139 protein-coding genes (1 of these 139 running past the window's edge) are annotated in these 206,010 nt (G+C 61.2%); 60 read left to right on the top strand and 79 right to left on the bottom strand.

Features of this window, described 5'->3' with window-relative positions; genetic code table 11:
• Positions 1 to 18 precede the first annotated feature (18 nt).
• Complete coding sequence (locus tag FYK55_RS16035; protein WP_150077447.1) at positions 19 to 2,535, bottom strand: CehA/McbA family metallohydrolase; 2,517 nt, start codon at positions 2,533 to 2,535, stop codon at positions 19 to 21.
• A 328-nt stretch (positions 2,536 to 2,863) separates the two neighbouring features.
• Between FYK55_RS16035 and FYK55_RS16030 the strand changes: the two genes are divergently transcribed.
• Complete coding sequence (locus FYK55_RS16030; protein ID WP_150077446.1) at positions 2,864 to 5,191, top strand: PQQ-dependent sugar dehydrogenase; 2,328 nt, start codon at positions 2,864 to 2,866, stop codon at positions 5,189 to 5,191.
• A gap of 329 nt (positions 5,192 to 5,520) precedes the next feature.
• Here FYK55_RS16030 and FYK55_RS16025 read toward each other — a convergent pair whose 3' ends face one another.
• Positions 5,521 to 7,161, bottom strand: coding sequence for a sulfatase family protein (locus FYK55_RS16025; protein WP_150077445.1), 1,641 nt, complete (start codon positions 7,159 to 7,161; stop codon positions 5,521 to 5,523).
• 189 nt (positions 7,162 to 7,350) lie between these two features.
• Between FYK55_RS16025 and FYK55_RS16020 the strand changes: the two genes are divergently transcribed.
• Positions 7,351 to 11,091 carry a bifunctional proline dehydrogenase/L-glutamate gamma-semialdehyde dehydrogenase gene (locus FYK55_RS16020; RefSeq protein WP_150077444.1) on the top strand — a complete coding sequence of 1,247 codons (3,741 nt, stop codon included), beginning with the start codon at positions 7,351 to 7,353 and terminating at the stop codon, positions 11,089 to 11,091.
• A gap of 230 nt (positions 11,092 to 11,321) precedes the next feature.
• Complete coding sequence (odhB, locus tag FYK55_RS16015; RefSeq protein ID WP_150077443.1) at positions 11,322 to 12,632, top strand: 2-oxoglutarate dehydrogenase complex dihydrolipoyllysine-residue succinyltransferase; 1,311 nt, start codon at positions 11,322 to 11,324, stop codon at positions 12,630 to 12,632.
• Between the two features lie 385 nt (positions 12,633 to 13,017).
• Here the strand turns inward: odhB and proC are convergent, their stop codons facing one another.
• Complete coding sequence (gene proC / locus FYK55_RS16010) at positions 13,018 to 13,830, bottom strand: pyrroline-5-carboxylate reductase (protein WP_150077442.1); 813 nt, start codon at positions 13,828 to 13,830, stop codon at positions 13,018 to 13,020.
• A 441-nt stretch (positions 13,831 to 14,271) separates the two neighbouring features.
• Between proC and argB the strand changes: the two genes are divergently transcribed.
• The 4 genes from argB (at position 14,272) to rph (ending at position 18,440) form a co-directional block, all read left to right on the top strand.
• Positions 14,272 to 15,138: an acetylglutamate kinase gene (gene argB, locus FYK55_RS16005; protein WP_150077462.1), complete on the top strand. Its 867-nt coding sequence runs from the start codon at positions 14,272 to 14,274 to the stop codon at positions 15,136 to 15,138.
• Positions 15,139 to 15,275: 137 nt separating this feature from the next.
• On the top strand, positions 15,276 to 16,694 hold the full coding sequence (locus tag FYK55_RS16000) for an aminotransferase class III-fold pyridoxal phosphate-dependent enzyme (protein ID WP_161604544.1): 1,419 nt from the start codon (positions 15,276 to 15,278) through the stop codon (positions 16,692 to 16,694).
• A 41-nt stretch (positions 16,695 to 16,735) separates the two neighbouring features.
• A complete protein-coding gene (gene argF / locus FYK55_RS15995) occupies positions 16,736 to 17,668 on the top strand; it encodes an ornithine carbamoyltransferase (RefSeq protein ID WP_150077440.1) in 933 nt (310 codons plus the stop codon).
• Positions 17,669 to 17,738: 70 nt separating this feature from the next.
• Positions 17,739 to 18,440, top strand: a complete 702-nt coding sequence (rph, locus tag FYK55_RS15990) for a ribonuclease PH (RefSeq protein WP_150077439.1) — start codon at positions 17,739 to 17,741, stop codon at positions 18,438 to 18,440.
• Between the two features lie 33 nt (positions 18,441 to 18,473).
• Here the strand turns inward: rph and FYK55_RS15985 are convergent, their stop codons facing one another.
• The gene (locus tag FYK55_RS15985) at positions 18,474 to 19,592 is read right to left on the bottom strand and encodes a hypothetical protein (RefSeq protein WP_150077438.1); all 1,119 of its coding nucleotides are present in this window, start codon (positions 19,590 to 19,592) and stop codon (positions 18,474 to 18,476) included.
• 246 nt (positions 19,593 to 19,838) lie between these two features.
• Between FYK55_RS15985 and FYK55_RS15980 the strand changes: the two genes are divergently transcribed.
• The 7 genes from FYK55_RS15980 (at position 19,839) to FYK55_RS15950 (ending at position 29,415) form a co-directional block, all read left to right on the top strand.
• Positions 19,839 to 21,197, top strand: a complete 1,359-nt coding sequence (locus tag FYK55_RS15980) for a putative sugar nucleotidyl transferase (RefSeq protein WP_150077437.1) — start codon at positions 19,839 to 19,841, stop codon at positions 21,195 to 21,197.
• Positions 21,198 to 21,319: 122 nt separating this feature from the next.
• The gene (locus FYK55_RS15975; protein WP_150077436.1) at positions 21,320 to 22,798 is read left to right on the top strand and encodes a sulfatase family protein; all 1,479 of its coding nucleotides are present in this window, start codon (positions 21,320 to 21,322) and stop codon (positions 22,796 to 22,798) included.
• Positions 22,799 to 23,211: 413 nt separating this feature from the next.
• Positions 23,212 to 24,135 carry a DUF1559 domain-containing protein gene (locus FYK55_RS15970; protein ID WP_150077435.1) on the top strand — a complete coding sequence of 308 codons (924 nt, stop codon included), beginning with the start codon at positions 23,212 to 23,214 and terminating at the stop codon, positions 24,133 to 24,135.
• 6 nt (positions 24,136 to 24,141) lie between these two features.
• Positions 24,142 to 25,140, top strand: a complete 999-nt coding sequence (locus FYK55_RS15965; protein ID WP_150077434.1) for a DUF1559 family PulG-like putative transporter — start codon at positions 24,142 to 24,144, stop codon at positions 25,138 to 25,140.
• Positions 25,137 to 26,678, top strand: a complete 1,542-nt coding sequence (locus FYK55_RS15960) for a DUF1549 domain-containing protein (protein WP_150077433.1) — start codon at positions 25,137 to 25,139, stop codon at positions 26,676 to 26,678. The genes FYK55_RS15965 and FYK55_RS15960 overlap by 4 nt, the downstream gene beginning before the upstream one ends.
• 14 nt (positions 26,679 to 26,692) lie before the next feature.
• A complete protein-coding gene (locus FYK55_RS15955; RefSeq protein ID WP_150077432.1) occupies positions 26,693 to 27,982 on the top strand; it encodes a DUF1501 domain-containing protein in 1,290 nt (429 codons plus the stop codon).
• Positions 27,983 to 28,071: 89 nt separating this feature from the next.
• The gene (locus FYK55_RS15950; protein ID WP_161604543.1) at positions 28,072 to 29,415 is read left to right on the top strand and encodes a hypothetical protein; all 1,344 of its coding nucleotides are present in this window, start codon (positions 28,072 to 28,074) and stop codon (positions 29,413 to 29,415) included.
• A gap of 58 nt (positions 29,416 to 29,473) precedes the next feature.
• Here FYK55_RS15950 and FYK55_RS15945 read toward each other — a convergent pair whose 3' ends face one another.
• Positions 29,474 to 30,133: a hypothetical protein gene (locus tag FYK55_RS15945; RefSeq protein WP_150077430.1), complete on the bottom strand. Its 660-nt coding sequence runs from the start codon at positions 30,131 to 30,133 to the stop codon at positions 29,474 to 29,476.
• A 221-nt stretch (positions 30,134 to 30,354) separates the two neighbouring features.
• On the opposite strand from FYK55_RS15945, the gene FYK55_RS15940 reads away from it, so the two are divergent.
• On the top strand, positions 30,355 to 31,578 hold the full coding sequence (locus tag FYK55_RS15940; RefSeq protein ID WP_161604542.1) for a cytochrome P450 family protein: 1,224 nt from the start codon (positions 30,355 to 30,357) through the stop codon (positions 31,576 to 31,578).
• A gap of 238 nt (positions 31,579 to 31,816) precedes the next feature.
• Positions 31,817 to 33,010, top strand: coding sequence for an FG-GAP repeat domain-containing protein (locus tag FYK55_RS15935; protein WP_201743726.1), 1,194 nt, complete (start codon positions 31,817 to 31,819; stop codon positions 33,008 to 33,010).
• Here the strand turns inward: FYK55_RS15935 and FYK55_RS15930 are convergent.
• Entirely contained in the window at positions 33,000 to 34,418 is a 1,419-nt protein-coding gene (locus FYK55_RS15930) for a DUF1501 domain-containing protein (RefSeq protein ID WP_150077428.1), read from the bottom strand. The two genes, FYK55_RS15935 and FYK55_RS15930, sit on opposite strands and share 11 nt — an antisense overlap.
• 50 nt (positions 34,419 to 34,468) lie before the next feature.
• Positions 34,469 to 37,024, bottom strand: a complete 2,556-nt coding sequence (locus tag FYK55_RS15925) for a PSD1 and planctomycete cytochrome C domain-containing protein (protein ID WP_161604541.1) — start codon at positions 37,022 to 37,024, stop codon at positions 34,469 to 34,471.
• A gap of 531 nt (positions 37,025 to 37,555) precedes the next feature.
• Here FYK55_RS15925 and FYK55_RS15920 point away from each other — a divergent pair.
• Positions 37,556 to 38,635: a hypothetical protein gene (locus FYK55_RS15920; RefSeq protein WP_150077426.1), complete on the top strand. Its 1,080-nt coding sequence runs from the start codon at positions 37,556 to 37,558 to the stop codon at positions 38,633 to 38,635.
• Between the two features lie 227 nt (positions 38,636 to 38,862).
• Here the strand turns inward: FYK55_RS15920 and FYK55_RS15915 are convergent, their stop codons facing one another.
• The gene (locus tag FYK55_RS15915; RefSeq protein WP_150077425.1) at positions 38,863 to 40,011 is read right to left on the bottom strand and encodes a Gfo/Idh/MocA family protein; all 1,149 of its coding nucleotides are present in this window, start codon (positions 40,009 to 40,011) and stop codon (positions 38,863 to 38,865) included.
• Entirely contained in the window at positions 40,011 to 41,306 is a 1,296-nt protein-coding gene (locus FYK55_RS15910; protein WP_150077424.1) for a Gfo/Idh/MocA family protein, read from the bottom strand. Before FYK55_RS15910 ends, FYK55_RS15915 begins: the two co-directional genes overlap by 1 nt.
• A gap of 656 nt (positions 41,307 to 41,962) precedes the next feature.
• Here FYK55_RS15910 and FYK55_RS15905 point away from each other — a divergent pair.
• The 4 genes from FYK55_RS15905 (at position 41,963) to FYK55_RS15890 (ending at position 47,093) form a co-directional block, all read left to right on the top strand.
• Positions 41,963 to 42,982 (top strand): efflux RND transporter periplasmic adaptor subunit, encoded by a 1,020-nt coding sequence (locus FYK55_RS15905; protein WP_150077423.1) that lies wholly within the window; start codon positions 41,963 to 41,965, stop codon positions 42,980 to 42,982.
• A 101-nt stretch (positions 42,983 to 43,083) separates the two neighbouring features.
• Positions 43,084 to 44,844 (top strand): ATP-binding cassette domain-containing protein, encoded by a 1,761-nt coding sequence (locus tag FYK55_RS15900; RefSeq protein ID WP_150077422.1) that lies wholly within the window; start codon positions 43,084 to 43,086, stop codon positions 44,842 to 44,844.
• The gene (locus FYK55_RS15895; protein ID WP_150077421.1) at positions 44,845 to 45,978 is read left to right on the top strand and encodes an ABC transporter permease; all 1,134 of its coding nucleotides are present in this window, start codon (positions 44,845 to 44,847) and stop codon (positions 45,976 to 45,978) included.
• Between the two features lie 8 nt (positions 45,979 to 45,986).
• Positions 45,987 to 47,093: an ABC transporter permease gene (locus FYK55_RS15890; RefSeq protein WP_150077420.1), complete on the top strand. Its 1,107-nt coding sequence runs from the start codon at positions 45,987 to 45,989 to the stop codon at positions 47,091 to 47,093.
• A 48-nt stretch (positions 47,094 to 47,141) separates the two neighbouring features.
• Here FYK55_RS15890 and FYK55_RS15885 read toward each other — a convergent pair whose 3' ends face one another.
• Positions 47,142 to 48,002: a hypothetical protein gene (locus tag FYK55_RS15885; protein ID WP_150077419.1), complete on the bottom strand. Its 861-nt coding sequence runs from the start codon at positions 48,000 to 48,002 to the stop codon at positions 47,142 to 47,144.
• Between the two features lie 964 nt (positions 48,003 to 48,966).
• Between FYK55_RS15885 and FYK55_RS15880 the strand changes: the two genes are divergently transcribed.
• A complete protein-coding gene (locus tag FYK55_RS15880; RefSeq protein WP_150077418.1) occupies positions 48,967 to 49,446 on the top strand; it encodes a nuclear transport factor 2 family protein in 480 nt (159 codons plus the stop codon).
• A gap of 114 nt (positions 49,447 to 49,560) precedes the next feature.
• Here FYK55_RS15880 and FYK55_RS15875 read toward each other — a convergent pair whose 3' ends face one another.
• From FYK55_RS15875 to FYK55_RS15865, 3 genes are all read right to left on the bottom strand, one after another.
• Positions 49,561 to 50,277, bottom strand: a complete 717-nt coding sequence (locus FYK55_RS15875; protein WP_150077417.1) for an OmpH family outer membrane protein — start codon at positions 50,275 to 50,277, stop codon at positions 49,561 to 49,563.
• A 410-nt stretch (positions 50,278 to 50,687) separates the two neighbouring features.
• Positions 50,688 to 52,010, bottom strand: coding sequence for a hypothetical protein (locus tag FYK55_RS15870; protein WP_150077416.1), 1,323 nt, complete (start codon positions 52,008 to 52,010; stop codon positions 50,688 to 50,690).
• Positions 52,011 to 52,027: 17 nt separating this feature from the next.
• A complete protein-coding gene (locus FYK55_RS15865; RefSeq protein ID WP_161604540.1) occupies positions 52,028 to 52,594 on the bottom strand; it encodes a hypothetical protein in 567 nt (188 codons plus the stop codon).
• A gap of 535 nt (positions 52,595 to 53,129) precedes the next feature.
• Between FYK55_RS15865 and FYK55_RS15860 the strand changes: the two genes are divergently transcribed.
• On the top strand, positions 53,130 to 53,810 hold the full coding sequence (locus FYK55_RS15860; protein WP_150077414.1) for a family 16 glycoside hydrolase: 681 nt from the start codon (positions 53,130 to 53,132) through the stop codon (positions 53,808 to 53,810).
• Between the two features lie 81 nt (positions 53,811 to 53,891).
• On the opposite strand, the gene FYK55_RS15855 is transcribed toward FYK55_RS15860, so the two are convergent.
• From FYK55_RS15855 to FYK55_RS15845, 3 genes are all read right to left on the bottom strand, one after another.
• On the bottom strand, positions 53,892 to 55,448 hold the full coding sequence (locus FYK55_RS15855; RefSeq protein WP_150077413.1) for a peroxidase family protein: 1,557 nt from the start codon (positions 55,446 to 55,448) through the stop codon (positions 53,892 to 53,894).
• Between the two features lie 550 nt (positions 55,449 to 55,998).
• Positions 55,999 to 59,877, bottom strand: a complete 3,879-nt coding sequence (locus FYK55_RS15850) for a protein kinase domain-containing protein (protein ID WP_150077412.1) — start codon at positions 59,875 to 59,877, stop codon at positions 55,999 to 56,001.
• 424 nt (positions 59,878 to 60,301) lie between these two features.
• Positions 60,302 to 60,751 (bottom strand): STAS domain-containing protein, encoded by a 450-nt coding sequence (locus FYK55_RS15845; RefSeq protein ID WP_150077411.1) that lies wholly within the window; start codon positions 60,749 to 60,751, stop codon positions 60,302 to 60,304.
• 17 nt (positions 60,752 to 60,768) lie between these two features.
• Here FYK55_RS15845 and FYK55_RS15840 point away from each other — a divergent pair, with 17 nt between their 5' ends.
• Positions 60,769 to 61,122, top strand: coding sequence for a DUF3604 domain-containing protein (locus tag FYK55_RS15840; RefSeq protein WP_150077410.1), 354 nt, complete (start codon positions 60,769 to 60,771; stop codon positions 61,120 to 61,122).
• 35 nt (positions 61,123 to 61,157) lie between these two features.
• Positions 61,158 to 62,807 carry a right-handed parallel beta-helix repeat-containing protein gene (locus tag FYK55_RS15835; RefSeq protein ID WP_150077409.1) on the top strand — a complete coding sequence of 550 codons (1,650 nt, stop codon included), beginning with the start codon at positions 61,158 to 61,160 and terminating at the stop codon, positions 62,805 to 62,807.
• 293 nt (positions 62,808 to 63,100) lie between these two features.
• Here the strand turns inward: FYK55_RS15835 and FYK55_RS15830 are convergent, their stop codons facing one another.
• The 3 genes from FYK55_RS15830 to FYK55_RS15820 all read right to left on the bottom strand — a co-directional run bounded on the left by FYK55_RS15830 (position 63,101) and on the right by FYK55_RS15820 (position 70,245).
• Entirely contained in the window at positions 63,101 to 64,546 is a 1,446-nt protein-coding gene (locus tag FYK55_RS15830; protein ID WP_150077408.1) for a DUF1501 domain-containing protein, read from the bottom strand.
• The gene (locus FYK55_RS15825) at positions 64,543 to 67,503 is read right to left on the bottom strand and encodes a DUF1553 domain-containing protein (RefSeq protein ID WP_235908728.1); all 2,961 of its coding nucleotides are present in this window, start codon (positions 67,501 to 67,503) and stop codon (positions 64,543 to 64,545) included. Before FYK55_RS15825 ends, FYK55_RS15830 begins: the two co-directional genes overlap by 4 nt.
• Before the next feature lie 387 nt (positions 67,504 to 67,890).
• Positions 67,891 to 70,245, bottom strand: coding sequence for a family 16 glycoside hydrolase (locus FYK55_RS15820; RefSeq protein WP_235908727.1), 2,355 nt, complete (start codon positions 70,243 to 70,245; stop codon positions 67,891 to 67,893).
• A 412-nt stretch (positions 70,246 to 70,657) separates the two neighbouring features.
• Between FYK55_RS15820 and FYK55_RS15810 the strand changes: the two genes are divergently transcribed.
• The gene (locus FYK55_RS15810; RefSeq protein WP_390621731.1) at positions 70,658 to 71,989 is read left to right on the top strand and encodes an outer membrane protein assembly factor BamB family protein; all 1,332 of its coding nucleotides are present in this window, start codon (positions 70,658 to 70,660) and stop codon (positions 71,987 to 71,989) included.
• A gap of 342 nt (positions 71,990 to 72,331) precedes the next feature.
• Here FYK55_RS15810 and FYK55_RS15805 read toward each other — a convergent pair whose 3' ends face one another.
• The 7 genes from FYK55_RS15805 to FYK55_RS15780 all read right to left on the bottom strand — a co-directional run bounded on the left by FYK55_RS15805 (position 72,332) and on the right by FYK55_RS15780 (position 79,263).
• Complete coding sequence (locus tag FYK55_RS15805; RefSeq protein ID WP_150077405.1) at positions 72,332 to 72,904, bottom strand: hypothetical protein; 573 nt, start codon at positions 72,902 to 72,904, stop codon at positions 72,332 to 72,334.
• A gap of 118 nt (positions 72,905 to 73,022) precedes the next feature.
• Positions 73,023 to 74,906 carry a VWA domain-containing protein gene (locus FYK55_RS15800; RefSeq protein ID WP_150077404.1) on the bottom strand — a complete coding sequence of 628 codons (1,884 nt, stop codon included), beginning with the start codon at positions 74,904 to 74,906 and terminating at the stop codon, positions 73,023 to 73,025.
• On the bottom strand, positions 74,906 to 75,976 hold the full coding sequence (locus FYK55_RS15795; RefSeq protein ID WP_161604539.1) for a VWA domain-containing protein: 1,071 nt from the start codon (positions 75,974 to 75,976) through the stop codon (positions 74,906 to 74,908). The genes FYK55_RS15800 and FYK55_RS15795 overlap by 1 nt, the downstream gene beginning before the upstream one ends.
• Entirely contained in the window at positions 75,973 to 76,560 is a 588-nt protein-coding gene (locus FYK55_RS29140) for a hypothetical protein (RefSeq protein ID WP_161604538.1), read from the bottom strand. The genes FYK55_RS15795 and FYK55_RS29140 overlap by 4 nt, the downstream gene beginning before the upstream one ends.
• Positions 76,557 to 77,450 (bottom strand): DUF58 domain-containing protein, encoded by an 894-nt coding sequence (locus tag FYK55_RS15790; RefSeq protein WP_150077402.1) that lies wholly within the window; start codon positions 77,448 to 77,450, stop codon positions 76,557 to 76,559. The genes FYK55_RS29140 and FYK55_RS15790 overlap by 4 nt, the downstream gene beginning before the upstream one ends.
• Positions 77,450 to 78,472, bottom strand: a complete 1,023-nt coding sequence (locus FYK55_RS15785; protein WP_150077401.1) for an AAA family ATPase — start codon at positions 78,470 to 78,472, stop codon at positions 77,450 to 77,452. Before FYK55_RS15785 ends, FYK55_RS15790 begins: the two co-directional genes overlap by 1 nt.
• Complete coding sequence (locus tag FYK55_RS15780) at positions 78,472 to 79,263, bottom strand: hypothetical protein (RefSeq protein ID WP_150077400.1); 792 nt, start codon at positions 79,261 to 79,263, stop codon at positions 78,472 to 78,474. Before FYK55_RS15780 ends, FYK55_RS15785 begins: the two co-directional genes overlap by 1 nt.
• A gap of 352 nt (positions 79,264 to 79,615) precedes the next feature.
• On the opposite strand from FYK55_RS15780, the gene FYK55_RS15775 reads away from it, so the two are divergent.
• Complete coding sequence (locus tag FYK55_RS15775) at positions 79,616 to 81,436, top strand: DUF3352 domain-containing protein (protein WP_161604537.1); 1,821 nt, start codon at positions 79,616 to 79,618, stop codon at positions 81,434 to 81,436.
• 47 nt (positions 81,437 to 81,483) lie between these two features.
• On the opposite strand, the gene FYK55_RS15770 is transcribed toward FYK55_RS15775, so the two are convergent.
• Positions 81,484 to 82,242 (bottom strand): NIPSNAP family protein, encoded by a 759-nt coding sequence (locus FYK55_RS15770; RefSeq protein ID WP_150077398.1) that lies wholly within the window; start codon positions 82,240 to 82,242, stop codon positions 81,484 to 81,486.
• A 200-nt stretch (positions 82,243 to 82,442) separates the two neighbouring features.
• Here FYK55_RS15770 and FYK55_RS15765 point away from each other — a divergent pair, with 200 nt between their 5' ends.
• Positions 82,443 to 83,861: a glycoside hydrolase family 30 beta sandwich domain-containing protein gene (locus FYK55_RS15765; RefSeq protein WP_150077397.1), complete on the top strand. Its 1,419-nt coding sequence runs from the start codon at positions 82,443 to 82,445 to the stop codon at positions 83,859 to 83,861.
• A gap of 178 nt (positions 83,862 to 84,039) precedes the next feature.
• On the opposite strand, the gene FYK55_RS15760 is transcribed toward FYK55_RS15765, so the two are convergent.
• Complete coding sequence (locus FYK55_RS15760) at positions 84,040 to 85,566, bottom strand: PKD domain-containing protein (RefSeq protein ID WP_150077396.1); 1,527 nt, start codon at positions 85,564 to 85,566, stop codon at positions 84,040 to 84,042.
• 232 nt (positions 85,567 to 85,798) lie between these two features.
• Here FYK55_RS15760 and FYK55_RS15755 point away from each other — a divergent pair, with 232 nt between their 5' ends.
• Positions 85,799 to 87,184, top strand: a complete 1,386-nt coding sequence (locus FYK55_RS15755) for a hypothetical protein (protein WP_235908726.1) — start codon at positions 85,799 to 85,801, stop codon at positions 87,182 to 87,184.
• Positions 87,185 to 87,231: 47 nt separating this feature from the next.
• Here FYK55_RS15755 and argH read toward each other — a convergent pair whose 3' ends face one another.
• The gene (argH, locus tag FYK55_RS15750; protein WP_150077395.1) at positions 87,232 to 88,632 is read right to left on the bottom strand and encodes an argininosuccinate lyase; all 1,401 of its coding nucleotides are present in this window, start codon (positions 88,630 to 88,632) and stop codon (positions 87,232 to 87,234) included.
• 166 nt (positions 88,633 to 88,798) lie between these two features.
• On the opposite strand from argH, the gene FYK55_RS15745 reads away from it, so the two are divergent.
• Entirely contained in the window at positions 88,799 to 91,558 is a 2,760-nt protein-coding gene (locus FYK55_RS15745; RefSeq protein WP_150077394.1) for a hypothetical protein, read from the top strand.
• Between the two features lie 296 nt (positions 91,559 to 91,854).
• On the opposite strand, the gene FYK55_RS15740 is transcribed toward FYK55_RS15745, so the two are convergent.
• From FYK55_RS15740 to FYK55_RS15705, 8 genes are all read right to left on the bottom strand, one after another.
• On the bottom strand, positions 91,855 to 96,984 hold the full coding sequence (locus FYK55_RS15740; protein WP_150077393.1) for an MG2 domain-containing protein: 5,130 nt from the start codon (positions 96,982 to 96,984) through the stop codon (positions 91,855 to 91,857).
• Positions 96,981 to 97,523 (bottom strand): RNA polymerase sigma factor, encoded by a 543-nt coding sequence (locus tag FYK55_RS15735; protein ID WP_150077392.1) that lies wholly within the window; start codon positions 97,521 to 97,523, stop codon positions 96,981 to 96,983. The genes FYK55_RS15740 and FYK55_RS15735 overlap by 4 nt, the downstream gene beginning before the upstream one ends.
• A 391-nt stretch (positions 97,524 to 97,914) precedes the next feature.
• Entirely contained in the window at positions 97,915 to 98,718 is an 804-nt protein-coding gene (locus FYK55_RS15730) for a 3-keto-disaccharide hydrolase (RefSeq protein WP_150077391.1), read from the bottom strand.
• A 549-nt stretch (positions 98,719 to 99,267) separates the two neighbouring features.
• The gene (locus FYK55_RS15725) at positions 99,268 to 102,300 is read right to left on the bottom strand and encodes a VWA domain-containing protein (RefSeq protein ID WP_150077390.1); all 3,033 of its coding nucleotides are present in this window, start codon (positions 102,298 to 102,300) and stop codon (positions 99,268 to 99,270) included.
• A 246-nt stretch (positions 102,301 to 102,546) separates the two neighbouring features.
• Entirely contained in the window at positions 102,547 to 103,599 is a 1,053-nt protein-coding gene (locus tag FYK55_RS15720) for a type II CAAX endopeptidase family protein (RefSeq protein ID WP_150077389.1), read from the bottom strand.
• 109 nt (positions 103,600 to 103,708) lie between these two features.
• Entirely contained in the window at positions 103,709 to 104,731 is a 1,023-nt protein-coding gene (gene argC, locus FYK55_RS15715; RefSeq protein WP_150077388.1) for an N-acetyl-gamma-glutamyl-phosphate reductase, read from the bottom strand.
• Between the two features lie 57 nt (positions 104,732 to 104,788).
• Positions 104,789 to 106,195, bottom strand: a complete 1,407-nt coding sequence (locus tag FYK55_RS15710) for a tetratricopeptide repeat protein (protein WP_150077387.1) — start codon at positions 106,193 to 106,195, stop codon at positions 104,789 to 104,791.
• Between the two features lie 304 nt (positions 106,196 to 106,499).
• Positions 106,500 to 108,062: a sigma-70 family RNA polymerase sigma factor gene (locus FYK55_RS15705; protein WP_150077386.1), complete on the bottom strand. Its 1,563-nt coding sequence runs from the start codon at positions 108,060 to 108,062 to the stop codon at positions 106,500 to 106,502.
• A gap of 1,015 nt (positions 108,063 to 109,077) precedes the next feature.
• Between FYK55_RS15705 and FYK55_RS15700 the strand changes: the two genes are divergently transcribed.
• Positions 109,078 to 109,548: a hypothetical protein gene (locus FYK55_RS15700; RefSeq protein ID WP_161604536.1), complete on the top strand. Its 471-nt coding sequence runs from the start codon at positions 109,078 to 109,080 to the stop codon at positions 109,546 to 109,548.
• 188 nt (positions 109,549 to 109,736) lie between these two features.
• Here FYK55_RS15700 and FYK55_RS15695 read toward each other — a convergent pair whose 3' ends face one another.
• The 4 genes from FYK55_RS15695 to FYK55_RS29135 form a co-directional block, all read right to left on the bottom strand.
• A complete protein-coding gene (locus FYK55_RS15695; protein WP_150077384.1) occupies positions 109,737 to 110,279 on the bottom strand; it encodes a type 1 glutamine amidotransferase domain-containing protein in 543 nt (180 codons plus the stop codon).
• A gap of 157 nt (positions 110,280 to 110,436) precedes the next feature.
• Positions 110,437 to 110,895: a ribonuclease HI gene (gene rnhA / locus FYK55_RS15690; RefSeq protein WP_150077383.1), complete on the bottom strand. Its 459-nt coding sequence runs from the start codon at positions 110,893 to 110,895 to the stop codon at positions 110,437 to 110,439.
• 166 nt (positions 110,896 to 111,061) lie between these two features.
• Entirely contained in the window at positions 111,062 to 113,011 is a 1,950-nt protein-coding gene (locus tag FYK55_RS15685) for a sensor histidine kinase (RefSeq protein WP_150077382.1), read from the bottom strand.
• Between the two features lie 98 nt (positions 113,012 to 113,109).
• Positions 113,110 to 113,553, bottom strand: coding sequence for a hypothetical protein (locus tag FYK55_RS29135; RefSeq protein WP_161604535.1), 444 nt, complete (start codon positions 113,551 to 113,553; stop codon positions 113,110 to 113,112).
• A gap of 99 nt (positions 113,554 to 113,652) precedes the next feature.
• Between FYK55_RS29135 and FYK55_RS15680 the strand changes: the two genes are divergently transcribed.
• Together FYK55_RS15680 and FYK55_RS15675 are read left to right on the top strand one after the other, a co-directional pair.
• Positions 113,653 to 115,389: an SHD1 domain-containing protein gene (locus tag FYK55_RS15680; protein ID WP_161604534.1), complete on the top strand. Its 1,737-nt coding sequence runs from the start codon at positions 113,653 to 113,655 to the stop codon at positions 115,387 to 115,389.
• 108 nt (positions 115,390 to 115,497) lie between these two features.
• A complete protein-coding gene (locus FYK55_RS15675) occupies positions 115,498 to 116,016 on the top strand; it encodes a GrpB family protein (RefSeq protein ID WP_150077380.1) in 519 nt (172 codons plus the stop codon).
• 109 nt (positions 116,017 to 116,125) lie between these two features.
• Here FYK55_RS15675 and yaaA read toward each other — a convergent pair whose 3' ends face one another.
• From yaaA to FYK55_RS15630, 9 genes are all read right to left on the bottom strand, one after another.
• Positions 116,126 to 116,896, bottom strand: coding sequence for a peroxide stress protein YaaA (yaaA, locus tag FYK55_RS15670; protein ID WP_150077379.1), 771 nt, complete (start codon positions 116,894 to 116,896; stop codon positions 116,126 to 116,128).
• A gap of 401 nt (positions 116,897 to 117,297) precedes the next feature.
• The gene (cydB, locus tag FYK55_RS15665) at positions 117,298 to 118,326 is read right to left on the bottom strand and encodes a cytochrome d ubiquinol oxidase subunit II (RefSeq protein ID WP_150077378.1); all 1,029 of its coding nucleotides are present in this window, start codon (positions 118,324 to 118,326) and stop codon (positions 117,298 to 117,300) included.
• Entirely contained in the window at positions 118,323 to 119,795 is a 1,473-nt protein-coding gene (locus FYK55_RS15660; protein ID WP_150077377.1) for a cytochrome ubiquinol oxidase subunit I, read from the bottom strand. The genes cydB and FYK55_RS15660 overlap by 4 nt, the downstream gene beginning before the upstream one ends.
• 118 nt (positions 119,796 to 119,913) lie before the next feature.
• Complete coding sequence (locus FYK55_RS15655) at positions 119,914 to 120,735, bottom strand: class I SAM-dependent methyltransferase (RefSeq protein WP_150077376.1); 822 nt, start codon at positions 120,733 to 120,735, stop codon at positions 119,914 to 119,916.
• A 135-nt stretch (positions 120,736 to 120,870) separates the two neighbouring features.
• Positions 120,871 to 122,511: an ABC transporter permease gene (locus tag FYK55_RS15650; RefSeq protein WP_150077375.1), complete on the bottom strand. Its 1,641-nt coding sequence runs from the start codon at positions 122,509 to 122,511 to the stop codon at positions 120,871 to 120,873.
• Positions 122,508 to 123,458 (bottom strand): ABC transporter ATP-binding protein, encoded by a 951-nt coding sequence (locus FYK55_RS15645; protein ID WP_235908725.1) that lies wholly within the window; start codon positions 123,456 to 123,458, stop codon positions 122,508 to 122,510. The genes FYK55_RS15650 and FYK55_RS15645 overlap by 4 nt, the downstream gene beginning before the upstream one ends.
• Entirely contained in the window at positions 123,458 to 125,635 is a 2,178-nt protein-coding gene (locus tag FYK55_RS15640; protein ID WP_150077374.1) for a hypothetical protein, read from the bottom strand. The genes FYK55_RS15645 and FYK55_RS15640 overlap by 1 nt, the downstream gene beginning before the upstream one ends.
• Entirely contained in the window at positions 125,632 to 125,904 is a 273-nt protein-coding gene (locus FYK55_RS15635; RefSeq protein WP_150077373.1) for a hypothetical protein, read from the bottom strand. The genes FYK55_RS15640 and FYK55_RS15635 overlap by 4 nt, the downstream gene beginning before the upstream one ends.
• A 477-nt stretch (positions 125,905 to 126,381) precedes the next feature.
• Entirely contained in the window at positions 126,382 to 128,823 is a 2,442-nt protein-coding gene (locus tag FYK55_RS15630) for a hypothetical protein (RefSeq protein WP_150077372.1), read from the bottom strand.
• Positions 128,824 to 129,812: 989 nt separating this feature from the next.
• On the opposite strand from FYK55_RS15630, the gene FYK55_RS15625 reads away from it, so the two are divergent.
• Positions 129,813 to 131,627: a response regulator gene (locus FYK55_RS15625; protein ID WP_235908724.1), complete on the top strand. Its 1,815-nt coding sequence runs from the start codon at positions 129,813 to 129,815 to the stop codon at positions 131,625 to 131,627.
• Positions 131,628 to 131,638: 11 nt separating this feature from the next.
• Here the strand turns inward: FYK55_RS15625 and FYK55_RS15620 are convergent, their stop codons facing one another.
• Together FYK55_RS15620 and FYK55_RS15615 are read right to left on the bottom strand one after the other, a co-directional pair.
• A complete protein-coding gene (locus FYK55_RS15620) occupies positions 131,639 to 132,469 on the bottom strand; it encodes a hypothetical protein (protein WP_150077371.1) in 831 nt (276 codons plus the stop codon).
• Between the two features lie 143 nt (positions 132,470 to 132,612).
• On the bottom strand, positions 132,613 to 134,817 hold the full coding sequence (locus FYK55_RS15615; RefSeq protein WP_150077370.1) for a cation:dicarboxylate symporter family transporter: 2,205 nt from the start codon (positions 134,815 to 134,817) through the stop codon (positions 132,613 to 132,615).
• Between the two features lie 348 nt (positions 134,818 to 135,165).
• Between FYK55_RS15615 and FYK55_RS15610 the strand changes: the two genes are divergently transcribed.
• From FYK55_RS15610 to rplL, 4 genes are all read left to right on the top strand, one after another.
• Entirely contained in the window at positions 135,166 to 135,648 is a 483-nt protein-coding gene (locus tag FYK55_RS15610; protein WP_150077369.1) for a CinA family protein, read from the top strand.
• 297 nt (positions 135,649 to 135,945) lie between these two features.
• The gene (gene rplA / locus FYK55_RS15605) at positions 135,946 to 136,623 is read left to right on the top strand and encodes a 50S ribosomal protein L1 (protein ID WP_150077368.1); all 678 of its coding nucleotides are present in this window, start codon (positions 135,946 to 135,948) and stop codon (positions 136,621 to 136,623) included.
• Positions 136,624 to 136,806: 183 nt separating this feature from the next.
• Entirely contained in the window at positions 136,807 to 137,331 is a 525-nt protein-coding gene (gene rplJ, locus FYK55_RS15600; protein WP_150077367.1) for a 50S ribosomal protein L10, read from the top strand.
• A gap of 75 nt (positions 137,332 to 137,406) precedes the next feature.
• A complete protein-coding gene (rplL, locus tag FYK55_RS15595) occupies positions 137,407 to 137,823 on the top strand; it encodes a 50S ribosomal protein L7/L12 (RefSeq protein ID WP_150077366.1) in 417 nt (138 codons plus the stop codon).
• 275 nt (positions 137,824 to 138,098) lie between these two features.
• On the opposite strand, the gene FYK55_RS15590 is transcribed toward rplL, so the two are convergent.
• From FYK55_RS15590 to FYK55_RS15575, 4 genes are all read right to left on the bottom strand, one after another.
• Complete coding sequence (locus tag FYK55_RS15590) at positions 138,099 to 138,782, bottom strand: ABC transporter ATP-binding protein (protein WP_150077365.1); 684 nt, start codon at positions 138,780 to 138,782, stop codon at positions 138,099 to 138,101.
• A 158-nt stretch (positions 138,783 to 138,940) separates the two neighbouring features.
• Positions 138,941 to 139,864 carry a prenyltransferase/squalene oxidase repeat-containing protein gene (locus FYK55_RS15585; protein ID WP_150077364.1) on the bottom strand — a complete coding sequence of 308 codons (924 nt, stop codon included), beginning with the start codon at positions 139,862 to 139,864 and terminating at the stop codon, positions 138,941 to 138,943.
• On the bottom strand, positions 139,865 to 140,458 hold the full coding sequence (locus FYK55_RS15580) for a thioredoxin family protein (protein WP_150077363.1): 594 nt from the start codon (positions 140,456 to 140,458) through the stop codon (positions 139,865 to 139,867).
• 106 nt (positions 140,459 to 140,564) lie between these two features.
• Positions 140,565 to 141,377, bottom strand: a complete 813-nt coding sequence (locus tag FYK55_RS15575; protein WP_150077362.1) for an enoyl-ACP reductase FabI — start codon at positions 141,375 to 141,377, stop codon at positions 140,565 to 140,567.
• Positions 141,378 to 141,862: 485 nt separating this feature from the next.
• On the opposite strand from FYK55_RS15575, the gene FYK55_RS15570 reads away from it, so the two are divergent.
• A complete protein-coding gene (locus tag FYK55_RS15570; RefSeq protein ID WP_150077361.1) occupies positions 141,863 to 143,881 on the top strand; it encodes a sigma-54-dependent Fis family transcriptional regulator in 2,019 nt (672 codons plus the stop codon).
• A 97-nt stretch (positions 143,882 to 143,978) separates the two neighbouring features.
• Here the strand turns inward: FYK55_RS15570 and FYK55_RS15565 are convergent, their stop codons facing one another.
• Positions 143,979 to 145,979, bottom strand: coding sequence for a hypothetical protein (locus tag FYK55_RS15565; protein WP_150077360.1), 2,001 nt, complete (start codon positions 145,977 to 145,979; stop codon positions 143,979 to 143,981).
• 728 nt (positions 145,980 to 146,707) lie between these two features.
• Here FYK55_RS15565 and FYK55_RS15560 point away from each other — a divergent pair.
• Complete coding sequence (locus FYK55_RS15560; protein ID WP_390621730.1) at positions 146,708 to 148,132, top strand: ammonium transporter; 1,425 nt, start codon at positions 146,708 to 146,710, stop codon at positions 148,130 to 148,132.
• Positions 148,133 to 148,174: 42 nt separating this feature from the next.
• Here the strand turns inward: FYK55_RS15560 and FYK55_RS15555 are convergent, their stop codons facing one another.
• Positions 148,175 to 149,515, bottom strand: coding sequence for an MFS transporter (locus FYK55_RS15555; protein ID WP_235908723.1), 1,341 nt, complete (start codon positions 149,513 to 149,515; stop codon positions 148,175 to 148,177).
• A gap of 61 nt (positions 149,516 to 149,576) precedes the next feature.
• On the opposite strand from FYK55_RS15555, the gene FYK55_RS15550 reads away from it, so the two are divergent.
• Complete coding sequence (locus FYK55_RS15550; RefSeq protein WP_161604533.1) at positions 149,577 to 150,242, top strand: HAD-IA family hydrolase; 666 nt, start codon at positions 149,577 to 149,579, stop codon at positions 150,240 to 150,242.
• 588 nt (positions 150,243 to 150,830) lie between these two features.
• Here the strand turns inward: FYK55_RS15550 and FYK55_RS15545 are convergent.
• The 6 genes from FYK55_RS15545 to FYK55_RS15520 form a co-directional block, all read right to left on the bottom strand.
• The gene (locus FYK55_RS15545; protein ID WP_150077358.1) at positions 150,831 to 152,075 is read right to left on the bottom strand and encodes a M16 family metallopeptidase; all 1,245 of its coding nucleotides are present in this window, start codon (positions 152,073 to 152,075) and stop codon (positions 150,831 to 150,833) included.
• 183 nt (positions 152,076 to 152,258) lie between these two features.
• Positions 152,259 to 153,536: a M16 family metallopeptidase gene (locus FYK55_RS15540; protein ID WP_235908722.1), complete on the bottom strand. Its 1,278-nt coding sequence runs from the start codon at positions 153,534 to 153,536 to the stop codon at positions 152,259 to 152,261.
• 197 nt (positions 153,537 to 153,733) lie between these two features.
• Positions 153,734 to 155,143, bottom strand: a complete 1,410-nt coding sequence (gene miaB, locus FYK55_RS15535) for a tRNA (N6-isopentenyl adenosine(37)-C2)-methylthiotransferase MiaB (protein ID WP_150077357.1) — start codon at positions 155,141 to 155,143, stop codon at positions 153,734 to 153,736.
• Positions 155,144 to 155,161: 18 nt separating this feature from the next.
• Positions 155,162 to 156,604 (bottom strand): dihydrolipoyl dehydrogenase, encoded by a 1,443-nt coding sequence (gene lpdA, locus FYK55_RS15530; RefSeq protein ID WP_150077356.1) that lies wholly within the window; start codon positions 156,602 to 156,604, stop codon positions 155,162 to 155,164.
• Between the two features lie 255 nt (positions 156,605 to 156,859).
• Complete coding sequence (rpsD, locus tag FYK55_RS15525) at positions 156,860 to 157,468, bottom strand: 30S ribosomal protein S4 (protein WP_150077355.1); 609 nt, start codon at positions 157,466 to 157,468, stop codon at positions 156,860 to 156,862.
• Between the two features lie 371 nt (positions 157,469 to 157,839).
• Positions 157,840 to 159,318, bottom strand: coding sequence for a Do family serine endopeptidase (locus FYK55_RS15520; RefSeq protein ID WP_150077354.1), 1,479 nt, complete (start codon positions 159,316 to 159,318; stop codon positions 157,840 to 157,842).
• A gap of 769 nt (positions 159,319 to 160,087) precedes the next feature.
• Between FYK55_RS15520 and glgC the strand changes: the two genes are divergently transcribed.
• The 3 genes from glgC to FYK55_RS15505 all read left to right on the top strand — a co-directional run bounded on the left by glgC (position 160,088) and on the right by FYK55_RS15505 (position 163,955).
• Positions 160,088 to 161,365, top strand: coding sequence for a glucose-1-phosphate adenylyltransferase (glgC, locus tag FYK55_RS15515; protein WP_150077353.1), 1,278 nt, complete (start codon positions 160,088 to 160,090; stop codon positions 161,363 to 161,365).
• Between the two features lie 6 nt (positions 161,366 to 161,371).
• Positions 161,372 to 162,304 (top strand): GGDEF domain-containing protein, encoded by a 933-nt coding sequence (locus tag FYK55_RS15510; RefSeq protein WP_150077352.1) that lies wholly within the window; start codon positions 161,372 to 161,374, stop codon positions 162,302 to 162,304.
• A gap of 247 nt (positions 162,305 to 162,551) precedes the next feature.
• Positions 162,552 to 163,955 (top strand): POT family MFS transporter, encoded by a 1,404-nt coding sequence (locus FYK55_RS15505; protein ID WP_150077351.1) that lies wholly within the window; start codon positions 162,552 to 162,554, stop codon positions 163,953 to 163,955.
• 99 nt (positions 163,956 to 164,054) lie between these two features.
• Here FYK55_RS15505 and FYK55_RS15500 read toward each other — a convergent pair whose 3' ends face one another.
• Positions 164,055 to 166,370 carry an efflux RND transporter permease subunit gene (locus tag FYK55_RS15500; protein ID WP_150077350.1) on the bottom strand — a complete coding sequence of 772 codons (2,316 nt, stop codon included), beginning with the start codon at positions 166,368 to 166,370 and terminating at the stop codon, positions 164,055 to 164,057.
• Between the two features lie 136 nt (positions 166,371 to 166,506).
• Here FYK55_RS15500 and FYK55_RS15495 point away from each other — a divergent pair, with 136 nt between their 5' ends.
• Both FYK55_RS15495 and FYK55_RS15490 read left to right on the top strand, forming a co-directional pair.
• Entirely contained in the window at positions 166,507 to 167,877 is a 1,371-nt protein-coding gene (locus FYK55_RS15495) for a glycosyltransferase family 39 protein (protein ID WP_150077349.1), read from the top strand.
• A gap of 34 nt (positions 167,878 to 167,911) precedes the next feature.
• Entirely contained in the window at positions 167,912 to 168,538 is a 627-nt protein-coding gene (locus FYK55_RS15490) for a hypothetical protein (RefSeq protein WP_150077348.1), read from the top strand.
• Between the two features lie 87 nt (positions 168,539 to 168,625).
• Here the strand turns inward: FYK55_RS15490 and FYK55_RS15485 are convergent, their stop codons facing one another.
• Positions 168,626 to 169,033, bottom strand: coding sequence for a hypothetical protein (locus FYK55_RS15485; protein WP_150077347.1), 408 nt, complete (start codon positions 169,031 to 169,033; stop codon positions 168,626 to 168,628).
• A gap of 418 nt (positions 169,034 to 169,451) precedes the next feature.
• Here FYK55_RS15485 and FYK55_RS15480 point away from each other — a divergent pair, with 418 nt between their 5' ends.
• The 4 genes from FYK55_RS15480 to asnB all read left to right on the top strand — a co-directional run bounded on the left by FYK55_RS15480 (position 169,452) and on the right by asnB (position 175,782).
• Positions 169,452 to 172,001, top strand: a complete 2,550-nt coding sequence (locus FYK55_RS15480) for a U32 family peptidase (protein ID WP_150077346.1) — start codon at positions 169,452 to 169,454, stop codon at positions 171,999 to 172,001.
• 127 nt (positions 172,002 to 172,128) lie between these two features.
• Positions 172,129 to 172,821 carry a ligase-associated DNA damage response endonuclease PdeM gene (pdeM, locus tag FYK55_RS15475; RefSeq protein WP_150077345.1) on the top strand — a complete coding sequence of 231 codons (693 nt, stop codon included), beginning with the start codon at positions 172,129 to 172,131 and terminating at the stop codon, positions 172,819 to 172,821.
• 57 nt (positions 172,822 to 172,878) lie between these two features.
• Positions 172,879 to 173,862, top strand: coding sequence for a serine/threonine-protein kinase (locus tag FYK55_RS15470; RefSeq protein ID WP_150077344.1), 984 nt, complete (start codon positions 172,879 to 172,881; stop codon positions 173,860 to 173,862).
• A 9-nt stretch (positions 173,863 to 173,871) separates the two neighbouring features.
• A complete protein-coding gene (gene asnB / locus FYK55_RS15465) occupies positions 173,872 to 175,782 on the top strand; it encodes an asparagine synthase (glutamine-hydrolyzing) (protein ID WP_150077343.1) in 1,911 nt (636 codons plus the stop codon).
• 119 nt (positions 175,783 to 175,901) lie between these two features.
• Here the strand turns inward: asnB and FYK55_RS15460 are convergent, their stop codons facing one another.
• From FYK55_RS15460 to FYK55_RS15435, 6 genes are all read right to left on the bottom strand, one after another.
• Positions 175,902 to 176,693: a hypothetical protein gene (locus tag FYK55_RS15460; protein ID WP_161604532.1), complete on the bottom strand. Its 792-nt coding sequence runs from the start codon at positions 176,691 to 176,693 to the stop codon at positions 175,902 to 175,904.
• 272 nt (positions 176,694 to 176,965) lie between these two features.
• On the bottom strand, positions 176,966 to 178,246 hold the full coding sequence (gene clpX / locus FYK55_RS15455; protein WP_150077341.1) for an ATP-dependent Clp protease ATP-binding subunit ClpX: 1,281 nt from the start codon (positions 178,244 to 178,246) through the stop codon (positions 176,966 to 176,968).
• 408 nt (positions 178,247 to 178,654) lie between these two features.
• Positions 178,655 to 178,942: a hypothetical protein gene (locus FYK55_RS15450; RefSeq protein ID WP_150077340.1), complete on the bottom strand. Its 288-nt coding sequence runs from the start codon at positions 178,940 to 178,942 to the stop codon at positions 178,655 to 178,657.
• A 167-nt stretch (positions 178,943 to 179,109) separates the two neighbouring features.
• Complete coding sequence (locus FYK55_RS15445) at positions 179,110 to 180,006, bottom strand: TIM barrel protein (RefSeq protein WP_150077339.1); 897 nt, start codon at positions 180,004 to 180,006, stop codon at positions 179,110 to 179,112.
• Between the two features lie 309 nt (positions 180,007 to 180,315).
• Positions 180,316 to 181,284, bottom strand: a complete 969-nt coding sequence (locus tag FYK55_RS15440; protein WP_161604531.1) for a UbiA family prenyltransferase — start codon at positions 181,282 to 181,284, stop codon at positions 180,316 to 180,318.
• 16 nt (positions 181,285 to 181,300) lie between these two features.
• A complete protein-coding gene (locus FYK55_RS15435; protein ID WP_150077337.1) occupies positions 181,301 to 182,437 on the bottom strand; it encodes a TlpA disulfide reductase family protein in 1,137 nt (378 codons plus the stop codon).
• A 1,032-nt stretch (positions 182,438 to 183,469) separates the two neighbouring features.
• Here FYK55_RS15435 and FYK55_RS15430 point away from each other — a divergent pair.
• The 5 genes from FYK55_RS15430 (at position 183,470) to FYK55_RS15410 (ending at position 190,098) form a co-directional block, all read left to right on the top strand.
• A complete protein-coding gene (locus FYK55_RS15430) occupies positions 183,470 to 184,879 on the top strand; it encodes a PQQ-binding-like beta-propeller repeat protein (protein ID WP_161604530.1) in 1,410 nt (469 codons plus the stop codon).
• A 105-nt stretch (positions 184,880 to 184,984) separates the two neighbouring features.
• Complete coding sequence (locus FYK55_RS15425) at positions 184,985 to 185,605, top strand: phosphatidylglycerophosphatase and protein-tyrosine phosphatase 1 family protein (protein ID WP_150077335.1); 621 nt, start codon at positions 184,985 to 184,987, stop codon at positions 185,603 to 185,605.
• 193 nt (positions 185,606 to 185,798) lie between these two features.
• Positions 185,799 to 187,007: a DNA-processing protein DprA gene (gene dprA, locus FYK55_RS15420; RefSeq protein WP_150077334.1), complete on the top strand. Its 1,209-nt coding sequence runs from the start codon at positions 185,799 to 185,801 to the stop codon at positions 187,005 to 187,007.
• 136 nt (positions 187,008 to 187,143) lie between these two features.
• On the top strand, positions 187,144 to 187,806 hold the full coding sequence (locus tag FYK55_RS15415; protein WP_150077333.1) for a hypothetical protein: 663 nt from the start codon (positions 187,144 to 187,146) through the stop codon (positions 187,804 to 187,806).
• A 336-nt stretch (positions 187,807 to 188,142) separates the two neighbouring features.
• On the top strand, positions 188,143 to 190,098 hold the full coding sequence (locus FYK55_RS15410; protein ID WP_150077332.1) for a hypothetical protein: 1,956 nt from the start codon (positions 188,143 to 188,145) through the stop codon (positions 190,096 to 190,098).
• A gap of 43 nt (positions 190,099 to 190,141) precedes the next feature.
• Here the strand turns inward: FYK55_RS15410 and FYK55_RS15405 are convergent, their stop codons facing one another.
• The 4 genes from FYK55_RS15405 to smpB form a co-directional block, all read right to left on the bottom strand.
• Entirely contained in the window at positions 190,142 to 191,512 is a 1,371-nt protein-coding gene (locus FYK55_RS15405; protein ID WP_150077331.1) for a TCR/Tet family MFS transporter, read from the bottom strand.
• Between the two features lie 17 nt (positions 191,513 to 191,529).
• Complete coding sequence (locus FYK55_RS15400) at positions 191,530 to 192,894, bottom strand: ABC transporter permease (RefSeq protein WP_150077330.1); 1,365 nt, start codon at positions 192,892 to 192,894, stop codon at positions 191,530 to 191,532.
• Positions 192,895 to 192,941: 47 nt separating this feature from the next.
• Positions 192,942 to 193,655 carry an ABC transporter ATP-binding protein gene (locus FYK55_RS15395; RefSeq protein ID WP_150077329.1) on the bottom strand — a complete coding sequence of 238 codons (714 nt, stop codon included), beginning with the start codon at positions 193,653 to 193,655 and terminating at the stop codon, positions 192,942 to 192,944.
• A gap of 81 nt (positions 193,656 to 193,736) precedes the next feature.
• A complete protein-coding gene (smpB, locus tag FYK55_RS15390; RefSeq protein WP_150077328.1) occupies positions 193,737 to 194,246 on the bottom strand; it encodes an SsrA-binding protein SmpB in 510 nt (169 codons plus the stop codon).
• Positions 194,247 to 194,533: 287 nt separating this feature from the next.
• Here smpB and lipA point away from each other — a divergent pair, with 287 nt between their 5' ends.
• Positions 194,534 to 195,451 (top strand): lipoyl synthase, encoded by a 918-nt coding sequence (gene lipA, locus FYK55_RS15385; RefSeq protein WP_150077327.1) that lies wholly within the window; start codon positions 194,534 to 194,536, stop codon positions 195,449 to 195,451.
• A gap of 327 nt (positions 195,452 to 195,778) precedes the next feature.
• On the opposite strand, the gene fdhA is transcribed toward lipA, so the two are convergent.
• From fdhA to FYK55_RS15370, 3 genes are all read right to left on the bottom strand, one after another.
• Entirely contained in the window at positions 195,779 to 196,987 is a 1,209-nt protein-coding gene (fdhA, locus tag FYK55_RS15380; RefSeq protein WP_150077326.1) for a formaldehyde dehydrogenase, glutathione-independent, read from the bottom strand.
• Positions 196,988 to 197,153: 166 nt separating this feature from the next.
• Positions 197,154 to 198,833, bottom strand: a complete 1,680-nt coding sequence (locus FYK55_RS15375; RefSeq protein WP_150077325.1) for a proteasome accessory factor PafA2 family protein — start codon at positions 198,831 to 198,833, stop codon at positions 197,154 to 197,156.
• Positions 198,830 to 199,027, bottom strand: a complete 198-nt coding sequence (locus FYK55_RS15370; RefSeq protein ID WP_150077324.1) for a hypothetical protein — start codon at positions 199,025 to 199,027, stop codon at positions 198,830 to 198,832. Before FYK55_RS15370 ends, FYK55_RS15375 begins: the two co-directional genes overlap by 4 nt.
• Before the next feature lie 734 nt (positions 199,028 to 199,761).
• On the opposite strand from FYK55_RS15370, the gene FYK55_RS15365 reads away from it, so the two are divergent.
• The 4 genes from FYK55_RS15365 to FYK55_RS15350 all read left to right on the top strand — a co-directional run.
• Entirely contained in the window at positions 199,762 to 200,370 is a 609-nt protein-coding gene (locus tag FYK55_RS15365) for an RNA polymerase sigma factor (protein WP_235908720.1), read from the top strand.
• Positions 200,371 to 200,498: 128 nt separating this feature from the next.
• Positions 200,499 to 204,047, top strand: coding sequence for a serine/threonine protein kinase (locus tag FYK55_RS15360; protein ID WP_161604529.1), 3,549 nt, complete (start codon positions 200,499 to 200,501; stop codon positions 204,045 to 204,047).
• A gap of 466 nt (positions 204,048 to 204,513) precedes the next feature.
• The gene (locus FYK55_RS15355) at positions 204,514 to 205,125 is read left to right on the top strand and encodes a carbon storage regulator (RefSeq protein ID WP_161604528.1); all 612 of its coding nucleotides are present in this window, start codon (positions 204,514 to 204,516) and stop codon (positions 205,123 to 205,125) included.
• Positions 205,126 to 205,556: 431 nt separating this feature from the next.
• A protein-coding gene (locus FYK55_RS15350) for an arylsulfatase (RefSeq protein WP_150077321.1) crosses the window boundary here: on the top strand, positions 205,557 to 206,010 show its 5' end (the start). 1,115 nt of this gene lie beyond the right edge of the window; only the first 454 of its 1,569 coding nucleotides appear in the window; it begins with the start codon at positions 205,557 to 205,559; its stop codon lies off the right edge, out of view.

Below are 206,010 nucleotides of genomic sequence, written 5' to 3'. Positions count from 1 at the left end.
GTCGATGCGGCGCTCCGATCAGAGCTTTGGCAAAGCCAACCCCAGTTCATCCCCATTGGGTTTGAATCCGTCGCCATCGACGTCGACGAAGATCGGGTTGCTGACGGCGATCGGCGGCAGGTCGCCCATCACCGGTCCCATCTCTTTCTGCATCGTCATCCCCTCGCCGATCGTCGCCACAATCAGGTGGGCGTCACGATCGAGCGTCACGTCGAAAGTCGAATCAAATTTTGTGACGTCTCGTGAGGCGCCGAACAGATCTGAATGCGACTTGCGAGTCCGATTCAATTCCTGGACGGGGCGTCCGTTGACAAATACCTGGACGCGGTTGACATCCAACCAGTTGGGGCACTGCACGCGAACGGCCAGCGTGACCTTGCCGTCGGCGGCGGCCAGGTCGTCGCCTGGAATGGCGGCGCGGTCCACCGCGGCCGATGTCCCACGCACCGTCAGGAACGGTCCGGTGGACATCACGATGTGCCCCGCTTCGGCTTGCTTGACCATCTCTTCGATGCTGATCTTGTCCGGATCATCGGTGGCGCTGGCGATCCAGTTTCGCAGCCATCCGCTGCCGTGGTGGTTGTAGTGCGCGTCAGTGTTGGCGACGCCGGGGATCCGATAGCCCTGATTGAGCAATTGCATCCACTGAAAGATCGGAATCTTCATCTCGCGGACGTTGGGCGGGTTTCCGGCAACATCTTCAAAGATCACTTGCAACGGATCGACTTCCACGACGTCCATCCACTGCAGCATGCCGCGAAACCCGTCGTCGGGACGACCGTCGACATCCAGGTCGCCGTAGATCTGGTGCAGGTTGGGGTGGTTCTCCTGGACCACCTTTGCGCTGCCATCATCCCACATGGCGATCCGTTCGATCTGGACCACGGGGTTGGGGTCGGTGCGTGGGCCGCCACCGTTTTGCGTGTGCGGATGGTGGTGCAACGGGAACGCGTTTTGGTGGTTGACCGGCAACGGTCGTCCGGTCAACTCGATTCCGCTGCAGGTGGCCATTTGGTCGGCCACACCCATCTGTTCCAAGTGGGGAACGTAGCTGCTGATGCGGTTGTGTTCGGTGCAGGGGGCGAATTCCAGGTGTTCGCACAACAGGTTTTCGACCCGTCCGTACTGGTCGGAAACGTTGTCACCCGATGGACTGCTGTGGCTGTGAAACTCGGCGCTGATCCAACCGGGGGTATCGACGACCCGATCCAGTTGCACGGCGATTTCCCGAGAGTCGCCCGCGGCCAACTCCAGCGTCTGGTGGGCGCTGTCGTATTCCGGCCCGTGGCTGAAATAGATTTCGTACCGGCCGGGATCCAGCGGGCAACGCAGCGAACCGTGAACGGAGTACACACAGTTCTTGATGAAGGTTCGCGTGCTGTCGGGCCCAAAGTCCGGGTGCTCTCCCTCGACCGCGTAGACGGTCATCTTGGCGGGAATCCGATGGCCGGACTGGTCGGTGACCGTCGCCGTCACGCCGGTGTAGCCGGACAGGGGAATTTCGACCGCGGTGGTTTGGTCATCCAAGGCGATCTCTCGCGTTGAATCTTCAAATCCGATTGCCGAGGCGGTGATGCGGTAACGGCCGTTGGGCAGTCGCACGTGTGCCACGCCCAGGTCGTCGCTGTGGACGATCGGCGGTTCCTCGGAGGCGCCGCCTGCCACCGGTTCGATGGCCAATTTCGCTCGGGTCACCGCCTGGCCGTCAAACGTTGGCAGGCCCGATTTGACGTGAAAGCTCCGCATCGTTGCGCCGTCCAATGCCCCGCTGAGATCCAACGGGCTGGTTGTCGGATAGATTTGGATATCCCAGCCGGTTTGATTGGAGGTTCGTTCCACGTGCGCGGCTGAGTAACGCAACTGCATGGGACGGTCACGTTGCCATTTGGGTGCCGGCGCGCCCCGGCCGGATCCGAATTCGTCTCCAGGCAGGAACGCGATGGTTTGACGGAAGAACGGATCGCTGCACATGGCAAGTCCATTTCCCTGATCAAACGAAAATGTGCGATCGGCGCGCACGCCATCGTAGGCGCGGACGTCCCCGGCTTGATCACCGCGAATGACGACCGAAACGTGGACGAAGGGAGAACCGTCGGACAGCTGGTAGGTGACCGTCGCGGTGGTGCCGTCGCCGGCCAGCGTCTTGGAGGATTGGCAACGCCAGACGACCGTGGATCCGTCGGTTTCCGTTTCGACTTTGGAGGGATCTTGAAAGAGGTACCTGCCCGCGGTCGGAGTGTAGGCGCTGAACTGGTCGTTCGATGGTTTGTTCAGCGTCAAGTCCAGCAACGAAGCACCGATGTCTCGAATCGTTAGGTTTGCGTCGCGGGTTTCCGTCGGGGCGGCAATGACCAAAGTGATCTGGTCGTTTTTCATCATGTAGTCGCCGTAGATCCAATCGACCTCTTTCCCGTCAATCGATGGAGAATGTTGCTCATCAATGACCGTCAGTTCGGCCGCTCGGATTGGCGTGACGAACGCGGAGAGCAGTAGCAGCAAACACAGAATTCGACTTGGTGGGCGCAAAGATTCCATGACCAGACACAGTGGGGAACGGTGGGCGGGACGGGAGGCTGGAACAAGAAATGATATCCGCCCGCGACGGACCGTGGGCGAAAGGTCGTCGATTGGCCATCTCCATGCCGGCAAGGTGATGCCGATGCACCCCGCCGCCGAGCCGTTCCCGGACCGGCATTCACACCTGGAATTCGGCTGCGATGGCCCGCTGCCAGACATTCCGCGGGCCGTTCGATCTACACTTGTTACTCGGTAGATAGGGCTCCGTCGGATTCCACGGCCGGTTTCTTTTTGCGTTCGGCCTGTGGTCCGTCAATCGACTTCTCGCTTTTCCCCGCGGCCTGTCATGCATCGTCTGAAATCGCGTCGACGCCTCAGCGCGTGGTTCGAGCCGTTGGAGCAACGGCGGTTGTTGGCGGCTTTGACGGAGCCCGGTAGCGGATCCGCCCCGGTCTTTGGCAACTATTGCGAGGCGGCCGATCCACGCTGGATCACGACCGCCCGTGGGGCGACGACTTTCGGTTCTTCCGGAGCCACGGCCGCGGTCGTTTACGGACCGCAGCAACCGGAGTCGCCACGCGCGATGTTGCCACAACCTTCGAATACCTCCACTCAGCGCGTCGCCGAAGCCGAAGGCGCCCTGCCGGTCGTGTCGATCGCCGACGCCGACATTGTCGAAGGAGATGTCGGCGGCAGCACGCTTTCATTTGAAGTGACGTTGTCAGCGGCGGCGTCCGAGCCGGTCACGGTGCAAGTGCAGGCTTTCAACGAAACGGCGTCGGCCTTCCACGTCCAGCGGATTGCGAGCGGGCTTTCGGAACCGGTGTTCGTGACCGTCGCACCGGGTGATTCTGATTCTCTGTTCATCGTCGAACAGGACGGCGTGATCAAGAAAATGTCGCGTGCCAGCGGCGTGGTCGCTTCGACTCCCTTTCTGACCGCTGGCGATCTCAGCACCGGTGGCGAACGCGGACTGCTCGGATTGGCATTCGATCCCGAGTACGAATCGAACGGGACCTTTTACGTCAATCAGACGAACGCCCAGGGGAACACCCGAGTATTTCGTTACCAGTCCAATCCCGATGGCCAGACCGCCGACCCCGGCAGCCGAACCACGGTGATCGGATTCAGCCAGCCATTCTCCAACCACAACGGCGGATGGATTGCGTTCGGACCCGACGGCTACCTGTACATTGCCACCGGCGATGGCGGATCCGGCAACGATCCACAGAACAACGGGCAAGATCTCACCGACAACCTGCTGGGCAAGCTGCTGCGGATCGATGTCAACGGAGACGACTTTCCGGCGGATCCCGAACGCAATTATTCCGTCCCGGCCAGCAACCCGTTCGTCGGCGTGACGGGCGACGACGAGATCTGGGCGTACGGTTTGCGCAACCCCTGGCGGAACAGCTTCGACGCGTTGACGGGTGACCTGTACATCGCCGATGTCGGACAGAACATCCTGGAGGAGATCAATCGGCAACCGGGGACCAGCTCGGGCGGGGAAAACTACGGCTGGCGTCTCCGCGAAGGAACGGAACCGACACCGACCGTCGGCGGCCCAAAGCCCGTCGGAGCCATCGATCCGATCTATCAGTACGAACACGGCACCGCCAGCAACGAAGGTTTTTCGGTGACCGGCGGATACTTGTATCGCGGCCCCATCGATTCGTTACGCGGCCAGTACTTCTTTGCTGATTACGTTCGCGGCCGCGTGTGGTCGATTCGTCCCCAGGCGGACGTGCCGGAGAACTATGACGGAACCAACTACCGTGACTTCACGGACTGGACCAGCCTGATCGCTGCCGACGCAGGAGACGTCCGCAGCATTTCCTCGTTCGGAGAAGATGAAGCGGGCAACCTGTACGTCGTCGACCGGGGCGGCGAGGTTTTTCGATTCACCGAGGGTGCCGATTACGTTCCAACGACTCAGACGCTGGTGTTTGATGTCGGCCAGACGACCAAGTCGTTCCAGGTCACCGTCATCGGAGATCGGCTTCCCGAAGCCGACGAAACCTTTCGTGTCGACATCACGCAGGTCACCGGTGCCATGCTGGGACAGTCCAGCGCCACCGGGGTGATCAACGATGACGATGTCCCCGGCGTCGAACGTGTGGAACTCAACGGCGGAGCGACCCAGCGATCCCACGTGGACCAACTGGTGGTGACCTTCGACGGGATCGTCGACTTGGACCTCAGTCACGACGATGCCTTTCAGGTGACCGATCAAACGTCCGGCGGCAGCGTCGACGTCTCGGTGGCGGTGTCCACGGCAACGGGGAAGACGCAGGCCACGTTGACCTTCGCAGGTCCCCTGACCGAGTCGCGAGGCGAGGCCGGGACGACCTTGAAAGACGGACAGTACGAATTGCGGATCGATGCCGCGCGGGTATCGGCTGCCGGGAAGTCGCTTGACGGCAACGGCGACGGGGTCGGTGGCGACGACTATCGATTCGGTGCCGAGAACGCCGACGCATTCTTTCGGCTCTTTGGTGACGTCGACGGTGACCGCGATGTCGATGGCCAGGACTTTGGCCGATTCGGTCGCACCTACTTGCAACCGATCGAATCAGCGGCATTCGACGGACGCTTCGATTTCGATGGCGACGGTGACGTCGACGGCCAGGATTACGGACAATTCAGTCGACGATTCTTTCGCGTGTTCGACTGAGTCGTGTTTTCGGACGCGCCGGGAAGATCGCAGCGTCGAAGTTCATTGAGGCCGGCACGGCCGATAACGCACTGCCGGCGGCCTTGGCCGCCGGTGCTCGTCGTCTCTTGCCATTAGCGCTGAAGGGGCGACAGCCCAGGGGGTGTTGCTGTCGCCGCTTCGCGGCTGGTGGGAATCGGAGGCTATTACCGTCGGCTTGCGCCGACGGCAGAGAGCTGTCGCCGCGTCGCGGCTGTGCTTCACCTTTCTCCGGGAGGATCAAAGGCGACGCATCGATCGCTCGATGGACCGCGACGGAATTGACCCACAAACGCAGGGCACATGTCCTGCTAACGGCGACGGCGGAACGCGTCGGTGAAGGGGGATCGCTCGAACATCACGTCGTCCGACACGCGCGGGTCACCGGTTTCGGTCAACTCCTGCATCAACCGCTCATGCAATTGCTGTTGCACCTCGGCGTGGCTTTCGCGGTCGGCCAGATTGTTCATGCAGTGCGGATCGTCTCGGATGTCGTACAACTCCAAACGCGGCCGTCGGCCCACGGCGAACTGGAATGATTGCGGGTCTTCCTGGCGGTGGGTCACCACCCAAGCCTTCGTGGGGCTGGCGTCCATGTCACCAAACGCTGCAAACGTGTTCTCACGCAGTGCCTCAAACTCCGGCATCGGGCCGTCCTCGGCACCGAATCCCGGTCCCACACCCATCGGCCAGCGTTCCGGCTGGAAATTCACGATGTACAGGTAGTCGTCGGTGCGGATGGCACGCTGCGGGTACGGTTTGTTGCCCGGTCGCACGGCGGCAACGTGACGTTCCCGCCCCGTGAAGACGGCGTCACGTGACGGATCGATTTGGCCGTTGCGATCACTTTGCAGCAGCGGCATCAAGGACCGGGCGGTCATCGTCGTCGGTGCTTTCACGCCGGCGGCTTCCAAGAACGTCGGGGCCAAGTCCGGCAACGAGACGAAGTCCTGGACGACCCGTCCCGGCGAGGCGATGCCCCGGGGCCAATGGATCGCCAGGGGAACGCTGGTACCCAGGTCGTACAGGTTGCACTTGCCCCGCGTGACACCGGGGATTCCGTGATCACCGCTGACGACCAGGATGGTGTTCTCCAGCTGACCCACCCGTCGAAGCTCTTCGATGATGACGCCCAACGACGCATCAAACGCTTGGGCTTCGCCCAGATAATCGGCGAAGTCTTCCCGCACGATTTCGACGTCGGGCAGATACGGAGGCAACTTTCCCTTCAGCTGGTTCGGATCGATTCCCCACAACCGTTTGCCGCTTCCGGCGATCCATTTGCGGTGGCAATTGGTCGGTCCGAACCAGTAGCAGAAGGGCCCTTCCCCATCGACCACTTCGTCATTGTCTGCGTCCAGGAAGGACCGAAGGTTCTGCCGGACCTCGTCAAGCAGAGCCGCTTTGCCCGCGGCCGGGTTGTCGGCCTTCATCGCGTTTTGCGAAAACCCGTTGAACTTTCGGCCGTGTCGGTTGAAGGACGTTTCGGCTCCGCCGTGTGGAGCATCGGCCGGGGTACCCGGTGACCAGACCTTGTAGGTGTGACCGATGCGATAGCCGGCGTCCCGCAAGATCAACGGATAGGCCGGGCTGCTGAAGTCCCACACAGCGCCCTGCAAAATCGAAGCCCGTCCACATCGCCAAAAGTGTTGGCCCGACAACAGGGAACTGCGACAGGGCGTGCAGGATGGCGCACTGACGTAGGCGCGGGTGAATAGGACACCGTCCGCGGCGAGCGCATCAAAGTGCGGCGTGGCGATCACATCATTGATGCCGCCGGGCTCGAGCTTTCCGTACACGCTGGCGTACTTTCCCCAATCATCTGCAAAGGCCATCACCACGTTGGGCCGCCCGTCATCGGTTCGGCTTTGCGCCGTGGCGGAATCGTTGCCAGCGAGGGTCGCTAGAAAAGCCAGGCAGATCGCGACCACGCGTTTGAAGTTTGTCAGCATGTGGGGATCTCAAGGGGTGCGTTTGGCATCGTTGTGGAGCTGTGGCGGACAGTTTAACGCCTCCCCGGGCCGATGCGAATCGACCGCTATTTTGACGCCCATTCCGGTGTCGCAGGGGGTCCGGACGAAGGCCAAGCCTGAAATAATGGATGCAAGCTTTGGACCAGCAACCCATCAATTGAAATCGCCATGATTTGTTCCGACGGACGGCTTGAAGAAACCCTCGCAGACCTCCAGGCCGGCGGGCCAGAGTTGGACCACGCGGAACTGGCCGCCCGGCTGGCGGAGCGGTTGCTGGTCCGATCGCATGAATTGCTGACGCCGGAAGAGAAACGCCAGCAGGCGGAACTCAATCGGATGATTTCGCTGCCGGAGGACAAGTCGACTCTGGTGCAGATGACCGACCAGGCGTTTCGCACCGGTCGCAACGTGCGTGTCGCCGATCAACTGACGCACATCTTGGACTTGCAGGGCATCCCGCGATTCTTCAGCCCGCTAGACCGCGCGATGTTGCGCGGCTTCCAGTCCTTTGGCGGGTACCTGCCCGGTGTTGCGGTGCCGCTGGTGAAGGACAAGATGCGCAAGGAGACGGCGAACGTCATCTTACCGGCCGAGACGGAAATGCTGCGTCAGCATTTGAGCCAGCGGCTGGACCAGGGAGTCCGGATGAACGTCAACTTCCTGGGCGAAGCCCTATTGGGCGAGCAGGAAGCTCAGCGAAGACTGCAGTTGTACCTGCACGCCCTGCAGATTCCCGAAGTCGAATGTCTGTCGGTCAAGATCAGTACCATCTATTCGCAGATCTCCACGCTGGCCTGGAAGCAAACGCTGAACGTTTTGGCGGATCGCTTGGAACTGCTGTACCGGGCCGCGGCTCGAGAGCGGTTCCAGTTTCCCGATGGTCGTGAAGTGCCCAAGTTCGTGTACTTGGACATGGAAGAGTACCGCGATCTGCATTTGACCGCCGACGCCCTGATGACGACGCTCGATCGGGACGGTCTGGGCGACGTGCGCGCCGGGATCGCGCTGCAGGCCTACGTTCCGGATTCCTACGACGTCTTGCGACGGTTGACCGAATGGGCGGGAAGCCGAGTCGCGGCCGGCGGTACGCCCTTGACCGTGCGGATCGTCAAGGGAGCGAACATGGAGATGGAACGCGTGGAGGCCAGTTTGATGGGTTGGCCGCAGGCGCCGTACAAGACCAAACTGCAGACCGACGCGAATTACAAACGAATGGTCGGCTGGGCTTTGGATCCGCGCCACCGCGACGTGCTGCGGGTGGGTATCGCATCGCACAACCTGTTCGATGTCGCCTGGTCTTTGATCACCGCGTATCGACAGGACGCACTGCAGCGGGTGCAGTTCGAAATGCTGGAAGGGATGGCCAACCATCAGCGCCGTGCCCTGTTTGAATTGGCCGGGAACATGCTGCTGTATGCGCCCGCCTGTCGTCGCGAAGAATTCCTGCACGCGATCGGCTACCTGATCCGGCGATTGGACGAGAACACCGGCGAAGAGAATTTCCTGCGGCACACCTTTGAAATCGAACCGGGCAGCGAAGCCTGGTCGAAACTGCGGGCCGCATTCGAAGAGTCGGTCCAAAACATCAGCACCGTCAGCGATCAGCCGCGGCGACAGCAGGATCGCAACTTGGCTCCCTGCCAGCCCGCCGCGCCGGAGTCCCTGGATGCATTCAAGAACGAACCCGATACGGACTTTTCGCTGCGACAGAACGTTCGCTGGGCCCAGGAGCAGATTTACGACGCCTGGAAGGATCGTTGCGGATCCGACGCCACGGAGTTGCCGCTGTATGACGACGGACGCCAACGATCGTGGTATGAATCCACCGACCCGTCACGTCCCGGCGTGGTGGTTTGCCGCTATCCGATGGCCGACGACCAAGATGTCGAAGCGGCCATCGCCCGAGGCCGAAATGCCGCGGAGGGTTGGCGGGAGATGGGGCCGGAGCGGCGGCGAGAGCTGTTGCGTGCCGCGGCGCAGCGGATTCGGGAGCGACGGGCTGATCTGATGGGCGCTGCACTGGCCGATGGCGGCAAGACGTTGCACGAAAGTGATCCCGAAGTCAGTGAAGCGATCGATTTCGTCGAATTCTACGCGCTGACCGCCACCGAGCTGTACCAACGCGAGTCGATCGAATGTGCTCCGCGCGGACTGGCGGTTGTGGTCAGCCCCTGGAACTTTCCCATCGCGATTCCCTGCGGCGGCGTCGCGGCGTCGCTGGCGGCCGGGAACACCGTGATTTTGAAACCCGCCAGCGACACGGTCTTGCCGGCCTGGGTGATCTGCGAATGTTTCTGGCAAGCCGGTATTCCGCGCGACGTCTTGCAACTGCTGCCCTGCCGGGGCGGCGGTCCCGGCCAGCGGTTGGTCAGCGACGACGGAGTCGACGTCGTCATCTTGACCGGCGGCACCGAAACGGCGGTGGCGATGCTGGACGACAAACCCGAGATGGATCTGCTGGCCGAGACCGGCGGCAAGAACGCGACGATCGTGTCCGGGCTGTCCGATCGCGACCTGGCAATCAAGCACGTGTTGCATTCGGCGTTTTCGCACTCCGGTCAAAAGTGCAGTGCGACCTCGCTGCTGTTATTGCAGGAAGAAGTCTACGAGGACCCGCGATTCAAGGAGTTGTTGTGTGACGCGGTGCGCAGCCTGCACGTCGGATCGGCATGGGAGGCGGACACGAAAATGGGACCGTTGATTCGCCCGCCCCGAGGAGCCCTGGAGCGGGGGCTGAAGGAATTGGAGCACGATGAACAGTGGGCCGTGATGCCCGAGCACCGCGGAGACAATCCCCAGCTGTGGTCGCCGGGTGTCAAGTGGAACGTCGCGGCGGGCAGTTTCACGCACTGCACCGAACTGTTCGGTCCGGTGTTGGCGGTGATGAAGTACCGGCACCTGGAGGATGCGATTGCCACGGTCAACGCCACCGGGTTTGGGCTGACCAGCGGACTGGAGAGTTTGGACGATCGGGAACAGTCGATCTGGATCGATGCGGTCAAAGCCGGAAACCTGTACGTCAATCGGTCCACCACCGGGGCGGTCGTGTTGCGGCAACCCTTCGGCGGCATGGGCAAGAGCGCCTTTGGACCCGGGATCAAGGCCGGCGGTCCCAATTACGTGATCCCGCTGATGGACATCCGCGATGCCGCCGAGCCGGCGACGGCGGGGCGCGACCCGTCGGTCCAATCGCCTCCGCTGCGCGGCCTGCTGAAGCGGTTGACGACCATGGACGTGTCGGAGCCCCCGATGAATTCAACGAGCACAGTCAACCCAACGAGTACAGCGAAATCAACGAGTACAGTGGAAACTGCGGGCACGCCCACCCGTCGCTGGACCGCCGCGGATCGCCAACGGGTCGTCCGCGCGATTGACAGCATTGAACGTTGGGCGGAGCAGGAATTTACTGCGGAGAATGATCCGATGCGTTTGATCGGCCAGGACAATTATCGCCGCTACCTGCCGATGACCCACGTCCGCATCCGGCTGGATCCGACCGTCACGCTGGCAGATCTGCTGATCATGGTTGCCGCGGCCGTGCGGGTCGGGGCGCGGATCACCATCAGCCATGGCGAAGGGGTGGCCGAAGCAATGTTGGACGACTTTGCGAAACTGACCGATGCTTGGGCGGGACGCGTGGAGGTGGTTCAGGAAAGCGAGCAAGCGTTGGTCGAAGCGATCGACGAAGGCCAGGTCGATCGTTTGCGGATGCCGGGCCGAGAGCCGGTGGCTGAGCCGATTCGGCGAGCGGCCAATCAGCATCAGATCTACATCGCCCGAGCCGAAGTGGTCGCCGACGGTCGGATCGAACCGCTCTGGTACCTTCGCGAACAGGCCGTCAGTGTGGACTACCATCGGTACGGAAACCTGGGGGCACGGGCCGACGAGGTGCGAGCCGAACCGGCCTGAGCGGGTGAGCCTGAGCGGGTGTTGCGCGGTGACCTGAGAAGCGATGCCCGTGGTCCGGCTAGCACAGGCGTCCGTCCCCCGTCGGAGTGCCTCCGGTCCGACGCGGCGAAAACCGACGCGTGCAAGGCTCCGGTATCCTGACACCTCGGCTGTTGGGGGTTATTCTTTCACCGTCCGTCGACCGACGACGCGAACGCCGATATCAAACCTGTTTGGGACACTTGGAAATCGTGAGCGAAATAGTAGACGTCGAGATCCCGACCGTGGGCGAATCCATCACCGAAGTCCAACTGGGACAGTGGATGAAATCTGAAGGCGATTGGGTGGACTCCGGCGAAGATTTGATCGACATCGAAACCGAGAAGGCGTCGGTCCAATTGCCGTCGCCGGCGGCGGGATTCTTGCAGGACATCAGCAAGGAATCGGAAGACTTTGCCGAGGTTGGCGAAGTGATCGCCAAGATCCGCGTCGCGCCCAAGCCCGAAGGGGCCGGTGGGGGCGACCAGGGCGGTGGCGACTCCGCCGGCGCGGAGCCCGCCAAGTCGGAAGGGTCTGCGTCGTCATCGGGGGCGTCGTCGGGTTCGGCCGCTTCGTTCGTGATGCCCGCCGCCCAGCGTCTGCTGGACGAAAACGGCTTGTCGGCCTCGGACGTCCCCGCAACCGGCCCCGGCGGCCGGTTGTTGAAAGAAGACGTGCAGAAATTTCTGGAGAACCGGCCCGCCAAGTCTTCGGCGCCCACCGCGTCGGCTGGCCAGACGTCCTCCAAAAGCGAACCCGGTCGCTCGGTTGCCGCGCCCTCCAAACCGCCCAGCCGCTCTTCGCTGATGACCGGCGCGCCCGATCGCAGCGAAGAAGTCAAACCGCTGAGCATGCTGCGCCGCACCATTGCTTCGCGCCTGGTCAGCGCCCAGCAGACCGCCGCCCTGCTGACCACGTTCAACGAGATCGACATGCAGCCCACGATGGCGCTGCGCAAGAAGTACAAGGACGCCTTCCTGGAAAAGCACGGCGTGAAGCTGGGTTTCATGTCGTTCTTTGCCAAGGCCAGCGTCGAAGCACTGCGGCGGTTCCCGGCCGTCAATGCGGAGATCCGTGAAGACAGCGCCATCTACCGCAACTACCAGGACATCGGCATCGCGATCGGCGGCGGAAAGGGACTGGTCGTTCCCATCCTTCGCAACGTCGAACGGATGTCATTTGCCGAAATCGAATGGACGATCGGCGACTTCGCCAAGCAGGCCGGCGAAAACCGTCTGCAGGCGGAAGACTTGATCGGCGGAACGTTCACGATCAGCAACGGTGGCGTCTACGGTTCGCTGCTCAGCACGCCGATCGTCAATCCGCCGCAGAGCGGGATCCTGGGATTGCACTCGATTCAGGATCGACCGGTTGCGATCGACGGGAAGGTGGAAATTCGTCCGATGATGTACGTCGCCCTGACCTACGATCACCGCATCGTCGACGGTCGCGAAGCGGTCGGCTTCCTGCGAACGATCAAGGAAGTGATCGAGGATCCGGCGCGGCTGTTTCTGGAACTCTAGCAAGCCCGCGCCGTCGGCAGATGATTCCGTTCCCAACCTCGTTCCCAGGCTCCCGCCTGGGAACGCGCTGCGCCGGTGGCTCCGCCACCTGCGTCCGACTCGAGCGTCATGCCCGGTCGGCAGGCAGAGCCTGATGAGCAGTGGGTTCCAAGGCGGGAGCCTTGGAACCAGACAGATGATTCCGTTCCCAGGCTCCTGCCTGGGAACGCGCTGCACCGGTGGCTCCGCCACCTGCGTCCGATCGAGCGTCATGCCCGGTCGGCAGGCAGAGCCTGATGAGCAGTGGGTTCCAAGGCGGGAGCCTTGGAACCAGACAGGCGGCTCCATTCCCAACGGGTGGCGCCGCCACGGGAGTGCGACTCGGACCTGATGCGCGGTCAACCGCTCAAGACGATCCCAGTTCCTGACTGCGTCGGGCGCTGGCCTGAACCGCGCCGATCAACGCCGACCTCAAACGCTTGTCCTCCAGCACCTGCAGGGCCGCGATGGTCGTCCCACCCGGGCTGGCCACCGCGTCTTTCAACTCACCGGGATGCCGGCCCGTTTCGATCAACATCTTGGCCGAGCCGAGGACCGTCTGCGCGGCCAACTGCATCGCCAGACCACGTGGCAGCCCGGCCAGCACGCCGCCGTCGGCCAGTGCTTCAATGATCAAGCACACGTACGCCGGTCCCGAACCGCTCAGTCCGGTGACCGCGTCCATCTGCGACTCCTGAACCTGAGCGACGGTGCCGACGCCGCTCAGCGCCGCTTCGATCCACTCCGAATCGTCCCGGGAAACCGACGGGGCGACACAAAACGCACTCGCTCCGGCACCGACCAGACTGGGCGTGTTCGGCATCACACGAACGACGCGGTCGTGCCCGACACCCTGGCAAAGCGTCTTCAAGCCGATCCCGGCGGCGATCGAGACCACCAGCTTGTCGTCACCGGCGAGTTCGTTCAGTTGACCGGTGACGGTCGCGATGACGTTCGGTTTGACCGCCAGGAACACGACCTCGCTGGATTCCACCGCCGCAGCCAGGTCGTCCCCGACCGCCACGTCGGCGTGGTGTTGCTTCCACCACTGACGGCTTTCCGGGTTCGGATCGACCACTGAGAGTGTTTGCGAATCGACGGTTCCCGATCCCAACATGCCCCCGGCGAGGGCGCGTCCCATTTGTCCGCCGCCGATGAACGTGACCGCGCGTTTCTTCATCAAGTCTTCTTCCTGTAGCTAGCAATTGGGAGGAACGGGTGGGGGAGCCGGTCCGGGTGGAGCCCAATGCGTCGGGCGTCGGGGCCACTTGGCCGTCTCTGATCAGCGGGCTCGGTTTGCACACGCCACGCGGATTCACCGCCCCGCCATCATCGATCGGCGGCCCCATGGCGGCACGCCCACGGGCCACGTCCCGTCGGGATTCCCCGGCCTCGGCCCGCCGAAATACCGGCCGGACGGCATTCGGACCGGTCTCGCCGTCGCGACTTCAATTGACCCCCATCGGGCCTGAACCTAGCATGGTCGGTTTTTCACCGCCCAAGCCCGGGAAAATCCGGTTGCCGAAGCGGCTTGACCGAGTCCAACGCACCCACCACCGGAGTGGACCACATGACCGAATCGGTCGCCAGTCTACCTTTCCCAGTCGCCGGAGTCTCCCGCGTGCAAGAAGCGATCGCCAAAGCCGACACCCTCATCGAAGCGATGGGATGGATCCGCAAGTTTCGCGGCAAGACGACCGTGATCAAGCTGGGGGGCAGTGTGCTGGACGACGAAAACGCCCTGCTGCACATCCTGCTGGATGTGATTTTCATGGAAACCGTGGGGATGAAGCCGGTGCTGATTCACGGCGGCGGCAAAGCGATCAACCGCGCGTTGCAGGCGGCCCGGATTGAGCCGCAATTCGTTCGCGGCCGGCGGGTGACGGATGATGCCACGTTGGAAATTGTCGAACGAGTGCTGGCCGGCGAGCTGAATGTGTTCTTGACGGAAGAAATTGAACGGCTCGGTGGTCGGGCAATGAATCTGTCGTTTTCCACGACCAACGTGTTGTTTGGAAAGCCGCTGACCCTGGACACCGGCGAAGACCTGGGACACGTGGGAACGGTGACGGATGTCGATCGCAGTGTGATCGAAGGGCTGTTGTACACCGACCAGGTTCCGGTGATCCCCAGCATGTGCGAGGGTGAAGGCGGTAGGCACCTGAACGTCAACGCCGACACGGCCGCGATGGCGGTCGCCCAGGCCTTGGGCGCCGAAAAACTGGTCTTCCTCTCCGACGTCAACGGCGTCCGCCGTGACAAGGATGATCCGGAAACCATCATCCACTCGCTCAACGAGCAGGAGGCGATGGAGCTGATCGACTCGGGCGTGATCGATTCGGGGATGATCCCCAAGGTCCAGGCCTGTCTGGACACGCTGGGTCGGGGCGTGAAGAAAGTTCACATCATTGATGGACGCTTGCGGCACTCCTTGTTGTTGGAGATCTACACCTCGCAAGGCGTCGGGACCGAGATTTACAAGACGTGAAGGATGCGGTTCTGAAAAGCCTGCCCGTCCGGCGGCCGGGCGTGATTTTTCGGATTCGCCGCGAACCTCGCCTTGTGCCGATGTGACCTGATCTCTTTTCCCCACCGACCCTGGATCTGATTTTGTCCGAGGATAGCGTGACCGAGCCGTCCGAACCCGAGTCCATGTTGCCAACGGAAGACGTGGCGCCGACAAGCGGTTCTTCGATCGAAGAAGATTTGCCCTGGATCGACGGTTGCGCCGGGCGACACAGTTTTTTTCCCGCGGGCGATCAAGCGATCGTTGCGGAGATGATGGAATCGGTCCGCGCAGGAGGCGGTGACCCGCTCCGCGATCGTTTCTTGCCGGATCAGTTTCGTGACGACAGGGAATTGAGCGAGCGGTTGATCCGATGGATTGCCGACCGACCGTCTCCGGTGGGGAACGGCGTCACGCAATCGATGCTATTCGCCTCGCCGGATCAAGCGCTCGAGGCGGCAATCACCTGGGCACGCCGACGCGATCCTTCGGCCTTCAAGATTGTGTCCCTGGTGGGAAGCGATCATGGCCGCACGGCCGCGTGCCGGACGGCCAGTGGGCGTCCGGAATTGCACGACGGTTATGGACCCATGGTCGCCGGCTTCGCTCATGTTGGGGCCGGCGACATCGATCGGTTGCGGCAGGTTGTCGACGAAACGGTTGCCGCCGTGATCCTCAGCCCGGTCAATCTGGTCGATGGTGTCGTTGCATTGGATCCCGAGTTGTTGTCGGCCGCTCGGCAAACATGCGACCAGCACGGGGCGCTGTTGATCGTGGACGAATCGACGCTGTGCATTGGTGCGACGGGAGAGCCGTTGACGTTTTCTTCGCTGGCATCGTCGCGTTCGACGCTGGCATCGCGTGGCGGTGCGGGTGAAATAGCCGATGACGAAGTGCCGCAGCCGATTGCCGCGGACGTGCTGATCGCATCGGCGGGCCTGTTCGCCGGGTTGCCCGGGGCGTTGATGCTAAGTGGTTCCCAGGGGTTTGCGGCGCCGGAGCATCCGCCGTCGGAACCGATTTGGGCGGATCCGACGCTGTCGGTGACCAGATCGGCGGTGCTGGCGACGCTTTCGGAAATGATCCGCCGTGACAGTCTTGCCAAGGTTGCCGAACGAGCCGAAGGCTTCGCCCGCGACCTGGCCCAGACGATTAGCGAATGCTCATTGGTTCGCGATCTGTCCGTTTGCGGGCTGACACTTGCCGTGCAGACCGACGTGCCGGCAGCGGATCTGGTCCGATTGGCTCGGCAACATTCGCTCTCCCTGCAGCCGATCGATCCGACCGGATTTCTGCTGCAACCGCCGCCCAGTCTGAATGATCAGGGATGCCGTCGACTGATCGACCGGATCGCGGGCGTCTTGCGGGATGCCGAGCGTGGCATGGCCACGGAAACTCCCGCCAGCCACTCTGACGAAACCAACCCACAGGCCCAGGCCGATCACGAGATCGCCGATCAAGAGGTCAATGCCGAAGCCGACGGCGTGGCGGAAGCCGACCGTGCGGTGGAGTCCGCCTCGGCCGACCCGACCGAATGAGAATCACTCCCAATCAAATCACCTGAGTAAGCAACAGTTCGATGCAACACTTTCTTTCTTTGTTCGATATCAGCTCCGACGACTTGAAGTTGATCCTGAAGATCGCGACGGTGGTCAAATCCAAATGGCAGGTGGGAGAGCGGCCGTCCATTCTGGGCAACATGGTCGTGGCGTTGCTGTTTGAGAAACCCAGCTTGCGGACCCGCGTCAGCTTTGAAAGCGGGATGGTGCAGATGGGTGGATCCAGCCTGTTTCTTGGCCAGGACGTGGGCTGGGGAAAACGGGAAGCGCCCTCGGACTTCACCAACGTGCTCGGACAATTCATCGATGCGGTGGTGTGCCGCGCCAAGTTGCACGAGCGGGTCGAGGAACTGGCCAGTTTCGACGCCATGCCGGTGATCAACGGCTTGACCGATCTTTGTCACCCTTGTCAGGCTCTGGCCGACATCCTGACGATCCAGGAGATCTTCGGATCCTACACCGGGAAGCATCTGGTATTCGTCGGTGACGGGAACAACGTGGCGCAATCGTTAGCCCTGGGTTGCGCGATGTTGGACATGAAATTCACGCTCGCCTGTCCGAAAGGTTACGAGATGGATTCGAACTGGTTGTCGCGATTGGCCAAGGTCTGTCCCAACGCCAGCGTCGAAACGATGCACGATGCCGATGCCGCGGTCGCCACCGCGGATGTGATCTACACGGACGTCTGGACCAGCATGGGCCAGGAGGCGGAGATGCTGGAGCGACGTCGCGCGTTCGCCGACTACCAGGTCAACAACCCATTGATCGCCGCCGCGCCCTCGAGCGCTTGCGTGATGCATTGCCTGCCCGCGGTCCGCGGGGAAGAGATTTCCGATGAAGTGATGGACGGTGATCGCAGCGCGATCATTCGCCAGGCAGGCAATCGGATGCACGCCCAAAAGGGTTTGCTGGTGTGGATGCTGGCCCGCGATTGGATCAGCAAGAATGTCTGACCGAAGCACTCGCTGAACCCTGTCCGCCCACGGCTTAGATTCTCGCCCTCCTCCCATCCCTCGGTCACGCATGCGTCCCGCCAACGAACTCCGGCCCGTCGAAATTCAACTCGGCTACCTTCCGAACCATCCCGCCAACGTGCTTTACAAGTCGGGTCAAACCATCGTGTTGTGCGCCGCCTCGGTGGAACCCAGCGTTCCGCCATGGTTGGAAGGAAAAGGCAAGGGGTGGGTGACTGCCGAATACAACATGTTGCCCGGCAGCACCGTGCCGCGGAAACGACGCGAACGCAGCAAGCTGGACGGACGGACGACGGAAATCCAGCGATTGATTGGGCGTTCGCTGCGCGCTGTCGTGGATTTGCGGGCCCTGGGAGAACGATCCATCGTCGTCGATTGCGACGTCTTGCAAGCCGACGGCGGCACGCGCACCGCGGCCATCACGGGTGGATTCATCGCCTTGGCCAAGGCGATTCAGAATGAATTGCCGGGCATCACGATCGGCGAAGGCCCGTTGCGCGACAGCATCGCCGCGGTCAGCGTCGGGGTCATCGAAGACGAAGTCAAATTGGACCTGGATTACGACTTGGATTTCGCCGCCGACGTCGACATGAACGTCGTCATGACCGGAAGCGGTCGGTTCGTTGAAATCCAGGGAACGGGTGAGGAGGCGACGTTTGACGATTCTCAGCTGACGGAGATGATCGCGATGGCGCGTCGTGGGATCGAACAACTGACGCAGCGACAGCGGGAAGTGTTGCAATCCGCTTGAGCGAAGGAACCCGATCCACGGGCGGTTGGTCGCCTAGCGGTCGGATCGGATTGAAATACGTTGGCGCTGGGCTTCCTGGCGTTCCTGCTCGGAGGCGAATCCCAGACTGTATGCCTGGAAGACCAGGATCGGATCGGCGATCAAAGCGGTGAATCCGTGCTCACGAGGATCGCGACCTTCGCGGTGCAATTGCAGTGCTGCGGCGACATCCCGAACCTGGGTTCGACGGGTCGTCTTCGGTTCGACCAACGATCGCCAAACGTGACTGGTGCGCGAATCCGTGCCGTATCGCTGGATCCAGGCATCGATCGTTTCGGAGGGTCCCTCCAGAGCGGATGCCGCCAACATGGCCGTGACGGTGGCCGATGGTGATTGCGAGGGGTCGTCCAAAACGAGTCGGCACAGTTGCAATGTTTGCTCACGGCATTCGAACCGCACGCCGATGGTCATCCGATCACGGACGTCGGCCGGTGATGTTTGCAAGTAGGCGCCGACCAAGCGCTTGATGACATGGCGTTCGCCCTCGGAGTTCGGCAGAGGACCGGTGCCAAAGCACCGTAGCGCCGATACCAGCCGAAAGGTGTTTTCGCCCAAATGCTGTTCGTGCGATTCGCAAGCAGCAACCAACGCCATTGCCCAGGCTGCCGAATCGTTTCGATCGAGTGTTTCCGGCGGCTGGATCAAGGATGCGGATTGCGAATCGGACAAACGTTGCAACTGATCGGGGAACCGCTGGAAAATAGTTGCGAACAGCCGACGCGACACAGAATCGTCGCCGGCGTGACGTCGAAACGCGGACCATCCTTCCAATCGATCACGGTCGAATGCCGGATCATGTAGGAAACGATCTAAACGTCGGCGTTCAGAGACCTGTGCCATCGCTTGCAGCAGGGACCGACGTGCCAGGTAGGATTCCAGGTCTCGACGCGGCGAGACCGGCTGGCGGAGTCGTGCTTCCACCGCTTCGGACTCTTCGGCGCCACGTTCGGCGTATTGCAGCAACCGTTCACGCGCGACCAGCCGTGCGGTGTAAGAATCGTCCGAAAGGTGCTTGACCCAGGTGGACAGGTCCTCGTCGGTTGGCTGCTGTGCACCGGCCGGGGGTGAAAGGAACCAGGGCAGCAGGCAGAGCAGCAATCGCGCAGGTTGCATGGGATCTGAACGTGAGGTGAACGCGTCGGTGCAACATCGAAACGCGCCAGCTCCGCCGGCCCGAGCACGCAAGCGTAATCGGTGACGTACGTTCGATGCGGGCAAATGCCCCTCGGTGCTACCGGAATCCCCGTCGGAACCGATGTCCGATTTGAGTACACTGCACGACCGATACAATCCGACCGGTAAACCGGCACCGTCCGCCTCAACACTTTTCGCTTCCACACTTCCTGGAAACTTCGCACGATGCAAATTGTCTGTTACGAGGATGGCCGCGTCGATCGATTGCAACCCATCACGCACGCGCGTCCGGCGTATGCGATCACCTGCGCGAGTTACCGGCTGGTGGATTGGTTGCGATGCCTGGGCGGGAATGTGACGGTTTCCGTTCGGCAGTACCTTGCCGAGCAACAACGGCTGGATCAGCAGCTCGCACCTCCCGATGACTCGATTTTGGAAGGCGATGACATCCTGCTGGTCAATGCCCGCCTGGTTCCCCGCGTCGAGTTGTTGTCGCAGCTGAAAACGTTGTGCCGCAACAAGGCGTTCGGCGCCGTCCAGTGTCCACACACCGGCGTGGTGCTGCTTGCCCGCATTCCGGCGTCGCAGTTCCAGCGTCAAGAATTCCCGCCGGGCGGGTCGGCCAAACCGCAACCCGCCGGGGAGATGGCGTCACCGTTTCAAGCGGCGAAGGCGAATTCCACGGCCCAGCTTTTGCGAGGAAGCGGCGAAGCAATCGTCCAACGACTTTTGCAGGCTGCCCAGCAGTTGCCGGCCGACACCCTGGACTTGGATGCCGGCGACTTGCCGACGTTCGATTGGCCCCACGACGTGGTTTCATGGCACATGCGTGAAATGCCGGCGGCAATGACGCACCGTCTGGCTGAGGGCAAGTACAAGGAGTCCGCCGAAGGCGTCTACGTCGCCGAAGGCGTCTCGATCGGACAGTACGCTTCCGTCGACACCAGTGAGGGCCCAATTCTGTTGGACAAAAACGTCAAGGTGGGACCGTTCTGCTATCTGTCCGGTCCGGTCTACGCGGGACCGGGAACGCGCGTGATTGAACACGCCGCATTGAAAGATGGCGTCTCATTGGGGCATACCGTCAAGATCGGTGGCGAAGTGGAGGCGTCGGTGATCGAACCGTACACCAACAAGCAGCACCATGGGTTTCTGGGGCACAGCTACCTTGGCAGCTGGATCAACCTGGGTGCCGGAACCTGCAACAGCGACTTGAAGAACACGTACGGAAAGATCAACATCGAGTACGGCGGCGAAAAGGTCAGCACGGGCATGCAGTTTCTCGGGTGCATCATGGGCGATTACAGCAAGACCGCGATCAATACCAGCATCTTTACCGGGAAGGTGATTGGGGTCTGCAGCATGTTGTATGGATTTGTCACGTCCAATGTCCCGGGTTTCGTCAACTACGCACGGCTGTTTGGCCAACAGTCGTTGTTGCCGGCTGACGTGATGGTCAACACCCAGCAACGAATGTTTGCCCGCCGAAAAGTGGAGCAGCGGCCCTGTGATGTCCAGTTGATTCAAGACATGTATCAACTGACATCCGAGGAACGCGAGTACGCCGAGCAGTACGGCTTGTGATTCGGCGTTCGGACCGCACCTGATAGATCAGCTTCTGGTGATGCCTCACCTGAACGTCGCGGCCGCATCAAGTTCGGTCACCAGATTGCCACTTCCATCGATTCCCCACCGGAAATCAGATCATGATTCAGGAACTCCGACGCCGCGCCGCGGCGATCTGCTGCACACTGTCATCTCTCGTGCTCGTGGGGTCGGGCGTCGCAGCGGCCAAATCGCCCAACTTGCTGCTGATCACCGCCGATGACCTGGGCGTGCAACTCGGCTGCTACGGCGATTCGCAGGCCCAAACACCGCGATTGGATGAGCTGTCACGTTCGGCGGTTCGATTCGAAGTCGCCCATGTCGCACAGGCTTCGTGCAGCCCTTCCCGTTCGGCGATGCTGACGGGGCTTTATCCCCATGCCAACGGGCAGTACGGCCTGGCCAATGCGCTCAGCGACTTGCCGCCGGCCCGAAAGTTTCACCTTCATGGTGAGGTCCAATCCAGGACCCTGCCGAACATCCTGAAACGTTCCGGCTATCGCACCGCGGTCATCGGCAAGTTGCACGTCAATCCGGAATCGTCGTTCACCTTGGATGTGAAGGATAATTCGGGCTTCGGTAGCCGACAGATTCGCGACCAGGCCGAATTGGCCAGAAACTTCATTCAAGATTCCGGCGGGCAGCCCTGGTTCCTGATGTTCAACGTCTTCGATCCGCACGTCCAGGCGGTTCGCAAGAACGGTCGGCGGACGGGCCGAACGGAATTCCCCGACCAGGTGGACGGCATCCCCGAGCAGCCGCGCACCGCCGACTCGGTCAACGCGTTTCCGTTCCAAGGCGTGGACAACGACAAGATGCTTTCCCGGGTCGCCGGCTACTACAACTGCGTTCGTCGCGCCGACGCGGGGATCGGAATGATGCTGGATGTCTTGAAGGAAACCGGACACGAAGACGACACGGTCTTGATCATTCTGGGAGATCACGGTCCGCCGGTCGGTCGCGGGAAGACCACCTGCTATGAAGCCGGACTGCGGGTCCCGTTTCTGGTGCGATGGCCCGGCGTTTCGCAGCCGCACGCCTCCAAGCGTCTGGTCTCGGCCGTGGACATCGTGCCGACTTTCCTGGACGCGGCGGGATTGCCAATCCCGGAAGATTTGCACGGCGCATCGCTACGACCGGTGTTGACGGACCGTCCCGATGAGTCCACGGACTGGCGAACCCACTTGTTTGCCGAATTCCAATTTCACGGCGGGACGCCCTACTTCCCCCGCCGAAGCGTGCGCACGCAGCGCTACAAACTGATCCACAATCCACTCAGTGCAACCGCACGACCGGCACCGTCGGTCGATGGTTGTCCCGCCCCCGCGCTGGCATTGCAGCGGGAGCCATCGTCTCCGGTGCGAAAAATCTTTGAACGGCTTCAATCGCCCCCGGAATGGGAACTGTACGATTTGCAACATGATCCTTGGGAGTGGAACAACCTTGCCGATGATCCCGACATGAAAACGGAGTTGGCAAAGCTGCAGGCCGCGTTGAAGCAATGGCGGGCCGACACGTCCGATCCGTTCCGCGACGCGGAATTCGTTGACGCACTGCTGCAACGGATTGCATCCCCCTGATCGGTGCCGTGCTTTCGCCGCGTCGGTCGTGGTTCATCCAATAACCCGTCGGGCTATCGGTGCATCCATCGCGAAAGGTGATGTTGGCAATTCACCGTCCCGCTTGGAGGTTGCGCCGTTTTATTTCACCCTTCTTTTTCAGGAGGGCGTCGCATCTTCCGCGGTGCATTCAGCAACCGCTTCAACGCGTCCGCGCGGTGGAATGTTCTCCGCCCCGGGCGGATTATGCATCGCGTCTAGCCGCTTGGTGATTGGTTCTCGGCATCGCCGTTTGCCGACAAGAAGGATTTTCGTCCCGCGATTTGCCGACGCAAAAGAGTTTTTCCGTTCGATCCATTCTGCTTGGTACATCACATGCGAAGTCGGGCAGCACACGACGAAGCATAGCGGCCTGAGGCAGAAACGGAGAACACGTGACATCCACGTTGAACGCACCAAAACGAACGGCATTCACCTTGGTCGAGCTGCTGGTTGTGATCGCGGTGATCGGAATTCTGGTTTCGCTGTTGCTGCCGGCGGTGCAAGCCGCCAGGGAGGCGGCCAGACGGATGAACTGCCAGAACAACTTCAAGCAAATTGCATTGGCGGCGTTGAATTATGAGTCCGCCTATCACGCAATGCCGCCGCGAAGGAACCTGTCGCGCGGAAACCGCCGCGGCTGGGGGCCCTCCATCTTGCCCTTCATCGAGCAGCCTGGATTGCAGGGCGACTACCGTTTCGACCGCGACTTCTACGCGCCGGAGAACGCGGACAACATTGCCGTCTCCTTGCCGCTGTTCCTGTGCCCATCGGCGACGGGCGAGCGCCAAATGGAAGTCCTGGTAAGCGGAGTCTCATCGATCGGGGCGGCGGGAGACTACTTCGGTCCCAACAGCTTTCGTTCGGATTTGTACGGCACGCCTTCGCTGAGCAAGAACAATCGAATCACGGCCATGGACGACCTTCCGCGGCGCCGGAAGTTGGCGGACATCACCGACGGGCTTTCCCACACGATGCTGGTCACCGAGCAGGCCGGCAGGCCCGATTTATACATTCGAGGGCGGATGCAGCCGTCCAACGCCGGGCTCAGCCAAGCGACCAGTTGGGGAACCTGGCCTTCGTTCCAAGTCTTTCAGCTGCAAATTTTCGGAGCCGACGGGATCACTCGAGACGGGCCGGGCGGTACCTGCACGATCAACTGCAACAACAGTCAGGGGGTTTACAGCTTTCACCCGGGTGGCGCCATGGCGGCGTTTGTGGACGGATCGGTCCACTTCCTGACCGAATCACTGGATGCCGAAATCCTCATCGGGCTGGTGACGATCAACGGTCACGAAATCATCAACGAGGAGTTTTAGCATCAGATGAAGTATTCCAACTCGGGTTCCGTTGGCCGGTTTGAGGTCATCACGGTTTTGGTTTGCCTGGTCATTCTGGCTGTCATGGGGGTTCCATGGTTGCAGGCGGCGCGGGCCGAGGCTCGTGAACTGCTGTGCCAAGACCACCTCCGTCAATTGGGGCTGGCATTACAAAGGTATGAGGCCGCTCACGGAGGGTTTCCGCCCCGGCGGACCGGATTCAACAATGGGAAGCCCTACGGCGGGTGGGGTGGACAGATCCTTCCATTCCTGGAGGGCCCGGAATCTTCGTCGAGCTACGATCCACGCTACGACTTTTTTGATCCGAAGAACCAATCCGCCGTCGCCACGCGCCTGCCGCAAATGATGTGTCCGGCAAGTCCGACGGATCGACACGTTGAAATACAATCGCAGGCCTCCACCAAGTCGCTCAATCCCGACAAGAGTTCGGTGTTTCGGTGCCGCGCCGCCGTGTCGGATTTCATCACGTCCAATGGCGTGTTGATGACAGATGGCGGATATGGCGTGAACGCGATGTCGGGGGCGCGTCGGATCGGTAACCAGCGTCAACCAATGACGGACGATGAAAACCTGCCGTTGTCCAAGATCGTCGACGGGCTGTCCAACACGCTGCTGCTGATTGAGCAAGCCGGACGTCCGGCCGCGTGGCGCAACGGGGCCAAATTAGAAGGGGATGGCCAATTCGGCGTCAGTCCCAACGCGCGGGGTGCCTGGGCCGGGTGGGGGTCCATTGCCTTCGGTGCCGTGGATTGTGATACCGGCGAGCGCCCGGGTCGGGGTGACAGCAGCGATTGCAGCGTGAACTGCAACAATTGGTTCGGAATCTACAGCTTCCACCGCGACGGCGCCGGCGTTCTGTTCTGCGACGGGAGCGTGCGGTTTGTCGGCACCGAACTCGACCCGATCACGTTCGCCCACATGACCGTTCGCGATGACGGTCACCTGATCGATTTGGACCTGGTTTCGGTGGAGGTGTCGCCATGACATTTCGCTGGATTGCCTGTGTCCTGTCGATCGCGATGTGGTGCGCCGCACCGTTTTGCTTCGCCGTTGAACGCCGTCCACAGGAGCTTTCGAAGCAAATCGATCAAACGCTGTTCGGTGGTGACGGCGAGCGGCATCGCGAACCGGCGGACGATGCAACGTACCTGAGGCGATTGAGTTTGGATTTGTTGGGACGCATTCCGACGGTCGCTGAGGTCCGCCAATTCTTAGATGATCGTAGCGATTCGAAGCGTCAGCAGGCCGTGCAAAGGATGTTGGACTCGGGGGCTTACCCCAGGAACATGGCGACCTTTTGGCGGCGTGGTTGGGTGCCGCAAGCGGACACACCGGAGTATGCCGCGGTTGCGGAGGGGTTTGAGCAATGGTTGGTGAAGCAACTGCAGCAAGAGGTGCGCTACGACGATCTGGTGCAAGCGGTGATCACCTGGGATGACGACTCCTCTTCGCCCCGAGGGCTCGATCCGCGCGGCTTTTATCACGCCAATGATTCCAGGCCGGCAAATCTGGCGGCCAGCGCGACGCGCGCGTTTCTGGGAATCAATCTCGATTGCGCTCAATGTCATGACCACCCATTTGCGCGTTGGTCCCGGCAACAGTTTTGGCAAACCGCAGCATTCTTTGTCGATTCGCCGCACGATGCCGACGGGGCCGTGAAATTGCCCACCATTCGGATTCCGGAGACGGATGTCGAATGCCAGCCGAGGTTTCTTACCGCCGCGACGAAGCCGACCGGTGCGGAGTATCCAGATCCGGGGGAGCTCCGTACCCAATTGGCCGATTGGATGCTGGCCGAGAGCGAGAACTATTTGGCGCGGAATGCCGTGAACCGAATCTGGGCTCACTTCTTCGGTCACGCCATTGTCGAGCCGATCGACGATCTGAGTGGCACGACCGCGCAGCAAACCGAGCGTGCAGACTTGCTGGACCAACTGGCCCAGACATTCATCGACAGCGGTTACGACATCGATTTGTTGGTGCAGGGGATCGTTTTGTCGGACGCTTATCAGGTGGCTGCCGTTCCTGCCGGTGGGCATCCTGGCCCGGCGAGGTTGGCTGCCGGTGTGTCCTTGGGGAAAGTGCGAGGGCTGACCGGCGAGCAACTGTACGACAGCCTGCGGACCGCGGCCGGATTGCCCGCCGAAGCAACCGCAGTGGGCAGCAATCGGGGATCGGAAAACCGCGATGCTTTCGTTGCAAAGTTCTATGTCGAACGACCCCATCAAGCCGAACGATCCATCTCACAGGCCTTGGCAATGATGAATGGAGCGTTCGTCAATGATCTCTCCTCGGTGGAGCACAATCGGTTGCTGGCATCGGTCGCTTCCTCGCCGTTTCTCTCGGCCGAAGAACAGATCGACACCGTGTTCCTGGCGGTGTTGGGCCGACACGCCACGGGCGACGAGATGGCCGCCGTCAACGATCGTTTCAAATCTCATCAAGGAATCGGGCTAGAGCAGAATCTGGGGGATCTGTTCTGGGCGTTGGTCAACGGTCCCGAGTTCAATACCAATCACTAGCGTGGGAATCGAAAATGCAGTTGAAGATTGAAGTACCACGACGAGAGGCGTTGTGCGCGGCGTCGGCAGGATTGGTCGGATTCACGACCAGCTGGTTGCCGGCGCTGGCCGCCGCGACTGAAACCGAACGTTCAAATCCGAAAGCGGTCATTCTGTTATGGATGAACGGCGGACCCTCGACCATCGATCTGTGGGACTTGAAGCCCGGACACGACAACGGAGGTCCGTTCCGCGAAATCGCGACGCCGGTCCCCGGGATGCGGATCAGCGAACATCTGCCGCAGCTTGCCCGCTTGGGATCGGAGTTCTCGATCGTCCGTTCCATGTCCACCCGCGAAGGGGACCATTCGCGAGCCCGTTTTGTCGCCACCACCGGCTACACGCCGCAAGGGGCGATTAAGTTTCCTTCCTTGGGGTCGCTGGTGGCCCACGAGGGCGATCAGGCCGCACAGGATATTCCCTCGTACGTGCACGTCGGGGGGCGTCCGACGGTCACCGGTGGCGGGTTTTTGGGGCCGACGTTTGCGCCGTTCGTCGTCGGTGATGGTGGCAGACGCGGCGCGTCCGGAGCGGAACTGACGGTTGCCGACCTGAGCACACCGGCGAACGTCTCCACCGGAGATCGACTGCGGCGTCTGGCGCTGCTTTCCGAATTGCGAGATCATTCATCGCTTTCGCCGCGGTTCGATGTCGTCGAATCGATCGAATCTGCTACGGATCGCGCCTTGCAGCTGATGCGTCCCAGCGCCGCTTCCGCATTCAATTTGGGTGAGGAGCGGGAGTCGATGCGAAAAGCCTATGGCCACAGCTCATTCGGTCAAGGTTGCCTGTTGGCGCGGCGATTGGTCGAACGTGGCGTGCGCTGTGTGGAAGTCGCTTTGGACGGCTGGGACACGCACTCGGATAACTTCGACCGCGTCAAAGAACTCTCGCAAACACTTGACCAGGGTTTTGCCGCGTTGCTCGATGATCTGAAATCTCGCGGACTGCTTCAGGACACGTTAATCGTTTGTCAGGGCGAATTCGGTCGCACACCCAGTATCAACGGCCAGTCGGGTCGCGATCACTGGCCCGCTTCCTGGTCCATGGTGCTCGCCGGCGCCGGCATCCGTGGCGGCCAGGTGGTCGGAAAAACGAGCGTAGACGGTCGCGTGGTGGAATCGAAACCGACCCGCACCTGTGATTTGATGGCGACGATCTTTCAAAGTATCGGGCTCGACCCCATGAAACAAAACATGTCCAACGTCAGCCGCCCCATCCGGCTGGCCGATCCCGAAGGCCAACCGATCGAGGCACTGCTGTGAGGCCATTGTGCGGTTTCCTGATGCTCGTGATCTGGACCACGTGCGTCAGTGGACAAACGTCCCAAAGCTCAGTCCCGCCGACCGATCACTTGAAATTCAGTACGGCCGGTGCGGCTCTGGGAATCGAATTGAATGTATCGATCGACGGTGTGTCGATGGAAGCGTATTGGGATCGAACAATCGATTCGATCTTTGCCTTCGCCGATGTCGATCACGACGGCTTGTTGGACGAAAGTGAAATTCGATTCGTTCCCTCGGCCCGGGCGATCCACTTTTGTCTGGACCAGGGCTTCGTGCCACCGGTCGCGAAGTTGAAAGGTCGAACCGAAGTCCTCGCCGGTGCGCCCGGAAGGTGGAACCCGGCGATGCTCAAGCGGTACTACACCACCAACGGTGTTGGTGAGCCGCGAATTGGACAGGGGGAACTGCGGGAGACCAAGGCGCTCACCACCGCCCTGCTCGATCGGTTGAATTTCGATGGGGATTCCCGAATCTCCCGGGACGAACTGCTGGACGCTCCCGGCTCGCTGCGACAATTGGATACCAACGACAACGAGTTGATCGAAGCAACCGAGATCCTGCCCAACTCCGTCTATCCCAGTGGTGCGGCGACTGATCCGCTGCGGGACGAAGCAACGAAAACGATCGAACGTAATGAGCGGCCCGCATTGACGATTGACCGCTCATTGTCTTCCAGCGACTTGTCGCTGATCGAGTGGAAGCTGTCGGTCGCGAAACGATTGGGCGGTCCGTCCAAAACGTTGTCGGTTTCCCAGAGGCTGAGGTGTGACGCCTGGACGGTTCCGGGACCGTTGGCGGACCTGCTTCAGACGCTACAAGACGAGTTACCCGAACGCGTTGAAGCGCCGCCAGGAAATCGCATTTCGAATGATTCGACGTCGTCGCGAGATGTTAATGGGCGCTGGTTGATCGAAGTGGCCGACCGCGACAGCGACGGCCGAGTCTCAGCATCCGAAATGGAACAATGGATGGCGTTGCAGCGACGAATCGGTCGCGGCCAGGTATTGATAAGCATCCTTCATGGCGGTGGCCTCTTTGAACTGCTCGATTCGGATCACGACGGCGGGTTGTCGGTCCGTGAGCTTCGCAACGGGTCTCAGATGCTTGATGACGCCGGCTGCATCGCCGAGGGGAAGCTTCAAGTGGAGCTGATTCCCGAAGTGGTGTTGGTCGTCGCGAGTCAAGGCGTCCCAAGATCGCTTGCCAAACGCGCCCACGTGGATGTCGCCTGGTTCGCAACGTCCGACCGGAACGGGGATGGCGATGTCTCCCGCCGCGAGTTCACCGGCCCGTCGCGAGTTTTTCAGGACATCGACTTGGACCGGGACGGACTGCTCTCGCTAGCGGAGGCTGTCCGGTTTGATGCGTTGATCGCCGATCAACGCAAAGGCCCGGGTGCCCGAAACGATTGAGTCGACGCTGCCGCGACAATCATCCCGAACTCCACGGGGCCGTTTTTCGATCCGCGAATTAGTGCCGGGGATAGTACGATCCGTGCGGGTCGTGGTGACCGTGCAGCGGACGGGCGTGGACGTCCAAGGCGTATTCCATGCGCCGGATCAGCGGAAACATTTCCTGGGCAATGATCACGCGCATGTGCTGGAGGGCGTGAAAGTCCTGAGTGCGAGCGCCGTCGTATCGCTGATGTTCCAACTCGCCATCCAAACGAATCGCCAAGCGTCGCACTTCGTTGACGTCTTCTCGCAGGTGGCGAATCTCTCCGGATGACAGGTGCCCAACTCCGGCGGCATGGTGCAGAATGTCGTGCATGTGCGCGTTCAGGCGATCCAGTCGATCCACGTACGCTTCAATGCCTTGCGAGTGTTCGTAGTCGGGGGACAGTCGGTGCGCGTCTTCATGCAGGTGGCGGGCAACTTCGGCCAGTTGGTCGGAGTACCGATCCAGCTGACGGAGGTCGATCCCATGGCCGCGGTGTTGATGGAAGTCCGTCGACGGTCGATACGACTCGTAGCGACGGGTATCGACAGTAGCACGCGGGTAAGCTCCGGAGGTCTGCGGAGGGTTGATCGCTGACAGGATGCGTTGCACTCTGGGCAGGACCTGGGCGTGGGAGGTCGTGGCGGAGAAAGCGACGACGAGGACGGCGGCAGCAGGGATCAAGCGGAGCATGGGTTTTCTGTGGAGTTAGGGGGTTCGGAAACTGAGATGGGTTTCACGAACGCATGTGGGGTGCCAAACGTGAAAATGACCAAAAACGCCCTGTTTCACGGTTTCGGCTGTCGCGGAAAGGATGCGAGTGCAGTCCCTTTGATATCGTTTCAAAACCGCGTCATCGCAGCGGTCCCCGGCCACCGACCGACCTGTTCGAACGGTTTTGCGGATTAACCGACATGGATCTTCCCGTCTTTGACATCAGCAGCGACGAGTTCCAGGCGGACCCGTTGCCGGCAGTGCGGCAGATGCACCAGGCCGGTGAGCTCGTCAACGTCAAGGTACCGCTGTTCGGCTGTTTGCCGGCGCTCACGCGGTATCGGGCCGTGGACGACTTCCTCCGCGACAGCAAACGTTTCGCCCGCTCCGGAAAAGCCGCAGGCAAACGTTCGCCGCCGGGGCTGAACTGGTGGATGCCAAAGGTGTTTCGCGCTTTCGCAAAAAACATGTTGGCAACCGACGGGGCCGACCACCGCCGATTGCGCTCGCTGGTTGATCAGGCATTTCTGAAGCGGAACGTCGATTCGATGCGCCCTGGCATCACGCGAATTGCCGACACGTTTTTGGACGACCTGGAACGCCAGCAGGGAGACGGTCCCGTCGATTTGCTCGACGACTTCTGCCGCCAGTTTCCGTTGGCGGTCATCTGTGAACTGTTGGGATTGCCGGATGAAGATCGTCCCCGATTCACGCGTTGGTTCGGCTCCCTGGGGCGTTTTCGCGGTTGGTGGAGCTTCGCGCAGATGATTCCCGGGCTGATTCGCGCCCGAGCCTACTTGCTGGAACAATTCCGAAGTTGCCGAAACTCTCCGCGTCCGGGATTGATCACGCAGTTGGTGTTGGCGGAGCAACAAGGCGGACGCTTGAGCGAGCCAGAATTGTTGGCGATGGTGTTTTTGTTGCTGGTTGCGGGACACGAAACCACGACGCATCTGATCAGCAACGGACTCTTGGCATTGCTGGATCATGAAGACCAGAAGCGGCAGTTGACCGACGACTGGTCGCTGGCGCCGACCGCGATCGACGAACTACTTCGGTACACGAGTCCGGTTCAGATGAGCAAGGTCCGCTACGCGACCGAAGCGATGGAGATCTCCGGACAAGTTATCCATCCCGGACAGATGATGATCGGCCTGTTGGTTGCCGCGAATTTCGATTCGGATCAGTTTTCAGATCCGTTTCACTTGGACCTGCAACGTTCGCCCAACCGGCATTTGAGTTTTGGGTCCGGGATTCACGTTTGCCTGGGGATGAAGCTGGCCAAATTAGAAACGGCGATCGCTTTGGAGCGGCTGTTCACGCGATTCCCGTCGCTGTACCTGGCGTGCGATCGGAAAGAGATCCGTTGGCGGTCGCGGATCGGGCTGCGTTCCCTGGAGTCGTTGCCGATCCGATTGCAATGAGACGCGGCGGGCAGGTCGGACACTCAGCATCTCCTCTTTGGGTGGACGCTCCACGACGCAACCTTCACCTTCCCCTCCGCATCAATGGGTGAGCCGTCACTCCGTCTGGTCGTCCGAAGGTTCCAACCCCTCACCCAAGCCTTGGGTCGAGGCAGCGACGGACCGCCGTACCGCTACAATGCGTTTTGGCAATTCGCCGGCTCGATACCTTCCGTCGTCCACCACTGACCGAACGATCATGAAGTTTCCTTTCGCAACCATGTTCCGCGGGTGCTTATTCGTCCTCGTCGGATGCTTCGCCATCGTTGAGGTGGCGGGCGCCGAATCCCAGCCCTGGACCAAGCACGTTGTCACGAAAGGCAGACACTGCAACACGGCTGTCGCAATCGACGCGAATCAAGACGGCTTGATGGACGTCATTGCCGCCATCGATGGTCAGGTCAAATTATTTCTTGCCCCGCAGTGGACGCAGGTCAATTCGTTGCACTTCCTGGCCCGCGGTGGGAACTGCATTCACAGCACGACCCTCGACGTTGATGCCGACGGAGATTTGGACTGGGCGGGATCGCTGGCCGCCGGTCGTCCATTCTGGCTCGAGAACCCGGGGCCCGAAACGGCAATGCAAACGCCGTGGCAACCGCGAATCATCGATCCGGAAATCACCGGGATTCACTGTTTGATGCGAACCGATGTCGACAACAACGGTCGTGACGATCTGGTCATCAACAACTTCGAACCCGATTCCGGAATCAAGGATTCAATGGCATGGTACTCCGTCCCGGACGACCCCAAATCGGATTCGACTTGGAACCGCCATGTGTTCGCCGATGGGGACGCGCGGGGCGGCAGTCATTACCTGGGTGCCGGCGACATTGACGGAGACGGGTACAAGGAGATTGCCGTGGGTGCCAAGGGAAAACCCTTCGCCGACGGGAACTGGTTTGCCTTTTGGCAGAATCCTGGTCCAAACGACGTGCGAAAGCCGTGGAAAAAAACGCTGCTGGCAATCGACCAACCCGGTGCGACCAATATCTTGCCGGCAGATGTCAATGGCGACGGAGCACTGGATTGGGTTGCGACCCGGGGACACGGGCACGGCGTGCTGTGGTTCGAAAACCCCGGCTGGGCGATCCATCCGATCGATCCGCAGTTGGAGTTTCCGCACAGTCTAACCGTCGCGGATTTTGATCTGGACGGCGACATCGACGCAGCCAGTTGCGGCTACGGCAGTGAGCGGGTGATGTGGTACGAAAATGACGGCCGAGGCAAGTTCACGCCGCACGTGATCGACCGCGGGCAACAGAGTTACGACCTGAATGCCGTTGACATGGATGGCGACGGCGATCTTGACCTCTTGAATGCCGGCCGAGCCACGGGGAACGTGGTTTGGTACGAAAATCCGGGAAAGAGATCGGCGGTTCTCAGGCGATGATCTCGCTGACGACATGGCCGTGCACGTCGGTCAGTCGGAAATCACGTCCCGCGTAACGATACGTCAACTGTTGATGATCCAGGCCCATCAGGTGCAAGACCGTGGCGTGAAGATCATGCAGGTGCACACGCCCCTCGACGGCGCGATAGCCCAATTCGTCGGTGGCCCCGTGTTGGAATCCGCCGCGGACGCCTCCACCGGCCATCCACATCGTGTAACCGTTGGGATTGTGGTCTCGACCGTCCAGATCCTTTTTCGCGGTGTCGGGTGTGCGGCCGAATTCGCCGCCCCACAGCACCAGGGTGCGATCGAGCAATCCCCGGCGGCGAAGATCCGTTAACAGACCGGCAATCGGCTGATCCGTTGCCGCCGCCCGGGCTTCATGTCCTTTCACCAGTTGGTTGTGCTGGTCCCAGAACTCATCACAAAGTTCGACGTGTCGAACGCCGGCTTCAACCATCCGGCGTGCCAACAGGCACTGGCGCCCAAAGTCATCGGACGGTTTCCCGTCCCCGATGCCGTACAGATCCAAGGTTTCCTGGGTCTCGCCGGAAAGGTCCATCACGTCGGGCAACTCACTTTGCATCCGGAAACCCAATTCGAACGAATCGATCACGGCATCGACGTCCGATGAATCGTCCGGTCCAATCTGCGCGGCATAGTCGGCGTTCAACTGCTTCAGGAAGTCCAGCTGGGTGCGTTGGGCCGGGCTCGACAGGATCGGGTTGTCCAGGTTTCCGACCTTGGCATTCCGAACCGGGGTTTTGATGTCGCCGATGGCGGTGCCCTGAAACACGGCCGGCAAAAACGCGGAACCATAATTCTTCGAGCCGCCGTTGATGACCGGCGGGCTGATGCTGACAAATCCCGGCAAGTTCTGGTTTTCGGTTCCCAGCCCGTACAGCAACCAGGATCCCATCGACGGACGCGTGAATGTGAACGACCCGGTGTGCAACTGCAACATGGCCGGCGTGTGGTTGCCAATGTCGGTGTGCATGCCAGAGAGAACGCACAATTCATCGGCCAGTTCCGCGGTGTGACGAAACAGATCCGACACCCAAAGCCCGCTGTCGCCTCGCTTCTTCCAGGCCCAGTGGGAAGGGGTCAACTTGCGACCCTTCTTCTCGCCTTGTTCTTCCGCACGCCGGTCAAGTTCCGGTTTGCGTTCGTAGGATTCCATCGCCGACGGGCCGCCCCGCATGTGCAGAAAGATCAACCGGTCGGCGCTCGCTCGATGATGCGGCTGCTTGGGCGCCAGAGGGCTGTGAACCGCGGGTCCCGGTGCGGAACCGCCTCGGTTGCTGGCGATCGGTTCAGCCGCTGTGGTTTGATTCAGCAGGTCCATCAATGCCAGCGAACCGAATCCACAGGTGGCGGAAGACAGCCATTGGCGGCGGGAGCAAAACATCAGAAAGGCTCACGAGTGGGTGGAGGTTGGATCGGATGCGAGGTGGCTGTTCAATCGATGAACCGGAACGGGGCGCTGGCCATCAGGTTTTGACACAGCACGGTCCATTGTCGGTGGTCGGTATCCGTGGTTCCTTCGATCTGCTCCATCTGCCGCAAGAAATCCAGCGTCCGTTGGGTTTCCGAGTCCGAGGGCGGTCGAGCGTAGCAGCGCAGAAAAGCCAGTTCGATGCGTTTTGCGTCATTCGCCAGCGACGGGTCCTGCAGCAAGTTTTCGGCGAAATGTTCGGCCGCACGCACGACGAAGGGGCTGTTCATCAGATACAAGGATTGCTTGGGCGTGGTGTTGCTGTCCCGCTGTCCCTGCACGTTGGAAGGCTCCGGAAAATCGAACAGCTTCAACCCTTCCGGAATGATGCCGCGGATGATCGGCAGATACACACTGCGTCGGTCAAAGGGCTTTTCCAGCACGGAGGTGTTTAGATTCCTGCCGACTTCACCTTCGCCGATCTCCATGACCAGCGATCCCGCCAGAGGCTCCTGCACCAGCAGTCCGCTGACCGAAAGGATCGCATCACGCAGCGGTTCGGCTTCCAGTCGTCGGCGGTCCATCCGCCAACGCAGCCGGTTGTCCGGATCGATCTGGTACGCCTCGCGCTGGAAGTCCGACGACATGCGGTAGGTGTTCGACAGGACGATTTCGCGGATCAGGCTTTTCTGGGACCAGCCGTGCTGGTGAGTGAATCGGTGGGCGAGAAAGTCCAGCAGTTCGGGATGCGAGGGTGGCAGGCCCGTCGTGCCAAAATTGTCCACCGTTTCCACGATCCCCTGCCCCATCAGGTGCTGCCAAATGCGATTGACCGCGACACGCGAGGTGAGCGGGTTGTTGGCGTCGGTCAGCCACCGCGCCAGCTCGAGCCGCCCGCTTCGCTCATCGTCGATCTCGGCCTGCAGCGATCCCTCCGGATCGACCACGGGGGCGAGCGCTGACAGGAATCCTCGTTGGACCCGGTCTCCCTTCTGGTTTTTTTCTCCACGCGTCAAGATGTTGGCATCGGTGATCTTGTTGGCATCGTGGACTCCCAGGGCGTAGTCCGGCGACGGAAGCGATTCGAGTTGCCCACGCGTCGTCTGGAGGTCTTCCCGACGCTGCCGCAGATTCCGAATGGCGACCTGATACTGTCGAGCGCTTTGCGTCTGCTTCTGGTTCCATTGAGCGGGAAGATCAAGATCCGGATCTTTGACCAGGGCCGCCGGAACTTGCTTGGCAAGCGTTGCCACGCGTTTCTCGCTGGCGCGAACCTGTTTTTGCAGCTTGGCCAGTTGGTCGTTCAATTCGGAACGTTCCTGAAGCTTCTCGGCCGACGGTTCTGGGCCCAACGTCACGTAGACTTCGCCCCGAGTCTTGGCGTCGTCGGGACGCTTGATCCCGCCGCCATATTTCGTGTTGGTGCTTAGAAAAATGCCGGCCAGCGAGTAGTAGTCGGCCGTCGGAATGGGATCGAACTTGTGATCGTGACAGCGGGCACACGAGACGGTCAGTCCCAGCACCGATCGGGAGACCACATCGATTTGATCGTCGATCACATCGTAAGTCAGGTTGCCGCCGTTGAGTGACTTGCTGCCGATCGCCAACAACCCCGTTGCGACTTGCAAACGTGACCGTTCCTGTTCCGATTCCGCTTCCAGCAGATCACCCGCAACCTGTTCGGTGACGAAGCGGTCGAAAGGCAGGTCGGTATTGAACGCCCGGATCACATAGTCACGATAACGCCAGGCATAGATCATCAGCACGTCGCGACTGCTGCCAGCCGATTCACCGTACCGGGCGACGTCCATCCAGTGCCGCGCCCAACGCTCACCGAACGCTTGCGAAGCGAGCAGCGTGTCGACCACCCCGACCACCCTGGCATAGTGCTGCGGTGACGGGTCAGCGGTGAATGCCTGGACCGCTTCGGGTGATGGCGGCAATCCCGTCAAATCAAAGTACACCCGTCGAAGGAGCGTTGCCGGATCCGCCGGAGCGTTGGGGCGCACGCCGGCTTGTTGCAAACCGTCATAGATGAAGCGGTCCAACTCCGTGAGCGCCCAATCCGGTTGCTCGATCACCGGCGGTTCGACGGCGACGATCGGTTGCAGCGACCAGAGTGTGACTGGATCGGATGATGCTTCGCCGGCGGCCTGTTTCATTTCCGCTTGCTCCGCCGGGGCCGAACGCGGGTCCGGTGCGCCCAAAGAAATCCAACGACGGAAATCGGCAATCACGGCGTCGGACAACTTCTCATCCGGAGGCATCTCCATCCCGTCGTACTGCAAGGCCCGCAGCAACAGGCTGGCCCCGGGCTTGCCGGGACGGATGGCCGCCCCGGAATCCCCGCCGTGCCGCAAACCGTCGCGTGTATCCAACAGCAGATTGCCCCCGATATCGTCGGAATCGCTGGCGTGGCACTCGTAGCAGTGCTCGATCAACACCGGCCGAATCTTCTTTTCGAACAGCTCCAGGCCGCGACGCCGCTCCGCTCGCTTGCCGCTGGAGGCATCCTCGGCCAAACCCTCGACGGTTGGGAACAAAACGCCCGCCAACATCAGGGTTGCCAGAAGGGGCACGTTTCTCCGACCAGGCAGGTTTGTCTTAGCGGGCAGGTTTATCCGAGCACGAATTGCCAAACGGGCGGGTTGCGAGGTGTCGCGCATCAAGGCATCCGGGGGCAGGACCCGAAACCGCAAACCGGACCACCTCCGGGCAGGTACCGAATCCAGTTGGTACCAGATCGGAGCGGTGCCGAATCGTCGCAAACGGGCAGGATAGGTGGGAACGGCGATCAACTTGGTTGGTCATCGACCAGTGGCGGCTGTGCTAATGAACAGTTGCCGCAAAAACGTTGGGTCGCCAAGTGCCAAGATAGCCATTCGGAGGGCCTGATTCAAACAAATCCCGCTCTCGGCCGCTGCCGCGGCGTGCAACCGGCGGCACCGACTGAACCCCGGGGACCCTCCGCATCAGCTTCGATTGGGCAACTTCTTTGACACGCCGCCAGATCGATCCGGTATCGTACAACGCTCGCAACCGTCAGATTCCTGAGAATCGGTTGTCTCCCCAGTCCCTTCCCTTTCCGTCGTACGACAGAGGATGATGCAATGTCCTTCAAATCTGTGTTCTGCAGCTCGTTGGCCGTGCTGCTGCTTTCTGCAACGGCCAGCGCGGGCCCGGCCGGATTCGATTACGGTCCGGTATCCCTGAAGTCGGTCGGCCCGATGACCTTCGCCACATCCGGCGTCCTGTTGATCGGTGACCCGGAGGCGGCCGCCGTCTACGCGATCGACACCGAAGACACCGCGAGCACCAAATCGGCGCCCAAGAATATCGATGATCTGACAAAGACCCTCGCCGCGGCGCTCGAAGCCAGCGACGTTCAGGTTGGCGAACTGGCCGTCAACGAAGAGACCGGGGCGACCTACATCAGTGTCGTCACCGATGGCAAGGTGCGCTTGGTGAAGATCGTCGGCGATAAAGTCACCGAGGTGAATCTGGACAAGGTCAATCATGCCAGCACCCAACTGGCGAACGCTCCGGAGGATCGTGAAGTCGAAAGCCGCGGTCGCCGTCGCAATCCGCGACAACAGTCGATCACGGACCTGGCGTTCTTTGAGGGCAAGGTGATGGTCACCGGGATGGCGGCCGGCGACTCCCCGTCGCGCGTCCTGGAAATCCCCTTCCCGTTCGCCGAAAACAGCGTCGCGACCAGCGTCGAAATCTTTCACGCCGCGCACGGCCGGGTGGAAGACGCCACAATTCGGACCTTCCTTCCCATTACGATCGACGGCGAACCTAGTTTGTTGGCGGGTTTTACCTGCACACCGCTGGTCCGATTTCCCGTTAACTCGCTGGACGGTTCGGGTAAAGTCCGCGGAACGACTGTGGCCGAACTCGGCAACCGCAACACGCCCCTGGACATGGTGATCTACGAGAAAGACGGCACGACGGCAATTTTGATGAGCAATTCGGCTCGCGGGATGATGAAGATCACGACCGACGGAATCGCCGATCGCGAAGGGCTGACCGAGCCTGTCCGTGGGGGCGGAACTGCGGGCCAACCCTTTGAGCGCGTCGAATCGCTGGACAACGTCCAACAAATGGACAAGCTGGACAATGATCACGCCGTGGCCATCGTCGACAACAACGGTTCGTTGAGTCTGAAGACGATCGACTTGCCCTAACGGTTTGCCGTTCGCTTCAACCTCCTTCTCAAGAAGGGTCGAGCGTCAGCGAGGGAAGGTTGCCCGACTTCTCGCTGACGCGACGTTGCTGTCGCCGCTTCGCGGCTGGTGGAGGTTTCGAGAACCGTTTCCGTCGGCTCGCGCCGACGGCAGGGGGCTGTCGTCGCGTCGCGACTGGAGACATGCGGTATTACTCACCCTCCTTTTTTTAAGGAGGGTGAAGCGCGTCAGCGTGGATCGAGCTTGCCGGCCAGCAACTGATCCGCCTGGCTTTCGGCCGCCTCCATCACTTCGGCGAGGGTGACCGCGTCTCCACCGCGCTGCTTGCTTTCGGCTGCCGCCTGCATGAAGGCATACAGTTCGATCGTTTCGGCGGGGTCAATCGGGACCTGCTCGGTCCGAAAGAATGCTGCGATTTGCTTGACCAGTGGCTGGTAACCGCCGTAAGGGCCGATCGGTTCAATTGCCGATTCCCCGAAAGCGGTTCCGCCGTAGCCGGACTTTCCGTTCCGCATGCCGTGGAACGTCCCGATGCGTCCACCCGACCACACGCCGACGGCCACCTCTCGCGATTCGGTGGAGGTGTGCCGGACCGATTGGCATCCCGTTCCCATGCAGGTGTACAACAATTCCACGCCGTGGATGCCATACCAGAACAGATCCACGTGTGATGGTTCCAACGCACACGGGCTGTAAGCGTTGCAACCCAGGACGGCGCCGACTTTGCCGCCGCGGATAGCCTGGGCGCCCTCGCCGTAACGCAACGACGAACTGGAGAACATCGGAACGTCGTAATGCCGCGCGGCACGAAAGATCGCCACGACCTCCGCCAAGTTGGAGCCGGTCGGCTTGTCGATGAACAACGGTTTGCCGGCCCGGAACACCTGCAGCGACTGTTCCAGGTGGGGTTGACCGTCGTTCGTTTCCAACAGGACGCAGTCCACCTGTTTCAGCAATTCGTCGATCGATGAAACCACGTCGACGCCCATGGCTTCCACCTGTTCGGTGTACTTGGGAATCCGGCTGTAGCTCGATTCAATCGTTTTGCTTCCGTAAGGATACGCCGCGACGACGCGGCAGTTCTTCATGTCCGGATCCGCGGGGTCCTGGTTGAACGATTTGGTGAATGCCGGCACGTGCGAGGTGTCCAGGCCGATGATGCCGATTCGCAGTGTGGGGGAGTTGTCCGCGGTTTGATCCGGGGTTTGGTCCGCGGGGGTCGCATCGCTCGAGGCCGGATCTTGAGCCGACGCCGTGACCCCGATCAGGCAAGCTAGCGTCAACCACGCCAGCCAGTTTCGCCTGGCGAACGTCGCCCGGTGATGTCCCGTCAGAGTCGATTCTTGACGGGGCGAAATGCATTTGAAAACGTTCATCAGACAACGGGCTCCCATCCCTTGGCGTACGACCGCGACCACAGTTTCTGGGCCTCGGGATGATCCTGGATGTGTCCGTTTGCCGGATCGGTGTGCAGCGTGCTGCTGGTGCGATAGGCGATGTTCCCCAGATGGCAAAGCAGCGTGCTTTGATGCGCCTTTTCGATATCCGCGTTGGGTCGGCTGCCGTCGCGCACGGCACCCAGGAAGTCCGCGAAGTGGTCTTTGTCGCCGCCGGCACCGTCGCCGCTGGCGACTTCGTTGCCCTTGAGGTCGTATTGGGTGTAGCCGGATCCAAGAATGATCAGCGAACCATCGGTGCCGTGAAAGCTGATTCCAAACCCAGAGTCATGGGGCCCCAACGGCGACCAACTCAGTCCTTCCCAAGTGATCGTTTTCTGTTCGGGAAAGTCATAGGTCACCATCATGGTGTCCGGCGTTTCCTGGTCATCGTCGTGGCGGTACTTGCCTCCGCCGGCGGTGACGCGGTTCGGATACGTTACGTCCAGTCCCCACCGGGCGACGTCCAAGGCGTGAACGCCGTTGTTGCCCAGTTCGCCGTTACCCCAATGCCAATGCCAGTGCCAGTTGTAGTGCACGACGTTGTCTTTGAAGGGACGCCGGGGTGCGGGCCCCTGCCAGAGCTCCCAGTCCAACCACTGGGGGACCGGGGCGGTCTTCCCGTGCCCGATAGAGCCTCGCCGATTGTTGTACCAGGTCCGCGCGTAGAGCACGTTTCCGATCTCGCCGGAGAGCACCTTTTGCACGCCTTCCATCACGCCGGGCCAGCTTCGTCGCTGCGTTCCCATCTGCACGACGCGATTGTTCTTGCGCGCCGCTTGGATCGCCATCTCGCCTTCGGCCGGGGTGTAGCTGCAGGGCTTTTCGACATACACGTGCTTGCCGGCGCCACACGCCATGATCGTGGCCGGCGCGTGCCAGTGATTGGGCGCAGCACACACCAGTGCGTCGACACGTTTGTCGTCCAGAATCCGCCGAAAGTCTCCGACGGCCTTCGGCGCCTGTGTTTGCCCATCGGCCACCAGCTGGCGAACGTCGTCCGCGGCCCGCTGGTCCACATCGCAGATGTAAGCGATCTCGACCTGACCGCTGGCTAACATCCCACGTGCGATGGCTTTGCCACGTCCGTTGACGCCCATGATTCCCAGGACGACCCGCTCGTTGGGTGACGCCGGGGCGTTTTCGTCGGCCCGTGCTGTCTTGGTCAGGCCGTAGCCGGCAATCGCAGCGCCGGTGCTCTTCAAAAAGAGTCGGCGGTCATCGTGAAGGCTCATCGCTCACCTTTGGGTTGGTCGAATTGCGAAGGAAGCATCATCGGGGAGGGACGCGGACCTCGGCCGCGAATCCGGTAATCCGCCCGCGGCTGAGCCGCGGGATTGGACGCCATGTGCGCGCGGGAGTGCGTTGATGATGCGGGAGGGCAAGCCGACCAATGTACTCGACCGCGAACCGCCAAGCGACCATTTCACGGCCAACCGAGGTCTGATGATGCTCCACGGCCATTCCTTGCCGACCACGTCCCATTTCCCCGGCCAGCAGGCCCGCTGAACCGTTGGCCCGCCGAATCGTTGGCCCGCCGAAACGTTGGGCCGTGAGTCCTGGACGTCAGCGGTGGCACCATTCATTCGCGTACGGTCCTGTGCGGCGTCTCGGAGGGCTCGAAGCGACCAGCCCTACCGGGATCGGCAAGCCGGGGCGGGCAAGCTGCCCGCCGAGTCACGCGGGGTTATCTTGTTGGGACGCTCCAACTGGACAACGACCGTTCAAAACGCAACGCTGGGTGCGGAGCCACGTCTGCCGACGGTGACAGTCTGCGACGTCGTTTCCCCTCTGATCAGTGAAGTCAACGCACCGTGAAGTCAACGCACCGTGGCGTTTTCCAGCGGCACCGACCGAGGCAACATCGATTCTTGAACCGTAGCCTGACGACATGAAGCAGTTAATCCGACTAGCGCTCTTCGCTAGCCTGTTGGGCGGCGTGGCTTTCGGAATCTGGTATTGGCAAAGCCTTCCCGACGGCGACGACGCAAATCAGTTGGAAGTCTACGGCAACGTGGACGTGAGGCAGGTCGAACTTGCGATCAACGGCAACGAACGCATTGGCGAATTGCTCGTCGAGGAAGGGGATCGTGTTAAGAAAGGCGATCTGCTCGCCAAGCTGGAAACCGAGCGACTGGAGTACGCCGTACAGCGGGCCAAGGCGATCATGGAATCACAGCGTCAGGTCGTTGCGAGACTTGAAGCCGGATCTCGCCCGGAGGAGATCGCGAAGGCCAAGGCAGACGTCGCACAGTCAAAAGCCATCGCGGACGAAACCGGGCAGACTTTTGAGCGGAAGAAAATGCTGCGCAAGTCAAATGCGGCATCTCAACAAGAACTGGACGACGCGCGGGCAGCCTATGAATCCGCGGAAGCACAGCTCGAATCTCGCCAGTCCGTCCTGGATCTTGCTCTGGCCGGACCCCGGCAAGAAGACAAGGATGAAGCGCGGGCGTTGCTCAAACGATACGAAGCCGAATTGGCACAAGCGGAACACGACCTGAAAGACGGTTACCTTTCCGCACCATCCGACGGCATCATTCAAGACCGCATTTTGGAAGTCGGCGACATGGCCTCGCCGCAAAAGACGGTGTTCACCTTGGCGCTGGTCGATCCGGTCTGGGTGCGGGCCTATGTATCCGAACCCGATTTGGGAAAGATCTTCGAAGGCATGAAAGCCTACGTCTTCACGGACAGCTTTCCTGGAAAAGAGTACGAGGGATGGGTCGGATTCATTTCGCCAACAGCCGAGTTCACACCCAAGCCCGTTGAAACCCGCGAGCTGCGCACCAAGCTGGTTTATCAGATTCGTGTCTTCGTCAAGAACCCAAACAACGAGTTGCGCCTTGGCATGCCAACGACGGTCAGAATCCCGTTGGATCAGCCCCAACCATCTCAGCAAACGGAGTAGAACACAGTGAAAAATGGCAGGGAAAAGCCGCGCGGGATTGAACCGCGGCCGTCCATCGGAACCTTGCTGCGCAGGGATTTCCAACTGCGGCACGCCATCTGATGACCGCCGACGATCGAATCGCCTTGACGTTCCGCGGTGTCACGAAGTCGTTTCGCACACGCCGACAAGCCGTCATGGCGATCAAGGATCTGAACGTCGAGATCCGTCTCGGAAAGATCACCGGCTTGATCGGACCCGACGGCGCCGGCAAGACGACATTGATGCGATTGGCAACCGGATTGTTGCGATGTGACAGCGGAACCGTCACGGTGTTGGGGTTCGACGCGGCCCGGCAAGCGCTTCAGATTCAGGGCCGCGTCGGCTACATGCCGCAGCGGTTTGGTCTGTACGAAGACTTGACCGTGCAAGAGAACCTTGACCTGTACGCCGACCTGCAGGGCGTTCCGGTCCAAGCGAGGAAAACGCGGTATAACGAACTGATTCACATGACCGGGATGGCCCGTTTCACCAAACGGCTAGCCGGCAAGTTGTCAGGCGGGATGAAACAAAAGCTCGGCTTGGCTTGCACGTTGGTCCACCCGCCACGATTGCTGCTGTTGGACGAACCAACGGTGGGCGTCGATCCCGTTTCGCGACGCGAACTGTGGGAAATCGTCGACCGATTCGTGCGAGAGGAAGGAACGACGGTTTTGCTGAGCACTGCTTATTTGGACGAGGCCGAGCGGTGTGACAGGGTGCTCATGCTGGATCAAGGGGAATTGATCGGCCAAGGACCTCCAGAGCAATTTTGCGAACCGATGACCGGCCGCACATTCCAGATCCGTTCGGCCGATGAAAAGAACCGTGACGTGTTGGAGCGTTTGTCGGGACGCCCGGATGTGGTGGATGCGGTGATTCAGGGTGACGCGGTCCGGCTGGTGCTGGCCGATGGTACCCCACTTTCCATCGATCGGTTGTTGCCCGGTGAAAATCGCGCAGCATTGATCCCTGTCCCGCCCCGTTTCGAAGACGGTTTCATCGACACACTGAGGCAGCGGAGGCACGATCAAGCCGGAACACCATTGCCCTCAGCGTTACAGGAAGATCGGCGGATTCAGGCGGAATCCAGCGGCACCGCGATCTCGGTCCGCAACGTCCAACGTGCCTTCGGCGATTTCTACGCCGTCAAGAACGTCTCGTTCGACGTGGGACGCGGTGAGATTTTTGGACTCCTGGGGGCCAACGGTGCCGGGAAAACGACCCTGTTCCGGATGCTGTGTGGATTGCTCCCGGCCAGCGACGGCAAGCTGCAGGTTGCGGGCATCGACGTCCGCAGGACGGCCGCGGCGGCACGGGCGAGGATCGGCTACATGTCGCAAAAATTCTCGCTCTACGGTTCTCTCAGCGTTGCCAACAATTTGAAGTTCTTCAGCAGCGCCTACGGGCTGACCGGTCGCCGCCGCCAACACCGCATTCGTTGGGCCACCGAACAGTTCGATTTGCAGCCGGTCTTGGATGACGGCAGCGGCGAACTGCCGTTGGGGTACAAACAGCGTTTGGCGCTGGCCTGTGCGTTGATGCATGAGCCCGAGATTCTGTTCCTGGACGAACCCACCTCCGGCGTGGATCCGCTGGCTCGCCGTGAGTTCTGGCACCGGATCAACGGTCTGGCGTCCACGGGCGTGACCGTGCTGGTCACCACACACTTCATGGAGGAAGCCGAGTATTGCGACCGGATGGCGATCATGATGGCCGGAGAAGTGCTCGCCCTGGGGACGCCGCCCGAGATCAAACAACTTGCTCGCTCCAACGAACATCCCCAGCCCAGCATGGAAGAGGCCTTCATTCACTTGATCGAGTCGAAAGACGAAGAGGCATAGATGACGGGCAAACGTGGTCGAAGGCTGATGCGGATGCGAGGGCTTGTCCGCAAGGAGTTCTTGCAGGTGCTTCGCGACCCGAGCGCACTGGCGATCGCGTTCGTGCTGCCGGTGGTTTTGTTGCTGTTGTTCGGATATGGCGTGTCGCTTGACGCCGAACGTGTCCCGATCGCACTGGTGGTCGAGAAGCCGACGCCCGACACCAACAGTTTCTGCGGAGAGCTGGAGCAATCGATCTATTTTGAACCGATCTTCCTTCACGGGATGGCGGCCGCTCAGCAAGCATTGATGGAGGGTCAGGTCGACGCGATTCTGCACCTGCGCGCCGACTTTTCCGACAGACTGCGGCGGCCGGGCGGGGCGTCCATTCAATTGATCGTCAACGGCATTGATGCGAACACCTCGCGGATCGTGAACGGATACGTGGATGGCGTCTACGCGAAATGGCTAGAACACCGGGCAATGCAACTCGGTCAGCCGCTCGCCGAGCCTGTGATTGTCGAACATCGGATTTGGTTCAACGCCAACGTCCGCAGCCGAAACTATCTGGTTCCCGGCGTGGTGGCGCTGATCATGACACTGATCGGATCATTGCTCACGGCGCTGCTGATGGCCCGCGAATGGGAACGCGGAACGATGGAAGCGCTGATGGTCACACCGGTATCCATGCTGGAGGTGTTGCTGGGAAAGATTCTGCCCTACTTTGTCCTTGGCATGGGAGGACTGGCGCTGTCGGTCGTAATGGCCGTCTGGCTGTTCGCCGTGCCGCTGCGCGGTTCGATCTGGGTGTTGTTGCTCGGGTCGTCGCTGTTCTTACTGACAGCACTGGGCATGGGGCTGTTCATCTCAACCGTCACGCGAGTCCAGTTCGTCGCGGCCCAGGTCGCGATTATCGCAACCTTCCTGCCGGCGTTCATCTTGTCGGGCTTTATCTTCGACATCGGCAGCATGCCACGCCCGATCCAATGGATCACGCAGATCATCCCGGCTCGCTACTATGTTGCGCTTCTGAAAACGACCTTCCTGGCCGGTGATGTGTGGTCCGTGGTCGTGCCGAATTGCGCGGCCTTGGCGGTGATGGCGATGGTGTTCCTGGGGATCACGCGTCTGCTGGCGCGCAAACGGCTGGACTAGGAGACGCGATGTTTCGGCTATTGGCACTGATTCACAAAGAGTTTCTGGCCCTGTTGAAGGACCCGAAGAGTCGCTTTGTGATCGTCGGGCCGCCGATCATTCAGTTGCTGGTTTTCGGCTATGCCGCGACGTTTGACGTGACGGACGTCCCCTTGGCGGTTTACAACCAGAGCTCCGGTGAGGCATCGCGTGACTTGGTTTCCAGGTTCGAGGGTTCACGCAATTTTCGTCGAGTCGCCACGATCACGCATGACGACCAGATCGCGCCGATGGTGGATGGACGCGTGGCGCTCGTCGTGCTGCACATCGGGTCGACGTTCAGCCAGGATCTGCACCGGAAAGGCCGGGCGAAAGTGCAAGTGATCCTGGACGGACGTGATTCGAACACCGCGCTGGTGACACTCGGATATGCGCGCAAAATCGTTGGCGATTTCAATGTGAAGTGGGCGACCGACCATGGGTTGGGCGCAGCACCGGCACACCTGGAAGCCCGGTCATGGTTCAACCCGAACCAGCAAAGCCGCTGGTTTTTCGTGCCGGGCATCGTCGGTTTGCTGACGTTGGTCGTCACGATGCTCGTCACCGCGCTGTCGGTCGCTCGCGAGCGTGAACAGGGAACTTTCGACCAACTGTTGGTGACGCCCTACCGCCCCTGGGAGATTTTGGTCGGCAAAGCAACGCCCGGTTTCATGATCGGCATTTTCGAGGCGACGGTCATCATCACGGCGGCCGTCTTTTGGTTCCGCGTCCCGCTGGTTGGCAGCTTGCTGACGTTGTACGTGGGCGTCGTCCTGTTTGTGTTCGCCGCCATCGGTGTGGGGCTGATGATTTCATCGCTGGCTGTCACACAGCAGCAAGCGCTCCTGGGAGCCTTTCTGTTCCTGGTTCCCGCAATCATCCTGTCCGGCTTTTCGACGCCGATTGCCAACATGCCGCCGGCCGTCCAGGCGATCACGTACGCCAACCCGCTCAGGTACTTTCTAATCGTTCTGCGCGGGGTGTTTCTTGAAGGGGCTCCAATCCGCTTGCTGTGGCATCAACTATGGCCGATGGCCGCGATTGCGGCGATCACCCTCACCTCGGCCGCCTGGCTCTTCCGGCGGCGGATGTCGTGACGTGGAAACACGTCAATCATGAACGATGTCGCCACGGTGTTGGATGGGCTATCGACCCTTCTTTCCTTTGCCGGGGACAACGTCGCCCGGTCGACCGCCCGAACCTTTGCCGCCGCCCTTATTGCCGACGGTCACATTCACGGCCACCATATTGTCGGGCAAGATCTCGCCCGCATCGGCCGCCGTGATAGCGATATTGGGGGCGATCACGGTGATGACGTAGTCGCCGGCTTTGGGATTCTGCCAATTGAATCCGTAGACAATGCGACCCGTCGAGTTGATTTCGGCGCTAAAATCTTCCATGTCTGCCACGACGATGCTGTCGTCGGTGCTGCGGATATCCAGCCGGACGTCGTGATCCCAAACTCGGACTTCAAGGAAATCGTCCACTTTCTCGCCGAGTGTTCCGTAATGGGACTCCCTGTCCAAAAGAGTTGGATCCAGCTTGGTCACCACGTAGCCGGGCATCGCGCGGTCGGCGACCGTCAGGAAGCCAATCTCCACGCGGATCGGAGTGCCCGCTTTCAGCGGCGCGTTGGTCAAATTGTCGCCCCACTCCGCCGCCACCTCGACTGTATGTGGATCCGCGCTGTCACAGTCGGCCTGCCATTGGGCGATGCCTTGAACGTAGTATTCAGTGTGCTCGTCAGGCACGCCGTCTCCATCGGTGTCGACGCCCATCGGACCCATCGGTTCTAGCGAGTCGTCTTCTGATGTGCATTTCCCGGCAAAAGGAGAGTCATCGATAGAGGGGACAAAAATGGTCGGGACGGACAGATTGTTGGCGCTCTCTTCTCCTGTTGGCGGATGGGGCGGTGCAGCGTCGACCTTTGCATTGCCGCTGAACGCCAGTGCCAACGCACTGGCCAGAATTGCCACGGGACACCAGTTGGTTCGTCGTTTAGTCATCGTCGTACCTTTTCAAAATGGGGAATGTTTACGAGTACTTGGAGATGCATCCCGGCCAACCTTCTGTGTCTCAGTGACGCGATCGGTTGCAATGGGGTGCGGCTGCGGAGATTACTTCTCGTCAGGTCGAGAGAATCCGTCCGGGCAGTGCCGCGACCAGGGTCGCACGGTGGGCGCTCAAGAGGCCTCTTGCTCGAAGCAATCGAGCTTCCGTACGCCAGATCATTTGGCGGGTGGGATTGCCGCGGCAATTTGCAAATGCTGGACCAAAACACTTAGGCGGCGTCGTCGCAACGACGGACATCGATTGCTCTCAATTGTGAATCGAGCTTTCCAGTGCTCTCTCCCGTGCGTCAACGCCTCCACACGATTTGCGTTGCCTTTGGATCATTAAAGGCGAAACGATGACAGACGATTCACGAAATCGCTTGTCGCTATCAGACAACGAGCCGTGATGCGCGGGCATATACGCGCAAATGCACAGGGGAAGCGCCCTGATCCGACACGGCGTCCACTTGCGGGATCTCCGAGGTTTCGGACGAGAAGTTAGCAAGCATCGGCCATAAACCCGTCCTTCCTGCCTCGGCTTGACTCGAGGGTGGGAAAAGTTTGGCCAGCCGGTGGCCAATCGCTTGCTCTCCCAGTCAACTTCACCCCCGTCGCTATCAAACCAGGAATCATTGTGGTTCTCTCACGTGAGGCCGCTCAGTCGATTGACGCTCCAGCAGACCAATCTTGTTGCTCGTGGCGTCTTTGGCGCATCCACCGAAGCGGTCGTTCCAGCGGATTCAGGTCGTGGCTGAATCGAAGTCCGCGTCTTTTGGGGGCCCAGAATGGGTCGACGGCTCTGGCGGCATCTTCCGGAATGTTTGAGAAAACAATTGAAGTCGGCTTGGGGATGCCGGACACTGCGGCATAAGCGCATCACGCGTTTCTACTCCCCTCTTCACCAGGAAGCGTTCCCATGTTTCGTCAAGCACTGTGTCTTCTCTTTCTTGTCGCGGCAATTCCTTCCAGCGAAACCTTCGCCGACCATCACGAACCAGGCCAAGTGGAGTCGGCCGTGAAAACGTTTTACTCCCAACTCTCGTCGGGTGAGTTTGAAAAAGCGATGGGTCATACCGCCAACGGTTCCAGTGGGTATGTCGCCAAGGGTGGCTTGACTGAAATTGGCAGTGACGAAGTTCGCCAGCAAATCGTGAAGATGCTGAAGGACGGCCAGGAACGAGGGGCCGAAATGGAGTTGCGGCCGAAGGACATCAAAGTGACCGTCCACGGCGATGTCGCGATCGCAACCTACATGGTCGACGCGGCGGTCAAAGGAGCTGACCAAGACGAGTCCGAAGAACAAGTCAATCGCGGCACCCTTGTGTGGGCGAAACAGGGCGACGATTGGAAAATCTTGCATTGGCACGTGTCCGAGTTCGTCCCCAACGAACAGTAGGGCGCGGGCGGACTTTCCGTCTGAGCAGTTTTTTCTGCGATTCGATCGTCCGGATGGTTCAGACAGAGAACGGCAGCACGCAGGGTGCTTCCCATCGGTGCGATACCGCTTCGATCAACGGTTGGTGACCGCAGATGCGTTGTCATCGGATGCAGCTTGCGACGTGTTCGTTGGCTGTTCCAAATACCGCATCACGGCGTCGGTCAGATCAATGGTGCTGTCATGGTAGACGACGTTCCATGTGACACCGCGGACGTCCGATTTGTCTTGGTCCGGGTCCGATTCTTCGCCGTTGAAGCGTAGAACCAGGTTGATGTCCTTGCGGGTCGCAATGACCCGCACCGCCGCAACGATTCGCTGATAGTTTTCAAAATAAAGTTTGACCCGGGCGTCGCTCGGGTCTTGATGTTTGTGCACCTTGATCAGCCGGAACTTTGCATCCAGATTCGCGACCCGCTCTTCTTGCCTGGCGTACTCCGCTGTCCCAACCTTGAGCGCTTTCAAGTGCTCCACGGCCTGCTTCAACTGGTCTCGCTCTCGTTTGGACTCGTCTTGGTCCTTCCGCGAGTCGGCTTCGAGCTTTCTGACATCGGCCTTGATCGCCGGAAGATTCTTGAAAACGTAGCCGACATCGATCAGCCCGATGCGGTGGCCCGCTTGATGCGTCGGTTCGGCCCGTTGGCCCGAAGCCGTGGAGGAAATCAGAGCAGAACCTTCCAAGGCCACCAACATGATGACAGCATTGCTGAACTGTCGCAGCACCTGGCTCGGTTGGCTCAAGGACGGCAGGAATAGCAACAGTCGAGCGGTCTCCTTGAGGTTTTTCAACACGGTCTCAATCCTCGTGATTCTGTGGAGTCATCCTGACGGTTGGCAGACCGTTGAACTTCTCAAAGTGGCAGACACGTCCATCTGATAAGAAGACTCTTTTAGGCGAATCTCGCTACCGATTCAATCTTGATGGTTTGCGGGCGCCGCGCCCTTGAATCAAGGCCTTGCAGAACTTCCCCTGGCCGCTCGGCCCGACAACTGTTTTGGTCGCGAGCGGATTTAACACGATCGGACGCCCTTCCTCCGTGTGCTCGGAGGCCTCGGTGGCTTGCTGGATCAACTCGATTAATGTCGACGGAATCCGGCAGACCGAGCGGGAAAGCGTCTGCTTGAGGGCGGAGGCCTTCTGTGTGGCTGTCCGTGGGGCGTGCCGTCTGGGACTTCCGTCGCGACATTTCGCGGCGGAGCCTTCAATCCTGATCCGCGCGAAGAGGGCCGCGAAGATTCTCACTTGGCGTCTTGCGTTGCCTCGCCAATTCGTCGATGTACCACCGGTACTTTCCCGTATCGACCGCGAACAGGTAGGGCTGATGGTCGTCATACCACCGGTTCCATTGGTCCGCGGTCGCATCGGGTCCGGGACCACACGGAACGTAGCGTTTCAGCAATCTGGCGGCACGAGATTTGGCTTCGGCAGACGTCCCACTCAGATCCGCCAGGACGATTTGGAAGAAGTCCGGGTCATCAAATCCGACATCAATCGCTTTCAGGTCTTGATCGATCCCCATCAAGTGCCCATCGCTGGGAAAAAAGAAACGCTGGTTCTGCTTGCACCACTGGATTCTGTCATCGATCGACTCGATCGATTTGAGTTCCTCTCCGGTCGGCTCGTCGAACATCTTCTCGACCCAATCCACGCGAATGCCTCCCCTGGCCAGCCAGCTCGCCGGTGTCGAACGAAACCTGGTGACTGGTTTTCCGGCAAAAACGGAAGGCCGAACCACAATGGGACGGTCTTGAGAGAACCGGGAGATGTAGGCAATGGAATTCAGCAAGAGGTGCTGCCCATGGTCATTCATTTCGGCCGGGGACTGCTGAAACCCAAAGTGCAGCAAGTTGCCTTGCCGCCACAGCCCCGCCGCGGTTGGCGTTTTGTGGTTGACGCCTCCGCAGAAGAATTCGACATCGGGGTGCTTTTCAAATTGGCTGGAATAGGTGCACCATCCGGATCTCCAATTTGCTTTGTAATTGTTCACCAGAGGCAGCACCTTGATGGTCGGGTCATCAAGATCATCTTCAAACGCTTCCGGTGTCGGAATCTGAATCATCGCGTTTCGATCGATGGCATACGGTTGCTCAAAGATCTCGTGGTCCGTGAAGCCGTAGGCGAGAGGATCCATGCAAGTGCACCCTGATCCACCATGGATTTCCCATGCGACGGCCAGATTCAAACCCGCACTTCCCAGCAGCACGGTGGGGCGACTCCATTGGTCGCGTGGTCCCAGAGGAGATTCCTGCGTGCGGGTCTCGCGAGCGGCGCTGCTTTGGGGCCAGTCCAACAAGATGACATCGAACTGGTCGGCAGATTTTGGATTGAAGCTTGACCGATCGACGGATTCAATTTGACCGACCTTGTCTTCTAGAAAACTGACGTAGTCCTCCGCACGCTCCGAGCCGACATACAGCAGTCGAAGTTCAGAAAGTGACTTTTCCCCTGGCTGTTCTCCGCGAAGGGAGACTCCGTGGGGGCTGACCAGCACGACCAACAAGGCAATAAGGATTCGCCGCAACATTTGATAAGCCCTCTCATTCACTTCCACTGAACTGAATCACGTCGTTCGATCGTTGCAGGCGGAAAACAGACCTCGTCGTTGCAAGCCTGCATTCGGATCACGGCGCCGATAGGAACCTGCGACTTCATCGAAGACCGTAGCTGACACGTTAAGGATACCGAATCCACGTAGGTCGCATGCCCATTTTGAATCAATGGAACCGGATAAGTCCATTCTGTGTCACGCGACATGCCATCGGGAAGTATCAGTTCAACCCTTAGCGGTTCAAACGGAGTGTTTTCTTCCAAGTCTCCATAGATGTAGTGACCGGAAAGAATCCGTAGGCTGACTTGAGCCTCGATTCTCCACCCATCACCGTCTTTGCGAGCCGAATAATTGACAGCAACCGTGACGGGACGATCGAAGCTTGGAGCTGACGCGGTCAATTCAGGGGATTCCGTGTCGACCGGACTTGTATCAAGACCAGCAGGATTGTCATCGTTCGCGTGCAGCGTCGCAGACTCCGCCGGTTCTTCCTTCCGCGATGGAATTTGGTTGGATTCGAAGTGATCCGCCGTCCGCTTGCAGCCGATTCCAATCGGCATTCCTGCAAGAATCAATGCCGAAGTCATCGACAGCAAGATGAACCGTCCTGGCGAGCGACGAAGACCAAGGCCAAGAAACGACCGCATTCGAGTTTCCTCGCATCGCGATTCAGCTGGACACTTGATCGATTCATCCATTTTGAAAGCACGGTGGCTGGCAGTGCAATGATCGGCAAAAACACCGTGATTTGCAGCGTGATGAGCGGCAAGGCGCTAGCCGCCGGTGGATGCGAGAAAACCCGCGGCTAGCGCCACGCGGCTTACGCAGAGTGACGCTGTTCAGATACCCGAAGGATAACAGATTTCGTCTCTCGGCAGCGCCGAATGTCATTTAGACGCTGGGCTTGGATCGTTGACCATTCTCTTCGTGGCATCCGCAGGGCAGCCCCGCAGCTTGACTCCACTGATCCGCCAACCGAGCTGGACCGTCCGCCTTTCATGGTTTCTCACCGATCCAATTGGACTAGAATCTGGGGCTTGTGGCGAAGCCGTTGGCCCAAAGTTGAAGTCCATTGACCCAGACGAAGAACCGTTCATGAAGAATCTACTTGCCGTATCGCTGTGCATCATGGTTTGCACCGCAGCGTCCATTGTCCAAGCGAAAGAATTCGACACCGTTCTGTTTGAAGACGAATTCGAGGATGGCACGCTTGATAAGCGATGGGGCAAGTGGAAGAGCGAGTCGGTGGAGCGTGATGGAGTTCTGGTGGGGATCACGCCCAAGGACGCCGACCACCCGTCGGTGAACACGATCGAGTTTGACCCACAATCCGATCTGGAGGTCAGCGTCTCGTTCCAGTTCAACGGTTCTCCAAGCTTCTCCGTCATGATCCGGGATTTGGAGTACAAGGGGTCTCACGCCGGTCACATTTGTCATGTGGCCGTCCGGCCGGAAATGGTGACGCTGTACGATGGCAAGACGGGCATTTTTCTCAAAGAGATTCGCGACAAACGAAAGGCGGGAGAAAAACTGGATGCAGCCACGCAAGCCATGCTTCAGCGGAAGTCGTCGCGCAACCCGGTTGAGCTTGATCCGCAGGGCTGGCACGACCTTGTGATCCGGATCGAGGGCGATGTCATGGAAGTTTCCATCGATGGCCAGCAAGTGGGGCGATTGCAATCCGAAGGCATCGCCCACGCTTCCAAATCGAACATGAATCTGACGACGGTGGATCGCGAGGTCCACTACGATCACTTCGCACTGCGGGCGCCGTAAAAACGCGGAACGGAAAACTTTGGTTCGAACAGGTCCGGTCGATGATCGGAAGGCCGTTCACCGGCTGTCGTCAAAACCTTGTCAATCCGGCAGGATGAAAACGTCCCGGGGAACATTCTTGATGCTCGTATTATCGTGAATGACGCTGGACAGCCTGAAGTTGTCCAGCTTGATGATCGACTTGATCGACTGGGGATCGAGGTCGGGGTCGTTCAGGAAAAAGAAGAAGTCGCCGTCGCGTAGTCGGGCGAACTGATCCGCCAACGCAACGCCGACCAGCTCGCCCACGCTGGCTCCCTGGACGTGATCCTCGGCCAGTCCACCGACCCAAGCATCGATCTCATCGGGTGACTCGTACACCATGGCCAGCGAGAGCTGAACCACGGGATCAGAACTGATGTCGTCAAAGTCTTCTGCGGGAGCAAGCCCGTAGGCCATCCGCACCGCGTTGTACGACGGCAGCCCGTGGTCACGCCCACGCTGGATGTTGAGTGAAGCGAGGTCCAGGCCTCCGTTACCGGGGGCGCCGAATAAGAAGTTCCGCACATCGTCGACTAGCATGCTGTCGACCTCCTGGGCCCTTTGATAGGTCAATCCATTGATCAGAAAGTCAACGCTGGCAGGATCGTTCTTCAAAAAGTCAGGATTGAAGAAAGCGTCGCGCAGCGGCAACTGGCCGAAAGGACCATCCTTATTTGCCAACACCAGATTCGGCGAAAGCATGCTGTGGCCGAAGCGGTAAGCCGCAGTGGAGAATTCGTTGGCGATGCCCGGATCGACGCTATCGTCAAAGCCCATGTAATCAGCCAACGACGGTGCCATTGGGCCCAGCAAGGCCGGCAGAAACTCGTTGTACGTGATGATTTGCAATTCGGCACCGACGATCTTGCGCGCCAATTGGTAGATCTCCTCGTCATCTGCGTGAGGAAATTGATTCGCGATGCGTTCGGCCAGTCGATTATGCTCGCGCATAAAAAGCGTATGCAGCGACGTTAACACCACGTTCTCGTTCGCCCGCACATCGCCGGCAAAAAAGAAACCACTTTCCAAAGGCAACAGATCCCCCACGCTCGATTTGAGCCTGCCACCTTCAAACGTTCTCAAGAAACTGGCCAACTCTGCGTCGGAGCCATGCACGTTGGAAGCGTCAATAAAAGCCGTGATCTCGTTTATCTGTTGACGAGGATTTCCCGGCGTGCCGGTACCCGCCGCGAAATCGGAGCGATCAAAAAGGATTGGACCTGGTGCGAGCGGGTCATTCCCTTGATCCTCGATTCGGATGTCAGCGGTGCCGTTAGCAGAACTGACCAGCGTCAAATCGATATCGTGGTCGATGAACTGCCCCCAAGCCCACACCATGTCGCTCAGACTGCGATCGTTCTGCAAGGAGTTGAGCTGGTTCACAACGACGTTGCTGATCGTCCGCGCGTTCGAGACACGCGGCGGTCGGTTGATCGCGTCGCCCGAACCATTGCCCGGGTAATTGGCAGGCGCAATTCGCAAAAGAGGCGTCCCCGCCGCACCACCGATGGTATTTCCGCTTCCGTCGAAGCTGCGGGTTGAGGTGAGCGGAAAATCGGCGGCCATGGCAAGACTGGCTGCTGACAAAACGACGAAGGGTAAAATGATACGTTTCATCAATGGGTTCCCTCATTTGATAGACACAGACGTTCGACGGTCAGAAAGAAGCATCCATCCACAGTCACGTATCGGTGGCGGTTCCATGTCTTCGGCGATCGCGTTGATCCGAGATTGAATCGTTCGCGAACGTCTCGCCGCCGGTTGTTTGTTGCGTTTTATTCCCCAGGAAGACGTTCGTGTTGCCACGTCGCTGCAGTCCGCAAACCATTGTTTGATCGACGGCAACTCTTATTCCCTTTCGTATTGGCCCGGCACAGTTGGTTCAACTAGTTGGCTGATAGCGCCACTTTCAACGGTTTGGCAACGCGGAGAAAGACAGGGACAGGCAAAGTGATTCCCCAATCCTGCTTTGGCTGCATCGATGATGTGTCGGATTCGCGCGCGTTTCCCAATTCTCCGCTCACCCCGTCAAGTCCAATACCGCTTAGTTAACGGAAGCTGGATCGTGCCTGGTGGGCACCAAAGCAACGTTAATGTGGCCCCTGTGAATCGCTTCGACGGCAGGATCGTCGAATAGATTCACCTTCGCTCAATTCGCCGTCGGCCCTCAGTCCGTCTCGTTTTCAGGTCGGTCAAACAGAGCACTCAATTCGCTGAAGAATCGTTTCAATTCGTCGTCGTCACTGAATTCTTCATGCTTCATGCTCACGATCAGTTGCTGATAGAGGCCATTGGCTTCTCGCACGTTACCGAGTTGATAGTTGCTCATTGCCAATAGAGCCAACGCCGCGGGATCAACGTCGGAGCGTTTGACCAACGACTGTAGTCCGCTCTGTTGCTTCAGTGGCCGCTCAACGGCTTCGATTGCCAGTTCATATTGTTCAGCACGATATCGTGCTGCTCCAAGTGATCGAAAGTAGGCCGACTCCGGAAACTGTTGGCATACGTCCGCAAATCGCACGAGTTCCCTCTCCGAAAGGGATCGCCCGTTCGCTACGGATACACGCTTCCAAACATCACGATTGATCTTCGCGGCGAGGCCAGCATTCATTTGTCGCTTTGAGGCGTTCAAAATCGTTGCCCCACAAATGATCCGTTTTCCATCAGGACTGAAAGCAACTTGTGAACCACCAATTGTTGGCAACGACATCGTCTGCTGACCCGTCGTCGCATCCCATATTCGAAGTCCATCCCCAACGCTGACGATCTGCCCGCCATCTGGACTGAAAGCCGCATCACGAACGGCCTCGGAGTGCCCTTTCAGCGAGACCAACCGGTGTCCTGAAAACGCGTCCCAGATCGCCAACTCCGCCGAGGGCCTATCGGGATCCCAATCACCCCCAGATGCGACGACTCGTTTGCCATCGGGGCTGAAATTGATACTCAGGATAGCGTGATCGATGCCGTCGAGCGCGATCAGCTCTTGTCCCGTTTCCGCATCCCAAATTTTTGCAACCTTCGACCCATGACGGTCGCTGCCGGTCGCCAGAAGTGTTCCGTCAGGGCTGAACGCCAGGCACCGCGCACCTCCGTCTAGCTCCTGCGCTAATTCACGCGTCGCGAAGTTCCAGATCTTACACGACTGATTCAAACCAACTGCGATTCGATTTCCGTTAGGACTGAAAGCAACACATTTCACAGAATCGAGGGGTTTGGCGAGAGAGACCGTGAAAACCTCCTTGCCGGATTCGAGGTCCTGAATCTTCAGTTCGCCAGGAACACTGTTTTTCTCCTCAAACGAATAGTAATGCCAGCTTCCGCTAGCCAAGAGTTTTCCGTCAACGCTGAAAGCCGCGTTGTCGACGTCGCGTCGATGTCCAGGAACGGTCTTTTTTTCCTCGCCCGTTTCAGGATCCCAGACAATCAGTCTCTTCTCTCTACTGCCACTGACCATCCGCTTTCCATCGGGGCTGATGGCAAGAGGGCGGCCATGTCTATTCACAGACTCTCGCGATTGCTCCCCGGCTATGTCCCAAATCACAATGCCTCTGCCATACCCACCGCTGGCAAGTTTCCGACCATCTGGACTGAAGGCAACTGTTTGGACGGCGGCAACATGTCCTCGTAACACGGTCAGTCGGCGCCCAGTGAATGCGTCCCAAATCGTTACCGTCCCATCTTCACCAGCTCCTGCAAGGCGTTTTCCGTCGGGACTGAATGCGACGCAGTTGATACGAGTGTCAACTCGAATCACATCCAGCAACCGACCTGAGTCAGCATCCCATGTTTTCAGTTTTCCGGCGCTAGAGCTCACGAATCTCTGACCGTTGGGGCTGAAAGCGATGCTGACAATGGTGCTGTCTTGAGTCTCAAGTCGTTGACGCAACTGCCCTCGCTGAGAATCCCAGAGGGCCAAATCACTCGTCGAACTGGTGACAAACCATCGGCCGTTCGGGCTGATCGCAGCTCTCCTAGCTCCGCGTGGTCTTCGAGCCAATGTCTTGATCTGTTTGCCGGTCGCGAGGTCCCAGGTTTTTAGCGTGCCATCGTAGTAACAAGACATCACTTCTTTCTCATCAGGGCCGAACGTGACGGCCCGAACGCTGCCATTTGCGCTGCCGACGCGACCCTTTGGAACCGAACTGTCTCCCAGTGCGTGTATCTGTTTCCCCGTGGTAGCGTCCCAAACAACCAGTGATGTCTTCCCTCCGGAGCTACCGCTCACGATTCGTGTGCCATCTGAGCCAAAAGCGATACTTGAAATCCGGCCCCCATGATCCCCGGAAAGTAATCGTTGCTGCCGGCCCGTCCTTGCATCACAGACTTGAATTGAACCGTTGTTGTTGCCACTCGCAATTCGACGACCGTCGGGGCTGTAGGCGATGCTGGTGGTGATTCGGGCACCCGGAACTGGATCCGTCGCTGCAATGACCTTGTTCTCTTGCGAAAACTGCGTGTACAGATAATCGTGCTCCCAGCCTCTCAGGTCCCAGCGGCATTCGGTCAATTGCTGTTTTGCTCCGACTACATTGTTTGCATCCCACTCATGTTGCGCGGATGCGATTTGATTGGCGTAAAGACGCCATCCCGCCTTTTCCTCCTGCTCTCGGGCGAGGTCCTTTTGCCTGTCTGCTCGAGCTCTGGCCGCGAGAGCTTCTGCAGCTTCCTGATCGGCGCGAAGTTTCTCCTTTTCGGCAAAGGACTTTGCCGTGAGAGCCGCGGCCGCATTTTGCTCCGCGAGGCTTTTCGCATTCAACGCTAACGCAGCGTCACGCTTGGATGCCAAGGCAAAGTATGCGGAAAAGGCCGTGCCAGAAAGCAGGAAGAATGCCGACAAGACCAGCAGAGCAGCGGTGGTCGGATTTCTTTGACACCATCGCCAACTACGCTCAACTTGGCCAATGGGACGCGACTGGATGGGTTCGCCTCTCAGGTAGCGTTGAAACTCATCGCTCAGCTCACGCGGTGAACTAAACCGTTTTTTCGATTCCTTATTGAGGCATTTAAGGCAAATCGTTTCCAGATCAATCGGGACAGCCGGGTTGAGTTGCCTTGGAGCAATTGGCTCCTTGTTCAATACTTGCAACAACGTGTCGATCGGAGTCGCAGCCTGAAACGGCGGTCGACCAGTCAACAGGCAATAAGTGATTGCCCCGAGAGAATAGACGTCAGCAAGTGTGCCAACATCTGGCTTACCAGACGCTTGCTCTGGTGGCATGTACGCCGGTGTACCGAGGATCTGACCTGTGCCGGTGAGGTTGCTGTCGGCTGCCGTTTTCTTGGCCAACCCGAAATCGGTGACCTTCGGCTGATCATTCCGGTCAACAAGAATGTTTGCCGGCTTGAGATCGCGGTGGATCACGCCACATTCGTGCGCATACGACATCGCTTCGGACACTTTCTTGACAATCTCAGCAGCTTCGATCGGTGGTAGCGGCCCGTCGGCGACCTTCTGCGCCAGGCTTTCTCCTTCGATGAATCCCATTGAGAAGTAATGCTGGCCTTGATGCTCACCGATCTCGAAGATCGGGACGATGCCGGGATGGTCCAGCTGAGCCGCCGCTTCGGCTTCCGTGTGAAACCGTTTGATGTCCTCTTCCCCAGCGAACTCGCCGGAGAGAATCATTTTCAACGCCACGATGCGATTGAGGTTAATCTGCCGAGCCTTGAAGACGACTCCCATTCCGCCACGACCGATCTCTTCCAGGAGTTCATAATCGCCGAAGTAATGAACTTTGTCGCCCACGGACGCATCGCCTTGCCTCGCCTTTGGGGGAATCGTGACATCGTCCTGCGTTTTCGCCGTCGACGGGAGGGTCGGATCATCCAGCCCTCTTGCACCCGGTGGCAGCCCGGAGGACTCAAGATCCGCCGCCGCCTTCATTCGGTCATGATTGGAAAAGAAATTTCGCAGCGAGTCAGCAAGGTCTGGATTGTCCTCAATCAGCGCATCCCGATCGAGGCCCCGGCCACTCTTTTCGGCCTCAATGTATCTGGCAATAAGTGATTCAAGAGCCTCGTTGCTTTCGCGTTCTTCGGGCGACATGCGGTGTACCTGAGTGCACGAACAATACCTGTTACGGTAATGAGCCCTTTTCTAGCAGGTGGATGCGCGGCGATCCACAATTCGAGGGGATTGCGCAGGTGGTTCGAACGAGGGACACCCTGAATCGACAGGGAAGCGTGGATCGCAACGCCACGAAGTTGGATCCACCGAGGCGTCGAACAGGCTTCGCGAATTGCACGAGGTGGTGGAGACCGACGCGACTTTCTCGGCCTGCGAACTCGGTCCGGCGGGCGTCGCCGGCAAGAATCAGTGTGTTCCGAACGGGGGTACACCGACGGCGATTCGAGCGTTTCTGAAGTTCAGCGGAGAGCTTCGGTCGATACATCGAATCGAGAGATTTCTTCCGTGCCAAGCTCTTCACCACTGGCGGTTCCTCTGCCGCGATCACGATCGTTGGTTTCATTCAGTCAGCCAGTGCTTTAAACGCTGCTTCTTGATCCGAATAAATTTCGAATCGCGTTCTGACTCGCATGATTTTGAACAGCTCGTTCAGATTGGGACTGATGTTACAAAGCACGAGTCGGCCACCTTGCTCTTTGATTTTTCTATTCAAAACGACAAGTTGCGTCAGCGCGGTAGATGAAGGCAAGGAGATGTTCTCGACGTTCAGCAATAGTCTTGGAGGTTGACGGGCAGTTCCCAGATGCATCAATTGATCCCAGGAAGACTCGTCGACAACTTCGCCGGAAGTAAAAGTCACAACGGCGATTGGCGGATCGGAAAACCAAAGCAAGTGACCGCAGTTCGGACACGGAGCATCCCCAGTCGGCTGTGAGGGATCCAGCCAAATCTCTTCGCGGCAGATCGGACATCGGTTTGGCTCGCCTTCGGGAGTTCTTGAAGAGATGATCATCAGGGAATCGGGAACCAATGAAAGGATTGCCTCGTCTCTCGGTGATCCGGAGTCGCTGTCGCCGCTCCGCGGCTGGTGGTGTTCTGGCGGCCGTTTCCGTCGGCTCGCGCCGACGGCAGGGGGCTGTCGTCGCTTTGCGACTGGAGTCAAGCAAGGTCCGGCGGCAGCTTGCCCGGCGCCTCACTTTCTCACTGACCCATGATGCCGCCGAGGAGCAAGCGATCACCAAGTCCTATGTCGAGACGCGGGCCGGTATGGAGACCTTGATCGAGATGATGCAGATCAAGGGCAACTCCGAAGTCGTGCCCGATTTCTGGCCCAACGACGAGTTCGCCGAGACGGTTCGACTAGTGTACAACGAACAGAACTGAGAATCGGATGACAGGCCCCTGGAGACTCTCGTAAGATGTTCATTGTCCCTCGTGTAGGACCGCTCCTGCTGTTTGTTCTTCTCGCTCAGCTTGCCAGCGCTGCCGAACTGCGAGTACCCGAGAACTATGTGACGCTCCAGGCTGCAATCGATGCAGCGGCAGCTGGCGACACTGTGGTGGTCGAGCCCGGCACGTACACCGAACGTGTTGTGCTGAAGGCCAACGTCACATTGCGGAGCGAAGGAGATGACTTGCAGGGCAAGTTGGGCCTCAAGAGGGCTGAGGCGACGATTATTGACGGTGGCAAAGAACAGGGCTCCGGAGCAGGCGTTGAGATGGCCGAGGGGGCGACGCTTGATGGTTTTACCATTCGCAACGTGGGCATCTACGACGACAATGAATGGAAAACGCATCATGCCAGTCAAGGCGACAATCAGTTGTACGAGCACATAGGAGCTCCGGGTGTGGTAGGCATCGCGGCAGTCGGTGCAACGTGCGAGATTCGCAATAACATTGTTTATCACATCGGAGATTCTGGGATCGGTATCGTTGGCGTCGAAGGCAAGATGTGTTCCCCTCTGGTCGAGAACAATGTCTGTTATCGCAACATGGGCGCCGGCATCGGATCGATGAACGGCTCCAGGGCCACCATACGTGGCAATACTTGCTTCGAGAACTTCTATGCTGGCATCGGCCACAGCTCAGCCAGTCCGCTTGTGGTCAATAACGTGTGCTACGGTAACGTGCGAGCGGGGATTGGCATCAGCGATGATTCGTCACCGGAAGTGCGCAGAAACAAGTGCTACCGGAATCGTCGGGCAGGGATCGGAGTACGGACCGGTAGCGACACGCGTCCACTGATCGAAGACAACGATTGTTATGAAAACGAGATGGCCGGCATCGGCGTGAGTGAAAACGCAGCTCCAACGATCCGCAAGAATCGCTGTTACCGAAACAAGCTCGCCGGAATTGGCGTACGCACGCGAGCCACCCCCAGAATCATCGAAAACGAGTGCTTTGAAAATGAAGAGTCGGGTATTGGCCAGATGGGCGGCACGGAGACCGTACTGATCGGCAACTACCTGCACCAAAACAATAGGTCAGGGATCGGGTTTGCGAGTGGCAAAGATGGCAAGTCGCACGTTGAGAACAACCGCGTGATCGACAACGCACTAGTGGCCGTTGGCATCAATCCCGGCTGGACGGTCGACCTGGTTGGCAACGAACTTTCCCGAAAGGACGGCCTACCGCCGATCGTGATGGTGTTTGCCGGATCGGTTGCAACTTTCAAGCAGAATGTCATCCGCGGGGGCGGCGTTGCGGGGATCCGGGTCGCGGGAACTGTGGTGGCTGCAAATAACCGGTTCCATGGAACAGCCCTGCGTAAAGTCGGTCCGCCGAATTTCGCGATCTGGGGGCTGAAGGGATCAACGGTCGTGATGACAGATAACGAAGTAACTGGTTGGCGACACGCTCTGCACTCCGCCGAAGGTCACGTGAATGCCAGGAGAAACTCCGCCAGAAAATTTCACCGTGCGGTGTTCGTTATTGAGAAGCCGGCATCGGAACCCATCGTTTCTGAGAACGAGGCTACGACCGCATCGCCGTCTGATCAAATCTGTCTGATCGACAACAAACCGTCCCGAGAAGATGCGAACAAATTGATTCGCTCGGACCAACGTTAAGATTCCAACTTGAAATGTGTGCGATCTTACGGTGGTGACACACCTGTCTGACCATGAAGAGCCTTTCACGCTCACCCTGCGGAGGCTGGACCAACCGCCAGCTTGAAGCCCTGCTCCGAATCCGCTTCGGACGATTTCACCCATGTGAGCGTCACAGTTCTCCGGACCTTCACCAGCGGCAGACGCCGGCGGGAATTGAGGCGTTCAGAACAGGAGAGCACCAACGGATACTTGGTCGTTCCTGAGGTGACCGGAGTCAAAAATCGCCGTTAATGAAGTCCCTAATACCTGACTTACGCGAGGATGGGCTGGACCACTTTGCCGTGCACGTCGGTCAGGCGGTAATGCCGGCCCTGGAACTTGAACGTCAGCCGTTCGTGGTCGATTCCCATCAAGTGTAGCAGGGTGGCGTGCAGGTCGTGCACGCTGACGGGGTTTTCCACGATGTTGTAGCCGTATTCGTCCGTCTTTCCGTGGACGGTTCCGCCCTTGATTCCGCCGCCGGCCAACCAAATGCTGAAGCATCGCGGATGGTGATCACGACCGTAGGCGTTGGGCGACAGGTCGCCTTGGCAATAAACGGTTCGCCCAAACTCGCCACCCCAGATGACCAGAGTCTCGTCCAGCAGGCCCCGTCGTTTTAAGTCCGACAGCAGCGCCGCGCTCGCCTGGTCGGTTTCCCCGCAACGCTGGCGGAGTTGTTTGGGCAACCCGTTGTGGGTATCCCAACCGCGATGAAACAGCTGGACGAATCGCACGCCCTGCTCGGACAACCGCCGTGCCATCAGTGCGTTGTACGCGAACGTTCCCGGCCGCCGGGCGTCTTCACCGTAAAGCCGGAAGGTGTCTTCCGGCTCCGTGCTCAGGTCCGTCAATTCCGGCACCGAGGTTTGCATCCGATAGGCCATCTCGTACTGCGCGATGCGGGTCTGGATTTCCGCGTCGCCGACCTGCTCGAATCGCATCGCGTTGAGTTGTCCCAGATGATCAAGCGTTTGTCGCCGCAGCGAATCCGACATGCCCGCCGGATTGCCCAGGTACAACACCGGATCACTTCCGCTACGAAACCGCACGCCCTGATGATGCGACGGCAGGAAGCCGGAACCCCACAATCGGTCATACAACGCCTGGCCACCACGGTTGGACGTCATCGCCACGTAGGCCGGCAAGTTCTCATTCTCGCTTCCTAGTCCGTAGCTGGTCCAGGCACCGACACTGGGTCGGCCCGCCAATTGGAAACCGGTTTGAAAGAACGTGATGGCGGGGTCGTGATTGATCGCTTCGGTGTGCATCGAACGAATCACCGCGATCTCATCGGCCACGCCGCCCAGGTGGGGAAGCAGCTCGCGGTTGAGTTCGATTCCGGATTGGCCGAACCGGGAGAACTTGAACAGACTTTTCGCCACCGGAAAGGAGCTTTGGCCGGCCGTCATTCCCGTCAACCGTTGTCCCTGAAAGACAGATTCGGGAACTTCCTGACCATGAACCTTTTCCAACAACGGCTTGTGGTCGAACAGATCGTGCTGGGGCGGTCCACCGCTTTGAAACAGGTAGATCACCCGTTTGGCCTTGGGGGCGAATCGCAGGTAGTCCGCCGGCGGATCGGTGGCGAGGCGCGCGGCATCGGCAGTGCCGCGTCCCAGCAATGAACTCAGTGCGATGCCGCTGAGCCCAAGTGCACCGCTGGCAAGGAAGTCACGACGCCCCGGGTTTGGAAACATCACAGCGAGATCACTCATTCACGGGTAATGACTTCGTCCAGATTCAGCAGCAGGTTGGCCACGGACGTCATCGCCGCGACCTCGGTTGCGGGAAGATCGTCGCACACCGGCGACTGTCCCACGGCGATCAGTTCCGCCGCTTGCTCCGGTCGCGATTCGAAGTGATCGCGGTAGTCCTGCCACGCTTTGCGCAGTACCGCCAACTCCTCCGCATCGGGTTGGCGTGCTGTCAGTGAACGGAATCCGTATTGCAGCGGATCTCGTTGGCGCAACATGCGGGCGGCAAGGTGCCGGGCGCTTTCGACAAATCCGGTTTCGTTCAGCAGCGTCAATGCCTGCAGCGGTGTGTTGGTTTGCTCGCGGCGGACCTGACACGATTCCCGGTCGGCCGCGTCGAAGACCGACATCACCGGCGGCGCCACGGTGCGTTTCCAGATCGTGTACAAGCTCCGCCGGTACAGGTCAGCGCCGGTGGACGGTTTGTACTTCATGCCCATGCTCATTTCGGCCCACAATCCGTCCGGCTGGTACGGGCTAACCGAAGGTCCGCCGACCTGCTCGCATAGCAGTCCGGAGACGTACAGTGCCTGATCACGAATTGCCTGTCCGCTCAATCGCAACCGGGGAGCTCGGGACAGCAGGCGATTCTGCGGATCGGCGACGCGATGCCGGGGCGTCACCTGCGATTGCTGGCGGTACGTTCGGCTGCCAACAATCAGCTTTTGCATTTCGGCGATGTTCCATCCACTTTCGATGAAGGTCACGGCCAACCAATCGAGCAATTCAGGGTGGCTGGGCGCTTCGCTCTGTGTTCCGAAGTCCTCGGGGGTCTTCACCAGCCCGGCCCCGAAGTATTTCTGCCAGTATCGATTGACCGCGACCCTGGCGGTCAGCGGGTGTTCTGGTGAAACCAACCACCGCGCCAGTCCCAGCCGATTGCGAGGCAAGGATTCATCCATCGGCGGCAGCATGGCGGGGACACTTCGTTGCACCCGATCACCGAGGTCGTTGTAGACGCCCCGCCGCCGGACGTAGGTCGGCTTGGGTGCTTCCGCTTCGCGCATCACCATCACGGTTGGCAAGGATTCTTCGTACGCCTGCAGTTGCAGTCGCAGATCAACGTACCGCTCGTACGGTGGCGTCGGCTTGATGCGTGCGAAACGCGTCCTTATTTCGCTGTCCGCCGGGGCACCCAGAACTTCGATCTCGTCCGACCACAGTGCGACGCTGTAAATCCGGAGGTCGCGCAAGGCGCCGCGCAGCGATCTTGATCCGGGGCGAATCCCCGCACCAACGATCAGCGGACGATCCGGTTTCACGCCCCCGGTGTTGCTGTTGGTGTTGTCGTCCACGACCGTCACGACCGGTTGCCCATTGATGTAGATCTTTTGCCCGTTGGCGCTTTGCGATCCGTCGTTGGTCAGCGTGACGTGGGACCACGTGCCGGTCGGCAAACCGTGTTCGGAAGTCACGCGTCCCACGCCTGCCCGCCAGCGGGTGATCAAGTCGAAGCGGACTTTTCCTCCGTCAACCAGAGCGACCTCGATCCCGGGTCGGGTGGTGCCGGGGTTCTGACGTGACAGGATGATGCCGTCCTGTGAATCGTCAGGGCGGATCCAGAAGGACACGGTGAACGGTTGGTTGGCACGAAACGTGACGGACTTCTTCAATCCGGTCAGTTCCAGCGAGGAGGCTCCGTCCAACTGCAGCGCATCTTCTTCAAACGTCGCCTTGCCGCGGGCGGCAGCCTGGCTTTCGGGAAGCGAGTCAAGCGGAAAGTGGTGCGCGATGCCTCGATCGATCAACACACCTTCGGCCGGTTTCGTCGAAGTGGGCCGCAATGCCGCCCGGGCGTCGGAAACGGCTTGGCGCATCGATTCCCAACGGGTTTGTTGACGTGCGTCGGGGGCCAGCATCACGGGTTCCGAGTTGCCACTTTTGATGGCCCGACCCGATTCCGGAACACTGTTAAAGAACGCGATCAGGCTGTAGTAATCCTGCTGGGTGATCGGATCGAATTTGTGGTCGTGGCAGCGTGCGCAGCCAACGGTCAGTCCCATCCACAACGTGGACGTGGTGTCGACGCGATCAACGGCGTTCTCCAGCAGAAACTCCTCGACGACCAGGCCCGCTTCGGAGTTGTAGCGGTGATTGCGATTGAACGCCGTTGCGACGTGCTGGGACAGGTCGGCACCTGGGATCAAGTCGCCGGCGAGCTGTTCGATGGTGAATTGATCAAACGGCAGGTTGCGGTTGTAGGCGTCGATCACCCAGTCGCGATATCGCCATTGGTAGCGCGGACCGTCGTATTGGTATCCATCGGTATCCGCGAAACGCGCCGCATCCAGCCACGGCAGGGCCATCGTTTCGCCGTAGCGGGGCGATGCGATCAGACGTTCGACCAGACGTTCCCAGGCCAGTTCTGGCGTTCGTTCATACGCGGCGACGAATTGATCGACCTCGCCGGGCGTCGGTGGCAGACCGGTCAGGTCCAAGGTGACGCGGCGAATCAGAGTTTGCGGTGATGCTTCGGGTGAAAACGGCAGTCCCGCCGCTTCCAGTTTTTCGGCGACGAAGGCGTCGATTGGATTGCGGGTCGGCTGAGCAACCTGGGGGATCCGCGGTCGCTGCAATGGCCGGAAAGACCAGTGCTGGTCAAATTCGCCGCCGGACAGGATCCAGGATCGGAGAAGTTCTTTTTGCTGGTCGCTCAGGGGAATCTTGGCATCGACCGGCGGCATCGGTTCGTCGTCGGCGTTGATTCGCCGCAGCAGTTCGCTTGAATCAACGTCGCCCGGCACCAAAGCGGCGTAACCCCCCAGGTCTTCCGTCGCGCCGGCGAACGTGTCCAGTCGCAGATCCGCTTGGCGGGTCTGGGAGTCGGGCCCGTGACACTGAAAACAATGGTCCGACAGGATTGGCCGAATGTCGCGGTTGAAATCAATGGCTTCGGCGCCGTCCGCCGGAGCGAACAACGGCGCAGCAAAGATCAACCCGAGGGCGAGGAGGTCGCGCAGCTTTATTTCACCCTCCCTCCGGGAGGGTCGCGGAGGAGCTTGCGACGAGGCGGGGAGGGGCACGGCGGATGTGATCGATTTAATGAGGTGATTGAAGACACCCTCCCCAAAGGCTCGTGCCTCGCCTTTGACCCTCCCGGAGGGAGGGTGAATTTCAAAAAGCAGGTCATTCACTGACTCGGAAAGCTGCACGGCCTCCGAGTGAGGGGGCAGTAGGCGGGACATCAGAAAGTCAATGACTGCCTTCGATGTGGCGAGGCGGGGAATCGTTAAGTTTACCCAAGAGAATTGCGTTGAACAAGAAAATCGGCCGGCATCGTGACGGCGACGTGATCCCATCGTGAATCACCGGACTTCCGAAGTCGCAGCAGCACGATCGGTCTTGGTGAGCTCCGAAGTCGGTTGGTCCCACAGTCGGTAGGGATCGTCGTGAGCTCGCATTTGCTCCAGCAGCAGGGCCTCCATCCTGGCCAAAGTCTGGGCGTGTTCCGGGGCGTCCGCCAAGTTGACCTGGTTGGCCTGGACCGAAGAGCCGACTTGATTGACCAAGTCGCTGTCGTGATGCGGCGCGAGAAACTCGTGGGGGTTGGCGGCCAGGTTGAACAGTTGCGTTCGGCGGACCGTTCCGTCCAGCACGTCGTACTTGATCAGCTTCCAATCGCCCTGCTTGACCGATCGCATGCCGGGCTTCGTTCCGCCACTGTACACACCGTACAGCACGTCACGAATCGCCGGCTGTTTGCCCATCAACACGGGAACAAAGCTGACCCCTTCATTGGTGTCGGGGACCTCCAAGCCACACAGGTCACAGAGCGTCGCCAGCACGTCCATCAGGTACACGTTCCCGGCAGCGCGCGATCCCGCCGCGATACCGGGACCTTTGACGATCATGGGAACGCGCCAGGTGTGCTCGTACAGATTCTGCTTGCCTTGCAAGCCGTGCCGTCCGATGGCCATCCCGTGGTCGGCGGTGTAGATCACGTAGGTGTTGTCCAATTCGCCCTGGGATCGCAGTTTGTCCAAGACCCGTCCGATCTGGCGGTCAATGTTTTCGCTGCACGCAAACTGGCGACCGATCTCGTTGCGAATCGTGCGCTCGTCGCGTCGCTTCCAGACGCCGCTGACCTTTTCCTCGTCCCGAAGACCGGGATGTCCATGCGGAAACGGGTGTTCGGGCAAGTAGTTGATCGGAAGCGGCGGCTGTTTTGGATTCGCGGGCGGCGGGGAGGAGGGATCAGTGTGATTGATCGCTCCATACTTTTCGTTCAGCTCGGGTTTGCCGTTGCGAGGATCGTGGGGGTGCGAAAATCCAAAATAGATCAAAAACGGATCGCGGTCGTTGGAGGCGGATCGCTGGTCCAAGTAGTCCAATACGCGATCGGCGTGCCAGGCACTCCCGTCGGCGTCCGTCGCCCCGCGCTTCGTTGCTTCGTGACGGACCTGGAATCGGGCATTGGCCTTGTCGTAGCTGTTGCCGCGTTTGCACGTCCGCATGGTGTCGTAACCGGCGCGGTTGAAGACCGCCGGTAGCGTGAACTGGTCCAAATCCGGCGGCACCAACTGTGGGTCGCCCACATTCGGATTCTTATTGCTGTTGGCACGTCGGTCGGGAATATGCCAAACGCTGCGACCGCTCATGATCATGTGCCGCGACGGAGTGCAGACGCCTCCCGACCAAGATCCCATCTGATAGGCCGCATCCAGGACCATGCCTTCGGCTGCCAGTTGATCCAGTCGCGGCGTTTGCAGGATCGACCGCTGGTTGTAGACCTTCAAGTCAAACGGCGACTGGTCGTCCGCCAGGATGAACAGAATGTTGGGCCTTTTCGATGCCTTCGATTGGTTCGTCGTCGGATCCGTCGACGGTTTGCCATTCTTGCGGATTGCGTTGTTCCTGGCTGGCTTCTTGGCCGGATTCTTTTTGCCCGCTTTCTGATTCGCCGCTCGCTTAGCGGCGGCTTCTCGGCGGGCGACGATTCCCGCCAATTTCTCCGCTTCTTTTTTCAGCGTCTCCGGCGGGATCGTTTCCGGGGTGACCTCGCTGGGATGGATGTCTTCGTCGGCGGCAACCGATCGCATTTTGATGTTGCGGTACCACACCGGATCGTTGTGGTCCTGCAGCATCAGATGGCCACCGCGACTGGTCAAATCACCGCCGCGGTCGTTGAGCATTTGGACATTGAACGCCCACCGGGGATCGGTGTAATCGAAATCGATGACCTTTTCACCGTTCAACCAGTGCTGGATGACGGTGCCTTTGCACACGACGCGCGATTCATTCCATTGTCCGACCGGCCGGGTCACATCCTTGGATGGCTGCATGCAGAAGTACAGCGATGCGGCGCTGGTCCGCGGGTTGGTGCCGTCGCGGTGTCGGTCATTGTCCAGAATCTGATATTCGTATTGTCCGGGCCGGTAGTAAACGCCGCTATTGCTTCCCGGGGCAACTTTCCATTCGAACCGCAACTCGAAATCGTCGGGGATTGTGGCGCGGGTGTACCGCAGTGGTCCGCCACCGTCCTTGCGCGCAATCACGCCATCTTCGATGCTCCAATTGCCGGCATGCTCCCAGCCATCCAGGCTGGTGCCGTCAAACAGGATTTGAAACTCGGGGGCGTCCGCAGCGGCCAACTTCTTGGGCGAACTGATCGGTGCCAGCAGCAACAGGCCGATGAGCATCACCAGGGAACATCGATTCATGGCGAATTGGGGATTGGGGAAAGCAGAACGTCGCAACGGACGATGGTTCAGGAGGGACCCGCAAGCTTAATCGTTTCCGCACCGCCGGGCGAAACCGCCGGCCGAGGGACCGGGTAATTCGATGAAATCGAGTTCAGATTTCGGGCGATTTCCTTGTCGGATTCCCGGGATCGGTCCGTATCGGGACGAGCCGGGGAAGGATTGGCGGGGATCACGGGTCGGTGGAAACGTTGCCGGCGGCATACGGTTTTCCAGTCACAGAGCTTCCGGAACATCGCTTGCGCCGACCGCGAAGCGTGCCGAATGATCTGTTACGATCCGTGTCGAATTCAAACTCGCCCTCTTCGTCTGGAGACGTGCCATGATTCTTCTCCGCCACCGCTTCGGTTTTTTTTCGCTGGCAACCGCCACGATGGTCGCGGTGTTTTCCGCCAGCGGCGCCGGCACGGCGACGGCGGATCAGTGGTCCCAGTTCCGTGGTTCGCGGATGGACGGCGTCGCCGAACCCACTCATCCGATCCGTTGGGACGAATCAGAAAACGTTGCCTGGAAGGTGGACATTCCCGGCGAGGGCTGGTCTTGTCCCGTGGTCTGGGACGATCGTGTGTTCGTGACGTCTGCCGTTCCCATCGACACCGCCGGAGCCGATTCGGCTACGGAGCCGGAGGCCTACCGAGGCGGCGGCGGTCGTTTACGCGACGATCTGACCGAGGTCACGTATCGTTGGGAAGTGTTCTGCCTGGATGCCGAAAGTGGAAGGACCTTGTGGCGTCAAACGGCTCGCGAAGGTCGGCCGACGATTCCGCGACACAGTTCCAATACCTACGCAACGGAAACGCCGGTGACCGATGGACAGCACGTTTATGCCTACTTTGGAATGATGGGCTTGTACTGTTTCGATTTTGATGGGCAGCTGATCTGGTCCAAAGACTTCGGCAGCTACGACATGCGTGCCGGTTGGGGAACCTCCAGCTCCCCGATTCTGTTCGGCGAGCAACTCTTTTTACAGATCGACAACGACGAACAGTCGTTCCTGGTGGCGGTCGACAAAGCCACGGGGGAAGAAAATTGGCGAGTCGATCGCGACGAGAAGTCTCAGTACAGTTCGCCCATTATCTGGAGCAATCGCGAACGCGACGAGCTGATTGTCGGCGGCATGGTTTACCGCTCCTACGATCCGCAAACGGGAAAGCAGCTCTGGCAATTGGACATGGACAAAGGACGAAGCTCCGCAACGCCGTTGGCCATCGGGGATCGTCTGTACGTGGGAACCGAGTTTCGCAACCGTGGCGGGGCGGACGACGGAGGCGGGTTCTTGTTTGCGATCAAGCCGGGGGGATCGGGCGATCTCACCCCCAGCGGCGATGTGACGGAGTCCGAATGGGTGCAATGGAAGATGCCGCGCTCGGGGATCCAAATGGCCTCGCCGGTGGCCTGCCAGGGATATCTGTACTTGCTGGAGCGCCGCAGTGGGGTGGTCCACTGTGTCAACGCCGAAACCGGCCAGGAGGTGTATCGTTTTCGCTTACCGGGTGCGCGTGCCTTTTGGGCGTCACCTTGGACCAGCGGTGACAAGGTGTTTTGTGTTGATACCGGCGGGACGACGTATGTGCTTTCGGCCGGGCCGGAATTTGAGGTTGTTGCGACCAATGAAATTGATCAGCAGACGTGGTCGTCACCGGCCGTCGTCGACGGGGCCATTTATTTTCGCACCGCATCCACGCTGTACTGCATTCGGAATTGAGTTCGCACCGTTGGAGCGGGCAGACGATACGGCAGGCAGAGCCTGCCCGGCAGTGGGTTCCAAGGCGGGAGCCTTGGAACCAGGTGGCGCTCTCGTTCCCGGGCTCCCGCCCGGGAATGGGCTGTCTTGCTGGCTCTGCCAGCTCCCTCGGGATCTCAATCGACACGGCAGGCGGAGCCTGCGTTGCAGTGGGTTCCAGGGCGGGAGCCTTGGAACCAGGTGGCGCTCTCGTTCCCGGGCTTCCGCCCGGTAATGGGTTGTCTTGCTGGCTCTGCCAGTTCCCTCGGGATCTCAATCAAGACGGCAGGCGGAGCCTACGTTGCAGTGGGTTCCAGGAGGGATTCAGTTGTCGGATGGTGTGGAGTCAGAGCCCTGTTTGCCCGCTGACGGGGTGCCGTCACTCTGGCCGGCCGCCCCGCCGCCGAACATTTCGAACATCTTGATGTAGCCGTCCAAAGCGTCCGCGCTGGGGCCCGGTCCGAGATCGCGTTGCAAATCTTTCAAACCGCGTTGCGTTTTCTGAAGATCTTGCTGCATGGTCCCGATGCCGCCAAAGCCACCTCCCAATGCCTGCTGCAACAGCCGATTGACTTGCTGTTGGACTTGCGGATTTTGCATCGACGGCATCGCGTCGGATGTCGTCGGCCCAACCGGAGCGGTCGATGCCGGTGCACGTTGCAGGCGTTCTTCCAGCGGGGTGTCGCCCAGTGCGATCAGGTCCACCTTCTCGCGCGGAATCTTCATCTGCCCAAAGTTGTCACTTTCAATGACCAGTTCTTTCTCATTCAATGACGTGACTTCGCCGCGAATCGTGTCCCCGTTGGTCAGGCGGATCGAGTCGGCATGAGCCGTATCGGCGGGCGTCAGCAACGCGGCGGTGGTCACACAGAGTGCAAGGTTCAGCAAAGGTTTCATGGCGAGTCTCCAATCAAAGCTCGGGGACGGGTTCGCCGGAGCCGGATGATTGGCCGGATCGCGGCTGGGGAGTCGTCTAAGGAAAGTGTGTCGCTGCAATACCGATGCCGTTCTGGTCTCACCATGGCATGATGTTGGAGGATTCTGCCGGGCTTGTCTGGGCGGGCTGGGAACCCGATGTGCGTGCCCGTCGTGTTTCCGCCCGGCGACGAATATCGTCTAGCAGTTCTTCGGCTCGCTGGTCACCGATCTGCGGGATCGGCGAATCCTCTGGCCGGTTAGCGCCCGCCCGATCGCCGGATCCCGATCCTTGCCCGCCCGGTGCGTTGTCGTTGGCGGGACTTTCCGATGGCGAATCGCTTCGATCCGGGGCAGCTGATCCAGACGGGCCTGACCCGGAAGGACCTCGTTCAGGTTCCCCGGAATCGTTGTCTTGCTCAGGCGAAGTGCTCTCGTTGTCATTCGGATCGGAACCTTCACCGCCGGGCGCAGGTGACTCATCGTCTTGGGCATCGTCATCCTGGGCATCATCACCGCCGGGGCGTTCTGGTCGCTCGGATGAGTCTGGGACCTGGCGTTGAATCTGCTCGATCAACCGTCGTGCGAGACGACGGTTGGCCGACGCGTCTTCGGGGCGATGGCCCAGCGCGATGCAACGCCTGTACGCAGTCACGGCCTGCTGCAAGCGACCAATTGCTTGCTGTTTGGACATTGCGACGCTGCCCACGGAGCGATAGAGCGTGTTGGCCAGGTTGAAGGTGGAACGTCGACGAAGCTGGGGATCCGCATCGTCCAAGCCGGCGCGGAATCCACGTTCGGCCTGCAGATAATCTTGGTTCTGGTAGGCGGAGACTGCTTGGTTGAATCGCAGAACCCTCTCCCGATAAGACAGTTGCGGTGTGCCAGCTTTGAAAACTTCCTCTCCGGTTCCGGCGCCAGCCACCAATCCCAAAGCGATCAGAACGCTGGAGGTGACGACGGCGCGTCGAAGCGTTCGTCGCCAATTTGCCAAGCTGCTCGATGGCACGATTTCAAGCAGACTGAAAACGAGCGCGACGAACAGGAATCCGGTGGCCAACGGCTTGGCCAGGCTGACCGATAATTTCGTGGCGTCCGGAACGGAGTCGGCCAGCCGATTTCTCGCCGCTTCGGCCAACTCTTCTTCGGCGGACATCAAGGCGTCGCCCGATTCGATTTGAAGGACGTGCCCACCGATCTTGTTCGCCAGACGCTCGACGGCGGAGGCGTCCGCCACGGTCGTGACGGTTTCGCCGTTGTGCATCAGAAAAGAAGTTTGGCCGGGAATCGGAATCCGCCCGCCCGTCCGGGAGTTGCCCACAACGATGAAGTCCGAGGTCAAAGCGTCGATCGGTTCGACCGGCTCGGGCGAATCCACCCCCGACGGATATTCCCCGTCGGTGATGACCACCAGCCATCGGTTGCCAGGGAATCGATCGGCGAAGCACTCCCGGGATCGCTGAAACGCCGAGGCAAAGTTACTTCCGTGTGACCGATTGTGCATCGGATCGATGCGGTCCAATGCGGCCAGCACCTGATCATGATCCCGCGTCAGTGGAATCTCGATGCGAGCATCGCCGGCAAAACTGACCAAGGCCATCGGCGTTCCAGGGGATTGTTCCAGCAACGCTTCGATCAGTCGCTTACCCGCGTCCATTCGCGATCCAGCGCCGGGCAGATCTTCGGCAAGCATCGAGCGCGAACGATCCAGCAGGCAGACGACTTGCAGGGATGGCTGGGCCACGGAGACGCGGTCACCTTCGACCCGCAAGTCCACCGCCGCCAACAAGAGTGACAACAGAATCATCATGCGGATTGCTAGCGATGACCAAACGGCGCGGGGACCAATGCTGCCGAACATTCGCTCCGCCCAACGTTTTTGAACCGGGATACTGATGATCCAAACACCGACGCACGCCACCACGGATGCCGCGAAGACGATTCGTTCGGGGGCCAGCATTTCAACGGCGGCGATCGGGTGCATCACGATCTTCCCTCCGGGCCCAGATAGATCGTCCGTCGCAGAACGCTCTCGGTCACGAACACGATCAAGGCGACAACAACCAACGCGGGCACCCTCCAGCCGTCAAGTACAAAGGAATCAACGGCCCAGTAGCGTTTTGCCAGCACCGGCCGAGTCCCGACCAAACGCTGTTCCAGTTGGTTGATTTCGGCGTAGACGTGTTGAAGTCCTTCCGTGTCGCCGACCGCAAAGAAACGTCCTCCCGTCTGGACCGCCATCCGTGTCAAACGCTGCCTCTCGCGTTGCAACCGCTGACGCGCGACCGATGAAGTGCTCGCATCAGGCTCCAAGCCGATCACATACACACGGACTCCAAAGTGAGCAGCCAAACCGGCGGCTTCTGCGGGCGGAATGTTGCCGGAGTTGTTCTGTCCGTCGGTTAAGAGCACGACGACGCGGCTGAGATCCTGTTGTTGGCCGTTGTCAGGAAGCGAACGACGGAGACTTTCCAGCTCAGCAATTCCCAGCGCCAGTCCGTCACCGATGGCGGTCCCGTCTTCGCGAAAGTCTCTTGCCACCGTTAACTGTTCCATGCGGGCGATCAACTGCTCGTGGTCCAGCGTCAGCGGGCAAACCGCGTCGGCCTCTTTGGCGAAAACGACCAGCCCGATCATGTCGTGAGCATCCGGCCGAGAATTTGTCTGTCGTGCGACGACAAACTGCGATGCCGCATCCACGACCGCGCGAAGCCGCGGGACTCGTTCGTCATTCAGGCGATAGTCGTCTTGAAGCATGCTGCCCGACCGATCCATCACCAGCTCGATCGCGATGCCCCGCACGTCCACCGGCGTGACGGCCAATCGGTCATAGGGTTGGCCGATTGTCAGCACCAGCAGCGTCAGGCCTAAGATTCGCAGCGCTTCAGGCAGAAACGCCGTCGCGGTTCTCCACGTCAAAGACGTCCGGTCGATCCGCGAAGACAGATTCATCGTCACCAGATTCTGGTTGACTCGCGCAAACTTGAACAGCGCGTACGCCGCCACGACAAGGATCGCGGCGCAGACAAATCGTCCCGGAGAATCCAACGTCATGCGGCCGCTCCGGCAGGAGGTCGGGCTGACGTGAACCCCGATCGGTCTGCGTCGGCAAACTGTTGCAACGCGTCGCGGACCAGCGTGGTGACGCCGCGAACATCGTCCAATGAAACCTCCGCTGCCGCGTAGGTGACGGAGTCGGAGAGTGAAAGCACTTTGTCGATGGATCCGATCTGCCGACGTGCCAACGGATGTTCGCGAGACCAGTGCTGCCATTCGGAAGTTGTCCGGTACGCGCCGGTGCCGCCGCCGCGAACGTCGACCAGACGCAAGGCTTCACGCAGCAACTGGGATACGGCGAGAACCGTTTCTCGGTGGCTCAGCTTGCGCCGTAAGCGTTGTTCCTCCAGCCGGCTCAGATCCTGGATCAAAGAAACGAAGCTCACCGAGCGTCGCTGCACCAGACGCCGCAGGGTGCGAACGGACAAGCGGATTAGGAACGCGGCGAACACCAGGGCGGCAGCCAAGGCCAGCCACTGGCCGATCGTCCAAGGGACGGGCAATTCCGGATCGATTTCCCGCAGCCCGTTGCGACCTTGCAACAGTTGTCGAAGCAACGACGTCACCAGTTCGCGGTTCATCGCAGTTGGCCTCGACGGTGAAAGTAGCCGCGCAGCGACACGGCCACGTCCTGGTCGCATTCGTGTCGAAGGGGAAGGCAACGGAGTTGTGAGAACATCCGATCCAAGTGCTGCTGCTCGACGCGAGCGGCCTGTTGCAGTCGTTTGCGTTGTCGCGAGCTGCGCGTATCGATCCATCGCTTGATCCCCGTCTCCGGATCACGAACCCGCAACAGCCCACACCGGGGCAGGCGAGTTTCGCTGGGGTGCCGGATGACCACCGGGATCAATTCGTGTTGGCTGGCGGTCGCACGCAACAGCTTTTCGTTCTCCGGGGAGACAACGTCACCCACGAAATCACTGAGCAGCACGATCAGGGACCGCGAGCGAGAACCGCGGAGGAGCGGTTCCAACGCCGGTCGCAGTTGCGAACGGATGCCCGCGGGTTTCCAGCACACCAGATCACGCAGGACGCGCGCCGCATGGGTCGGGTCCGACGCCGGCGCGACAAAGTGTTCGATCCTGTCGGTGAACAGCGTCAATCCGACCCGGTCCTGTTCCGACGCAGCGAGCATCGCCATCGTGCCGGCGATTTCAATCGCGGCCTGCGCCGGAGTGCGACCCCGGCCGGGAACGCCCAACGATCCGCTTCCATCAACCAGCAGGTGGATCGTCAGTTGGCGTTGTTGACGAAACAGCTTCACGTACGGGCGGGAAAACCTGGCAGTGACACGCCAGTCGATCCAGCGAACGTCATCGCCGGGAAGGTAGGGACGCGTTTCTTCGAATTCGATTCCCTGGCCTTTGAAGGTCGAGTCGTAGCTGCCGATCAGGTTCCCATCGATCCTTTTCAGGCACTGAAAGTGAATTCGATCGACGCGTCGCCGCAGTTCTCGGGTGGATCGAATCATCAGGGAATGTTTACCTTGGCGATCAGATCGCGCAGCAGGTCGTCGGCCGTCCGGTCTTCGGCCAACGCTTCGTAGGACAACACGATGCGGTGCCGAAACGCGTCCAAGATCACCGCCTTGACGTCGTCGGGCGTGACGTGGTGCTGACCATCAAGAAACGCTCGGGCTCGGGCCGCATGGGCCAGCGCCAAGGTGCCCCGCGGTGAAACTCCGAATCGGATCAATCCGTCCAACTCGGTGCTGAATTCCACTGGCTGACGCGTGGCACGCACCAAGTCCAGGATGTATTGCTCGAGACTGTCACTGACATGAACTTGGGCGCAAGCTTGCCGCGCCACGTTCAGATCATTCGGTGCCAGCTCCACGGGTGTTTGCTCGATGGGAGCCGATCCCGCAGGCGTGGCCGATGGCGACTCGTCGCGATGAAGTGAACGGTGCAGGATGGCCCGCTCTGCTTCGGCATCCGGGTATTCCACGTGCAGCTTCAACAAAAACCGATCCATCTGTGCTTCGGGCAAAACGTAAGTGCCCTGCTGGTCGATCGGGTTTTGCGTCGCCAGCACCATGAACGGATCGGGAAGGGGCATGGTTTGCCCGGCGATGGAGACCTGGCGTTCCTGCATGGCTTCCAAGAGCGCAGACTGAACTTTCGCCGGGGCCCGATTGATTTCATCGACCAGCACGAGATTGGCGAAGATCGGTCCCCGCTGCACCTCGAAGCGGTGGTCCGCCGGTCGGTAAATCTCACTCCCGATGATGTCGCTGGGCAGCAGATCGGGCGTGAACTGAAGCCGGCAAAAACTGGTGCGGATCGTGGCGGCCAGCGTCGCGACCGCGGTCGTTTTGGCCAGGCCGGGCACGCCTTCGATCAGAACGTGTCCGCCGCAGATCAAGCTGATCAGCATCCCTCGAATCAATTCCGTCTGCCCGACCACGACTTGATTGATCTGCGTTTCCGCGGCCACCAGCTTCTCGCGGATCTCAATTGCACTGGCCGTTTGGTGTTCGGTCGACGTCGGCATCAAGACTTACCACGTTGGAGTTGCTGTCGGATGTCTTCCAGGTCGGCACGCATCTCCAGCTGTTCGCGCCGGACCTCTCGAATCAAGTCCAGCTGGTGAGTGCGTGTGGCGTCGCGAATCAGATTCGCCAGCAGCACCGCGATCGTGCCCAGCACCATGACGGTTACCGCAAAGATTCCCGCCACCAGTGGCCGGTCCCACCAGTAAGCGTGCACGCTGCCGAATCCGAACAACACAATGACACCGGACAGGACGGCTGCCAAAGTCAGTCGGCGTCGAAGCCGCACGCGTTGGAACACTCGATCGGTCTCTGTCAGATTTGCTTGCCGGCGGGCCAAGGCGAAAGAGATCAACTCCGAAGCCACGATGCCGATCGGGTACAGCAGCATCAATGCGACCGATACCCAGACAATTTGTTGATGAATTCGGTACAACGGGTGCGTCTGCATCGAATCGTTCAGCATCGACGCGATATCCTCCAACGAACCTTCATTGATTCGTTCGGTCGCGCGTCGGAAAGCTTCGCTGGCCGCCTCGGCTTCCCGCGGCAGATCCTCGGTCGAGGACGGCGTGGTCGCTGATCCGTCGTCGGCCGGTGGATTCGGCCTCGGCGCGGCGGGCTGATTGAATTTCCCGGTCTGGGGGTCGATCCCCAGAAAGTCGTGCAACGGACTGTACGGTTGGGTCGAGTCGCCGGATGCCGGTTTGTTGCGGTCCGGTTCGGTGGAGGAAGCTTCGGCCGGTGATTGAGCCCGGCACGGTGCAGCATCGACAGTCGCAAGCACAGACATGCCCAAAAGAACACACGCCAAGATTTGGCATCGAGGCATGCGGCGGGCCTGATCAGACCGCCTTGGCATGTGATATGCAAAGTTCAGAACGAAACGAGACAAAACGGAATCAGAAATTGAGAATACTGCAGTGAAAGTGCCCACCTTTCATCGTAGCAACTTGCGTTCCTGACAATGCCGGTTTTGGATCTGCCGGCTTTTGACGAAAAACTTCTTCCACCTGGCCCCTTTGCCCACCCGATTTGGAACACCCAGTTCAGATTACCCCGTGCAATTTAGATTACCCAGTGCAATGCTTCTCGCTTCACCCCGCCGAACCAACCATCGCCTTCTGAAACCTGCTGCCCCTTGGGTGTCTGTCGCCCTCTGCATCTTGTCGTTGTTGGGCTTGGCGGCGGATGCAACTGCCCAGGCACCGACAGTCCAGACGCCAATCGCCCCGACGCCGATCGCGGACGAACGCCTGACAACTGGGGCCGGAACGGATGGCGATTTGGCGCAACCGGTCTCCCCGAGCGATCGTCCTGTCGAAGCGATCCCGCCGGCGGCGAGCTGGTTTCCCGGTGAGACGATCGCGATGGCCAGATTCGCCGATGTCGACGCCTTCCAGCGGCAATGGGCGGATTCTTCGTTCGGAGCGCAAATGCAGGATCCGGCGTTTGCGGAGTTCTTTGCTGCCGTCACGGAGCAGTTGTCCGGAATGTCGGACGGATTGGGGATCGATTTGACGCGGTTGTGGCGTGAAGCGGAAGGTGAGCTCTCGGTCGGGCTGACGCGCAATTCCGATGGCGAGCTGGCGATCCTTGCCGTGGCCGATCTGGCCGACGACACCACCGCCGAACAATTGCTCCAGCGGATGGAACGTCGTCTGCGGGGGGAATCCTCGGAGTCAACCTCCGCGACCTTGGGCGATTTGCGACTGACCTCCTGGCAGCGAAAGCAGGATCGGACGATTCGAAATCTGAGTTACTTTCGGAGCGGTCGACAGATTGTTTTTAGCGACGGATTTCAGACGCTCGCCGAGGTGGCGCGGCGGGGCGAAGACCGCAGTACCCAATCGCTGCTGAACAACGACAATTTCTCACACGTGATGAATGCCGTCACGCCCGGGCAGGACGCCAGCGGGCTGCAGTGGTACGTCAATCCGCTGGGCGTCGTGAATGCGGCTGTGCGAGCGAACCTGACCGCCGGGACGTCGGCGGAAGCTGCCGACGCGATGATTGATCGACTGGGGCTGGGCCAGTTCCGGGGCTTCGGTGGATCGTTCTACCTGGGCAAGGGTGGAATGGATAGCGTGTCCAGCACGTACGGCTACGTGCAAACGCCGGTCGAAGGATTCTGGAAAGCATTCCGGCTTCCGGCGACCGAGCAACGACCGCCCGATTGGGTCAAAGACGACGTCTCGATCTACAGCCAAATCAACTGGAGCGCTGAGCGGTTCTTGCAATCGGTGCAAGAGATGGTCGATCGGGCTCAGGGCGAAGGCGCATTCGCCGGCGCCATCGGATCAATGTCGGTAGGTAACTCCGAAATGACGGTCAGCGAGTTGGCCGAGCAACTCTCGGGTCCCCTGCATATCGCGGCGGAAATCCCTGAAAACGCCGCACAGCTCGCCCGCCAGAAGGCGGTCTTTGCGGTTGGTGTTGCCGATCCCGCCGCGATCGAATCGTTGGTCAAGTCGCTGGCCGACGGTGCGGGGGCGGACCCTTTGCCGGCTGGTGATCGAACCGTGTACCGGCTGAGCTTGGACACGTCCCAATTCCCCGGAATGCCGCCGATGGAATTGGCCGTCGCCGTGAGCGAACAATCGCTGATGTTTTCACCCAACGCCGGCTACCTGCAATCGACGATCGCGGGTGACAATCAAAAGCGTCCATTGGCCGAATCGCCGCAATACCAAGAAATCGCGTCGCAGTTCCCCGAGCAAACATCGATGATCAGCTACCAGCGTCAGGACGGTCGCATGGAAGGACTGTATGAGCAACTGAGATCCGGTCTGCTCGGAGCCCAGGGCCTGCCCAGCCTGAGCGGTCAGCTATTCAATTTTGACTTTCAGAAACTGCCTCCGTTTCCGGCGATGAGTCGATACCTGCAATCGACCGGCAGTTTTATCGTGCCGCAAGAAGACGGCTTTCGGATCGTCAGTTTCGCGACGCCCCCGCGCGAGCAGTAACGGCTCACGCCACCGGCCGTTGCTTCGTCACCATCGGACGAGATCGCTTAACGGATGGGGGAATAGTCGGTGGCGTTCATGTAGACCGAAATCGGTGGCTTGGCCAAACGTCCCACGCCCGATTCCCGCGCCGCTTTCTTCCAATCCGGATCCTGGCCGAACGTCTTCCACGACTCTTTCGCTGCCTCGGGACTGTCGTGTTCGATGATGTAGATGAGCGTGTCTTCCGAATCGGGGTCGTCCGTCGGGTGCCAGTATCCGACGGATTTGATTCCGTGCCGTGAGAACAGGTCAATCGTGTGATCTCGAAAGCGGGCGTCCAACGCGTCCAACTTGCCTTCGGCCGCTTTGTAGATTCGCAGTTCGAAAACGTCGTCATCGTCGTTGCCATCGTTCGTCCATGACGGCGAGTAGTCGGCCGCGGTCATGTACACCGACTCCGGCCGCTCGGCCAAACGCCCCACACCGGATTCTTGAGCCGCTTTCTTCCATTCCGGATCGGCCAAGAAAGATTGCCATGATTCTTTGGCGGCCTCTCGGCTGGCGTGTTTGATGATGTAGATCAGCGTGTTCTTCGACTTCTCTGCGTCGGTCGGAACCCAGTAGCCGATTGATTCGATCCCGTGCTTTTTGAACAATCGCATCGTGTGATCGCGAAACCGGGCGTTGAGCTCGTCCAGCTTGCCATCGTTGGTCGTGTACGTTCGCATTTCATAGACCTGTCCGCGGGCGGCCGAGGTGCAGCAGGCACAGGCGAACAGAAGCGCAACGGGCAGGAAGCAGAAGCGAACTTGAACGCGGTTCATGAGAGATCTCCGGAGCTGGACGGGACGGGAACGCCCATCGTACCAGCCCGCGGCGAGTGTGTTATTCGGCTGTGTTATTCGGCCAGGAAATGAATTTGCCGCGGATCGCAGTGTCCGGCGGGGGAGTCGCTTCGCCAGAGGCAGCGGATCGCCCTACAATGCCCGGTGTTTGACGTTACCCGCTGCGAGGAACTGCCACGATGCGTTTTTTCCGACTCTCACTGTTGCTCGGTATTTGCTATTGGGGCGCGTGTTTGTCCCCAGCCACCGACGTCGTCATTGATGCGGGGAAAAAGTACCAAACGATCGAAGGGTTTGGGACGTGCTTGGTGGCTTGGCAGCAAGGTTTTCGGGAGCTGTATCGAACGGAGGCCTTTCCCGAAACGTACGTCGACACCATGGGATGCACCATGCTGCGCGTGAACATGTGGGGACCGACTTATCCGGACCGGCAGGAAGACTGGACAAAGATTCGCAGTGAAGACTTTCAGATGCAGGCCAACGGCGGACGGCCGCAGATCTTCGTGGATTTTGGCCAGGCCATTTTGAAGCGGAATCCGGAGATCAAGATCATCGGCACCGTCTGGAGCCCGCCAGCATGGATGAAAGAAAACGGTTCGATCAAAGCCCAAAAGTCCAGCGCCATTCGCGCGGGCGGTTACGGTGAAAACCAGAACCGCGTCAAACAAGAGTACTTCCCGCACTTCTGCCAATGGATGGTCGAGTATGTCCGCAAACACGATCAGGCGGGTGTACCGTTTTATGCCGTCAGCCCGGGCAACGAAGTGCAGTTTTCGCAGTCATTTGAGAGCTGTGTTTGGGACGCCGACGACTACGTCAAGATCTTGCCCATGCTGCGGAAACATTTGGACGACGCAGGATACGCCGATGTGAAAATCTTCGGGCCCGAAACCATGACCAGTCACATGTATCCCGGCGGCACCGGCAGCTACGTTCAAGCGATCAAAGACGATTCCGCCGCGTTGCAGGCAATCGGGGCCTTCGCGACGCATGGGTACGAAGACGGCGTGGTCGGAGAAATGTCGGCGAATTCATCGCGTGTTTTCTGGGAGCAGGTCGCCGATACCGGAAAGCCGTTTTGGATCACCGAAGGTGGGACGGGCGAGCATGACTGGCCGGCGCCGATCCGAAAAGGCGTTGCCAACGCTTTGCATAACGCGCTGGTCGCCGGGAACTGTTCTGCATTCGTTCCCTGGCAGATCACCGACCGCCAAGCGAATGAGCACGGCCTGATGCGGATGGACGAACTGACGCCGAAGTCGCACGCCGCCCGGCACTACTTCAAGTTCATTCGTCCCGGTGCCGTGCGCATCGATGCGCAACCGGGATTTGCGGAGGTTCAGGTGGGCGCCTTCGTCCACGAGGCAGATCGACAGCTGACGGTGGTCGCCATCAATGCGACCGACGCGGAGCAACCGTTGAAGTTGACGCTGAAAAACCTGGCAACGGGTTCCACGATGAACGCGGTACGAACCAGCGCCGACGAACAATTCCAAACAATCGACCCCGTTCCCGTGGAGGGCTCGACGGCATCGGTCCGACTGCCGCCCCGAAGTCTGGTGACGTTCACCGCCGAAATTCGGCCGGATGCAGATTGACGCTTGACTACCCCGCTCCCGCCGGGAGGTCGTGCAGTATTGCTTCGCTTCTCGCGGACGCGGTGCAGCTGTCGCCGCTCCGCGGCTGTGGTGTCTTGGGGCAGCCGTTTCCGTCGGCTCGCGCCGACGGCAGGGGGCTTTCGTCACTTCGCGACTTGGAATTTATGCAGTTCGGTGATCACGGTGCGATCGCGACGTGCAAATGCCCCGTCGCTGTCAAACCATGTTCGTTGGTTCGCTGGACGGTCACCACGTAGTCTCCCGGTTTGTCGAATCGGTGTTCGGTCACGGCGTAACCGTCGGCCGCGTGGGGTGACCGGTTGCCGTCGGATTGCACTTGGACCGGCGGCGTGCCGTCGCCGAAATCCCAGGTTTCCTGGCCTGCCTTGGCGCGAAAGGAACGCACCGTGAACCGCACGGGATCGCCAACCTTCAAACCGAAGGTCGGCGAATACGTGGGATGAATGGTGGGGGGCAGCTTTGCCGGGTGTTCGGGGTCGATCACCTGAACGACGGCAAAGTCATAGGCGACATTGCCCGAGCCGTCGTCGGCCCGAAGGATCTCGCTGTAGGAACCGCTGCGCGGGTAAGCGCGTCGGACCTGCGGCTTGTCCGAATGGAAGCCGTCATGAAACGTCCAAGAGAAATTTGGCGGGTGACCGGACTTGGTCCAGGAGCGGGAAGCGTCCAGTGTGACGGCTTCGCCGGCGGCGATGAAATGATGAGGCCGTGCGACGGCGATCAAATCCGGGTCGTACTGCTGCAAATAAGCTTGCCACAGGAAAGCGTAACCGGCTTGGGTTCCCCACTTTCCGGACGGTTGACGCGCTTTGATCTCAAAGTGCAGGTGGGACCAACCGCCGCTGGCGCCCTCCTTGCCCAACACGCCGATGGCGTCTCCCATCGAGATCACGCGACCGATTTTGATCTGCGGATCGATGTGCTTCAGGTGGCTGTAGCGATAGTACCAGCCGCGGGCATCTTGGACGTAGACCACGTCGCCGCGGGGGCTGACCGGCGTGTCGTCTCGATGACCCTCAAGGACTTCGCCGGCGGAAGAGACCACCAGGCCGGTGGTCGCGGCGACCACGTCCACTTGTCCTTCGCTCCCACCGATATCCAGACCGCTGTGGTAGTAGATTTGTTGACGCGCCGGCGAATCGCCTCCGTCGACGTACGTCGGTTCATTGGCCATCTGGGTGAGCGAGGCGAACCAGCGTTGTTCGGCAGGATAGCGGAACGAATCGGCGCGAATCCACGGAGACCCGGCCGGCCACAGCCGCAGGCGGGCATCCTTTTCCAAGGCCCAGGATGCGGCACGCCCGTTGCTGTTGTAGCCGCGGGTCACGGCGCAGTCGATCTGAACGTTTCCAACGGTGATCGGCAAATGGTAGTTGGCTGCGATCAAGGTCGTTTCCTCGCCATCAATCCGCACGGTCACTTCGGCGCGGCGGACCGCTCCGCTTAACGAATCTCGATCTTCCTGCACGCGGAGCAATTGCACCTGCGTCATCGTGCCGTCATGCAACTGCACGGTCTCAGATTCGCCGACGGACAAATCGACCGCGCGTAGCAACGGAACCTGTTTGTGAGCGGCGTGGTGCAGATCAGGATGGAGCTGTTCCGCCAATGCCGGGGACCACCACAGGATCGCGGTCGCGAGCGAAAAGAATCGAAGGGAGGCGCGATGCGGAACAACGATCATGGGCGTGCAGTGGAGCGTTAGCGAACAGAAGGAGCCGAGGAGAAGTGGAGCGGCATTCTAAGGCAATCGTGCAGTTGCAGTGGGAATCGCTTGGAAATCGCGGTCGTCGGACTAGGCCAACGTCGCCGCGGCGGACGACTTATAATCTCCGTGACCCGATCTGATCGCGCGACGGTGGTTGGACCGGTCATTCCCCCCCGCCCGCCGCCCACCCACAGGTAAAGACTCCGTGATGTCCCACCCATCCCCTGTCATCGATCGGCGTAAGTTTTTGGCGGCCACGGCCGCGACGACCCTCGGAGCCGCTGGCCGGGCCGGTGCCCAAGAACGGCCGGAAGCGATCCGCACCGCCCAACGGACGCACCAGGTGCTGCACCCTCAGATGCGGGTACCCGTGTCGTTCATCATCGACGACTCCACGTGCCTGGTGAACATGGGCCATTTCTGCACGCCGCAGTTCGCGACCGCGCATCCCGGCCGGGCGGAATACGACAAGCCGTGGAGGTCGTGGCCGCGGGAAATTCCCGATTCGTTCGTCCGCGAATTTGGCGAGTGGTGCGCGGAGAATGGCGTCCGTGGAAAGTACAGCGTGGTGCCCTGTCCCGCCCTGGTGGGCTGGGTCGACCGGGAGCTGCCCGGTTGGTCGCGGCGAGAATTGCAAGACAGTTTGAAACTGGTCCGGGAGCTGATGGTGCCCCATTGGGACATCCATCCCGAGATGATCACGCACACCCGAGTCATCGATCTCAAGACGGGACGGCCGTTCGACGAGATCAACAAGGGAACGATGGAGAATTCCTACCCGCAGGAGGACAAGAGCGTTGACGAGTTGGCCGCCTACCTGGCCTACGCGCTTCGGATCTTGAAGAACTGTGATCTGCCCTGCGAAGGCATCACGACGCCGGGCGGATTTGGGAATCGGGTCAAAGACAAATTGCCGATGGCCGTCGACCAGGCCGTTCGTGATGTCTACGGCGTCGAGCTACCGCATTACTTCAAGTACATCTTTGGCGGTGAAAAGGGAACGGAACCGGTCCTGGAAGCGGTACGCGGGCGAGACACCGACGCGCCGCAAATGACCGTGAACGTGCCCGCGGGGACCGGGGACTGGTATGGCGGATGGCAAGGCGACTTGGATCCGCAGCCGGACCGTTATTTGACCGAAGACGGTCAGAGCGGTGCACTGGCGGAACTGATTTCCAAAGGCCAGCCGGCGACGTTTTTGTGTCACTGGCCCGGAATGTATTGCAACGGCGACCGCCACGGTTTTCACGCTTTCCAGCGAAACGTCCGCACCGTCAATGAAGTGCATGGCGATAAGGTGATCTGGATGAAACTGAGCGAGATCGGTCGCTACTGGGCGGCCAAAGAGTTGACGACAATCCAAACCACCGACGACGCGATGACGCTGGAAGCTCCGATCGGCACCGAGCGTTTCACCGTGCAAGTCGAGGGATCCAAGATCCCGTCGCACTTCTCCGCCGGTGAAGATTCGCACGCGTTTGCCGAGGTGGGATCGGCCAAGCAGTTGAAGCCGGGGCATTTCGTCCGGCAACAAGACTCGGTCGTCCTTTGTTTCGATCTGCCGAAAGGTTCTTCCCAAGTCACTTGGGCGTGAGGGCACCATCGCGCCCGGCCGAGAAACGAGGACCGACAGTCCGACGTCTATCGCGGTTCGGGATGATCGGCATCGTCAAGCCGTTCGTTCCAACGACGGATTTGGTCGTGCACCTGATGGGGCGCGGTCGACCCGTAGCTGGAAAACGCGGCGACGGCGTTTTGTGTCCCCAGCACCTCGCGAATCGATTCGTCGATTTGCTCGGCGTGTCGTTGCATCGTCTGGATCGGCAACTCCGCCAGTGGGATCCGTTGCTTCATCGCTTCGCCGACAATCGCACCGACGGCGTGGTGAGCCGTCCGTTGGGGAACGCCTTTGCGGATCAGCCATTCCATTAGCGTGGTGGCATCCAGGTAGCCTTCCTCGATCCGCGCGGCGATCGCGTCGCGTTGAAGCTCGCTGCCGGCCACGATCGGGATGGCCAGCTCCAACATCGCGGTCACGGTGTCGAAGGAATCGAACAACGGCGGCTTGTCTTCCTGCAGATCGCGGTTGTACGCCAGCGGCAAATTTTTAACCAGCAACATCAGCGTCTGCAAATTGCCCATCACCCGGGCCGATTTTCCGCGGGTCAGTTCCAAGGTGTCCGGATTGACTTTCTGGGGCATGATGCTGCTACCGGTGCAAAACTGGTGCGGCATCTTGATGAAGTTGAACTCGACGGTGCTCCACAGGATCCACTCTTCCGCCCAGCCGCTGAGGTGCGACGCGATCATCGCCAGCACGAAGGCGGATTCCTGGATGAAATCGCGGTCGCTGCTGGTATCCAGACTGTTGGCGGTGATGCCCTGAAAGTCCAACGCGCTGGCGGTCTGCTCGCGGTCGATCGGCAGCGTGGTTCCGGCGACCGCGGCGATCCCCAACGGCGATTGGTTGACGCGGACCCGGCAGTCGGTGATTCGCTCGCGGTCGCGCTGAAACTTTTCGATGTACGCCAGCCAGTAGTGCGGTGCCAACACGGGCTGGGCGCGCTGCAGGTGGGTGTAGGCGGGCAGGATCACGTCCAGGTCGCGTTCGCAGCGTCCCAGGAACGCCCGTTGCAGTTGCAGCAACAGCGCATCGGTGCGGTCCAACGCCTCACGAACCCAGATCCGTGTGTCGGTGCTGACCTGGTCATTTCGGCTGCGGGCGGTGTGCAGTTTTCGTCCAACGTCACCGATCCGCTCGATCAACACGGACTCGATGTGCATGTGGATGTCTTCCAATTCCAGCCGAATCGGAAATTGGCCCGCATCGATTTCGGATTCAATTTCCTTCAAGGTGTCCCGGATTTGAGTGAAATCCTGGGCCGAGATCAGTCCCACCGACTGCAGCATGCTTGCATGAGCGATCGATCCGCGAATGTCCTGGTGATAAAGCCGTCGATCGAAGCTGATCGATTCGGCGAAGGATTCGAGCCGTGCGTCGGTGCTCGCTTGGAAAACACCGCTGCGGGAGGGGCTGTCCACGGTTTGGCTGTCCAAAGGGGGCTAGAAATGGATAATGTCGTCACGCGGGCATTATCGTCGCTGGTTGGGAGGCTGACGACCCGGCCAGTTCACCCTTCCCCTCCGGCGGAATTGGGGGGACCGTCGACGATGATTCAATCCACTCTGATCGAATTGGGATGTTTTGATGCGATGTTTTATGTGGGCGATCATGCTGCCCTCTGTCTGGTTATTGTCGATCGGGCTCGCCGGCCGCGCGGCTGCCGTCGACGTCCTGGCGTCGGCAGATCTGGGCCCGGCGGACCAGCCCTACGGCGTCGGCACCATTGAACTTCCGCTGGCCAACCCGATCGTGGGTGCGGCCCCGCCACCGCTGACCGTCGCGTCGGAGTCTGGCCGTGTGCTGTATCCGGCAGCAGAGGAGGTGGAGACGCGGATCACGCCGGTGTCCGAATTGCCCGTCCCGCCGGCGGGCAACGGCCGATTGCTCGGGCGTTTGGGAAACCTGATTCGTGAATTGACCGACGAGGATGCGCCCAAAACGCAGATCGTCGCGCGCCGCGTTCATTTCCTGTTCACCGGTACCGAGCCGCTGCAGGTTCGCGTGGGCCAACCCGGTCAGGAGATCGGTGTCTATCAGCTGAATCCGCAAAGGAATCCGTCGGCATTTGCCGAGTCGATGGCGAGTTGGTGGCAAGCGTTCACGGCCAATGCGAAACGCCAGATCGATGACGGAGACTATCCGCCCTGGGTGGAGACGTATCTGATTGCGATGCTCAGCGGACGGACCGGCAACTCGCTTCCGGCATGGTTCTTGGAACGCGCCGAAGATGACGATCCGCTTTGGAAAACCCTGAAGGTGCTTGGCGGGGCGGAAGAAGTCAGCGGCGAAATCTTTCGACAAACCGCGGCCGGTTTGACCGACGACAATCGGCCTGTCCCTGCCAATCCGGACCCCGTCGACGCCCTGCCCCTGCCGGCCGGTCCGCGTTGGGTGCAACCGACGTTTCCCGAAATCGATCCCGACGTGCAAACCGAACCGATCGCATCGCGAGTGCCGCCGGAATGCTTTTATTTTCGATTCGGGTCCTTCGCCAACTACCTGTGGTTTCTGGATCTGACCAACGAGCACGGCGGCGACCTGAGTCGAATGATCACGTTGCGCGGAACCGGTGGCAGAGCGACGGAGCGATTTGAAAAACAGTTGAGTCTGAAGATCAACCAAATGACACGGATGCTCGGACCGACCGTGATCGAAGACCAAGCGGTGATCGGACGTGACTTGTATACCGAAGACGGAGCGACGATGGGCGTGTTGATGAAGTCCACCAACGCCTTCCTGCTGCGGTCTTCGTTGTCCAATGACCGCAACAACGCTGCCCGGACCGACGCGACACTCAGCCTGGAACAAGTCAGCATCGGCGGCAATCAGGTTTCGTTGTTGTCCTCGCCGGACAACCGGGTGCGATCGTTTCTGGCCGAAGACCAGGGGTACTTCCTGATCACCAACAGCCGATCGTTGGTCGAACGGTTTTTTCAGGTCGGGCAATCCGGCGAATCGCTCGCCGCCACCGAAGCCTTTCGGTTGTCGCGAATGCTGGTGCCCGTCAGCCGTCAAGACACGATCTTTGCGTACTTCTCGCCCCAAATGCTGCAGAATCTGGTGTCGCCGGAGTACTTGATCGAACTCCGCCGTCGGACGCGAGCCGAGAGCGACATTTCGCTCGTGCACTTGGCGCGACTGGCCGCAAAGGCGGAGGGCGTGCGACCGGAGACGGGCCAGACGCTGGGTGTGCCCCAACTGATCGAATCCGGATTCTTACCCGTCTCATTTGATGATCGCCACGATGGAAGCGGCGTGATCTCGGCCGGCGATCAAATGGTTGATACGCTCCGCGGGTCCCGTGGCACTTTCTTGCCGATCGGCGATGTGGAAATCGAATCGGTCACGCCGCAGGAGTCGCGCTGGTACAAACAAATCGCTGACGAATACACGCAGCGGTTTCCTCAGATGGATCCAATCATTGTCGCGCTTCGTCGTGAAGAGGTGCCCGGCAACACCGATTTGGAACGCATCGCGATCCACGCCGAGATCGCCCCGCTGACGCCGGAGAAGTACGGCACGTGGGCGCGGCAACTGGGGCCACCAACCAACGTCGAGATGCGATTCGCTCCCGATGACCTGGTTTCCGTGCAGGCGCACGTCGCCAGCGACCAGTTGGGGCCACCGACCCATTTGTTTGTGGGCATCAAGGACAACTTCCCACCGGATCCCAATGAGTTCAAAGGTTTGCTGAACACGTATTGGGCGTTGCGGGAACTGCCGTCGTACTTGGGTGCTTGGCCGCAACCCGGCGTGTTGGATCGATTGCCGCTCGGATTGGGACGCGGCCGACCGGTGGGCCCGGGGATGTCGCGGTTGATCGGTGGTTTGTACCGTTACACCGGCGGCGGTTTCAGCGTGCTGTCGTTCCAACCCGAAGTGCTGAATTCGACGTTGCCTTTTTTGGAAGCGACCGAGACGCAACAGTCGGCGACGGTCCGGGGACGCGTCGGCAGCTTGCTTGACAGCCAGCTGGAAGGTTGGGTCAACGATCAACTCTATCAGCGAGCCGCTCGCAGCAGCGTCGCGGGCGCTTCGTTTTTGAACTTGCTGTCACGTCAATTGAGCGTCCCGCCGGAGCAGGCGTCGGAGACCGCGACGTTCGTGCTGGGAAAGCCGCTGCAGTGCAGTTTGGGCGGTCAGTACGAATACAACGCATCCGACGGGCTTTGGCGAAGCACGGCCTGGAAGGGTTCGCGTCCGGCGGCGACCCCACCGAACGACTACGTGGCGCCGTTGCTGCTGTGGTTCCGTGGATCCGATTTTACGATGACGCAATATGCGGACCGATTGGTAGCGGACGCCTCGATCACCGTAGCTCGCGGTGTGGATGTCGGTCCTTGATTTTCGTTTCACCTTCCCGCTTGGAGATCGTGCAGTTCTCCTAGCCAGGAAAAGACGTGCTTTTCTGAAATTCACCCTCCCTCCGGGAGGGTCAAAGGCGAGGCACGAGCCTTTGGGGAGGGTGTCTTCATCAACCAGCTGAATCCATAGTGCCGGACAGCCCTCCCCGCGTCGTCGCAGGCTCCTCCGCGATCCTCTCGGAGGGAGGGGGAAGCAAAGCTGCACGACCTTGCGGCATCAAACGTGCCGCCGATCCGCCCCGTGATCTCGTGTCCGTCACGGCCTGTCCGCGTGCTTCACTCGACCGCCTGTTCGTTGTTGATCGTGGCGACCAACGGATCGATCCAGCATCGTGATTCGGCGGTGTAGTACAGGTAGGCTTGGCTTGGCGGTCCGCTGTAGTGCCCGGCAATCTCGGCGACGCAGGCGAACCGTACCCGCTTTCGTTCTGCCGGTGCCATCGTGCGCCAGTACAACACGACTTCGCGTCCGCGCAGTTCGTAGTAGTCGATCTGGCCCGCCTCGCGCCGACGCTCCAGGTCTTCGATCACCGGTTCCAGCCCACCGGGAAGTCCGACGGCGGCCACCGTCATGGGCTGACCTTGCTGGGTCCGGTTGACGACCTCGACTTGCACGTTGGCGGTTTGACCGGCACGCATCGTGAACGTGTCACCGGAATCGGGATTTGCCTGGTCGTCCTCCTCACCGGATCGCAAACGAACTTTGATGCCGATCGTGCATTCGGGATCACTTTCCGGCTTGGAAGTTCTGCCAGTGAGCTGCACCGTGAACGGCACGGAGGATGGCCCCGAGTGATGCAGTGTCAGCTGGCTGCCAGGTTCCGATTGCATGCGTGCCAGGATCGCAGCGGGCAGTTCCAAGGTCACACCCTCCTGCGGTGTTTCCTGCCAACGGAGTGTCTGGACGGGTTCCCCGGCAAACCGGACTTCGACCGAGCCGCTTTCATCGTTGCCCAAAACTTTGTGCATTGCGATCAGTGCCTTGAGTGCCAGCACGGTGGCTTGCGTCGAACCGAACCCCTGGCCGCTGCGATGATCGATCAACCAGCCGGTCGCCGATCGGGCGTGGGGTTGTGATTCGGGATGGTCGGCCCACGCCAGGATTGCCAAAGCGGTGGTTTCGGCGGTCCGCGAAACTCCCCCGCTTTGGGTCACGGTCGTCTCGCCGGTCAAGCTGCCGTCGGAAGCTTGTAACGTCTGCAACCGCTGCCGCAAGGTCCGGGCGGCGGACTGGCGGCCGACGTTGTCCAGCGTGATTGCGGCCAGGGCAATCAGGTAAGCATCTTCTGATGATGCCGCAGCACGTTCCAACGCCTGGAGTTCCGGACCAAAATCCTGCTGTGTCAATTCGGGGCGTCCCGCCTGAGAGTCGGCTTCCGACAGCGACCACAGGACGTAAGCATCGACGACTTCCTGACGGAGCGACCATTCATGCAGGTGTCGCGGATTTCGCTTGAAGCCGCCTTTGCCGTCGCGACGTTCCAACAGCCACCGCCGCGTCCGCTGCAGCATCTCCGCGTCGACGTCGATCACCTTGGCCATCTCGGTGAACTGCATCAAGCCGAACGCCGTCAAAGCTTCGTGGCCCGGATCGTTTCCGAACCACTCGTATCCCAGTTGGGCGCATTCGTACTGCGTCAGTTTCCGGTAGCCGCGTCGCAGGAGCGATTCTGTGTTTCGGCGGAATCGGTCGTCCACGCGGCCATCGACTTGCATCAGCTGGAACGCCATCACGTTCGGGTAGTTCGACGCCGACGCTTGCTCGAAACAGCCGTGCGGCTCGCGCAGAATGCTCTCCATCCCGGCGCTGACTTGCGAACGCGTGTTTGGGAACACCGTGATCGTTCCTTGCAGCGAATCGGTCGAGACCGCTTTGGGGAGGTTCATCGCGACGGAGGCCTGATCGGTGAGTGATCCGGAGCGATCGAGCTGAAAGGGAAAGCCCGAGGGCACGATGGAGACGTGGCGGCGGACCTGATCGGATGCCTGGCCGTCGGATTGCCTGGCCCAAACGGACACTTCGCTCCTGGCCGGACGCGAAACGTTGCTGACGTGCACGGGAAAGACAGTCGTCGCCCGGCCGTCGGTCGCAAGCGATACCGAAGTTGCTTGCTCGTTCGCTTGCAGGTCCGATCCGGTTTGCATGCCGACCTCGAACGCAGCGTCCTGGCCGGTCGCATTGACCACGCCGACGGGCAAATCGATGCGGTCGCCCGCCGTCACTTCCAACGGCAACTTCGGTTCGACCTGGACGGGCAGGCGGGTGACCACCGACCCGGTTCCGCTGCCCAACCGGCCGCCGGGCGCATGTCCCTCGGCTCGCAATCGGAACATCGTCAACGCGTCGGAAAGCTCGAATCGGACGCTGACCGTGCCCGTCGAATCGGTGACCATCGCGGGATTCCAGTACAGCGTCTCGGTGAAGTCGCTGCGGATTCCCGGTTCGCTCGATCGTCTCAGGTGGGCGTATTGGCGGATGGGGAATCGCAATTCTTCCATCATCCGATCCGCCATCGTTTGAGCGTCCAAGCCTCTTGCGGCCGCCCACTGGCGAAGCTGCTCGGCTGTAATCCGGGCGTTCCCCGCATCGACTTTCTCGGCGCCGCTTTGGCGAGTCAAAAAGTATTCGGCGAAGCGTCCGATCAGACCCGGTTCCGGGCTTGGCGATTTGGGTGGTTGAAGTTTCCCCGATCCCGCCGGTCCAGGCTCCGCAATCAATTCGGGCGGCGTGGCCATCTCGGCGAAGGATTCGTCCAGCGCGGCGTCTCCGGACGTGATCACCTCATTGGCTTGATGACCCCCACACCCCAAGATTGCCAACGAGACCGCCCCGGCCAGCAACACGACGGCCACAGAAACCGCCTTTCTTCGCGGACGAATCAGGAAGGCGATCAGCCACAGCGTCCCGATGATCATCAGGGCCCAACGGAGTTCCCGCAGGAAGCGGTGCCAAAGTTGCTGCACCGTTGTCCGATACTGCCGGTAACGATCAGCGATCGCCGACGCGTTCGACGAAGGTTGACCAGCGATCTCATCGCGATTGCCATCAAGCTCCAGCAGCCGAATCAAACGGTCGCGGAAGGCCATGTCGAATTGCTGAGGCGAGCCACTGACGAAACGACGCCAGCCCTGCGTGCCCAGCAGCAGGTCCAGGCTTTCGGCGGCTTCGGGAGACGCTTGCAGATAGAAGTTCGCGTGCTCCAGATCCTCGGGCGACTCGATCTCGCTGGTCAACAAGAAGTGCGTTCCGATCGAAGGCGATTCCCGTTGTTGCAGACTGAGCGCCGCGTCGTCGACGACGCTGACGCCCAACACCGCCCCGGGGACCGGTTGATCATTCTCATCCGTCACATGGACGGTCATTTGGACGGGCGAACCCGGCGCGTGCACCCGCTGATCTCCATCGACCGTCGCCCGGATCTTCAACCTTTCTTCGTCGCGGCGGTAGACAAGTCGCTCCACCAAGGGCGTGGCGGTCTTTGAATCCGTTTCCAGATCCAGCAGCGTCACGCGGATCACGCCGTGGGCACGCTCCTGAAGTGACACCTGGACCTCGTTGTCGCCGATCCCCAGTTCAACGGATTGCGCGCCCACGAGTTCGCCCCGACAGACGGCTCGCGCCAACACCCGCCGCCGCTTCGTGCTTCGGACGGTCATTTGCAGTGGCTCGGACGCCTCAAAAACTCCGGACCCCGTGTGCAACACCGGCAGCGCCTCGACGACGGACGGCAGCCATGGTGTTTCCGTGATGTCGACCGGCGATGTGACGCGGAGCGAGTAGCGTTGTCCCGATTCCGGTTTGAATTGAAAGCTGCCCATCCCGTCCCGCACGGTCTGCACGTCGGCAACGACGCGACCGGCTTGGGAAAGAATCTCGCCGGCAATTTCGATCGGGTCTCCGTCGCGGTTGTGGGCGTCAAAGTACACGCGGTTCTGGATCCCGCCCACCAGGTAGCCGCCTTCGGGAAAGAAGCGGATTTCGGCGCGGCCGGTGTGGATCGGGATCGGACGCACCGCCGTCTCGGTCACCGAACCGTCATCAATAGCGATCGACAAAGTTCCCTCTCCGGAACGCAGGTGCCCCGGCAGGTCGAATTCGACGGTCAGGGTTCCTTCTTCCGACAGCGTGTCTTGCGCGGTGTGAACGACCTGGTCGTCAACGGTCGCGCTGACGCGAGCCACAGCGCCGGTCGGGATTTCATCGTCGGCGCGACGGACTTGCAAGTCCGCCGTCACGCGGTCACCGGCGCCGTACGACCGCTCGCCGAATTCGAGCTCCGTTTTCAAACGCACCGGGCGATAGGCGCGGATCTGGATCTCACAGGTTTGATCCGGGAAAAAGCCGTCCAAACTCTTGGCGGCCAATTGATAGGAGCCGCCCGCCAACGACGACGGCAGCGTCCAGGCACCGTTGCCCACGCCGCGTTCGGTGATTCCCTCGCTGACCAATCCATCAACCGTCGCGCCGCTCGGATCCAGCAACTCATACCGGATCGGTACTTCCAAATGCTGCGTGAGCGTGCGGCGATTGAGCGTCACCGAGCGGAAGTACAGCGTTTCGCCCGGTCGGTAAACGGGGCGGTCCGTCGACAGGTAGGTCAGACAACGCGTCGGCTCCAACGGCACCGTCAAACGAACGTATTCCCCCGCCTCCTCCAGCGGTTCGGCATCGACGCGCAACACGGCATCGCCGGGGATCGTGACGTCGTCGGGAACCCGGATGGTTCCGTACGCATCCGGTTTCGTTTCGGTGCTGCCAAAGAACAGCACGATCCCATCGGAAACGACTTCGTAGGAGATTCGTGCCGGCACGATGGGTGCCGAGCGGTCGAATCCCGACAAAGCGGTTGTCGGGCGGGAGGGACCGACGGCGACAAAGAACTCGTTTCGTGCCGTCGCCTCGCTTCCCGTCACCGGTTGCAGGGTGACCTGCAGCATGTCGCCGGGAGAATCTGGAAGCGAAGTTGCGTAGCGGGTCGCGGTGACGATCACGGTCACCGCCGCCGCGACCGCCAACATGCCCAGCCAGAAGCGAAGGTCTCTGTTGCCGCCGACCGGTGCGGTTTCGCCATCAGCATGCTCCGTCGCCCGCTTGACGTGCGATGTCCGCCCGTCGGCATCCAACGAAGATCGAAACGGATCGTTGTCGGGACGTCCGGAGCTGGCGGTTTGGGCCGGCCGTTCCAGGGTGACTGATGCCGCGTCCAGTCGGGCCGCGTCGGCAAACTTCCCGGCCAATACGCGGGTTTCCCGCCATAGCCTGGCCGCCGTCGCGTCCTGGTCGATGCGCAGGCGAAGCTCGTCCGCTTCCTCGTCGTCCAGCAAATCGTAGTGAAGTTCCATGAGGCGTTGACGCAAAGATTCTTCGTCACGCTTTGGATCGTCTGAAGGAGGCAGTGCGCTCATGACAGATCTCCCACAGTCTCACGGAGCTGACGGATGGCGGATCGCATCCGCGTTTTGACGGTGCCGACCGGAAGCGACATTGCTTGGGCAATCTGGCAGTAAGTCAGGTCGCCGTTCTGCCGCATCAGGAACACTTCCTGTTGCTCAACGGGCAACTGCGAGATCGCCCGCCGCAGTCGCTGGCGTTCTTCGTCTCGCACCAGTCCGTCTGGCGAGCTTTCGGTTGTCGAGGGCATTGGTACATCCTCTCGCAAGGTTTGCCGGCGACGATTCCAGGCGGTCTTGCGGACGTCACGACCGGTATTGATCGCGATGCGAAAGACCCATGCCCTGAGATTCTGGACGTCGTCGATTTGATGCCGGCGGTGCCAGCACTTCAAAAACGTTTCCTGCAACGCATCACGGGCGTCTTCGACGTTCCCGACGACGTAGAACAGCGTGCCCAGGATTTCATCCCGGCATTGACCAAACAGCCGCTCCAAACGCCCCGAACGGGCGTCGCAGCAGTCGGGCTCGATCGTTTCCGGTTCGTCGGCCATGAAGTCTGTTCACCGCGGAGGATGCGTTGTCCGAAAAGTCAGACGATTCGCGGTGGGGCACGGATTTGCCGTGGGGCAGAAAAGGGCGTGGTTTTTCACCAGATTAGCGACACGCCGGCCCAGAAGGCTTGCCGCAAGTGCTTGGCCGCAGCAGATTTGGGATGATCTTTGGGGGCTGCGGAGGAGCCGAGAGGATTTGTCGCCCCAGCGGGGTTTGCGGGCGATGGGGACGCGGAAACCGGGGACTGGCGTCCCCGGCAGGAGGCTGTCGGGCCTTCGGCCCTGGACGACGGCACCCGCGCGGATCACTTCTGCCTCGTTTTCAACGAGGGTCAAACGTCAGCCAGGGAAGCAGCGCCGACAAAAAAGAATCGCTGCGGGTCGAGCGAGCTCAGCGTTCGTCTTTCAAGACCATCAGTTCCACTTTGCGAAACTGGACCGGATGGCTCTCTGATTGCAAGGAGATCGTGCCCTTGTCCAACTGAATCCCGCCTTGTTTCTCCGCCAACTCCTTGGCGTGTTCGTCGCGTTCATCAAGCTGGGGTTGGGTGTACTGCAGGACCACCTCTCCGTCGACAATGTGTTTGATGATTTCGTTGCCGCGGACTTCAATTTCGACCGTCACCCACTGTGGTCCGTGGTAGGTCTTCGAGGTGGATGAGGTGCAATGGCGAGTCACCAATTCGTCATTCATCACCACGTTGGTGCCCGGGGTGCACAGGTTGGCCGTCGTTCGCGGGTTGGTGCCGTCGCCGCCGAGCAACTGGACTTCGATTGAGGCCGGGAAGTCTTGGTCCTTGGCCATCGTTGTGGGCTGTTCGCCGTGAATCATCACACCACTGTTGCGAATCGCCCAACCGGGGCCTCCGTCACACTGCTCGCCGATGAAGCGATACTCCACGCGAAAACGGTAGTGGGAAAACTCGTCCTGATAGAACAGGTGGCCGAACGTCTCGTCGAACGTGTCATAGCCGTCGTAGTTGACTGTCAGCAGACCATCGACCACGCGGAACGTGTTGGCGTGATTGTCTCCGGCTTCGTGGTAACGAATCTTGGGTGTCCAACCTTCCAGGTCTTTGCCGTTGAACAGCTGGATCCATTTCCCCTCGGACGGTTCCTGGGCCGATCCGATGCTGTGAAACGTTGAGAAAGTGAAGGCGAGGATCAGGGCGAATGGCAAGGATCGGAAATTCATGTCAAACCAGCTTCGATGGTGGGAAAGTTCGGTGCGGACTGATTCTACACGCGCGGGTCGAAGCGAGAACGGATGCCGCCACCCGAGAGCGTGCGATTCCTGGTTCCAAGGCTCCGGCCTTGGAACCCAGCGGTGGGGCAGGCTCCGCCTGCCGCGTCGGCGCGGCGATGGAGTTCGCGTGAGTTTTGGCGCGGGGGAGCTGGCGGAGCCAGCGTTGCAGTGCGTTCCCGGGCGGGAGCCCGGGAACGAGATTGAGGTTGGGCCCCTGAAGGCGTGCGATTCCTGGTTCCAAGGTTCCGGCCTTGGAACCCACTGTCGGGCAGGCTCCGCCTGCCGCGTCGGCCCGGCGATGGAGTTCGCGTGAGTTTTGGCGTGGGGGAGCTGGCGGAGCCAGCGTTGCAGTGCGTTCCCGGGCGGGAGCCCGGGAACGAGATTGAGGTTGGGCCCCTGAAGGCGTGCGATTCCTGGTTCCAAGGCTCCGGCCTTGGACCCAGCGGTGGGGCAGGCTCCGCCTGCCGCGTCGTCGCGGCGATGGAGTTCGCCTGAGGCTTATTCGCCGTCCGGTTTGTCCTTTCGGGCGCGACGCTTGGCCTCCAGCAGACGTTCGGTGTACGACGTCGGGGCGGGTTCGTCTTTGGGGCTCTCCGGCAAGGAGCCCTTGCGTGGCTGGCCGGGATCGGCCAGATCAACCGGCTCGTCGGACCCGTCCACCCGCGTGGGCTCGAAACGAACACTCGCGCGCCGCTTTTCCAGATCATCGCCGAGCTGCGCCTTGCTTTTGCGGAGCGCGTCCAGCCGCGTGACGGCTGCGGATTGATCGACCTTCTCACCCCGCAACCGGCGGATCAGTCGCCCGATCCAGCTGAAGTCCAGTGCGATTCGGCGGATCATCACGTCGCCCAGGAACAAACAACATCCGCCCAGGACGAACCAGGGCCAGGCGTCTCGAATGCTGCGGGCCAGGGCCAGCCCGCCGCGGAACGGGTCCGAGTCGACCGACTCTGCCCCGGGACGTTGCTCCAGGGGCGGCGTCACTTCGCCCGCCGCACCGCCTCGCGGTTGTGTCTTGGCGAGCGATTCGATCAGTGAGAGGTTGGTTTCGCGGACGCGGTATTCGTCGCTGTAGGGAACGGTGACCCCGGTGGTCAGCGGCGTTGCCCCGGCGGTCGGCACCACGTTGACGAAGTAGCTGCCGGCCGAATTGGCGGGGAACGATCCGACGTACCGGCCCGGTGCGGTCTGGCGCATCTCCAACGGGATGGGATTCAATTCGGCATCCAACGCGGTGGCGTTCATCTCCAAAAAGTCCAGGAAGGAATCGTCTTCGGCCAAGGCGTTGACGACGACTTGTACCTGTCCGTCTTCCACCTGAGTCGCGATGGTGAACTTGCCGGTGTCACCGGTGGGGCGCATCAGCCAACGCACCAGCTGGCTGTAGAACTTGTCGTAGTCGGCCCAGTCGTTCCAGGCGCCCGCCCAACGGGCTCCGGCGTCCGTGGTCAGTGCGGCGGTCCGGCCCAACCCGTAGGTCCAGGCTGCCAGGATCGTTGCGTTTTCCGGCTGCTCAGGTTTGGGAGATTGGATCAAGACCTGGGCCAAAGGGCTGTCTTTGGTCTGCGTCATCACGAAGCCCGAGACGGGCGGGAGCACGCGATCGATCCCGTCGAGTAGTGGGTGCGGAAAGATGACTTCGGGGACGGCGCCGCCGGGCGGTTCGTAGACCAACGGCTTGGAGACACGCCGGGCTTCACGCTGAAAGATTCGCGGCAGGGCGCGGCCGGATTTGACGCTGTAATACTTTCCGCCCGTCGCGGTGGCGATGTTTTGCAACCGTTGGCTGCCGGCCAATCCGTGTGACGCGACGGCCACCGTGCTGATCGAGATGCTGGCGTTCTTGAACGCATTGATCGTGCCGGGCGTCGGATCGCTGGGATCGCCGTCGGAGATGATGATGCAGTGCTTGACCGAAGCAGGTGCGGCCGCGAGTGATTTGGCGGCCATCTTCATCGCGGGGTCGAACTGGGGCATGTCGCCCGGCGTCATCTTGGACACCCGCGCGAGCATCGCCCGGCGGTTCGGACCAACTTCCAGCAGCCCCTGTTGTCCGCCCCACAGCCAGGCGTCGCCGTTGAAGCTCCAGTGCAACACGCCCGCCAGGTCGGATGGTCCCAGTTGTTCGATCGCCGACTTGCAAATCACTTTTTGCCAGTGGTTTCCGTCGGCCATCTCACTGGCGTGCATGATCAGCGCCAGCGCACCGACGGCTTGGACCTTGGCGTTTTTGATTTTGAAATCGACCGGCATCGCTTTTTCCAGCTCGGTACCGGTCCAGCCACCGGCGCCGAAGGCTTCCGGTCCGCCGATCATCAACAGCCCGGCACCCAATTGCTGGGTGTTGCGAACCAGCATTTCGATCTGGGCGTCGCTGAACGAAACGATCTTGTTGTCGCTGTCACCGGAAACGCGAGGCACGCCGGCCAGGATGACCGCATCGTAGGCCTGGAGCTCGGCCAACGACCCGAACAGGTCGTCGTTGAATTGGGTGACGACTTCGATGTTGTTGTCACGCAGCCGATCCACCATCAGATCGAAATCGCCCTCATTGGACCGATCTTCGATCAACAGCACGCGGCCCTGGCCGCGAACGTGGGTGTAGGCGGTGGCGGAGTTGTTTTGACGCAGCCCGTCATCGTCGTCGCCGGCCGGTACAAATTCGGCTTCATAGATGTACGGGGCCGGACGATCGATCGTGTGACGCAGTGGAAAAACGTTCTTCCCGTTCTCCAGCGTGATGTCCTGTTCCAGCAGGATGGATTCGTTGTCACCGACCTTTTGTTTGACTCGGATCTTGCCTTTGGTGGGCTCCGCATCACTCCCGGCGTTGTCGGCATAGTTGCTGACGACGATCCGGGCTTCGAACGGTTGGCCCTTGCGTATATCGGTGGGCAGATCGATCTTTTCCACCAACACTTCGCTCTTGGCATCCAGCATCACCGGGACGACATCGATGCCGATCCCGGCGGCCGCCACGCGGGCGACCAGCTTGCGCGCCTGGCCCAGATTCTCATTGCCGTCGGTGACCACCACGATCCTGCGGGCCGTGTCCGCCGACATGGTGGCCTGCGCCAAATTCAATGCCGATTCCAGGTTCGTCGCGTCGGCGCGATCCAGCAGACTCTCCAAGCGGCGCAGTCGGATGTCGTCATCGAAGGGCGGGATCTCGATCGAAGCGTCGCGGCCGAACACGATGATGCCGGCGCGATCCTGCCGGCGGGCGTCCCGGTGCCGACGAACATTGCGGACCACGTAATCCAGCATCACCTGGCGCTTGGCCAGAGGGATGCTTTCGGATTGGTCCAAGACATACATCACCGTCATCCGATCGCTGACCCGGACGACTTGCACGCCAGCGAGCGCGAATACCAGCACCGTCCAGACCAGCGAACGCAGCAGCAGTGCCAAAGCGCGTCGCGTCTTGCCCAGGACCGCCAGCGACTGGTAGCCGAGGAACCACAGCACCGGCAGCCCCAGCAACAACCACAGGTACGTGGGATGTTCAAAGCTCAAGCGATACGGCAGCATGGAGTCCAATTCTCAGCGGGAGTGGTCAGCAATTTCGGGCCAGCTGCGCGGAACCTCCGGGCCCCGACGCGGCTTCGGCCGGCACGCGCCAACCGCCCCATCATACAGCAATCGGCGATTCGATCGGTCCCACAATCCGAGTCGACATCGGCGCGATGGCCGACCCCGCCGCCGATCCGATCCCCCACGCGCGCCCTGCGGACCGCTTGGCAACGCGGAACGGATGGCCGATCGCCGGCGCCGCGATCACGCCGGCCCCAGCGGATCCGAGGGCGCGGAAGCAACTTCTTTGGGGCCGGCGAACCGGACCGAAGCGGTCAGCGTCAATGCCGCCCCCAACAATCCGGCGCTGATCACGGTCAGCAGGAAAGTGACCATTTCGGCGGAGGGTTCGATCGAGGGATCTTCGGGCGAGAGTACCACGGCGAACACGCTGATGGCATTGTTGACGAAATGACCCAGCATCGCCGGCAGCAGCGAACCGCTTCTCCAAGCGACGAAGCCCAGGTACAGCCCCAGCGGAAAGACGGCCACCACGTGCACCCAGTCCATGTGGAAGGCGGCGAACAGCAGCGAGGAGACGAGGATGCCGCGCAGCGGACCCCGCGCCCGCACCAGACGCGTTTGAACGTAGCCGCGAAATAACAATTCTTCGCAGATCGCCGGGGTGGCTCCGATCAGCAACGCCAGCGGAATCAGAAAGCCGTTCGCACCGTGGCCGCGAAAGATGTCCGACATCATCCGCAGGTTCTCACTTTCCTCCATCAGCGAGCCGACCACGATCGAGGAAACCCATCCGACCAGGGGCGTTGCCGCCGCCGCCGCAATCCAGGCCCAGATCGGCCAATGGCCGCGGACCAGCGACAGCCGTTTGGCGAAACCCACCGGCGAGACCAGGGCGGCGAGGACCGACGGCAGAACCAGCGCGAGTTGGGGAACGACGACCAACAGGATCAGACCGATCCGGGAACCCGACACGGCTTTCATCGCTTCCGGATCGCCCAACAGTTTTCGATCCACCGTGCCGTGGACCACCAGGAACGCGATCGCCACCATCACGGAGCTGGTGATGAAAAACGTGGCCAGCGATACCAGCGGGATGGCGACCACGGTCCAGGTCCGCGGCCGCGTAGCGGCCGAAGCCACCGATGTCGGGTCAGGCAGCGTTGTCGGAACCGTGGGAATGCCGCTCGGGTCGGTCGGTGGCGCGGTGTCCCGACCCACTTCATAGGGATTGACCATCGATCCCTGTGAATCGTTCGAAGGGTCCTCGGGGAAATGATCGTGTTCGTCTTGCATCAAAGATCAATTTGCCGACGGTGAGAGGCGAGTCCAAATCGAACGAGCTTTGTGAGTGGATCGGCGCTGGCCGCCGGTCGGTCATGTCATGCCAACTGCCGCGGTCCGGCTAGCGCAGGCCGGTGGTCGGATCGATGCCGAACATGACGTTCATGTTCTGGATCGCCGCCCCGCTGGCCCCTTTGGCTAGGTTATCAATGGCGCAAAGCAACACCAGGCGATCGCCGGATCCCCGCGCCGCCATTTGGACGTAATTGGTGCCTGCGACATGCCCGGTGGCGGGCAGGTGTTCGACGGGGTTAACGAAGTGGCTGTCCGCGAAGGTGTCGCGCCAACACTGCATGATCTGCTCGACGCGATCGGTCGATCCGTGTTCGGCCGGGCGAGCGTAGATGGTCGACAGGATTCCGCGGCTCATCGGTGTCAGGTGCGGCGTGAACACCACCTGGATCGGTTGACTGGTGATCCTGCCAACCAGGTCTTCGATTTCCGGTTGATGTCGGTGGCTGCCGACGGCATACGCGGCGATCGACTCATTGGTTTCGCAATACAGTGTGGCGACCTTTGCGCTGCGGCCGGCGCCGCTGACCCCGCTCTTGCTGTCGACAATGATGTCGTGGGGGTCGATCAAGCGTTCCCGGATCAACGGGGCCAGGGGCATGATCGCGCTGGTCGGATAACATCCCGGATTGGCGACCACGTCAGCGCCGCTGATCGCGTCCGCAAAAAACTCCGGCATCCCGTAGACCGTGTCACCGACGCGTTGAGGCCAGGGATGCTTGACCTTGTACCAGGATTCGTAGACCTCCACCGAGGACAGACGAAAGTCCGCACTAAAGTCGATCACACGAACTCCGGCCTCGATCAGCTCCTTGACCGTTTCGGCCGATGCACCATGGGGCAGACAACACATCGCGACATCGCAGGACTGTGCGATTTCGTTGGCGTCAAACTCTTTCAGGGTCAGATCGACGCGTCCGGTCAGCGAAGGGTGCACTTCGGTGATGTGTTTTCCCGCGTCGCTCCGGGCCGTCGCGATTTGCAGCCGCGCGGAGGGGTGGTTCGACAGCAGGCGGGCAACCTCCAGCCCCGTGTAGCCGGTGGAACCGACCAAGGCGACAGAAAGGGTCATGGCATCAGTCCAAACGAGGGTGTCTCTGACAGGTGGAGGAGCTCAAGGGGCCGGTGGTCACGCATTGTTTCCGCTGGCCAAGGTCGTGTGGATGGAAGACAGGACATCCTGCCACCTGCCAAGTTCGCTTTGACGCACCAGCCGCATGCTGGGATACCAATCGGTTCGGTCGCCCTCGAGCAGCCATCGCCAGTCGGGGATTTTTCCCAGGATGACGGTCGTCGGAACGCCCAAAGCGCCGGCCAAGTGGGCGACCGAGGTGTCGCTGGTGACGACGTGATCCAGGTTTTTCATGACGGCCGCGGTGTCGGTGAATGCTCCCCCGGTCGTGTCGGTGTCTTCGGGCAGACGCCCGATCGAATCGGCGAAGTCCGTCTTGTCCAGCTGTTCGCTGCCGAATCCGAACTGCAGGCTCACCAGTTTCAACCGATCGTCTTCGGCAAGCGGTCGAAAGGCTTCCAACGGAACGCTGCGATAAACATCGGCATGGTGTTTGGGGTTTCCCTGCCAGGCGATTCCGATCCGCTTGCGGCCGTCCTTGCCCATGGCGTTGTTCTCCAGCCAGCGATCCCAGTAACTGACCAACGGGTCCGACACGTTCAGGTACCCGGCGTGGGTGTTTCCAGTGACGAAGCTGTCGGCCGCGTACGGCAATTCGTGGTACAGCTGGTACCAGGCGTCGGCGGCGTCGATGAACGACGCATGGTAATCGACCGGCGGCAGCGCCGTTCCGGTGGGCAACAGGGATTGGATGCCGCGGACGGATGTGAACAGCGGAATCATGGATGGATCGGTCAGCACCACCACCCGCGCTCCGACGCCCGCAAGCACCCCGGCCATGCGAACGAAATGCATCTCGTCGCCGCGGCCCTGTTCGGGATACAACAGGATGGATCGTCCATTGAGCGATTGGCCGGTCCAAAGCGGGGCAGCCACGGTGGGCCGTTTCAACGCGGGCATCCGCCACCGCCAACGATACTCCGGCCAGCCACGTCGATAATCGCCCTGCAGCAGGTAGATGACGCCCAGGTTGCGATGCAGTTCGGCATCCTCGGGTGCCAGCCGCAGGCCGCGCTCATACCACTCTCGTCCACGCTCGACCTCGCCGGACCAGACCCACAGCGTGCCGCGGTTCTTGTAAACCGACAGGTAGTCTGGGTCCAACGACATTGCCTTGTCGAAACAGGCGTCACTCTGCTGGACGTCGCCGACCATCCGCAACGAGTTTCCCAGGTTGTTCCAGGCAATCGGGAACTCCTTGCGAAGCCGCAGGGCGGTTCGGTAGGCCGCGATGGAATCGACAAAGCGACGCTGGTCGAACAGGGCGATCCCCAGGTAGACATGGGCTTCCGGATTGGCGGGCACCTGGGAAATGACGTGGCGGTACACTCGCTCGGCATCGGAGTACTTGCCGGCTTGGTGGACCTTCCAGCCTTGCGAAAGCACCTCGGCAACGGTCGGCATCGGAGGGGATCCGGTGGGAGAAGACGATGAAAAGAAAAAGGCGACGATGATCACATCGTCGCCCAGGTGATGGAACGGTCGTCGCCGGTGCGGGGGTCGTCGGCGGAGAACAACGGAAATCCCAGCGCCACGGCGCTACTTTCAGTCGAAACACCGTGATTCGCGGTGCGATGAACGGCAAGGCGCTAACCGCCGGTCGGTGCGTTAGGCCGACGGTCTGAAAACCTCACAGCCTGGTAGCCGCTGTCGCCAGACGGCGAAGCGCGACGCTCCGGCGAGCGTCGCGACACCGTTTCCGACCAGATTAGTCGAGGAACCCGACCAGGTCTTGGCTGCGACTGGGCTGCTGCAGCTTGCGGACGGCCTTGGCTTCGATTTGCCGGATCCGCTCGCGGGTCACCTTGAAGATGTGCCCGACCTCTTCCAGCGTGTAGCTGTAGCCATCACCGAGTCCGTACCGGAGCTTGATGATTTCGCGTTCGCGGTAGGACAGAGATTTCAGCACGTTGGTGATCCGGTCCCGCAGCATTTCCTGCGTCGCGCCGATCTGAGGGCTTTCGGCGGTTCCGTCGGGCAACAGGTCGCCGAACTGGCTGTCCTCGCTGTTGCCGACCGGGCGATCCAGCGAGATCGGGAACCGGCTCATGGTCAGCACGCGTCGGGCCTCTTCGACGGTCACGTCGGCGCGGCGGGCGGTCTCCTCAATGGTCGGCTCGCGGCCGAGCTCCTGCAGCAGTTGCCGAGCGACGTTGCGAACACGGCTCATCGTTTCAACCATGTGCACCGGGATCCGGATGGTCCGGCTCTGGTCGGCCACCGCGCGGGTGATCGCCTGACGGATCCACCAGGTCGCGTAGGTGCAGAATTTGAAGCCGCGGCGGTACTCAAACTTGTCCACCGCCCGCATCAAACCGGCGTTGCCTTCCTGGATCAGATCCAAGAACGACAGGCCGCGGTTGCGGTACTTTTTGGCGATGGAGACGACCAATCGGAGGTTGCCTTCGCTGAGTTCCCGTTTGGCTTGTTGGTAGTCGGCGTACACCGACTTGAGCATCTTGACGCGGTTGCGAAGCGACGTCGGGGTTTCCTGGCAAGCGGTCAGGATCTGGCGGCGTTCGTGCAGCAAGGCGTCGCGGACTTCACGGCCTTGCTTGGTGCGTTTCTGATCCTTGACCAGCCGATCGATTTCGGTCAGCCGCTTGCTGAACTTGTCCAGCAGGTCGATCCGGGTTTCGATGCGTTGGGTCCGCAGACCCAACTCTTCGATCAACCGGACGGCACGGCGGCGACGGCGGGCGAGAGCTCGCCAGGCTTCGGCGCGGCGGCGCTTGGAAGCACTCTTGCTGAGCGCCACCTTCCAATCGTGCTTGTTGCGTTTGAGCAGCGTTTGCAGGGTCAACAGATTGTGTGGCAACCGGCCGATGATCTGCTCTTTCTCCAGGCGATCGGTGACCGACACCTGCACGGTGCGGTCAAACGGCAATTGCCCCCGATAGACCTTCTTGAGCGTCTTGTAGGCTTCGACCAGGACGTAGTGGTTTTCCAACAGCTTGGTGCGAAAACGACGGCGAGTTTCCTCGATCCGCTTGGCCAGTTCGATTTCCTGGCGTCGGGTCAGCAACGGGATTTCACCCATTTGCGTCAGGTACATGCGGACGGGATCGTCCGACCAGGTTTCCGCTTCCTCGACAGCCAACAGCTCGTCGGGGCTGTCCAGTTGGACTTCGCCTTCGGCAACCTGTGACGGCGAAGACACGCCGCCATCTTCCTCGTTCTCATCAATGGGAAGCTTTCGAAAACCGCCGGTGACCGCTTCAGCGGACTGAGCGGCGACGTCTTCAAATTCATCCAAAAGGGTATCGAACAAAACTAAAACTCCGGGCGGAACAGTTCAGGGTGTCTGAAATAATGAATGATGTATGTGTCGGTTCGGCGTCCAGTGGGTGTCGCGGTGTTGCGGGACGTCGCATCGGTCTTCGATGTTACGCGTCGTTGGTGTGCATCAACCGCTGTTCGCCGGGAACCCTGGCATCGTCTTCAAAGTGCAAATCCATCGGTGCGAGCGAAACGGCCGCCATGGGTGCGCAGTTTCAACGCAGTCACTCAAATTCGCTTCGAAAACTCTACCACCCCCCTTGCGCATCCCTGGTAGCCTCCGCCAATTGGAAAAACTTTCCAATTGTCCCGGTCGGCGACGCCCGGTTGACTTTGCCGGTGCCTCCGATCGGGTTGTTGATCGCTCCGACTTCCAGCGTGGCTGACGAACCAGCGTGGCTGACGAAATCGTCATCGATCACTCTATCCTGGCTGGACCCTTTTCAACGTGGTGTGTGGGTTGGGCAACCGACCCGCGATTTCTCCGCTGGTGTTGCCGATTCAACGACAAACCCGTCGGCGTGAACCCTGACGATCGACACAGCGTAGATCGCAAGGCAAGACCGTTTGCGGCAGGGAGTTCGTGGTGACGATTGCGGGCAACCTGTGCTCGCGTTTCGGTGATTGCCGTCCTGGCTGTCCCCGACGGTTCTTCGCCACCAGTGGGGTCGCAGATCCGAGTCATTGGATCGCTGAGACGAACGATTCAGTTCGTTGTGGGGCCGCGATTCATCCAGGATGTCCGGCACCTTCACGACGTACCCCGACCAAAGGATTTTTTCCATGGCCGCGGACATGTGGGATGCGGGAGCGGTTTTATGGGTGGCGATGTCGAGTAACATCCCGATTCTAGTCCGACACCCGGGTCGGTCCACCCGCTACGCCTTCAAAACTTCTTCATATTTGGCCTCATGCACCTGTTAATTTGCCCAAATTGCCAAGCGGAACTGGCGGTCACCCCTGCGCAAGCGGGGGACAGCCTCACCTGCCCGAAATGCAACACCGTGGTGGCCGTTCCCAAGCTGGGCGAACTCCGGCAACTGCCGCGGGTGGAGAGCGCGCCGCAGGATCGACCGCCGCCGCCGACCGCCGCCCCGTCGGTCGGCGCCAACATCGCGTTCATCATGCTCAGCCTGATCGCCGCCGCGGCGCTGCTGGGGGCCGCCTACTGCGGCATCCGTTGGGCGTTGATTGAAGCCGATGAGAACACCGAAACGCACATGGCCGAGATTGCGGCACGCTACGAAAAGGTCGATCCCTCGGTCCTGATCCGCGAGTACGAAGACATGGAAGAGTACTCCGTCGATCTGGTCGCCCCGTACAACTACAAGGTCGTCGCGGACGAGAAACGGAAGTGGGGTTGGAACGCGGTGATCGCCGGTTGCGTGGGTCTGTTTTGCGGCATCGCCGGCCTGCTGGCCGCCTCGCGGAGCCCCGGCAAAGGGCGCGACGCGTTGGCCGACGACCCTTCCGGTTGATGCCGATGGACCGCTGCGGCCGCTTCGCGCGGCCGGTTTCGAACGCTGCCGCCCCCGGCGGGGTTCGCGGCGGCAAAGAAAAACTGTCCGCAAGCGCGACACTTGGGCGATTGCCCATCAAGTGGGAACGACGCGCCGCTGGAGGGCGCACCGCTGGAAGACATCACGGGATCCGTGACGTGCCGCGATCAACGCAACCGCTCGATCAGGGCTCGGCAAAAATCTGGCAGGTCGTCGGGTCGGCGGCTGGAGACGTGGTGCCCGTCGACGACCACGGCTGCGTCCTCGTACAACGCCCCGGCGTTGATCAAGTCGTCTTTGATTCCCGGTGATCCCGTCACGCGGACGCCGCGATAGACGCCGGCGGAAATGGGGATCCACCCGCCGTGGCAGATCGCGGCGATCGGCTTCTTGGCTGCGTCGAAGCGGCGCACCAGGTCCAGCACGCCGGCCTCGCGACGCAACTTGTCTGGCATGAAGCCGCCGGGGACCACCAACGCGTCAAACGCCGCCGGGTCCATCTGGTCCAGCGATGCGTCGGCGACGCACGGGTAGCCGTTCTTCCCCGCGTACTCCCGGCCCGCTTCCTTTCCGGCAACGGTCACCGCGGCCCCGGCTTCGATCAACCGCAGCTTGGGGTACCAAAGCTCCAGGTCTTCGTAGATCTCTCCGACCAGGATCAAAACCGATTGGCCGCGGAGGGGAAAGGTTTCGGTGGAGGCGTCGCTCATCGGTTCTCTCGGGTCGCGCGGGAAGAAGTGCCGTTGCCAGCGGGGCAGTCGTGGCAAATTAACATCCCGTCGCCGCCTTCACATCCCACCGGCCTTCACATCCCACCGGCCCGCGGCCGGCCGATTGAGAGCGCGGCCGGCCGATCGGGAGCGTCGACTACTTTTTGACTAGGTAACGCTGGTAGGCAGCGACGGCCAATTGGTCGCAACGTTCGTTCTCCGGGTGTCCGGCGTGTCCCTTCACGTGTTCGAACGTGATCTCGTGCATCTGCATCAGCCGGTCCAACTGCTGCCACTGTTGGACGTTCTTGACCGGGACCAGTTTCGAACCGTCACGGCGTTTCCAGCCGCGGCTTTTCCAGCCTTTCATCCACGACTTCATCCCCTGCAGGACATAGCTGCTGTCGGCGTACAGCGTGACCTGGCACGGTTCTTTGAGGACTTGCAGGCCTTCGATCACGGCTTGCAATTCCATCTTGTTGTTGGTCGCCATCGGTTCTCCGGCGGAGCGTTCGAGCTCTTTACCCGTCTTGCTGCAACGGAGGATGAAAGCCCAACCGCCGGGCCCCGGATTGCCGCTGCACGCTCCATCGGTGAATAGCTGTACGTGTTTCATGGACCAGGTGGATTCGGCGGAGTACCGCGGGATGAAGGGAGCAGGAACAGGGAAGTTGCGACGGAGGGGCGGACGCTGGCTGGACCAAGCAAACAAGTTGGCCGACCAAGTTGGCCAACCTGACGACCAGCCGCTGGCGTCCACGCCGTGCTCCGGTCGCGGGCCGTTAGCGGGTGGCGTGATCGGGCGACCGCTCGCTGCCGGTCGCATCGGGGGCCTCGCGCGATTCCGGATCCAGCGGTTGCGAAGCCGCGTTCGATTCCTGAGTCGGCCGCTGGGCCGGCAGCACGTTGGCCTGCGGGTCCGCCGGGGAAGGCAATCCCGGCGGGCGGGATAACTGCGAGGCCGAGCGGATCGTCTCGTCGCTCAGCCGCCACGGCAGGTCCACCCAGAACGTGCTGCCGCGGCCAAGTTCGCTGTCAAATCCGACTTCGCCGCCGAGCAGTTTGGCCAATTCCTTGACGATCGATAACCCCAATCCCGTGCCGGCGAACTCACGCGTCAGGCCTTCCCCGTCGAGCACTTTCCTGCTTTGACGGAACTTTTGGAAGATCACGTTCTGGTCTTCCTGAGCGATCCCGACGCCGGTGTCGATCACCAGCAAGCGAAACCGACCGGTGGACAGTCCGCCGGCCAGATCGATGATGCGGACCGTGACCCGCCCGCCCTCGGGTGTGAACTTGATGGCGTTGCTGAGCAGGTTGTTGACGATCTGCCCAAGCTTGTTGGGATCCTGGAACGCGGTCGGCAGCTCGTCGGGGACGTCCACGGTCAACGAGATGTTCTTTTCTTCCGACAGCGATTGGATCATGTCGCACTGAGCCGTGACCAACCGGCCGAGGTCAAATTCGCTGCGACGAATCTCCATCTTGCCGGCTTCGACTTTGGCCAGGTCCAGAATGTCGTTGATCATTTCCAACAGCAGTCGGCCGCTCTTTTGAATGTTCTGGGCGTAGCGGCGTTGTTTGTCGTTGAGCGAATCGATGCCCTGCAGGACGTCGGAGAATCCGATGATGCTGTTCAGCGGCGTTCGCAACTCGTGGCTCATGTTGGCCATGAAATCGCTTTTGACGCGGTTGGCTTCGTACAGTTGCCAGTTCAATTGCGCCAGCTGGTCGACCCGCGCATCCAGTTCGGCGTTGATCACCTTCTCCTTGGCCTGGCTTTCCAGCATGGCCCGCAACATCCGGTTGAACGCGTCGGCCAACTCTCTGAATTCGTCTTCGGTTTCGATCACCGCGCGCTGCGTGACGTCGCCGTGGGTGATCGAATCGCTGACGTCGCGGAGGTGGTAAAGCGGCTGCAACACCAGATAGCGAACGATGGCGTGCAGGACGTACAGGGTCGCGGCGACGATGAACATCGCCAGCGCCACCACGATCGAACTGATCCAGGTCGTTTTGTTCTCGGTGTCTTTGTAAGGCATGCTGACGCGCATCACGCGGAACGGCGCCAGGGCGGCCTGCTCGACTGCGTTGTCGTTGGCCGCCAATTCACTTTCGGCGCCTTCCGGGGCGTGGCAGGTGGCGCAGGTCAACTTCGGAAAAATCGGCCGGTAGTAGATGTAGCGCCCGTTGATCGGACCTCGCTGGTGATGCACCGGCAACGTGCCGAGCCCGATCATGCTCATCGGTTCATTCTCGCCCAAGTCCAACGGTTTGGTCACGTCGGGATGTTGCTCGGTGATGCGGCGGGCAAGTTGCTCGCGAAATTGCGTTTCCAGACTCCTCAGCCGCGCCAATTCGTCCGGGTCGGTCGGGGGCTGAACCGGCGGCAGGTTCGCGTACCGGACGGGATCGTCCAGACCCAGGATTTGGAACTCGATGTCGTTTTTGAGCAACTCTTCCCGCAGCCCCGAGAGCAACTGCTGGTTGACCTCCATGGCGTCGGGCCCACTGGTCCGTGACCAGATTGCATCGCTGTGCAACAGCATCAGTTGGTCGTCGGCCAAATCCTGGGCCCGCTGCTGCGTGGTTCCCTGCACCAGCCGGTTGCCGAGCGTCTGGACGACCAGAAACGCGCCGCACATCAGCACCGTGAACGCCGATCCGAAGAAAAGCAGGCACTTTCGCTCCAGGCTCATCGACGAAAAAAGGCCTTGAACCAAGCGAAACATGACGTTGAAGGGTTATCTTGGGGGACGAACGGGGCGGCCGCTTTCGCGATCAAGCCCCATGGCATGGCGATCGGCCGGGGACCGGCACGGCGATTGCTTCACGCTGCCAGAATCCAAGCTGGAAGAATCGCTGCACGCCGGGATGGCGGTTGCCCCACACCGGTGCGGCGATTGGGGCCGACCGGCACGGTACTTTTTATCGCTTCAGGTTGCATCATCGACAGAGAGATTCGGACAACTGCGACCGAACAGATCCACGTCAATTTGCCTAGTTTATCCGCTTGTGAGCGGTTTTTCTGCGAATTAGCATTGCTTGTTGCACAATCCTGCCGGCTGTCCCGGCTTTCCTCCCCGACAACGCTAAACGCATTTTCTCGTTTGAAATGGGCGATCCCACGGTCGCTCAGGAGCCCAAAACCATGAATCGAAAGGTCCGAAACCTCCTCCAGTGGACCCTCGTGCTCTGCCTTGTCGCGGTGCTTGGCATCAGCCCGGTCTCTGCCGGCCACTTCCTGCACCGGATGCGATGCCAGCAAGCCCAACCGGTTTGCAATCCGGCGCCGGTCTGCCCCCCGGCACCTTGCTGCCAACCGGCCCCGGTCTGTGAGCCCGTTCCAGCACCCTGTTGCGAGCCGGAACCGGTGGACTGCTGCGGCGGTTCACCCGCCGCGGAAGTTGTTTATCCGCAAGCGACGCCGGCCGCCGATTCGATGGTTCCGCCGCTGAACGAAGGGGAAGTCTTGCTGGATTCGCAAATCATCGAATCTCCGGCTCCCTCCGAACCCGCCGCCGACCAGCCGGCGGGCGACGATGCCCAGATGTCGGAAGAGAAGAGCGAAAAGCCTGCGGTTCCCGAAGCAGAAACGCCGCAACCGGAGATGCCGGAGCCGGAAGTCGCCGAACCCGAAGTTCCCCAGCCGGAGATGCCCGCCCCGGAAACAATCGAGGAGCCCGCCCCGGCCGCTGAACCGAGCCCGTTCGATGCCAGCGACGACTTGACGCCAATGCCGGAACCGGAGACCGCCCAGGACGCTGCCGACGATCTGTTCGGTGACGCCCCCGCTGCCGACACCCCGGCCGCGGACGCTGCCGCCGCTGGTGCCGCCGCCGGCGCTGCTGCTGGTGCCGCTGCCGCAGCGAACGAAGACATGGACGACTTGTTTGGCGACGCCGCTGAGGCCCCGGCCGAGGAAGCTGTCGAGGAAGCTGCCGACGCCGCTGCCGCCGGCGCAGAAGCGGCCGACGAAGAAATGAACGACTTGTTCGGAGACGCCGCCCCCGCGGAAGCGGAGCCCGCCGCGGACGAACCGGCTGCAGATCAACCGGCCGATGACCTGTTCGGCGATCCCGCCACCGAAGCCCCGGCCACCGAAGCCCCGGCTACCGAAGCCCCCGCCACCGACGCCGCGGATGAAGCGATGGATGACGTGTTCGGCAACCCGGCCGACGATGCCGCACCGGCAGCGGACGCTGCCCCGGCCGAAGAAGGCTTGGATGATTTGTTTGGTGATCCCGCCGCGGATGCGGCCGCAGCCCCCGCAGCCGAAGCGGCTGGCGATGATGCCGCGGATTTGTTCGGTGACGAAGCTTCGGCAACGCCCGCCCCGGCGGCCGAAGGTGACGAGGCGATGGACGACCTGTTCGGCGATGCGGCCGCGGAAGCTCCGGCCGCCGAAACGCCCGACGCCGTGCCGCCTGCCGACGACGCGGTCAACGATCTGTTCGGCGACCCCGCGGCCCCGGCGGCCGAAGGTGAAGACGCAATGGACGATTTGTTCGGTGACCCCGACGCGGCTGCCCCCGCCGATGAAGGGGCCAATGAACCGGCCGACGATTCGGTCGACAGCTTGTTCGGGGATCCCACCGAAGCCGCTCCGGCCGAAGCCGCTCCCGCCGACAGCACCCCGTCGGGAGAAGAATCGCTGGACGACCTGTTCGGCGACCCGAGCGAATCGGCACCTGCCGATGACAGCGGGATCGATGATCTGTTCGGTGATCCGGCCGGCGAAGACGCATCGGCCGCACCACCGGCAAACGAAGACGCCGCCCAGGAAAACCTGGACGACCTGTTCGGCGCCAAGGGCCAACCCGCTTCGCAAACGGACGCGGATTCGATCCAAGTCGTCGCAGCGACTCCGGCGGTCGTGACCGATCCGTTGGCCGAGACGCACGTGCGGACCTGGATCGATAACACCGGTCGCTACCAGGTGCAGGGCCGATTGATCGATATCACCCCCGAGCACGTCCGACTGATGAAAGACAACGGCCGCACCTGCACCGTGCCGGCCGGTCGGCTGTGTCCGGCCGACGAGGCCTACGTCGACTCGGTCCGCAAGCAGATCGAACTGGCACGCGTGGATCTGTTGAGCAGCAAGTGATCTGGCGGCGGCCGTGGCCGCCTCGGTCGTTTGATTGACGATGGAGAATGATTTGACGAGCCCGTCGCCCACCGCGATGGGCTCGTTTTTTTGTTAAGGAAGGGCGAGATGGATGAGACGGTTCGGCTGATGCACTACGACCCGCGTTGGCGCCAGGAATTCGAACAGACGCGGAGCGGCGTGTTGCAGAGTTGTCGCGGGTGGGTGGTCGACGTTCGCCACATCGGCAGCACCGCCGTGGGCGGGATGATTGCCCGACCGATCCTGGACGTGGTCGCGGCGGTGCAGGATGAAGGCGACGTGGAGCAAGCCTTGGCCGAGTCGGCGGATCTGATCGAAGGCTTGAACTACCTGCGGGGAGAAACGCCGATGTGGGCCGCAGAAACCATCGTCTTGAACAAACCCCGCCGCGGTGAACCGACCCACCGAGTTTTTTTGACCTATCTCGACAGCCCGTTCTGGCGGAGTTCCCTGGCCGTGCGTGATGCCCTGCAGTCGGATCGAAGCCTTTCGCTTCGGTTTGAGGAAACCAAGGTGGCGCGATGGCGGGATGCCGGCGGCGATCCGCAGCAGTACGCCGACGACAAGTCCGTGTTCTTTGCGCACCTGATCGAGCACCATCTTTGAAGACGGGCAATCGGACGGCCCCGATCGCGCGGTCGATCGGCCACCCCGGGCCGTTGCGGAGTGATGGATGTGTCCGAAGAAGCAGCCGGGCCGAAGCGAGCGAGTTCGTTCAGGACGATCGCAGGAACACCGGCTGGGAGGGAGTCGATGAATCGGGGTCGTAGCGGTACCCTTCCTCGTCAAACTGAATCAGCTTTTTGAGTGTCTTGGCCCGCGTGCGAATCACCCAGGACGCCATCGTGCCGCGCGCCTGTTTGGCGTAGACCGTGATGACTTTGAATGTGCCGTTTTTTTCGTCTTTGAAGACCGGTGAAACCACGTCGGCTTGCAAGCGATCGGCATCCAGGCTGCGGAAGTATTCCTGCGATGCCAGGTTCAGCAGAATTCGGGACTTGTTGGCCGACAACTGTTCGTTGATCAGCTCCGTTAGCCGCGTTCCCCAGAAATCGTACAGGTCCTTGCCCCGGGCGTTCTTCAACGGCGTTCCCATCTCCAACCGATACGGCAGCATCGCATCGAGCGGCCGCAACACGCCGTACAGGCCCGACAGGATTCGCAGGTGGTCCTGGGCGTACAGCAACTGTTTCTCCGTCATCTGATCGGCCTGCAATCCGCGATACACGTCCCCCTTGAACGCCAGCACCGCCTGCTTGACCGCATCGCGCGGCATCGGGCTTTCCCAATGCTGAAAGCGGTCATGATTCAGTTCGGCCAAGTCATCGCTGATGCCCATCAAGGCTTTCAGCTGTTTCTGACTGAGCTCTTTCAACCGGTCGACCAGTTGGGCGCTGTCGGCAAGCAGCGCCGGTTCGGTGATCTTCTTGGTTTGGGCCGGAGTGTCGTAGTCGAGCGTCTTGGCGGGCGAGAGCACGATCAACATGGGGTGGAATCAACGGGGTTCGGGAAGCAGGGATCAGGGGTGCACATTTCCAGAGGCCGCGTGGCGGACGTCATCAAAGCGTAGACGACCGGCCAACACACGTCACGGCGTCGGACCTCAGGCCGTAGACCTGGCGGTGCGCCCACGGCCGTAGGGCCGGTGGTATCCCGGCGATGAATTCGCCGAGGCGGGTTGCCGGCCGGTCGCGGACAAATGGCCGGGGCGTTGCCCTTTTCGACGATGCGGCCAGCCCAGATTGGGTGCCTAACGGAACAACGCCACTTTGGGTGAGCCGCGTGGCGCTAGCCGCGGATTCTCCCTCGCCTCAACCGGCGGCTAGCGCCTTGCCGCTCATTGCACCGCAAATCACGGTGTTTTTGATGGAAAGTAACGCTGTCCAACTAATAGCTGTGCGGATCAAGCTTCACCTTGCCGCGGAAGATCCAGTAGATGATCACGGTGTAGCTGAGCACACACGGCATGCCGATCAGGGCGATCAGCAGCATCGTTTGGAGGGTTTGCTGGCTGCTGCGGGCGTTGTCCAGCGTGATGCTGTAGCTGGGGTCGATGGTCGAGATCACAAAGTTCGGAAAGATCGCCACGCTGAACAGCGTCGCCAAAGCAAGGATCACCATCGCCGAGCTGAAGAAGGCGTAGCCGGGTTTGCCCAAGTGCATGGCGCGGGGAATGTTCAACACGGCCAGCACGTTCAACAGCGGGACGATCCACAGCCACGGGTGCCGGTGCAGATTGTCCGTGGCGTGGGACACGTGCCACCAGGTCGCCAACGTGACCAGCAGGTACAGCGTCGCGAACGCGAAAAACAGCGGGGTGATCCGTTGGCGGACGCGTGCTTGCAGGTCGTCTTCGGTTTTCAGGTACAGGTAGATCGCCCCGTGCAGCGCGAATAGCGACACCGTCAGGGCGCCCACCAGCAGCGGGTACCAGTACAGCTGGTCCAGCAGGTTTCCGTGATAAAAATACTTTTCGCCCACCGCCATCCCGCCGATCACGTTGCCACCGGCGATCCCCAGGAGGGCCGCGGCCGTGACCGACGAAGCAAAGAAACTGAAATCCCAGATGCCCCGCCAGCGTGCCGAATGGACCTTGGAGCGGAATTCCAAACTGACGGCGCGGCCGATCAGGCACATCAGCAACAAATGAAAGGCGGCGTAGAAACTGCTAAACACCGTTGCGTAGGCGTTCGGAAACGCGGCAAACAACGCTCCGCCGAACGTCACCAACCAGACTTCGTTGCCGTCCCACAGCGGTCCGATCGAATTCATCACCAAACGCCGCTCGTGGTCGTTCTTGGCAACGAACGGGTGCAGAATCCCGACCCCCAGGTCGAATCCATCCAAGATCGCGTAGCCGGTCAACAGGATTCCCAGCAGCACGAACCAAATGAACGTCAACCATTCGTAGCTCATCGCAGGCCCTCCTCCAGCATCGAACCACCCCAGGAGCTGCCGTGGCGTCCGAAGGTATCCGACAGCGGCGGCGATTCGCTTGGGTCTTCGGACGACCCGGTGTCGTCGGGCGCATCCGGGCCATGTTGGATCTTGTGATTGAGCACGAAGATCCAAATGCCGAACAACATCGAATAGATGACCGTGAACATGACGATCGAGCTGAGCACTTGTTCGGCCGTGACGGATTCGCTCAGGCCGTCGGCGGTGCGCAATCCGATCATCGGCTGCCCGTCCTGAACCGAAGGATAAACAATCCAGGGCTGTCGCCCGACCTCGGCAGTGATCCAGCCGAGTTGATTCGCTGCCATGGCTGCCAGCGGCATGGCTACGACAACCCACATCAATCGTCGCCGGTTGTCGTAGCTGCCTCGGTACCAGCAGATACAGGCCCACAATGCCACCCCCATCATCAAGGTGCCCAGCGCCACCATCAGGTGAAACGTCTGAAACGGCAACCACACCGGAGGACGTTGGTCGATCGGAATCTGATCCAACCCGGGGACCGGATGGTACGGATCGTTGTGCACCATGAAGCTCAGCAGGTACGGCACGCGGACGCCAAAGTGCACGGTCTTGCGATCCGCATCGGGCCAACCGAACAGGTACAGGCCGGTGGGCCGGTCGTCGGTTTCAAAGTGCGCCTCCATCGCCGCCAGTTTCGCCGGTTGGGTCTGTGCCACCTTTTGTGCGGAATCATGCCCGGTCACGGCCGACAGCACCGTGAAGATCAGTGCGGACGGCAACGCCACCGACAGGCAGCGGCGCGCGACTTCCTCGTGGCGTCCTTTCAGCAGATAGTACGAACACACCGAGGCGACGAAAAACGCCCCCAACACCAGGGCCCCGACGACGGTGTGGGACAGGCGGTCGACCGATGAGGGGTTGAACACCATCGCCCAAAAATCCGTGACTTCGGCACGCGGCACCCGCTCGCCTTGCACCTCGTGCCAGACGATGTGGTATCCCGCCGGGGTCTGCTGCCAACTGTTGGCAATCACGATCCACACGGCACTGAACACCGACCCCAGAAACACCATCGCGGTGCTGAGCAGGTGCAACTTGGGGCCGACGCGGTCCCAGCCAAACACCAGGACCGCCAAGAAACCGCTTTCGAGAAAGAACGCGAAGATGCCTTCGGCCGCCAACGCGGAACCGAACACGTCACCGACGAAGCGTGAGTAGGCCGCCCAGTTGGTGCCGAATTCGAACTCCATCACGATGCCGGTCGCCACGCCCATGGCGAAATTGACTGCGAAGACCCGCGTCCAAAACCTGGCCGCGGCCTCCCAGGCCGGCTGTCCGGTACGGACGTAAGCCAGTTCGCACAGGAACAATTGCAGCCCCAACCCGATCGACAGCGGAGGGAACAGGTAGTGGAACATGATCGTTCCGGCGAACTGCAACCTGCTCAGTAGTTCGACGTCCATTCGGATTCATCTGGCCCTGATCGCTCACGAGGATGGGGAAATCGCACAAAGATTCACCGCGTGAAGGGTTTGACGACGCCCCGCGAATTGCGAAACCCTGGATGCACCGTGATGAATTCTAGGCGCCCGCGGCCGCCGAGCCTCCCCGGCCGATTGTCGCACCTTGCAACTGCAGCACGTAGACCACGTCTTCGCTGGTCGAATCGACTTCGATTGGAGCGTCCAGGTCATAGCCGAAATCAAACGTCGCCAATGTTTTCCAACGCCCGCTGTGGGCAATCAATCGCGCCATCTGTTTGGCCGTGTAACTGCGCAAGACCAATTCGTCCTGAATGCGAAAGCTGCCCGACGGCCGATGGATGTCAAACCGGATGCCAAAGCGTTCGACGCGTTTCTTGGGGTCGCGTCCGTTGGTCCACATGTGCGTGTTGACCGACAAATGGCCGCGTCGCGCCGACCAGGATTCTCCTTCGCTGGGTTCGGCTTCGGTCGGGGTCAGGTGCACGCCCAGCAGATACAGTCCGCCGACGCGGAGGGCGCCGGCCATCGCGTCAAAGTGGGCTCGCGCCGCGGCCTCGCTGTCCAGGTGACGAAAACTGTTGATGGTGTTGAAGGCAATGTCCGCCTTGCGTTTCAATCGAAAATCGGACATGTCCGCCACGAAGGCCCGGTGCGGAATTCCGTGACGGGCAAAGCGGGCATTGCAAAACTCGATTGCTTTTGGATTCAGATCCAAGCCCTGGACGTCGCGGCCTTCGCGAGCCAGGGAGTACAGCAACCGCCCGGTGCCACACGCCGGTTCGAAGAAGCGTTCCACCGGTCGTTTCGAATAACGCTGGGCGCATCCCAGGATGAACTTGCGTTCGGCGGCACAGTCGGCTCCGAAAACCAGGTCATAGTACTTCGGATGATCGTAGATGGATTCGTTCAGGATTTGCATGCGAGTGGGCGCTTCCGAACTCGTGGTGGGCCGCGGGCGATGGGAGTGCCCATTTGATACCACGTCGATCGCGACCTCCACACCGGTCGATGCGTGGTCCGCCGGCGCCTTGACCGGGCTGGTCCACGCGTCCGCTCAGACGGGATCCGGCGCTGCGGCTGCCTCACGATCCTGGATCACACGTGTCGGGATCGCGATCCGGCGGCGGCGAAATTCTCGAAACAGCGAGATCAGATTGACGCACAGGATCAGCACGCCAACCGCCAGAATCAGCAACGCGATCACCCGCGACAGACCGCCGGAACTGAGCGCCTGGTCCCAGGTCCACATCCAATCGAAGGCGTGGACGACGGTGTAGTCGCTTTGGATTTCGCCATGCAAGGCGACATCGACCGTCGCCGGCACGATGACCGCTGCGAACACCACCACCAACGCCGCCGCCAGGGGCGGAATAAACGACGGGCCGAATCGCTTCAGAAACGGCATCGCCAACAATCGAACCGTCCCCAGGTAGGCCAGCAGGTAGCCGGCCATCATGGCGGCGAAGTAAACGGACAGGGTGTCCGGGGCGCGACGCACGTGCCAAGCCTCAGCGATCTGGCCCACGCCCGTCATCACGATCAGTCCGGAGAGGGCGGTGGAGACGACGAACATGAATCCCGTGCCTGGACCCGGCATCCACCAAGTGAACAACATGCGTGTCAGGTAGGTCGCGGGTAGGCCGCGGCGCACCCGCGGGCTCAATTCGACCGATTCACCGCACGTGAACACGCCCACCACGAACCAGAAGATTCCCAACGCCATCATCCCCAGCTGGATGATTTCAACTTCGTCGACGGTCCATGTGGCATAGCTGAGCATCATGATCCAAAGGACCTGCTGGCCGAAGAGAATGGCACGCAAGCGTGTCGAACGGTTTTCGGTGATCGGCGCGATTCGGGCCGACGCGGCAGCCAGAAACAGGACCACGAACGATCCCGCCATCAGAAATCCGGACAGGAATCCGAACCACGTTCCGCTCCACTGATCCGTCAACACGGCGGAAAACACGATCCCGCAGCAGCCGAATTCCACGAATCCGATCACCGCGATCAACCCGACCAGCAGGAACGTTTGCAGCGTTCGTCCCTGCGCGAGGGTCGACAGCATCAACGCGAACGCGGTCAAGACGAGCGCCGTGATGAAAGCGATGGCGATGACCAGGGCGATGGTGGGCAATCCGATGCCGCGCAGCAGGTAACAGAACGCCAGGCAGGGGACGATCGCGGAGAAGTAGATCAGCATTTGCAACACGCTGCTGTTCATCTTGCCGGTGACAATGCCCCAGGCCGAAAGTCGCGTGATCGCCAGCATCTCGTAAGTGCCTTCGTCCAACTCGGCCGCCAGCGAACGAAATGCAAACAGGGGGACAAAGGCGAATAGCGAGATTGAAAGGATCAAAAAGTATCCGATCATCATCGTGTCGCCCGTCGGCAAGAAATACACGTCGGGCGCGTTGAAGATGATTCCCATCATCGTCCACGCGCATGATGCGACCAGCAGACAAAAGAACGTGACCAGAAATTGCTTGCTCTTGAGCGATTGTCGGGCTTCCTTCAGCAAGATCGGATTCAACCAGGCCGTCACCCGCTCGGACCAACGGTCGATCCGCGCCCAGAAACCTTCGCCGTCTGGGTCAAGCGCCAGCGACGGATAGGCGTGAAGTGTTGCGCTGGTGCCGCCGAGAACATTGCTCTCGCTTGCTTCGGCACCGAGTTTCGGATCGGAATCGTTCATTGCACGTGCCCCGATGTCAGCTTCATGAACAGGTCTTCCAGGGATTCATCGACGACGCGGTATTCCATCACGGGAACACGGGCGTCGCACAGATGATGAAGGACTTGGATCTGCTTGGAGGGTCCGCCTTCGACGCGAAAACTGATCGTTTGATCGGTGCACCGGACGTCGCTGACGCACGGCAGTTGACTCAGGCTGTCGAGGGCCCCGTCGGTCGGTCCATCGATCAGGATGATCAGGTCCTGATGGAACTGGGATTTCATCCGCAACGCCGAAACGGTGTCGTTGGCCAACAGACGACCCTGTTCGATGATGCCGACTCGATCGCAGATTTCCGCCAGTTCGCTCAGGATGTGACTGCTGACGAGAATGGTCTTGCCCTCCGCAGCCAGCGAGCGAATGATCTGCCGCAGTTCGATCCGCGCCCGCGGGTCCAACCCGGCAGCCGGTTCGTCCAGAATCAAGACCGACGGATCGTGAATCAGGGCCCGTCCCAAACACAGACGCTGGCGCATTCCCTTGCTCAACCCGTTGATCGGCTTTTCCGCCATCGCGCGCAATCCGGTGAAGTCCATGACCCACCGCATCCGACGTGTTCGTTCACGCCCGACCAGTCCGTTGGAACGGGCAAAGAAATCCAGGTATTCGGCGCAGCTGGTGTCGCTGTAGGTGCTGAAGTGATCGGGCATGAATCCCAGCCGACGTCGGACTCGATCGGGATCATTGACCGAGGAAAGGCCTTCGACGAACGCGTCGCCGCTGGTCGGCAACTCCAACGTGGCCAGGATTCGCATGCTGGTTGTTTTGCCGGCTCCGTTGGGCCCGATGTATCCGAACACGCTGCCCTTGGGAACCAAGAAGGAAACGTCGTCGACGGCGCGTGTCGGTCCGAACACCCGCGTCACGTGCTGCAGTTCCAGCATCGGTCCCTGCCAGGGTGTTGGCATCACGGCAATCGCCCTCCGATCAGGCGAACGCACTGGTCTTGCAGACAACGTCGCAACGCGAACACGTCTTGGTCAACTTCCGTGCTCAACAGGAAAGATCGCTGCGGTGGCGATTGAGAAAATCGACGCATCCGGTCTTCCAAGTACGACCGGTCGTCGGTCGATGCACGCGACAGGTAAGGGGCCGGCATGCCCGTCTCCGCCGGATCGATGAAACCGGTTGCCATCGCGCCGAACACGTTGGCCGGTGTGGACGTCATTTCCGTCGTGGCGCCCGGGGGCAGATTGCTTGCTGTCCAGTAGCTCCCATCCGCGGCGCGTATCGCTGCCTGACGGATCGGCGTCGACAGGCGGTTGGTCAATCGCACGGGATAGGCCTTGAAATCAACCTCCACAGGTACCTCGCCAATGCTCGGCCGGGTCACCAGGTAGTGAACCTGGTCGCGCGTCGGCAAGAATGCGCCGCTGTAACGGCGTGACTGGGATGTCTGTTCGATCCGGTACTCGCCGGAACGCGAATCGTCCGCCGAGTAGTATCGGTTGCGTCGCAACCGTTCCGAATGGTGCACGGGCAGCACCAGCGACTGATCGTCAAAGTGCAGCCCCTGCTGGTTGTCGATGACCGTGTAGTAGGTCTGTCGGGATTGATCGATCTGCGGACAGGGATCCGATGTGTCCTTGCCGCGGGCGTCCACCCAGGTCAGTTGCCGGATCCGCGCCCGGTTGTCGAAACCGTCCGAGATGTACGCGTAGCAAAACAGTCCGGTCGTCACGAGGAATGCCAGGGCGGGTGCCAGGAAGTACAACAGGTACAGCCGCTTGCGCCGGCGGAGCACGAAATACAGGACGGGTCCGATCAACAACACAAACAGTCCGTTCAAGATCACAAACATGGTCACCGGCGGTTGGCCCACCGCCGGCATCAGCCAAGCCCAGTAGCTGTCATTGCCTTTCCGGTAGTCGATCCCTTGTCGCTGCTTCCATTTCAGCGGCTTGGCATCGAGGGCCTGCCAGAGTTGAAAGGACCCCGGGAACGGGTCCGATGCGGACAACAGAACGACCCGTCCCAACCCGTGGGGGACGATCTGCATCTGCGCGAGCAGCGCTGGACGGTTCACCCGTTTGACCATCGGGTGGTTCACGGCAGTCAGGTCGTCGTACAGCGTCTGACGTTTGCGGACCGTCGCGTTGACCGTGTAAGAATTGGTGTAGTACGTGCCGAAACCCCACGGCTGATAATCGATCGATGACGTGTCGTTGTTCCGATCCAGCGAAAGCTGCTTCGCCGGGTCGGGATAGAATTGGATTTGATTGACAGCGGAATCCGGTGGAGTGGTCAGCCATGGCACCGCGGCGGTTCCCAAATCGGCGGGGGCCGAATAGGCCCAGATCTGCCCCCCGGTGGAGGCCCATTTCAGCAAGGCGTCCAGACGCTCAGGCTGTTCTCGAGACATCCGATCCAGGATCGGGAAGGGGGCCAGCAGCAGATCCAATTGGCTGTACCCAAGCCACGAACGTTGCATCTCGTCTTCATCGATGATGCGAAAACGCACCCAGCTGTGCTTCAACTGGTCCACATAGTCCCGCGCCTGTTTGTTGGTGAAGCGTTTGATTTGAGGCCGGTCGTCCAGTGGGCCATCGCCCAACACCGTGACCAGGGACCGCAGGTCGGGGAATCTTGCCCAGGGTTGATTCGAGTCCGTCGGTGGACAAGTCAGAACGCCCACCGAGATGTGCTGACCCCAATTCTTGGTCGTCTGCGGCGGATTGAAGGTGCTGGGTACATCGCCGAGCAGACGACCGTCTTCGCTGATGCGGAGTGACAATCGTTCCCAGCGGTAGAACTGGGGGACCAGGATCGACGTCTCATAGGCTCGCTGTCCCTCGGGGACGGTCACGTCACAGCTGTACTGGAAATCCAGGGGCGTGGCATATTGGGCTCGTGGGCGAAACTGCAGCCGCAACCGTCGTTGGCGGTTGAACTGCTTGCCCAAGGCTTGGAATTTCAGGTGGACGGGTTGGAATCCGTCGCCGCCGAGTCGCGGCATAGAAACCCAGAGGCGAAAGCCGGCCTGTTTGGGATTCACCGGCGCCACACCCAACAGCAGCGTCTCGGCCCGCGAGCCGACGGCCAGCAGCAGTTGCATCAGGATCATGACGGCCAGAATGCGTTTCATGTCTGGTTCTGATCCGGCATGCGGGACGTCGGCACGTGAATCGGTTGTGGCGTTTCGGGTCGCGACGCGGCCGATCCGATCAGGGCGAATAACCCAGCCAATAGAAAGGTGGCGGCATACATCACCACCGGCACCAGCGTCGCGGCGATCACGACGGTTGCGATCGCCGCCCCCATGTGGTCGCCGGTCACCGCCTGGTGGATCACAGCCATGGCCAAGGAACTGACCGTGACCAGCGCGATCAGCCAGCGCAGAGAGATCTGCGGCATCAAGGGCTCACGGGTGGGGGATGCTTTCACATTCAGCTCCATCACGGTCGCGGGAAACCGATCACGCGACGGGGCCTGGGACCGACGCCAACTGGATTCAACGGTCCGGCGGATCGGCGGGCGTGCGTGAACGGAGGAGATAAGAAGCAGGCATTCTGGTCCGTTCCCGATCGCCCACGAGGAATCAACTTGCCGTCGGAGATCCGAATCGGTCCGCCGACCAGTCTAACGGATTCGGGGACATCCCAAGTGGCCGATTGATCGGATACCCAGCGGGATGGCTCCGGATGAGTCAGTGCGTCGGCCGATCGACGGTGTCGTGATCGTCCGAGTGCAATAAAAGTGATCGTCCGAGTCCAATAAAAGTGATCGTCCGAGTGCAATAAAAAACGGCCCCCGGAGAACGAATCTCCGGGGGCCGCTGGGTCATCGGGTCCGCCGAATCGGAAAGATCGGCGGCAACGTCTGGCGACGCGTTTACTGGCCGCAGTTGACGCAACCGGCACCGGTTGCCATCGGAGCAGCTTCGACGGCACCACCTTGCATCACCGGGGCGGCGGTGGAAGTGCCATAGCTGTAAACGGGAACCTGAACCGTCGTCGGGACCGGCTTGCAGACTTGCACTTGGACTTCCTTCATCGATTGCACGGGAACGCAAACTTGATAGGTTTCCGGGACCTCTTCGACCACGTTTTCGCAAACGGTGACGTTGTAGGTGCGGGTGCGAGTCTGGGGAACCATGACGCAGTACTGAACTTCACGCTCACGGGTTTCCGTTTCCATCCGGGTCTTGTTGACCGTTCGGGTTCGTTCCTCGGTGGTGTAGGTCGTCTTGGGAACCATGCGGGTGCGGGTTTCCATGCGAGTCTTTTGCACCGGGATCATTCGGGACCGCGTTTCGGTCGTCATGGTGGTGACCGGAACGGTGCGCGTGCGCGTTTCGTAACGGTACTTGGTGACGTCACGGGTCCGCTCTTCCTGACGCGATTTTTGGACGTTGACCATGCGGGTCCGTTCCTCGGTGGTCATTTCGCAGTAGGGAACTTCGCGGGTGCGAGTTTCCATGCGGGTCTTGCGAACCGGCACCATGCGGCTGCGTTGTTCGGTGACCATTTCGCAATAGGGGACTTCGCGGGTGCGAGTCTCGTATCGCTGTTTTTGCACAGTCACCATGCGGCTGCGGTTTTCGGTTTGCATGGTCGTGACGGGAACTTCGCGGGTGCGAGTTTCCATCCGGGTCTTTTGCACCGGCACTTCACGGGTCCGCGTTTCGTTGCGGTACTTGGTGATGTCGCGGGTACGTTCTTCGGTACGGCACTTTTGAACCTTGACGGTTCGCGTGCGCTGTTCCGTTCGGTACTTCGTCACATCAACCATACGCGTGCGAGTTTCGTTTCGCGTGCGGGTCACCGGAACGGTGCGGGTTTTGGTTTCAGTGACGCAACGCGTGGTCGTATACGTGTACGGCTCTTGCGTGGACTGTTGTTGGTAGGTCGTCACGGGGACTTCCTTGGTCACCATGTTCGGGACCCAAACCTGGCGATAGCTGACGGTCGGTGCACAAGGCGAACCGCCGACGACCCCGCCGCAGCCGCCGCAATCGGCCACAGCCGATCCGCAACCGCCACATCCGGCCGACGTCGATCCACAGCCGCCGCAACCGGCATCACCGCAACCGCTTCCTCCACAGCCACCGTCGCCGCATCCGGCACCGGTCGCGGGAACGGCCGATCCGCCACCAACGGTGACGGCTTGGCATTGATAGCTGCCTTGGTCTTCGCACACGGTCTTCATCGTCGTCACGGGGACGCACTTGGTGACCGTTCGATAGGCCGTCTTGGTTTCCGTCACGGGCACCTGCACCTGGTACGTTTGCTCAACTTCCTCGGTGTAAGGAACGCACACGGTGTAAGACTGCTCGACCTGCTCCGTGTAAGGAACCGACACGCTGTAGGACTGTTCAACGTCTTCGTAGTACGGGACCTGAACGGTGTAGGTCTGCTGTTCCGTGTACGGAACTTGAACGGTGTAGTCCTGAGTCATCGTCTCGGTGTACGGGACGCAAACTTGGTACTCTTCCGTCCGCGTCGACGTCACCGGCACCTGCACCGTGTAGGTCTGTTCGACTTGCTCGGTGTAAGGCACGCAGACTTGGTACTCTTCGGTACGAGTCTTCTGCACGGGCACCTGGACGGTGTAGGTCTGTTCGACCTGTTCCGTGTAGGGCACGCAGACTTGGTACTCTTCAGTACGCGTCTTGGTGACCGGGACTTGGACCGTGTAGGTCTGTTCCATCTGCTCGGTGTAAGGGACCGTCACGGTGTAGGACTGCTGCTCGGTGTAGGGGACGCAGACCTGGTAGCTCTGTTCCACTTCCGACTTCACCGGCACTTGCACCGTGTAAGTCTGTTCGACTTGCTCGGTGTAAGGGACACAGACCTGGTAGGACTGTTCCACCTCGGTGGTCACCGGCACCTGCACGGTGTAGGGGACTTCCTCGGTGTAGGAAACCGGGACTTGAACCGTGTAGGACTCCGTCTTGGTGCGCATTTCCGGAACATTGACCGTGTAGGTTTGTTCGCGAGTTTGCACCTTGGCGACACGTCGCACGACCGAACGCATGCGGGTCCGCGTTTCGGTTTGATAGGTGGTGGTGGGAACCATGCGGGTTTCCGTCACCATTTGGGGCTGCATCACGGTCCGCGTTTCGTAGGACACGGTCGGACCACAAGGCGATTCACACCCCGAGCCCGCTGCGCAGCCGCTGCAGTCGCCACAGGGGCTGGCCGCGGCGGCTTCGGCGACGCAGCCGGAGCCCGACGCGCAGCCGCCGCAGAGGCCACATCCGGCAAAGACGTTTGCAGAGAGCAACAATGCTCCGCATAGTCCTGCCAAGTACTGAAACAATCGATTAGTCATTCAGGGAGTCCTCCAATTTGTCTCACAGCCAGTGAGCGACGATGAAAATACGAGAGAGTGTTTAACGGCTGCGTAGTCTGGGCGACGCCAGCCCCTTGAATTTAGGCAGGCGTCTACCACTGTCAACAATCCGCCACGGTCAGTTGACTCAATTTGCACAGATTACTGAGGCTGACTGAGCCGCGTCGAATGGTCGGCGCCGTGCAAATGGTGCACCGACCTAGCCGAATTCATGCATTCGCCACGAAAAAAACACAATTCCGCGGTTCGGCCGGCATCGATGTTGGGGACTTCAAGGACGGTTCGGGGTGTCGTCAGATTGACCGTCGCCTGGACGACACTGGCATCCGGGGGGGCTCTCGTCGGGATGCTTTGGTCGAAATGCCGAGCAAGCTCGGTCTGGAGCTGGACTGTGTCTGACGAAGCGGTGTTTGAAGGCGCGGTGTTTGAAGACCTGGGACGAACTTTCGAACGCGTGACTTGCCGCCGCTTGTTGATGGCAGCGACGACCTTGGCAGCGACGACACCGTGCGGCACTGACAGCGGGCGGGACTGACATCGTGCGGCACGGACAGCGGGCGACGCTTCAGCACACGCCGCGACGCCGCGGCAAGGCGACGGCTGGGGATGGCGAGACTTCCGATGGCGGGTTTGCAGATCCGAATTCGCGAATTCAGTGCGGCAGGCATCATGAACCCGGCGACAAAAGCCGAGTTCAATGCAAGAGGTGCTCCAACGGCAGGAATGGCGACCGCAATCGCACCCCACAGGCAGCTGAAGCGATTTGTCGGACGAATGGGCGGTTTCGGGGTGTACGGAAGCTAGTTGTTTGCCCGTTTTCTCGTATCATTCACTCTAGTCGAGTGCCGATGATGCATTTCGGGGCGGGTGTCAAACGGCTTGGCAGGCGATTTGCGGACGCGGGTGGTTGCCAGTTCCACCGATCCCCTCCCAAAGTCAGAATTCCCCCCTGTGGTCAGAGGCGTGTGATGACGCAATCGACTCATCCGAACGGTCCCGGCGACGGCGACGGCCAGGCTGGTTCGATGCAGCAACCGAAACGCTTGATCTGTGTCGGCTCGGCGGATTCGCTTCCAAGCGACTATTCGCCCGAGGAGGTTCTCGTTCTGGACTCCTCCCAGACCGTTTTGGACCAACTCTCCGAGCCCGCGATCGAGGGGGTCTGGATCGCCCGCGAACTGCTGCCCGAACTGGGAGAATTGCGAGGTCTGTGTCAGAGCGGTTTGATGCTGCGCGATCTGCCCGAGGGCGCGGCGCTGCTGGATCAGAAGAACCGAGTGCTGTGGGCCAACCGGCGGCTGAAACGTTGGGCCGGCAAGCTGGAGGATGACCCGGTCGGGGAATCGATCTACGAACTGATGGGCAATCCGGACATCCTGGGGTCGGATCTGTGTCCGTTTCATTCCGCCTTTGTGACCGGCGAGGAGAGCAGCGGAACGTTTCAGACCCACGACAATCGGTATTTCCAGGTCCGTGCCGCACCGGTCGGTGACCAGTCACCGGCGACGCAGTTGGTGGTGACCGTGGGGGACATCACCGACGAGATCCTGCAGCAGCAGAAGCTTGCCGCGATCCACCGCGCCGGGCGCGAGTTGGCCGATTTGCGGCCAACGGAAATCTATCAGATGGGTGTCGATGAGCGCATCGAGTTGCTCAAAGACAACATCCGTCACTATTTGACCGACCTGTTGAATTTCGAAGTCATCGAGATTCGCGTGTTGGAGCAAGCCACCGGAAACCTGGTCCCGCTGCTGAGTGTGGGGATCGATCAGGAAGCAGCGGATCGTCAGCTGTTCGCCCACCCCCAGGGCAACGGGATCACCGGGTACGCGGCTTCCAGTGGCACCAGCTACCTGTGCTACGACGTGATCAATGACCCGCTGTTCATTCCCGGCGTGGCGAATTCGCGAAGTTCTTTGACGGTCCCGCTGATTCTGAACGATCAGGTGCTCGGGACGATCAATGTGGAAAGCCCCGAGGTGGCAGCCTTCAGCGAAAGCGATTTGCAATTCTTGGAGATCTTCGCCCGCGACATCAGCTACGCGTTGAACACGCTGGAACTGTTGGTGGCCCAGAAGGCCGACACGGCCCTGCAGAGTTGCAATGCGATTCACAGCGCCGTGGCGATGCCGGTGGACGAGATCTTGAACGATGCGGTCAACGTGATGGAAGACTACATCGGGCACGCGCCCGAGATGGTCGACCGGATTCGCCGCATCTTGAAGAATGCCCGCGACATCAAACAGACGATTCAGCAGATCGGTCAACGGATGACGCCCCTGGAAGCGGTGCCCCCGGGGATCTCATCGGAAGAGCACTCGATCTTGCGCGGCAAACGTGTCTTGGTGGTCGATGAGGACGGGACCGTTCGCGAGGATGCCCACAGCCTGTTGGAGCGTTACGGTTGCATTGTCGAAACGGCCCAGCGTGGTGACCAGGCGGTGCTGATGGTCCGGGACGGTGATTCGGACGACAAATACGACGTGATCATCAGCGACATCAAACTGCCCGAGTTCAGCGGGTTTCAACTGATGATGCGGTTGAAGAAGATCATTGACCCGGTGCCGATGATTCTGATGACCGGGTTCGGCTACGATCCCGGGCACTCGATTGTCAACGCCCGGCAAAACGGGTTGCACCCCAAAGCCCTGTTGTTCAAGCCGTTCCGTCTGGACCAATTGATCGACGTCGTCAAAACGGTGTTGGAAGCCAACCTGAATTCTGGCCAGGCATCGGGTGATGAATCGCGCAAGTCGCAGGACCGGGAAGCCAACCGCGTCTGACTTGCGTCCCCTCAATGCGCGGGTGCCGCGTAGGGATTGATCTGCTGCGGGGACCGCCGTGTCGGTCGTCGAGGTGCGCCGTGCTTGTGTGACGGATCGCAGTACGACCAGTCACCGCCCTGGGCGATGGCGCTGATTTCGCCGTAAAGCTGCATCGCGCGTTGGTAGCGAGCTTCAGACCTTAAGCCGCCCAACCCGTGGTCCCTGTGCGTGATCGGAAATTCCAACGGGCCCGTGTCCGTGCGAAATACCACAATCACGAAGTGCAGCCGGTGCAAACATCCCGCCGGCCGAACCGATTCGTATTGGACGTCGATGATCGAACTGCCTGGCACCTGGTAATACGCCCGGTCGCCCTCCATTCGAATCCCCCGCGACGTCACCTCGATCAGCAACACGTCTTCGGCCGAATCCAGTTGCGTCACGGACCATTTCTCACGCGGCAACCATTCCACCATGGCCGCCGAGTTTGGCCATGGCCGAACTTCCCGCCGGTGTGCCCGACGCCCGGCGAGCGCGGCGGCGGACCGGTGGGCGACGGCGCGGCGCAGACGCCAACGCAGGACTCGATTGATCGGCCACTCCGGATACGTTCCGGCCCAAGCGACCTGCAGCCCCAACGATGTCAGCAGAAGCACACCGGCGACCAATGTCGCGGCCAGCGGTTGTAGCCGCATCAACACCAGCGCGATCGGGACCGATGCGGCGATGATTGTCAGGGGGATCAGGCAAATCAGCACGTTCGAAGTCAGCTTCCACGCGAACGTCAGCACTCGGCCGGCCTCGTCGGGCGGCAGAGGCGTGATCGACGCGAGGTGCGATGCGGAGGCGTGTTGAGGCATGTTGCCGACCGGTGACGATGGAGATCAGAACCAGTCATCCATGATAGCCGCTCACTTTCCGGAAACGCTCGAAAGTGATCCGCCGATTGGGATCGCTTGCGTTCTGCCGGCCGGGATCCCCTGGGGCCGGCCGCCGGTGGGATTCATTCAATCCAGCCCAGCACATCGCGGGCGATGCACCAACGCGGTTTGCCGTCTTTGACGCCGGCGCCCTCGGTCCAGTGAGAGCGCAGTTCCGCCAGCGATCCGTCCAGCCGTTCAAAATCCAGCCAGCGATCCAGGAACCGCAGCCAGTTCAATTCACCATTTCGCACGGCGAAGCCGACCGGGCGCTGGAGGATCGGCTCTGGAACGACGACGGCGTAGTCCGGATACAGAACGTTCCAGGCCGCACCCTCTTCGGCGGCAATGATCAATCCGTCCAAAGACGGTTCGGGTTGACGGAAGAATTGACGGTAAGATTCGATCACGACGATGTCAGCCAGCGGCCATTGCCGCCGTGCCGCGGCGGCCAGCGTTTCGTCCACGGCCGCCATCCGGACCGACGTCGCCAGAAGGGGATCATCCCAGCGATCGAAGCGGTCGCGCAAGTGATCCGGGGTCACGATCGCCATCGTTGCGGTTTGGTAGGGCTGAGTGAACTCGAGCTGCAACATCCGTTCGGGATTCATCAGCAGGCCGCCCACCAGCAAGTCGACTTCACCGGTTCGAAGTTGTTCGGCCATGGTCTCGTAGGTGTACGGGACGAACTCCAATTGCACGTCCAGCCGATTTGCCAAACCGTGAATCAGTTCAATGTCCAGGCCGACCAGGTGTTGCCGATGATTCAGAAACGAGTACGGCAGGTGATCCGCGTGATAGCCGACTCGCATCAATTTGGAATCTTTGACATGTTCGAAAGTTTCTCCCGCGGGCACCGTTCGCGCGGGGACCTCCTCTCGGCTTCGATACACGATCGCATCGGGGTGCGGCCAGCGGACCTCCATGGCCAGAAAGCGGGTGTCCAGGTCGTAGTGAAAACTGGTTGACGCCAGGTAGTAACGTCCGGCCGCTGCCAAGCCCGCCACGCAGATCGCGATCGCGAGCCCCCCTGCCAGCAACCGACGCCAACGGATTTGTAATCGTCCGCTGAGCGATTGATTGACGATCAAGGTCAACGCCATCAGGTGCATCACGCCGACCACGTCGCCCATCCGCATGGTCACGAAGCCGGGCAGGATGAACAGCGTCATCAAGTCTTGCGGAAGGTGGTATCGGTCCAGCAGGTAAGGCATGCTGACCAACGGGCCGGCGAAGCTGGAGACCGTTCCCGATGCGGCCACGTGAAACGTCTGCAAAAGGCTCAACCGGTGACCGACGTACCAGGCCGCGAAGGGAATGAAGACATACGCCAAGAGCTTCCCCAGGTGCGGAAACGAATAGGCCAGTGGCACCAGGACACCCGGCGTCGTGTCGTCCACCCCAACCGGGTCGTCCTGCTCGTCCAGCAAGCGTTCGCAGTTCTCCACGATCTGCGGCAAGACGACCAGCAGCTTTCCCGTGGCAATCGCGGTCAACAGCGGTTCATACGCCGCCTTGAGAACGTCGCGAAAGCGGATGGCGGTCACGCTGCTGACCAGCAGCGGCAAGATGCCAAGCGTCGCGACGGCACAAGTCATCCCCAACATCATCAGGTAACCCTGCAGACGCGAAAGCTCTTCGATCCGCACCGTCCCGGCTGCGGCGGCGGTCAACATGAACAGCCCGATCGGCGCCAGCCGGATCAGGAACACATTCACCTGTCCCAACGCGGCGGCGCCCAGGTCCAACAGATCCAAGACGGGTTCTTTGGCGGGCACCACGATCAAGGCCGATCCGAAAAACAGGCAGAACACAACGACCGCCGGAACGATCCCCTCGGCCAGCGCGTGGAAAATGTTTGAGGGAATGAACCTGGTGACCAGATCCGGTTCGGCGACTTGATCCGCGGCGGTGGCGCTGAAGAACGAGGCCCCGCGGATTTCCGGCAGCATCCCCGCGGTGGCCACGACCAGGACGATGCCGATGCACCAGATCAGCAGCAGCACGACCAGGGCGTTGAGCCCCATCCGCCGTGCCTCGCCGCCACTCAGCCGGCCCATCTTCCCGCACAACGAGAGCACCAGGTACGGGAGCACGGTCATCTGCAGCAGCCCCACGTAGGCTTGGCCGAAATGTTGCAGCGCCGCGCACCGGTCGCCGAACATCAACCCGCAAAGTACGCCCAACAGCAGCCCCACGGCGATCCGACCGCCGGTCGACTTTCCGTGGCGGCGGTCGACCGGCCTCGTGTCGGAGGGCGAGCGGAGAGGCGTGTCGGGGCGATTCATCGCAGAGAGAAATCCGCAGTACGAGTGAACCCTTCAAACCATCGCGTCAAACGCACGGTCGTGGATTCCGGTTGGCATTCGGTTTGATTCAGGCCGTCAAACGTCGGGCAACCTTCCTGACGTCCTTTCGGGACGGACTGCCGCGCGGCGTTGTTGAATGTGGCCCGTCGGCGAAACGCATGTCAATGTAGCTGCCGTTGCCACCGCGTGCCGCTTCCACCGGATCGCCTGCGACACTCTACTTGGTACACGCATCCCACCTTGCCCAAGTGCTGGCCGATTTGCCCAAGCGCTGGCCACTTTGCCCGAGTGCTGGCCGGGCTTCCCCGTTTTCGGAAACCCCCTTCCATGGATCTTGATACCGCCGCCCGACAGCTTGTGGACCGACTGGCCGAACACGATCAACGCGTCGTCTTCGCCGAAAGCTGCACCGGCGGTCTGGTGGCAGCCACCTTGGCGACCATTCCGGGCGTCTCGTCTTACCTGGCCGGATCGATGGTTGTCTACCAGGAGGCGTCCAAGGTGCGTTGGCTGGGGGTGGATCAGGAGACGTTGGAAAAGCACACCGCCGTGAGTGCTCCGGTGGCCCACCAGATGGTCAGCGGGATCCTGAAAGCGACTCCCCACGCGGACCTGGCCGCTTCGGTCACCGGCCATCTGGGTCCTAACGCGCCGCAGGGGCAGGACGGCACCGTGTTCATTTCCGCGTTGCGGCGGGGAGGCACGCCGCGGACCTGGGGGTTCCAGTTGGAAGCCGGCAAACGCGTCGGACGCCAACGCGAAGCGGCGCTGGCGGTGATCCAGGCGGTGCTGAATCTGCTGCCGCAGTGACGCTCGGTCGGCGCCCGCCGGCCAATCCGCCCGCCGAATCGGCCGCTCGCCAACCGACCTCCCCCGTCCGGACGATGGGAGGGGCGGCGAAGGCCGGGTGATCACGGCCGGGCAAAAACTTCCGGTCAACTTGCCTAATTGGCGTTGACGATTCGATTCACTTTCTGAATATTCTCCGCTCCTCGCGAAGCCGATAGGTTTCCTGAGAAGTGGGAGAATTTGCCGCCGAGGTGCGTTTTCGCCTCGGGCCAGGTGATTTTGCTAAGACCACCCGACCACCACCTGAGTCGTGACCCTATGGGCAAGAAATCAAAGCGGTATCGCGCCGCGCTCGAAAAACAACCTGCGCAACCCCTTCCGCTCTCGGAAGCTGTCGAGGCGCTGAAGAAGTTTGACTCGACGAAGTTCGATCAAACCGTTGAAGTCCACATGCGTTTGGGCGTGGACCCCAACCAGGCCGACCAGATCATTCGCGGATCGCTGGTGTTGCCGCACGGGATCGGCAAACAACAACGCGTCGTCGTCTTTGCCAAGGGTGACGCGGCCAAGGCCGCCGAAGAAGCCGGGGCAGACGTTGTCGGCCAGGACGACCTGGCCAAGAAAATCAAAGACGGCTGGACGGAATTCGACGTCTGCATCGCCGCACCGGACATGATGGGCTTGGTCGGGCCACTCGGTCGAGTGCTCGGTCCCCGCGGCTTGATGCCCAGCCCGCGTGCGGGCACCGTCACGCCGGATGTCGGCAAAGTGGTTGCGGAGTACAAGGCCGGAAAGGTCGAGTTCCGCAACGACAAAGGCGGAAACGTCCATGCGATGGTCGGCAAGATGAGCTTCGATCCGGAGAAGTTGGTCGACAACATCGATGCATTCATCAAGTTTGTGGACGGATTGAAACCGCAAGCGGTCAAAGGCACGTACGTCAAAGGCGTGGCGATCTGTGCGACGATGAGTCCCAGCGTGCGAGTGGTTTGCTAAGACGGCTGACAGAGCCCGGTTTGGCGATCCGGCGGCCGCCGGTTTTCGGCCCACCGACGCTGCCCGACCTCCGGCCCGCCGCACCCGCAACCCTTTCCCGTCTCTGATTCGTCAGTGATTTTTTGTGAGCGATCCAATCGAACCAGCGATCCGACAAGTGATCCAACCCGGTGAACCTATCCGATGAGTAAGTACGTCAAAGATCTCGTGACCCGCGACATCCAGCGGCGACTTGACGGTGTCCAAGACGCCGTCCTGGTCAACTGCGTGGGGATGGACGCGAACACGACGAACGAATTGCGTGGCGAGTTGGCCGAGAAGAACATCACGATGTTCGTGGTGAAGAACTCTTTGGCCCGACGCGCCACCGAGGGAACCTCGTTGGCTCCAGCCTTCGAGGGTGCCAGTGGCCCCGTCGCCGTGTGCTACGGCGGCGAGGATTTTGTCTCACTGGTCAAGGAAGTTGTCCGTTTGGACAAGAATGACGAGAAGTACGAGAAATTCGAAACCAGCGGCGGCGTCATGGACGGCGAACGGCTGGACGCCGACGGCGTGCGTGCGGTCAGCAAATGGCCCTCCCGCGAAGAGCAGGTCTCGATGCTTGTCGGACAAATTTTGGGCCCCGGTGCGACCCTGTCGGCCGCCCTGCTGGGTCCCGGAAAGACGCTGAACAGCCAGCTGAAGAAGATCAGCGAGGGCGACGAGTAGTCTGCCGTCACAGCGATCGAAATCCCAACCGTTTTACACACCACCGACCATTCGTTTTTTTGAGGGAAACCTGTCATGTCTGATGAAGCCACTGCGGTTGCTGAGTTCAGCGCCGAAGCAAAAGAAATGGGCGACAAGATCGCCGAACTGACCCTGAAGCAAGCCAAAGAGCTCAGCGACTACCTGAAGGAAGTCCATGGCATCGAGCCCGCCGCCGGTGGCGGAGCCGTCATGATGGCTCCCGGCGGAGGCGGTGAAGAAGGTGCTGCTGCTGCAGAGCAAACCGAATTCGACGTCGTCCTGACCGGCTTCGGCGACAAGAAGCTGAACGTCGTCAAGGTCGTCAAGAACCTGACCGGCGCTTCGCTGATGGAAGCCAAGAAGATGGTCGAAGGCGTTCCGGCAACCTTGAAAGAAGCGGTTTCCAAGGAAGACGCCGAAAAGATCAAGGCCGAGGTCGAAGAAGCCGGCGGAAGCGTCGAACTGAAATAGTTCGGCCTCACGCAAGCGGTCGCCTCGCCGGCCGCGCAGGTTTCTCCATCACTGCGCACGTCAAGCTCTGCCGAAGCGGTTCCCACCGCACGTGCAGAGCTTTTCGCGTGCGCGGTCAGCGATGCCTGATCAAAGGTAGACGGCAGATCGGGAATCCACGTAGCTGTCGTCGCCAGACGGCGGTTGCTCGCAAGTTGCCGAGTGCTCAGCGAGCCGGGCGGGAGCAACCCGCCTCGTCGTTCCCGAATCGTTCTTCCCGCGTCCCGGGTGCGTCGTCAAACCGTCGCCCCGTCGACCAGCTTTCCATCCATCAGCTCGGCGCGCTTCTGCATCGCGTCGGCCAGCGCGTCGCTGTGCGTGACGCAAATCAAAATCACTTCGGTTTCCCGCTGCAGCCGCAGCAACAGCTCGGTCACCGATTCGGCCGTTCGGCGGTCCAGATTGCCGGTGGGTTCATCGGCCAGAATCATCGCCGGCCGCATCAGCAACGCTCGGGCGATGGCCACGCGTTCGCGTTCACCGCCGGAGAGTTCGCTGGGTAAATGAGACGTCCGGTCGGAGAGCCCGACGTCGGAAAGCAGTTCGGTTGCACGATCGATCTGCGCGTCCGTCGCATTGCCCGTCGCCAGTGCCGGCACCAAAACGTTTTCGATCACCGACAGCTGGGGCAGCAGGTGGTGGTCTTGGAAGATGAATCCGACCTGCCGATTTCGCCAGTGCGCCAGTTCTTGCTCGGACAGCTCAAACGGATCCTCCCCGTCGACCCGCACGGTTCCGTCGTCCGGGCGATCCAGGGTTCCCAGGATCTGCAGCAGCGTGCTCTTGCCGCTCCCGCTGGGACCGACGATGGCCAGCGATTCGCCTCCGGATAGCTGCAACGAGACGTCGCGAAGCACCACCAGCGGTTCGCCGGCGGTGGGAAATGATTTGGAGAGGTGTTCGACGGTCAACGTGGTCATGACGTGCAGTCTAACAACTTTGTTTCTTCCTGGAGGGGGCTTCGTAACTCAGGCCGCTGAACGTGGCCGCTGAACGTGTCGGCGAAGTTGAATGGCTTGCTCAGCTAGTGGTTTCGTCAGGCATAGCCTGACCTACAGAGTTGCCGTCTGAACGCCGTTCAATCGGTCGCCAGGGCCAGCGTGGCCAGCCCGTAGAACGTGTATTCGACATCGGCGATCTGGTCCAGCGAGAATCCGGTGAAGCCTCCATTGGCCGCTTGCATCGATTCGGCATAGCGGGCCACCGCCCCGACATCGATGGCCTCGCGGGCGTTCAGGTCGGTCAGGGTGATCAAGCCGGTGCAACTGCTGAGTAGGTCCGCGAACGGGATCCGGGTGTTGGCTGACAACCCTCCTTCATCCGACTGCATGCCGGCCAGGAAGTCGATGGTGGTGCCGTGTTCGGACGGGTTCAGGTGGCCGAGCGCCTTGAGCGTGCCGATCGCGGCGGCCGTCGGATTGACGCCGGCCCGCTTGGCGGCCCGGATTTCCAGGTAGCCACCGTCGGGGTGTGCCTGGGAGGCCAGGAACTGCAGGACCCTTTCCGGTTGTTCGGGTGCACGGCCCATCAGTTCCAGGCACAGCACCGAAAGAAACGTCTGGTAGGTGCTGCCGGCGCGACCTTCCGGGCTTTTGGCGAAACCTCCGTCGTCGGTGCGGAGCGATTCCAACAACGCCTGGACGTTGTCGGCCCAGGCGGTGTCGTCGTCGGGGATCACGACGGCTCCGACCGACATCTCGCAAATCGCCGCGGCGAAAATCAGCGAAATCAAATCGACGATTCCTTCACGCCGCTGCAGCCGCGTCTTCAGGAAGGTTGCCGCGGCACCGCCGATTTGCGGCGTCAAGGCATCCAGGATCCACAGGCCGCGTAGCGCAAACGCGGTGTAGTAAGGATCACTGTCGCCTTCGCGGCCGGCGAACCCGCCGTCATCACGCTGCTGAGCGGCCAGCCAACTCGCGTGCCGCTCTCGCAGGGCCGGATCCAAACGCGTCGCGCCGGCGGCCAGCCGCAGTGTCAGGTCGTGCAGATAGGGAAGCACTCAGCTTGCACCGCCAGAATTGAAATACGCCGGCTCCTGACCGGATTTCCATTTGATGTTGCAGCCCAGCGACGCCCGTTGGTTCTCGACGGGCGGCTTGCCGGCCAACACGGCGTCCAGGGCGCCGCGCAAGTCTTCGCCGGTCACCGGAATGTCGGTCTTGGGTCGCGACGAATCCAGTTGCCCCCGGTACACCAGCGTCTGGTCGCTGTCGAACACGTAGAAATCCGGGGTGCAGGCGGCGGCGTAGGCTTTGGCCACCGACTGGTCGGCGTCGTACAGGTAGGGGAAGGCATAGCCGCGGGCGGCCTTCTCGTCGGCCATCGCCGCCGGCGAATCGTCGGGGTATTCGTCGGCGTCGTTGCTGCTGATCGCCACGACGGCCACCCCCTTGGCCAGATAATCATCGGTCAATGATTTTAGCTGATCGGCGACGTGTTTGACGTAGGGGCAGTGGTTGCAAATGAACATCACCAGCAACGCTTTCTTGCCGGCAAAATCCGCCAGCGTCACCGTGTTGCCGTCGGTGTCGGTCAGGGAGAAATCGGGAGCTTTGGTGCCCAAGGGCAACATCGTGCTTGCGGTACGAACCATGATGGAGTTGTCGCTTGGAGAGTAGGAAATTCAGACGGTGAAAGTGTTGTCGGCGGGGAACCGGTCGAAGGGGGCCGACGGGAGCTGGCCGACGGGAGCTGGCGGACTATTGGACTTTGTCCAGCAACCGTCCCGGGCTGCCCATCGCGTGGTAGCCGCCGTCGACGTGCAAGATCTCACCGGTCACGCCGTTGCTGGCGTCGCTCAACAGAAACGCCCCGGTGCGACCGACCTCTTCGTGGCTGATGTTTCGTCCCAGCGGTGCCATGTACTCGTACAGTTTGAGCATTTCTTCGACGCCCGCGGCACGTCCGGCCAGCGTTCGGATGGGGCCGGCCGAGAGGGCGTTGACGCGGATCTGGTGGGGACCCAGGTCGTAGGCGGCGTACCGCACGGCGGCCTCCAGGGCCGCTTTGCAGATCCCCATCACGTTGTAGCCGGGGACGCACTTCTCGCCGCCAAAGTAGGTCATTGCGGCGATCGATCCGCCGGGGTTCATGATCGGTTTGGCAGCCGAGGCACACGCTAGTAGGGTATAAACACTGACATCCATGGCCAATTTGAAGCCTTCGCGACTGGTGTCGATCGTGTCGCGGCCCAAATCGTCTCGATCGGCAAACGCCATCGAGTGCAACAGAAAATCAATTTTCCCGAATTCCTTCGCGGTGTGGTCGAACACGCTGCGGATGTCTTCATCCTTTTGAGCATCCATGGGCAACAGGAACGCCGCGTTTTCGAACTTGTCCGTCAATTGCGACACCCGCCGACGGTTGCGCTGCCGTTCATCATCGGGGCGATCCGGCAGGTGAGTGAATCCGCAAACTCCGCCCGCGTTCATGATCTCCTGGGCAATCGCCCACGCGATCGAATGGTCGTTGGCGACCCCCAGAATCAAACCCTTTTTACCCTGAAATAGCATCTCGTATCATTTTCCTGCGCAAGAGTGAACAACCACGGACGGTGCTGCGGCGTGTTTTCGCGGCGACAACATAGCGTGAACTGCCCCGGTTCGTCCATTTCCCTCGGAAAGCCGGATCGATTCCGCGTGGCCGGCGGCCCCGTGAGTGTTCGGCCGGCGGGCTCTGCGAGCGTTCGGCCGGCGGGCGGTCAAGGAGCGAGTAAGTCGCAGGACGATTGGCATGGAAACTGCCCTTGCCGCAGATCCGGTTCCCGCAATCCCTTCCGTGGGTGTTAGGCTGTGTCTGAAGACCGCATTTGACAACGCATTGGCGTGTCGGAATCCGCCAGGATTCCGTTTTGCGTCAAGCTTGATTGCCGCCGTCGCAAGTCGGACGAATCCCGCGCCTGGTTTGCGAAAACGCCTCGCCCGCTGGTGATCGCCTTCCCGGTTCCCCACCCTTCCCTCCCCACTGACGCCGGCGCCCCAGCGTTGAAAGGCACGCGATGAAGCCCGATTCCTCCTCCACCGAAGATCAGCACGCGTTCGCCGCGGCTGTGGCCGAAGCGGTCCTGCGTGAACCCGGCCGCGACGGCTTGTTGGCGGCCCTGCTGCCGGCCCTGGCCGATGCTTTGGATCTCCGCTCGGCAGGCATGGTTTCCCAGCGGCGTGGTCACTGGTCGACCGATCACTGGTACGTCAAGCCCGCGTCGGATTCGCCCGCCGGGGCGGCCGACCGGGGCGTTCCTTTGCCGGAAAACAAGATCGCCGACGCCGTGGATCGGGGCCGGCCCCAAACCAGCCTGCCATGGTGGTTGGTGCCCTGCCAGGTGGATCTTGGAAACGCCGCCGGCAGCGGCATCGTGGCGTCTCCGCTGGTCGGCTGTCTGGTCCTCCGTCTGCCGGAAGGCTCCGCCGGCCCCGCCGCGCGGGACCAGCAAATGTGCGACCTGTTGATCGCGGCGCTCAGTCGGGCGGAGATCCTGTCGCGGCAACGGCACCGGATCGATCAGTTGTCCAGTGTGCTGGAGGCAGCGGCACGCTGGCAACGCACCCAGCTTCAAGCCTCCAGCGACGACGAAACGTTGCTGCGCCGGATCGCCGACACGGCCACGGAGTTGTTGGACTGTGAACGCGCCAGCATCTTTCTGTGGGATCGTCGGCGCAGCAAGTTGATCGGGCGACCGGCGCTCGGAATCGACGATCGTCCGCTAGAAGTTCCCGACGATGCGGGCGTGGTTGGCGAAGTCCTGTCGACGTCCGAGCCGCAAATCTGGAACGGCGACAGCGATGACGAATCCCGGGTCAATCGCGACGTCGATCGGTCGTTGGCTTTCGACACGCGGTCGCTGGTCGCGGTCCCGCTGGTCGGGCAACGCGGTGAAACGATCGGCGTGTTCGAAGCGATCAATCACCGCGCCAACCAGTTCGACGAATCCCACGTGCTGCTGCTTTCGGATCTGTCGAACCACGCCGCGGTGGCCATCGAAGCCCAGCGGGCCAAGAAGTCGTTGACCGAATCACGCGACCGCCTGGTCCGTGACGCGGCACGCAGCACGCCGCTGATCGGGGAGCATCCGGACATCGTTGCCGTTCGCGAAAATGCGACGCGTGTCGCCGGGACCGATTTGACGGTGTTGGTGTTGGGAAGCAACGGCACCGGTAAGGAAGTGCTGGCCCGGCACATCCACTACCAGAGCGAACGCCGCAACGGGCCCTTCATCGCGGTCAATTGCGCCGCGTTGGTTGAATCGCTGTTGGAAAGCGAGTTGTTCGGGCACGAAAAAGGTTCCTTCACCGATGCCAACACCACGCGGATCGGCAAGTTCGAATTGGCCAGCGGCGGAACGCTGTTTCTTGATGAAGTCGGCGACATGAGCGCCGGTGGCCAGGCGAAATTGTTGCGGGTGCTGGAGCAAAAGGAAGTCGTACGGGTCGGCGGCAGCCTGCCGATCTCGGTCGATGTCCGTGTGATTGCCGCCACCAACCAGCCGCTGGATCGGTTGATCGACGAGCGGAGGTTCCGGGAGGATCTGTTCTTCCGCTTGAACGTGGTCTCGTTGTCGCTGCCCGACCTGGCCCAGCGCGGTCGGGACGTGCTGCTGTTGGCCGATCATTTTCTGCAGCACTTCTGTTACCAGATCGGGCGGCGGGTCCCCGTGCTGAACCATTCCGCCCAGACGGCGTTGTTGTCGCATCCCTGGCCGGGCAACGTCCGGGAGTTGCGCAACACGATCGAACGTGTGTGTTACCTGAGCACCGGCAACGAGCTGTCGGCCCGAGATCTGGAACTTCGGCCCGCCGGCGGTGCTTCCAAAAGCCGCGTCGAACCGTTGTCGTCGCGTCCGGACACGCCGGAGTCACTGTCCGAGTCGACGCGACTGTTCCAGATCGAACACATCAAGCAGGCGATCGACAAGAGCGGCGGCAACATGACCGAAGCCGCCGCGCGGTTGGACCTGCATCGTTCCAACCTGTACCGCAAGATGAAACAGTTGGGCATGCAAGTCGGCGACGATCTGTAGCCACGCTCGCCAGAGCGTGAAAGCTGCAGAATCTGGAAGCTGCAGGATCTGGACGCCGCCGCCTCGCCACCGTCTGGCGACGATGGCAACATCGGCATCACACCCGCCGGATGAACTCTTCGGCATAGGAACGGACTTCGCGGCCGTTGAGCACGTGCACCATGCGAAGTTGTTGCACCTGTTCGTCACTGAAACTGCTGAGCGGGACGTGGACCAGTGTCTTGCGGTGCCGGCGTGCCAGCCGCCGCCAACCCCCGCCGGGTGGCAGGGCGCTCAGCAGGGCGACTTGGCGTCCGGCGCTGTGCATGCAGGCAGCAGCGATCAGCCGTTCTTCCAGCGTTTCGGTGTAATCCAGACGCGGGTCACCCCAGATGTCCGGGATCACGACCGGCGGGTACAGAAACATCGCGCCCCCGTAGCGGCTGAGTCCGATTCCCGGACCCACCATCTCTTCGCCAAAGTGCGTGGCGTAAAACGCCAACGTCGATTCGTCCTTGTGCTCGGCAAACCAGGTCGTCCGCCACGAATAGTCGCGGGGGTCCGAAGGCGAATCGAACAGCATCACGCAGGCGTCCAGTGTGCCGCGGCTGGGCGGAATGACCTTCACGTAGATCTGTCGATCGTACCAGTGACGGAGCGTATCGCGGATATCGATGCCGTCTTTCACGCTGGTGGTGAACTTCTCGGTGCGCGCCAAGTCGTTGCCGATGATGGCTTTGGCGCGATCAAACACGCGGGTTCGGAAGTTCTCGATGCGTTCGTCTTCCGGCGGGTAGCTGCATTGGGTGTACGGATTCCACTGATACTTCCAGCGGTTCTTTTCGGGGGACGACGGTTTGCGTTTCAAGTGCAGCGTCCGCCAGGTGATGGGCGGACCCGGCAATCGGTTGACCATCGAAACCACTTGGCCGTCGGGCAATTGCGCCTGATCGATGCCCATTTTGACCTCGCCGGCAGGGTCCGCATCGGAGCCGGTTTCGGGCGCATGGGCGTACGGATACTGGTTGGCCAGTTGGGCGACGTGGAGCGCGTACTGGTCGCCCATGATCTGCTGCGCGGCGGTCACGATCGTGATCAAGTCCGGAGTCATCCGCCGCGAGATCAAGGACAGGTTGCGGATGTATTGCAGGCACTTGGAAAGGTGCAGCGGCGTGATGCGTCGGGCGAACTGTTTCAGTTCGCTGCGGTAGCTCGATCGCGCGGCGATCAGCAGTTCCTTGACGCCGTCGATTTGCAAATCCTCGTCATCATCCAACTCGCGGCGGGCACGTTCGTACAGTCCGGTGATGTAGGGCAGTTCGCCGAATAGGAACATCAACGTGCGGGGATCCAAGTTGAAGCGTTCGGCCGGCAGCACGTCGTCCGGTTCGGGCAGCTGCAGCGCGTTGGACGTTTCGCTTTTGGTCGCCGCGTCACGGGAGAACCAATCGGTGTACGCCTCGCGCACCCAGGGCCACTGCAGCACGCTGGTGACGTACAAGATGCGTTGATGGTGTTGCTCCAATTCCGCCAGGCGAGCGGCCATGTGCAGGATCCGCGCCCGCGTTTGGCGGTCCGGCGGCCGGGGTAAACTGGGCAGCACCGCCGCCGCGAAACGCTCCGCGGAAACGTGGCGGACGGCGAACGGGTCCGGCATGACCGTGGAGAACGGCAGGAAGGGGTTGGTTTCCAGGTCGATGTACGCCCGCGGGATGTGTTCCCCCATCGCGGCGCGGATGGCCATGATCACCGGCTGGCAGGGGTCGATCGGCACGTAGCTGGCCGGATCGCTGTCGGCGTCGTCTTCCTCCATCGCGTCCTCGCCCGCTTCGCCGCCGTAGGGCTGGTAGTCGTTTTGGAAGGTGGGCGGAGTGAACTTGGGGGCCGCCGGCTGGATGACGATTGATGGCCGGGGAAGATCCAGAATGGCCGCTTCGGTCGGGTCGCGAAACGATTCCGGCAACGGCACCGCGATGCAGTCGAAGTCGTGTTCAAGCATCCACCTCCGCACGGTCAATGCGAACTGGCCACTGCCGTGGATCACCGGCAGGACGGCGATGCGCTCGCCCAGCCGGAGCAGTTCCGGGGGGGCGAAGCGGGAGTCGTTTTTCAAGTTCATTGAATCTGGTCTTGCGGAGTCGGCTCGTCCAGGATAAGTTCCTTTTACCGTGTCGAAATCATTATTGCTATGACTGCGGAACGGATTCGTGACGCTTGGCAACGCACGGTTCATTGAGGGTCGCGATTGCTGACCAACGCTACTGTTATTTTTGAAACGCAGGTGCTCATTTCCACCTGCGTTTCTTTATGCGCTTCTCCAGGCCGCGGCGGCCGCCGTTCCGGCCGGGCCGGAAGCGGTTCTCAACCTTCCTTAGCCGCCCGTCGCGAAGCGACAACAGCTCCCTGACGTCGGTGCAAGCCGACGGAAACGGCTGCCCAGACACCGCCGGCCGCGAAGCGGCGACAGCAACACGACCCTCCTTGAAAAGGAGGGTGAAGCCAAACGGCACGCCGTCCAAGCGGGAGAGTGAACAGCGGCAGGATTCTCCAAGTCTGGCTCTCAGCGCAAATCCCGCCAAGGTCAAACTGCTGGCCGTGATGGCGAGCGGGTCCGCTTCGTCGTATCCTATGGCCCGCGTGATTGGCTTGTTCCCCATCGGAAGCAGAGGTTCCTGCTTTCGTTGAGCCGCTTGGGCGGGAAGTCCCGTTGGCGCGCGAGGAGACCCGATAGGCGGCGGCGTCTCACGGTGCGCAGCGGAACGTCCCACGGATCACGCATCATTCTCCTTACTAACCGAGGTGTTTGTTGTGAGACAGGGAAAACGTTTTTGCGCGATCGTGGCGCTTGTGCCATGGATCGTTCTGCTTTCGGCGTCGGCCGCCTGGGCCCAGGCTGAACCTGAACCGGGGGCCGCCGACGCGACGCCCCCGGCTTCGGTCGCGGCGGTGGAGGGCCTGACCGATGCCGAGATCGCCGACACCTCCCTGGGAGCCCACAACGCTTGGATGTTGGTTTGTTGTGCGTTGGTGCTGTTCATGACCGCGCCCGGACTGGCGATGTTTTACGGCGGGTTGGTGCGACGCAAAAACGTGCTCAGCGTGATGATGCAGTGCATCTTCCTGATGGGGCTGATGACGGTCCTGTGGTCCCTGTACGGCTACTCATTAGCGTTCGGTTCCACCGGCGGATGGATCGGCAACCTGGACTACGCGTTCATGAACGGCGTCGCCCGAGAATGGGACGACGCCCGCAACACGGCCGTGACACCGATGGCGGGCAGCATGCCCCGGCTGACCCACATGCTGTTCCAAGGCATGTTCTTCATCATCACGCCGGCACTGATTTGCGGCGCCTTCGCCGAACGGATGAAGTTCAGTGCGATGGTGATCTATTCGATCCTGTGGGGCACGCTGATTTACTGCCCGCTGTGTCACTGGGTGTGGGCCGAGGGACCGTTGTCGTACTTCGCCGGCGAGGAGGCGTTGTTCGGCGGGATGGCCGGTGCCTTGGACTTTGCCGGCGGCACCGTCGTTCACATCAGCAGCGGTGTCTCTGCACTGATCGCGGCGATTCTGATCGGCCCGCGGATGGGGTATCCCAGTGAACCGATGCAACCGCACAACCTGACCTACACCGCACTGGGCGCGGCGATGCTGTGGGTCGGATGGTTCGGCTTCAACGCCGGCAGCGAGCTGGCGATTGACGGTTTGACCGCCAGCGCGTTCGCCACCACGCACTTTTCGGCGGCCGCCGGGGCTGTAGCCTGGGCGATGACGGAATGGATCGTGTTGGGCAAGCCGACCGTTCTGGGCGCCAGCAGCGGCGCGGTCGCCGGGCTCGTTTGCATCACACCGGCGGCCGGCTTCGTCCAACCGATGCCTGCGCTGTTGATGGGGGCCTTGGCCGGAGTCGTTTGCTATTGGGCCTGCAGCAAGCTGAAGCATTCGCTGCGTTACGACGACGCATTGGACGCTTTCGGGGTCCACGGCGTCGGGGGCACCTTGGGTGCGATTCTGACCGGCGTCTTTGCCACGCGTGCCTGCTGGGATGTGGCCGAAGGTCAGAAGTTGGGGCTGGTGGAATCGGGCAGCCCCGAACTGTTGATCAAGCAGATCGTTGCGGTGCTGGTCACGTTCTTGTTCGCCGGCCTGGGCAGCTTTGTGCTGCTGAAGATCATCGATGTGATGATCGGGCTGCGCGTCCCCGCGGAGAACGAACAGCGCGGGTTGGACATCACCGACCACGGCGAAGAGGGGTACATGTTGGCGTAGCCGCCGGCATGACCGTGTTCAGCCGCGTGGCCGCGAACGGGATTACGGACGCGAGCGTGATTCCTGCCGCGTCCCGTTGCTGATGCGAAAGCACAATCCGATCGCGGCGGTCACCATCAAAGTGATTGCCGCGATTTTTTGCGCCCGGCCGATACTCAGCGCTTCGGCCACCGATCCCCACAAGAACGAACCGGTCGACATCGAAAGCGCCATCGCCGTCAGGTAGCAGCTCATCCCGCGGGCCCGCATCCGGCTTGGCAGGGTGATCTGCGCCGACGTGTTCAACGTCGTCAGCGTCATCATCCAGCCACATCCCATGACGACCGCCGCCGCAGCCACCACCAGCCGCTGCGACGAGGAAGCCATCAGGTACAGTCCGGTGGCAAACACGAGCATGGCGGTGGAGACGGTGCGGTCACTGCCCAACCGCGACTGCACGGCCGGCAAGAAACGTGCCGCCAACACCGCGCCGGCACCCACGCACGTGACCAGGATTCCGAATCCGTCAGCGCCCCATTGCAGTCGAACCTTGGCGACCAGCGGCAGCAGCCCCCACAGAGCACTCGCCGGCAGCACGAACAGTCCGACGCGAAGCAGCGTGTTGCGCATCGTCGGCGTGCGGTACACGTATCGTAGCCCCTGGTACATCGATCGATGAAACGACAAGCCCCGCGTGGATTCGCTGCGGTCGCGACGCCAGCCCAGCAGGACCAGGATCACGCCGGCAAATGAAACCGCGTTGAAAGAGAATGCGATCCAGGAACCGGTGATGGCCACCAGCGCCCCGGCCACCGCCGGTCCGACCGCGCGGGCCAGGTTGAAACTGACACTGCCCAAGGCGATCGCGCGGGACAGTTGGCGCCTGGGGACCAGTTCCGGAATCGAAGCCTGCCAGGTCGGGACGTGCAAGGTCAGCCCCAGGCCGATCAAGAAGGTCAGCGCCAGGAGCAGCCAGCTGGTCACCCAACCGGCCGCCGTCAATGCGGCCAGGGTCGCCGTGGTGCACAGCAAGATCGCCTGGGTCCCCAACAGCAGATGTCGCCGATCGACCCGGTCGGCAAGCACGCCGGCCGGGATTGCCAGCAACACGATCGGCGTTGCCATGGCGGTGCGGACGGCGGAGACCATCTGCGGCGACGCGTCCAAGTCGGTCATCAACCAGCCCGCACCGATCTCATGCATCCACGTCCCCAGATTGGAGACCAGCGACGCGATCCAAAAAGACCGGTAGACGGGGTTGCGGAGAGGCGCCCAGGCCGAAGAATCGTCCTCCACCGGCGCAGCCGCCGGCGGCGGTTCGGACACCTCGACCGGCGGTCGGTAGGGGGACACGCTGCCGGTCATCCGCTCGGGCAGTTTCGTGTCGGTTGTCTGATCATCCATGCCTACACCATCCCAAGGCGTCCAGGGCTCGGCCAGGGGTCCTGTCGCTAATGGTACTTCGATGCGCCCTTACGATTGGATTGTTTTTGATTCCACCGGCACCTTGATGACGCCGGACCCCGAGCCCGCAGTGGCGTACCAGGCCGCTGGCCGTCGGCTGGGGCTGGACGTGCCGTTGGAAGCGGTCCGCCGGAATCTGAAGTCGGCCATGGGGAAGCACTTTCTGGGGGCTTGCGCCGACCTCCCCACCGATGCGGCCTACGAACGTCAGCGGTGGAAGCAAATCGTCCGTGACGCGTTGCTCGGCTTGCCGGAGCATCGGCTGGAGGATGTGTTTGATCAATTGTGGGAGTATTTCGCCGTTCCGGACCATTGGCAGGTTTTTGCAGATGTGGCTCCGACATTGCAGCGGCTGCGTCGGCAAGGCTACCGGCTGGCCGTCGCATCGAACTTTGATGCCCGCCTACGGCGAATCCTGGAGGGGATGCAATTGACGGACCAGGTCGACGAAATCCTGATCAGCAGCGATCTGGGATGGTCCAAGCCCAATCCGCGGTTCTACGGCGCCGCAACCGAACGACTGGCGGCCGCCGACCGGTCGCGTGTGCTGATGATCGGCGACACCCACCACGGTGACGTCGTTGTGGCTCGAGAATCGGGCTGGCACGCCCGCCATCTGGTCCGTGATCAAGCCGATGCGTTGAGCACGTTGACAGCGGACCTGTAGCAGGCCGGTCCAGGCCATCAAGTGCAGCCTGACCGACCGCTCCATGGAGCCCATCTAGCGATCGACGTCATGCGTTCTCTGCTTTACCCTCCCTCCGGGAGGGTCGCGGAGGAGCTTGCGACGACGCGGGGAGGGTGGTCACTGAGTCGAGAGATCTTGGGATTCGCTTCCGATTCTGCCCTCCCCGGAGCCTCGTTCCTCGTCTCCGACCCCGCAAGGAGGTCCTGCAGCTTTGAATCACCCTCCCTCCGGGAGGGTCGCGGAGGAGCTTGCGACGACGCGGGGAGGGTTGTCCGGCCCGATTGATTTCAGTGGGTTCACGAACACACCCTCCCCAAAGGCTCGTGCCTCGCCTTTGACCCTCCCGGAGGGAGGGTGAATTTCAGAAAAGCACGCTTTTCCCTCGATCGGAAAACTGCACGACCTCCAAGACGGGAGGGTGAAGGGTATTTGCGAGTGTCTGCAGTTCTGCAGATTCCATTGCCCGGAGAGAGACTGAACGATCCACATGACATTTAGCTATGGATGCTCCGTTACCGGTTCTCACGATCCCGTCGCTGTCGGGCCGTCGGTCTCTGACAGACTCATTCACGGCGAAGTCATCTGCGCGCGAATCTCTGTCGGCTCGGCGGCCAGGTAGCGTTTTGCGACGGCGGAAATCGCCGCTTGATCCACTGCCCGGATCTTCTCCAGGGTCTGGTCCAGACTCAAGTACTGACCGTACATCAGGTATCGATTCCCCAGTCCGAACAGCCGACTGCTGGGGCGTTCGCTTTGCATGATGTAGCCAGCCGTCATCTTGTTGATCGTTTGTTGCAGCTCCTCTTCGGTCACACCATTCCGGACCACGTTGGCGACCAAATCGTGAAGAAAGCGTCGGTTGCTTTCCAGGTCGCCGGGCGAACACACCAGGTAGGTGAACCAGGCACCGCAATCGCTGAATTCCTGCGGCCAACAAGTGGCGACCTCGGCCCGTCCGGTATCGATCAGGTCCCAAAAGAATCGGCTGCCACCCTCATCGCCCAGAATCGTTGCCAGTAGCCGGCCGGCGTATCGTTCATCGCCCTCAGAGGACGGGCCGTTTCCGATTTCGATCGAATACGCCTGCATCGCATCCGCGATCGCCAGCCGATTCCCAAGCTCGATGCCCGCGGGCAGCTGATCGGGATCGTCTGGCACCAAGGACTCAGCGGCGCGGCGTCCCGACCAGCCTTCGGTCGCGGTTTGCACCATCGCCACCAAGCCATCAAAGTCCACGTTGCCCGAGGCGGCCAACACGATGTTTTCGGGACGGTAGCGCGTGTGGAAATAGTCCCGCATCCGATCGGCCGTCATCGCTTCGATCGATTCGCTGGTTCCCAGCACGCGCCGTCCCAGGCCGCGTGGGGAGAAATGAATCTCCATGGCGCGTTCGAAAGCGCCGAAGGGCGGCTGGTCTTCATATTTGGCGATCTCTTCCAGGATCACCTGACGTTCGGTCTCGAATTCCTGTTCATCCAGTGTGGGCGTCATCATGTCGGTCAGCAGATCGACAATCCGGTCCTGGAACTTGGGCAGCACGGTGGCGTAGTACACCGTCTGTTCCTCAGTGGTGTAAGCGTTGGATTGTCCGCCCAACTCATCCAATTCCCGATTGACGTCCTCAGCCGATCGCCGCGCGGTGCCCTTGAACATCATGTGTTCCAGGAAATGGCTGAGCCCCGATTGGGGATCCAACTCGTTGCGTGATCCGGCGCGGACAAAGTACCCCAGCGACATCGAATAGCTTCGCGGATCGGTTTCGGCGACGATCCGCAGTCCGCTGGGCAGCGTGGCGTGTTTGAATTCGGGCATGTTGGCGGTGGCGGATTGATCGCCACGGGGGATGGTTGAAAGGATGGGGCGTCAGCCGGTCCCGCGCCGTCAGTGGGCCTTGGGTGGGATATCGGGACTGTCTTCGGGGGCTTCGGCGAATGACTTGAGTGGCGTCGGCAGCAGGCAGTGCAACCAGGTGATCGGCCTGGTTGAGGCCAACTCTTACCGGGACGTGGCGGATGTTTCCATCGGGACGGTCAGTGGCTGGGGGCCGAGTGTCACGATTCGGTATTGGCCGGGTCGATGCGTTCGCCAGTAGTCACGAACCTGTTCCAACGTCAGCGACTCGATGATGCGGCTCAGCTCCTCGGTCGGCATCGCGCGTCCGAGTTGGAAGTAGTCGCTGGCCAATGAACCGGCGCGAGAGGAACTGGATTCCTGTTCCATGATCAGGCTGCTTTCGATCCGCACTTTCCAGCGATCCAATTCGCTCTGTTCCAAGTCGTCGGCCAGGTTCTGGATCTCCTGAAGAGTCACGTCCAGAGTTTCTTGGGCTCGCTGCGGTGTGGTCCCGGCGTAGCCGAAGACGCCGCCGGCGTTTTTCAGCGAGTGGCAACTTGCCGAAACCGTGTAGCACAAGCCGCGCTTTTCCCGAACCCGGTCGAACAGACGACTGCTCATTCCGTCACTCAGGATTCCGATTCCGGCTCGCATGGCGAAGTAGTCGGGGTGACCGTAGGGGATGTTGGGGAACGCGAACGCGATATGAGTCTGGCTGCTGTCGGCGGGCAGGTGTTCGTAGGTGGCCACACCCTCTGGTTCTGGTGGTGCTTCAACCGCGTTTGATTTCCAATCGCCAAACGCTTCTCCGATCTGCTCGATGACGGCCTTCGCGTCGACGCGTCCGGCCACCGTCAGGATCGATCCGCCGGCGTGGTAATGGTCCCGGTAGAACTCCTGCACGTCCAGCGAGGACAACGCGGCCAGCGAGTCCATTGTGCCCTGATTGCCGCGTCCCAGTCGCGGGCCGTAGTGCAATTCCCTGACGCGTCGCATCACCCGCTGCGTCGGTTCATCTTCGATCGCGCGCAGTTCCTGCATCATCATCAACCGCGCGTCCCCGAGTTGGTCGGCTGGCAGGTGCGGTCGCCGGACGATGTCAGCATACAGCCGCAACGCCTGGTCGAATGATTCGGCCGGCATCGCGGCGCCGAACGAAACCGTGGCGGTTGAGGCACCGGAATTTCGGTCCATGCCCAAGTTGTCTTGCGCGGCAACCAGGTCGCGGCTGGAATGGTGGCCGGCGCCACGCTGCACCATCTCGCAAACCATCGAAGCCAAGCCGGACTTTTCCAACGGTTCGTCTTCCACGCCCGCGCGCAGTGACAGCGTGAAGGCGGCGGTGCGTAGCCAGGGCATCGGCTGCACCAGGACGGCCATGCCGTTGTCGAGGATCTGGGTGGTGATGCGTCCGGAAGCCGATTCGGTGAAAGAAGTCACAGGGAATCCGTAGAAGCGGAAAAGAGTGAGCGTAGGATCGCTGGAAGACGCCGCCGATCCGAATCCGGGCAGTTGTCGCAACCGTGAGAAGCAGATCTCGCGGGGGCGAAGCGGCGTTGCCGGCGCCGCCAGCGCGGCGGGCCGGGAAGCGGGCCGTCAAAGGGGCGATGCCCGTTGTCGGCACCGCGACGTGGAAGTCATAAGCCGATGGACACCACCTCCACGGTCTTCACCCGCCCGATCAGCGTGTGGCTGCTGACGTCGTCGACGTGCACTTGCAAGAACTGGCCGGCTTGGCGTCGGTTGCCATCGAACACCACGATCCGGTCGCAATGGGTCCGGCCGGTCATCTGCACAACGGCCTGATCCGAGTCGGCATCTTGGGCCTTCTTGCTGGGGCCTTCGACCAGCACCTCGACTTCTCGGCCAAGCAACTTCGCGTTTTCCTCTTTCGCGATTTCGTTCTGCACTTCCAGCAGCCGGTGATTGCGATCCGCCTTGACTTCCCTGGGGACATCGTCGACCAGTCGTTCGGACGCCTTGGTTCCAGGTCGGACGCTGTATTGAAAGATGAAGCTGTTTTTGAACCGACAGCGACGCACCAGATCAATGGATTGTTGGAAGTCCTGTTCTGTCTCGCCGCAAAATCCGACGATGAAGTCACTGCTGATCGCCGCTTCCGGCAGGATCCGTTCGATCCGTTCGATCATGGCCAGGTAGTCCGACACGGTGTAGCCGCGCTTCATCCGCTTGAGGACCTCGTCACTTCCGCTTTGGGCCGGCACGTGCAGGTACGGCGACACCTTGGGAAGGTCCCGCACCGTGACAAGTAAACGCTCCGTCATGTCCTTGGGATAGTTGGTCACGAACTTGATGCGTTCGATCCCGTCGACCTCGTGCAGCGATTCCAGCAGGCCCGCCAGGTCGGTGTCTTCGCCGTCGGTGGCGTATCGATAGCTGTTGACCGTCTGGCCCAGCAACGTGATCTCACGACAACCCTGCTCGGCCAACACGCGGGCTTCTGAGAGGATCTGCGCCGGTGGACGCCCCTGTTCCGGTCCGCGGGTGTTGGGGACGACACAGTAGGTGCAGAACTTGTCGCAACCGATTTGGATTCGCAGGTAAGCCTGAAACGGCGTGGGCCGCATCGAGGGGTCACGGAGCGGGTCGAAGGTTTCGTGGCTGCGAGCCACCACGGCCTGTTTGTCATCCTTGCGGCCCAGCGACACGGCCATCTGACGTCCCTGCCCGTCGCGAACGCGGCTGAGCAATTCAGGAATCGTGTGCAGCTGTCCGGGGCCCACGACCATGTCCACGTAGGGTGCCCGTTTAAAAATGATCTCTTGGTCCTTTTGGGCCATGCAACCCATCACACCGATCAGCTTCTCCGGATCCCGTTGTTTGGCTTCACGCAGTTTGCCCAGCGCGCTGTAGACCTTCTCCTCGGCGTTCTCGCGAATGCTGCAGGTGTTGTACAAAACGCAGTCGGCGTCTTTGGCGGATGCGACAACGGTGTACCCGTGTCGCTTCAGGTCCGCGATCACCATCTCGCTGTCCAGAACGTTCATCTGGCAGCCGACCGTTTTGATGTAGACGCGTTTGCTCATGGGGTGCCCACCGATGGTTCAGCCCACCGGTGCCGGCTTGCGTTTGGGTTTGTAGATTTCGGTCGCAGTTCCGAAGTGAACTTCACCGGCGTTCATCAGCGTTTCGCTGAGCGTCGGGTGCGGGTGGACGCTCTCGGTCACGTCATGAACTTCGCAGCCCATTTCGATCGCCAGGACCGCTTCGGCAATCAATTCTCCGGCACCCGAACCGACGATGCCGCAGCCGACGACGCGTCCCGATTCGGGATCGACCAGCCACTTGGTCAAACCTTCGGTGATCCCAAGTGCCTGGGCACGCCCGCTGGCGGCCCACGGGTAGACTTCCACGTCGACCTTGCGGCCGTCCCGCTTGGCCTCGGTTTCGGTCAAACCGGCCCAGGCGATTTCCGGGTCGGTGAACACCACCGCGGGGATCGCCACCTTGTCAAAGCTGGCGGGTTTGCCGGCCAGGACTTCCGCCGCCACGCGACCTTCGTGCGTGGCCTTGTGCGCCAGCATCGGGTCCCCGGCGACGTCGCCGATCGCCAGGATGTGGGGATCGGCTGTTCGCTGTTGCGCGTCGCACTGGACGAAGCCCCGTTCGTTGACCACGACGGCCGTGTTTTCCAAGCCCAGGTTTCGGGTGACGGGGCGTCGACCGATGCTGATCAAGACGCGATCGAATTGCTCGTGACCGAAGTGTCCCGGGCCCTCGAAAGTGACTTCGATCTTGTCACCGACTTCCGTCAGCGAGCCGACCTTGGTGTTGGTCATCACCCGGCCTTCGCACAGCTTGTCGATCCGCTTGGCGAGCGGTTTGACCAGGTCGCGGTCGGCCCCGGGCAGCAGACCTTCGGCCAACTCGACCACCGTAACTTTGGAACCCAGCTGGGCGTAAACGCTGCCCATCTCCAGACCGATGTAACCGCCACCGACCACCAGCATCGATTCGGGGATGTCCTGCAGTGCCAACGCTCCGGTGCTGTCCATCACTCGATCGGAACGGATGTCAAAGGCCGGCGGCATCGCCGGCACGCTGCCGGTGGCCAGGATGCAATGATCGAACGTGATCTGACCGCCCTCGGGAATCGACTGGTCGTCCCCTTCCAGCTGTAGCGTGGTGGAATTGACGAACGTGCCCCGCGCCTGGATCACGGTCACATTGCGTCGTTTGGCCAGGTTTCCCAAGCCGCCGGTCAGGTTGGCAATCACCTGATCCTTTCGCGCCCGCACTTTGTCGACGTCAATCTTCGGCTGGCCCGGGTAATCGACGCCCCAGTTGGAACGCAGGTCATCGACCTCATGCATCACCTTGGCGACATGCAACAGGGCTTTGCTGGGGATGCAGCCGCGCAGCAGGCAGGTGCCACCGAGGCGGGGCTCGGCTTCGACGATCGTGACGTCCAGTCCTTCATCGGCGGCCAGGAAGGCGGCGGCGTAGCCACCCGGACCACCCCCCAAGACAACAACAGGGCAATGCATGGATCAAAGGTTCTGTGGGCAGGAGAAAGGAAACTCGCAGGCTGCTCAACACGCTGGCTCACCCGACATGCCAAAAAACAACGGACGCCGAAGCGTCCGCGGCGGAAGCCAGATTGTATTCGCAAACCCGTGGGGCAAAACGCCAAATGGATCCGGCAGGGGATTTCCCCGCGTCCGCCACCGGCGTCCCCGCGGGCCGCCAGTGGGCCCCGCGTTCGGCAGCCAGGCAGCCCCGGAAGGGGCAGGCTTGTCGCGTTATCGCGACAAGAATTCGACCACGCTGTTGGCGTCGACCGGCAGGCTGATGTCGCTGGGTCCCGGCAAGCCCAAGATGGTCGCCTTCAGGTTTTCGCTGTCGAACGACACCCAATCCAATGCGTCCGGCGCGGCGTTGGCGATCACACCCCGGTACAGGTTCTTCAGGTTTTCGCGGTTGCGAACTTCGACGATGTCGCCCGGTCGCAGCATGTAGCTCGGTTTGTCGACCTTCACACCGTTGACCATGAAGTGGCCGTGGGCGATTCCCTGGCGGGCCTGAGGCCGCGTTTTGGTGAATCCGGTTCGGCGGACCACGTTGTCCAGACGACGTTCGCACGCCAGCAGCAACAGTTCCCCGGTGTTGCCGGCCTTGCGGGAAACCGCGTCGAAGTAGCGACGCAGTTGTCGTTCACCCAACCCGTAGTAGTGCTTGATTTTTTGCTTTTCCATCAACGCCAGGCCGTAGTTGCTCGGGCGGCGTCCGCGGACGTGCATGCCCGGCGGCGTGTTGCGGCGATCCAGGGCGCGAGCGGCACCGGCGGTTTCGTAAATCAGGGTGCCCAGGCGGCGGTTCACACGTGCTTTGGGACCGGTATAGCGTGCCATCGATAAAAGTCTCCGTCCCGACGCTGAATTCCCGGACCGCCACCGCCAATAGCGGAGGACGCGTGCGCGAAGACAGATCGCCGTGATTGAAAGGGGGTTGGGCCGTGAACCGGGGCGAAGTCCATCAACAGGACGTGAATGCCGGTTTCACCGCCGACGTGATCCGTCGCCCGGGAAAGACGCTTTCCCCGGGTGGTCACGTATCGGATTTCTAGCAGGGGCGAGAGTGTGGCCGTTGGCTACCGAAATTTCAAGTCCAACGGGACGGGAAGCCCGCGGATTCAGCCGGCGGAGCCGGCAGGGCAGCTGGTTCCAAGGCGGAGCCTTGGAACCAGGAGGGGGGGCGACACCTCCACACGCTGCCGGCCGGCTCACTGGCGGACGACCATCAGCATTCGCTGGTTTCCGCGGCGGATGCTGACGCGCACCGGCAGTTTCTGCCGCTCGGCTTCCGCCAACACGGCTTCCAGCTGGCGGGCGGAGGTGAGTTCCAATCCGCCGGCGGCTTCGATCACATCGCCGACCATCAGCCCCGCTTGCTCGGCGTCGCTGTCGTCCTTGATCCCGGTGACGATCAGCCCGCTTTCCAGGTTTTGGTAGCCGTACTTTTGGGCCGATGTGGGCGTGACCGGGACGAGTTCGGCGCCCAGGATTTCTCCCGATCCGAACTGGGCCATCACCTCCTCCGTTCGCTCTTTCAGGTCGACCCGCAGGCTGACGTCGGAACCGTCACGATTGATTTCCATCACCAGCGTGGCGCCCGGCGGACGGCTGGCGACGTAGTTTCGCATTTGGGCGCTGGTCTTGACCGCCCGACCGTCAATCGACGTCACCACGTCGCCGACCTTGATGCCGGCTTGAGCGGCGGGCATGCCATCCAAGACGGACTCGATCATCACGCCCGAGTTGACTTTCAGTCCGTACGCTTCGATCGTTTTTTGGTTGACCGGTGCCAGGCTGGCGCCCAGGAAACCGCGTCGCACGGTTCCGTTTTCGATGATGGACTTCAGCACGGGTCCGGCCAGCGAGACGGGGATGGCGAAACCGATGCCGGCGCTTGAACCGCTGCGCGACATGATCGCCGTGTTGATGCCGACCAGGTCTCCGTTCAGGTCGACCAACGGGCCGCCGGAGTTGCCCGGGTTGATGGCCGCATCGGTTTGCAAGAAGTCTTCGAACCCGGCCCCGTCACCGACAATCCCGCGGACGCGGTTCTTTCCGCTGATAATCCCGGCCGTCACGGTCTGGTCCAACCCGAACGGGCTGCCGATGGCGACGACCCAGTCGCCGACTCGGATCGCGTCGGAATTACCCAGGTGAACCGCTGCCAGGTTCTGGCGGTCGACCTTGATCACGGCCAGGTCGGTTTGCGGATCGGTCCCGATAATCTTGCCTTCGGCTTTGGTGCCGTCACTGAATTCGACCTCCAATTCGTCGGCTGCTTCCACGACGTGGTTGTTGGTCAGGATGTAGCCGTCTTCGCGGACGATCACTCCGCTTCCCATCCCGGCCGCTTCGCGTTGCTGCGGCATGCCTCGCGGCATCCCGAACAGCTCTTCGAAGCCCTGGGGCAGGCGGCGACCCTGGATCGTCTGCACCGTGTTGATGCTGACCACGCTGGGACGCATCAACTCCGCCACGTTGCGGAATGCCGTCGACAGGTCCTTGGCGGCCGTCAGGTTCTGGCCGCGGAGCGGCGCGTTGGCCGCCCCGGGAGCATTGCCGACCGATTCTTGAGCGCTGGGGTCGTCACGCAGGAAGTCGGGGGTCGTCAGGACCACGCCGGTGACGAGCGACCCCAGGATCATCGCTCCCAAGGCCCCGCTGATATGTTTCCAGGTCTTTGACATCGCAGTACTGCTCCGTGATGGAATTGGAAATGGAAAGCGGCCACATGGAGTGACACCGCCTTGCTTGATGCTTTCCGGGGTGTCTCAGCCACGTGGCGGACCGTCCGGCAGCGCGTCCGGCGGCGGGCGATCATCGCCAAAAGCCCCGCCCCCGGACAACATGGTTTTTCTCTGGGAAGCCGCAATCCTGCCCGCCGGAGTTCCCGGCAAACGAGTTTCACGGCCAATCAAGATTTTACGGTTTGACGCACGACCAGGCAGAATTCGGGCAGCCGACGAGGGGTTCGTCGGGGTGCTGAGGCCCAGGAACACTGACCCGCAGCCTTGACGCCGAGGGAGCTCGGGCACGGATCGCCCGCTGGCTTGTCGCAAGGACTCGTCCACAGTGACATAGCACAATGCCTTCAGGTCCAAGTATTGCGTCGAAGTCCAGCTCTAGGAGTCCTCGCTCTCGAAATCTTCGTCCCGGTCTGCAGAGTTCTGCAGTCCGTTTGCAGCGGGTTGGGCTTCGCTGGCCGCTCGGCCAGTGGCGTCTTTCGCGTCGTCAGCCAAAAGTGATCCGATCACCGCCGGCTCTCGGTACACGAGCAAACGACACGCCAATTTGATCAAAAACCCGGAAGCGCTGTCCCGGGATCCGTCGTGATGACGAAAACGAGTGACAAGTTTGTTAAGCTGAACCGACAGCTATCGTCGCGACCGCGATCCTCGCGTCCGGCCGCCCAGGCGTTGGTCGATAGCACGCAGGCAGAACCGAATGGAATGAGTGATGCGTGACACGTTGACGGTAATCTTGGCGGGGGGGCGGGGTTCGCGATTGGAACCACTGACGCGGGATCGGGCCAAGCCGGCGGTTCCCTTTGGTGGCTTGTTCCGGATCGTGGACTTCGTGCTCAGCAACTGTCTCAACAGCGGCATGAAGCGATTGCTGTTGTTGACCCAGTACAAGGCGCAGTCGCTGGACCGCCACATCAACCTGGCGTGGCGCAATTACTTTTGCCGCGAGCTGGGCGAGTTCATCGATGTCGTCCCGCCGCAGCAGCGGATCGCGGGAAACTGGTACACCGGAACGGCCGATGCCGTGTACCAAAACATCTACGCGATCGAACGTGAGCAGCCTGAGAACATTGTCGTGCTCGCCGGCGACCACATCTACAAGATGAACTACGGCCCGATGGTGGAGTTTCATCGCCGTCGCGGCGCCGACATCACGATCGGGGCGCTCCGCGTGGGCGTCGACCAGGCCCGTCAGTTCGGCGTCATGCAGACCGATTTGGACCATCGCGTGATCGGGTTTCAGGAGAAGCCGGCCGATCCGATTCCGACGCCGGACGACCCCGAGGTGTGCCTGGCTTCGATGGGGATCTATGTGTTCAACGCCAAGTTTCTGTACGAACAGCTTTGCAGCGACGCGACCGATGTTCACAGCGACCACGATTTTGGCAAGAACGTGATCCCCCGGGCCATCGACACGCACACCGTGTGCGCGTACCCGTTCTTGGATGAGAACCGCAAAACGGATGCCTACTGGCGCGATGTGGGAACGATCGATGCCTACTACGAAGCCACCATGGACCTGATCGGTGTCGATCCCCAATTGAATCTGTACGACGACCAGTGGCCCGTGCGGGCGTACCAACCGATGTTGCCGCCACCCAAGTTTGTGTTCGGTAGCGAAGGTGTTTCGTCGCGGCGTGGCGTGGCCTTCGATTCGATCGTTTGCCAGGGCGCCATCCTCAGCGGCGGCAGTGTCTCCCGCAGCGTCATTGGCCCCGGGGTCCGCGTCCACAGCTATTCGTCGGTCGAAGACAGCATCCTGTTTGATCGCGTCGACGTGGGGCGTCGGAGTCGGCTGCGGCGCGTGATCGTCGACAAGGGAGTCAAGATTCCTCCAGAGACGGAAATCGGTTTCGACCCGGTGGCCGACGCGGCTCGCGGATTCACGGTGACCGAGAGCGGTCTGGTGGTGATCGGACGGGACGAAGAAATCCACCCCGGTAGCGACGCCTTGAGCGGGCACCCGGGGCTACGGATTGCGGGCGGGTGACCCGGCATGCTGTGTTTGGCTCTTTCTTCGACGCAGTGGTTTGTCGTTGCGTTGGTTTCCCTCAGCGCGATCGCCGTCTCTTTGAAATGGCTGTTCGTCAAACAGCTTTGGCAAGATCAGGTCCGCCGCCGATCTCCGCAACCTGACCCGGTTCAGAGTGCTAGGGAACAGCACATTGCCGAACTGTTGCGATCTTGGGGCGAACAGTCCCAGGGGTTCTGTCAGCAGGCGACCGCGCTGTCACGGTCCCTGGGTGAATTGACCGAACGGTTCGCCGGCGCGGACTCGGCTGCCACCTCCGAGATGGTGCAGCAAGTCAAAGAGAAGTTTCAGCTGACCGAAGAGAAACTGCTGGGATTGATTGCCGCCGAAACGGATTTGAATCGTCAGCGACAGCAGATCGAATCGTATCTGGCCGAGGCGCGAACGGATCCGCTGACGGGGCTGCTCAATCGCCGCGCCTTCGACGAGCACTTGGAGCGTCGGTTCGCGGCGCACGCCCGCGGCGGTTCGCCACTGACGGTGGCGCTGATCGACATCGATCATTTCAAGTCGGTCAACGATTCGTTTGGTCATCCGATCGGCGACGACGTGTTGGCCACCGTGGCGCGTGCCTTGGAGGAACGTCTGGGCGATGACGTGATCGTTGCGCGCTACGGCGGCGAAGAGTTTGCGGTGCTGCTGGACCAGCCGCTGATGCTTGCCGCCCGGCATCTTGATGACGTCCGCGAACACGTTTCGGGAATGCCGATCGAATCGCACGGTCAGCGTCTGCAGGTACGATTCAGTATCGGACTGGGGGAAGCCGAGGACGATCGGACCTCCGGGCCGGTGATCCGTCGGGCCGACGAGGCGCTGTACCTGGCCAAGGATTTGGGCCGCAACCGCACCTGTTACCACGACGGGCGGGACGTCAAACTGGTCGGGGCCGCGGCTTGATGCCGAATCAACGTTGTCGTGATTTGCCATTGCGGCAATGATGTGCCGGAGAACGAATCGGAAGGGCCCGCGGGAGGTCGGGGGGGCAGGCGGTCCGTCCCGGACCACCTCTTCTGCACGCTGTCCTCCGTTTCCAACACCGCCCGGTGCGTGCTGCCCTTCACCACGACCTGGTCCGAATCCGTCCGATCCCTTTTGACGCTGGCGAGATCCCGTGCCCTACACCCCGCCCAACGATACGTCCGAGATGTCCTCCGGTTCCACCCCGGGGGAAGGCGGCCCGAGCTGGCAGACGACCCCGTATCCGATCGAAACGATGCCGCCGGGGATTCCCTACATCGTCGGCAACGAGGCGGCCGAGCGATTCAGCTTCTACGGGATGAGGGCGATCCTGATCGTCTTCATGACCCAGTACTTGCTGGGCAGCGACGGCGAGTTGTCGACGATGAGCGAAAGCGATGCGAAATTCTGGATGCACACCTTTGTGATGGTCGCGTACTTCACGCCCATCCTTGGGGCCTTCCTGGCGGACTGGCTGCTGGGGAAATACAGGACCATTCTGTGGCTGTCGGTGCTGTACTGTTTCGGCCACTTGGCACTGGCGTTGGATGAATCTCGGCTGGGGCTGGCGATCGGATTGAGCCTGATCGCGTTCGGAACCGGTGCCATCAAACCCTGCGTCTCGGCTCACGTCGGCGACCAGTTCGGCAAACGCAACTCCCACCTGCTGGGCAAAGTGTTCGGATGGTTTTACGTGGCCATCAACCTGGGCGCGTTCGCGTCAACGCTGCTGACGCCCTGGTTGCTGGATCGTTTCGGGCCCCACATCGCCTTCGGCGTCCCCGGGATCTTGATGGCGATCGCCACGTTCTTGTTCTGGTCGGGGCGAAACGTTTTCGTGCACATTCCGCCGCGCGGCCCCGGGGTGTTCCGAGATGCCTTCACCGGCGAAGGTTTGAACGCCCTGCTCCGTTTGGCGCCCCTGTATCTGCTCGTCGCGGTGTTTTGGAGCCTGTTCGATCAATCCGCCAGCGCCTGGGTTTTGCAGGCCGAGAACATGGATCGAACGGTGATGGGAGTCGAACTGCTGTCCAGTCAGATCCAGGCGGCCAACCCGTTCTTGATCCTGGTATTGGTGCCGCTGTTCAGTTACGTGGCTTACCCGGCGATCAGCAAGGTGTTCCCGCTGACTCCGCTGCGCAAGATCGGCATCGGGATGTTCATCACGGTCGCGGCCTTTTCCGTGAGCGCTCTGATCGAGACGGCGATTCAGAACGGCGGCCGCCCGAGTATTTCCTGGCAAATCCTGGCTTACGTTTTGTTGACCGCCGCCGAGGTGATGGTGTCGATCACCTGTCTGGAATTCAGCTACACGCAGGCGCCCAATTCGATCAAAAGCATTGTGATGAGCGCCTACCTGTTGTCGGTCTCGTTCGGCAACTTCATCACCGCCGGCGTGAACGCCATCATCAGCAATCCCGACGGGACGTCCAAACTGCCCGGGGCATCTTACTACTGGTTCTTCACGGGACTGATGGCAGTTGCCGCCGTCGTCTATGTCCTGTTCTCACTGGTGTACTCCGGTAAGGAATACATTCAGGAATTCGCCGAGGACCTGGAAAACGAGGTGGATGTCGAAGCGACCCAGTAGGACGCGGGACGCTCCGCCGTGGTAGCGATGGTTGCCGGAATCGTCGGAGGACTCGGCGGGATACGTTCCTGGCCGCCACCAAGCCCTCGCCGGTGGCCGTCACGATGGCGGGGTGGAATCGTCGATCCAGCGGACGAGCGCCGGCAGCACGCTCAGGTTGATCGCCGTCCCGATGATCAGCGTCCAGGCGACCAGGGTGCCGAACGTGGCCGTTGGGATGAACTCGCTGGTCGACAGCGCACTGAATCCGGCCACCAGGGCGACGGTGGCAAGCATCACCGGGGCGCCGATGTTGCCGGCCGCTGAGATCGCGGCCTGGCCGCTACCGCGACGCAGCGCCCGTCGGCGGCGGTAGGTCGCAAGCAAGTGCACCGAACCGTCGATCGACAGTCCAACCGAAACGGCGGCGATCATCGCCGCCCCCATGTTGATCCGTGCTCCGCCAAGCGAAACCGCTGCCAAAACCAGAAACGCCGGCAGCAAGTTGGGTAGCAACGCCGCGGTCGCCAACCTCATGCTGCGGGTGGCCGCCGTCATCAGCAGCCAGATCAGGATCCCCGCCGCTGCGAAGCAACGCCATTGGTCGGCGACCAACTGGTCGACCAGGCGGGTCATCAGCACGTAATAGCCGGTTGCCATCGGCGGCGCCAGCGTCACCGCGTCCAGTTCGTTCTGCCACCTCGCGACATGCTCGGCGGCGATCCGTTCCACGCCCTGAATCAAATTGCGTTTGGTGTCCGCCGACAGGCCCTCCGCGCTCCGCAACATGATTCGCAGTTTGCGATGTTCGGGATCCTCGGGCAGCGGTTTCGAAATCAAGGCGTCGATGAACGTCGGCAGCCGCGTCCGCATCGCGGCGATGCGGATCGGTGCCGACATCCATTTCCCCGGGCCGGACTTGCCGACGACCGCGGTGGCATCGGCGATGCTGATCGCCTTGGCCAATCCCCGCTGGCCGCCCAACTGATCGATCAGGTCCGCTTCCAGCGTTCGCACGTCGGTCAGGAACGAGTTGGAGAACGTTGCCGGAACATCCAAAACCAGATCCCAGACACCCGCCCCGCCCAGATTCTCTTCCACATTGCCGTAGTCGATGACGATGTCGCTGTCCTTGCGAAAGTTTTTCAGGAAGCTGGTTTCGGTTTCGCTGCGGCTGACCACGAAGACGGCGCCCGCCGCCAGCAGCAGCGACACGGCGACCGTGATGCCTTTGTAACGGACGAACTTCATCGCGATCAGCAGACAGGCGCGGCGCAGACGCCCGGTCAGCCAGCGTCGCACTTTCGCTGCGCCGTCGAACCACCGCCATTCGGGCAACATCAAACACATCGGGGTGAACATCAGCACCGAAAGGAAAACGCACAGGGCGCTCAACGCGATCATCAAACCGAACTGCCGAACCGGCAAAATTTCGGAGAACCAAAGAGCCGCAAAACCAGCGGCATCGGTCGCGCAGGTCCAAAAAATCGGCCCCGCCATCGTCTGCAGCACTTCGGACGTTGACTCGCGCGGCGTGAATCCCCGTTCGCGTCGGCGATGGTACCGGACTCCCAAGTGCAGCACCGCCGTGACCGCGACCACGGTGACAATTGCCGTCAGAATCGAGGCGATCAGTGACAGCGGGATTCCCAATGCGAACATCGTGGCTTTGGTGACGATGACCGACCAACCGATCAGCAGGGCCATCATCAACACCAGTCGATAGTCGAACAGCGACAACAGGACGACGACCGAGAGCAGGCTGATCGTGATGATGGCCAACCGCGCGCCGTCGCGCCGCACCAGGGCGAACGCTTGTTCGACCAAGACCGGTTCACCGACCAACGAAACCTCGCTGACGTCCGGTTGGCCGGACCACCAACGGGCCACCTCTTTCAATTCCACCACCGCATCGGCGGCCGCGCGATCGCTGACCATCGCCACGACGGCCCCACGGGAGTAGTCGCGCGAATGCGTGTAGCCCGCAAAGATCTCGCTGAGCCCGCTGCCGACCGGATCCTCCGGCCGCATCAACTTTGGCAGGTCGCTTTTGTCGCCTTTGCCGCCCAGGGAGAACGGAAGCAATTTGGAAGCGCTCATTCCTTCGGCGGCTTCGTTGAGCACCCAAGGCGACAACGTGGCGTTGACCCCGCGGAGGGATTTGACGCGTTCGGTCAGGCGGCGACTGCGGGACATCCCCTCTTCGCTGGCCAGATTGGCGTCCCGGTACATCAACACCAGAACCTGGTCCTTTCCGAACCACTGTTTCATTTGGCGGTACTGCTGCAGCGTCGGGTCGTCGTCGCCAAACAACGACTCCACGCTCTCGTCGGTTTGCAGTCGGGTCGCCGCGGGATAGGCCGCCAGCAGCGCCAGGATGCCACCCACGCCAAGCAACCATCGCCAACGGATCGCGAGTTCGGCCAGATGTTGCATGAAGGTCGGTATCGGTGTCGTTGGATCGGGGCGGTCGCGAAACGGGAGGCCGTCGACGGCGTCCGGATATCAACGTCGCGGCGCTCAGGCTACGATAGGCGTTGGAGTTGTCGAAGCCGAATTGTAGGGAAACTCGTTGCCAGATCGATCGCCCTCCCGTTGGTTGTTGTTCGCCGTGGCGGTGACGGTGGTGGTACGCGTCTCCATCATGTGGGTCACGGCGGATCGGTTCACCGCCGATCCAGACGCCTACCTTGGACTTGCCCAAACGCTTGCAGACCACGGTGTTTTCGGGCTGTTGTCCGCGGAGGGACGTCCGCAGCCGACCGCGTTCCGGCCGCCGTTGTATCCCGCCGTGCTGGCGTTTTGCCTGGCGGTGCCCTGGTCGGCCCGGACGGCGATCACGGTCCTGCATCTGTTGCTGGCTGTTTTGACATCAATCCTGGTGTTCTTGACCGGTCGCCGGATGGCATCGCCGATCCAGGCTCCGGCCAGTCGTTTCAACGCCTCGGCGGCGGGTGGTTTGGCGGCGGTCCTGATCGCTCTCGATCCCATTCTGGTGCGTCAGTCGACGGAGATCATGACCGAAACGTTGGCGGCGACACTTTCGATTGCGGTCTTGTGGGCGTGGGGAGGTTGGATCGACGCGGAGCGGCCCGCGCGGCGGCTGGTGTTGGCCGGAGCGCTGGGGGGGCTGATGGCGTTGGCCTACCTGTGTCGACCCACTTTCTTGGTCTGGGCCGCGCTGGTGTGCGCGGCAATGCTGTGGATCGGGGCCCGACGCCGCGACCTGACCTCGGCCATGGTCGCCGCAGCGATCGTCGCGATTGTGGTGGGCGGCTGGACGTTTCGGAATTGGCGTGCGGTTGGGCATCCCGTTTGGGCCACCACGCATGGCGGCTACACCTTGTTGCTGGCCAACAATGAATCGTTTTATCAGTACCTACAGCAGGGGCGATTCGGAACCGCCTGGGACGCTACGTCCTTCTTGCGTGCCTACGACCATCGATACGAAGGCGATCCTCGAACGGAATCCTTTTGGCAACGCAACTGGAAGGGGAAGCCGATCATCGATCCGGCGATTACCGAACACCAGGACGACCGCTTGGCGTACGAGGCGGCAGTGGCGACGATCCGGCGGCACCCCGGTTTGTTTTGCTGGTCCATGGTGGTCCGAGTCGGGAGGCTTTGGAGCCCCTTTCCGCACGGGGTGGCGTCCCGATCCAGAGTCGCGGTTTGGGCTGTGGGCGGGTTCTACGTGGTCGTTTACGCGCTGATGTTGTGGGCGGCCTGGCGGCATCGCTGGTCACTGCTGCAGCCACGCTGGTGGGCCGTGTGGGCGTTGGTGCTCGCATTGACGGCGGTGCATGCGGTTTACTGGAGCAACCTGCGGATGCGTGCCCCGGCGATGCCCGCATTGGTGATCCTGGCGTCGCTATCCCTGTTGCCGTCACGTCACCGTCACGGAAGCTCGGGGACAGTCATCGCGGACGCGGACGCCCGTTGACGCCGCAAACTGTGTCGCTGCGGAGTACCAACCGATGCCATGGCCGACCACCGACGGGATGCGGAATTTGCAAGGTGCCGAGGCCGATCTGGTCCGCGGGGCGATCGGGATGATGGTCGACACGCACGTCGGCCAATTGCGTGAGTCGTCGGCACCATGGCGCTACGGAGTGCCCTGGTTTGATCAGTGGGATGTCGGGCAGCGACTGTGGTTGTTGGACAAAGTCACCGTCACCCTGTTCGGACGCGAAACAATCGATTCACCGGCGGCGATGTTTGACGCCACCGTGGACGCCGTTTTTCATGAGATCTTGGACCTGGTGCTGATGGAAATCGACCAGCCCGAACCGACGCGTCGATCCTGGCGCCAGTCGGTGCTGGAGGCCACCAACGTTTTCGGCGGCGTCGGCACACCGATCCCCCACGATGAAACGGATCCCGCGGTCTGGCAACGGCAAGTGACCGCCATCGCCGATCGGATTCTGGGCGTTCGGCTTTATCGACGGGCGGAAGCCTTTCGTGACGGCGACTACGAACGCGTCGTGGTCTTTCTTCGTGATCGCGGATTGCCCGCCGATTATCTTTCACGCATCCCGCCGCTGCTGGCAACGAATGAGATCCAGCAAGCGATCGATCGAATTCAGTCGTACGTGTTTCGCTGATTGATCCCGTCTCCGAACCTTTCCGCCGGGGACTCCGACGGCGATCCGGTCCATCGACAGGTCCCCAGTCCATCGACAGTTCCCAGTCTATTCACAGGTACGGTGCAGCCACCCGATCAACAATCCTCCGGCCACTGTGCTGACCGATTCGCCGACGGTCCACCAAGTGGGCATGGCGGATTGGAAATCGATCACACCTTGCAGAACGCCAAACGCGACCGTCCCGATCGCGATGAATCCGACCAAGTGGCGATAGCGTGGCAGATCGGACGCCAGGTACAGCAAGGCGATGCCGACAAAGCCGTACAACAACGAAAGATGACGTGCCAGATAAAACGCCAACGGGGTCTCCGGAAACGGCTCCAGATCAAGCTCGTCGGTGATTGCGACAATGCACCAAGCCGGCATCAGCGCGGCGACGAACGCGAACAGGGCTGAGAATCCGACCAGTCGCAGCAGCCACGCGAGCCACTGATCGGAGATTTGTTTGCTCATAGGAACCGGATTCGCAGTGAACGGGGCAGGCGGTGCCGTGGATGGGCGGGAACCGGATCACCGGTGGGAGTGAATACGATAGACGCGTTTAGCCAGCCGCACGAGCTGCCGAGCGGTCGCTGGCGGAGCCAGCGGCCAGTGCGTCCCCGGGCGGGAGCCCGGGAACGCGTGGTGAGCATCGCCACTCTGGTTCCAAGGCTCCCGCCTTGGAACCGGCTGTCTTTTTCCGGCTCTGCCGGCGGGCCGACAACGCGCGCAGGGAGCCCCGCCACGTCGGTGTCATGGTGCTGCCACCACCGGGAGCTGGCGGAGCCAGCCGCCAGTGCGTTCCCGGGCGGGAGCCCGGGAACGAGGATTCCAATCCGCCGGGCCAAACAAGCACTACGCAGGCCGGACATCGACCGTCATACTTGCTCCGATGGACACGCCGACGCCCCAGACGACGCCTCTGACGACACGCCCGCCCGAATTGCTCGCTCCCGCGGGTGACTGGGAATGCGCGCGGGCGGCGATCGAGAACGGTGCCGACGCGATCTATTTTGGACTCGATTGTGGATTCAACGCACGCCACCGGGCCAAGAATTTCCACCTGGACGACCTGGAGGCCCTGACGCGTTTGCTGCGCGAGCGCGGCGTCCGCGGATACGTGACGATGAACACCCTGGTGTTCCCTTCGGAGATGCCGCGGCTGGTTCCGGTCATCGAGCGAATCGCCCAGGCCGGCGTCGACGCGGTGTTGGTGCAAGATTTCGGCGTCGCCCGAATGGTCCGGGCGATCTGTCCGGATCTCGAGATCCACGCCAGCACACAGATGAGTCTGACGAGCGCCGAAACGATCTCCGTGGCGGCAGCCCTGGGGCTCTCACGCGTCGTCCTCGCTCGTGAACTGTCGGTCGCCGAAATCGAATCGATCGCCGCGGCGACGGAGATGCCGCTGGAGGTGTTCATTCACGGGGCGCTGTGCGTCGCTTACTCCGGTCAGTGCCTGACCAGCGAGTCGTTGGGCGGTCGCAGTGCGAATCGGGGTCAGTGTGCCCAGGCTTGTCGCTTGCCCTACGAACTGGTTTGCGACGGCCAGGATCGAGATCTGGGTGACGTGCGGTACCTGCTCAGCCCGCAAGACCTGGCCGGCTATGGTGCGATCGTCGCATTGGCCCGCGCCGGTGTGGCGTCGTTAAAAATCGAAGGACGTCTGAAGACACCCGAGTACGTGGCCAATCTGACCGGGCACTATCGGCGGGCCATCGACCAGGCGGTCCGTCAGGGCGTGGTCGAAATCGACGCCGCCGCCAAGCAGGAGATGGAGTTGTCTTTCTCGCGGGGGTTCGCGCCGGGCTGGTTGCAGGGAAACGATCACAAGCGGCTGGTCCCGGGAAAGCACAGCGCCAAACGCGGCGTCCACTTGGGACAAGTGCAGCGAATCGATGGCGATCGAATCTTGACGCGGACGGAGGTCGAGCTTGCTTTGGGCGATGGGCTGGCGATCGAATCGACCGAGACGGCCAGCAGCGAACAGGCGATGCAGGGAGGGCGCGTGTATTCGTTGCACCGCGTCGACGGTCAGAAACTGCGTCATGTCGCCGCCGGACAGCCGGTCTGGATCGGCTTCGGACGCGGTGAGATCGATTGGCAGGTGATCACCGCCGATGCGTCGATTTTCAAGAACGATGATCCCAGATTGAATCGACGTTTGCGACAATCATTCAGCGGTCCGGATGCGGTGACCCGTCGTGAAGTGGACTTCTCCGTCACGGCGGTGACGAATCAGCCCCTGCAGCTAACCGCGGCCTTGGTCAACGGCCCCAGCTATTCGGTCCAATCCGACCGGCCGCTGGAAAGGGCGCGGCAGCACCCGGCCACGGAAGCCATGTTGGCGGAGAAACTCTCGCGGCTGGGGGCGACGTCGCTGGCGATGCGGCACCTGCAGCTGACCTTGGAAGACGAACCGATGGTGCCGGCCAGCCTGATCAACTCGTTGCGTCGCCAGGCGATTGACGGACTGATGCAGCAGATCCAGTCGCCGCCGCCCAGGGGCGTCGATCGCGTCGCCGGGGAACACTTGTTGGCACCCATCGCAAGCCCGGCCGATCGGGACCTCGGCTCCGAGCCACCCCAGTTGTCCGTGCTGTGTCGGACGATGGATCAGGTTGCCGCGGCGATCGACGCCGGTGTCGAGTTGATCTACGCGGACTTTCATGACATCCGCCAGTATGCCCAGGCCGCGGAACTTGTCCGTCCTTCCTCCAGCGCCTTCGGCATCGCAACGGTGCGGATGCAAAAGCCCGGCGAGATGGGCTTGCTGCGCGTGCTCAAACGCCACCGGCCCGACTTCATCCTGGCCCGCAACCTGGCCGCGATCGAGTTCTTTCGGGAATCCGGCGTGGAGGTCATCGCCGATTTTTCATTGAACGTTGCCAACCATCGTTCCGCTCAGTGGATCCGTTCGCTGGGCGTCCGTCGGCTGACCGCCTCCTACGACTTGAACCGCGACCAATTGGCCGATCTGGTCGGATCACTACCGACCGAATGGCTGGAGGTGGTGCTGCATCAGCACATCCCGATGTTCCACATGGAGCACTGCGTCTTTTGCGCAGTGCTGTCGCCCGGCACCAACAAAACCAACTGCGGGCGTCCCTGCGATGATCATGTGGTGCAGTTGCGCGACCGTGTCGGCGCCGAGCATCCGCTGCAAGCCGATGTCGCCTGTCGCAACACCCTCTACAACGCGACGCCGCAAAGCGGTGCGGAAACGGCGGAAAGCCTGTTGCGCGCCGGGGTGCGCTGGTTCCGTTTGGAAATGCTGGAAGAGTCGCCGGCCCAGGTTGCTACCACGATCGCGCTGTATCGCCAGTTGCTGTGTGGGACCGTCAGTCCGGAAACGGTTTGGAAACGGTTGCGTGCGACAAACCGTGTCGGCGTGACGCGTGGCACGTTGGAATCGAAACGCGATCCGTTGGCGGTGCTGTAGCCACCCGGCCGCCAGGCGGTGGATTCAGCGACGGTCACCTGCCAGTGGCTAAAGCGGTCGGAATCGGCTGTCACGCTGTTCCCTGCAAGGGTTTGGGATCCGATCGGCCAAGCGTATACTCGACGCCATGGATGATGCTTCGATCGCTCCGATGGATTCCGCCCGCGATGTCACGTTGCGGGGGGTGGCGTTGCAACTGCTTGCCGGCGGCGGCGTGTTTTGGAAAGCACGCCGGACGCTGTTCGTTGCCGATTTGCATTTGGGGAAGGACGCGACGTTTCGCAAACGTGGGTTCGCCGTTCCGCGGGGGCCGACCGAATCGACCCTGGGACGGATCACCACCCTGATCGAGCAGACGGCCGCCGAAACGTTGGTCGTGCTGGGTGATATGGTCCATGCCCGTTGTTCCGTTGACGCGGCCCTGCACGAGGCGATGACCGGCTTTCGGGCCGCCCACGCCGACATCGAATTGATCCTGGTGCGGGGCAATCATGATGCGTCGATCCGGTCCTGGCCGCAAAGTTGGCGGATGCGGGTGGTCGAGGAGGGATTCCGCAGGGGTCCCTTGCGGCTGCAGCACCATCCCGGAGAGCCTCCGCCGCCGGCGCGTTTGGCGCTGGCCGGACACGTCCATCCGTCGGTGCGCCTGCAAAGCGGCAACGACTCGCTGGGGCGAATGCCCTGTTTCTGGTACTCCGGGGGCTGTTTGACGCTCCCGGCCATGGGAGCGTTTACCGGCACCCACGTGATCCGTCCTCGCCCCCGGGAGCGAGTTTGGGTGGTGGCGCAGCAGCAGCTTTTGGAATTCCAGCACGGCTGACCGACGTGTCAATCAGCGCTACAATGGGCGAGACCTCTGCCCCCAACGGCCTTTGAGATGCAACAAGAACCGACCATCATCCTGTCCGGCACGGACCCGGATCTGCCCCGCAAGGTTGCCCCGGGAATTGGACGTTACAGCGGACTCCGTGAGATCGCGCGGGGCGGAAACGGCGTCTTGAAAGCCGGATTTGATCCCGTCACCGGCCGGACGGTGGCGATCAAGATGCTGCACGTGGAAAACCGCGGCGTGCCCAATGACCGCCGCCGACTGTTGCGGGAGGCTCGGGTGACGGCGCAGTTGCAGCATCCCAATACCGTGCCGGTCTACGACATCGGCAACGACCTGGTGCACGGTGTCTACTTTGTGATGAAACGGATTTCCGGGGAGAACCTGTTTGAAGTTCTCAAGCAGATTGCGCGGGGCAATCGAGACATTGCCCAGGCGTTTCCAGCGGCGCGGCGGGTCGACGCGCTGGCCGACGCCTGCAAAGCGCTCGCCTACGCGCACGCCCGCGGGGTGATCCACCGCGACGTCAAGCCGGAGAACATTTGGCTGGGCAATTTCGGCGAAGTGTACTTGCTCGATTGGGGAACGGCGAAGGTCTGGGGTTCGATGGATGATCAAACCATCACCCGATACGATGCCACTCGCTTGAGAAAGGCCGAGGAAGAACAGTTGCAGACGTTGACCGGGGGCGGCCAGCGTCCCGGCACACCGCTGTACATGTCTCCCGAACAAATCCAGGGGGTGCGCAGCATCGACGAGCGGAGCGACATCTTTAGCGCCGGCGTTTGTCTGTACGAATTATTGGCGATTCGCGAACCGTTTCGGGGCGCTAACATCGATGAAACGTTCCGCAACATCATTCATGCGGATGTCCCGCCGCCGAGTGAGAAATCACCGGACCGCGGCATCCCACCGGCAGCCGACAAGGTCGTCATGCGGGCGATCCAAAAAGATCCTTCCAAGCGATACCAGACGATGCGCGAACTGATCGATGCGATCACCAGTTTTGTGCCGCAGCTGGATCAGGGCTGAGCCGGCCAGATGTGTGGAATCACGGGAGCCGTTTGGCAATCGGAGACGCAGGCCGTCGACCGGGAAACCTTGGGAAAGATGACCGATGCGCTCCTGCATCGCGGACCCGATGATCAAGGCCACTGGATCAAATTGGATCACGTCGACGGGCAAGGTCGCCGTTACGGCGTGGCGTTGGGGTTTCGCCGCCTGTCGATCATCGACTTGGAAGGCGCCGCCCAGCCGATGTCCAGCGAGGACGGTTCGGTCCGGATGGTCTTCAACGGCGAGATCTACAATTACCGCACGTTGCGACGACGGCTTCAGGGCAGCGGGCACACGTTCGCCTCCGAGGGCGATGGCGAAACCATCGTGCACCTTTACGAAGACCTGGGAACCGATTGCTTCCGCGAACTCAATGGGATGTTCGCGATTGCGGTCTGGGACGCACGCCGCAATCGATTGGTATTGGCTCGTGACCGAATCGGGCAGAAACCGCTGTACTACGCCGTGGTCGGTGACCGGTTGGTGTTCGGCAGTGAACTCAAGGCCATCGCGGCGGTCCCCGGCGTGTGCAATGAGATTGACCCCGGCGCAATCGACGAATTCCTAACCTACCAATACATCCCGCATCCCGGCACGATCTGGAAGGGCGTCCGAAAGTTGCCGCCCGGTCACTTCGCGGTGTTCGAGAAAGGACGGTTGCAAGTTCAGCGGTACTGGGACTTTGACCCCACGGTGGAAGTCGCGGCAACGCGTGCTCAGGCCACCGAACGGCTGCGCGAACTGCTGACCGATTCGGTGCGGCTGCGATTGCAAAGCGACGTGCCGCTGGGTTCGTTTCTTTCCGGCGGAATCGATTCTTCGCTGATCACGGCCATCGCCCAAGGCCAACGCGACAGTCCCGTGCGGACGTTCAGCATCGGTTTCCCGGTCGCCGATTTTGATGAAACCGGCTACGCCGCCGAAGTTGCGGAATTTCTGGGGACCGATCACCAACGCTTCGAGGTGCGACCCAGCGGGGTCGACGTCATCGACAAGCTTGTCTGGCATTACGACGAGCCGTTCGGTGATTCTTCCGCCGTGCCAACCTGGTACCTTTCGGAGCTGACGCGACGGGAAGTCACCGTCGCGCTCTCGGGTGACGGCGGGGATGAGCTGTTCGCCGGGTACGACCGATACCGCGCCCTGTGGCTCAGCCGGCGATTGCAGAAGATGTTTCCGGTTCATCAGCTACCCGGCATCGGCCTGGTGCAACGATTGCCTGACAGCGACAAACGCAATTCGCTGATGCGGCGTGGCAAACGGTTTTTGGAAGCGATCGGCCAGCCCACCGCACGCCGGTACCTGAATTGGCTGCAGATCTTCCCGGAGTCGATGCGGGCCGACTTGTACACCGATGAGTTCGTCGAAAGTCTGCCGGGAGACGATCCGTTCGATTTCCTGGATGCCGCCTGGCGGCGAAGTAAGGGGCGGGACGTGGTCACCCGCGCGTCGATCGCCGATTTGCTGTCCTACTTGCCTTGTGATCTGTGCACCAAAGTCGACATCGCCTCGATGGCGCATTCGCTGGAGGTTCGACAGCCGATGCTGGACCATCGCGTCGTGGAATTCGCCGCTTCGCTGCCCGTCTCGCTGAAGTTTCGCGGCCGTCGTGGCAAGCTGTTGCTCGAGGACACGTTCGGGGACCTGATCCCACGTTCAATCTTCACGCGAAAGAAAATGGGATTCGGGATCCCGATTGGGACTTGGTTCCGGACGGAGCTGAAACCCATGGTGCATGACACGCTGCTGAGCGACAACGCCCGCATCGCACCCTACTTCCGTCGCGAGATGGTGGAACGTCTGGTCGGTCAGCACGAGCAGAGCCGCCACAACCACGGGTATCGGTTGTGGAATCTGTTGATCCTTGAGAAATGGTTGCGCCGCTGGATTGGGTGACGTTGCTTCCGGAGGAAGGAAAAGGGGACGGGGGTGAATAGTGCCAAGCACCCGCAGCGCAGGGCCGTTCCGGCTATTGACCCCCGTCCCCGTTTCCGCGACGCGTTGCAGAATGTCGCTTAGTTGGACGCCTGCTCGTTACTTCCGGCGGACGGGTTGCCACCGGAAGAATTGTCCTGTGAACCGTTCTGGTTCTCTGCCCCGCTTTGCGTCGCTTGCTGTTGTTCCTCGCCTTTTTCCAGCATCTTGTCGATCACCTTTTCGGCTTGCTGGAACATCGCTTGCGCGCGGTCGGATTGCTGATGGAACACGAGCAACGTTTGTCCGCCTTCCCAGGTCAGCATTTGGTGTTGCAATTGGAGCTCGCTGAGGACCCGGTGGATCTCTCTGGATTGTTGCCCGCTCAGCGGGATGACCCGGAGGTCCTCAATCTTCTGACGTTCCATTTTCTCCGAATCCACGTCGACGGCGTCGATGATGTTCCGAATCCGCTTCAGATCCGGTTCCAATCCGCGAACAAACAACAGACCGTTCTGGTTGTCGACGGAGATGGTGGGTTGTTCACGACGGCGATCCCGGATCGCGGACACCCCACCCAGTCCCGGGTTCGTCGTGGGGGTGCTGAAGATCGTGATCAGCTGTTGGATTTCACGGGGCGTGCGATGTTGAAGTTCAAAAATCTCCAGCTCGCGAACCTCTTCTTTCTGCTTCCCTTCGTCTTTGTCGGCTGACCCCTCCTCGTTGGTCGGAGATCGATCAGTCGGTTGGTTTTCTTGCGACTTCTGGTCTTGGTCTTTCTGATTCGCTTTTGGCTGATCGTCCTGAGCCGATAGCAGTCCCGGTGAGGCAAGAGCGAGCAGAAACGCTAGACCGAAGGAAATGAATCTGCGGGGAATCATGGTGGAAGACACGGGGGAATCTCCTGGAACGGGGAAGGACAAATCGCGGAGGAGAGCGGCAACGGGCGCTCTCGGAGCTTTCGGATTGGGAAGCAATCGTTGTGCCCGCGATGGGGAATTCTTGGGCGAACACCCATTCTTCACCAAGTACCTGCCGCGTCCTGACGGCACGTTTCCCGCTGGAGCTGCGAGGACCGAAGGCGGTCCCGGCGCAATAAAAAACGCCGAAGTCGGGGGGACCATCGGCGTTTTGGAGTGAGTCGGATTGAGAAGCGTGGTAACCGTCAAGCGCTCTTCGTGGTGGGCATCTGAAACAGCTTTTGGGTTCCCGCGACCACGTTCTCGTCAATCGTGTAGACCTTGCCCTCTTCTTGTTCGGGCAGCTCGTACATGATGTCCAACATCACCTCTTCCAGAATGCCCCGCAACCCACGGGCTCCGACGCCTTTTTCGAGGGCACGGCGGGCGATCTGGTGCAACGCCTGATCGGTAAATTCCAGTTCGCAGTTCTCCATTTGGAACAGCGCTTGGAATTGTCGGGTCAAGGCGTTCTTGGGTTCCTTCAAAACACGAACCAGACCTTCTTCGTCCAGTTCCTGCAGGTAGCTGACCACCGGCAAGCGTCCGACCAGCTCCGGGATCAGGCCGAACTGCATCACATCTTCGACCTGGATTTCCGAGACCAGTTCGGCGCGGGTCTGTTCGTTCAGCTGGCTGGTGCCGTTGCCGAAGCCCAGCGTCTTGTGGCCCAGTCGTTTGCGGATGATGTCTTCGATGCCGACAAACGTTCCGCCCACGATGAACAGGATGTTACTGGTATCCAACTGGATGTACTGCTGTTCGGGATGCTTCCGCCCTCCCTGCGGCGGCACGTTCGCGACGGTGCCTTCAAGCATCTTCAACAGGCTTTGCTGAACGCCTTCGCCGGAGACGTCGCGGGTGATCGAGACGTTGCCGCCGGTCTTGCCGATCTTGTCCACTTCGTCGATGTACAGAATCCCGCGTTGCGCCGCTTCGACGTCAAAGTCGGCGGCGTGAAGCAGTTTCAAAAGCAGGTTCTCGACGTCTTCGCCGACGTAGCCGGCTTCGGTCAACGTGGTTGCGTCACCGATGGCGAAGGGCACGTCCAACATGCGGGCGAGCGAACGGGCCAGCAACGTTTTCCCGCTTCCGGTCGGGCCGACCAACAGGATGTTGCTCTTTTCGATCTCAACATCGCAGCCACCCTGCCATTCACTGGTCAATCGCTTGTAGTGGTTGTGAACGGCCACGGCCAACACGCGTTTGGCCGCGTTCTGACCGATCACGTACTGGTCCAGGTGCTCGACAATCTTGCGTGGTGCCGGGATTTCACTGAACAACTGCTTGGTCGGTCCCCGGCGCCGTTCCTCCTGTTCCAGGATGGATTGGCACAGGTCGATGCACTCGGCGCAGATGTAGACATCGCCGGGGCCTTCGACCAACGGACCGACGTCACGATAGCTCTTTCGACAGAACGAACAAAACGCGTTCTTCTTGTTCGACGAGCTACCGCGAGTGGTGCTGTTGTTATCCTTGACGGGCATATACGACTCCTTATGGGCAATCGTGACTCGTCAAATCGAATGACCACGTCGCGTCGGACAGACGGGAGGTCTGTTCACGCCGCAAACGCATCCAGCCATCGATTGGGACGGGCCGTTGAATGCTTCAAACGGTTCGGCCCACAGCTCAAGCATCTCTTTCGCGTCAGTGCTGGGAAGAAGATACGGGACACGAAGTCCGGGATCAGCTTCCGAGCGGGAGGTGATTTGAAAGAGTCGTCCTTAACGGATGCCTGGGCCCTGGTCGGTAAAACTAGTGGGTGATGGGAATTCCGAAGCCGATTGCCCAGTAGATATTGGGAGGGCCAACTGCGGAAGGTTTCGCATCCGGGCGGTCGATCAATTGATTCGTCAGTGAATCAATGGAGGTGGTCTGAAGGAATGGGGTGCTCAGCGATGGGAGTCAGATTCGGTGTCGGAATCCGTCCCCGGTTGCGTTGCTTCCTTCGGGTCGCTCGCTCGGGTTGCTGCCTGTATTGTTCGGAATTCCTCCTCGCTGATGTCACCTTTCAAACGCATTTCTTCGAAGTTTGAGAGGCGGTCGTCGGAGGTATCCCAGTCTTGGGCGGTGTAGTCGCGCAACCTTGCCACGAGAAAAAATGCCGCTGCAGCCAGGACGATTACAATCAGCAGTGCAAGACCAGCCTTTACGGTCGGATCACTCAGCAAGTCCATCATCTTCGTCTTTTCTCAGCCCGACATGCGACAATTGAATGATAGGAGTGTCCTACCCGGGTGGTCCAGAAGAATTGCATTCGTGAAACGTTTTTTTCGTGTTTCACGCGATTTGGGCGGCTTCCGGGAGGCCCGCCGCCGCGTCTGAGTCGCACCCCGATCCCCCCGTCCTATCCGCCGCGGCCGCCGTGCGTCCTGACCAGACCGATCGCCTGCCGGGCCAGTTCCAGTCCGACCCAGGAATGGCCGCAAGCCCGGAAAATCCCGGGGCCCTCAAACCCGCTCTGTGTCATCACGTCCCACACCCGGCCTAAATCCATGTCTCCGCAACCGAAGCGTTGGTCGCAGCCGTGGTCCGGATCCGGTTCGCACAGGTAGACGCAGGTCAGCCGGTGGGGCAGCCGCGCCAACCGCCCGCCGATCGGGAATTCCCCGCCGAGCAGCATTTCGCCGACGTCGGCCGCCAGCCCCAGCGGCGGCGAGGTTCCCAGCCACTGCTCGAAGCGTTCGAAATGTGCGACCGTCGCGATCGCATGTTCGGCGACCGGACGGAGTGCCAGCCGGGTCCCCGTGGATTCGGCAAGCCGTGACAGATTGCCGATGGCCTCGGCCAGTTGCTCCAGCGTCCGTTCGCCGCCGTGGTCCAACGCCGCGTGGTCCCGCGTCAAACTTGATTTCATCCCGGCCGAACGGTCACCCCGAGTCACCCGTCCGGTGGAAAAGGTGATCGCCCGCGGTGACAAGTCGGCCGATCGCCCGATCCAATCGGCAAGCTGGGCCCGCGCCCGTTCCGATTCCTCCGGGTCCTCGCTGGCCAGCGAAAAAGGATCGGACCGTTCGGGATCATCGTAGTACGGCGCATCCAGATCGATCACGATCGCGACCTGGTGCTGCTGGGCCGCTGCGGCGATCTCGTCGCAGACGCCTTCGAACCAGGGTGCCCGCAGATCCCAAACCGCCCGCTGCGGCCGGATGGCGACCGCCCCAAACCCCAGCTGGGAAAGCTTTTCGATCAGCGTTGGCGGATCGTGGAAAAGTAAGCTGCTGCAATGGAATCCCGGTGTCATCGCTGTCCCGCTGGCGTGGAACCCCTAGCTGGACAGTGCCACGGTGCGTCAGCCGCGTGGCGCTAGCCGCGGTCTTCTTGCATCAACCGGCGGCGAGCGCCTCGCCGCTCATTGCACCGCAAATCACGGTGTGATTGATTGAAAGTGGTGCTGTCCAGATAGGCTCTGGCTGAAATCCTCAAGCCGTACGCGCTCGCGTCGGGTCAACGCATCGGCAAAGCGTCCTGTCGGGACCCGAGGCTTCGGCTCATCAATTCTAACCAGCCGGCGGCCGCTACATGGCAGCAGCCCGGAATCCCGTGTCACGAGCTACGTCACGCGCAGTCGCGCCGACAGCCCCAGGGCCGGGATCACCAAGGCGAACACGACCATCGCCCAAAACGGCCCGGCGCCCAACATCGCGAACGCGGCGGCCAGCGGGATGATGGTCATCAACGCGGCGCGGATCGTGTTCCCGATCGCGGCCGGGTCCGGGTTCAGCTGCACCCGCAGGGCTCGCACCATCACGGGCATCGCGATCAGCCCGATCAGCAGCACGAATCGCTCTCCAACGGTGAATGCCCAGCCGGCTCGTTCGTCAAATGTTGACAACCCCGGAGCGAACGCTAGCAGGACGACACCAATGATCATCACCACAAACCCGGTTCGTAAATTGATCAGGTGCCCACCGGTCGCTTCGTCGCGCGCCAGCGTCGTGATCCCCATGACGTACACGCCAAACCCGATGGCAATTCCCAGCAAGTAGCGCGGGATCACCGGAACACCGTCCACCAGGCCGAGCATCGGGGCGGCCCCCAGCAAGAAACTCAACATGCGACAGCCGCCCATCGCCAACGGAGCGATCGGGGTGGGTTTCAGCGGACCGTCATAAGCGACGATCAACGCCGCCAACGAAGCCGCGATGCCGCCGGGTAGCCACGTCGATGGCGCACCCACGGCCGGCACGTAGCCGGAGACTGCCGCCAGCACGACGCCCAGTACCAACAAGCCCCAACCGGCCCGGGCGGCGGTGGCCGGGGAGATGCGTCCGGCGGCGAGCGGCCGCGTGGACCGCTCGGCTTTGTCCTGCTCCAGGTCGAACACGTCGTTCAGGATCATGCCCGCCCAGTACAGCGACACGCCGGCCAACACGATCAAGACGAAACGGGCCGGTGGGACCGGTCCACCGGCAACCAACAGGAACGCGGCGCCGACATCGGCCAGCACCGTGAACACCGTGGGCAGGCGGACCAACTGCATCCAATCGGTCCACGTTCCATGGGAACCGGGATCATTCAAGTCTTCCGGCAACGGATCACTCTTTGCCGGCCGGAGACTCGGTTCCCGCGGACTGCTCTTCCGCGGCCGCTTTCAACTCCTCCAAGAATGGCATCAGTCGTTTCTTTTGCCGGTCGTCGGCGACTTCGATCGCCTTCTCTTGGGCGGCGATGGCTTGGTCCAACTGATCTTCAATCACGTGCAACTGGGCCAACGCGTTGTACAGCAGCGGTTGCAATTCCTTCTCCGCTCCCTCGACCTCGCTTTCCAAGGCGGTGATCGTTTCCTTCGCCAACGGGCCGACCTCGCCACCATTCTGAGAAGCGGCGAACAGCATCATGCCGAACTGTCCGACGGCGTAAGGAGTCCCCTGACGCTTCTTCAGGTCTTCCAGGTAGTAATCGAAGGTTTCTTGGTCGGCCTGTCCGGTCATCAAACGGAAACGGTGCCGAAGCATCATCCACTGCTCCTTGTATTCTTCCGATTCGGTCGATTCGATTTGATCGTTCAACAACTTGGCGGCTTCCTCGAACATGCCCTGGTTGGCCAAGCGACCGAACTGTTGCACGGCTTCTTCGAATTGACGTTCGCGCTCCATTTCCTGCTTGAACGCTTCGCGGTCCCAGGTTCCGTCGACGACGGCTGCCAACGGTTCGTCCAATTTCATCGGGTGACCGATCCACTCGACCAATCCGGTCTTGCCGACAACGAAGGACGTGGGGATGCCACGCTGCTCGGCCGCTTGCATGTAATCGCGATGCGTCGACCCGTCCGGATCCGTCGTCAGAGAATAGGCGGACGTCACGTCGGCAAACGACTCTTCCTTTTGCGGGTACGGCTTCTTCAGCAACGCTTCAACTTCGTCAAGCGATTCGTCCGACACGCTGACGATACGGACGCCGCGGTCGCGATACTCGTTTTGCAGTTGGGCCAAGTGAGGCATTGAGGAGATGCACGGTCCGCACCACGTTGCCCAGAACTCGACCACGTACACGGTTCCGGAATCGAAATCGGTCACCGGCTGGAACTTGCCGTTGCCGTCCTGGACCCAATGTTCGATGTCCAGCGCCGGAGCCTTGGATCCGATCGTCAGCGAAGGTTCCGCTTCGGCCGGCTGCAGCGTCGCGGCCGCAACGGCGGCACAAGTCAGCAGGATGATTGCCAGGCGTTTCATGAAAAATCTCTTACGGTTGAAAGGTACAGTGCCGGCACCCAACTGCGTCACGTCGCGATGGGGGAGCCGTCGAAGATGGCAAAAGGCCACAGGCGGTCAACGAACTGGTCGAAGGTCTTCGTGTTGAGGGGCCTTGTTGTCGACGATCCGTCGTGACGGACGCCGACAGCGACCAGGTTTGCAAATCGCGTTGGCGTTGGGTGGTTTGGGCGGGTGGTTGGGGCGGGGAATGGCCGGGTGGGCGATATCGGAACACGCGCGTTCGGGGGACAATTCGCGCATCCGATCCAGCCGGGGCTGCCCGAATCGATCGATCCGAGCGGTATGGGCCCGACCTGCGGGGAGCGACCATTGTAGGCGCCCGGGCACGTTGCAGCCCAGTCCCGGTGCAGACCAGTCCCGGTCGTTCCGGTGCGGGTCAAGCAGTCGGGGTCAGAAGCCGCACAGCGACCCTGGCGCCCTTGAAATGTCCTTCCGGCATCCTCTCCCGACGCGGACTGGCGGTCCGACCGCGCGGCGGACCCACTGTCGCGTGAACCGCGTGGTCCATTCGCCGGATCAGCGACCTTAGCGCTGTGCAATTCTCTTGCCAGAAACAACCTTTTGCAGGAAATCGTGGCCGACGCGTCAACCTTTGCGGTCGATTCGTCTGACTCCACCGCCCACTTCCGCCACGGCGGTCCCGTGTCCCGGCGGGTCTCGTCAGGCCTGCTTCCCGTTTTGTGGCCCATCCGGCCGAATAATCGATACTCGACCGTTTCAAATGGGTTATCAAGGACAATTGCTCGTCCTTATTCCGTCGGCACGGCAGCAACATCGATGTTGCTGATCGGATGACGGCTCCAGACCCCGACCGCAGCGTGCTGACCACAGTGTGCTGACCAAGGCGGGCTGGAGGCATCTCGCACGCCCCGGGAGACACCGATGAAACCTGCGATCCACCCAGACGGCCTCTGCTCCTCAGACCGCTTCCGCCCCCAGCGATTTTGTTCGGCAACCCGACGGCAACGCTCGCTGACTTTGAAGCGAATCGTGCCGCGAGTCCATCGCGCGGTCGTTCAAGCGGCGGCCGTGGCCGCGTTCTGTGGCGCCGGCGCTTCGCTCTCTCATGCCGAGGACTGGAAGCGGTTTCTCGGCTCCGAGGGGAATTCCACCAGCACCGAGCAGGAGGCGCCGCCGATTCGCTGGGACGACCAAACCAACGTGCGATGGAAAGCGGAGCTGCCCGGCGACGGAGTTTCCAGCCCGATCGTCGTGGATGACAAGGTGTTCGTGACGTCCTACTCCGGGTACGGAACCGGCGGCGAAAACGAGGAAATGGAAGACTTGAAGCGTCACCTGACCTGCTACGACGCCGCCAGCGGCGAACAGCTGTGGAGCAAAACGGTCGATGCGGTGTTGCCGGAAGATCCGTATCGTCCGCCGGGAGTCACCGCTCACGGGTACGCCAGTCACACGCCGGCCAGCGACGGCCAACGCGTGTTCGCGTTCTTCGGCAAGACGGGCATCATCGCATTCGACCTTCAAGGCAACGAGTTGTGGCGACAGTCGGTGGGAACCGGCAGCGGTCCCGAGCGTTGGGGGTCGGCCGCCAGTCCGATCGTTTACCAAAGCGGTGATCAGACCATGGTCATCGTGACCGCGTCGGAAGAGAGCGAGTCGATGTTCGCGTTTGATGCCGCCACCGGAAAGCAGGCTTGGAAAACCGAAGCCGGCGATTTCCAGGGCACGTGGAGCACGCCGACGCTGGTCAAAGCGGACGGCCGAACCGATCTGGTGATTTCCGTTCCCGGTGAAGTTTGGGGGCTCAATCCGGAATCTGGCAAGCTGCGGTGGTACTCGCGGGGAGTGACCGACAGCACGGCGTCGGCCAGTGCCGTGGGCGTCGACGGGGTGGTGTATGCGGTCGGCGGACGCAGCGGCGATGCGGTGGCCGTTCGCGCCGGCGGCAAGGGTGATGTGAATGATTCCCAAGTCGTCTGGGACGCCAAGATCCCCGGACGATTCGCCTCGCCCATCGTGCACCAGGGTCACCTGTACGTTTTCTCCGGCGGCGTGCTGTCCTGCTACGATGCCCAATCCGGTGATCGGGTCGGACAAAAACGGCTGGACGCATCACGGGCCGACGGCGGGGCCCAAGCCGATGGCGGATCACCGCCGGGTGAAGATCGGGGACGACGCGGTGGCCGCGGCGGCGGGGGCGGATTCGGCGACCGACGATCGATGGAATACGCCACGCCGGTGCTTGCCGGGGGCAACCTGTACGTGGTGCATCCCGGTGGCGATTTCTTTGTCGTCCGAGCGACACCCGAGATGGAACTCTTGGCGACCAATCACCTGACCGATCCCACCGGTTTTTCCGCCTCCCCGGCGGTCAGCCAGGGGCGTCTTTACCTCAGAAGTGGAAAAACTCTTTACTGCGTTGCCGATTCAGGGGAATAACTTGAATGGAAACCACGCGTCCTGAATACGATACTCCCCTGGAGTCCGAGAGACGCCGTCGTCGGCGCCGCGTCAGGGGCCGTTCCAGAATTTGACCATCACTTGATGATTCTTCGTCTGAATCAGCCAACCTTGTTAGCTCGACTTTATGCCCGTTTGGTTTTCTGGCCCACGCTCGCCTGGAATTTCCTCCTTGGACGCGTGCTCCGACGCCGTCGATGGTGGGATCGGATCGACAGCCATGTGATCGTGGGGGCCTATCCATTCGCCAGGGACGTCGCGGCACTGCGAGGCGAGGGGGTGCGGGCGGTGGTCAACACGTGCGAGGAATACCTGGGGCCGTTCCGGATGTATGACCAGCACGGGATCGAACAGCTGCACATTCCCACCACCGACTTCACGCACCCGCGTCTGGAGGACATCGAGGCGGCCGTTGAGTTCATTCAGAAGTACAAGCTGCAAAACGATTGCGTCTACATCCATTGCAAGGCCGGACGGGCTCGTAGTGCGACCGTGGCGCTGTGCTGGTTGATGAAGTATCGCGAGATGACACCGGAGCAGGCACAGCAGCACTTGCTGGCCTCGCGGCCGCACATCAATCCCCGCCTGGCAACCCGACCGGTCGTCATCGAGTACCAGGCGGCGCTGGAAGCCGCTGAAAAAGAGCCCGGGTTCTTTCCCAAGATCGACGAACCGATCGGCGCGGTTTCCCCACCGGAAACTTGATCTGCCACCACCCGATCGGATAATCTCCATCTCCGTCCGACCGGGGCAGAATTCAGGCGGCCGCGGTGGTGAGAATCCAAGTGTCCGCTTCGGCTGAAATTCATGTTCTCTGGGGGGCGTCGACGCCGTCATCCTTCGACGTCGTCTTGGGGTTTTCGTCTTTGGGTATCGACCCTCGGGGCAGGAGCGCGTCGTGAAAGGGGCAGATCGAACCAGTGGTGGGGCCGGGAATTCGTCCCCGCCACCACTCCAACCGGCGGCGGAATTGCGCGGATCGCAAACGCGGGCCTCGATCGACAAAGCCGAACGCTTGCGTGATGCACTGACCCTGTCGTTGTTGCCCGGCTTGGGGCCCCGCACCCAGGCGTCGCTGCTGGAGGTGTTCGGGGATCCGGGGAACGTGTTGCAGGCTGACGAATCGTCATTGATGTCCGTCCCCGGCGTCGGACCGAAGCTGGTGCACACGATCCGGACCGCCGCTCATCACGTGGATCCTCAAGGGGTGCTGGATTGGTGTCGCCAGAACGATTGCCAGGTCCTGCTCCGCGGAAGCGATGCCTATCCGAACTTGCTGAACGATTTGGATGACGCACCTTCCGTCCTGTTCTGTCGCGGGACGATGCTGCCGTGCGATGAGATTGCCGTGGCGATCGTCGGCACGCGACACGCCACCGCCTATGGAACCCGCCAGGCGGAGCGGATGGCGTTCGCCTTGGCGTCGGCCGGCGTGACGGTGGTCAGCGGGTTGGCACGCGGCATCGACGCGGCCGCACATCAGGGTGCTTTGTCGGCGGGCGGTCGAACCGTTGCGGTACTCGGCGGCGGACTCGGCCAAATCTACCCGGCCGAACACGCACCGCTGGCCGACTCGATAGCGGACCAGGGCGCGGTGGTCAGTGAGTTCGCCCCACAAGCCAAACCGCGTGGTGGCATGTTCCCGCAACGCAATCGGTTGATCGCGGCGCTCTCATTGGCAACGCTGGTCGTGGAGGCACCGGACCGAAGCGGCGCCTTGATCACGGCCCGTCTGGCCGGCGAACTGAATCGAGATTGCCTGGCGATTCCCGGTCCGATTTCAAGCCGTGCTTCCCGCGGTACCAATCAGCTGATTCGTGACGGCGCGACGCTGGTGCAATCGGTTGACGACGTTCTGGAAACCTTGGGCCCGATGACTCGAGCGGTAAAAACGTCCGACGGTCACGAGATCCGCAATCCGGCCGAGCTATCCTTGAACGACATCGAGCGATCGGTTCTGGAATGCATCCAACCGGACAGCACTGCGATCGATCGGGTGATCGGCGACAGCAAGCTGCCCGCCCACCAAGTGATGGCCACGATCAGTGTGCTGGAAATGCGACGGCTGATCCGTCGGCTCAGTGGGCAATACGTTTCCCGGATCTGACCTGCGGATCTGCCGGTACCACCATTGGATCCATACAATGGAGTCAGGCAGTGGATTTGTCCAAACGGACCCGGAAACGCCTCGTCGCAGATCCGCATCCACGCCCTTTCAGTTCCTTGCCGGCCTGTGCCGACCCATGACTTCGGATACTCCATCTCAACAGCCCCTGGTCGTCTCCCGCATCGCGCTGATCGTGTGCGCGATCGTGTTGGTGATCAGCTGGATCGGATCGCATTCGAATCGACCCTCCAGTCGACAGATGGAGGGCTACGCATTCGGGACCTGGGGTCGGCCGCCAATCCAACCGCTAACGCGTGATTCGGTCGAGTCCGTGAAAATGGGGTTGAAGGTCCTGCCCATCGAAGGGTTTCAATTCTTCAAGTCGCCTTCCGGACCCGACCCCGGCAACGTGACGCTTGGGTTCGTCAATCGCGGCGAGCAGTTGCTTGGTGAGATCCGGCGATTTGATCCCGAGCGGGACGCGTGGCCGCCGCGGCCGGACGAATTTGGTCAAAGCCTGCAGTTGGCCAGTGAAAGTGAACCGGACGCGGACAACGGGTTCCTGATGCGGAGTGACAGCCGCATCCAGGTGCAAACGATCCTTTACGACGACGCGGTTGTGACCTGGGCTTCGCCCAAAAAAAGTATGGCTTGGCCGCTGCGGGTGCACATCGGCCGCTGCGAGCTGGCCGACCAACTGCTCAGGATCACCCTGTATGAGGTCAACTCTGGCACCCCCGTCCCGGTTTACGACGAGGGTCCGATTGCGACCCTGGGCAATGCATTGCGTCCGCAGTGAACAATCTTGCCGCGGATGCGGCGAAGCTCTGAAAAAAACCGGATTCCACTGGCCGTTCGTTCAGGCTGAGCCACGTTGAAACAACGGACTACGAACCCCGCGTGGCCGAACTTTCGTGGCTTGCAACGACAGGATCGGCCGGACGGATTCTCCCAGGTGTTTTGCTGGCGCCGCCGCCTCGATTTGGAAATTGGCTGTCGGTTTCCAGTACGACCGCCTGCATTCTTGACGCATTTTCGCTATTTTCCGAGCTGCCGGTTTTTTCCGGATCATTGATCCAGCCCCTTCGGATTGATCCGCGTTCCCCGAGGATCGATCAAGCCCTTTCGGATAGATATGGCCTTCAATCAGAATCGTTGGCACCTGTTGTCCGCCCTGTTGATCGGCGGACTGATGCTGGTGCCTGGTGCCCGTGCGACTGCCCAATTCACTCCGGCCGAACGAGAATCGCTTTCCGAGGCGGCCCGCCGTTCAGCCGACCAACTGCAGGCGGATCGGATCGATGATGTCGACGCCAGCAAGCAGGCTTTCCTGCAGGCGGTCGAAAACTTGCGCGACTACCTGGGGCGTTCAACCGATCCGGAAAATGCCGAGGCCTGGTTGCAGTACTTGAAGATTCCGCCAGTGTTGGAAGCGATTGATTCGGATGCTGATGAGTCGTCGCTGGTCGGCGATGTGATCGAAGTGGAGCAGAAAGCCACTGCGTTGCACCCCGGATTGGAATTGGATGCCGTGCGGCGCCTGCGTTCCGCCGCGCAGCGGTACGGAAACTCGCTCCGCTTCCGCCGCAAGGATCGCACCATCGAGGCTCTTTCCAAGCAGCTGGATGCGTTTGCCGACAAATGGCAGGCGACCGACGCGGTCCCCGATCCGGACGATCTGACAACCCTGCGATTGCTGTTGGATCTGTTGGAGCGAATGAACCAGGACGTGGCGCTTCGCGACGAAGCCCGGCAGTTATTCGGCAAATCAAACATGCAGCTGACCGTCGACGGGTCGATGGTGCAGCGGTTGATCAATCGGCCCGTCCATCAGCCCTCCCCGGTGCGCGATTGCATCCTCGGGACGACGATCGTGGGCGACGCGTTGTTGACTGGAAACGTGACCGCGACGTTGCTCCCATCGATCGGCAGCGTGCGTCTGCAACTGAACCTCGACGGGACCGTCAATACGAACAACATCGGCTACAACGGGCCGGTCCGATTGAGGACGACCGGCGTCGGTCAGGTGCAGGCCAGTCGCGTGCTTTCCGTCGATGAAGCCGGCATTGCGCTGGAGCCGGTTCAGTCATCGGCCGCCCTGGCGACCCGCATCCACGCGATCGAGCATCCGCTGCGGCTGGTGCGAAAGATTGCCTGGAAACGTGCCGCCCAGCAGAAGCCACAAGCCGACGCGATTGCCCAACGCCATATGGCGGATCGTGTTGCCAAATCGTTTGCCCAACAGACGGCGTCGACCGCGGCCCGCCCGGCGCCTGATTTCCTGTCGGGTGTGACGCCACTGTTGCGGCGGTTGGACATTCAGGAACCGCCACGGACCATTGGATCGACCAGCCACACCGTCTTTTTCAATACGACCATCGGTGACTCGGATCAACTGGCCGCGCCGCTCGCCGCCCCGCCGATCACCAAACAGCACGACCTCACGCTGCAGATCCACGAATCGGTGATCAACAACACGCTGGGGACCATCCTGGCCGGACGCACGATGACCCGTTCCCAGTTAGCAGCGATGATGCGACGCGCACGCGGAGACGATGGCGCGGGGTCCGGGGACGATTCTGAAGCGTCGACGGAGGAGGACGCCGAGGACGAAGAAGAGTTTGAGATCGATTTTGACCGCAGCCGCCCGGTCGTGTTCGAGGCGCGTGAGGGCACGTTGCGGATCGGAATCCGCGGCACCCGATTCGCCCAAGGACGTCGCAGCTTGCAGCGGCCGCTGGAAGTCGTCGCAACGTATCGTCCGATCCGTGATGACACCGGGCGGGTGCAACTGGAACGCGTCGGCGAAGCCGAGATCAACTTTCCCGGAACCAAACGTCTGAGCGTGGCTCAGGCGGGACTGCGGGGATCGATCCAAAAAGGATTTGCCAAGGCATTTCCCGATGTCCTGATGAACAAAGCATGGGTCGTGCCGCAAACGGTTTCGATGCCGGCATTGCGTGGGCGAGAATTTGTGCCGCGGTTGTTCGAAACCCAGGAAGGTTGGCTGACACTGGGCGTGGATCAAACCCAAACGCCGGTCGCGATTGCCGGCACGACGCTGGTGGCCGACCCTTGTCGCATCAACTGACAATGGATGGCCGGTCGTCGGCCCTGGTGTTTGTCAGAGTGCGCTAATGGGTCTCCGCCGGAACGTCTTGTTCCTGTTCCGGTTGCCGTTTGGGCGCGTCCTCTTCGATTTCGGGTGGATAGCGTTTGAACACGGCCAGCGCCACGAAGAAGGCGACGAAGATCAGCAGAGCGCCCAGCAGGAATGGGGCGCCCGGGAACCGAACCGGCGCTTCCGCACGGGTGAAGTATCGGAATAAGCCGGTCGTAAATACCAGCGGCGCTGCGATGCTGGTCAATCCTTGCAACGAGGTCAGCGCCCCCTGGATCGTTCCCTGTTCGGAATCGTCGACCGTGCTGGTGACCAGGCTTTGGATCGCCGGACTCGCTAGACCGCCAAGAGCGCCGAAGGTGGCGATCACGGGCAGGATCCAGCCCTGATCGGCCAGGCCGTAGCCGAGGAACGAGACGGTGGAGATCAGTGTCGCAACCAGCAGCACGCGGCGTTCACCGAACCGGTTGACGGTCGGCCGCACCAAGCCTCCCAACACGATCGTCGCTGTCAGACCGACCCAGGCCAGAAAGTAACCGTTGGCCATCTCGTTCCAATCGAACTTTGCTTTGGTGTACAGAACCCAAACGTTCTCCAGGCCCCGCTGGGCGAACGCCTTGAGCAGGAACACGACCGCCAGTCCGGCGACGAAGGGGTACCGTCGCAAAGCTTTCACCGAACCCAGCGGATTGGCGTTGCGCAGTGAGAACGGCTTTCGTTTCTCCGGCGGCAACGATTCGGGCAGCACGAAGTATCCATACAGCCAATTCACCAGTGCCAACGCCGCCGCGGCGAAAAAGGGCAGACGCAACCACACGCCGCTCAACAGGCCCCCGAGTGCCGGGCCGATGATGAAGCCCAAGCCGAATGCGGCGCCGACCAGGCCAAAGTTCCTGGCCCGGTTGTCGTCATCGGAAACGTCCGCAATGTACGCGTTGCCGGTCGTGATGCTGCCGCCCATGATCCCGGAAAGCAGTCGAGCGACAAACAACAGTTCGATGGTATGCGCGAGCCCCTGGATGATGAAGTCAATGCCCAGGCCGAACAGAGAGGCCAGCAACACCGGTCGTCGCCCGAATCGATCGGAGAGCGCGCCGATGATCGGCGCGAACAGGAATTGCATCGTGGCATAGGAGGCGACGATGACGCCGTAGTACAGCGCCGCGACGGATTCGTTGGCTCCCAGAATTTCCTGAACGACACCCGGCAAGACCGGGATCACGATTCCGATCCCCAGGATGTCGATGAACAACGTCAACCAAATGAACAAGACGCCGGCCTTGCGACCTTGCTTGCCTTTCGGTTCGCCGTCTGGGGTTTCGGGCGTTTCCGCTGCCGGATCGTTAAGCTCGCCGGACGAATCGCTCGGCTCTGGATCGTTCATGAGTTTCCGTTGCTTTGTTACGCCGAAAGGTTCGAACCGACGTCGGTTCGGTAGGCGCTCCACGCGGGCAGGAAACCGGCGACCAGGGCCAAGATCAAGACCAACGGGAAAATGTAGCCTTCGTAGGAACTGGTGGTCAGGATTCCGACCTGAACCCCGGTGCGGTTCTCAATTTCTTCGCTGAAGAACCAGATCGCGGCGTGGGCCAGAAACCATCCGGCCACCGCACCAATTCCGGCGATCAACAAACTTTCCAGCAAAATAACCCCAGTGACGGTCTCACGGCGAGCCCCCAGGGCCCGCATCACGGCGATGTCTCGGCGGCGGTCGTTCATCGAGTTGTAAATCGCGACCAGCACGCCGACGGCGGCGACAATGCAGGTGATCAGCGTGATCACCAACAACGCGGCCAGCATCGGACCGATGATGGCGTTCATCAATTTGTTGATCTCACCCACCGGTGCGGCCGCCTGAGCCAACACGCTTTCGTTGATCTGGTTCTGCATCCCGGGTCCGAACATCGGATTGCCGTTGCGGACCAGGATCGATGTCACCTCCCGCTCCGGGATCGAGATGGGGGTCCAACCGTTGGCGTCTTCGGGAGCATCCGTCGGCGGCACGATGTCTTCCTCGCCCGTCAACGGCTTGGCATGATTCTCCAGCAAGTAGAACCCTTCCAGGTTGACGAAGGCGGCGCGGTCGTTGGGCGTGCCGGTCGGAGCCAGAATCCCGACCACGGTGAAGCCCTGCCCGTGGCCCTTCCCCTCCGGATCGCCGTGGGTGGATGAGAACGTCTCGCCCACTTGCAGGTTCATCCGCCGGGCCACGCGGAACCCCAAGACGGCCTCGAAGTAGCCGTTCTCTTCCGAGTGGGCTTGGAAGGCGCGTCCGCTGCGGAATTCAAATGGTTCCTCCAGCGTCGGCCCGTGACGCAACTTTTCAAAGAACTCCGGCGTGGTCCCGACGACGCGGTATTCGCCCAGGTAGTCACCCAGCGCCAATGGGATCGCATAGCCGCCGGAAACATACGCGGCGTACTTGCCGTCGCGCTCACCCAGCTTCGGGTCGCCACCGTACTTGCGAACCATCGCCGCCCGTTCGGACGCGTTGAAGAACTCCATGTACTCCGTGTACGGCAAGTTCTCGATCGGCTGGCTCAAGTAGTAAACGCTGTTGAGTGTCAGCTGCAGGGCGCTTCCCTTGGGACCGACGACCAGGTTGTATCCCACCTGCGCGTTGCGCGAGAACGCTTCTTGGACGATCCCGAACACGGCCAGGACCATGACCACCAACGCCACACCGAGGGCCAAGGAGACCGTTGTCAGGATGCTGGACAGGGATCGGTAGCAGAAGTTTCGCCAGGCGATGCGGAGCAGCCACATGGTGGGATGTTCTATTCGGGGAGAGAGCGGGTTGCGACGGCGACGCTTCAAACGTGCTGCAGGGCGCGGTTAAGTGCGTTCAATTCTTCGACGCGCTCGAAGCGCTCGGTCACCTCCATCGCGTGGGTGACCATCATCAGAGAAATGTTCTCGTCACGGCACGATCCGATGATCAAATCCAGCACGCTTTCGGCGCTGGCCGGATCCACGTTCGCGGTGGGTTCGTCAGCCAGCAGCAATTTGGGTCGCCCGGCCAGGGCTCGGGCGATCGCCACGCGTTGCTGTTGTCCCACCGAAAGCTGACTCGGCCGGTACGTCGCGCGGTCGGCCAAACCCACCTTGCTTAGCAGTTCCAGCGCCCGCGGGGTGTCGACGGCGCGGTTACCGAAAGCCATTCCCAGCTGGACGTTTTCCAACGCCGAAAAGGCCGGCAGCAGGTTGAACGTTTGGAACACATAACCGATCGTCGCAGCGCGGCAGCGGTCACGGCCCTGTTCGGACAGTTTGGCCAAGTCCACGCCGGCCACACGGATGCTGCCGGAGTCGGGTGCCAACAGCCCGGCAATCAGGTGCAGCAGTGTGGTTTTGCCGCCGCCGCTGCGTCCGATCAGCGCCAGTTGTTCTCCGGGGTCGATCCGCAGCTGGGGGATGTCCAACACGGTCAGCTTGCCGCCGCCCGGCTGGTCGAAGGTCTTGACCAGGTCGGTGATCTGCAGCGTCGGCTGCTGCTCCGCGGCGGGAAGGGGTTCGCTGGAACTCATGGGATGATCGGCTGGCGGGTGTGCGTCGGGTGGGGGTTGGGGTGGGAGGCGGGGGAGCGGCGAATGAACGGCCGTTGGCGGTCAAAGCTTCCGTCGCATGGCGCGCTGCAAACCGCGATCGGCATCCCGCTTCTTGAGCGTCTCTCGTTTGTCGTGCAGTTTCTTGCCTTTGACCAGGCCCATCACGCATTTGGCCAGGCCGCGGTCATTGAAGTACACCCGCAGCGGAATCAGCGTCAAACCACGCTCGTGGGCCCGACCAGCAAAGCTGTCGAATTCGCGCTGATGGACCAGCAACTTTCGCGGCCGGCGGGGATCGTGATTCCACATCCCGGCGTTGTTGTAATGGGCGATGTCGGCGCCGATCAGCCACAGTTCTTGGTCTTTGGCCCGGATGTGGGCTTCATCAAGCGACATTTTGCCCTCCCGCATCGATTTGACCTCGCTGCCAATCAACATCAGCCCGCACTCGATCGAATCCAGGATTTCGTACCGATGGCGTGCTTTGCGGTTCTCGGAAACGGCCTTGAAACCCTTTTCCGGCTTTTTCTTTGCCGATGAGCCCTTCTTTTTGGATTTGTTTTTCGCCATGGCCAGGATTGTATCGGCAGGGAGCCCGATGGCCTATGTCCGCCATCTCAAAGGACAGCCATCTCAAACGACACCGGGCCAATGCGACGCAACGCGGCTCCGCGATTGCCCCCCGGTTGTGCGGTGGTTTTCCCGGTCATCAATTGCCCACCACGATCACGCAAGCCGCAATGGGTGGCATGAATCGCGGTGCGACAACGCGTTCGGCATTGCCATCCGAGGGAACTCACTACAATGAGGCAGCCCAAAGGGTTCATTATCCGCTTGCTTTCCCGAACAATTCTTCCATGGCCTTTCGCTTACCCGTCGTCGCAGATCCCGAAATCCCCACCGGTACCGCTCTCAGCGGCAGCGGTCGCTTGCCCAAGTGGCTCAAACGGCCGATCCCGCGGAGCAATTCCAATCACATGACCGCGGGGCTGTTGGATGAGTTGAAACTGGAAACCGTCTGCGACAACGCCCGCTGTCCGAACCGGATGGAGTGCTACAGCCAGCAGACGGCCACCTTCATGATCTTGGGAAACGTGTGCACGCGTCCGTGCGGCTTTTGTGCCGTGCACCGCGGCCGTCCGCCGCAGCTGCCCGAAGCGGACGAGCCGCAGCGGGTCGCCGAAGCGGCGGCGCGTCTGGGGCTGAAGCATGTGGTGATCACCAGCGTCACGCGAGATGATTTGCCCGACGGCGGCGCCGATCATTTCTATCAATGCGTCGTGGCGGTTCGCGAGCGGACCGGGGCGACCACGGAAGTCTTGACGCCCGACTTCGTGCAATGCAAGGACGCGCTCCAGCGGGTCATCGACGGCAAGCCGACCGTCTTCAACCACAACATGGAAACCGTCCCCCGGCTGTATCGACGCGTGCGGGGGCCCAAGAGCGACTATCGTTGGACGCTGGCCATGATGCGGCAAGTCAAGCAGTACGACCCCGAGGTAAAGACCAAAAGTGGTTTGATGTTGGGGCTGGGCGAAGAACGCGGCGAGCTGTTGGACGCCTTGGCTGACCTGCGTGAATACGACGTCGACTTTTTGACGTTGGGCCAGTACCTGCAGCCGGGCGAAAAGTACCTGCCCGTGGTCCGCTACGTCCCGCCGGAGGAATTTGAAGAGTTGGGCGAGATCGCTCGCGGCATGGGTTTCAAGAAAGTCGCCAGCGGTCCATTCGTGCGGAGCAGTTACCACGCACGTGACATGGCCGAAACCGAGTAGGCGTGTCCGGATTGGGTGAGCCGCGTGGCGCTAGCCGCGGGTTTTCTGGCATCCACCGGCGGCTAGCGCCTTGCCGCTCATTGCACTGCAAATCAAGGCGTTCTTGCTTGAGGGTTTCGCTGTTCAGTTGGATGGGCCGTCCTCCCCTGATAGCACATCCAGTCGCAAAGCGACGACAGCTCCCTGCCGTCGGCGCAAGCCGACGGATACGGTTGCCCAAAAATTCACCAGCCGCGAAGCGGCGACATCAACACCGCGTCAGCGAGAGATGGACCATCCTCCCCTCGCTGACGCTCGGCCCTCCTGGGGATGATGGCTCACGCTTTGTCAGGACGCCGACTTCAGCGCCCCGTGTGGGTCGAGCACGAACTTCTTGGCCGCCCCGTGATCAAAGTCGGAGTAGCCTTGCGGGGCATCTTCCAAGCCGATCACGGTCGCGTTGACTGCCTTGGCGATCTGGCAACGCTCATGCAAGATCGCCATCATCAGCCCCCGGTTGTACTTCATGACCGGGCACTGCCCCGTTGTGAAGTGCAGTGACTTGGCCCAACCCAGCCCGATGCGGATTGACAGGTTTCCGTGTTTGGCGGCTTCGTCGACTCCGCCCGGGTCCTCTGTCACGTACAGACCCGGGATGCCGACGCCGCCGGCGACGCGCGTGACTTGCATCACTTGGTTCAGCACGGTGGCGGGCTTTTCCACGCTCGCGTCATGGCCGTGTCCGCGGGCTTCGAACCCCACGCAGTCGACAGCGCAGTCGACTTCGGGGACGCCCAGAATCTGTTCAATCATGTCCGGCAGCGAAGCTTCCTGCTTCAGGTCCACGGTCTCGCAACCGAAGCTTCGCGCTTGAGCCAGCCGTTCGTCGATCATGTCCCCGACGATCACGACCGCCGCCCCGAGCAGTTGCGATGCGTGGGCGCAGGCCAAGCCAACGGGACCGGCTCCCGCGACGTACACCGTGCTGCCGGTCGTCACTCCGGCGGTGTACGCGCCGTGGTAGCCGGTCGGGAAGATGTCCGAAAGCATCGTCAGGTCGGTGATCTTCGCCAGGGCCTGGTCCCTGTCCGGAAACGCCAACAAGTTCCAATCGGCGTAAGGCACCATGACGTACCGCGCCTGACCGCCAATCCAGCCGCCCATGTCCACGTACCCGTAAGCCGCCCCGGGCCGATCCGGGTTGACGTTCAAACACACCCCCGTGTCGCCTTCCTTGCAACAACGGCAGCGACCGCATGCGATGTTGAACGGCACGCTGCAAATGTCGCCCTGCTTGATGAACTCGACGTCTCGTCCGACTTCAACGACTTCGCCGGTGATCTCGTGACCCAACACCAGGCCCGACGGCGCGGTCGTTCGGCCGCGCACCATGTGTTGGTCGGAACCGCAGATGTTGGTCGACAAGACCTTCAAGATCACGCCGTGGTGGCATTGGCGTTTCTTGCCGCGATACTCCAGTTCCAGCTTGGGATCGTCGATCGATTGAACGTCGACCTGGCCAGGACCCAGGTAGACCACACCTTTGTTGTCAGACATCAAACCGCACCTCTTGGAGAATGATGGGATCAGCACGGCAAGGATCCATGCTGTGGGGAGGACCATCAATCTAACAGGTTCGATTTGGCCGCGGTGTGCCCGGCGGAGGCATCGGGATTCCGGGAGGGCCTGACCGGCGCGTCCAAACGTTTGCGGCGGTCGGTGCTCAGGTTTTCCAACTGGCCTTGCCGCCGGTGCGAGAAAACTCACGGATCCGGGCGGCTCGCCGGCAGGCCGGAGAATCCGGTGGCGGCATCCGCATCGCCCGCTCGATCTCGTCGGGGCACAGGATGCGGACGGGGTAGTCGGTTTGAGCAAATTTGCTGAAGTAGCCTTCCGGTCCGAGCTGGTGGTACTTCAAGTCGATCTTCTTCCTGGCGGCCGCGGATCCGTGCGGTTCGGTTTGTTGCAGCAGGAATTGTTTGGTGACCCAGTCGACACGGCCGATCAGCGATTCGGGGTCTTGCCGCAGCCGGGACAGAACGTCGTCCCAGCGGCGGAGGATGTCTTCCGCTTCGGTCACTCGCGTTTTCCGCTGGTCCGGGACATCGGCCGCCGCGTCGGTTGGTTTGCCCATTTGGTGAACGTCGTCCAGGTAGCGGCGGCAGCGTTTCCAAAACATCCGCTGAATTTCGATCGCGGTGCGGGGCCCCTCCTCGACCACCTGTGCGGTGGCCTGCAGCGTCGGGTCGCGGTCAAATCTTTTCAGCGCAGCGACGGGACGTCGGATGCGGATCGGATCGTCGAAGTAGCCCGCCTCGATTGCATCGATGACCAACGCGGTGGTTCCCACACGCAAGTACTCGGCTTCCTCGCAAAGGTTGGAATCCCCGACGGCGATCTGCACGCGTTGACGTGAATTCAAGATTTCGCCGGCGCGAACGATGCTCAGTACCGGTTTCAAGACCTGGCCCAAACTGAAGAAGCCGTGCGCGTACTCTGGAATCCCCGCCACCAGTCGTTTGGAGAACGCCTTGTCAGAAAGATGGAACCGGCCGCGGCGGTCCAGCCGGCCGGCCCCGGCAAAGATCAGGCGGGTCGCCAGAAACGGTGCCAATTTGCGATGCATCGATCCCAGCCGCGTGGGCAGCACCAACAGCCACATGGCCAGCGAAAGTGGCATCACCAAAGTGACGATCACCCCCAGGATCAAGCGGGCGGCCCAACCACCGATCGGGATGTCCGCGCCGTTCCAGCCTTCTCGCCAGGACCGCCCGATCCAAAAGTCAAAGCCGGCACGTCGTGAACGATCGTCGCGATAACGTCCCAACGCCGACAGACAACGATAAATGAGCGCCGTCAGGGGAAGGGTCAGCAGCAGCAACAGCAGCACGCCCACCGCCAGAAGCTGGGTCACCAGAGCCAACACCGCCAACAGGAACACGACGACTTGTCCGGCCCAGTGGTCGGAACGCGAGGCCGAGAAGACTTCGATTTCAAAGTTCTCTTGCGCGCCGTACGCATGGTCCTGCGCGTCGCAATCGTTTTTCAGCAGATCGATCCCGTGGGCCGCGGCGGCTTGGCACAGCAGTCGATCCTGCGCACGTTGGCAAACGATCGCTTGCCGCGGTCCGACGCACTCGGGTGTGGCGCCTTCGATCAGCCCCGTGTTCAATGACGGCAGCAGGCTTTCGAACCAGACCGCCCCGCCGGTTGCCAAGAAGATGCCAACCTTGCCGCTGTACGTCAGGTCGGCATCGGCACAAGGAAGCGTCGATCGCAGCTGCGCCGAGATGGCGTTGTAAGCATCACGCTGCGATTCGATCTGAACTTCGGAGCCGTCGGGAGTCCGCAGTGCGTACTCAGTCTCCAGCCCCAGCAAACGCCCCAGTGGCGGCAGCGTCATTCGCCTCCACCGGGTACCAGAAACGCTGCGGCATACTCGGCGGCTTCGATCACGCTGTCGGCGCTGATCTGAGAGAGCATCTGATCGAGCGGCATCGTCAACGGAACTTCAAGCAAAGCATCGCCGGCGGGCTCGACCACGGGGGTTTCCGATGCCGCGGTGTGCAAATCAAGTTCGTCGTGAAGAACGCTCATCTCAATCAGCTCCATTCGGGAATAGGTGTCGACGTGATCACTGCGTTACCGGCACGCGGCCGCTGCAGCCGTCCTGGGTTGATCGGGCGATGGCGCCTTTGATCAACGCTCCAGAGTATACCGCAAAGGCCCGCTGTGAATCAAAAAGTCGACGGTTGCAGCAAAAAGTCAACGCCATCCCAGTCCGGCTTCCGCCCGGTGGGGCCGAGTCCGCGGGGTGCTGGCAGAGCCAGCATGCAGTTCGTTCCTAGGCAGGAGCCTGGGAACGAGTCGTGGGGACTCGCCAACGCTAGCCGCCCCTGGTTCCAAGGCTCCCGCCTGGAACCGGCTGAATGGCAGGCTCCGCCTGCCGAGCGGGCAAGCTGGCAGAGCCAGCATATGCAGTGCGTTCCCAGGCAGGGGCCTGGGAACGAGTCGTGGGGAGTCGTTCAGCGCTAGCCTCTCCTGGTTCCAAGGCTCCCGCCTTGGAACCGGCTCAATGGCAGGCTCCGCCTGCCGAGCGGGCAAGCTGGCAGAGCCAGCATATGCAGTTCGTTCCCAGGCAGGAGCCTGGGAACGAGTCGTGGGGACTCGTTCAGCGCTAGCCGCCCCTGGTTCCAAGGCTCCCGCCTTGGAACCGGCTGGATGGCAGGCTCCGCCTGCCGAGTCGCCTGGCTCCGCGTGACGCATCACACCACCCCACTTTTTCCGCTCCGTCGCAACGATCGCCTGTGACCGGCGGTTACACTCAGGTCATGAGCATGACACGTGATCGCGACGAACCCTCCACCTCGGCGTCCATGTTGCAACGGGCCCGGCAGGGGGACGCCGACAGTTGGAAGCATTTGGCTCATGTCTACGGGCCGGTGATCTATGGCTGGGCCCGCCGCTGTGGTTGCCAGCAAGCCGACGCGGCCGACGTCATGCAGGACACTTTGGTGTCCGTCGCCGCCGGATTGACCCGATTTGATGGCGAACGTGACGGCGCGACCTTTCGTGGTTGGTTGTGGACCATCACCCGCAACAAGATGCGCGACCGCCAGCGTCGGGCGGGTCTGGATGCTCCGGTCGGTGGGACCCAGGCTCGATTGGCGATGAATCAGGTCGCCGATGCCGCGTCGATCGACGCGACCGATCCGCCCACCGACGCGGCCAGCGATGTTGCCGGGGCGCGTCGTCGGATGCTCGAACTGCTCCGGCACGAGTTCGATCCGCGTTCCTGGCGGATGTTTTGGGAAACCACGGCGGTCGAACGCGAGGTGGCGGACGTGGCCGCCGAAATGGGCGTTTCGAAATGGGCCGTCTACAAAGCCCGGGCCCGGGTGCTCCAACGTTTGCAGCAGGAAATGAACGGCTTGGAGTAAGCCTGCCGAAAAAAAATTCCCGGAGGTGTCCAATCGCTCCGTTGTGTAGGTGAACGCAGACGTGCAGCGTCCGTCACCGGCGGGGTGCTGCAGATCCGGACGCCCCAGGGAGAACTCAAATGATCGCGATGAAACGAAACTGTCTGGAACCCGATGAGTTGAAGTTGGTCCTTCAGGGGCGACTGGATCCAGACGACTTTGAATCGGCGATTCATCACTTGGACCAGTGCGGCGACTGCCGATCGGCCGCGGAATCGCTCCGCACCGATCAACTGACCGATTCTCCAGCATCGGCAAGCCGATTCGATGACGAGGCCGAATCGTTGCAACGGGAAACGGCCTGTCAGGTCGCTTTGCAGAATCTGATCAGTGATCGGTCCGTCACGCCGATCCAAAATGAAGATTCGGTTTCGCTGCCGTTCCAAACGCTTGGACCTTATCGATTGCTGGAACTGATCGGTTGTGGCGGCATGGGGGCGGTGTATCTGGCGGAGCATCAGCGCCTGCGGCGGCGTTGCGCGATCAAGCTGCTGCCGCCCGAACGCGTCAGCCAGCCCGGGTGGTTGGACCGCTTTGACCGCGAGATGACGACCATCGCATCGTTGGAACATCCCAACGTCGTTCGCGCGACCGATGCCGGCCACCAGGCCGGTTGGCATTACCTGGTCATGGAGTTCTTGGACGGACTGGATATCGGCAGGGTCGCGCGGCGGATGGGACCCCTGCGGGTGGCCGATGCTTGCGAGATCATCCGTCAGGCGGCTTCTGGGTTGGCGCATATTCACGACAGCGGTCTGGTCCACCGTGACATCAAACCTTCGAACCTGATGTTGACCCGCAAGGGGACGGTCAAGCTGTTGGATCTGGGACTGGTGCTACCCGGCGATGATCCGTTGTCGGCCGATGAGCGTTTGACGACGGTCGGCCACGTCATGGGGACGATGCCCTACATGGCGCCCGAGCAGTTGGCTGACAGCCGGGTCGTCAAACCGCAGTCGGACATCTACGCCTTGGGCGCGACGCTGTACCGATTGATTGCCGGTCAGCCACCGCACCGGTCCGGATTCGGCCTGGCAGCGCAAGTGCTCGCCATCACACATCAAGACGCGACGCCGCTCGACCGCGTGCGAGATGACGTCGACCCGGACGTGGTCCAGCTGGTCTCTCAAATGCTCGCCCGGGATCCTCAACAGCGTCCGGCGTCGGCGATGGAAGTGGCCGATCGACTGAGCGAACCGGCCCGGCACAGCGAATTGCGACAACTGGTGCGTCAGGCGTTGCGAAAGCCGGATGATCCGGCCTCGGACGCCACACGCCTGTTTCCGACGGTCCCGTCCGGAAACCGCGACGGCGGTCGGATCGGATGGGCTCGTTGGCTACTCGGCGCCGCCGCGATCGGGTTGCTGTTGGCAGCGGCGTTGGTGATCAAGATCCAAACCGATCGCGGCGAATTGGTGATTCACTCCGAACAAGATGGCTTAAGCGTTGCCATCAAGCAGGGAGACCAGTTGGTGGAACGACTGCAGGTGCACTCGGGCGATGACAACCGCACCACACTCCACAAGGGAACCTATCAGGTGGAAATTGAAGGCGGTGGTCCGGCGTTGGTTTTAAGCGAGGATGTCGTCACCATTGGTCGCGGCCAACAGCGTTCCATTGAGGTCACGCGAGACGCGCGTGAGGAGCTTCAAGAGGAAACGGCTTCGGCAACACCTTCCGATGCCAATCAGTCATCGCCGGCATTGGATCTTCCGTTGGCAAGTTCCGCCTTCGAACCATCTTATGATGGCAAGACGGTTTCTCAGTGGATCGAAGTGATTCGGTCGGAATCCGATTTGAACCAGTTGGGTGCGGCGATGTTCGCGGCCGTGCGTGCGGTGACGCCACCTCATCCTGGCTTTGGCGGCTATGGCGACCAATCGAAGAATCAGCGGCGATTGGCCGACGCGATCCTGATGCGGGCCAGAACGTTGGGCACCTCCTCCAGCGAGATACCGCCTCTGGTGAGCGTGGATGCGTCCTCGGAAAACGCGAAACAGCACTTCATGTGGTACGTCACCCGCGTGTTTCCCGACCCGGACAAGTCGATTTGGCTGGACGCACTCGCGGAAGAACTCGAAAACGGCAACGGCCGCAGCCGTGCGGCCTGCCTGTACCTGATCACCGAGGAGACGGCCAAATCGGGACTCTACCTGAGCCCGACCACTCCGGGGCTTTCCAAATTCACCCTCAGCCGGTTGCTACGCGCCGCCATCGGGTTGCTGACTTCCGCCGAGGGATCGCAGCAGTGGGGCGAGTTGCCCGACGAACAGCGAAAGGTCGCCATCGAGAATGCCTATGGGTTGGCGTTCAATATTACCGCCGGCCTTGGCGAAGATCCTCAGGAGATTCCCGCCCTGCGTGACTATCTTCAGCGATTTAATGAGGACGAGAAGGATCATCGCGATGACATGGCATCGGCATCCGCGACGGAACGCGGTGGTGACGCCGATCAGCAAGATGGCACTGCTCAGCAAGATGGCACTGATCAGCAAGATGCGGTGCGGGACGACGACGCGAATTCGGTGCAAGCGGTGTTTCAAGGGCGGACGCTGGATCAGTGGATGGAAGCCCTGCAGCGAGAACGTGACATGGGATCCCTCGGGCAAGCGATGTTGGCCGTGGAAAGGCTTTCGAGGGACTCGGCGCCCGCAGTGCGTTCGCAGGCCGCTGAGACCACGATGGCATTGGCCCAGCGATGGGGCGGGATCGTGATCGGCGGCGACGGTAATCCCTCGCACCAATTCATGGCGTTCTTTCTGGACGTGTTCGTCGAGTACCTGCCCACACCGGGCCGCGATGTCCTGATCACGGAACTGAACACCGGAAACACGCGCAGCAAGATCGCGGGCATCTGGGCCCTCAACAATTTTCTCGATGGTGTGGTCGACAGCGCCGAACAGCCCGGGCGGGCGCGCGCGGTCGAACGCGAAATGAAAAGCATCTCTCAAGATCCCGCCGAACTCGCGACCTGGATGGCATTGCGCGATGGGCTCCTGGATGCGGGGGACGAGATCAAAGAGTCCGATGTCGTTAGCCCCTCGGATGCCGAGACGTCTTCCGGTCTCGCGCGAAACGCCGCACTAAAGCTGACACGGTTGCTGGGGCAATCGGTGGCCGATAGTGAGCGATTGAGCGAGTTCGTCAAAGCAAAAATTCGGACGGCCATGAACCGACCGGAGAATTCGGGCAACTACGGTCAGACATGGATTGATCAAGCCATCTTGATGGCCGCCGTCGAAGTCGCCGAAGGCGATCCCGACTTCGGCAGTCAAGCGGTCTGGGATTTTCTGGCGACCGAGGTCATGAGTTCGACCTTTTATGTACGCAACGCGGATATTGCCGGTGCCTTCGAGTCGATTCAGAAGCAGAGTCCACAACGCTTGCTGGAGCAGGTGGAGAAGGCAATGTTGACCTCAGGGAACTACAACTTGCAAAACGGGGGCTACACCATTTTTGACGTAGCCCTGCCCTTTTACGCGGATCAGGTCGAGGATCCCGGTCATGGCTTGAAGACGTTGCAGCAGTTCGGGAATGCTCGCGCAGCGAGTCCCTATCCGTCGCAGCATGAGGAAACCATCTCAGCGGCGCGGAAAACACTTCAAGACCGAATGACCGCGACCAAGGAGAAGCGTTAACGGTTCCTTCGCCCAGGAAAGCTGGCGGAGCCAGCGTCCATTGCGTTCCCAGGCGGGAGCCTGGCAGCAAGTCCTGGTTCCAAGGCTCCCGCCTTGGAACCGACTGCATCGCAGGCTCTGCCTGCCGCGACGCAACACAAGCTGGCGGAGCCAGCGTCCATTACGTTCCCAGGCGGGAGCCTGGGAACGAGTCGAGTGTTTCCCCTCTGGTTCCAAGGCTCCCGCCTTGGAACCGACTGCATTGCAGGTTCTGCCTGCCGCGACGCAACACAAGCTGGCCAAACAGACATCAAGAAACTCGTGTTTTCGGAAAACCGCCAAGCCGTTATGTTTTGGAGCATAGCGATGGAAGCACGGGGGCTTCTGGACGGTTCGCGGGGCGACGAACGGATCGTTTGTTCGGCGGCAACCTTCACGTGCCGATGACCTTGGGGCATTGCGGCACGTGTCTTACATGGAGTGCGCCATGCTTGTGCTTTCACGTCGTGAGAACGATCGAATTTCTTTTCCTGCGTTGGGGATCACCATCCAAGTGGTTCGGCTGTCGCGGTCACGTGCCGCGATCGGCATCGAGGCTCCCAAGGGGATCCGTGTGATCCGCGAAGAGTTGCTGGATCCGATCACCGGTGACGATCCGGCCGCTGCCGGAGACGACCTGGTCACGGCGATTCAGACTCGGGCCGAACAAATACTGCGGGCGGAAATCCGCGACGAGGTCGATTCGGCGACCGATCTGATTTCCCGCGCTCGGCAGCGATTGAGCCAAGGAGAAACGGATCAGGCAATGTCCCTGATGGATTCGGCGCTGGAGCGACTGGATTCGTTCTGCGGGTCGCCCGAGCGTCGCGAGGTGAAACGGGATGCCCGGTCCACCGACCAGGTGGCCGAGGTGTCCGCGCCGTACGGTCGGGCGTATGGCCCGGCGGACGGATGCGAGCCCGACGCCTCCCGCGGACCACGCTGGGCGTCGCCAAAGCGAAGCGTGGTCTTTCTGGATGTATCGCCTCCGGATCAACCCGCGTCGGATCGGGGCGCTGCCGATCGGCGCGTCGCCGCTTCCGCCGTCATCGACGCGTAGCGGCCGTCACCAGACGGCGGAAACCGATGCTGCGGGCCGAAGGCCCGGCCATTTGCCCAGCCCAGCCCGACAGGCCCGACAGGGCTGGGTTGCCGTGACCCAATGCAACTCGAGGGCCAACGGCCCGGCCGTTCCCTCTCGTTCCCAGGCTCCCGCCTGGGAACGCACTGCAATCCGGCTCTGCCGGCCACTCCCCACCCCGGTTCCCCATCCTCCGCCTGCGCCAACTCCCGCTGTCGCCCTCTCGCCACCGATTTGACTTGGCACAAGGCACAGAAGACACTGCCTGCCAGACCGGGGATTCCCCTCCTTGGGTCGCTCGCGTGCGTCGAGCTTCGGCGCACAGACTTCCTCGCACAGACGATGTCGCGTCGGCTGCATCGCAAAGCAATCATCCACCCGTGCCCGCATTTCGCCCAATGAGATTCACCATGGTTCACTTCGTTGCCGGGGCGCAGGCCGTTTGCCGCCGGGCACTCCTGTGCTGCACGCGAGCTTCGAAACCCCGCCTGGCTGCCGTCTTGATCGCTTTCCTGATCGTCAGCGCGTTTGATCGGCCGACGTTGCACGCCCAATCCGATTCGCGCCCCAACATTGTCTTCATCCTGGCCGACGACCTGGGATACGGGGAATTGGGTTGCTACGGCCAGGAGAAGATCCGAACGCCCAACCTGGACAGGCTGGCCGGGGACGGCATGCGATTCTTGCAGCACTACAGCGGCGCACCCGTCTGTGCCCCGGCACGATGCACGTTGATGACCGGTCAGCATCTCGGGCACGCCGAAATTCGAGGCAACCGGGACTCGGGGAATGGACGCATCTTTCCGGGGCAATGGCCAATCACGACGGAGATCGTGACCATCGCCGAAGTCCTCCGCGATCAGG

The organism is Roseiconus nitratireducens (genome assembly GCF_008629675.1).
Taxonomy (GTDB): domain Bacteria; phylum Planctomycetota; class Planctomycetia; order Pirellulales; family Pirellulaceae; genus Stieleria; species Stieleria nitratireducens.
This window is presented reverse-complemented; position numbering and strand designations above follow the sequence as displayed.

Excerpts from the sequence above, each read along its gene's own strand:
- FYK55_RS16035 (WP_150077447.1), bottom strand. The coding sequence starts at position 2,535 with ATGGAATCTTTGCGCCCACCAAGTCGAATTCTGTGTTTGCTGCTACTG.
- FYK55_RS16030 (WP_150077446.1), top strand. The coding sequence starts at position 2,864 with ATGCATCGTCTGAAATCGCGTCGACGCCTCAGCGCGTGGTTCGAGCCG.
- FYK55_RS16025 (WP_150077445.1), bottom strand. The coding sequence starts at position 7,161 with ATGCTGACAAACTTCAAACGCGTGGTCGCGATCTGCCTGGCTTTTCTA.
- FYK55_RS16020 (WP_150077444.1), top strand. The coding sequence starts at position 7,351 with ATGATTTGTTCCGACGGACGGCTTGAAGAAACCCTCGCAGACCTCCAG.
- proC (WP_150077442.1), bottom strand. The coding sequence starts at position 13,830 with ATGAAGAAACGCGCGGTCACGTTCATCGGCGGCGGACAAATGGGACGC.
- argF (WP_150077440.1), top strand. The coding sequence starts at position 16,736 with ATGCAACACTTTCTTTCTTTGTTCGATATCAGCTCCGACGACTTGAAG.
- rph (WP_150077439.1), top strand. The coding sequence starts at position 17,739 with ATGCGTCCCGCCAACGAACTCCGGCCCGTCGAAATTCAACTCGGCTAC.
- FYK55_RS15985 (WP_150077438.1), bottom strand. The coding sequence starts at position 19,592 with ATGCAACCTGCGCGATTGCTGCTCTGCCTGCTGCCCTGGTTCCTTTCA.
- FYK55_RS15980 (WP_150077437.1), top strand. The coding sequence starts at position 19,839 with ATGCAAATTGTCTGTTACGAGGATGGCCGCGTCGATCGATTGCAACCC.
- FYK55_RS15975 (WP_150077436.1), top strand. The coding sequence starts at position 21,320 with ATGATTCAGGAACTCCGACGCCGCGCCGCGGCGATCTGCTGCACACTG.
- FYK55_RS15965 (WP_150077434.1), top strand. The coding sequence starts at position 24,142 with ATGAAGTATTCCAACTCGGGTTCCGTTGGCCGGTTTGAGGTCATCACG.
- FYK55_RS15960 (WP_150077433.1), top strand. The coding sequence starts at position 25,137 with ATGACATTTCGCTGGATTGCCTGTGTCCTGTCGATCGCGATGTGGTGC.
- FYK55_RS15955 (WP_150077432.1), top strand. The coding sequence starts at position 26,693 with ATGCAGTTGAAGATTGAAGTACCACGACGAGAGGCGTTGTGCGCGGCG.
- FYK55_RS15945 (WP_150077430.1), bottom strand. The coding sequence starts at position 30,133 with ATGCTCCGCTTGATCCCTGCTGCCGCCGTCCTCGTCGTCGCTTTCTCC.
- FYK55_RS15940 (WP_161604542.1), top strand. The coding sequence starts at position 30,355 with ATGGATCTTCCCGTCTTTGACATCAGCAGCGACGAGTTCCAGGCGGAC.
- FYK55_RS15935 (WP_201743726.1), top strand. The coding sequence starts at position 31,817 with ATGAAGTTTCCTTTCGCAACCATGTTCCGCGGGTGCTTATTCGTCCTC.
- FYK55_RS15930 (WP_150077428.1), bottom strand. The coding sequence starts at position 34,418 with ATGTTTTGCTCCCGCCGCCAATGGCTGTCTTCCGCCACCTGTGGATTC.
- FYK55_RS15920 (WP_150077426.1), top strand. The coding sequence starts at position 37,556 with ATGTCCTTCAAATCTGTGTTCTGCAGCTCGTTGGCCGTGCTGCTGCTT.
- FYK55_RS15915 (WP_150077425.1), bottom strand. The coding sequence starts at position 40,011 with ATGAACGTTTTCAAATGCATTTCGCCCCGTCAAGAATCGACTCTGACG.
- FYK55_RS15910 (WP_150077424.1), bottom strand. The coding sequence starts at position 41,306 with ATGAGCCTTCACGATGACCGCCGACTCTTTTTGAAGAGCACCGGCGCT.
- FYK55_RS15905 (WP_150077423.1), top strand. The coding sequence starts at position 41,963 with ATGAAGCAGTTAATCCGACTAGCGCTCTTCGCTAGCCTGTTGGGCGGC.
- FYK55_RS15900 (WP_150077422.1), top strand. The coding sequence starts at position 43,084 with ATGACCGCCGACGATCGAATCGCCTTGACGTTCCGCGGTGTCACGAAG.
- FYK55_RS15895 (WP_150077421.1), top strand. The coding sequence starts at position 44,845 with ATGACGGGCAAACGTGGTCGAAGGCTGATGCGGATGCGAGGGCTTGTC.
- FYK55_RS15890 (WP_150077420.1), top strand. The coding sequence starts at position 45,987 with ATGTTTCGGCTATTGGCACTGATTCACAAAGAGTTTCTGGCCCTGTTG.
- FYK55_RS15885 (WP_150077419.1), bottom strand. The coding sequence starts at position 48,002 with ATGACTAAACGACGAACCAACTGGTGTCCCGTGGCAATTCTGGCCAGT.
- FYK55_RS15880 (WP_150077418.1), top strand. The coding sequence starts at position 48,967 with ATGTTTCGTCAAGCACTGTGTCTTCTCTTTCTTGTCGCGGCAATTCCT.
- FYK55_RS15870 (WP_150077416.1), bottom strand. The coding sequence starts at position 52,010 with ATGTTGCGGCGAATCCTTATTGCCTTGTTGGTCGTGCTGGTCAGCCCC.
- FYK55_RS15865 (WP_161604540.1), bottom strand. The coding sequence starts at position 52,594 with ATGCCGATTGGAATCGGCTGCAAGCGGACGGCGGATCACTTCGAATCC.
- FYK55_RS15860 (WP_150077414.1), top strand. The coding sequence starts at position 53,130 with ATGAAGAATCTACTTGCCGTATCGCTGTGCATCATGGTTTGCACCGCA.
- FYK55_RS15855 (WP_150077413.1), bottom strand. The coding sequence starts at position 55,448 with ATGAAACGTATCATTTTACCCTTCGTCGTTTTGTCAGCAGCCAGTCTT.
- FYK55_RS15850 (WP_150077412.1), bottom strand. The coding sequence starts at position 59,877 with ATGTCGCCCGAAGAACGCGAAAGCAACGAGGCTCTTGAATCACTTATT.
- FYK55_RS15845 (WP_150077411.1), bottom strand. The coding sequence starts at position 60,751 with ATGATCATCTCTTCAAGAACTCCCGAAGGCGAGCCAAACCGATGTCCG.
- FYK55_RS15840 (WP_150077410.1), top strand. The coding sequence starts at position 60,769 with ATGAAAGGATTGCCTCGTCTCTCGGTGATCCGGAGTCGCTGTCGCCGC.
- FYK55_RS15835 (WP_150077409.1), top strand. The coding sequence starts at position 61,158 with ATGTTCATTGTCCCTCGTGTAGGACCGCTCCTGCTGTTTGTTCTTCTC.
- FYK55_RS15830 (WP_150077408.1), bottom strand. The coding sequence starts at position 64,546 with ATGAGTGATCTCGCTGTGATGTTTCCAAACCCGGGGCGTCGTGACTTC.
- FYK55_RS15820 (WP_235908727.1), bottom strand. The coding sequence starts at position 70,245 with ATGAATCGATGTTCCCTGGTGATGCTCATCGGCCTGTTGCTGCTGGCA.
- FYK55_RS15810 (WP_390621731.1), top strand. The coding sequence starts at position 70,658 with ATGGTCGCGGTGTTTTCCGCCAGCGGCGCCGGCACGGCGACGGCGGAT.
- FYK55_RS15805 (WP_150077405.1), bottom strand. The coding sequence starts at position 72,904 with ATGAAACCTTTGCTGAACCTTGCACTCTGTGTGACCACCGCCGCGTTG.
- FYK55_RS15800 (WP_150077404.1), bottom strand. The coding sequence starts at position 74,906 with ATGCACCCGATCGCCGCCGTTGAAATGCTGGCCCCCGAACGAATCGTC.
- FYK55_RS15795 (WP_161604539.1), bottom strand. The coding sequence starts at position 75,976 with ATGACGTTGGATTCTCCGGGACGATTTGTCTGCGCCGCGATCCTTGTC.
- FYK55_RS29140 (WP_161604538.1), bottom strand. The coding sequence starts at position 76,560 with ATGAACCGCGAACTGGTGACGTCGTTGCTTCGACAACTGTTGCAAGGT.
- FYK55_RS15790 (WP_150077402.1), bottom strand. The coding sequence starts at position 77,450 with ATGATTCGATCCACCCGAGAACTGCGGCGACGCGTCGATCGAATTCAC.
- FYK55_RS15785 (WP_150077401.1), bottom strand. The coding sequence starts at position 78,472 with ATGCCGACGTCGACCGAACACCAAACGGCCAGTGCAATTGAGATCCGC.
- FYK55_RS15780 (WP_150077400.1), bottom strand. The coding sequence starts at position 79,263 with ATGTCTGTGCTTGCGACTGTCGATGCTGCACCGTGCCGGGCTCAATCA.
- FYK55_RS15770 (WP_150077398.1), bottom strand. The coding sequence starts at position 82,242 with ATGAACCGCGTTCAAGTTCGCTTCTGCTTCCTGCCCGTTGCGCTTCTG.
- FYK55_RS15765 (WP_150077397.1), top strand. The coding sequence starts at position 82,443 with ATGCGTTTTTTCCGACTCTCACTGTTGCTCGGTATTTGCTATTGGGGC.
- FYK55_RS15760 (WP_150077396.1), bottom strand. The coding sequence starts at position 85,566 with ATGATCGTTGTTCCGCATCGCGCCTCCCTTCGATTCTTTTCGCTCGCG.
- FYK55_RS15755 (WP_235908726.1), top strand. The coding sequence starts at position 85,799 with ATGTCCCACCCATCCCCTGTCATCGATCGGCGTAAGTTTTTGGCGGCC.
- FYK55_RS15745 (WP_150077394.1), top strand. The coding sequence starts at position 88,799 with ATGCGATGTTTTATGTGGGCGATCATGCTGCCCTCTGTCTGGTTATTG.
- FYK55_RS15740 (WP_150077393.1), bottom strand. The coding sequence starts at position 96,984 with ATGAGCGCACTGCCTCCTTCAGACGATCCAAAGCGTGACGAAGAATCT.
- FYK55_RS15735 (WP_150077392.1), bottom strand. The coding sequence starts at position 97,523 with ATGGCCGACGAACCGGAAACGATCGAGCCCGACTGCTGCGACGCCCGT.
- FYK55_RS15730 (WP_150077391.1), bottom strand. The coding sequence starts at position 98,718 with ATGAATTTCCGATCCTTGCCATTCGCCCTGATCCTCGCCTTCACTTTC.
- FYK55_RS15725 (WP_150077390.1), bottom strand. The coding sequence starts at position 102,300 with ATGCTGCCGTATCGCTTGAGCTTTGAACATCCCACGTACCTGTGGTTG.
- FYK55_RS15720 (WP_150077389.1), bottom strand. The coding sequence starts at position 103,599 with ATGCAAGACGAACACGATCATTTCCCCGAGGACCCTTCGAACGATTCA.
- argC (WP_150077388.1), bottom strand. The coding sequence starts at position 104,731 with ATGACCCTTTCTGTCGCCTTGGTCGGTTCCACCGGCTACACGGGGCTG.
- FYK55_RS15710 (WP_150077387.1), bottom strand. The coding sequence starts at position 106,195 with ATGCCGACCGTTGCCGAGGTGCTTTCGCAAGGCTGGAAGGTCCACCAA.
- FYK55_RS15695 (WP_150077384.1), bottom strand. The coding sequence starts at position 110,279 with ATGAGCGACGCCTCCACCGAAACCTTTCCCCTCCGCGGCCAATCGGTT.
- rnhA (WP_150077383.1), bottom strand. The coding sequence starts at position 110,895 with ATGAAACACGTACAGCTATTCACCGATGGAGCGTGCAGCGGCAATCCG.
- FYK55_RS15685 (WP_150077382.1), bottom strand. The coding sequence starts at position 113,011 with ATGTTTCGCTTGGTTCAAGGCCTTTTTTCGTCGATGAGCCTGGAGCGA.
- FYK55_RS15675 (WP_150077380.1), top strand. The coding sequence starts at position 115,498 with ATGGATGAGACGGTTCGGCTGATGCACTACGACCCGCGTTGGCGCCAG.
- yaaA (WP_150077379.1), bottom strand. The coding sequence starts at position 116,896 with ATGTTGATCGTGCTCTCGCCCGCCAAGACGCTCGACTACGACACTCCG.
- cydB (WP_150077378.1), bottom strand. The coding sequence starts at position 118,326 with ATGAGCTACGAATGGTTGACGTTCATTTGGTTCGTGCTGCTGGGAATC.
- FYK55_RS15660 (WP_150077377.1), bottom strand. The coding sequence starts at position 119,795 with ATGGACGTCGAACTACTGAGCAGGTTGCAGTTCGCCGGAACGATCATG.
- FYK55_RS15655 (WP_150077376.1), bottom strand. The coding sequence starts at position 120,735 with ATGCAAATCCTGAACGAATCCATCTACGATCATCCGAAGTACTATGAC.
- FYK55_RS15650 (WP_150077375.1), bottom strand. The coding sequence starts at position 122,511 with ATGAACGATTCCGATCCGAAACTCGGTGCCGAAGCAAGCGAGAGCAAT.
- FYK55_RS15645 (WP_235908725.1), bottom strand. The coding sequence starts at position 123,458 with ATGCCAACACCCTGGCAGGGACCGATGCTGGAACTGCAGCACGTGACG.
- FYK55_RS15640 (WP_150077374.1), bottom strand. The coding sequence starts at position 125,635 with ATGAAACGCATTCTGGCCGTCATGATCCTGATGCAACTGCTGCTGGCC.
- FYK55_RS15635 (WP_150077373.1), bottom strand. The coding sequence starts at position 125,904 with ATGCCGCAGATCTCTCTGCGCTGGCTGATCGCGCTGGTCACGGTCAGT.
- FYK55_RS15630 (WP_150077372.1), bottom strand. The coding sequence starts at position 128,823 with ATGACTAATCGATTGTTTCAGTACTTGGCAGGACTATGCGGAGCATTG.
- FYK55_RS15625 (WP_235908724.1), top strand. The coding sequence starts at position 129,813 with ATGACGCAATCGACTCATCCGAACGGTCCCGGCGACGGCGACGGCCAG.
- FYK55_RS15620 (WP_150077371.1), bottom strand. The coding sequence starts at position 132,469 with ATGCCTCAACACGCCTCCGCATCGCACCTCGCGTCGATCACGCCTCTG.
- FYK55_RS15615 (WP_150077370.1), bottom strand. The coding sequence starts at position 134,817 with ATGAATCGCCCCGACACGCCTCTCCGCTCGCCCTCCGACACGAGGCCG.
- FYK55_RS15610 (WP_150077369.1), top strand. The coding sequence starts at position 135,166 with ATGGATCTTGATACCGCCGCCCGACAGCTTGTGGACCGACTGGCCGAA.
- rplA (WP_150077368.1), top strand. The coding sequence starts at position 135,946 with ATGGGCAAGAAATCAAAGCGGTATCGCGCCGCGCTCGAAAAACAACCT.
- rplJ (WP_150077367.1), top strand. The coding sequence starts at position 136,807 with ATGAGTAAGTACGTCAAAGATCTCGTGACCCGCGACATCCAGCGGCGA.
- rplL (WP_150077366.1), top strand. The coding sequence starts at position 137,407 with ATGTCTGATGAAGCCACTGCGGTTGCTGAGTTCAGCGCCGAAGCAAAA.
- FYK55_RS15590 (WP_150077365.1), bottom strand. The coding sequence starts at position 138,782 with ATGACCACGTTGACCGTCGAACACCTCTCCAAATCATTTCCCACCGCC.
- FYK55_RS15580 (WP_150077363.1), bottom strand. The coding sequence starts at position 140,458 with ATGGTTCGTACCGCAAGCACGATGTTGCCCTTGGGCACCAAAGCTCCC.
- FYK55_RS15575 (WP_150077362.1), bottom strand. The coding sequence starts at position 141,377 with ATGCTATTTCAGGGTAAAAAGGGTTTGATTCTGGGGGTCGCCAACGAC.
- FYK55_RS15570 (WP_150077361.1), top strand. The coding sequence starts at position 141,863 with ATGAAGCCCGATTCCTCCTCCACCGAAGATCAGCACGCGTTCGCCGCG.
- FYK55_RS15565 (WP_150077360.1), bottom strand. The coding sequence starts at position 145,979 with ATGAACTTGAAAAACGACTCCCGCTTCGCCCCCCCGGAACTGCTCCGG.
- FYK55_RS15555 (WP_235908723.1), bottom strand. The coding sequence starts at position 149,515 with ATGGATGATCAGACAACCGACACGAAACTGCCCGAGCGGATGACCGGC.
- FYK55_RS15550 (WP_161604533.1), top strand. The coding sequence starts at position 149,577 with ATGCGCCCTTACGATTGGATTGTTTTTGATTCCACCGGCACCTTGATG.
- FYK55_RS15545 (WP_150077358.1), bottom strand. The coding sequence starts at position 152,075 with ATGCCCGAATTCAAACACGCCACGCTGCCCAGCGGACTGCGGATCGTC.
- miaB (WP_150077357.1), bottom strand. The coding sequence starts at position 155,143 with ATGAGCAAACGCGTCTACATCAAAACGGTCGGCTGCCAGATGAACGTT.
- lpdA (WP_150077356.1), bottom strand. The coding sequence starts at position 156,604 with ATGCATTGCCCTGTTGTTGTCTTGGGGGGTGGTCCGGGTGGCTACGCC.
- rpsD (WP_150077355.1), bottom strand. The coding sequence starts at position 157,468 with ATGGCACGCTATACCGGTCCCAAAGCACGTGTGAACCGCCGCCTGGGC.
- FYK55_RS15520 (WP_150077354.1), bottom strand. The coding sequence starts at position 159,318 with ATGTCAAAGACCTGGAAACATATCAGCGGGGCCTTGGGAGCGATGATC.
- glgC (WP_150077353.1), top strand. The coding sequence starts at position 160,088 with ATGCGTGACACGTTGACGGTAATCTTGGCGGGGGGGCGGGGTTCGCGA.
- FYK55_RS15510 (WP_150077352.1), top strand. The coding sequence starts at position 161,372 with ATGCTGTGTTTGGCTCTTTCTTCGACGCAGTGGTTTGTCGTTGCGTTG.
- FYK55_RS15505 (WP_150077351.1), top strand. The coding sequence starts at position 162,552 with ATGTCCTCCGGTTCCACCCCGGGGGAAGGCGGCCCGAGCTGGCAGACG.
- FYK55_RS15500 (WP_150077350.1), bottom strand. The coding sequence starts at position 166,370 with ATGCAACATCTGGCCGAACTCGCGATCCGTTGGCGATGGTTGCTTGGC.
- FYK55_RS15490 (WP_150077348.1), top strand. The coding sequence starts at position 167,912 with ATGCCATGGCCGACCACCGACGGGATGCGGAATTTGCAAGGTGCCGAG.
- FYK55_RS15485 (WP_150077347.1), bottom strand. The coding sequence starts at position 169,033 with ATGAGCAAACAAATCTCCGATCAGTGGCTCGCGTGGCTGCTGCGACTG.
- FYK55_RS15480 (WP_150077346.1), top strand. The coding sequence starts at position 169,452 with ATGGACACGCCGACGCCCCAGACGACGCCTCTGACGACACGCCCGCCC.
- pdeM (WP_150077345.1), top strand. The coding sequence starts at position 172,129 with ATGGATGATGCTTCGATCGCTCCGATGGATTCCGCCCGCGATGTCACG.
- FYK55_RS15470 (WP_150077344.1), top strand. The coding sequence starts at position 172,879 with ATGCAACAAGAACCGACCATCATCCTGTCCGGCACGGACCCGGATCTG.
- asnB (WP_150077343.1), top strand. The coding sequence starts at position 173,872 with ATGTGTGGAATCACGGGAGCCGTTTGGCAATCGGAGACGCAGGCCGTC.
- clpX (WP_150077341.1), bottom strand. The coding sequence starts at position 178,246 with ATGCCCGTCAAGGATAACAACAGCACCACTCGCGGTAGCTCGTCGAAC.
- FYK55_RS15450 (WP_150077340.1), bottom strand. The coding sequence starts at position 178,942 with ATGATGGACTTGCTGAGTGATCCGACCGTAAAGGCTGGTCTTGCACTG.
- FYK55_RS15445 (WP_150077339.1), bottom strand. The coding sequence starts at position 180,006 with ATGACACCGGGATTCCATTGCAGCAGCTTACTTTTCCACGATCCGCCA.
- FYK55_RS15435 (WP_150077337.1), bottom strand. The coding sequence starts at position 182,437 with ATGAAACGCCTGGCAATCATCCTGCTGACTTGTGCCGCCGTTGCGGCC.
- FYK55_RS15425 (WP_150077335.1), top strand. The coding sequence starts at position 184,985 with ATGATTCTTCGTCTGAATCAGCCAACCTTGTTAGCTCGACTTTATGCC.
- FYK55_RS15415 (WP_150077333.1), top strand. The coding sequence starts at position 187,144 with ATGACTTCGGATACTCCATCTCAACAGCCCCTGGTCGTCTCCCGCATC.
- FYK55_RS15410 (WP_150077332.1), top strand. The coding sequence starts at position 188,143 with ATGGCCTTCAATCAGAATCGTTGGCACCTGTTGTCCGCCCTGTTGATC.
- FYK55_RS15405 (WP_150077331.1), bottom strand. The coding sequence starts at position 191,512 with ATGAACGATCCAGAGCCGAGCGATTCGTCCGGCGAGCTTAACGATCCG.
- FYK55_RS15400 (WP_150077330.1), bottom strand. The coding sequence starts at position 192,894 with ATGTGGCTGCTCCGCATCGCCTGGCGAAACTTCTGCTACCGATCCCTG.
- FYK55_RS15395 (WP_150077329.1), bottom strand. The coding sequence starts at position 193,655 with ATGAGTTCCAGCGAACCCCTTCCCGCCGCGGAGCAGCAGCCGACGCTG.
- smpB (WP_150077328.1), bottom strand. The coding sequence starts at position 194,246 with ATGGCGAAAAACAAATCCAAAAAGAAGGGCTCATCGGCAAAGAAAAAG.
- lipA (WP_150077327.1), top strand. The coding sequence starts at position 194,534 with ATGGCCTTTCGCTTACCCGTCGTCGCAGATCCCGAAATCCCCACCGGT.
- fdhA (WP_150077326.1), bottom strand. The coding sequence starts at position 196,987 with ATGTCTGACAACAAAGGTGTGGTCTACCTGGGTCCTGGCCAGGTCGAC.
- FYK55_RS15375 (WP_150077325.1), bottom strand. The coding sequence starts at position 198,833 with ATGACGCTGCCGCCACTGGGGCGTTTGCTGGGGCTGGAGACTGAGTAC.
- FYK55_RS15370 (WP_150077324.1), bottom strand. The coding sequence starts at position 199,027 with ATGAGCGTTCTTCACGACGAACTTGATTTGCACACCGCGGCATCGGAA.
- FYK55_RS15365 (WP_235908720.1), top strand. The coding sequence starts at position 199,762 with ATGAGCATGACACGTGATCGCGACGAACCCTCCACCTCGGCGTCCATG.
- FYK55_RS15360 (WP_161604529.1), top strand. The coding sequence starts at position 200,499 with ATGAAACGAAACTGTCTGGAACCCGATGAGTTGAAGTTGGTCCTTCAG.
- FYK55_RS15355 (WP_161604528.1), top strand. The coding sequence starts at position 204,514 with ATGCTTGTGCTTTCACGTCGTGAGAACGATCGAATTTCTTTTCCTGCG.